Origin of the sequence: Chryseobacterium salivictor, assembly GCF_004359195.1 — a bacterium.
Classification (GTDB): Bacteria; Bacteroidota; Bacteroidia; order Flavobacteriales; family Weeksellaceae; genus Kaistella; species Kaistella salivictor.
Window position 1 is genome coordinate 1038087 of record NZ_CP037954.1, and the last position, 230686, is coordinate 1268772.

Sequence of the window (230686 nt, forward strand, 5' to 3'; positions counted from 1 at the left end):
AAGGTTTGGAATTATTTCAAAAATCGCTGGACCAGTTCAAAGTGTACCAGTCAAAATCAGCATTACATCCGACTTGGGGGAAAGGCGAAGCGGAATATTTCCTGGCGAGTAAACCTTAATTCAATTTAATTCGCCATAAAACCTCTGGAATTTCCAGAGGTTATTTTTGTTTGAAGCAAAAAATAAATCGCTATTTTTACCCGTTGAAAAAATGAGCGGAAATTTCTTTTAACATCGGACTTTCTCCGCAATTCATTTAATGAAAAATGACGCAGTTGCAATAATGAATAACTGCCAAAAACAGATTAGACCCTTTTATTAAAATGTCGGATATTATAAAACTTTTACCAGATCATGTTGCCAACCAAATCGCCGCCGGAGAAGTGGTGCAGCGGCCTGCTTCTATCGTAAAAGAATTAGTCGAAAATTCTATCGACGCTGGTGCCACAAAAATCGAACTGATTATTCGGGATGCCGGGCGTAACTTGATTCAGGTCGTAGATAACGGAAACGGCATGAGTGAAACTGATGCGAGGCTGGCGTTCGAAAGACACGCAACTTCAAAGATCAGTACCACCGAAGATATCTTTCGGATTTCAACCAAAGGCTTTCGTGGTGAAGCTTTGGCTTCGATTGCCGCGGTAGCAGAAGTGGAGTTGAAAACCAAAACGAAAGATGCCAAAATCGGTACCAATATTTATATTGAAGGCGGAGGATTCCAATTTCAGGAACCGATTCAAACAGCGGAAGGTTCCAATTTTTCAGTGAAGAATCTGTTCTATAATGTTCCGGCCAGAAGAAAATTTCTGAAAAACAACAATATTGAATTCCGTCATATTATTGACGAATTTCAAAGGGTTGCTTTGGCTCACGAAAATCTGGATTTCGAGCTTTTCCACAATGACGATATTGTTTTCAGATTGCGGAAAGGCAGTTTGTTGCAGAGAATTGTAGATGTTTTTGGCCGAAAATTACAGCCGCTTCTTATTCCTATTAAAGAAGATTTGGGCTGGATTCAACTCAACGGATTTGTCGCAAAACCGGAAGGCGCTAAAAAAAACAGGGGCGAACAGTTTTTCTTTGTTAATGGGAGATATTTCAGAAGTCCTTACTTTAATAAAGCCGTTCAGGAAGCATTCGAAGGCTTGCTTTTGCCGGGATATATTCCGACATTTTTCCTGTTTCTGGAATTGGATCCGCAGAAAGTGGATGTCAACATTCATCCTCAAAAAACGGAAGTTAAATTTGAAGATGATAATTTGATTTTCGCTTTGATCCGATCCACGATCAAGCGGTCTTTGGGCATCTATAATGTTTCGCCAAGTCTGGATTTTGAACGCGATTCAGGAATGGATGCTTTTTTAAACCAACCAAAAACCGGTGGAAGTTTTAAAGCACCTGAAATCGTGGTCGACCGTGATTACAATCCTTTCCGTGAAGAAACCGTTTCGCCGGGTGAAAAAGTGGCGATGGCTGAAATGTATCAGCAAAATATACAGGCAGAACCTTCGAAAATTAATTTATTTGAAGAAGAAGATTTCGATGAGGATTTAATGCGTCTTCCAAACGGATATTGGCTTTTTAATAAAAACGGAAAAACATTAATGCTCGACTTGGGCAGAATGCACCGCCTGATCGTGAGTGAAAGAAATGCAAAAAAGAAACGCAGTAATGAAAAACATACGCTTCTTTTTTCGCTCGAATACCACATGAATGAAACGGAGAAAAATAAGTTCCGCTCCATTAAAAAGTATCTACCGGAACTGGGTTTTGAAATGATTATTGCAAACGACAATGTGCTGCGGATCGATGCGGTGCCGCAAGGATTAAAAGAAACCCAGGTGATGAAATTCCTCGAAAATATTTTTGAAATATTAGAATACCGTACGGAAGAGGAATTTCTGGATTTTTATAACAGCCAATGGAATAAAATCCAGAGCAAATCGCGTTTTGATTTCTTATATAAAATGGATGCTGAACAGGTGATTAAAGATTTCACTGCATTGGGTTTTCCAGAATATTTACCATCGGGGAAAAGATGTTTTATCGAAGTCCCATTAGATGAATTAAAAAATAAATTTTAAATTATGTTTCCAAGACTCACGCCGATCACCAAAAACATCATCATCCTGAATGTCATATTTTATTTGGCTTCGAATTTCATTATGTTTCCAAAACTGTATGAAATGTTTTCGGTGTATTATATTGCTTCTCCTTATTTCAAGGTTTGGCAGGTCATCACGCACATGTTTATGCATGCACCGTTGGAAAGCGGGATGGGGATTACGCATATTCTTTTTAATATGTTGACATTAATGAGTTTCGGTCCGGTTCTGGAGCAGGTTGTTGGTGATAGAAAATATATCATTCTTTATTTTGCCAGCGGTATCGGAGCGTATGCTTTGAACTGTGGCTGGAATTATTTTGAACTCAGCCAGGGCGCAAATCCAGCGGATATTTATGCCATTCCTATGATGGGCGCCTCGGGTGCGATTTTCGGTGTTGTTGCTGCATTTTCGACCATGTTCCCGGATTCCAAATTATTCTTTATGTTTGTTCCTTTTGGGATTAAAGCCAAATATCTTTTACCCGCAATCATCGTGATTTCACTCTATTTAGGATTTAGTGGATCGATGGCAGGAGTTGCCCATTTTGCTCATATTGGTGGCGCCGTCGTCGGGTATCTTCTGGCAAAGAGATGGAAAGACAATCAGTACAGAATTAATTAAAACTGAACTGGTGAAAATATTCAGATCTGGTTTAGTTCTTATTCATCTCTTCACTATTGTCTCGCACAGCGGAACGGTATTGAACGATTACGTTTCTCCCAATGTATTTCCCTACTTAAATCTGCTTTCGCTAGCATTTCCGGTATTGATGATTTTGAATATCATCCTTTGTATTTTCTGGATAATTCTGTGGAAGAAACGGGCGTTGTTTTTTATCGCCATCACCTTAATGATGATTATGCCGATCCGAAGATGGGTGAACTGGACCGAAAAAGTTGCAGAAAAACCAAATCTTAAGATTGTGACCATGAACATTAAAGCCGGATCAATAGGCGGAAATAACAAAATAAATGAATATTTAGAAAAAACCGATGCAGATCTTATCTTTGGGCAGGAATATGGAGGTGAGTTTAACATTCCCACTTATCCTTACCGAACCGATAAATACGAGATTGTTGCTCTTAATTCAAAGACTGAAATCGTCAATCAGGGAAAATTAACCACCACCGGAAACGGCAACGCTTTTTTCGCAGATATCAAGTTTAAAGGTAAAATAATCAGGGTGGTCAATGTGTATCTGAATCCTTTTTCTTTTGATAAACAGATGGTAAAACCGGTAGAAGATCTGGAGAAAAATACAACTAAACTAAAAGGCATTATCAGAAAATTGGTGCCGACTTTTAAAATACATCAGCAGGAAATTGCGGATATCCGTAAAGCCATCGATGATTCTCCGTATCCGGTCATTCTTGCGGGCGATTTTAATTCGGTTCCTAATTCGTATGAATATTATACATTGGGCCGTGGTTTGAAAGATGCTTTTGTAGAAGTGGGAAGAGGAAGCTCAACCAGTTTTCATGATTATAAATTCCCGATCAGAATTGATTATATCTTTACTTCGAAAGAAATAAAACCCATCAGCTACCGCGTCGATCGGTCGGTTAAACTTTCGGACCATTTTCCGGTTATTGCTGAATTTAAAATTGATTAAAAATGAGAAGTACGTCCATTATAATTATTCTTTTACTCTTTATTTCCTGTGGAAAGGAAACTGCTAAACAAAAGGTGATTCCGCAGGAAACCAACTCTGTTCCGCCGTATGATACCATCGCCATCGATTCTTTCTCGCAGGGGGCGACATCTGTTGATATTGCAAGGAAGATTAAAATATCTTCGCTAAAATATCAGGATTCTTTAAAACAGATTAAAATGAAGAACGAAGAGGAGCAACTGCTGAAAACAGCGAAGGAAGAAAAGTTGAATGCTGAGAAAAAAGTGGCAGAAGCGATAAAGAAAACAGACCTTGGTAAATCTAAAGAAAAACCTCAGGTTACGCAGGAGACGGTTAATCCGTAATTTTGTTTTACATTTGAATTTCACTTAAATACATACATTATGAAAAATTATTTTTTAATTGCAGCAGTTCTTTCTTTAGGATTAATGAGCTGTAAAAAGTCAGAAACAAAAGTTGAAACCACAGAAAATCCTGACGGCACGGTAACTACTACAACGACAGAAAGTGAACATTCTACCACCGTTGATTCTGCAAAAATTAATGCGACCGTTGATCAGGCAAAGGAAAAACTGGATGAAGCCGGACATAAAATTGATGCTGCGGCAGACAAAGGCCTTCATCAACTGAAAAAAGCGGGTGAAGAGGTAAAAGACGCCGCAGCGAAAGGTGCTGAGAAAGTAGAAAAAGGCGCCGAAAAGGTAAAAGAAGATCTGAAGAAAAAATAGGAAAATCTGCTGTTGATTCAGCAGATTTTTTTTATTCATTCATCTTTAATAACGGCTCGATATATTCGCGGTCATTGCTCAGACGCGGGACTTTGTTCTGGCCGCCGAGTTTTCCTCTTTCAGACATCCAGTTGTAGAAAAGATGAGGTTTGGCAACGTGAATGATCGGTTTTTTCAACGTTATATTGTTATACCTTTTCGCTTCATAATCGGAGTTTACCGATTTTAAATGATTGTCGAAAACTTCGCTGAATCTTTCTAAATCAGCAGGCTGTTGGGTGAATTCGAAAATCCATTCGTGGGCGCCACTTTCGCCCTGCTGCATAAAAACCGGGGCACCGGTAAAATCAAGAATGGAGGAATCTGTTGCTTCACATGCTTTTGAAAGTGCCGTTTCTACATTGTCGATCATCAGTTCTTCCCCAAAAGCATTGATGTAATGTTTCGTTCTTCCGGAAACTTTGATCCTGTAAGGCTGCAATGAGGTGAACCGAACGGTATCGCCAATTAAATAGCGCCAAAGTCCGCTGTTCGTGGTAATAACCATCGCGTAATTTTTGCCGATTTCTACCTCCTCTAAAGGAATTGCCTGTAAGTTGTCCGGGTCGAACTGATCCATCGGAATAAATTCGTAGAAAATCCCGTAATCCAGCATGAGCAGCATTTCGTCACTTCCGTACTGATCCTGAATGGCAAAGAATCCTTCTGAAGCATTATAAATTTCGTAGTAATTAATGTCTTTTCCGATGATCTTTTTGTACTGTTCGCGGTAAGGTTTGAAACTGATTCCACCATGGAAAAAAACTTCCAGATTCGGCCATAATGCTGAAATGTTTTCTTTACCGGTTTCTTTTAAAATCCTTTGCAACAAAACCATCATCCAACTGGGCACGCCGGTTAAACTTCCGACTTCTTCATTGGTCACTTCAGAAACGATGGCGTTTAATTTGGTTTCCCATTCCGACATCAGCGACACCTTTTTGCTCGGTGTGGTCGTAATCTCTACCCAAAAAGGAAGATTGTCTATTAAAATGGCAGAAAGATCTCCGAATTTGGTGTTGAAGTTTTCGTAGAAATCCGCGCTTCCGCCTAAACGGAGATTTTTATTGGTAAAGAGTTGATTGTCGGGGTGATTGTTGGCGTAAATAGAGATGAGGTCTTTGCCTGCTTTCATGTGGCATAATTCTAAACTCTCATCGGTAATGGGAATGAATTTGCTTTTCGCATTGGTTGTTCCCGAAGATTTGGCGAAGTTTTTCACCAAACCCGGCCAGAAAACATCCTTTTTGCCTTGTCTTGCCTGCTCAATATACGGTTCGAAATCTTCGTAAGTAACGATGGGAACGTTGGCCGTAAAGTCCCGATACGTTGAAATGGAACTGAAGCCATGAATTTTTCCGTAATCGGTATTTTCGGCATAATACAACTGGGAGAAGAGCACTCCGTTTTGGGTTTCGATGGGATTATCCATGAATTTCTGAATCTGGTCAATCCGCTGCCGGATAAACCAATTAACCACGGTATTGAAAAGTGCTTTCGTCGCCATAACGACAAATATAATATATTTCTGCTAAATGATATTATGCAGAGAATGACAAAAAAAATCCGCTTTATTACAAGCGGATTTTTTTTTAACTAAAGGTTTAGTTTAGCAGTATTCCTGGTAGGCTCCCTGCAGGTTTGCAGCGATAGCTCCGGCAGGATTTCCTTCGATGTGGTGTCTTTCCAACATGTGAACCAGTTCGCCGTCTTTGAAAAGAGCAATACATGGAGAACTTGGCGGGAATGGTGCCAAAAACTTGCGCGCTTCGTCAACTGCTTCTTTGTCGTAACCTGCGAACACGGTGACAAGGTGGTCAGGTTTTTTATCTCCTGTAAGAGAGAAAACCGCGCCTGGTCTTGCTGCACCTGCTGCACAACCACAAACGGAGTTGATCATTAATAACGTTGTACCTTCTTTTTTAATCGCTTGATTTACTGCTTCAGCAGAGGTTAAGTCTTGGAACCCTTTATCGGTTAGCTCATGCTTCATTGGCATTACTAAATCTTCTGGATACATATTGTATTTTTTTTAAATTGTACTTTTATTTAGAACTGTTCTGATTTGCAAATTTAAGTATTATTAATCAGACTGCTTCAATTGTATTTTCATCAAAACCATTCCATCTTCTAAAGTACGACTTTTTGTCCGCAAAAAACCCGGAACAAAAATGCTCCGGGTTTAATCAAATCGATATGCAAAGGTTGAATATCCTAACTGATCCTTAAGAAAGTAATTTTTTAGCCATCTCGGAAATACTTTTTCCGTCGCTCTTTCCTGCAAGAGATTTACTTGCCGTTCCCATTACTTTTCCTAAATCTTTGGCGCTGGTGGCGCCGGTTTCTGCGATGATTTCTTTCATCGCTGCTTCCAGTTCATCGCTGGTCATTTGCTGCGGTAAGTACTTCTCAATGACTTTGCTTTGTGCTTCTTCAACTTCGGCAAGATCGCCTCTGTTTTGTGCCATAAACTGGTCATAAGAATCTTTGCGCTGCTTTATCATTCTTTGTAAAATTGCGATTTCCTGTTCGGCAGAAACTTCCGCTCCTTTTGCTTCTGTTTTCAACAACAGGATTTGGGATTTTACTGCACGCAAAGCATCCAGAGCAACTTTATCTTTTGCGCGCATCGCGTCTTTGATCGCGTCGCTGATGATGATTTCTAAACTCATATTTTTTATAGTGTAACAATGAAACAATATATCAATTTACCAATTGGTGACGCCTTTTGCAATTTGTCATATTGGTGAACCAGTACATTATTGCATTAAATTATTAATCTACGTCTTTATTTAAAAAACGGTTTTCTCTAACCTGCATTTTTCCGTCACTTTCGGTCAGGAAATTACTGATTTTTTGTGCCGAAGCATTTTCCTGTCCGATCGAAATGTTTTTTCTACGGAAAGCAGGGATGCTCTCAAAATCATTTTCCGGTTCGAAGTTCTGATATCTTGAATTAAATTCTTTCAGCTTATTTCTTCTTTCTAAAACTTTATCACTGTTTGTCGTTTTATTAATGAAAGTAAAATCTTCCTGAACTTCGAAAATCGTTTTCTCTGCTACTTTCTCTATTGGTTTTTCTTCCACCTTAGGTTCTGATCTTTGAACCGGTTCTTCCTTGATGATTGCTTTGGGTTGCGGTGTTTCAACTTTGGGCTCTTCAATCGGTTCGTTTACGAAAAAACTGAATTCCATTGGCTTTTCTTCGTCAAACGGATTTCGTCTTTCAACTGGTTTTTCCGGTTTTTTATCTTCAGTTTCAAAACTGAAAGAGTGGGAAACTGGCTCGTCGCTGAGATCATCATCGTATGTGAAAAGATCAAATTCCGGTATTTCCTGTTCCTGATGAAAGCCTGGTGATGCCACATGATTTTCCTCCACAAAACGATTGATTTCAGTTGGAGTTTCTTTTTCAATCACTCTGCTTTGCTCCACTGTTTTTACCTGAAATTCATTGGTAGGAAAATCATCTTCGTCATCTAAAATAAATAGATTTTTTGAAGACGGATAACCTGTGGGTGCCTGCTGATTTTCCTGGGTAGCTTTAAAAGCGGTTTCTCTTTTCTTCGCCGGTTCCATCGAATCTGCCAAAGTAAACTTTACCTTTTCCGTTACGCCTGATTTTTTTTGATGATCTTTGGAAAATCCTGTTGCAATAACCAGTACGCTGACAGCATCACCTAATTCTTCATCGGTTCCAACTCCGAAAATAATGTCTGCGGTATGGCCGGCTTCCTGCTGGATGTGGTCCATAATTACTCCGATTTCGTCCATGGTTACTTCTTCCGAGCCACTTCTGATGAGCAACAGTACATTTTTCGCTCCGGTAATTTTATTGTCATTTAATAATGGGGAGTCCAATGCTTTTTTCACGGCTTCTTCCGCTTTGTTTTCACCGGAGGCAACACCGTTTGACATTAGGGCCGTTCCGGAATTTGCCAACACCGATTTCGCATCACGGAAGTCGATATTTACATCGAAATATCCGGTAATAACTTCTGCCATTCCTTTTGCAGCGTTGGTTAACACTTCATCCGCTTTGGAGAATCCTGATTTAAAACCCAGATTACCAAACTGCTGACGTAATTTATCATTATTAATGACAATCAGTGAATCCACATTGTTTCTTAGTTTGTCCAAACCTAATTCTGCCTGATCCAGTCTTCTTTTTCCTTCAAAACTAAAAGGTACGGTAACGATTCCCACGGTAAGAATTCCCATGTCTTTGGCCACTTTTGCAATAACAGGAGCAGCGCCGGTACCGGTACCACCACCCATTCCGGCAGTGATGAAAACCATTTTGGTGTTTTGGCCCATAGCCGCTTTGATATCTTCGATACTTTCAATCGCAGCTTTTTCCCCAACTTCGGGGTCAGCTCCTGCGCCCAGTCCTTCGGTGATGGTTAATCCCAACTGCACTTTGTTTGCAACTGGATTATTATCTAAGGTTTGTGAATCGGTATTACAGATCACGAAATCTACACCATAGATTCCACGTTCGTACATGTGTTTCAGTGCATTGTTTCCGCCGCCGCCTACGCCGATTACTTTAATTATTGATGAATTTCCTTTTGGTAGATCAAATGAAAATCCCGGGGTGTTTATATTTTCCATAGTCTTGGTTTTTTAATTATTCAACTTCTTCAAAGAATTTTTTTACGCTTTCCATTATTTTTTGTCCGATAGTCAGTTTGTTCCGTCGTTTTTCTGCTGCCTGTTCCACAAAAGCCTCTTTAATAATAAATTCGTCCTGATTTAAGATTTCATCTGCGGTGAGCTTGGCGCTTGGTGTTGCTGTAACTTCAACTTTCTCTTCAACATTTTCGGGAGTAGTTTTCTTGTCGCGGATTTTGAGACTTTCCATTAACAGACCAATGGCAGTTGCATATTCCGGCCCTTTTAAATGTTGGCTTTTATCGTTGGTCACATATTCATTGGCAAAACCGATTCTGCTGTCGAAACCAGTGGTGTAATTGGCCAACTGTCTCAGGTGACGAAGATTAGAGCCGCCTCCGGTTAAAACGATACCCGCGATTAATTTTTTCTTTTGTTCAAACGCGCCATATGCTTTTAATTCTGTATTCACCATTTCCAAAATTTCTTCTACTCTGGCACTCACGATTTGTGCTAAAGTTTTTAATGAAATTTCTTTATCGGGTCTGCCGTGTAAGCCCGGGATGGTAACGAAAGTGGTATCTTTTTCTAACTCCGGAACTGCAGAACCGAAATTCACTTTCAGTTTTTCCGCATGTTTTTCAATAATAGAGCAGCCTTCTTTAATATCATCGGTAATAATCCCGCCGCCATAAGGAATGACGCAGGTGTGGCGAATAATATTGTCTTTGAAAATAGCGATATCCGTTGTCCCGCCACCGATATCTACGATCGCAACTCCGGCTTCTTTTTCTTCTTTGGTTAAAACAGCTTCTGACGATGCTAATGGTTCAAGAGTCAGTGCTTCCATTTCTAAACCTGCCTCACGAACGCATCTGGCGATATTCCTGATGCTTCCCATCTGACCGACTACTACATGGAAGTTCGCCTCAAGACGGGTTCCGTGCATTCCGACCGGTTCCTGGATTTCTCCCTGAGAATCGACTTTATATTCCTGAGGAAGTACATGAATGATTTCTTCACCAGGCAACATCACCAACTGTTTTACCTGGTCTTTTAATTTATCGATATCGTCATCCGTGATATATTGATCCGGGTTTTCCCGCATAATATAATCTGAATGCTGCAGCGAACGGATATGTTTGCCTGCAATCCCGACGGTTACTTTTTGAATCGGTACGCCAGAACTTGATTGGGCCTGCGCTACCGCTGCTTTGATGGACTGAATAGTTTGGGAGATATTGTTGACAATACCTTTGTGAACGCCTAAACTTTTTGCCGTTCCTACGCCGAGAACTTCAATTTTTCCGTGGGCGTTTCGTCGTCCGACAATGGCCACAATCTTGGTGGTACCGATGTCGAGGCCTACTGAATACTCGTGATTTTCCATTATATGTCGATTTGATTTTTTATCGTTCAAGGATTTGCATCCTCTGTTTTCTTATTTTTTAATCTTCAGATTGTCATTCCGTGACTTTCTGTTGTACTGTTCATTCTTGCCATTAATTAGAATTTGTTTTAGCTGCTGTTTTTTGAGCCTCGATTTTTTTCTGATTAATGACCGGCAAATTTGCCAGTTCCTTTTTGCCAACGGCAATTATGCTGTCATTTTCTTTAAACTTGGGATTCAGTGTTGTTACAATTTGGTTATCGTATTTCAAAGAAACTTTCGTGTATTTTTCTGGCTGCTGATGAATCAGATATTTTTCTACAAAAGCTTTAAATCCTTTTACCTTCAGATCTATTTTTTCTAAATCGCCAATTTCAACTTTGAAATTCCCTTCGCTGGTCAATAATTCATAATTTCCTTTCTTTTTAGAAATTCCGATGAAATATTTTCTGCTGAAATCATCACGGTTAATTTTTGCAATGAGTTCGGCGAGCTTTACATATTCCGACTGTTTTACATTTCCTGTAACCAACATACATGGGAACGAATAATTTTTTGAAATCGGGAATTCGACCCCTTTTTCATCGACATAAAAATCGCGGTCAGCTTTGGTCAGACGGAAAGCGGGCACCCGTTGCTTGATATCCAGATTCAAATTTCCATTCAGATTCAGGTAAACATTTGCGCTGTCAACCTCCGGGAGTTGGTTTAATTTTTTTTCTAAATCAGGAATATTAATGTCGCCGATTTTTTTTGTTGGATTCGATTTTTTCACCAATTCCTTGATGTCTTTTTCATCGATGAAATAAACCGGATCTTTGGTTGTTGTCAATTTTACGGTGACTTTTTCCATCGGTTTTCCGTTGAATCTTTTCAACGAAAAACTCAGCAGAAACCCAAACAGGATTACGGTAACAAAAATCTTTAATATTCTGAATTTGTTTTTCATTATTTATCTGAGAGCCATTCTACAATTCCGTCATACAAAGTGTCGATATTCCCGGCACCTACGGTTAACAATACGTCGAAGTCTTTTTCTTTTATTTTATTAAAGGCGTCGTCCAACGTGGAAACTTCCTTTTTGTCTGTTTTTACTTTTTCTAATAACCATTTTGAAGTGATGCCTTCAAAGTTTTCCTGTAATTCTCTTGCCGGATAGATATCGAGCAGGATTAATTCGTCAGCTTTATCTAAACTTTCTGCGAATCCATCAGCGAAATCTCTTGTTCTGCTGAAAAGATGCGGCTGAAAAACCACCAATAATTTCTTCTTCGGATAAAAAGTTTTAATAGAACCGATTACCGCATTTAATTCCGTTGGATGATGCGCATAATCGTCGATATAAATTTTTCCGCTTTCAAAATTATGTTTGGTGTAACGCCTTTTAATTCCTTTAAAACTGGCGATTCCTCTTTTCAAAGTTTCGAAATCAACACCGAAATTATTTAACAAAGCAATGGCGGCCGTTGCATTTTCAACATTGTGAATTCCCGGAATTTCCCAAACAAAATCATCAAATTCCTCAGTCGGAGTGTGGAAATCAAAATGTATTTTATCGCCGATTTCTCTGATGTTATCGGAGTAATAATCAGCTTCTTCATTCACGGCGTACGTTTTTGCGTCACGCCCAATCTGAATTCCTTTCCGGACAAAAAGTTGCTGCCCTTCCGGAATCAAATCTGCAAAATCCTGAAATCCTTTTTGAATGGTGGCATTGTCACCGTAAATATCCAAATGATCGGCATCTGTGGAAGTAATCACGGCCCAATCCGGAGAGAGCGTTAGGAAACTTCTGTCGTATTCATCGGCCTCAACAACGGAAATGTCTTTTCCATTAAAATGAAAATTAGATTTAAAATTTTCAGCAATTCCTCCTAAAAAGCACGAGAAAGGAAGATTTGCTTCTTCGCATAAATGAGCGACCAAAGAAGAGGTTGTCGTTTTTCCGTGGGTTCCTGCAATTGCGATGCAGTCGGTGTTTTCGGTAATCATTCCGAGGACTTTCGCTCTTTTTAAAACATCGAATTTTTGATCATTAAAATAAGTGAGAATATCCAGTTTTTTAATGGCCGGTGTAAAAATCACCAAAGTGTTTTCCGGGGTTAAATTTTTTACTTTATCATTAACAAGATCTTCGAACTCAATACCAATTCCTTCTTCCACCAAAGCTTTTGTCAGCTTGGTGTGCATTTTATCATAGCCCAAAACGTTTTTCCCTGAGGCGTTGAAATACCGCGCCAAGGCACTCATTCCGATGCCGCCGATTCCTACAAAGTAGAAGTTCTGATATGTTGTTAAAGCTTTCATTTTATGCTTTGATATTTAATGATGATAAAATTTCATCTACAATTCGTTCTGTGGCCAAAGGTTTTGCGAAGAATTTTAAATTTTCGCTCATCTCATTTCTTAGATTTTCGTTTTCACAGATTTCCATTAAAGTCGTCCAGAATTTTTCTTTCATTTCGGTATCTTTCACCATTCTTGCTGCATTTTTTTCAACTAAGGTCATCGCGTTTTTGGTTTGATGATCTTCTGCCGCAAAAGGAAACGGAACCAAAAGCACCGGTTTCTGTGCCATTGCCAATTCCGAAATTGCGATTGCACCGGCGCGCGAAACAATAACATCGGCTGCGGAATAGGCTAAAGCCATATCGGAAATAAATTCTTTCAACTGAATTTGAGGTGGATATGAAATTTTCGAATCTTCGTTCAAACTTTTGTAATCCAGTTTTCCGGTTTGCCAGATCAGCTGGAAATCTTTTTCTATTAATTTTTCTATATTCTGTTTCCAACCATTGTTCAAGGTTCTTGATCCTAAAGATCCACCCACTGAAAGAATGGTGAGTTTGTTTTTGTCTAACCCTAATTTCTCTTTCGCTACATCTTTCGTAATTAAATCGGTGATGATATTTTTCCGGACAGGATTTCCTAAAAAGAACGTTTTTGTTTTCGGGAAGAAATGATCCATATTCGGGTAAGCGGTGAAAACTGCTTTTGCTTTTTTCGCCAGAAACGTATTGGTTTTTCCGGGCAATGAATTTTGCTCCTGAACAAAAATCGGAACGTTTAAATTGCTTGCCATAAAAAGCGCAGGTCCGCTTGCGAATCCTCCGGTCCCGATGGCGAAATCCGGCTGGAATTCTTTAATTGCTTTTCTGGCTGTTGTAATACTCGAAAGCAGTTTAAATGGTAATCTTAAATTTTTCAATATGTTTCCACGGTCGAATCCTGCGATATTTAAACCGATAATTTTGAATCCGGCTTGTGGAACTTTTTCCATTTCCATTTTACCGTTGGCTCCGATGAACAAAAATTCTGCCTGCGGAAATCTCTTTTGGATTTCCTGTGCAATCGCAATCGCCGGGAAGATATGTCCTCCGGTTCCGCCGCCGCTCATTAGAATTTTTATTTTTCTGTTCATTTTTTTTTGATTTCCATAGGTTTTAACCTATGATTAATTAAACCGTTTCTTCGGGATTTTATGCAATGTCATTTATTTCTTCGATGCTTTGTTTTTTGCCCATTCCTTCTTCATCATAAACCTGAATTCTCGAACTTACATTTAAGATAATTCCTAATTGAATATAAGTTACCAGCATGGAAGTTCCACCATAACTTATTAGTGGCAGCGGTTGACCGGTAACCGGAATCAGATTGATGGCGACCGCAATATTCACGGTCAGCTGTATAAAAATCATGGTCCCGAGACTTAAGACCAGTAAACTCCCAAAGAAGGCCGGCATTTTACTGGCAATCATTACGATCCGGATAATCATGATGAGGTAAAGTGCAATTAAAACTGTTGCTCCTATAAAACCATATTCCTCCACAATAATGGCGAAAATAAAATCCGAGGCAGACTGAGGAAGCATTTGTTTCAAGGCGCTTTTACCAGGACCCATTCCGGTGATTCCACCATGAACGATTGCGGCTTTTGCCTGCATGACCTGATAATTTTTTGCTTTATCTGCTTCGTCTTCAATTTGATTTTCTTTTTTGGTAAAAGTTTCTACGCGGCTCATCCAGGTATGAACCCGGTTGCTTCCGATGAGGTCGGTCTTTAAAGCAAGAAACATGAAAATCCCAATCATTACTGATGAAAGACCTACGAATCCAAAGATGTATTTTTTATCTAACTGACCGATGAGCATTACAATTAATGAAACCATTAATATCATTAAAGCCGTCGACCCATTATCTTTTGCGACCAGACCAAAGACCAGTAAAACCGGGCCGAAGATGTAAAAGATGTTTTCAATCGGAAGACGTTCTCTTTTGATTTTCTTTGTTAAATACCTGCAGAGATAAATAATCAACATCAAATAAGCAAAAGAAGAAGGTTGGAAGGAAATGGGTGTTCCCGGGATTTTTAACCAGCGCGAGGCAGAAGCACCATCGATGGTTTGTCCGGAAAACATGGTTAAGCCTAAGAGAACAATGGTAAATACCAAAAGGTAACTGCTCAGTTTGCCGATATGTTCATATTTAAAATAGCCGACACCACGCATGATTGCAAGACCAAGCACTACGAAGAAAGAATGCTTGATGAGGTGCGAAGTGGTGGTTCCGCTGTTTACGATATATTCCAAATTAGAACTTGCAGAATAGACGGGGAATACCGAGAAGAACGAAATCAGTAAGATTACGCTCCACAGCACTTTGTCGCCTTTTAACAACTCGAATTTGTTTTCTCTTTCCTGCATTTTAATCTACGGTTAGTCGATGGCTTTTTTTAATACCTGATTTTTAAACTGATGTCCGCGGTCTTCATAATTATCGAATAAATCGAAACTTGCGCAGCATGGCGAAAGCAAAACAGTATCGCCTTTTTCAGCCAGTGATTTGGAGACTCTTACTGCTTCCTCCATACTTGAGGTGCTGTAAATAGATTCTTTTTTATCTTTGAAAAAATCGATGATTTTCTGATTATCAAGTCCCAGGCAGACAATTGCTTTTACTTTTCTTTTGACCAAATTTTCGATTTCGCTATAATCATTTCCTTTGTCAACACCGCCTACAATCCAGATGGTTGGCTGGTTCATGCTTTCCAAAGCGAAGTAAGTTGCATTCACGTTGGTGGCTTTGCTGTCATTAATAAAAGTAACTCCGTTAATTTGAGCAACCGGTTCCAGCCTGTGTTCAACTGCCTGAAAAGTCATCAATGAATTCCGAATGCTTTCATTGCTTATTTTCAATATTTTACTGGCGATTGAGGCGGCCAGACTGTTGGCGATATTATGATTTCCAACTAAAGAAAGTTCTGCAATTTTCATTGAAAACTCATCTTCGATCTTCACCACTATTTTATCATTATTAATAAAACCGCCCTCATTTAAATTGCCTTTTGTGGAAAACGGAATCTTCTTCGCTCGGATGGCCAGCTGTTCCAGAAGGTTCATGCTCATTTCATCATCTTTGTTATAGATAAAGAAATTGTCGTTCTCCTGATTTTCTGCAATTCTGAACTTTGCCAGCGCATAATCTTCATAATTGTAATTGTACTGATCAAGATGATCCTGACTTAAATTCAATAATAAAGAAATATAAGGCCGGAAACTTTGAATATCATCCAGCTGGAAAGAGCTCACTTCTAAGACATAGTAGTCGAAATTTTCGTCTGCGACCTGTCTTGCGAAGCTTTTTCCGATATTTCCGGCTAAACCCACTTTCAGATGATCATTCTTTAAAATATGATAGATCAACGAAGTCGTTGTTGTTTTTCCGTTACTTCCGGTAATGGCTATAATTTTGGCCTGGGTAAATTCAGCGGCAAATTCAATTTCAGAAGAGAGGCGAATTCCCTTTTGGTTGATTTTAAAAATAATATCAGCTTTCTTCGGGATTCCTGGAGATTTGATCACCCAGTCTGCTTCAAGAATTCTGGCTTCGTCGTGCTGTCCTTCTTCAAACTCTATTCCGGCTTCGATCAGCTGTTTTTTATAATCGTCTTTTATCGCACCTTTATCCGAAAGAAAAACATTCAAGCCTTTCTTCTTCGCTAAATAAGCTGCACCTACTCCGCTTTCTCCGCCACCTAAAACAACTATTTTCATATTCTGTTTTTTAATTTAACAGGAACAATTTCCTGTCTAAAATATCGGTCGTCCCTATGGAACAATCTTGTGTTATCTGACTTTTAAAGTGATTAAACAAATAATGGCAAACAAAACCCCGATGATGATCATTCGGTTGACGATTTTGCTTTCGTGATATCCTTCTTTTTGATAATGATGATGGAGAGGAGACATTTTGAACAGTCTGTTGTTTTGCGCGTACTCCAATCCGTATTTTCTTTTTCTGTATTTAAAGACTCCTACCTGCAGTACGACTGAAAGGTTTTCAATTAAGAAAATTCCGCACAGTACAGGAATCAATAATTCTTTTCTGAGAATAATTGCTAAAACGGCAATAACTCCGCCGAGCATTAAACTTCCGGTATCGCCCATGAATACTTGAGCCGGATAGGTGTTGTACCAGAAAAAACCGATAACAGCACCCACCAGAGCGAGGGCGAAAATGGTCGTCTCACCCATATTCGGCAGGAACATAATATTGAGATAATCCGCGAAAATAATATTCCCGGACAGGTAGGCAAAAAGTGAAAGGGTGAGCAAAATGACGACACTCGTGCCGGCCGCTAGACCATCGATTCCGTCGGCAATATTGGCGCCGTTGGAAACTGCGGTAACGATAAAAATTACAATTGGGATGAAAACAATCCAGGCCCATTCGTGTGCTTTTTCTGGAGTCATCCAAAATAAAAGACCGCTGTAATCGAACTCGTTATTTTTCACAAACGGAACAGTGGAAACGGTCGATTTTTCCGTTTTCATAAAGTTGGCTTCTACATTATTCCGGTTGACTTCTTTGGCGTCTGCATATTTTCTTTTCACCGTAATATCCGGATGAAAATACATGGTAACTCCTACAATTAAACCTAAACCAACCTGGCCGATCACCTTGAATTTACCGCTGAGCCCGTCTTTGTTTTTTTTGATTTTCTTTAAATAGTCGTCAATAAATCCGATCGCGCCCATCCAAACCACAGATACAATCAGTAAAACAATATAAATGTTCATAATTCTGGTAAAAAGTAAGACCGGAATTAAAGTCGCCAAAATGATAATCAAACCACCCATGGTGGGTGTGCCTTCTTTTTGCTTCTGACCTTCTAAACCTAGATCGCGTACCAATTCTCCCATCTGTTTATTTCGCAGATAGTTGATGATTTTTTTACCGAAAACCAATGCAATAAGCAGGGAAAACAAAACGGCCATTCCTGCACGGAAAGAGATGAATTTAAACATTCCCATTCCAGGAACGTGAATTCCGTGGCTGCTTAGATATTCGAAGAGGTAATATAACATAGCGGTTTATTTAATCTTTCAGTTGATAATTATTTAGACATGAGCCTTGCCAGCTCAATAATGGTTTCCTTATCATCAAAATGGTTTTTCACGCCATTGATTTCCTGATAAGTTTCGTGTCCTTTGCCGGCTACTACGACAATATCTTTCGGTTCTGCAAATTTAATTGCCATTTTAATCGCTTCTCTACGGTCAGGAATTGATGTGTATTTGCTGAAATTTTGAGGTTCTACGCCTGCTTCAATTTGTTTAATGATTTCTGCAGGATCTTCTGTTCTTGGATTATCGGAAGTGATGATGGCCAGCGTAGATTTTCTCGTTGCGATTTTTCCCATTTCAGGACGTTTCGCGTGATCTCTGTCTCCGCCACAACCAAATACGGTGATCAGCCTTTCGTTTTTTGTCCGGATATCGTTGATGGAATCCAATACATTTTCTAAAGCATCGGGAGTATGTGCATAATCGACAACGAAGAAAATTCCGCCGTCAGATTTTAAAGTTTCAAATCTGCCGTTCACTCTCTTTAATTGTGAAATAGCCGGTAAAATGTCATCTTCATGAAAACCGCATTCAATCGCAACTGCATACGCAAGAAGCAAATTGTAAGCGTTGAATTTCCCGGTCAAAGTGGTCCAGAATTCTTTTCCATTAAAGTTGAGAAGCATTCCATTAAAATCAATTTCTGTGATTTTTCCGTGGAAATCTGCCATGGTTTTCAAAGCGTAAGTTTTCTTTTTCGCTTTGGTGTTTTGCAACATTACGTTCCCGTTTTTATCATCAGCGTTGGTAATGGCAATGGCATCTGAACTCAATTCATCAAAAAATCTTTTTTTCGTTTTTAGATATTCTTCAAACGTTTTGTGATAATCAAGATGATCATGCGTTATATTCGTAAATCCTGCGATTTTAAAATGTAGACCTTCGGTTCTGTACTGATGGATTCCGTGCGAAGAAACTTCCATGATAGCATATTCACAGCCTTCTTCAACCGCTTTTGCCAGAATTTGGTTCAAACGGACCACATCCGGAGTGGTGTGCGTGGAAGGAATCATTTCGTCACCGATTCTGTATTCTACAGTAGAAATCAGCGCTGATTTAAAACCTAAAATTTTAAAAATATCAAATAAAAGGGTAGTGGTGGAAGTTTTTCCGTTCGTTCCTGTAATCCCGATGAGGTTCAGTTTCGAAGAAGGATTTCCGTAAAAATTAGAAGCAAGAAGACCCAAAGTTTTTGCGGCATCTTTTACTTTTATATAAGTAATTTCTGCTTTGATTTCAGTTGGAACATTTTCGCAGACAATTACAGCCGCTCCTTTTTCAACAGAAGAACTGATGAAATCATGGCCGTCAGATTCCGTTCCTTTGATCGCCACATAAAGGGAATCCTCAACTGCTTTCCGGCTGTCGAAAATTAATGCTGAAACTTCACGGTCTTGATTTCCGATGATTTCCAGAACCGGGATTCTGCTTAAGATTTCTTCTAATTTCATTTTATTTATATATGACAGGAATTTTTTCTATCCTCTGTTAATCGTCCTTTTCGGGAACGGTGTTATTTTAATTCTGCAACTGCAGATAAATTCTTTGGTTTTTGTTGATGACAGTTCCTTCCAGAGGAAACTGTTCTTTTATTTTTCCGACTCCTTTATAATCGACGCGGTAACCCTGGTTTTCTAATTGCGGAATAATATTTTTTCCGATTAAACCGGTTACGTTGGGCATTATTTTATTGGTTACCGCCACTTTTACCGGTTGCTCAATCATTTTGCTGAGATCCACTTTTTTATCTACCAACATTTCTTTCTCGATGTTTTGTGGTGTTTTCAGGAATGTTTTTCCGGCAATTTCTTTAAATACAGGTGCTGCAACTGTTGAACCATAAAAGCTTTTTGAATTGTCCGGCTCACTGATCATTACGTAACAGGTATATTTAGGATTGTCCGCCGGATAGAATCCTGCAAATGAGGCTCTGTATTTCATGGGACCCGGTTTCCAGTATTCAAATCTTGCGGTTCCGGTTTTTCCGGCCATTTTCAGGTTCGGTGTAAAAATACTTTTCGCTGTTCCTTTTTCCACCGCTTGCGTTAAAGCGCCTGTCATCATCCTGATTGCGTTTTCAGAAGCCATTTTATTTACCATTACCTTGGGTTTTGCTTCATAAAGGATTCTGCCGTCTTTTGCTATTTTTTCAATAAAAAGAGGTTCAAGCATTTTTCCTTTATTAGCAATACCATTGTAAAAAGTAGTTAACTGCAAAAGGTTAATGTTGGTAGCGTAGCCATAAGAAATCGACGCCAGTGTCGCAGCATTCCAGGTGGTGCTTTTCGGCGTTAAAATTCTTGGTTTTGTAATTCCCGGAAGTTCGATGTCCATTTTATCGAATAGTTTCCAGCGGCGCAGGTGATCTAAGAAAACCTGAGGTTTATCTGCATAATATTGCGTAATCAACTTTGCTGTTCCTACGTTGCTTGATTTTGCCAATACATCGGAAATCTCATAAATTCCTCCACCGTGACCATCAGAAATTCTTTGTTTAGCATAGGTCCAGACGCCGTTTCCAACATTCACGGTTGTTTTTTCATTGATGAATCCGTCATCCATAGCCGCCAATAGTGAAATTGTTTTGAAGGTAGATCCCGGTTCAATATTGTCTTTTATTGCATAGTTGTAAGCATCGACGTAAATTCCCGGTTCTGTCCGGCGAAGATTCACCATGGCTTTAATTTTTCCGGTGGCGACTTCCATGACCAAAACGGTACCGTGTTCCCCATCAAATTTCACCAGTTGTTTTTCCAAAGCGGAATGAACAATATCCTGAATCCGGATATCAATAGTGGTATAAACATCCTGACCATCGATGGGTTCATTCACTTTCCAGTAATCAATAGGTTTCCATTGGCTGGAGTTAACGCGCTGTTCGAGTCGCGTTCCGTCGGTTCCGGTCAGAAATTTAGAAAAAGCACCTTCCAGCCCGGATTTGGAAATGGCATTATCCATACCGATGGTTCCCGCTCCAATTTGTGTGGTTGCCAATTCCCGTTTGTAATTTCTGTCAACGATAAATCCGCCTCTGTTTTTACCTTTTTTGAAAATAGGAAACTGGCGAATGCGGTCGTAGTCATCAAAATCAAGTCCTTTAACCAAAGAATAATATTGATTTCTGGTTTTCTTCTGCTGGTCAAACCGGTCTCTGAAATAGCTTCTTGGTTTTCCGAACATTTTAGATAATGAGTCGGTCAAAGCTCCGATGTTGTTAGAATAAACCGTGTCTTTAATTATTTTAAAATCGATATAAACGTCATACCGCATAACGGTAGTGGCGAGGATTGAACCATCGGAAGCATATAGATTTCCACGGGCTGCTTTTAAAGTGGCTTCGCGATAATTTTTATTGATGTAGTCATCTTTAATTTCCTGAACATTAGTGTTTTGTAAAAACAGAATTCTTCCAAGAAACACCACAAACAAAATAAAGGCAAACCCCGCAAAAAGGTAGCCCCATCTCAATGTGTTTGAGCGTTTTTTTTCAAATTCATTTTGTACTGCCATCTAAACTGTCTATTTTTATCAGGATTTTATGGGGATGATTCTCTAAGGATAGCAAAGAATCCTGTACCATTTCTTTTCCTAATTCTGATTCTAATTTTACTTTAATGAGTCTGCTTTGGGCAAACGCGTTTCTCGATTTAAACTCTTCTGTCTGTTCTTTTAAAATATTAACATGTTCGATTTTCTTGCTCACTAAGTGATTGCTGTAAATCATAGACATCAATAAGAAGAACACCAACAAAAAATATCTGTAATGAATAGTGACTTCATCACGGTTCAAAAAATTCCCTTTTATAATATCAATAAAAGTGAGTTTTTTCTGTGGGCGGTTTGCTGGTCTTTTTGCCATGACTTGAGGTTGATTGAGTCGAGCTTCCTTTTTATTTTAATTTAATACCTGTTCTTAATTTTGCACTTCTCGACCGCGAGTTTTCCTTGATTTCTTCGCTATCCGGCACGACTGCTTTGGTCTGCAAAAGATCAAAAGTCTTGTCGTAATTTCCGTAGATGTCTCTGGCTGGTTCACCTTCGAACATTCCGTTTTTCAAAAATCTCTTGACCAGCCGGTCTTCCAGAGAATGGTAAGAAATGGCGACTAATCTGCCACCGGGTTTCAGCATTCTGTGCGCCTGAACCAGTAATTCTTTAATGACTTCCAGTTCCTGGTTGACTTCAATTCTGATGGCCTGGAAAATCTGGGCAAAAACTTTGTTCTGCTTAAACTGCGGAATATAACTGAAGAGTTTCTTCAAATCTTCGGTGGTTTCAATAGGTTTCAGTTTTCGGTGATTCACAATTTCCCGTGCTAACTTTCTGGATTCCCGAATTTCACCGTATTGGTATAAAATATCTGCGAGATGCTCTTCCTCATATTCATTAATGACTTTTTTAGCATCCAGAAGTTGCATCACATTCATTCTCATATCCAGCGGCGCATTGCTTCTGGTTGAAAAACCTCTTTCGGCTTCGTCGAACTGATGAGAAGAAACGCCGAAATCCGCGAGAACTCCATCCACTTTAGAAACACCGTACATCATCAAAGCATTTTCCAAAAACCTGAAATTTTGGTTAATAAGCGTAAACCGTGGATCGTCTATCGTATTTTTGAGGGCATCTAAGTCCTGGTCGAAAGCGTAAAGTTTGCCTTTTGCAGAAAGTCTGCTCAGGATTTCACTCGAGTGTCCTCCGCCTCCGAAAGTGCAGTCCACGTAGATGCCGTCTGGATTCGTTACCAAATCATCGACACTTTTTTTCAGCAAAACAGGATTGTGATACATTTTTTTCTTCTAGGTGTTTTAATTTAAATTTATTTGAACTTTTTACGGTTCTTCGCCGTCGAAACTGATCGTTCCCATCACGTCTTCAGCCAATTTTGCGAAATCTTCTTCTGAAGTGGTGATTACTTTTTCATAGGCTTCTTTATCCCAGATTTCAAAAAGTTCGCCAGCACTGGTAATTACGATTTCTTTCCGAAGGTTCGCAAAGAGCGTAAGGTCTTTTGAAATTTGTAAGCGTCCCGCATTATCGGGCTCCACGATTTTCACTCCCGCTGTAAACATTCGGATAAAATCTGCGTTTTTCTTAATGAAACGGTTGAGTTGGTTGAGTTTGTTCATCAGTTGTTCCCAGCCTTGCATCGGGTAAACTTCCAGACAGGGTTGAAATACAGCGCGTTTGACCACAAAGGAATCGCCGCCAAAGTCCCCCATCTGTTTTACCAGAGAAGAAGGAAGTTTCAGCCGACCTTTGTCGTCTATTCTGCATTCATATGTTCCGATGAAATTCTTCATTTGGGACAAATTTATATAAAAATTTCCAAAGGCTCCCACTTTTTCCCACTTTTTGACTTAATGTTAATAAGTTTTGACTTTATGATTAACGTATTGATTAAAAAGAAGTTAATAACTTGTTTTGATTTTTTTTCGCAGAACTTGGTGGTTCGGTGAAAAAATCTTAAATTTAATTTATAAATAATGCTAAATAAGTTGGTTTTGGCGTTTAATTTGTATTTTTGCAAACGCTTATAGCGTAATATTTATGATATTTAAAACTAAAAAGGACAAGAAGTTCGCTTTTATAGAAGCTGGAGATGGTGACCCTGTAATTTTATTACATGGTTTAATGGGTGGATTAAGTAATTTCGATGATACTGTTAATTACTTTTCAGAGAGAGGGTATACCGTTTTTGTTCCTGTACTTCCAATATATGATTTACCGGTTCTTAATACCAATCTTACAACCATCGCGAAATATGTGGCGAAATTCATTGAAGAAAAAGTGGGAAGAGCAGCAACAATAGTAGGAAACTCAATGGGTGGCCACGTCGGATTAATCCTTGCTTTGGCAAGACCTGATCTGGTTGAGAATCTTGTTCTTACCGGCAGTTCCGGTTTATACGAAAAATCTTTCGGAGACAGTTTCCCCAGAAAAAGCGACAAAGATTATATCAGAAAGAAAACTGAAGAAGTTTTTTTTGATCCAAAAGTTGCCACAAATGATTTGGTAGAAGAAGTTTTCTCTGTTGTGAACGACAGAATGAAAGGAATTAAAACGGTGATGTTGGCAAGAAGCGCCATTAAACATAATATGTTAAACGATTTGCCGAAAATTAAAATACCGGTGTGTTTGATTTGGGGAAAACAAGATAATGTAACCCCGCCGGATGTGGCAATAGATATGCATAATGCATTGCCCAATTCAGATTTATATTGGATTGATCAGTGTGGTCACGCCGCAATGATGGAAAGACCAAAAGAATTTAATGATCTGTTATATTCATGGTTACAGAAACAAAAAAAGTAGTTGAATGGAAGTTTATTCTTCCATTTTTTATTTAGTTACATTTTAAAAGAACTAATTATGGTTATCAAAACAGCAGAATTTGTAAAAAGTAGTGATAAATGGCAGGATTGTCCAGAGCCGACCATGCCGGAATATGCATTTATTGGAAGATCAAATGTGGGCAAATCATCGCTGATCAATGCGCTGATGAATCATAAATATCTGGCAAAAACTTCGGGCACGCCGGGGAAAACGCAGCTTATTAATCATTTTGTTATCAATGAAAGCTGGTTTCTTACCGATCTCCCGGGTTATGGTTACGCACGGGTTTCCAAAAGCATGCGGCGCGATTTTGAAAAACTGATTACCAATTATATCCTGAATCGGAAAAATTTAGTTAATCTTTTTATTTTAATTGATTCCCGACACACGCCACAGGCTATCGACATTGAATTTATTGAATGGTGTGGAGAAAACTCAATCCCTTTTTCAATTGTTTTCACCAAAGCAGATAAGTTGAAACCTACCGTAATCGATAAAAACGTAGAGCATTATAAAGCAGAACTTTTGAAAACATGGGAAGATCTGCCGGAAGTTTATGTGACCTCTGCCGAGAAAAAAACGGGTGGTGAAGGAATACTGGACTTTATTACAAAAACAAATGAGTTCCTTATGCATAATCACGTTAAATTCTAGCGTTTAATTTATTGATTATCTAAAAATGGAAGATTTCATTTGGAACATTAAGACTTTTGATCAACTTTCAACGGAGGAATTACATCGGATTTTAAAGGCCAGAATCGATGTATTTGTGGTAGAACAAAATTGTCCTTATCCTGAAGTTGACGGTTATGATCCGCAGGCCATTCATCTTTGGGTAGAAAATAAAGGGGAAGTTGCGGCCTACTGCAGGATTTTTCCGCCAGGAATAAAATATCCCGAAAGTTCCATAGGCAGGGTTTTAACAAGTTATAAATACCGCAAAATGAATCTGGGGAAAACGCTGATGAGGTATGCAACGAATACTGTTGAAGCGAGATTTAGAAAAAGTTCGGTGCGGATATCCGCCCAGGATTATCTTCTCGATTTTTATCGGGAATTTGGCTTTGTTCACACAGGTAAAAGCTATTTAGAAGATGATATTCCCCATTCTGAAATGCTGAGAGCTTAAAGAAAGGTAGTATTTATTATCCGTTTTCCGATAAAATTTCAATATGCAAACAAGCGCAATCTTTTATTTAATATTGAAAGATTGAAGATTTTATCACGCATTTTTTTGTTATCTGTCAAGTAAAATGAATTTCTTAAATTAGCACCTTAAATAAATTATTAAATGAAAAGAATTTTTTTATTACTCACGTTTATGTTGAGTTTCCTGCAGTTAAAAGCAGATGAGGGGATGTGGCTTTTGAGCATGATCAAAAGACTGAATGGAGTCGATCTTAAAAAAGACGGTTTAAAATTAACACCCGACGAAATCTACTCGGTAAACAATTCCAGTCTGAAAGATGCTATCGTTCAGTTCGGTGGCGGCTGTACTGCCGAAATGGTTTCTAAAGAAGGTTTGCTGTTTACCAATCACCACTGTGGTTACGGAAATATTGCGGCGCTTTCTACTCCGGAAAAAGACCATTTAACCAATGGTTTCTGGGCGATGAAAAAAAGTGAAGAACTTCCTTCAAAAGGGCTTTCGGTAAGATTTATGGTAAGAATGGATGATGTTTCTAAAAGAATCAATGCCAAACTTAATAACAGTATGTCTGCTGAAGAAAGAAAAAATATCATCGATTCAGAATATAAATTGATCCAGGCAGAAAACTCAGAAAACGGGAAATACACTGTTGTGGTAAGAGATTTCTATAACGGAAATGAATTCTATTATTTTGTTTATCAGGACTTCAAAGATGTTCGTTTGGTAGGAACTCCTCCAAATGCGTTGGGAAAATTCGGTGGCGATACCGATAACTGGGAGTGGCCAAGACATACTGTAGATTTTTCAGTATTCAGAGTATATGCTGACGCCAACGGTAATCCGGCAGAATATTCCCCGAGCAACGTTCCAATGAAACCAAAACATGCGCTTCCTATTTCAATGAAAGGCTATAAGCCTGGAGATTTTGCGATGATTTTAGGATATCCTGGGAGAACCAACAGGTTTTTAACTTCCTACGGTATCGAGCAAATGGTTACCAAAGATTATCCGGCTTGGGTAGAAGCGTCTAAAGTTGCCATGGATGTCATGAAAAAATATATGGACAAAGATCAGGCAACCAAAATTGATTATGCTTCTCAATATGCGTCCGTAGCCAATTACTGGAAAAACAGACAGGGAACAATCGATGCGGTAATCAAAAACGGAACGGTTGCAGAGAAACAGGCTTTAGAACAAAAATTCCAGACTTGGGCATTGATGCCGGAAAACATCGAATTGTACGGTGGGATTTTACAGGATATTAAATCAAACTATGCACAGCTTTCTGACCGTAATGTCGAAGGAAACTATTCTTCACAATTGCAGAGAAATGCAAAATATATCAGAATTGCTTACCAGTTAGGCTCACTTATGAATACGTATGCCGATCAGGACGCAGCCGGAAAAGCAGCCATGAAAACCAAAGTAACGGATGCGATTGACAGAGCTTATGATAAATTTAATGTGCAGCTGGAAGGCGATATGTTGGGCGCTATGGTAAGTCTTTACCAACAGAGAGTGAACAAAGGAGTAGGCTCTGCTACCTTATTTGCAGCTGATGCTAAAAATCTTTCCAACATGGCATTCTCTTCAATTTTTGCAACAAAAGAATCAGCCCTGAATTTTGTAAATAATCCAGACCGTTTAAAAATCGACGCGGATCCTTTATTGAAATTAGCCAACGGATTCATCACAGACCAAAAATTAAACGGAGAGAAATTTGCTAAAGTTGATGATGCTTTTGCAAAAAACAGCAGACTGTTTTTAGATGGTCTTAGAAAATCCCAGCCAGAAACCGCTTTCTATCCGGATGCGAACTCTACCATGAGATTAACTACCGGTAAGGTTACCACTCTGCCAGAAAGAGCAGACAGAAATTACGCAGGTATCAAACAGAAAAATAATTACTATACCGAAATTAACGGGATGGTTGCAAAGCATAAAAAAGGAGATGAGGAATTTGAATTACCTCAAAGATTCCTTGACTTAGTGAAGAAAAAAGACTTCGGTCGGTATAAAGATAAAAAAGGATTCATGCCTGTTAATTTCTTAACAGATAATGATATTACTGGAGGAAACTCTGGATCACCTGTACTTGATGGTGAAGGAAATCTTCTTGGTTTAGCATTCGACGGAAACAGCGAAGCATTAAGTGGAGATATTATTTTCGACCCAAAATTGCAGAAAACAATTAACGTAGATGTGAGAATGGTTCTTTGGACTATTGAAAAATACGGTAATGCAGGTCACTTAATCAGTGAAATGACTTTGGTAAAATAATTCTACTTAGAATTTTTAAAGACCGCTGGACTTTTCAGCGGTCTTTTTTATGTTTTGAAATAGGATGAATATTGAGAACAGCGTTTCTTACGATAAAAAATTTAAAAAATAACGATGGATTTTGATCATTTTGTAAAAGAGAAAAAAACAATAGATTTAGCAAAAGCAAACTTAGAAGCAATAAAATATCTTCTTTTTTTTATGGCGGTATTTGCCATTCCTTTTTATTTCATCTGGGGTTTCCAACTGCCAAAAATAAACACAGACTATTTAATAATTAAGGCTTTAACTCCTTTAATCGTTCTGCTTCTTGGTATTGTAGTGCACGAATTAATCCACGGGCTATTTTTCGCACTATATGCTTCCAAAGGAATTAAATCGATTAAGTTCGGGATTCTGTGGAAGTCGCTGACTCCGTATTGTCACTGCAAAGAACCTTTGAAAATAAAACACTACATCATTGCATTGCTTGCTCCATTGTTGATTTTAGGAATCATTCCCTCCATCATTGGTTTAGCAATCGGAAATGGTTTTCTCTTAATTTTAGGAATATTTTTTTCGTCGGCAGCAGCAGGAGATCTTATGATTTACTTTCTTATCAGAAAAGAAAGTCCCGATGATTATGTTCAGGATCATCCTTCGGAAGCGGGTTACTATATTTTCAGAAAAAACAAAGCGAAGAATTAATCTTCGCTTTTTGTATTAGTCAACTTCGGGTCTCAGCATTCCCAGATCGCCATAATGTTTTTTGAATTTGGCAATCTTCGGTCCTACGACCGCGCTGCAATAAGGTTGCGTAGGATTCGCTTCATAATAGCCCTGATGGTATTGTTCCGCAGGCCAGAATTTTTCAAGTTTCGTGATCTCTGTTACGTATTTTCCGCTGTATTTTCCGGAAGCTTCAGATTTTTTCAGGGCTTGTTCGGCTTTAGCTTTCTCGGCGTCGTCTTTATAGAAAATCACGGAGCGGTACTGGGTTCCTATATCATTTCCCTGTCTGTTCAAAGTAGTGGGATCGTGCAGGAAAAAGAAAACGTCCATTAACTGTTCATAAGAGATTATTTTTGGATCATAAGCAATCTGCACTACTTCTGCATGGCCGGTTTCTCCGGTACAAACTTCTTCATAGGTCGGGTTTTCTTTGTGACCGCCGGAGTAACCGGAAATTACTTTATCTACGCCTTTTAGTAAATTGAAACAACTTTCAACGCACCAAAAGCATCCACCACCAAAAGTGAGGTATTCTAAATTTTGTTTGTCCATTTTTTTGTTATTTGTAACCAACTTTTTATTTTCCTGACCATTGCAGGAAATTAAAAAAATACTGATAATAAGAATTAATAATTTTTTCATTGTAATTAAACTAAATTATATTTTTAATCATATACGATAAAAAACAATTATTAGTTTTGTTTTTCACGAAAACCATGCAAGTCACTTCTCCCAAACCAATGCACTTGCGCCCAAAATGGCAGCATCGGCTTCATCCAACTCACTGAAAACCAATTTTACTTTATTTCTGAAAATGGGGAACAGATTCCTTTCCATGTGCAGTTTTGTAGGTTTCATAATAAAATCACCAGCTTTGATGACGCCGCCAAAAAGTAAAATCGCTTCAGGTGAAGAAAACATCACGAAATTAGCCAGCGCTTCGCCTAGTTTCTGCCCGGTATAACGGAAAACTTCAATGGCTACCGGATCTCCTTTTGTGGCGCATTCAAAAACAACTTTAGAATTCACTTCTTCTTCCGGATAATCGTTGAGCATCGAATTAGGGAATTCTGCGCGCATTTTTTTAGCGGTAATGGTGATTCCGGTTGCAGAAGCATACGCTTCCAGTGAACCTTCGGAACCAGTGCTCCAGTGTTTTCTGCCACCTGGTTTTACAATGGTATGGCCCAGTTCTCCGGCGAAACCGTCGTGTCCGTAAATTAATTTCCCGTTCGAAATAATTCCGCTTCCCACACCCGTTCCCAAGGTCATCATGATAAAATCTTTCATTCCCCGAGCCGCACCAAACATCATTTCACCTAAGGCGGCAGCATTGGCATCATTGGTCATTTTACAGGGAACGTCAAATTTATCGGTCATCATCTTTGCAAAAGGGACAATTCCTTTCCAGTGCAGATTTGGAGCCTGTTCGATGGTTCCGGTGTAATAATTGGCATTGGGCGCGCCCACTCCGATTCCATCGAATTGTCTTTGTCCGCAATGCTTCATTATTAAAGGGGAAACTTTATCATATAAGGCATTTATAAAATCCTCTACATCGGGATATTCCTCCGTTTTAAGGCTTCCTTTTTCTAAAATTTCGCCCCGGTGATTGACGAGTCCGTATTTTGTATTGGTTCCGCCAATATCAACGCCGAGTGCGACTTGCTTGGATAGATCTATTAATGCCATTAATGAAATTATTTAATCATTAAAATTACAAAAAATATTAGAACTGTTGCTAAAAAAGAACGCTAATGATGCACCGCCTGGAAATGAATTTAAATGAATGGCAGACCTGACTACATGCTTATATTGTTGATGGATATGGAGTTATTGATTGAGTGTTTGTTTCACTTGATATTTGTCATGAATTTTTGATGTAAACTTTTCAAAAAAAATATTCTATAAACTCATCTTTTTGATTGATGGGTTTATGGGATTTTTTTCAGGTTGAACTTTGCTTTAAAAAAGAAAATCCCAAAGCAAAACTTACTTTGGGATTTTTTATTGAATAGTATTATTTTCCTAAGCTGGGATTTCTCCTTTGTATAAGAATGATACGATTTCTTTGTTGACTCTTTCAACCATTTCGGTGAAAAGATAAAAAGATTCCTGTTTGTAAATCACCAAAGGATCTTTCTGTTCGTAAACCGCACCTTGTGAGGAACGTCTTAAATCATCCATTTCACGCAAGTGTAATTTCCAGTTTTCATCGATAATTGCTAGAGAAATATTCTTCTCGAAATCATTGATCAAAGAATCACAATGGGTATCATGTGCTTCTTTCAAATCGGTAACAATGGTCATTGTTTTAATTCCATCGGTGAAAGGAACCTGAATCATTTTGAACATTGAACCCTGGTTTTGGAACACATTCTCGATAATTGGGAATGATTTTTCTTTCAACAGATTCAACTTCATTTGGTAATCTTCGGTTGCCGCTTTGAAAAGAATATTGGTCAATTCCGGAACCTGTTTCGTTTTGAATTCACTTTCGGTAACCGGAGTTTCCATTGTGAAATATTTAATGATTTCGTATTCGAATTCTTTATAATCTCCTTCCAGTTTTCCTTGGGTAACGATCGATTGCGATACGTCATAGATCATGTTTGAAATGTCATATTTCAGGTGATCACCGAATAAGGCGTTCTTTCTTCTTTTGTAGATGACGTCACGCTGTTTGTTCATTACGTCGTCATATTCCAGAAGTTTTTTTCGGATACCGAAGTTATTTTCTTCTACTTTTTTCTGTGCTCTTTCGATGGATTTAGAAATCATTCCGTGCTGAATTACTTCCCCTTCTTTATGACCCATTCTGTCCATCATTTTCGCGATTCTTTCTGAACCGAAAAGACGCATCAAATTGTCTTCCAGTGAAACATAGAACTGGGAACTTCCCGGATCTCCCTGTCTTCCGGCACGACCTCTTAGCTGTCTGTCAACACGTCTGGAGTCATGTCTTTCGGTACCGATAATTGCCAGACCGCCATTTTTCTTGACTTCGCCCTGCAATTTAATATCCGTTCCTCTACCTGCCATGTTGGTTGCGATAGTTACGACACCAGGACCACCTGCCATTGCAACGATTTCTGCTTCTCTGGCGTGAAGTTTTGCATTCAAAACATTATGCTGAATTTTTCTCAACTGTAAAGCTTTCGATAATAACTGAGAAATTTCTACGGACGTTGTTCCCACCAAAACCGGTCTTCCGGCGGCAGTTAATTTTTCAACTTCTTCAATTACGGCGTTGTATTTTTCGCGGTTTGTTTTATAAACCAAATCCTGTCTGTCATCTCTTTGAATGGGTCTGTTGGTAGGGATTACCACTACATCCAGTTTGTAAATTTCCCAAAGTTCGCCTGCTTCAGTTTCTGCTGTACCCGTCATCCCTGCGAGTTTATTGTACATACGGAAATAATTCTGTAGCGTAATGGTTGCGAAGGTTTGTGTTGCGGCTTCAATTTTCACATTTTCTTTCGCTTCAATCGCCTGGTGAAGTCCGTCAGAATATCGTCTTCCTTCCATAATACGGCCGGTTTGCTCATCTACGATTTTCACCTCACCGTCGATAACCACATATTCATCATCTTTTTCAAATAAGGTATACGCTTTCAGCAACTGGCTTAAGGTGTGAACTCTTTCTGATTTTACCGCAAATTCACTGAATACTTTTTCTTTGGCCTCAAATTCTTCTTCTTTGCTTAAATTTTTTGCTTCGATTTCAGCAATCTCGGTTCCGATATCATTCAAAACGAAGAAATCTTTATCTTCATTTCCGGCAGACATATATTCTACGCCTTTATCAGTAAGATCAATCTGATTGTTTTTTTCGTCGATGACGAAGTATAAATCTTTATCGACAATCGGCATATCCTTGTTATTGTCCTGCATATATTGTCCTTCAACTTTTTGAAGAAGCGCTTTATGCCCGCTTTCCGAAAGATATTTAATCAACTGTCGGTTTTTAGGTAAACCTCTGTATGCCTGAAGAAGTTTGAATCCTCCTTCTTTGGTATTTCCGTTAGCGATCAGCTTTTTCGCTTCATGGAAAATGGCGCTTACCGTTTTTTTCTGAATTTCAACAATCCGGTCAACGGACGGTTTCAAAGTATCAAATTCCTGTCGGTCTCCCTGTGGAACCGGACCGGAAATAATTAATGGTGTTCTCGCATCATCTACTAATACTGAATCTACCTCATCGACAATGGCAAAGTTTAATTCTCCCTGAACCAGTTCAGAAGGGGAAGTTACCATGTTGTCTCTCAGATAATCAAAACCGAATTCGTTATTGGTTCCGTAAGTAATGCTTGATTGGTAGGCTTTTCTTCTGGCGTCTGAGTTCGGCTGGTGATTGTCAATACAGTCGATGGTCATTCCATGGAACTGATAAAGTGGACCCATCCAAAGGGAGTCACGTTTGGCCAAATAATCATTTACGGTAACGACGTGAACACCTCTTCCGGGAAGTGCATTCAGGTAAATCGGTAATGTTCCCACCAGGGTTTTACCTTCACCGGTGGCCATCTCCGCAATTTTACCGCTGTGCAGTACCACTCCACCGATGAACTGTACATCGTAGTGAACCATATCCCAAACGATAGGAGTTCCTGCGGCATCCCAATGGTTTTTCCAGACTGCGGTGTCGCCGTCTAAATCAACGAAATCTTTCGTTGCTGCAAATTCCCGGTCCAGATCGGTTGCCGTAACGCGGATTTCTCCGTTCTGGGCCAATCTGCGGGCAGTTTCTTTGATAAGAGCAAAAGCTTCAGGAAGAATTTCGTTAAGAATTTTTTCTTCGACTTGATAAGAATCTTTCTTTAAAGTTTCGATTTTGGAAAAAAGCGATTCTTTCTCATCAACGTTAGTAGAATTCTTGATCTGTTCTTTGGTTTCCTCAATCTGCGTGGTAAAACCAGCAGTTGCAGTTTTTAATTTTTCTTTAAATTCGGCAGTTTTCGCTCGTAAACCATCATCGGTTAATTCCTGAATTTTTGGTTCTGCTGCTTTTATTTTATTTAAAACTTTTTTTACTTCCTTGAGGTCGGTCACATTTTTGTCACCAAGAAAACCTTTAAGAACATTGTCTATAAATCCCATAGTATTTGCTTTCGGCTCAATGCGTGGGAACACGCGGCCATTTTAAAAATTTTAGTTTTTAGAATTTTTCTAAAATATAAAAGTCGATTGCCGAAAACGACGATCGACTGTGTTTTTTAATATTCATCTTCATTCCAAAGATAATCATCATCGGTAGGATAATCGCTCCATACCTCTTCAATCGAGTCATAGATTTCCCCTTCATCTTCGATGGCCTGAAGATTTTCTACCACTTCCATTGGTGCACCTGTTCTAATTGCATAATCAATAAGTTCCGCCTTTGTCATAGGCCAAGGTGCGTCGCTTAAATAAGAAGCTAATTCTAATGTCCAATACATATAATATAATTTTTTGCAAAAGTATAAAAATCATTGACATAAAAATATTTTTGTCTCTGATTTTCAACAAACTTTGATTAATATTTATTTTTTTTCAAGAACCATTTCTCAAAAACCATTCCACAAACTTTTTTATGCCATTTTGGAAGTGAGTTCTTGGCTGATAACCGATTAAAGTTTTGGCTTTTTCAATATCCGCACTGGTTTTTATCACATCGCCGGCTTGCATTGGCAGATTTTTTTTCAGCGATTTCTTTTCTAATTCATTTTCAATTGCAGTCACCATTTCGTCTAGGGAAATCACTTCACTTTCACCCAAATTAATGATTTCGTGCACATGATCGTGGGTTTCAATATACACGATTGATTTCTGAATTCCTTCAATGATGTCTTCAATGAAAGTATAATCTCTTGCGGTAGAACCATCTCCATAAAAAGGGATTTCTTTGTCTCCGGATATGAGTTTGGTGAATTTATGAATCGCAAGATCAGGCCTTTGCCGGGGGCCGTAAACGGTAAAAAACCGCAAATGGATGATGTCAATTCCATAAAGATGATGATAAACGTGTCCTAAAATCTCCACACATTTCTTCGTGGCAGCATAAGGCGAAATAGGTTTCTCTACGGCATCTTCTTCTGAAAAAGGCGTTTTTTCATTATTCCCGTAAACACTCGAACTTGAAGCGTTGATGAATTTTTTAATTTTAAAATCTTTGCACAATTCCCAAAGATTCATGGTTCCTTTGATATTCACTTCCTCATACTCAAGCGGCCGCTCAATCGAAGGCCGAACTCCTGCTAGAGCTGCAAGATGAATCACCATATCAATTTTATGCTTTTGGAAAATTTTCTCTAAACCTTCTTTATCTCTAATGTCCTGATAATAAAGTTGATAGTTTTTTGATGAAGTTTCAAAAATTAATTTCTGAATGTCGAGTTCTTTTTCATGGAAGGTAAACTCCAGCATTTCGCCAACGGATTCCAGCGTATTTTTGATTTTAATCTTGTAATCATAAAAATCATCAAAGTTGTCAATATTAATGACAGAATGTCCATTTTTTAATAAGTGCTCGACCAAATGAGAACCTATAAATCCCGATCCGCCTGTTACGATGTAATTCATGGTGTGTTTTTAAAACGCTAAGATAGGGATTTAATAAAAAATTTCAATCCTGAAACGTAGGGATTTCCGTATTTTTTTTAACAGTCAAACTGCACTTCATTGCTGCTGATAAAAACGGATTAAGTGGTTCATTTTGTATGATTTAACGCATAGTATTTTAGTGGTGTTTTACGTAATATTGTGTAATAAAAATTAAAGTTTATGAAACCAATGATTGTTAAGTATCCATTAGCGATGATGGCGGCATTTCTGCTTGTTGTCTCATGCAAAAAGAAAGAAACCGAAAGTACAGCGACTGAAAATCCTGAAGTGGTAATGCCTACTTCAGATTCATTGTTGCATAATGATTCTACTGATTTGAGTTATGATTCTGCCACCGTGAAAACGGCAGTTGGCGTTAAGGATGAGGAGCAAAATGCGGTAAAAGATGAAAAAGAAGATGCCGAAAAACTGAAAAAAGACGAACAACACGAAAAGTAGTTTTTCTCTTTTATAAACTTAAAAGACATCCTAATCCAGGATGTTTTTTCTATATTTGGCTCTAAATATTTACTCATGAAATTCTCCGGACAGATTCTTAAAATGGCCACTCAAAATGGCCGTCCAATTCAGTACTTTCTTAACCTGTCGAATGATTTAATCAATATGAATCAGTTGATCGGCAGGAATATTAAATTGAACCATATTGGTTACGAATGTGTAAGTTGCGACAGTGATGAGAAAATCTACCGCATGGGTTTCTGTAAAAAATGTTTTTTCGAAAGTCCTTTTGCCAGCGAATCGATTATACGCCCGGAACTCTCTACGGCGCATTTGGGAATTGGCGAACGGGATTTAGAAGTGGAGCAGTCGATTCAATTAAAACCGCATATCGTTTATCTTGCTTATACCGGCGATGTGAAAGTTGGCGTTACGCGGGAATCTCAAATTCCCACAAGATGGATCGATCAGGGCGCAACTTTCGCGCTTCCCATCGCAAAAACAGAAAACCGCTATGAAGCCGGGATGATTGAAGTGGCGATGAAAGAACATCTTGCCGATAAAACCAACTGGCGCAAAATGCTCGAAGATGATTATGAAGATGATTTGGATTTAGCCGACTTCCGCGAGAAAATAAAAAACCATTTCCCGGAGGATTTCAAAAATTTCTATTCCGGTGATGAAGAAATTGTAAAACTCGATTTTCCGTATGAAGCACCAGAAAAAATTACGTCTTTTACTTTAGATAAAAATCCGGAATTTGAAGGGGTTCTAAAAGGAATTAAAGGGCAATATCTTGCTTTCGAAGGTGGGAAGTTCATGAATGTTCGAGGTCATGAAGGGTATGTGATTGAGATGGAAATCTAAATTCTGGCAGGTAATTAGTGATTTTAAAGAAGTGAAAATGGTTCTATAATTGTATCTTCGGTTCCATGAAGAATAAAAAATTTAGAATTTTTTCAATCGTCCTGGGGATTCTGCTTTTGCTTTTTCTTTCCATCAATTTTGGGTTGAACTTGTGGCTCAGAAACAACCTGCCAGGTTACATCAAAAAAAATTCTGAATATATTATTACTTATAAGACACTGGATGTTGAGTTAGAAACCGGAAATATTTTTGCCACCGGAATTACCATCAATAATCAAAATCCGGATCGTACCGACAAAGTTGGATTGCAGGGGAGGATAGATACATTATCGGTTTCCAGATTAGGGATTTTTGATCTGATTTTTAACAAAAGTGTTTCTACCGATAATTTAACACTTAAAAATCCAAGACTCAATATCAACCTCCCAAAACCGATTGATGAAAAAACGGGTAAAAAAGCAAATCCTGTTCAGTTTAAAAATATCAATATCAGTCGCGGAAATATTCAGATTTTCCGGCATAGCAAACAGAAATTGCTGTCCGTAAAAGATTTGACTTTGATGGTTCAAAATCTTCAAATGACCGAAAAATCCCTCGGCGATCAATTACCCATTGCTTTTGAAAAGTACCATCTTACAGGGAACAACTTCTTTTTCCGTCCTGATGATTTGTACGCGTTTACCGCAGAATCGATTTCGACTGAAAATGGGCAAATGAACGTGAAAAAGTTCGCCGTGGTTCCGCTTTTATCCTATCAGAATTTTCTGAAATATTTTCCTGAAAAGCGAAATCTCTTTGATGTAAAAGCAGCGGAGATGAGTTTTAAAGATTTCATTATTAAAGATAATAAATGGTCTCTCAGCAATGCGAAATTTGATAATTTGGAAATAACGGTGTTTACGACCCCTGTAAAACCGAAGGAGAAGAAGAGAAGTTTTACCAGTGAGCTTAATCTGGGAAATGTACTTTTAAATAACGCAAAAATCAAGATTCTCAAACCCGGAGATAATCCTTTATTTGTTGCTGAAAATTTAACAATGCAGATCAGTCATTTGCAGATGAATGACGAAACGGCAAAGGGAAACATTCCTTTTAAATATGAGAATTTTGATATCAAAGGAAAAAACATCAGTTTTGTTTCGGGCCATGAAAACGTGAAAGTTGCCCATTTATCGGTACAGCCAAAGTCTGCGGATTTCCAGAATATTTCGGTAAAGCCAACCACGGTGAATGCTGATAAAACAAGTCTGAATCTTACCGCAAATCAACTCAGTTTTCAAATTAATGACTGGCAATTCATCAATAATAAACTGAAATTAAATGTTCAGAATATTTTAGTCGATCAATTAAACGGAACTGTTCGAACTGCCAATAATTCAAAGAAAAAGAAACCTACTTTCGAGGGAATTCAGTTTCCATTGAAAGTGAAAAATGTGGTTTTAAAGAATTCAAATGTGGTTGTGGACCGTAAAAATCAGCCTTTGGTTTTTAAAGATTTGAACGCCAATTTTCAAAATATCGAAATGAATGCGCAAACCATCAAAGAGACCATTCCTTTTAAAACCGGGAATTACAATTTGACGACCCGGGACTTTAATTATAAAACTAAATTCTATAATCTCACGGCTTCGCTTTTAAAACTGAATAAAAGTTCGGTTCAGATTTCTAATTTTGCGGTGAAGCCTACCGTTTCACGGGAACAATTTATCCGAATGATTCCGGCTGAAAAGGATTTGTATGATATTACAGTCAGTAAAATCAGCGCAAATGGAAAGTGGGATTTGATTTCGGAAAACCAATATCTCAATCTGGGAAATGTTGCTCTTAATAATGTAAATGCCAATGTTTTCCGGAGTAAAATTCCCAAAGATGATTTAACGGAAAAGCCGATGTATTCTGAATTATTGAGATCAATTAAGTTTCCTCTTTTCATTGATAATTTAGATATTACAAACTCACTTTTGGTGTATGAAGAAGATACCAAAAAAAGTGACGGGCCCGGAAAACTGATTTTCAGTGATTTCAATATGAATGTGAAAAACCTGAATTCAGCGAAGATGGCAGGGAAATCTACGCAGATTCCGATTTCGGTCAACTGCAGGTTTATGAATGCTTCTCCGATGAATATAAAGTGGAGTTTTGATACGGCAAACACCACTGATGCTTTTGTAATTTCGGGGAATATTGCGGATCTGCCGGCATCCAGAATTAATCCGTTTATCGAACCTTATCTGAAAATCCAGGCAACCGGTTTGATTTCTGATCTGATTTTTGATTTTAAAGGAACGAAGCAAGGCATCCGGGGAACTTTGAAAATGGTTCATCAGAATTTAAAAGTATCTATCCTGAAACCGACCGGAGAGAAAAATAAACTTCTTTCGGCGATGGCCAATGTTTTTGTAAAATCAGATTCCGGAAATTACCCTGCGTCAGTAGAAGTCGAAGGGGTAGAAAGGGATAAAACGAAATCTTTTTTCAATATGTTATGGCGCGGGATCGAACAGGGCTTAAAGAAAACCTTAATCGGAAAAAATGCGCCTAAAACAGAACAGTCGATAAAAAATACAGTTGGCAATACTAAATCTGCTTTGGAACAAAATAATATCGAACTGAAAGAAACGAAAGCAGAGGTGAAGGAAAAACTTAACACCGTTAATGGGAAGGTTCAGGAAAAAAAAGAAGCGTTAAAGCAGAAGGGTTTCAAAAATTTATTCAAAAAAAATTCCTCTTCTCATTAAACTGCGACGGATCTCCTGTCAGTCAATATTATGTATCTCTTTTTCCTGAACGGGAACTTTTCGTAAAAAATCGGCGAATTCCTCACCGCTATAATTGCTTTCGCCACCGTAGGAGTCCAGTATCGTAGATGATTCACCTTCTTTGTCTTCGAGTAGATATAACACTGCGTTGTCATCTGCGCTGCTGTCTCCTTCAAACCGATAAGACTTCACGATGCACAGATCTTCAGGTTGATAAAGTTTTTCGTCTTTTCCCAAAACCATTTGTTTTTGTGAATTCATTGTGATTTCTTTGGTGATTCCCCGTTGTCTGAGAATATTGAGCACTTCGGAAAGTGTTTTTAAATTGTGATCTGACATGGTATGGTATTTAAATTTAACGTAACAAAAAAAGTACCATCAATTTTAAAAGCAGGACTTGGGAAGGTTTTCAGGTTCAGAAAGAAAGAAAAAAAAAGAAGATGTTTTGGATCAAGTCTAAAACTTGGAGAGAATGATAAAAATATTTAATTTTGAAGAATGTAACTTCTTAAATTACTGCTGATCTAAACAGGCAGTAAAGAGGAGCCAGCCTTCAATTATTCTCCGAATATCCTGAAGCAATGATAGGAGTCAGCATACAGTCAGCATAAGGTCAGCATAAGCCAGGGGTTGGTATGGGGATGAGTGTACTTTGGTTATGTGGAGAAATGGACATGGTTTGCGAAGTTCCAATATCTTTTTAGCGCCGCACAGAAATCCGATTGCTGATTAAGGACTATATCATTTTTCAGATTATCCAAAATTTTTAATTAACCCCCAAGTTTTGATACTGATCCATCCTTACTGATCCAATGTTTCTCAAGACTTAAAAAAGAAACAAAAAAACGCTGCTAATCAATGATTAACAGCGTTTAAAGTACCTCGGACGGGACTTGAACCCGTACATCCTTACGGACACAGGATTTTAAGTCCTGCGTGTCTACCAATTCCACCACCAAGGCAAGTGGAGCGAAAAACGGGATTCGAACCCGCGACCCCGACCTTGGCAAGGTCGTGCTCTACCAGCTGAGCTATTTTCGCAATTTCTTGAAAAAATCCTCAGAAATTTTCGTGCGGATGAAGGGACTCGAACCCCCACGCCTCACAGCACCAGATCCTAAGTCTGGCATGGCTACCAATTACATCACATCCGCTAAATGAACACTGTTCCTTTTTTTGTGAGTGCAAATATAAAAGATTTTTTCTTTCTAAACCAAACTATTTTATAAAAAATTTAATTTTTTCGAAAAGACACCGAGAACTTTCTTTTTAGATTCCTTTTTATTACTTTTACCGCTTTAACGAATTTATATCATGGAATTACAAGGAACAGTAAAGAAAATAACTGAAGTTCAGACGTTTGCGAGCGGATTTCAGAAAAGAGAGATGGTGTTAACAACCGAAGAACAGTATCCGCAACCCATTAATATCGAATTTCTTCAGGAGAAAGGAGATTTGCTTAATCCCTTGAAAGAAGGTGATAAAGTGAAAGTTTCTATCAATATTAGAGGGAGAGAGTGGACTTCACCACAAGGCGAAGTGAAATATTTCAACTCTATCACAGGCTGGAAAGTTGAAAACTTAGAATCAGCCGGAGGTTTTGAACCAACTCAGGCAACACCATCTGCAACTAAACCTGCGGAAGGAAAAGGCGTTTTTGAAGAAGACGAAGACGATTTGCCGTTTTAATATTGAAATTTTATAAATCCTGCTTTTTTGGCAGGATTTAATTTTCAGATGATTCTCCTAGATCCCAATGAAATTTCTTTTCCTGATCCCGCTTTGCTGGAGTCAGAATCCGGAATCATGGCCATGGGTGGCGATCTGTCGCCTCAGAGGTTGTATTTTGCTTATCAACTCGGGCTGTTTCCGTGGTATAATCCGGGCGAAGAAATCCTTTGGTGGTGTCCTGATCCAAGATTCGTGCTTTTTCCCCAAGATTTAAAAATTTCTAAATCGATGAAAAAGATTTTGCGCGATGAGGTTTTTACTTTTACCGAAAATACATGTTTCCGCGAAGTCATGGAAGAATGCAAAAATACTTTTAGAAAAGATCAGGACGGAACCTGGATTTCAGATGAATTAATCGATTCTTTTGTGGAACTTCAGAAAAATGGGATTGCAAAAAGTATTGAAGTTTGGCAAAACGATGAGTTAGTCGGTGGATTCTACGGCCTGCAGATCGGGAAAATATTCTGTGGCGAAAGCATGTTTGCGAAAGTGAGCAACGCCTCCAAAGCAGGATTTATTCATTTTATTCAAAGTCAGAAAGAAAACTTGGAACTGATTGATTGTCAGATTTATTCCGAACATCTGGAAAGTTTGGGCGCAACCATGATTTCTAAAAAAGACTATTTAAATCTCTTAAAAAATCAACAAATATGAATCCTGAAAAAGAAAGATGGGTTTTGCTGATAGTGCTCTCTGTAATTTGGGGTTCTTCATTTATTCTTATTAAAAAGTCGCTCGAGCATTTTAATCCTTATGAAGTGGGTGCTTTACGGGTTTTAATCGCCGGAATTCTTTTGCTGCCAATGGCAATAAGTAATATTAGAAAATTTCCCAGAAAACATTTAAAATGGTTAGTCCTGGCGGCTTTAACAGGGAATTTTATTCCGATGTTTCTTTTTCCAATTGCTGAGACCAAAGTCAGCAGCAGTATTGCAGGAATTGTCAATTCGATGATGCCCATTTTTGTAATCATCGTTGGATTTCTTTTCTGGAAATTTTCAACAACGAAAAGACAATTAATCGGTGTGGCAATAAGTTTTTCTGGTGCGTGTATTTTAGCGCTTTCCGGCGGAGAAGGCGGTGAACTTAAATTAATACCCATTGTTTTGCTCTTGGTTGCTACTTTGGGTTACGCCATTTCGATGACTACTGTAAAATCCAAACTCCATGAAATACCGGCGAAAATCCTGTCTGCATTTGTGTTTTCTTTTGTATTAATTGTCCCGTCGCTCATTGCGCTTGTATTTGCAGGATTCTTTAATGATCTTCGTCCGGACAAAGATTTATTCATCGGATTGGGTTTTGTGAGTTTGCTTTCAGTTTTCGGAACCGGGCTGGCCATGATGCTGAATTATCGCCTGCTCAATATCTCTACGCCTTTATTTGCTTCTACGGTCACTTTGTTAATGCCGGTAGTTGCTGTGATCTGGGGATTATTGGATGGTGAAAAATTAACGGCGATGCAGTTTGCAGGGGCATTTATTATCCTTGCTGGACTCATTTTCCTGCGGGCGAAAAGCCCTAAAAAAGAAAAACCGCAAGACTCAAAAGTGGTGCGGTTTTAAATAAATCTAATAAAAAGTAAAAATGAAAGGCGACAAAGATATATAATTAGATTTATACTATCCAAATCTTTTTTTGTAAATTTTAAATTATTTCAAAAAGGATCATTCTCTTTTATTATTTTGCTAAATTTGGCTAATGTTTATCAAAGATTACATTTCTAAAGATTATCCTGCGTTCAATACCAGTGATTCCATAGAGCAGGCCAATGAGGTAGCTAAAGAATTTGGCTATACCCACATTTTTATCAAGAAGAAAGGGGTTTACCAGGGAGCCCTGAGCCAGCAGTTTTTGGAGGAAAGTCCTAAAGGAACATTGCAGACCCTGGAGCATCATTTTGAAAAATTTGCATTGCTAGAGGATGGAAACGTTTTAGATTCGATTAAACTTTTTTATACCTTCAACAGCAACGTCATTCCTGTGATCAACAAATTGGAAAAATACCAGGGTTATCTTACCTGTGACGACGTTTTCTGTGAGTTTGCAAAATACCCGTTATTCTCAGAGAATGGGGCATTGTTGGTTATCCAAAACAATAAAAGAAACTACTCGATGACTGATATCTGTAAAATCGTAGAATCGAACAATGGTAGGATTTATGGCTGCTATATCAGTGCTTTTGAAGGAGATGACGTACAGATTACTTTAAAAATAAACAGCGAAAACCTAAGCTCGATTGATGAAACTTTTGAACGCTACGGATACAGCGTGGTTCATAAATACTATGATGACCAAAAAGAAGAACTGTTGAAAGACCGGTTCGGTTTTTTTCAAAAATATATGGAAATCTGAAACAGATGAAATGCGGTAACCGCTTATTGAAAGGAAATGAAAATCTGTCGGTGTTATATCTGACAAATGAAATAAGAAGATGAAAGCAGCTATTTATTCCCAGAAAAATGATTTAGATACCTTTTTGTATCTGAGTAAATTTGTATCTGAACTCGAAAAAAGAGGAGTTCAAGCGATTCTGTATGAGGAAATGGCCGATGCAATGCAGTTTTCTAAAATCTTTGAAACCTTTGCCGGGAAACAGGATTTGAAGGAAAAGAAAGTAGATTTGTTTTTTACTTTCGGTGGCGACGGTACCATTGTGAATTCCCTTCTTTTTGTGCAGGATTTACTGATCCCGGTGGTCGGTGTTAATACAGGACGCCTCGGTTTCCTGGCGAGTTTCACCAAAGAAGAAGTTTTTTTGGAGCTCGACGGGATTATCAAAGGAGATATGAAAATCAGTGAACGGTCGGTCATTGAAATTATTTCGCCCAATAATTCGCTGTTTTTCCCTTATGCATTAAACGACTTAACCATCTCACGAAAAGAAACTACTGCAATGATTACGGTGGAATCTTTTATTGATAATGAGTTTCTCAATACTTTTTGGGGTGATGGGATTATCATTTCGACTCCAACGGGATCAACTGCTTATTCACTAAGCTGTGGCGGTCCCATTATTACGCCCAATAACAACACTTTCGTCATTACACCTATTGCGCCACATAATTTGAATGTTCGCCCACTCATCGTCAATGATGATGTTGAGATCAGATTAAAGGTCAAAAGCCGTGTTCCACAATATTCACTGTCACTGGATTCCCGCCTGTTTCACATGGAAACCGATGTAGAAGTCATCTTGCGGAAAGCCCATTTTAAAATACTGTTGATTCACCCCACGAATCTCAGTTTTTACGAAACAATCCGTCAGAAACTGCTGTGGGGAAATGACAAAAGAAATTAGATATTCAACTTTAAAATACTTAACTTTACTGTTCAAAATCAGCAAATAATAAATCTATAAAAATATCAGTTATGAGCAAGAAATTTCCGGCAGGAGTTGCCACAGGGCAAATGGTTTCAGACATTTTCCAATTCGCAAAGGAAAATAAATTTGCACTTCCCGCAGTGAATGTTATTGGTTCCAGCAACGTCAATGCAACCATGGAAACCGCCGCAAAACTGAACTCTCCAGTAATTATTCAGTTTTCTAATGGTGGCGCCGCTTTTAATGCAGGAAAAGGATTGAACAACGATGGCCAGAAAGCCGCAATTCTAGGAGGAATCGCCGGAGCAAAACATATTCATACTTTAGCAGAAGCTTACGGAGCAACGGTAATTTTACATACCGACCACTGTGCGAAAAAATTATTGCCGTGGATTGATGGACTGATGGATGCCAACGAAGAATTTTTTGCCCAAACCGGCAAATCGCTTTACTCCTCTCACATGCTTGATTTGTCTGAAGAATCAATCGAAGAAAACCTGGATATTTCCTGCAAATATTTCGAGAGAATGGCAAAAATGGGCATGACTCTGGAAATTGAACTGGGAATTACCGGTGGTGAAGAAGATGGCGTAGATAATTCAGGGGTAGATTCTTCAAAATTATATACCCAGCCTGATGAAGTTGCTTATGCTTACGAAAGATTAAATGCGATTTCACCGAACTTTACGATCGCTGCTGCTTTTGGAAATGTTCACGGAGTTTACAAACCGGGGAATGTAAAATTGACGCCGAAAATTCTTGATAATTCTCAGAAATATGTAGAAGAGAAATACGGACTGGGCGCAAAACCAATTAATTTCGTTTTCCACGGAGGATCCGGTTCATCTTTAGAAGAAATCAGAGAAGCAATCGATTATGGGGTAATTAAAATGAATATCGATACCGACTTGCAGTTTGCTTACACTGAAGGAATCAGAGATTTCATGGTCAATAACATCGAATATCTAAGAACCCAGATCGGAAATCCTGACGGTGGTGATAAACCGAACAAAAAATATTATGACCCAAGAGGTTGGGTGAGAAAAGGCGAAGAAACCTTTAGCAAAAGATTGGAGCAGGCATTTGAAGACCTTAACAATATTAATACTTTGTAATTAAATTATTTTAGACATTGTTTTTAAAAGCAATTTGTTTTTATTTGCAGTCTGAAATTTATAATCTAAAATTAAACTCAATGGCATTCGACTGGTTTAAAAGGAAAACACAAAACATTACCACTTCCACAGAAGATAAAAAAGACGTTCCCAAAGGACTTTGGCATCAGACGCCAAGCGGAAAGATTGTGGAACATGAAGAACTGAAAGCCAATAATTATGTGTCTCCAGAAGATGGTTTCCACGTGAGAATAGGCAGTAAAGAATTCTTTTCAATTCTTTTTGATGACAACAAATTTACGGAACTCGACGCTGGTGTTGAAAGTGTAGATATGTTGAGTTTCAAAGATACCAAGTCTTACACAGACCGGTTGAAAGAAGTAAAAGCCAAAACGAAATTAACAGACTCGATCAGAAATGCCGTAGGAACTGTTAATGGTGAAAAAATGGTAATTTCCTGTATGGATTTTAGTTTTATCGGTGGATCCCTAGGTTCCGTGATGGGCGAGAAAATCCGTCGTGCAATTGATTACTGTATCGAACACAAACTTCCGTATATGATTATCTGCCAATCAGGTGGAGCCAGAATGCAGGAAGCCACCTATTCACTCATGCAGTTGGCAAAAGTGCAGGCGAAGCTGGCTCAGCTTTCCGAAGCAGGCTTGCTGTACATTGCCTATTTATGTGATCCTACTTTCGGCGGAATTACCGCTTCTTTTGCGATGACTGCTGATGTTATTATTGCTGAACCGGGAGCTTTGATCGGTTTCGCAGGACCTCGCGTGATCCGTGAAACAATCGGTAAAGATTTACCGGAAGGATTCCAGACTTCAGAGTTTCTGCAGGAAAAAGGATTCGTAGATTTCATCGTTAAAAGAACCGAAATCAAAGATAAAGTTTCGAAAACAGTTAGATTGTTAGCGCACGCTTAACACATTTGAATTATCAATAAAATCTCACCTCAATTGAAGGTGGGATTTCTTTTTATGAGAAACATCAAAATAATATTTAATGCTTTAAGATCCTTAAGTTTTACCAAAATTATGAAACTTTTGCGGTTGATTCTTGCGCATCCGTTATTTTCAATTCTGGGATTTTACGCAACCGTGAGGAGTTTCTCGTTAGCACAAAAACATTTCCCCAAATCCCATGCGACCAATGGAGAAGGAAACGCTTTCCGACATGCGCTTTGGAACTGCCTGATTCTGATGTACTGCTGTAAAATTTCTTCGCCACAAAAAGCTTTGCAGTATTGTAAGGAAATGACTGACTTGCACGAAGAACTCTTCCCCAATAAGCCGCTCGAAACCAAAATGGATCTGCATAACAATCAAGTCGGGATGGATTATTTCATGGAACTGCTTCCGGGTGTCCACCGCCAATTCTTCGAAACCAGTTTTTTTGTGAAAGGACTTATTGAAAAAACCAAAACAGCAAAAGTCCTGAATAGTTTAGAAGATGATTTTAAAGGCGACCTGGTTTATTTAAAATAGAAAAAAACCCCGACATTGCCGAGGTTTTAAAAGTCAAGTTCAAGTTTCAAAAAGCGGAATATTTTGTATTTTCCGCTTTTTTAATTTTTGATTTTTAAGTTAAAGGAGCACCAACTGCTAAATCACATCGGTGATGAGGTTCGCCGTGTGCTGGATTATTAGCAGGTTTCGGTCCTGAGGCCTGCATTGGTGCAGGCGAAGACAAAACTGAAGGCGAAATGGGTCTCGTGTCAAAATTATTGCCTGAAGCATTTTGTTGAGGCATTACCTGAGGTGCCGCACTTTGAGAAGGCGCGCTGTCAATCGGTGCGCCAACGGGGATTTCGCAACGGTGATAAGGCTGACCATGTTCCGGATTCAATGCCGGTTTTTCTGCCTGATTATTTGCGGCGACGGCGGTCGCAACTTCGCCTTCTTCAGCGGTATAAGTAACAGATCCATCCTTCATAACCGAATCTTTCTGTACTTCCGTTACATTTTCAGTATCTGAAACGGTTTTCTCTTTTTTATCGCAGGAATAAAGAAGCGTTGCACCTGCTATTAATAAAGGTAATAATCTCATGTTTTCTATTTTTTTCAAAAGTATGAAATTTAATTAGAACTTAAAATCCAAGCCGAAATATACATTTGCTCCCATAACCGGTGCATAAATCATTCCTGCGTCAAAGTAATTCCCAAAAGGGTTTTCAGTATCGATAATCGGACGGTTCTGGGTGTAACCTAACAGGTTTTCACCACCTATATATGCACGAATGTTTTTATTAAAGTTTCTGGAAATTTGGGCATTAAGGGTCGTGTAACTTTTAGAATATTCCGGTAATCTGTATTCTGATGGATTCGCATTTAAATTGGGAAGCTTCTGTTTTCCAATCAGCTGAAGCGTTGCATCGATATTCCAGAAAGCTCCTTTGTCTGTTTTATCGGTAGCGTAGGAAGCATTAAAGAAACCTCTGTTTTTTGCCATAAATGGAATTTCTCTTTTCCCTCCCAAGAAATCGGCCTTTACATCGTAGTACTTATAAGCCAGTCTCATTTCTAAATTTTTCGCTGGTACAAAATCTAACTGGGTTTGAAAACTGTTCGCAAATGATTCTCCTTCGAGATTATAGAAAACGATTTTCTGTGGTGAAATATCTAAATCGGTCAATACCTGATTTTGGAAATCTGTTCTGAAAAAATCGGCAACCAAAGTTGCTTTTCTGTTAAACAACTTGAATTCCTGCTGCACACTTGCCCCGTAATTCCAGGCAATTTCTGGTTGTAAATCATAAATTTTTCCGCCATTTCCTAAGATTTCAATTTGTCTGTTCGATCCGAAATATTGCTGACTTTCTGCAAAAATATTAGCGGTTCTAAAACCTTTTCCGGCCGAAAGGCGAAGAATGGTTTTAGGCAAAACATCATATTTAAAGTTTAATCTCGGCGTAAACTGCGTTCCTGCCAAATTGTGAAAATCTGTTCTGGCGCCGGCAACCAAAGTGTATTTCAGTCCTGTCAAAGTATATTCGAAAAATAATCCAGGCACTGTTTCCGTTCTTTTATAATTTTGAGTCAGATAGTCCTCATCATATTGGTCATACAGAAAACTTGCGCCCGTTTTGAATTTATTATTGGTATTTCCGATGATGCTTTCAAAAACCAAATTCGAGTAAAAAGTATTCTGGTTGCCCCAATAATTTCTGTTCCCAAAAAAACTGTCCTGTTGATGCGTCGTGAACTGATTCATCCAGCCGATACTTTGGTAAGGTTTACCTTTAAAAATATATCCGGTTTTATTCCAGATTTCAAAACGGGAAAGGTCGATTCCGACACCATACGCATTTTGTTGAGAACGGTCAATCTTTTTATCAAAAGCAGTTTGCCCGCCAAAACGTTCATCTTTCACAAAACTAATTCCGAAATGAGTTCCTAAGCCGGAATGCTCCAAATCATTATAGTTTAGAAGATAGGCAGCGTTAATTTGATTTCCCGTCGGTTGATCCAGAAAACCATCATTGTTAGAATCAATTTTTCCTAAAGTTGCATTCCCATGAAGTAAAAGCGACTGACTCCAATGTTCGTTCAGCTGGGAAGTGGTGGTAATATTGCTTTCCAGTCTACCGTTTGCATCTGCGAAAAAGTTGATCGCCGTTTCTGGTTTTTCATTAACTTTTAAAAGTTCAGTATTAATTTGACCCGTGATACTTTCGTAGCCATTAACCACTGTACTTCCGCCTTTTGTTAACTGGATTCCGCCAATCCATCTTCCGGGAATTAAATTCAGGCCATAAGGTGCTGCTAAACCACGGATTGAGGGCAAAAGTTCTTTTGTTAATGAGGTGTATTTCTGATCCAAACCTAACATTTTAAGTTGCTTGGTTCCGGTAACAGCGTTCGTGAAAGAAACGTCAACGGTCGCATTCGTTTCAAAACTTTCCGATAAATTGCAGCAGGCTGCTTTCAATAACTCTTTGGTTCCGATATTAAAGGTTAATCCCGTTTCTTTCTTGCTTAAAGCGGTCGCATCTGCCAGTTTGATTAACCGGACTTCTTCGATGGATTTATCGAAATGGTCAGCATGTTGTGAAAAATCTTTTTTAGGTGCTGGCGCTTCGTCATGGTGAACCAAATCGCTTTTTACACCCAAAGGTAATTCCCGGTCGTACAGGCAGCAGCCGGGAAGATTTTTGTAAGTATCATCTTTCGAAGTGTACATCTCATTATCATGACCAACATCTGCGATCTTTTTTAAAATTAAATCCGCTGAAGTTTTTTCAGGATTAAAGTTTAAAGTTACAATCTGCGTTTCTGCATCCCAGGTTGCCGAATCTGCACCAGCACTGGCCGCTGCTTTTTCGATTCTTGCTTTGCATGAACTGCAGTTTCCGCGAACAAAAAACTGATGATCATTTTTCACAGGTTTCGAAGAAATTTCTTTTTTTAGAAAAGAAGGCGCTCGATCATAATGACAGCAGGAAGGAAGGTTTCCGTAAACCACATCAGCTGCAGCGAATTTTTCGTTGTCATGTCCAACGTCTGCGATTTTCTTTAAAATTTGATCAGCCGAAGTTTTTGTAGCATCAAATTCTACTTCAAGCTGCTGAGTATTGGCGTTCCAGTTGGCGGTTTTTGCACCTGTTTTTTTTGCGGTATTTTCGATTCTTTCTTTACACATCGCACATTCTCCTTTAACCAGAAAAGTTGATTTTGTGACCGTTTGTGCGTATAAGAATGAAGTGAATATCAGGGAAAATAAGCAAAGACTTTTTAACAAAGTTTTCATTTTTAAAATAAGTTAATTAACATAAAAAGGTTGCCAAAAGAACGTTCTTTTGGCTGTAGTCTAATGTGTTAACCTATTTTAGGCGGTTGCCAGATGTTTTGAATGTTGGAAGAGAAATAAGAATTCCCATACCCGAAATTAAGGTCCTGAATAAACAAATGCTTTTTTAAATTTGAATTAAATTCTGATGAAAGATAATTCATTACGAAATGAACCGTGCAGGAATGACATTTGTTACAATCGTCGCCGCATTTGTTTTTTTGGGAATGGTCTGTGGAGTTTTCAGAATGACAGGAGATTGGTTTTTTTGTTTTGCAACACTCTTCTTTGGTCGGTTTCTGATCACAGCACTGAACAGTAGTTTGAGCATAAATCATCTGCTTGGGAAGAATAAAAATACTCAATCCCAAAACGATAAAAAATATTTTCAAAGTTCGTGACATGCTTTTGCAAAATTAATAAATATAATCGACGTAACCTGATAATCGTTAAATCTTCTTAAATAAAGTTAAAAATTTACTATTCAATTGCTTGACAATTAATTAATTGTAATTTTGCCAACGAAAAATCGTTTAACATAATATAGAATGAAGAAGGTCCTTTTACCATTAATAACTGTTTTATTTTTCGCTACCTCTTTTTATAAATTAGAAGATTTGGAGAAAAACCCGACAGAAACTCCTTTAAATAAACAAACACAAAATTTAGTCCTGAAAGCAGAGCCGAGCTCCACCGCAAAATATGCGGAAGAAATTTACAGTTCGATCAGTTTCGACAACATCAACCGGCTGCAGTCCGAAGTTTTTTCCAAAGCCTTTTTAGGATTTACCAATCTTAAAAAAGAAGGAAAATTAGATGAAGATTCTCATTTATTAACCATTTGCGATTTTTCGTTATCGTCCACAGAGAAGAGACTTTGGGTCATTGATTTGAATGAAAAAAAAGTCCTTTATAACTCGCTGGTTGCACACGGAAAAAACACAGGTGAAGAATTCGCTCAGAAATTTTCAAATACCGAGAGTTCTTTGCAAAGCAGTCTTGGTTTTTTCATTACAGAAAGTACTTATAATGGTTCCAACGGTTATTCGTTGAAACTTGAAGGAATGGATTCCGGTTACAATGATGCCGCCTTCCGTCGCGCGATCGTGATGCACGGTGCAGATTATGTGAGCGAAGGTTTTATTAAAAATCAAAAACGCATTGGCAGAAGCTGGGGTTGCCCCGCTGTTCCCCGCGCTTTGGCCGAACCGATTATCAATACCATCAAAGGGAAAAATTGTCTTTTTATTTATTATCCCGACAATCAATACCTTTCCAGTTCGAAATGGCTGAAGGCTGAGGAGAATATTTAAAACCTAAAACAAAACAATCCCGGTTCACAATTGCGAACCGGGATTTTTTATAATTTATTTTAACTCAATCGGATTGTTATTTTTCTTCTGTTCTTCTTTTTGGCGTTCCTCCATTTGTTTTCGCTGATTTGGATCCATCTGAATTCTAAATGATCCACCACCACGTGTCATCGCTGCCATCGCTGCAGCTGGGTCTTTTCTGAACTGATCCTGCTGCTTTTCAAATGCAGCTCTTTTCACCGAAATCGTAGAGCCAAATTGTTCGAAAGCAGCAATTTCATTAATTTTCTTTGCTTCTTTTAAATCGAAACTGTAATCGCCTTTAGCATCTTCAACTTTTACAATTAAACCCGGCAATCCTGAAAATTTATAAGGGCCATCCTGAAAAGGAACTTCGGTCGTAAACCAAGCGTGCCAAGTTCTCCCAGCAAATTGTGTTTCTGCTTTCTGGGTTTTGTATTCGCCAATAGTTGTTGTTTCGGGAAGGATTTTCCAGTTCATTGGCCGGTCTTCTTCATAAGCGTACTGATCGCGCAGAATTCTTGCTTTATATAATTTTTTCGCGGTTTTGTAATCTTTTTCAATAATGAAATCCATATTGGTTCGCAAATTCTGCATTTGGCTTCTGTCAAAATTAAAACTTCCGGTCTGTCTCATCCGTCCCATAATGGAATCTCTTTTCAATCTGTTTTCAGCGTAGAAAATAGAGTTTCCTCCGGAAATGTCAAGATGGGCTAATTCTGTTTTTGTGGCACTTCTATCCGTAGAATCTGGTTTCATAGTGACTTGATACACAAAACGGTTCGCTTGAGCGAAAATAATTTGGGCAGCTAAGCCCAAGGTAAGCACGGCGATTTTTTTCATTCTTAAATAATTTGATTTTTGATAATAATTAAAGGTAAAAGTTAAATTTCACCGTCTATAAGATTGATAGACAAATATACCGAAGCAAATTTGATATTCATTATATTATTAGTAATTTTGCAATCTAAAATGATTCTAAATAAAAACAATGATAAAAGTTAGCGATCTAGCGAAAGAAAAAGCCTTTCAGTTAATGACTGAAGACGGTTTCGATCCTTTGGAAGATTATATAAGAGTCGGTGTAAAAAGCGGCGGTTGTTCCGGTTTAGAATATGTTCTGAAATTTGATAATGTAAAAACAGATTCAGATCAGGTTTTCGAAGATAATGGGATTAAGATCATTGTCGATAAAAAATCAGTGCTTTATTTAGCAGGAACAATACTAGAATTTTCAGCAGGGTTGAATGGGAAAGGATTTGTATTCAACAATCCCAATGCAAACAGAACTTGCGGTTGCGGTGAGAGTTTCTCGCTGTAAAACACATTTAATTTTCATATAAAAAATGGCAACAAAATATACGGAAGACGATCTTAGGGTCGATCTTGAAAATCAAAAATATGAATACGGGTTTACCACGGATATAGAATATGACGATTTTCCGACCGGTTTATCTGAAGAAATCGTAAGAATGATTTCTGCGAAAAAAGAAGAACCAGAATGGATGACCGAGTGGCGTCTGGAATCTTACAGAATGTGGCTGAAAATGGAGGAGCCGGAATGGGCAAATGTGACTTATGAAAAGCCAGATTTCCAAGCCATTCGTTATTATGCGGCGCCAACAGTAAAACCGGAATTAGCCAGTTTAGATGAAGTAGATCCGGAATTACTGAAAACCTTTGAAAAATTAGGAATCAATATTGAGGAACAGAAAAGACTTTCAGGGGTTGCAATGGATATTGTGATTGACTCAGTTTCTGTAAAAACTACATTTCAAAAAACTTTAAAAGATAAAGGAATTATTTTCTGCGCTATTTCTGAAGCCATCAGAGATTATCCGGAATTGGTGCGTAAATATATCGGAAAGGTAGTTCCAAGAGGGGATAACTACTATGCAGCTTTAAACTCAGCCGTATTTTCAGACGGAAGCTTCTGCTATATTCCAAAAGGCGTGAAATGTCCGATGGAACTTTCCACTTATTTCAGAATTAATAAATCCGGAAGCGGTCAGTTTGAAAGAACTTTGTTAATCGCTGATGAAGGGAGCTATGTTTCTTACCTTGAAGGCTGTACTGCACCTGCAAGAGATGAAAATCAGCTGCATGCGGCGGTCGTAGAGTTAATCGCAATGGATGATGCAGAAATTAAATATTCTACCGTTCAAAACTGGTATCCCGGAGATTCAGAAGGTAAAGGTGGCGTTTTCAATTTCGTAACCAAACGGGGAATTTGTGAGAAAAACGCAAAAATTTCCTGGACGCAGGTTGAAACCGGTTCTGCTGTAACCTGGAAATATCCGAGCTGTATTTTAAAAGGAGATAATTCTGTTGGAGAATTTTATTCAATTGCGGTAACCAATCATCACCAGTATGCAGATACCGGAACCAAGATGATCCACATCGGGAAAAATACCAAATCAACGATTATTTCTAAAGGAATTTCCGCAGGAAAATCAAACAACTCTTATAGAGGATTAGTGAAAATGATGCCTTCTGCAAAAGGAGCACGTAACTTTTCGCAATGTGATTCTCTTTTAATGGGCAATGAATGTGGCGCACATACTTTCCCTTATATCGAAGTAAAAAATCCGACCGCTCAACTCGAGCACGAAGCGACGACTTCAAAAATAGGTGAAGACCAAATTTTCTATTGCAATCAGAGAGGAATCAGCACCGAAAAAGCAATTGCATTGATCGTCAACGGTTTCGGAAAAGAAGTTTTGAATAAGCTACCGATGGAATTTGCGATTGAAGCCCAAAAATTATTAGAAATTTCTTTAGAAGGAAGTGTTGGGTAAAAATGATCTTTCCATTTGAACTTTCATTTCAAAACTTTTTTTAAAGAAATTATATATCATAACAGTAAAAAAACAGGAAGTAATTAACTTTTAAATTATCTAATTACCTCATTTCATATTATGTTAAAAATTAACAACTTACACGCGAGAATCCAGGACGGAGCAGAAATCTTAAAAGGAATCAATCTACAAATCAATCCCGGCGAAGTACACGCTATTATGGGACCCAATGGAGCAGGAAAATCTACTTTAGCCTCAGTTATTGCAGGGAAAGAGGAATATGAAGTTACCGATGGTGAAATTCTTTTCGAAGGTAAAGATATCATCGAAGATGCGCCTGAAGAAAGAGCGCACGAAGGAATTTTCCTTTCGTTCCAATATCCGGTAGAAATTCCGGGAGTTACCGTGACCAACTTTATCAAAGCGGCCATCAACGAAAACCGAAAAGCAAAAGGTTTAGAAGCGATGCCGGCGAAAGAAATGTTGGCTTTGGTTAAAGAAAATTCTGAGAAATTAAATATCAAAAGAGATTTTCTGGCCCGTTCACTCAACGAAGGTTTTTCCGGTGGCGAGAAAAAAAGAAACGAAATCTTCCAAATGATGATGTTGAATCCGAAATTAGCGATTCTGGATGAAACCGATTCCGGATTGGATATTGATGCCTTAAGAATCGTTGCAGACGGCGTAAACTCTTTCAGAAGTGAAGGAAATGCGGTTCTCTTAATCACTCATTACCAAAGACTTTTAGATTATATTCAACCCGATTTTGTACACGTTTTAGCTGACGGAAAAATCATCAAAACCGGTGATAAATCTCTTGCTTTAGAATTGGAAGAAAAAGGGTACGATTGGCTGCTTAATTAATTTGAAATTTGATGTTTGAAATTTGATATTATGCGAACGATAAAAACTTCGAAGATCTGGAAATTTGGAAAAATCAAGGATTTTTTGTCAAAATATAGACAGGCATGGTCTTAAAAATATCAAATTTCAAAAACATGATCAAAATCAAATCGATCGGTCTTCTGCTTCTGTGATGGATAATATTGCTGAAGGTTTCGAAAGGGAGGGAAACAGAGAATTTGTAAATTTCCTTACCATGTCGAAAGGGTCTGTAGGAGAAGTCCGTTCTCAGTTAATAAGGGCATTTGATCGGAATTATCTGGATGAAAGTACTTTTTTAGCTCTTAAAGATGAAGCAGCTAACATGTCGAAAATGCTGTCAGGATTTATTACTTATCTTAAAAATTCGGAACATAAAGGCAATAAATTTAATAGGAATAAAGAAAATGAATGATGTTTGAGCATAAGAATTTCAAATATCAAACTTCAAATATCAAATATAAATAATGGCTCTATTAGAAAATATACAGAATAACCACACTGCTTTTTTAGAAACGCTTCAACACCGTTTTCTGGATGAGACCCGGAATGAAGCACTCAAAAAGTTCTTTCATTACGGTTTTCCCACTAAAAAAGACGAGGAATATAAATACACGAACTTACGGGAAATCACCGAGAAAAATTATAATTTCTTCCCTACAGAAGCACATACGATTTCCAAAGAACAGATTGAGGAACTGCATTTGGGCGAAGAAAACTTCGACTGGATTGTCTTCATTAATGGAAAGTTGCATAAAGAACTGTCCAAAATTACCATTGAAAATGTAGAGTTGCTTTCGTTCAATTATGCACTCAACGATCCAAAACATAAAGACGTTTTCGATCAGTATTTCAATACAATCGCTGATCAAAATTTAGCGTTTACGAATTTGAATACTGCTTATTGCAAGCAAGGATTTTTCTTAAAAGTCCCAAAAAATGTGGTCATCGAAAAACCGATTCACGTTTTCTATATTTCTCAGAACCAGGAAGAAAACACAGTTTACAACACCCGGAATCTATTGATTGCTGAAGAAGGCTCTAAAATCGAAGTCATCGAAAGCCACCATAATTTCGATGAAACTTACGTTTTTACCAATTCTGTGACTGAAATTTTTACGTACCAAAATGCAAAAGCAGATTGGCATAAAGTGCAGAATGACAGCGACACTTCGTACATGATGGATCACACTTTCGCCAAACAGGAACGTGACAGTTTAACGACGGTGAACACTTTCTCTTTCGGAGGAAAATTAGTGCGTAACAACTTGGATTTCATTCATAACGGTGAAAATATCAACTCGTTTATGAACGGAATTACGATCATCGATGGCGAGCAATTGGTGGATCATCATACCGCAGTTCATCACAAAACGCCACATTGCGAGAGCTACCAAAACTACAAAGGAATTTACAAAGGCAAATCTCACGGGGTTTTCAACGGTAAAGTTTTTGTAGATAAAATCGCGCAGAAAACCAATGCTTATCAGCAAAACAATAATATTCTGTTGGATGAAGGAGCATCGGTTGACACCAAACCACAACTCGAAATTTTCGCAGATGATGTGAAATGTTCTCACGGTTGTACAGTCGGTCAATTGAATGAAGACGCTTTGTTTTACCTTCGTGCCCGTGGAATTTCCAAAAAAGAAGCGCAGGCAATGTTATTGTTCGCCTTTGCGAATGACGCAATGGAAAATATCGATATTGAACCACTTAGAGTTAAAATTTCCAAACTTTTGGCAGAGAAATTAGAAGTGGATATGGAGTTTGAAGATATTTATTAGGGCGACAAATTTGACTACGTCGAAAGTTAATTTTTTATTTTTTTTTGGCGACTTTTCCGCCTTCCGTTCCCGCTTTTTTAATTATCGGCTTCTGCTTCGCTCAGCCAACAATTAAAAAGAGCTCCACTCAAGTCGGGTCGCAACTGGGATTTAGAATTAAAATTTGATTATATGATAAATAAAAAGCGACTGGATTTCAGTCGCTTTTTGTAGTTTTGAATTTAAATATAAATTATGGAAAAAAATAAATTTTTATGGATAGCTTTTGGTATTGTGATGCTAATAGTAATTTCCAATAATATCTTCCGCTCGGAACAAAAACAGAAAGGTGAAAAATCATTAGTAGAGAAAATGAAACCAACTTTAATTTTTGATGGACAAGAGTATTTTTCTCATTGGAAAGATACTGCAGATGAAAAGTTTTTATCAATATCAAAATTACTTGTTGCAGATCGCATTACAGGTTGTGGAGAATTTTATTATAATGAGATTGATAGAAACACATATATTGTAGCTTGTTCCAGAGATGGTAAATCCTTTAAATATTACGTAGCATGGACAAAATTGGACAAAGTTTATTCAGCCGAAAGCGATATGCTAACAATCAATGAATCACCAAAATAATCAATAATGTTTTACAACAATTGATTTGAAAAAATGAATTTAGAACATGTCAAAGACCATCTCAACGCTTACAAACAGCATGATCAGATTTTCGATGCTGCACAATTTCTCATTAATTTCTTCGGATTAGAAAGCGAAAACTTTGCAGGTTTCGGTTTCCGGCCAGAGTTGGAACCTGATAAAATGTTGTTGACCACAGAAGGAGTTCTCGGCGAAAAACAAATGGTGATGATTCCCCGAAACCTTTTTGATTTCGATCTGAATTTAGTTGCAAACATGGTTGCCCATGAAATGTTGCACGTTCGTCAGAAAGCGCAGGAAACTTTAGTAGAAGATAAAAACGAAAGAGAATTTCAGTCGTATTACGAAATGCTCTTTCATAAAGAATTTCCACTAGTTCCCGATGTTTCTGATTTTCATAAAAAATTCTTCGGCGAAAAAGCTTTGGAATATTACAAAAGAATGGGAGAGAATTCGGATTTACAAAAGAAATATTTCGACAAGAAAATTGAAGTTGAAAATTTAATTAATTCTCTTTAATATTGATGAAAAGATCTGCTGTTGACAATAGTTACAATATAAATTACTTTATTTTCAGCAAAATAAATTAAAGAATTATTCCGGTCTATTTTGCATTTCCTCAAATTATTAATTTTAGATTTAGGGCAAAAAGAACTGTTTTTAGAAATGTTTTCTGTTAGTATTTCAACTTTATTTTTAAAGTTTATAACCTCTTTAAATGTCTATTTTTCAAATAGATAATCAATCGTATTTCTAAAATTTATTTTGGCAGAATCGGACCAGACAATCTTATTCATTTTTACACGACTTGATGTAGTGTTCCATTTCCTCCATTACGGATTCGTGCGAATGAGTTCTTCCCATTTTAAGATCTTCTATTCCTTTATTAATACTGTTCGTTTCTTCTTCAGAAAGATTTTCGGCCCAATCTTTTTCTTTTTTAAATAAAAGAAAATCAATATAATCTGATAATTCCTCTAATAAATAATCAGGAATATCTTTTATTTTGTCAGATAAATTTTGATGTAATGCAGTTTTCATATTTCTAACTTTTTAAAAATCCTTCCAAAATCTCACACGCCGATTTCGGTAAATTCGTTCCCGGACCAAAGATATAATCAGCGCCATTTTCATAAAGAAATTCATAATCCTGTTTAGGAATTACGCCTCCAACAACGATGGTAATGTCATCTGCACCGAGCTTTTTCAATTCTGCCACAACCTGCGGAACAAGAAATTTATGGCCGGCCGCCAAAGAGGAAACGCCCAAAATATGAATGTCATTTTCTACCGCCTGTTTTGCCACTTCTTCCGGTGTTTGGAATAATGGTGCCACATCAACGTCGAATCCCATATCGGCGAATGCTGTTGCCACTACTTTTGCACCACGGTCATGACCGTCCTGTCCCATTTTCACGACCATAATTCGCGGTCTTCGTCCTTCGTTTTCTTCAAACTTTTCCGCTAAAGAAAGTGCTTTACCGAAGTATTCATTTTTGCTTGCATTCATGGCGTAAACTCCTTGTATGGTTCTGATATTGGCTTTGTAACGTCCGAAACTTTCTTCCATAGCGTCGCTCATTTCTCCCAAAGTTACTCTTCTTCTTGCCGCTTCAATGCAGATTTCAAGTAAATTTCCGTCGCCGGATTTTGCAGCTTCTTTTAATTGATTTAAAACTTCTGCAACCGCTTCGGGATTTCGATCGTTCTTGATTTGATGCAATCTTTCAATCTGTTTTCTTCGAACTTCGGAATTATCGATATCCAATATTTCTAAATCCATTTGTTTTTGAGTGGATTTAAAGGAATTTACCCCAATGATAAATTCTTCGCCACTGTCGATTTTCGCTTGTTTTTTTGCAGCAGCTTCTTCGATTCTCATTTTCGGAATTCCGGCTTCTATGGCTTTGGTCATTCCGCCTTCCAATTCAACTTCATCGATGAATTTCATAGCTTCATCAATCATTTGTTGAGTCAAACTTTCTACCAGGTGACTTCCGCCCATTGGATCGACGACATCGCAGATTCCACTTTCCTGTTGTAGAATGATTTGGGTATTTCTGGCAATTTTTGCGGAATAATCGGTTGGCAAAGCGATCGCTTCATCCAAGGCATTCGTATGCAAAGATTGCGTTCCGCCTAGTGCTGCAGACAAAGCTTCAATAGCCGTTCTGGTAATATTATTGAAAGGTTCCTGTTCTGTTAAACTCCAACCCGAAGTTTGCGAATGGGTTCTTAAGGCTAAAGATTTGGGATTCTGCGGATTGAATTGCGTTAATAAATTTGCCCAGATAAAGCGCGCTGCCCGCATTTTGGCAATTTCCATAAAATGATTCATTCCAACTGCCCAGAAAAAAGATAAACGGGGAGCGAAATCATCGACTTTCATTCCGGCTTTCATTCCGGTTCTTACATATTCTAAACCGTCGGCTAAAGTGTACGCCATTTCCAATACCGGCGTCGCACCAGCTTCCTGCATGTGATAACCCGAAATGGAAATGGAATTAAATTTCGGAATGTTTTTAGCCGTATATTCAAAAATATCAGCAATGATTTTCATGGAAGGAGTCGGTGGATAAATATAGGTATTCCGAACCATGAATTCTTTTAGAATGTCATTCTGAATGGTTCCTGATAACTTTTCTTGTGAAACTCCCTGTTCTTCTGCCGCCACAATGTAAAATGCCAATACCGGTAAAACGGCGCCGTTCATCGTCATAGAAACCGAGATTTCATCCAAAGGAATCTCATTAAATAAAATCTTCATGTCTTCGATGGAATCAATCGCAACGCCAGCTTTTCCGACATCACCTTCCACTCTCGGATGATCGGAATCGTAGCCACGATGCGTTGCCAAATCGAATGCAACAGATAAACCTTTTTGTCCAGCTTTTAAATTTCTTCTATAAAAAGCATTGGATTCTTCCGCCGTCGAAAATCCTGCATATTGCCGAATCGTCCAAGGTTTTTGAACATACATGGTTGAATATGGTCCTCTCAAATAAGGTGCAACTCCTGCAGAATATTGTTTTTCTGTTAAAGTTTTTGAATCTTTTTCGGTGTAAGAGGATTTCATTTCCAAACCGTCTTTTTCGAAAAAATAGGGAACTGTTTGTTCCGGTTTTATGGAAAAGTCTGGATTTGTGTTTTGTATTTTTTGGCGCATTGTTCTTGGCTTTAGAGGAAGTAAAGTTACGGTTTTTTAAGAAATTTTTATGGCAGAAAAAATATCGCAATTTAACTGTTGATTTTTGTGCATTCACGAATTCAATAACGCAGCGACCAAAGATTTATTAAAAAAAACTTCCAGAAAAATCTGAAAGTTTTATAAATATGTTGAACCTGTTTAAGGATTATATTAATAATTATCCTCCTCGCCTTTCATTTTCTCTGCATTTTCCGCCATAATCACGGCATCGATCATTTCCTGGATATCACCGTTCATATATGCATCAAGGTTGTACATTGACTTGTTGATTCTGTGATCGGTAACTCTTCCTTGGGAATAATTATAGGTTTTAATTTTTGCCGAACGGTCACCAGTAGAAACCATAGATTTTCTTTGGGCGGCAACGTCGCCAACTGCTTTTTGTAATTCGATATCGTATAGTTTTGTTCGAAGCATTTCCATTGCCAGTTCACGGTTAGCCAACTGGGAACGTGCCTGCTGACAAACCACGACCATTCCGGAAGGTTTGTGCGTCAACTGAACTTTTGTTTCTACTTTATTTACGTTTTGCCCACCTGCACCACCAGATCTCGAAGTCTGCATTTCGATGTCTGCCGGATTTAGTTCAAAGTCAATTTCTTCTGCTTCCGGTAAAACGGCTACGGTAATTGCCGAGGTGTGAACTCTTCCTTGCGATTCTGTTTCAGGAACGCGCTGAACCCGGTGAACGCCGGATTCGAATTTCATGATGCCATAAACGCCGTCATTTCCTTCAACTCTTAAAATCAATTCCTTGTAGCCTTTTGAAGCTTCGCTGAAATCGGTTATTTCATGTTTCCAGCCTTTTGATTTGAAATACATGGCGTAGGCGCGATAGACATCTTCTACAAAAATTGCCGCTTCATCGCCACCAGTACCGGCTCTTAATTCGACGATAACGTTTTTGTCATCGGTCGGATCTTTTGGGATCAAAAGAACTTTTAACTGTTCTTCCAATCCTGGGATTTTATCGAGCATTTCGTATTTTTCTACTTTTGCCATTTCGACAAACTCTTTATCTGAACCGTCGGCGATGATTTCGTCGGATTCTTCAATCGTGTTCAAAGCCTGCATGTATTGGTCGAAAACAGCAACAATTTTCCCCAGGTCGCTGTATTCTTTATTCAGCGTGGAGTATTTTTTCTGGTCAGAAATGATTTCCGGCTGGATGATAAGGTCTGCAACTTCGTTATAGCGTTGTTTTATGGCTTCGAGTTTCGGTATAAGTGACTTTGACATTTTGGGATTTTTGTAGTGTGCAAAGATAAAGAAAAATGAGCCAAGTAGAAAGAGCAGGTTTCCTAAATAGGACTGCTGAAGAAATGGATGTTTTTAATCAATCGTCTTGCAGCTGGGATTCTCATTTTAAATCCCTTTCTGGAGGAGGGCAACGTTGATTCTGCCTGTGGAAATAAGAACTGCAAGTTGTTGTAGCCTCGGTTGCAGCGGCATCCTTTTGCGTAACGAAGTGGAGTAAAAGATACAGCGGAAAACGGGTGGGGTCTTGTAAAACAACGGAGTTTTGTAGCTCCTTAAAAAAACACCGCGTCCTTCGATAATTCAAATGACAGCTCTCTGCGAGAGTGGAGCCGCACAAAAAAATCAGTTCCTAAAAATAGAAACTGATTGTTATATATGATTTTGCTTTGTGATTGCTTTTCCAGAATTAATGAGGGAAAGCAATGACATCAACTAGTGATGACCGTCGGTGTGAAGAAATGGACCGCGCCCTTTTGGGTTGCTGTAAAGAAGTTCTACTCCTTCCTGCTCGGTCATGATTTTTCTTCTTACTTCTTCTGGATCAAAAGGTTTTGTTTTTCCAAAATATTCTGCCAATCCGACAGTAAGCCAAAGTGGAATGATATATCCAAAAAACATAAAAATACACCAGAACCCAATCAAGAACATACATACGAAATATATGGTCCAAAGGAACTGGTAGAAAGGCCAAAATGATGATAACAGGATCATTGTAATAGATTTTAGGCAAAAATAGGATAAATTTTGATGTGGACAAAAAATTTATCCTGATTTTTGTTATTTTAATTGATTATAAATTTACTTAATGGGCGATTGATTCGAAGAAGTCATTTCCTTTGTCATCCGAAATAATGAAAGCCGGGAAATTCTTAATTTCAATTTTCCGCACAGCTTCCATTCCAAGCTCTTCAAAATCAACAACTTCTACGGAGGTAATGTTTTCTTTTGCTAAGATTGCTGCCGGTCCGCCAATCGATCCCAGGTAAAATCCGCCATATTTGTGACAGGCGTCGGTAACTTCTTTACTTCGGTTTCCTTTGGCGAGCATAATCATACTTCCTCCATGAGATTGGAATTCGTCTACATAAACATCCATTCTGCCGGCGGTGGTGGGACCGAAACTTCCTGAAGCCATTCCCGTTGGGGTTTTTGCCGGACCTGCGTAATAAATCGGGTGGTTTTTGAAATAGTCCGGCATCGGTTTTCCGCTGTCTAACAATTCTTTGATTTTTGCATGAGCGATATCCCGGGCAACGATTAAAGTCCCGTTGAGACTTAGCCGCGTTTTAATTGGATATTTTGATAGTTCCGCTAAGATGTCCGGCATTGGCTGGTTTAGATCGATGTTTACGGCTGCTTCCAGGTGTGGTGCTGTTTCCGGTAAAAAACGTTTTGGGTTGGTTTCCAGCTGTTCCAGAAAGATTCCGTCTTTGGTGATTTTTCCTTTGATGTTTCTGTCGGCAGAACAGGAAACGCCCATTCCAACGGGACAGGATGCTGCGTGACGGGGAAGTCGTATCACCCGAACATCGTGGGTTAAGTATTTTCCGCCAAACTGTGCTCCGATGGAACTTTCCTGGCAGATTTTCTGAACTCTTTTTTCCCATTCCAAATCACGAAATGCCTGTCCGCCCATATTTCCTTCAGTTGGAAGATGATCGTAATATCCGGCGCTCGCTTTTTTCACTGCTGCTAAATTGGCTTCTGCAGAAGTTCCGCCAATCACCAAAGCCAAATGGTATGGCGGGCAAGCCGCAGTTCCCAGATCCATAATTCTTTCACGGACAAAAGCATCCAAAGAATTTTCATTGAGCAAAGATTTCGTTTTCTGATAGAGAAAAGTTTTATTTGCTGAGCCGCCGCCTTTTGCTAAAAATAAAAACTTGTACTCGTTTCCAGTTTCGGCATAAATGTCGATTTGAGCGGGAAGATTAGAGCCGGAATTCTTTTCCTCAAACATTGTTAAAGGAACGATTTGGGAATATCTCAAGTTTCTTTCCTGATAGGTATTGTAAATTCCTTTTGAAATCCATTCCGCGTCATCAGTTCCGGTGTAAACGTTTTCGCCTTTTTTCGCCACACAGATTGCGGTCCCTGTGTCCTGGCAAGAAGGCAGTGCTCCTTCAATCGCGACTGCAGCATTCTGTAAAAGATTGTAGGCCACAAAACGGTCGTTATCAGTTGCTTCAGGATCTTCAATAATGTTTCTCAGTTTTTGTAAATGTGCAGAACGCAACATAAAAGAAACGTCTGCCAAAGCATTTTCTGCAAGAAGTTCTAATCCTTTTGGATCGATATTTAAAATGTCTCTGTCGCCGAGCTGTTCCACGGTTACATATTCGGAGGTGAGTTTTTTATATTGGGTATCGTCTTTTAAGATCGGATAAGGTTCTTGGTAGTGGAATTCCATTTTTTAATTTTTTTTGAAGTGTAAAATTAAGGAATTTTAGACTTGCCACGAAACCGCATTTTCAGGATTATTATCAGGTTGATATTTTTTGATTTATTATTCAAACTAAAACTTATGTAAATTCAAAGTAAAAAGATGATAAAAATTATAACCTATTATTAATCAGTTGTTAAAGTTATGTATATTCAAAATAGAAGCTATGTAAATTCAAAATTAAGATTATCTTTGTAGGTAAGTAATGAGGCTATGATTGTAAAAAGAACATTGGAAGACACGATAAGAAAATACATTCAACTGTTTCCTATAATTGCCGTAAATGGGCCCAGACAGTCGGGAAAAACCACTCTTTTGAAATCTGCTTTTCCTGAATATCAATATATTTCTCTTGAGAATCCTGACATTCGAACGATTGCGGAAGCAGACCCTAATTCTTTTCTGGAAAAATATTCAGATAAAATAATTTTTGATGAAGTGCAGCGCACGCCGAAACTTTTTTCTTTTTTACAAACCAAAGTTGATAACGACAAAATTCAAGGACAATATATTCTGTCGGGCTCTCAGAATTTTCATCTTTTGCAGAATATTACCCAAAGTCTGGCGGGAAGAGTTGCGATGTTTAAACTTTTTCCCTTTGATAATCAGGAGCTTTCTGCGGCGGATCTGTTGCCAACCCATTTTGAAACTTTAATTACCAAAGGGTTTTATCCTGCCCTTTTCGACCGCGAAATTCCTTCTGATATTTTTTATCAAAATTATATTGAAACCTATATTCAAAGAGATTTGAGCGAGCTTTTGAATATTCGGGATTTAATGACTTTTCGGAGATTTCTACGGCTTTGTGCTGGAAGAGCAGGACAAATTTTGAACTTGAGTGCATTGGCAAAAGACTGTGGGATTTCTCAGCCAACGGCAAAATCCTGGCTTTCGATTTTGGAAGGCAGTTTTGTTATTTTTTTGTTGGAACCGTATTATGAAAACTTCAATAAAAGAATTATCAAAAGTCCGAAATTGTATTTTTACGACACGGGATTATTATGTTATCTTCTGAACATTCCAGATGCCACGAAATTCTCCGAAAACAGAATGATGGGAAATATTTTTGAAAATTTCATCATTGCAGATCTGCAAAAAGAAAATGCACACCATTATTCGCTGCAGAATTTTTGGTTTTGGAGAGACAGTAATGGAAACGAAGTTGATTTGATAAGTGAAGGAAAAGGCAATTTGAAAATTGCAGAAATAAAATCCACCAAAACAATTAGCGATAAGTTGTTTTCGGGACTGCATTATTTTTCGAAAACTTTTCCTTTGAAGATCGATGAGAAATGGTTGATTTATGGAGGCGAAACTTCGATAAAAAAAAACAATATCGAGATTATTTCCTGGAGAAATAATTTTATGTAAATTCAAAATAAAAGTTATGTAAATTCAAAATAAATTTGTGATTATAAATTATAACTAATTGTTTAATAAGATTATAGTTTATGTAAATTCAAAATAAAAGCGATGTAAATTCAAAATTGATGTAGGGGGGTTATTCAAATGTAGGAATATTACCTTTTAATAAATTTAATCTGTCCTTTTGATTGATATTTAAAATGGTTATAAATCGTTGGATGATTTATAATTGTTTAATTTTAAAGAGCCGGATTTTCAATCCTTTGGAAAAAAAGCGAAATTGAATAAATAGCCCCGATTGCAACGGCATCCTTTTATGAAACGCAGTGGAATAAAAGATATAGTGGAAAGCGGGACTGAACTTGAAAAACAGAGAAAATACTGTTGCTCCTAAAAAAATAAAGCAATGAATTACAGAACAGAAAAAGACACCATGGGCGATGTGCAGGTGCCTGCAGATAAGTTTTGGGGCGCGCAAACCGAGCGTTCCAGAAACAATTTTAAAATCGGTCCGGAAGCTTCGATGCCGCATGAAATTATTGAAGCATTTGCATATCTGAAAAAAGCTGCCGCTTACACGAATGCCGAATTGGGCGTACTTTCTATTGAAAAAAGAGATATGATTGCGAAGGTTTGTGATGAAATTCTAGAAGGTCAACTAAACGATCAGTTTCCGCTGGTGATTTGGCAAACCGGCTCCGGAACGCAGTCGAATATGAATGTGAACGAAGTGATATCTAATAGAGCTCATGTAAATAATGGCGGAACTTTAGGAGAAAAATCTGAAATTCATCCCAACGATGATGTAAATAAATCCCAGAGTTCAAACGATACTTTCCCCACAGCGATGCATATTGCAGCGTATAAGAAAGTGGTGGAACATACTTTGCCGGCAGTTGAAAAACTAAGAAATACTCTGCACGAAAAAGAAGAGAATTTCAAAAGCATTGTAAAAATCGGCAGAACGCATTTGATGGACGCAACTCCTTTGACGCTCGGTCAGGAGTTTTCAGGTTATGTGGCGCAGTTAGATTATGCGATGAAAGCGATTACCAATACGTTCGAACATTTGCAGGAAATTGCTTTGGGCGGAACTGCAGTTGGAACTGGCTTGAACACGCCAAAAGGTTACGATATTTTGGTCGCGAAATATATTTCCGAATTTACAGGACTTCCGTTTGAGACGGCTCCGAATAAATTTGAAGCGTTGGCTGCTCACGATGCGGTTGTAGAAAGTCACGGCGCGCTGAAACAGCTTGCAGTAGCACTTTACAAAATAGCGCAGGATATTCGGTTTTTGGCTTCCGGGCCGAGAAGTGGGATTGGCGAAATTCACATTCCGGAAAACGAACCGGGTTCGTCGATTATGCCGGGGAAAGTAAATCCGACGCAGAATGAAGCAATGACGATGGTTTGCGCGCAGGTTTTAGGAAATGATACCACGATTTCTTTTGCGGGAACGCAGGGGAATTTCGAACTCAATGTTTTCAAACCGGTGATGGCGTATAATTTTCTGCAATCCGCACAATTGTTGGGCGATGCCTGTATTTCTTTCAACGACCACTGTGCCATTGGAATTGAACCGAATGAACCGAGAATCAAAGAACTGGTAGAGAAATCATTAATGCTAGTCACTGCTTTAAATACGCATATCGGATATGAAAATGCCGCAAAAATTGCAAAAACCGCTCACAAAAACGGAACAACTTTGAAGGAAGAAGCGATCAATTTAGGACTTCTGACTGCTGAACAGTTTGATGAATGGGTGAAACCGGAAGATATGGTTTAAAATAGACGGATAGATAATAGACTGATGGATTATAGACTATAGATAAAAGGTTGAAAAGATCAATTAAAGTTTTCTTAACATGATTAAAATGTGATAAGAGTTCCAGAGGAACGACCGATATTACAACACTGGAATTTATGGATCAAGTCTAAAACTTGGAGAGAAAGATAGAAATATTTATTTTTGAAGAATGTTAATTTTTAAATTCCTGCTGATTCAACCAGGCAATAAAGAGGAGCCAGACCTTCAATTATTCTCCGAATACCGATATTCACCTCCTGAAACCATGATAAGAGTCAGCATACAGTCAGCATAAGCCAGGGGTTGGTATGGGGATGGGTGCACTTTGGTTTTGTGGAGAAATGGGTATAGTTTGCGAAGTTCCAATGTCTTTTTAGCTCCCGCACAGAAATCCGATTGCTGACTAAGGACTGTATCATTTTCAGATTATTCAAAATTTTTGCCTAGTCCCCAAGTTTTGAAACTGATCCGAATTTATTCCAGTGCAAAAGCAATTTTCCACATCCATTTTAAAATAAAAATTCCGGGCAAATCGCTCGGAATTCTTTGTTGATATGAATGTGAATGAAATTTTATAAGCCAATGCCCAAGCCAATGATTAAAGCTTTGTCGTTTTTGAAATATTGGTCTTTGAAATAATTGCTGAAATCCCGCTTGACGAAAACGCTGATGCTGTTATAGGAGAAAGTAAGCTGGCCACCATAAACAAAAGGATTCACCTGATAATTTGATCTGTTTCTATAATCATCCCGATTTCCACGTACAATATTATTGGTTGACATCTGTACACCGCCGTAAACATTTGCCGCAATTCTGAAACCGTCAGAATAACTTCTGTATTGAATATCCATTCCTGCATTTTTCAGTTTCGAAAAATTGTATTGTAAGCCAAACGGAACCATTAGATAAGCTGTTCTCAATTTACTTTTATCTGTGTTTCCGGGATAATTTTCTACATAAACACCCTGGTTGCCGTCTTTTGCAAAAATCATATTATTTTCCAGACGAACTGTTCTCCAGGACAAACCTATTCCCGAAATTAAACCCCACGGACTCGTTCTGCTAAACTGATGATTGAGTTTTAATCCTACTTCCAGATTACTGTTGTAGCCAATGTTTTTATCCAGATCATTGTCGGGTAAATTATTGGTAAGCGTCATCACTCCGTAAATAAAATATCCTGAGACATTTCTTGTTGCACTGTATTTTTTCAGCAAATTGGCTTTTAGTTCAGCATCGGAAGTGGTGTCGGAATTAAGCAGTGAAAATCGCACCTGCTTTTGGATTACCGAATCCAGATCAAATCCTAAAGCTTCGATTCTGCGGTCTATTTTTTCTGAAAAACGGTCAGCAATTGCTGTTTTTTGGAGGCTAAATTCAGTTTTGTCGAGGTTTTTATCCTGAAGAACTTTAAGTTCTGCTTCCATTAATACTTTTTCTTCCTGAATAATGGCGTTTATTTTTAAAGCATATTCTTCAACTTTTTCCTTTACGATAGGGCTTATCTCGGATTCTTTTTTGGAAGGCAAGTTGATTTTTAATGATTTTTGTGCATACATCTGGGAGGTTGAAAAAAGGCACAGCAATCCCATCATGATAATTTTCTTGATCATCTTATTAATTTTTTTTAAAGTTTATATTGAATTATTTAGAGTTGAGGTCAATCGTCGCCACATTGCTTCCATCTTTGGAATTTTCGATAACGTCTTTGTGTTCCACAGAGAAAAGTAAGGTCGACGGATCTACAAATTTCTTTCTCTTAACCGGAATTTTTGCAGAATCTATTTTCGCAATACTGCTGGAAATTTGAATTTGGGTGATTCCAGAAATAATCTGTTCCTGTTTTTCCTTTATTAATGGAGCTTCGCTTTTTTTTGCAGTAATTTCTGATCTAGCAAATTTTGCTTCCGGAGTAGAAACTGCAACCTTATTTTCTGTAGAGAGCGTTTCGGTTTTTTCGGCAAGGAAAGAAGATTCCGTTTTAAGATTTTTTTCCGCCCGTATATTCTCAGGTTGAGTTTTTGTTTCTGCCATTTGCGGTTGGGGAACTTCATCATTATTAGAGATCAGGATAATTCCCAAACTTAAAATTAAAGCCAGACATGCCGCCGCTAAAAACCAGTTCATTCTTGCATTGGCAGGCTTTTTACTGGCTTTTTGAACTTCAATTTCTGCCCACAAATCTCTCGATGGAGTAATTTCCCGTTCGTCGATTTGTTTTTTAATCTGCTGTTCGATATTATATTTCGAGGTATTCATTTTTCAAGTTTTTCTGTTGCTGAAAGTAGATTTTTCGGAGTTTCTCTTTTGCCCGAAAGAGTTGCGTTTTGCTCACTGAAACAGAAATGTTAAGTATTTCGGAAATCCCCTGATGCGAGCAATCTTCTAAAACATAGAGATTGAAAACCATTCGGTACGCATCGGGAAGTTGGTCCAAAAGTTCCTGCGCATTAAAATCAGAGTCTGCGATCTCGTCCTGAAAATCCTCCAGAAAAGCGGGATTGATGTCATCAATATAAAAAACCGTTTTGTGGCTTTTAATGAAATTTAAACATTCGTTGACTACAATTCTTCTGGCCCAACCTTCAAGATTGCCTTCGCCGCGGAAACTGTCGATGCTTTTAAAGATTTTACAAAATCCTTTGATGACGCAATCTTCCGCTTGGTACAGATCGGTTACGTAACTTTTGCCGATGCTTAAGAATCTCTTTACATTCTGTTCATAGAAGATTTTCTGCGCAACCGGATCCTGCTTTTTCAGGCGGCTCAACAAATCATCTTTTTTATGATTGAACAAAATCTTCATACTTATTTTATTTCTACTTTAAAGACAAAAAAATATTGAAAAGGTTACAGAAAATAATTATTTCTCTTAGTTTAAATTATAAGTGCTTGATAATGAATTGAAAAAAAATCCATTTTCCGGTAAGGGAAAATGGAGGTCTCTGCGAATTTAGATAAAAACTTCCACCGGACTGGTGAAAAAATCTTCCAGTTCCTGCAAAGTTTCCGGTGCCGTGATAATATCTTTGATCATCTGACCTTTGTCTAACAAAACAATTCTGTTGCTGACTTCCGTTGTATGCGCCAAATCGTGGCTGGAAATTAGAAAAGTTACCTGTTCTTTCTGAGACCAGTCTTTGATTAATTTTTTAAGCTTGATTTGCGTGGAAGGATCCAGATTGGCAAAAGGTTCATCGAGAACAATGATTTCCGGCGTGCCAATCAGCGCACCGATAATTCCGACTTTTTTCTGGTTTCCTTTGGAGAGATCCCGCACGTATTTTTTAGCATTTAAAATTTCACCATTGAAAAAATCCGAAAACTGTTTTAGAAATTCATCAACGCTGGCTTTGTTTTGTCCGCGAAGCTCGCCCAGAAAATAAAAATATTCTTCGGGAGTTAAGTAGCCGATCAAAAAAGTGTCGTCAATAAAAGCAGAAACTTTCTTTTTCCAGTTTTCATTTTCATTGACTTTATGGCCGTCGATCTCTATAAACCCTGTCGTAGGCTGAATTAAATCGAGTAAAAGACTGAAAAGCGTTGTTTTTCCGGCACCGTTATTACCGACCAAACCAAAACTTTCGCCTTTCGGAATTTCGAGGTTTTCGATGTGAAGAACTTTTTTGTTGCCGTAAACTTTAGATATATTTTGAATTGAAATCATGGTATGAATATTAATAATTAGTAGAATTTAAACTTTTTTAAAAGCCTCGAGCGTTGAATATTTCTCGGTTTTGTACACTTTAACAATAATGTCAAAGACTTTATCTCTCAAAATAAAACCGATAATTCCCAAAATGGCCAAACTTCCAACCGCCGGATAAATTCCGAAGAAATATTTGGCAACCGCAAAAACGCCCATTGGTAAAATCATCTGTGGAAGGAGGAGCAGCATAATTTTCATATTGAAATTATTTCCGCCGGCGCCGAAAGATTTCGCTTTAGAATTCAGGTCGATTGGTTTTTTATTAAAAGCTCCCGCCAATAAAGTGATGTAAGAATTCACTCCCAGATTGTACAATCCTGCTGCAAGAACGGTAAGGTAAAATTCCCAGCTGATCAAAAGATAAGCCGAAGACAATATAATGGAAATGAAAATTGCCATGACGATCAAAGCCCATTTTGCTTTTAAATACTGTTTGTAAGGAACGTTTTGCGTCATCATCAGCGGATAATAAGAACTGTCCCAACTTGGCACGCGCTGACCGAACATGAGCATAAATCCGCCTGTTACAAAGATTCCGGTAAATAACTGCATGAAACTGTTTTCGTAGCCTTTTGAGAAAGTCAATAACCCGTAAAATAAAAAGAAGATGCTCATTATTACAGCAGATTTTGCGGCTTTGCTTCTCTTTAATAAACGAATATCATTATTAATGAAAGTTCCCATCACGCCGTAACGGTTAAGAAAAGCGATGTTTTCGGTTTTTCCTTCGGCGACTTTTAACTCAAGCCCTTTGTCTAAATAAAAGTTTTTATAAATTTCCTGATAAGCGAGATATGCAACTAAAATTGCCAAAATCACGGGAAGTAAAAAAGCGCCCGGATATTGATAAAAACTATAAAATATTTTCTGAGAATATTGAGAAAGTTCAATGATTTTATAGTATTCTAAAACTCCGAAAATGGCCATTAATCCGAAAACTGAAATCACCACGGCATTTTTTCCATTTAATAGAATATTTAAAAAATTATTAAAATAGAAAATCGCAAAAATTCCGATGGTAAACAGAATGACATGAATGGCAGCGAAACCGCCATCGAAAATCAGCAAGCCGGCGAAGGGAAGAAGAAATAAAAGATTTCCCCAGTTGAAGAAATTAAATAGGATTTTCAACAGGGTATAATTTACCAGTTTTTTCTTGGTAATTCCTAAAGTTAGAAAAGGTTTGATGTTCTGCGTCGGCATCTGCTGCATGAAATACCTTATTAATAAATCAAACGCCCAATAATAAATAAAGTATTTGCTGAAGAGAAGAATCGGATCTGCATGTAATTTTTTCTTGGCAAAGAAATAAAGTATAAAAGGCAATGCTGCGAATATGGCGCTGAAATAGGCCATTCCGAAAAACATCAGAATTTTCATTGCGAGATTGGCGCCGAATTGTGGATTCCGTATAAAATTTTTGAATTCAAGTTGTAGAAGTCTCCAGTACATAGTCTTACTTTTTAGGATAAGTCTAAAAATAAGGAAAATGTTACAGATAAATTAGCGAAAAATAAAATAAATTATGAAACCAGCAAGAATCGTAAGGGTTAAGTACAATTGGAAAAGTTCACCTAGATCATCAGGACTTTGTACTTTAAACTTAGAAGTTTCTTTAACTGTCTTTCTTTTAATTTTTAAAAATAAAAGAAGATAGATAGCGAAAAACAGTAAAGCTCCGGCATAAAGAAAGTCCATTGCTTTAAAGGTTTATTTCATCAACTCCTTTGCCTGCGAAATTGCGGCATCGGTAATTTTACTGCCGGAAAGTAATTGCGCGATTTCCTGTAATTTCTCGTCGTGATTCAATGAAATAATCGTCGTTTGGGTTTTACCGGAAATTTCCCGTTTGATGACTTTGTAATTGTTATTTCCTTTGGCAGCGACCTGTGCAAGATGACTGATGACAATCAACTGCATGTTTTCCGACATTTCTTTCATCACATTTCCGATTTCTTCCGCGACTTTTCCGGAAACTCCGGTGTCGATTTCATCCAGAATTAAAGTCGGAAGTTCAGAATTTTCCGCCATGAGTTTTTTAATGGAAAGCATAACGCGGGAACGTTCGCCACCGGAAATTGCAGTTTGAATCGGCTTTAAAGGAAAGCCCGAATTCGCCTGAAATAACAGCTGAATACCTTCTTTTCCAAAAGAAGTGAAGTGTTCAAGATCGGTTAACTGCACTTCTATTTTGGCTTTTTCCAAACCTAACTGATGCAGTAATTTCTCGGTTTTATTAATGAAATTCGGAATTGCTTTTTTTCGGTTCTGCGATAATTCCGCAGAAGATTTTTCTAAATGTTCCGCCGCAAGTTCTATTTCCTTCTCAGTTTGGCTGATGAGAAATTCTAAATCTGCGAAACCGCTCTGTTCATTTTGAATCTGATCGCGAATCTGCTTCAATTGCTCTACAGAATTTACTTTATGTTTCAGGAATAAAGAATTGATCTTGCTGAGCTGCGAACTCAAATGCTCGAGCGTTTCCGGATTGGTTTCCATTTTCTCGGCCTCGTTCTGAAGATCGAAAAGCAGGTCTTTGAACTCTACAAAAGCTTCTTCAAACCGCTGATTGAGTTGGGTATATTCGTGCGATAAAGAAGCAACTTTTGATAATTTTGTTTTAACATCAAGCAGAGAATCGAGAACGCCGATTTCTTCCGCATCGATTTTATTAAAAATCATCGAAAGATTTTCGATAATGGTTTCCGCATTTTCCTGTTTGCTTAACTGGTTCTGAACATCTTCCAGATCGAATTCATCCAGATTAACTTCTAATAGTTCTTCTAATAAAAAACCTTTATAATCGCTTTCTTTGTTGCCTTCTGAAAGTTGTTTTTTTAAGTTTTCTAAATCCCGCAGCAGTTTTTTATAAGCGGTAAATTCTTTTTGATATTTTAAAAGTAATGTTTTGTTTTTCGAAAGTCCGTCAATCATTCGGAACTGATATTCTTCATCAAAAAGATTAGATGTTTCAAATTGAGAATGAATGTCAATGAGTTTTTCAGAAAGTTTTTTCAGTATTTCCAAAGTAACGGGAACGTCATTTATGAATGCCCGTGATTTTCCGGTCGGCAAAATTTCTCTTCGGATAACGGTATTGATCTCAAAATCCAGATCATTTTCTTCAAAGAAATTTTTGAAATTTTCATTAATGATGAATTCGGCTTCAACGACACTTTTGGTTTCAGTACTTTGGATCGATTTCACGTCCGCTCTTTCGCCCAAAATCAAACGCAACGCTCCCAGAATAATCGATTTTCCTGCACCTGTTTCGCCTGTAATTACCTGTAAACCTTTGTTTAAAGTAATCTCAAGTGAATCAATAAGGGCGAAATTTTGAATGAATATTCTTGAAAGCATATTTTGAAAAATCAATTACGAAGTTTTAAATCAAACTTCGGACTGTAAATTTAAGACTTTAAAAGAGATTATGAAATACAAAAGCAAATTGCAAAAGCCTAAAATCGCGGTCCTGGCAGATTTTAACAATGAATTGCTGACGTTTGCTTTTAAATTACGGTGAAATGAAACCGGGAATTATTTCCACTTATTCCATTTGCTGTCAATGTCTTTGGGCGATAATGTGCTGAAAAGTGCTTTTAAATCTGCCATATTGACGTTGGTATTATTTCCGTTATTAAAGATATCGAAAATTTCCTGTTTTTTGGTATCAATAAAAACATTCACCGGATAATTCATCTGAAAATTATTTTCGTAGGCTTTCAACTGCATCAGCGCGTCTGCAATAATTTTTTTACCGGACGACTGGTCCTGTTTGCCGAGATTGTCTAAACCGGCACGGTGATGGGTGTAGTAAACGGTTCGCAGGGTATTCTGATCCGGTTTCAGCATATTGTCGATCAGGGCCGCCCGGGTTTTCGTACCTTCCATCAAAGACCAACCGGCGAATTTTTGGTTCTGCGCATTGTTCGAAATTTTTTGTGCTTTTTCAAACCACTGTTGGCCGCCTCTTACTTTAAAACTGTCGGCATCGTAACCTAAAATGGTGTAAACATAAAAACTGATCACATCGATCAAATTCTTCCCGGAGAACTGTCTTTCGTTGAAGACAAGGTTTTCGTTTTCGGTATAATCAAAGCTGAAGTTGGTGTCGTTAACATTCAGAAGTGGCGTTTCATAAGTCGTGTTGAAAACCGGACGGACCGCCTGCACCACAATACTTGCTTTGAAATTATTGCTACCGGTTTTTTCATTGATAACGATGGCGAAATTACATTTGATCTTTTCAAAGTTCTGTAATTTCTTTCCCGTCCAGCTTGTATTGTTGATAAAATCCCGTAAGTTTTTCTCTAAAGTTTTATAAACCTGCATATTGCTGCCGCTGACCTGCTGGGTGTTGACTTGCACATTTGCCAAAAGTTCCTGAGAAAAACTTAAGTTAAAGGAAAGCAGAATGATGAATATCGTAGAAAGTTTCTTCATTATTAAATTAAAGTTTGAAAACGGAAATTTAAGGATATTATTTCAAAATCTGGTCTTCCACAAAATTTAAAATATCCCTGGCCACCGCCTCTTTTGATTTTAAAGGAAATTCTGTAAGCGATGATTCTGTAATAATTTTAATTTTATTGGTTGTCCCTTTGAAACCGGCGCCTTCATCCCGAAGTGAATTCAAAATAATCATGTCCAGGTTTTTTTTGTGGAGTTTTCCTTTGGCGTTTTCTTCTTCATTTTGAGTTTCCAGTGCGAAACCTACCAGAAATTGTTTGGTTTTCATTTCGCCCATTGTTTTCAGAATATCCGGATTTTTCACCAGTTCAATTGTTAAGGAATCATCATTTTTTTTGATTTTTTCCTGAGCGATTTCTTTCGGTGCGTAATCTGCGACAGCCGCACTTGCAATGGCGATATCGGCATTTCCGTAATATTCAAATACTTTAGCAAACATCTCCTTTGCAGAAGTTACGCGGTGAACTTCAATATCCGGGTGATTTGTTTTCTCAGCACTCGGTCCGGAAATCAGAATTACTTTTGCTCCTCGGTTGGCAGCTTCCTCAGCCAATGAAAAACCCATTTTCCCGGAAGAATGATTTCCTATAAACCGAACGGGATCAATAGCTTCATAAGTGGGTCCTGCCGTGATCAGTACGGTTTTACCTGCCAGATTTTTATTTGAAGAAAAGAACTCTTCAATGATTTGAGCGATGTTTTCCGGTTCTGCCATTCTCCCTAGCCCGGAAAGTCCGCTGGCTAATTCGCCGTCTTCCGCAGGAATAATATGATGACCGAAATCTTCAGCCAAGGCTAAATTTTGTTGTGTAGAAGGATGCTGATACATGTCTAGGTCCATCGCAGGAGCGATAAAAACCGGACATTTCGCCGACATATAAGTTGCTAGAACTAAATTATCGCACAGGCCGTGAACCATCTTCGATAAAGTATTTGCGGTGCAGGGCGCGATTAAAATAACCTCTGCCCAGAGCGCTAATTCCACATGATTGTTCCAGGTGCCGTTTTCAGAATAAAAATCGCTGTAAACGGGATTTTTAGAAAGGGTAGAAAGCGTAAGTTTCGGCACAAACTGTTCGGCAGAAGGCGTCATCAAAACCTGAACTTCCGCTCCTTTTTTTATGAAATCCCGGATAAGGTAATTGATTTTGTACGCGGCAATTCCGCCGGAAATACAGATGAGGATTTTCTTACCTTGAAGTTTCATTAATTAGAATTTAAAAGTTGAACGAATTTACTTAAATTTTTACAAACTGACTGGGATTTCAGGGACTATATTAAATATAAAAGCCACAAAAACAAGACGTTCTGTGACTTTTAAAATAATTAAAGAAATAAATAATTAGTTTCTTTCTTCGGTTTTTCTGTAGTAGATTTCGTTATCCAACCATTCTCTGATTGCTATAGAAGTTGGTTTCGGAAGTTTTTCGTAATGTTTAGAAATCTCGATTTGTTCTTTATTTTCAAAAACTTCTTCAAGAGTTGAATTATGCACTGCAAATTCATCTAATTTATTATGGAGTTCAGAGCGGATTTCTGCATTGATCTGCTCTGCTCTTTTACCCATCACTACGATTGCTTCGTAGATAGAACCTACGTTTTCTTCGATTTTATCTCTATCGTAAGTTATTGTACTTAATTCGGCTTTAGAATCTTTTACGCTCATTTTCAGTTAGTTGTTATAATTGGAGTTTGCAAATATACGGATTACTTTTTGATTTTGAAAGTGGCCGCAGGAGCAGGAGTTGCCAAGGCGGCGCTATCTCTCCGCGTTTGTTCAGCTTTCTTTGCTGCCTCACGCAGGTCTTTCTCCGCGTTGATTTTTGCTTCCTCTGCTTGTTGTTTGTCTTTGAGTTCCTTATTTCGTGCTTCTACTTTTTTCTCAAGTTCAGTAAACGTTTCTTTTTCTTTTAATAATTTGTTTCGAAGATCTGTAGCAGTCTTTGCATTTTCGGTTCCCGGTACCTCTCTCTCGATTTGTTTGGTAAAGGCCAAAGCACTTTCAATACGGTCTTTCTTTAAGCTGTAAATTGAATTAACGGCTAATTCATATTTCGATTTCAACATGTAATCGTAGATTTTATCACGCAGTTTCGTACTTGGGTAATCATCCAGTACGTTTTCAAAAGCGGTACTTGCGGCTTTATAATCAGCCATTTTATAATACTGCTTCGCATTTTCGTAAGCCTTAAACTCTAATTTGTAGGTTAACTCATCAATCAGTTGATTGATGTTTTTGGATCGGTCAGAATTCGGATAATTATTGAGGAAATTCTGCATTTCATTGATCGCTAAATCTGTGCTCGTTTGATCTAAGTTATAATCCATGCTTCCTTCATAATAACATAGTGCCGACATGTAAGCAGCATCTTCTGCACGCTTGTCCTGCGGGAATGTTACCGAGAAGTTTTTGAACTGGTGCCCGGCCAGCTTGTAGTTCTTATCATAATAATTGGCATACGCAGAATTATAGACGACGTTTGGTGCGTCATCGGTTCCTGCTACCAGATTCGAAAGCCTTTCGTACAAAGCCAAAGCGTCTTTCCACTTTTTCTTTTCGAATTTTTCGTTCGCTACTTTCAGGATATAATCTTTATCTGCACTTTTCAATGCTAAATCCTGTTGTTTGTTGCAGGCAGATAATGCAAAGAATGCAAGTGTAATAATCAAATACTTTTTCATAAATAAAATATAGCAGAAATTATATAATTCTAATTTCTGCGGTTTAGGGTGCAAAAATATAACTTTTTTATCAATAGATTTTTTTTTATGATAATTTAACTAATAATTTAATCAGCATGGTAGCCCAAAAGTGAAAAAACGGTCACCAAAACGTTCGCCATCACTTTTTTCTCTGCTTCTTCGAAATAATTTTCTTCCGGGCCAGACACATATAATTCATAAAAGTTTTTATTTCTGATAACAAATAAAGAAGAACCTACGATAAGTGTTAAAATATCTTCTGGTTTTGGAGCATTGGTGAAAATTCCGGATGCAACCCCTTTTTTAATAACGTCATCAATTTTGGATGTGAAAGTGGTATAGAATCCCAGTAAATCTTCTTTCAAATGTTCTGTGTGACGGAGTTCCTGGGTGACAAAGCCATGAAAATAATTGAACTTAAATAGTTGATTCACCACATATTTAATCAGTTCTTTCATCTGCATTTCAGGTTTTCCCTCTCTGATGATTTCTGCAAATTCCGCAAAACTTTCTCTTGTTTTCTGCACGCGGTAACGGTAGAGGTAAGACATCATTTTTTCTTTTGACCCAAAATAGTAGGAAATCATTGCTACATTAATATTGGCATTGGTAGAAATGTCCCGTACAGAAGTACCTTCAAAGCCTTTCTTTGCAATCAGTTTTTCTGCCACATTTAAAATATGGATTTGTTTTTCGGTAAATTTTTTTTTCATCGGTGTTGTAGTTTTTAGTAAAGTTAAATAAAATATAACAAAATTTAAAACAAATGTTTAATCGCAAACGATCACTTTTAGTTATTTTTGAGGATGGCTTATTTTGATTTCCATCATCATCATTTCAAAAAACATGCTGGGATTTATAATTTGGGTGTTGGAGAATCTCCGCCCGATGGCTTTTTCTCTGCCGGATTTCATCCTGATTTAAGTTTGCAATTTACGGAAGAACAGTTTGTCTGGCTCAGAGAAATCTCAAAAAATGAAAATTGCGTAGCAATTGGTGAGTGCGGTTTGGATGGATCGATCAGCATTGATGATGCGATACAGGAATCACTTTTTAAAAGACAGATTGAATTGGCCAATGAACGCCAGAAACCTTTAATTATTCATTGTGTCAGAAGGTTTTCACAAATGATTCATTTTCAGAAATCTGCTAAGGTTCCGATGATAATTCATGGTTTTAATAAAAGAAAAACCATTGGTGAAGAGTTACAAAAGCACGATTTTTATTTAAGTTTTGGAAAATCTGTTTTGCAAAATGTAAATTTGCAGGAATTTGTAAAGGATTTTCCGGCCGATAAACTTTTTCTGGAAACAGATAACGCTGAATTTGATCTTCAGTTACTGTATCACAAAGTAGCGGAATTGAAGAATTTGAATGTGGAAGATCTTATTTTACAAATCGAAGAAAATCTGAAAATTTTTAATATTTCCCTGATAAGATGAAAAAAGACTGGCTCGAAAGAACAGAATTGCTGATTAAAAAAAACGGTGTAGAAAAACTGCAGAAAGCCAATCTATTGGTGATTGGTTTGGGTGGAGTTGGCTCATTTGCTGCGGAGTTTTTGGCCAGAGCTGGAGTGGGAAAAATGACGATTGTTGATGGTGACACTGTAGATTTAACAAATATTAACCGCCAACTTCCAGCCTTGAATTCTACCCTTGGAAAACCAAAAGTTGAAGTGGTTGGAGACCGGCTTTTAGACATTAATCCCGATTTAAAACTGACACAGTTGAATCAGTTTCTAAATCCCGAGGACATGGATACCATTTTCGATAACCAACAGTATGATTATGTTTTAGATTGCATTGACAGCGTTTCGCCAAAAGTTACGCTGATTCTGAATGCCCGCCGCCGGAAAGTGAAAATTGTAAGCTGTATGGGAGCTGGCGGGAAAATGGATCCTTCAAAAGTGTTGGTGCGGGATATTCACAAAACGCAAAGTTGCCATCTTGCCAAACAGGTTCGCAAACGGCTGAAAACGGAAAATATAGACAAAGGAATCAGGTGTGTTTTTTCTACTGAAATTCAGGATGAAAAAAGTTTGAAAATGACCGACGGAACAAATTTTAAAAGATCTTTTTACGGAACCATCAGTTATATTCCCGCTATTTTCGGGCTTTATGCTGCGGCAGAAGTCATTAATTATTTAATAAAAAGAGATGAGTGATTGCAAATTTCCGACAGAGGAAAAGCTGAAACATAAGAAAGAAATCGGTTTGCTTTTTGAGAAAGGCAAATGGAAAACGTGTGACCATGTAAGAATCATAACACTCAATTTAGATAAAAAACCGCAGGAAGGTTTCTCTTTTAACAATCAAAAAGTCGGAGTTTCTGTTTCCAAAAGACATTTTAAAAAAGCCCATGACCGAAACAGAATCAAAAGATTATTGCGGGAATGTTATCGGTTAAACAAAGAACTGTTCATTGAAAAATTTGGAACGAACTCACTGTCAATGCTGTTTTGGGTTTCTACCGAAATGCCTGCCCGCTTTGAGATTGTAGAAAAGAATTTTTTAAAGCTTTGTGAATCAGTGAAGTGAAATTTAAAAGCGTAGCACGTTTTTTGTAAATTTGGAAAACAAATACACTTAAAATCCACACAAATGTTTGATAATATTCCTTATTTGCCTTATGTTCTGAGTGCTTTTATGGGCGTTGGTTTAGCTGCAGCAACTGGATTCAGGATTTTTCTGCCGATGTTTGCCGTAAGTCTCGCTTCTTACATGGGCTGGATTCCGATGAATGAGAGTTTCGCATGGCTTGCCGGTTTACCTGTTTTAATTACCACGGGTATTGCAACAGTTGTTGAAATTCTTGCCTATTATATTCCTTTCGTAGATCATCTTTTGGATACCATGTCGGTGCCCTTGGCGACCATTGCGGGTTCTGTGATGTTTGCGAGTCAGTTTGCAGATTTAGGAACTTTTCCCCAATGGACTTTAGCATTAATTGCCGGTGGCGGAACGGCTGCTGCAATCAGTTCGGGTTTTGCCGGAACTCGTGCTGCATCAACCGCAACTACTGGGGGATTAGGGAATTCGGTTGTCGCAACCACCGAAACTGCTGGCGCCGGAGTAATGTCAATTTTAGCTATGGCTGCACCAATTATCGCATTTATTGTGACGATTATTTTAATTATAATTGTTTTGGTTTTGGGCCGAAAACTTTGGCGGAAATTTCAAAACTTTAAGACAGACCGAACTTCGAAAACAATCAATGTAGAAGCGGTTGACCGCAGGAATATAGAATAAAATAACCCACTAAATTCAGTGGGTTATCGTTTTATTTGTTTTGCCTTAATTCTTTGATTTGCTTTATTTTATCATCAAAATGAGGTTTCTTTTCCGGATGTTTTTCGGATAAGATTCCGAAGGCTTTAATCGCTTTCGTGTATAGTTTTTGTTCGGTATAAAGGTTGGCTAAAGTCTCGGTCATCAAATGCGAAATATCGTCATTTCTTTCTTTGATTACGAAATCCGATTCCTCTTTGAGTTTCGATATTCTCGGTTCTTTTTCGATGAAGTTTTCGATGACTTTGTTTTTAATTTCCGTTATCGATATTTCTATTTTCTCTTTGGCTTCCTCTTTAGTCCGGTCGATTTTCAGCCAGCTTTGCCAGGTGTTGATGAAATCAGGAACATTGCTGTCTTCTAAGATTTCGTTGGTTTTTCCCTCTTCTTGAAAGGTTTGAGTTTCCTCTTCCCTGTTTGCTTTTTCGAGCGCCGAAACATTTTGGGTAAAAAACGAAACATTGAAAACCGGTCGCTCAACCACGGCGTTTTGCTCTGTGTTCGTTCCGGACATTTCAGTTTTGACCGGAGCTTCTGCTAATTTAATGTCTTCTTTTCCTACCGATTTTTCTTCTGTTTTTTTAGAAATTAAAGCATCGGGAATGTTGGTGGAAAATGACATTGGCTTCCAAACAGGTTTCTCTTCTTGAATAAATTCTGTTTCAAGTTCAATTGTTTTTTGAGAAATTTCAACGGGTTGAATTTGTGTTTTTTCTTTAATTAAATGTTCTGTTTTTTGAATATTTTCAGGTTTTTCACTATTTTTTTGCTCTGCTTTTTCGATTTCAAAACTTTGGGTTTCAGAAAAATTAACTTCAGCGCTTTGGGGAGATTCGTCTTTTGTTTGTGACGGAGTTTTCTGCTTTTTCGAGGCTTTCATTTTTTCCTCCACTTCGGCAATCAGGCGTTTCATTTCTTCTTCATGTTTGTTCAAAGCAGGTTTTGCCGTTTCCTGAATTTCTGCTTTTTCCGGATTTGAAGCTATTTTAACGTTCGGTAAAAAATCATCTGTAGCGTGAAAACTTAGCTCACTTGGATCTTCTACAGTGGGTTTTTCCTGCAAAATAAGATCTTCCTCAATAATTGTTTCTTTGCTGAAGGATTCAGAATCCGAACTTTCTTCGAATTCCTGAACTTCTTTGGTAATGGCTTTCGGTTCCACTTTAGTATCAGGTAGAAATTCTGCCGTTTCGTGAAAACTAAGTTCAGAAGGGTTTTCAATAACCGCTTTTTCTTCGGAAACAATTTTCTCTTTAATAATAGTTTCAGTGCTGAAAGTTTCGGCATCCTCTATTTCGGAGAACGCTTCTTTTTCCTCCGCATTGATTAATTTTTCGGTTTTTTGTGTTACAATTTGCCCGGCTTCCAGAGAGGATTCTAAATCGATGGTTTCGGTTTCTCTCTCGAGAAAATCTTCTTCACCTTCAAATAAAATCCTGTTCAATTCACCATTAACATAAACTGCTTTTGGGGTTTCGGTTACTTTGGATTCAATTTCGGTGAATTTGTTTTTTGGGGCGGTTTCGGTTTCTTTTGGGGTAATGGTTTCAGGAATGCTTTCAATAGAAGGTTTAGTTTCTTTCACCGCATTAATCAACTGATAAAGAATTTTTTTATCTGTGGTGTAGGCGGCAGTTATTGAAAGTTCATTCGAATAATTTTCTGGCTTTAATCGGTGTGTTCCTAAAAGGTGTAACGCCCGCAAACTTTGAATATAAGGATGTTTGTTGATCTCACTGCTCAGCAGTTCCAAATCTTTGATTTGAAATTGGTCAGGGTTTTTTGCTAATTCTAAAATTCGTCTGTTCATTTTACCAGTTGGCTACAATATCATTAAAAATTTTATTGATGATTCGCTCATTCACCACTTTAACCTGGGAGGTTTCGATGGTGTTGATGTCTAAGTCGCTGCTGAAAACCGCCTCGTCAGAATAAACCCGGTCGAAACTTTTGTTTTCCTCATTAGGAACGTGGTTTTCATAATGTACTTTCACTGTAATGGTCAGTTTGTTTTGGGCAGCCTGAATATTTCCACCCGGTGCATTTACTGAACTGGAAATGGTCGTTGGCGTAATGGAGTAATCTGTAATTTCTCCCTCAATTAAAATGTCCGGCTTTTCTTTTGTCCCTTTTAAAGTTGTTCGCTGCAAAAACCTGTTTTGGATCGCTGTGGAAAATTCCTGCGATAAACTGGCATTCATCAGAGGTGCATTGTTAGGGAAATCACGTATTTCAATCGTTTTAGTTTCGGGGCTTAATGATGATCCGGTGAAACTGTAACAACTGGTTAGAAGAGCCAAGGAAAAAGAGCCAAGGAAAAAGAGCCGGATGAAGCGGGTTTTCTCGGCTTGCAATGTAGGTTTTGCTGTTTGAAATCTCTTCATTAGTCTTCTAAATTATATTGTTTAATTTTTCGGTACAGGGTTCTTTGGGAAATTCCCAGTTCATCTGCCGCTTTATTTCGTCTGCCTTTGTGTTTTTCTAATGCTTTGACAATCAGTTCTCTTTCGTTGTTTTGAAGCGATAAGGAATCTGCTTTTGTTTCTTCGATTTCGATATCTTCTACATCGCTGTATTCCTCCTCTGTTTTTGAAATTATCGGGTTTTGATATTGATTTTGATTTTCAAAATAGAGCATTGAATTCGGATTCTGAACCTGAGTTTCAGGGGTGAAAACACGGTTAATCAGATTTTTTTCGTGATGACTGAAATCACTGTTTTCACGATTTTTTATCAGTTCTGAAGTTAAGGATTTTAAATCATTAAGGTCATTTCGCATGTCGAAAAGAATCTTGTACATGATCTCGCGCTCCGAATTAAAATCGTTCGACGATCTGCCGCTTCCATTTTGAATCACCGCTGGAAGTTGGGTCTGTATCGGAATGTATTCTGCTAACTTCACAGAGTTGACCGTTCTTTCCTGTTCCACAACTGTCATTTGTTCTACCAGATTTCGCAGCTGACGGATATTTCCAGGGAAAGGATAGTTTTCTAAATAATTAATGGCGTCGTCAGTAAGAACCAATTCCGGCATTCTATATTTTTCCGCAAAATCAATGGCGAATTTCCTGAAAAGCAAGTGTATATCACCTTTTCTTTCACGCAAAGCCGGCATGTCGATTTGTACGGTATTTAATCTGTAATATAAATCTTCGCGGAATCTTCCGTCATTAATGGCGTTCAGCATATTCACATTGGTTGCGGCTACAATTCTCACATTGGTTTTTTGGACTTGGGAAGAACCCACTTTCATAAATTCGCCACTTTCCAAAACACGAAGAAGACGGACTTGTGTCTGAACAGGCAGTTCGCCGACTTCATCCAGGAAAATAGTTCCGCCATCTGCGACTTCGAAATATCCTTTTCGGGTAGAAGTTGCACCGGTGAAAGCTCCTTTTTCGTGGCCAAATAATTCGGAATCAATGGTCCCTTCCGGTATTGCGCCGCAGTTTACCACGATATATGGTTGGTGTTTCCTTCTGGATTCCCCGTGAATGATTTTAGGAATAAATTCTTTTCCCACACCACTTTCTCCCATTACCAAAACAGAAATATCTGTGGGTGCTACCTGAATTGCTTTTTGCAATGCCCGATTAAGGACCGGATAATTTCCGATAATTCCAAAGCGTGTCTTTATGGATTGTAAGTCTGTCATTTTTAATAAATTTAGATGCCTGGCATCAGATTTCAAATGTGTTTTCCTCTAATAATTTTTTCAATGATTCTTTGCTTGGCAAAATGGTTAAGCATTTACTCGCAAATATCTGCTCATTGTTTTCTGGCAATGTATAGCGTACCAAGGCTTCGCTTTTATCTTGACAAAGAATGATTCCTATGGTCTTATTCCCGTCCTCTAATTTTACTTCTCTGTCGTAATAGTTTATGTACATCTGGATCTGCTGTTTGCGGAATTTACATTTTTTCAAGTTTATTGGAACTTATTTCCTTTAAAATGATTTTTTATTCCAATAATGAATTTACTAATACTATAAAGGTTACTATAAAAGGAAAATTAAAAAGTAACACAAGACTTGATGTGACAAATTCTTTTCGATTTTCTATAAAAACTAAGGTCAAAATCAATAAAAAAATTAAAGCTGTCAGATTGATTACTGCATTAAATGCAACAGCAAAAAACCAGAATATAATAAAACTATCTTCTTTATAAAAGCCAAAAAAATAAACAAAGATTCCTAGAATCCAACTTATTGAAAAGTAAATTAATACCGCTTTATTGATTTTAATTTTTTTCATCATTAAAAAACTTGAAGCAGGTAACTCTAAACCGTTTCCCCCAAAAGCGTTCCCTGTGTATTTCCATGAACGAAAACCGTCACAATATCGCCCAATTTCTGGCCTTCGAGTTTATCGAAAACACAAACTGCATTCTGAGAATTTCTGCCTTTCCACTGGTTGGGATTTTTTTTGGAAGTTCCTTCAATCAGGATTTCGTGATTTCGGCCCACATAACCCTGCATTCTTTTTCGGGAAAGTTCGCCTTGCAATGCAATTACTTCTGCCAATCTTCTTTGTTTAACATCCGCCGGAATATCGTCTTCCATTTTTTTCTCTGCCGGAGTTCCCGGGCGTTCCGAATACGCAAACATATAACCGTAATCGTATTCTACTTCGCGCATTAAACTTAAAGTCAGTTGGTGATCTTCTTCTGTTTCGCCACAGAATCCGATAATCATATCCTGTGAAAATGAAACTTCAGGAATCAGCTCTTTTGCTTTATTAATTAAAGCCAGATATTCTGCACGGGTATGTTGACGGTTCATTTTTTCCAACATTCTGTCGCTTCCACTTTGTACGGGAAGGTGAACATATTTGCAGATATTGTCATATTTCGCCATGACCTTGAAAACCTCCGTACTCATATCGTGCGGATTAGAAGTTGAGAATCTGATTCTCATTTCCGGAACTGCTACGGCCACCATTTCCATTAACTGTGCGAAATTAATTGCTGTCAACTGCTGAATTTCAGTCGCTTTTTTAAAGTCTTTTTTAGCGCCGCCTCCAAACCAGAGATAAGAATCTACATTTTGTCCGAGCAGCGTAATTTCTTTGTAACCATTGGTCCACAATTCTTTGCATTCTTCAATGATTGAATGAGGATCACGGCTGCGCTCACGACCACGTGTAAAAGGAACGACGCAGAACGTACACATATTATCGCAACCACGGGTAATCGTCACAAAAGCGGTAACACCGTTTCCACCTAAACGAACCGGGCTGATATCGGCATACGTTTCTTCTTTGGATAAAATAACATTGATGGCATCGCGGCCCCCTTCTGTTTCTTTTAATAAATTGGGTAAATCTCTGTAAGCATCTGGTCCAACAACCAAATCAACCAAATGTTCTTCTTCCAGAAATTTGGTTTTCAAACGTTCCGCCATGCATCCTAAAACGCCTACGGTTAAATTTGGTTTTTCTTTTTTTAAATTTTTAAACTGAGAAAGTCGCATCCGGACGGTTTGTTCTGCTTTTTCACGGATCGAGCATGTGTTCAGTAAAATAAGATCTGCTTCTTCCGGCAGTAGAGTCGTGTTGTAGCCTTGCTCGTTCAAAATCGAAGCAACAATTTCCGAGTCAGAAAAATTCATCTGGCAGCCGTAGCTTTCCAGAAACAATTTTTTAGAGTTTTGTGGTTTTTCTGCTATGGCAAAGGCTTCCCCTTGTTTGGTTTCGTCTATATATTTTTCTTGCACGGTATAAAATTTTAGATTTCGAATTTTATATTCAAAATAAGAGTGCAAAGATACAAATTTCTATGACAGAATGGCAGGGTTTGTTCCGGATAGTAATTAACAGAAAACCAATCCGAATCGATATTCTGGATTTATAGCAATTCCACGGAAGAAAGGAGATTCCATTTTTTGTTAAAGCTGATTTGGCCATCAATCTACAAAAAAATCAAGGTAAATTTCCTGCTGACTCAATATAAACACTAAAAACTTTGCGCTTACCGACAAAGTTTTTAAAAATATACTTTTGTTTTTCTTAGGCGTCAACACTTTCTGTGACGAAATTTAATTTAATCCGGATTCTAGAATCGACCGGCACATTATTGCATTTTGAGGGCGTCCAGGTTTTTTTGATTTTTTTGACAGCGAATTTCAGATCACGTAAAAATCCTTCGCTGTTTGCAACTTTCGGCGTGACTTCCAGATTGGTGACTTTTCCATCTTTATCGATATTGAGGTGAAGAAAGAAAGTTCCGTTTACCACATAAATTTCTTTATCTACATAAGCCGAAATATATTTGAACAGTTCTCTGTTAAAAGCGGCATCACCGCCGTCGAATTGTGCTCTTGTAAACTGGGAATCATCCGAACAAGAGGTTACTTTATAGTAATCGTAAGGTTTTTTAATATCAACTCTGAAGAAATTTTTACTGTTTTCAGAGAAAAAATAACCTTCCTGCAAATCTTCTACTTCTTGGGCGTAAGAAAAAACGGAAGCAAAAATTAATAGCAAAAATATTTTTTTCATGGTTTGAAATTTTAATATTGAAAGTTACTTCATTTTTAAAATTAAAACAAAACAAAAAAGACCTTGTTGTTTAAACTGATTAAAATTAGCTTCGATCCAAGATTGAATCCACAGCAAAAAAATCCGACAGAGTGCCGGATTTTTGTATAAAGTAGAATAACGGAAATTAGGGAAATTTCCGTCATTTCGTTTTGAATGTTTTTTACAAAACTTCGATTTGATTTTTCAGCAAATCATCGAATTCCTCGCGCCTTCTTATTAAATGTGCTTTTCCATCAAGGAACAGAACTTCTGCAGGCTTTAAGCGTGAGTTAAAATTAGAACTCATTTCAAAACCGTAAGCGCCGGCGTTTCTGAAAACTAAAATATCATTTTCACGGACTTCATTTAATTTTCTGTCCCAGGCAAAAGTGTCAGTTTCACAGATGTTTCCCACGACGGTGTAAATTCTTTCCGCTCCTTTTGGATTTGACAAGTTGTCGATAATGTGGTGAGAATCGTAAAACATCGGGCGGATTAAATGATTGAAACCGGAATTAATTCCCACGAAAACGGTGGCGGTTGTTTGTTTGATCACGTTTGATTTTACCAAAAAATGTCCACTTGTGCTCACCAGATATTTTCCCGGTTCAAACCATAATTCGAATTTTATTCCGCTTTCTTTATGGTATTCCGCCAGAACTTTTTCTACTTTTTTGCCCAAAGTTTTCACGTCGGTTTCGATGTCGCCTTCCTGATAAGGGACTTTGAAGCCGCTTCCCATATCGATATATTTTAAATCGGGGAAATGCTCGGCCAGTTCAAACATAATTTCGAGTCCCTGAATAAATACTTCCGGATCTTTAATTTCACTTCCGGTATGCATGTGAAGACCTTCTATTAAAAGGTTTGTCGATTTCATTACCCGGGTAATGTGACGAAGCTGATGGATAGAAATTCCGAATTTAGAATCGATATGACCGGTCGATATTTTGTGATTTCCACCTGCATAAATATGCGGATTGATTCTGACAAAAATCGGATAGGTATTGCCGTATTTGGTGCCAAACTGCTCCAGTATTGAAATATTATCGATATTGATATGAACTTTTAATTTCATCGCTTCTTCGATTTCCAATAAATCGACACAGTTGGGCGTGAAGAGAATATTGTTGTGCGTGAATCCTGCTTTCAGACCCAGTTTTACCTCATTGATTGAAACGCAGTCTAAACCGGCACCTAAGTTTTTAATGTATTTTAAAATATTAATATTCGTCAGTGCTTTTGCAGCATAAAAAAAGCGGGTGCTTTTATGAAACGATGAGGTGAGTTTTTCATAATGATTTTTGATGCTTTCTGCGTCATAAACGTAGGTGGGCGTTCCGAATTCCTCGGCGATTTTAATTAAATTTTTATCTGTCATATTATTTTATTTTTTACATTAAAAAAAGCAGACCCCAAAGAGCCTGCTTTACAATATTATTAAAATATCTGCTCTTAATCCACGGAGTTTGCTTTAGAGAAAAACTTTTTCCCTTTAGAAGCACCCTTTTTTATAGATTTTTGAACTTTCATTATTTTGTTTTGTTAAATTCCCGTCAAAATTAAAATTTTTAATTTAATTCTGCGCTATTTATTTTAAAGGAGTTGGAATTATTTCAAAATCACCCCGTAAAAGCCCCATTTTCAAATCATTTTTCAAATCTTCGGTTGGGAAATCGATGTTAATTTTTAAACCCGATAATTTTTTCAAAGATTCGATTTGGGTATATAATTCGTAAAAGCCGTACGCAATGAGTTTTCCTTTTTCAAATTGTAAGAATGATTTTTCTCCTAAAATCCTTCCGGGTGACAACCATAGTTCATCGGTTTTATTAATGGTAATTAATTGTTCAAGATTTTTTATTTCCTTTAATTCGGGTCTTCCGTTGATGAAACTCACCGCTTTTATTCCCTGCGTAAAGGATTTAAATTTCAACAGTGGTTTGTCTACTTTTTGATTGGTGATTTTATCGACGAAATATTTTTCACTTTTGTGGTAAAGCCCAAACGGTAACGATTCTTTCTTTTTCAGGCCTTTGGTTCTCATCATCAGTTTTGCCAGAATATCGCTTCCGGTTAATTCATACTGAATCTGTTCTACGTCCTCCTGAACGGTAACCCAACGCTTTGATTTCGAGTGGAAAATGTTTTTGGAAGATTTATTAAGATCGTCCACAAATTCTGAATAAATGATTTCCCCCTCTCTGTTCTGAAAATAGAGAATTCCTTTTTCTGCAGGCAGATCCTGTGTTAGATCCCGGATTTTATTCAAATAAGATTTCGAATTAACTTCGTCATGATGTTGTTGAATGATTTCGGAATCCTTGTCTTTAATCATCAATAATTTGAACAGTTCCAACGTCGCCTTGGCGTCCCCCGACGCACGGTGTTGGTCAACCAGCGGAATTCCCAGCGACTTTACCAGTTTCCCCAAATTATAACTTTCGGCCTCAGGAATTAATTTTTTGGCTAAAGGAATGGTGTCTATCGTATTGATTTTGAACTCGTAACCTAACCGCTTGAATTCCTGTCGGAGCATCCGGTAATCAAATTCGATATTGTGTCCAACCAAAGTGGTGTGTTCGGTGATTTCTACAATTCTTTTTGCGATCTCATGGAACTTCGGCGCAGTTCTCACCATTTTCGGTGAAATTTGGGTTAATTTCTGAACAAACGGGGTGATGTCTCGCTCCGGATTGACCAAAGAAATAAACTGATCTATAATCCGGTGGCCGTCATATTTATATACGGCGATTTCGATGATACTCTCCTTCCGGAAAGGGGCACCGTTACTTTCTATATCTATTACTGAGTACAAAATTTATTTTTTTATTATTTCTTTCTTCCGCCTAAACCAAACATTCCCAAAACAAATTTTGCGCCTTCTCTAGCCAAAGTCGTGGCAAATGTTCTCCCTGCAGGAGATTTCATTACACTTTCAAACATGCCGGGCTCCTGTTTTACAGGGCGCGTTTTCAATGTTGGTTCTGCTTGCTGAACTGCCTGTTCCATTCTGCTGGTCAGCATTTCGTAGGCAGAATCTTTATTGACGGTCTGTTCGTATTTCGCAACCATTGCCGATTTGCCTGTTAAATCCGCAACTTCTGCGTCACTTAGGATATCCATTCTTGATTCTGGTGAAATTAAGAAAGTTTGAACTAACGGTGTCGGGATTCCCTTTTCATCCAATGCCGTAATGAATGCTTCGCCAATTCCCAGGTTTTGAATCAGGTCTTTCGCATTGTAATATTCTGTGGTCGGATAATTTTCAACCGCTTTCGAAATTTCTTTTTTGTCTTTGGCGGTAAATCCGCGAAGGGCGTGCTGTATTTTTAAGCCTAACTGAGATAAAACATTTTCGGGGACATCTCCAGGAATCTGCGTGATGAAATAAATTCCGACTCCTTTGGAACGAATCAGTTTTACCATGGTTTCAATTTGACTTAATAAAACTTTCGAGGCTTCATTGAAAATCAAATGGGCTTCATCGATGAAAAGCACCAGTTTCGGTTTGCCGGAATCTCCTTCTTCCGGAAACATCATATAAATTTCAGCAAACAAAGAAAGCATGAAGGTAGAAAAAAGTTGTGGTTTGCTTTGGATATTGGCGACTCTCAAAATGTTCACAACGCCTTTTCCATCTCTTTTTTGAAGCAGGTCTTCTACATCAAAACTTGGTTCTCCGAAAAATGAGGTGGCGCCTTGCTGTTCCAATGCCACGATTGAACGAAGAATCGCGCCCAGAGAAGCGGTAGAAATCGAACCGTAGTTATTGCTCAAATCAGCCTTTCCCTGCGCATTATCGGTCACATATTGTAAGACTTTTTTCAAATCATCTAAATCGACAAGCGGTAAGCCTTTGTCGTCACAATATTTGAAAACGATCGAAATAATGCTTTGTTGCGTATCATTAAGATTAAGGATTTTCGATAATAAAAGCGGGCCGAATTCGGTAACGGTTGCTCTTAGTTTAATTCCTTTTTCTCCCGAAATCGACATGAGTTCTACAGGAAAAGCCTGTGGTTGATAAGGAAGTTTTGTCTTGGCGTATCTTTCATTAATAATGGCGTTTTCGGTTCCCGGTTCTGCGATACCAGAGAAATCACCTTTAATATCCAGAACCAAAGAGGGGATTCCGGCGTGGGAAAGTTGTTCTGCAAAAACCTGAACTGTTTTTGTTTTTCCGGTTCCTGTGGCACCCGCGATTAATCCGTGGCGGTTGATCGTTTTTAATGGAATGGTTATATCCACTTCGCTCACTACTTCGCCGTCGAGCATGGCTTTTCCTAAAGTGATGAATTCGCCTTTTGGGGCGTATCTTGAAGAAAGTTCCTGAACGAATTTTGCTTTATCTGCCATCTTTAATATTCTTTGAGAGGTTAAAGATAAAAAATAATAGAGATTAGGAAATGCGTTAGGCGAAAAATTCCCTGATTTAGATGATGAAAATCATTTTTTAATTAAGATTAAAAAGTCTTAATTTTGACCTGTTATGAAATCCTTAATAACGGTCATATTTTCATTTATCATTTTTGGAGCAAGTTTTCAGAACTCGCTTTTTATGATTGATTATAAGATCAATCAGGATTTCTACGAAATTCACTGTATCAATAAAGCGAAACCGGAGCTTAGTTGTCACGGAAAATGCCAGATGAAAAAAGAAAGTGATAAAAGCACGAACCCTTTTAATCTGGTAAAATACGCTTTTGAATTTAATATTTTGCCGACAGCACCGGTTGATTTTTTTATTAAAAAACAAAACTCCGCTCCTTCCAGATCTGCGGATTTCAGCTACCAAGAGCTTTTCATTCCCGAAATTTTGCTCAGTATTCCTCCCCATCCGCCGCAAGTGTGATTTGATTTCCAGTGTTAAACTCTTCTTTTTCAACAGAAACTGAAGCGGTTTGACCGTCTCTTAAAAAGAGAAAAAAATATTCAGTCAAATTATCACTAAATTAAAAAAAATGAAATTTTCATTCAAAACGATACTTGCCCTTTTGGCAGTGGCATTTCTTGTAATCTCCTGTAGAACTTCTGACGATGATCCGGTGGATCCCGCAAATCCAAATACTGAAATCGAAGGTTTATTAAAAATAAAAGAAATAACCAATGATACTCATATTATCGAATTGTATTCTAAGTCGGGAGCGACCAGTTTAGGGTATAATGATATTAAACTTCGGCTTAAAAATAAAGCAACCAATCAGTACGAAAAAAACGCAGTCATTACCTGGAAACCGCTGATGCATATGACCATGATGACGCATTCCTGCCCTAATTCTGCAGTTCAAAAAGTAACTCCCGAAGGATCTCTTTATTCCGGTTATATTGTTTTTCAAATGCCGGGAAATGAAAGTGAATATTGGGATCTGAAAATTGATTATACCATTGGCGCAACTGCTTATACTGCAACTACTGTGGTAAACGTTCCTGTTGAAACCAAAAAAACAGTCAACTCTTTTACGGGAAGCGATAATGTAAAATATGTGGTGGCATATATTGAACCGAAATCTCCAAAAGTTGCCATTAATGATATGGTTGTGGGAGTCTGGAAAATGCAGGATATGATGAATTTTCCTGTGGTAGATGGTTTTACCGTAAAAGTAGATCCAAGAATGCCGGGAATGGGAAATCACGGTTCTCCAAATAATGTTCACGCAACTCAAACTGCTGCCGGACAATTGTATAAAGGTAAACTTTCATTGACTATGACGGGTTACTGGAAAATCAATTTACAGCTGGCGAAAGCAGACGGAACCGTTTTGGCGGGACAGGAAGTTACAGAAACCAATTTGGCGAGCAACCTCTTTTTCGAAATCGATTTCTAATTTTTTATTACAAAAAACATCAGGACTGATTGATTGAAATAATATGGGTTAGTCTTGATTTTCTCTTTTTCTCAGATGCTGAATCTTTTATTAAAAAGGTTAGAGCTATTCTGTTAACCAAAATGCTTTATTATGAAACGAATCCTACTTCCAACTATTTCTGTCCTTCTGTTTACCAATAGTTTTGCGCAACAATATTCATCAGATTCTACCAAATCACAACATATTCAGGAAGTTATCGTGATTGGAACAACCAAAATTTCGAGCAAAGAAAACAAGCCATTGGGTTCGATTGACGAATACCTGCAAAAATCTGCAAAAGTAGATATGATTAAACGGGGAGCTTATGCGTGGGAACCGCTTATTAATGGCATGCCGACGGAAAGAACTTTGATCACCATTGATGGAATGAGAATTTTCGGCGCATGTACCGATAAAATGGATCCGATTACTTCTTATATTGAAGTTTCCAATTTAATGGAAGCCAGCATCAGTTCAGGGCAGGAAGGTTCCTGTCACGGGAATACCATCGGTGGCGCTATTGATTTGAAAAGAAATAAAATGATGTTTGGTCAGAAGAAATGGAACTTTAATGTCAACAGCGGGTACGAAACGGTTAATCAGCAAAAAATCTTTGGTGCCGGAACCCGTTTTAAAACAGAGAAATTCTACACCGACGTTAATTTTATGACGCGTGATGCGGAGAATTATAAAGCCGGCCAAAATATCGAAGTTCCTTATTCTCAATTTCAAAAAATAAATATTTCAGGAATTTCCGGAGTGAAACTGGGGGAAAACAAATTACTAGAAGCAGCTGTTATTTACGACAAAGCCAATGATGTAGGTTATCCTGCCTTGCCAATGGATGTTTCAATTGCAGAAGCTTTAATTGCTTCCTTGAAATTTCAGATGTTGCCCAAAAGTGATTTCCTGAAAAGCTGGGAAACCAAAGTTTATTTTAATACGATCATGCACAGAATGGATGATACCAAAAGACCCAATGTTCCGATTCACATGGATATGCCCGGCTGGAGTAAAACTTTCGGATATTATTCTCACTTGAAATCGGTGGTTGATCAGCATCATTTTTTATTAAATATCAATGGGTTTTACAATAAGTCATCAGCAGAAATGACGATGTATCCTGAAGATAAAAATGAGAAGCTGATGTTTATGCTGACTTGGCCGGATTTGAGAACTTTGGCACAGTCACTTTATCTGGAAGATCAGCTCAATTTTAATCAAAGTTCAAGTGTGAGATTGTCTGCTTCTGTCACGATGCATCAAAATAAAGTGGAAAGTGAATTCGGCTTAAACAGTTTACAGATTTTTTACCCTGAAATGAAAGCTGAAAAAAACAGAATTCTGAAAAGTTTCGCGGCCAATTATCAGTTTGATAAAAATGGATCTCAGGCCGGTTTCGGTTTGGGATATGGTGACCGTGCGCCCTCGGTGTCAGAAGGCTACGGATTTTATTTGTTCAACAGTTTTGAGAAATACGATTATATTGGAAATCCCTATTTGAAAAATGAGTCATCACTTGAAGCCAATGCCTTTATCGGTTTGAAAAAAGAAAAATACAGTGCTAAAATTTCATCGTCTTATTTTCATATTTCCAATTACATCGTAGGGAAAATCATTCCTCATCTTGTTCCCATGACTATTGGTGCAAATGGGGTGAAAAGTTATACGGCTTTAGATTACGCGACTTTATTTAATGTCAGTTTATCGACAGAGTTACGGATTACAGAACCGTTGAAATGGACAACTCAATTCGTTTACACGCGTGGAAAAGATAATGAACAAGGCAATTTGCCATTTATGAGTCCGTTCAGTTACCAAACCGTATTGCGGTATGAAAGAAATAAATTTTCTTCGGAAATTTCGGTTTTTGGAAATACGGAATATCGGGATTTTGCACCCCAATATGGCGAATCTGAAACGCCGGGTTATGCGGTTGTAAATGCAAATTTAGGCTATTCATTCCCGCTTGGACACGCTAAAACGTATGCGAAAATTGGCGTGGAGAATGTTTTTGACTGGTACTACACCACTTATTCCGATTGGAACAAAATCCCACAACCCGGGAGGAATTTCTTTATCAATCTCACTTTTAGTTGGTAGGAAAAGAAGGATTTAAACCTGCTAAATGTTGGCTGTTTTACAAAAGAAGTTCCGGGAAAATTTCTGTAAATTTGTTAGATCACAAAATCGGAAATCATGAAAAGAGCAGATATCATCACCATTATTATTGAAAAACAAAAAGGAGTTATCGACAGTTTAAAACAAACGGTTGAGCGTTATAAAACAGCCTCTGATATGGATGAAGAGAGCACGCATGATCCGGAAGATTTTTCGCAGCAGACGCAAGCAAAGGATATGCAGCTCCGTTACGAGAAAACGTTGAAAGAAGCGGAACAAAATCTTGCCTTTCTGGAAGGGGAGCTTAAGACTTCACACGATAAAATTGAAAGGGGAGCCCTGATAGAAACTGATCAGAGTTTTTTATTCGTTGGGATTTCTGTGCCTGTTTTTATATTTGAAAGTAAGGAAGTGGTTACCTTTTCAGACCATGCTCCTGTTTTCCAAAATATAAAAAGAAAGAATAAGGGCGAGAGCATTGAGGTTGGCTCAAAATCACTTCAGATTATTGATTTCTGTTAAATGAATGATTTGCCTTCTGTAACCTGGGTTACATTTTATGAAAAAATTAAAGAGTATTTTTGCTGAAATTATTTCAATGGAGTTATTAGGATATTTTTCAGCAGTCGTTATTGGTCTCGTGATGGGATTGATCGGCGGTGGCGGAAGTATTCTCAGTGTCCCGGTTTTTGTTTATGTTTTTGGCTTTGATCCGGTAACCGCAACAACGCTTTCGCTTTTCGTGGTCGGTGTTACCAGTTTGGTAGGCTCTGCCGGTTTTGTAAAAGAAAAAATGATTGATTTTCAAACCGCCTTAATTTTCGGTATTCCTTCCGTTTTGGGCGTGTTGTTTTCGAGAAGACTGGTTTTGCCCCATTTGCCTGAATACATTATCAGCCGTTGGGGGATTACCATGACCAGAGATATGTTTCTGCTTTTTTTATTCGCAATACTGATGTTGATCGCTTCTGCCAAAATGATCAGGAAAACCGAAAGACCTTCGGGAAGAAAACAAACCGAAAATAATTACACCATTCTAATATCGCAGGGGCTTTTAGTCGGCATCATCACGGGTTTAATCGGTGCGGGCGGCGGATTTCTGATCGTGCCGGCCTTGGTCATGTTAATCGGTCTGCCGATGAAAAGAGCAGTAGCAACTTCGCTTTTTATTATCGCACTGAATTCGATTCTTGGTTTTCTCAGCACCATGAAGATGGTTGCACACGACTGGACTTTCCTCATTGTTTTTTCCTCGTTATCCGTAGCCGGAATTTTCATAGGAATCGTATTGGCGAAAAAAATGGACGGGCGGAAATTGAAACCCCTTTTTGGTTGGGTCGTCCTGTTTATGGGATTATTTATCATTATTAAAGAAATATTTATTAAACAACAAATAGCAATATGAAGAAGTTATTGATTTTTACCTTAGGATTGTTTTTAGTGACCGCGTGTGACAAAGAACAGGCAAAAACCCTGAACACTACTGAGGTTTCTGCAAAAGATCCGAAAGAAGTGAGTTTGGTGCAGGAAACCACAAAGTTGAAAAATGACAAAGGGGAAGAGATGAACGTCACTTATTTTGCGCAGGGAGATGATATTGCCGTGAAGTTGGAGCAGGACGGTAAAAAAGAAGAAATACTGATTGCGAAAAAAATCAACACCAAAGGTGAGCCTGTTTTCGCCAATGAAAAAATGATGTGGGAAGGTGCTCTCGGAGCCGGAGGAAAACTGACGGACGACCAGGGTAACGCAACTCAATACACTGAAATCGGAGAAAGTAAGTAAGTATTTTTCCTAAATTTATTAAGATGAAATTCCTTTATTTTTTAAATTGAAATTTAAAGGTGAAAAAATTGAATATGATGAAAATAGAGCAGATTTATACAGGATGTCTCGCCCAGGGAGCCTACTATATTGTCTCAGAGAATGAGGCCGTAATTATCGATCCGTTACGGGAAACAAAACCTTATACCGACCGTTTAGAAAAAGATAAGGTACAGTTGAAATATATTTTTGAAACCCATTTCCATGCAGATTTTGTTTCAGGACATGTTGATTTATCCAGGAAAACGGGTGCGCCAATTGTTTACGGACCGACAGCAAATCCAGATTTTGATGCCATCATTGCCGAAGACGGACAGATTTTTGAGATCGGAAAAATTAAGATTAAAGTTTTGCATACTCCGGGTCATACCATGGAAAGTTCTACCTATCTTTTGATTGATGAAAACGGAAAAGAAACTGCGATTTTCAGTGGAGATACGCTTTTTTTAGGTGATGTCGGGAGACCTGATCTGGCGCAAAAAGCAGCAAGCATGACTCAGGAAGAATTGGCCGGGATTCTATATGACAGTTTGCAAAATAAGATCATGCCTTTGTCTGATGATATCACAGTTTATCCTGCGCATGGCGCCGGTTCTGCCTGTGGCAAAAATATGCAGAAAGAAACAGTAGATACTTTGGGGAATCAAAAGAAAACAAATTATGCACTGAACCAGCCAAACAAGGAATCCTTCGTCAGAGAAGTTCTGGATGGTTTATCTGCGCCGCCAAAATATTTCGGAATGAATGTCGCTCTAAACAAAGGCGGTTACGAAGATTTCGATGTGATTCTTAAAAAAGGATCGCATCCAGTTTCTGCCCAGGATTTTGAAGCGGTTGCAGAAGATAGCGGAGCTTTGATTCTAGACACCAGAAATGCTGCCGATTTTCATAAAGGATTTGTGCCTAATTCAATCAATATAGGTTTACAGGGAGATTTTGCACCCTGGGTTGGAGCCATGATTTATGATGTGAAACAACCGCTTTTATTGGTGACTGATTCGGGACTCGAAAAAGAAGCAATTACCCGTTTGTCAAGAGTTGGTTTTGATAATGTGATTGGTTATTTGGAAGGTGGTTTTCAATCATGGAGAAATTCCGGAAAGGAAACTGACAATGTTAACAGGATTTCTGCCCATACTTTTTCAGAGCAGTTCAAAGAAGATTCAAAAGTTATCGATGTGAGGAACGAAACCGAATATGCCGCAGAACATGTGAATGAAGCGTATAGCAGACCTTTGGTTGATATCAATGAATGGGCATCAACTTTGGATAAAGAGGCACATTTCTTTTTGCATTGTGCCGGTGGTTACAGAAGTATGATCGCTGCAAGTATTTTAAATTCCAGAGGGATTAGAAATTTTACAGAAATCGAAGGTGGTTTCAATAAAATTAAAGAAACGGATGTTCCCAAAAGTAATTTCGTTTGTCAATCAAAAACTTTAAAGTGATGAGTTTAAAAAAGATTTTTATTGTAGCGGTGATTTCAATGATTTCATGGTCCTGTAAAACAGCAACGCCAGTTTCAGAAGTCTCCCGTGCAGAAGTCAAAGAAATGATTACCAGTCCGGAAACCACTTTGGTGGATGTTAGAATTCCGGAACAGTTTTCTGAGAAGACTTCTCCAGGAGCTATTAATATTCCTTTAGCCAAAATTGAAGATCATCTCGATTTTTTCAGAAAACAAAAACAAACCGTCGTTTTCTGCAATAGTGGAAAGCAAGCCGCTCAGGCAGTTGAAATTTTGAAAAAGAACGGAATTCAAAATGTTTATGATGCCAAAACGCTTCAAAATGTAACCGCAGTTAAAAAAGAAAAGAAGTGAAAAACAGCGTAGTTCTTGCAGAAGAAAATCTATTTTCATTCACTCAATAATATGATGAACGAATTCCATTGCGATAAATCTCCTGACCCAAATGTTCCCGATAAAAATTTTTGGGAAAGTAAATGGGCGAAAAGGGAAACCGGTTGGGATATTGGTTTTTCCTCACCGGCAATTGTAGAATATTTGTTGCAATATCCAGATAGAAAGGCGGCTATTTTGATTCCCGGTTGTGGGAATGCTTACGAAGTTGAATCGCTTTATAATCTTGGCTTTAAAAACATTACCGTTGTTGATATTTCGCCAACAGCAGTTGATATTTTAAAAGAGAAATACAAAGATAGGGAAGGTGTGAAGGTAATTTGTGAAGATTTCTTTGACCATACAGGAATTTACGATCTCATTATTGAACAGACTTTTTTCTGTGCAGTTTCTCCTTTGTTAAGAACTCGGTATGCAGAAAAAATGCATTCATTATTAAACGAAAACGGTCGGATAATCGGAGTGTTGTTTAATAAAGTTTTTGATAAAAACGGACCGCCTTTTGGTGGAAGCGTTGAGGAATATCAGACTCTTTTCAGCCAATATTTTAATATTCAAAAAATGGAAGAATGCTATAACAGCATCGAACCCAGAAAAGGAAGCGAAGTTTTCATCAACCTAAAAAAGAAGAAAATAATATGATATCTATTTTAAAACAATATAAAATTGCATTGACCGGAATTCTGGTCGGCGGAATTCTGGGTTATGCATATTATCACTTTATTGGCTGCACAACAGGAACCTGTGCGATAACATCCAAACCGTTTAATTCGACCGTTTACGGAATGGTGATGGGCTATTTAATGTTTTCGGTATTTCAGAAATCTAAAACAAAAAAAGAACATGTTTAATTTTATTAAAAATATTTTTGGTGTAAAAAATGTTGATTTTAAACAGCTTTTTATCGCCGGTGCACAAATAATTGATGTGCGGACTCCTGCTGAATTCAGCAACGGTCATATTAAACAGTCGGCGAATATTCCCTTGCAGCAGCTGCAAAGTGAAATGAAAAAACTCGACTTGAAAAAACCAATCATCACCTGTTGTGCAAGCGGAATGAGAAGCGCTTCTGCCAAAGCAATTCTTCAGCAAAATGGTTTTGAAGCATATAACGGAGGCGGTTGGAGCTCCCTTCAGAATAAATTAAATCGGTGAAAAATATATTTCAGAATTGGACCTTAAGTAGATTCTTATATTTAGCTGGTGGAATATTTTTTGTACTCATCGCAGCAAATGACCGGGTTTGGTTGATGATTCCTTTCGGGCTGTATTTCATGGCGATGGCAATTTTCAAATTGGGTTGTGTAGCCGGAGCTTGTGAAGTGCCAAGAAAAGAGGAAAATAATATTTAAACTAAAGTTTTAGTTGAGCAATTTCAGTAACTATTTTATTTAAAAGTGATGTCACAAAAATTTAAAGAACTTATAGATTCAGAACGTCCAGTATTGATTGATTTTTTTGCCACCTGGTGCGGTCCCTGCAAAGTACAGTCTTCGGTCCTGACGACTGTTAAAGAAAACATAGGTGATCTGGCCAGAATTGTAAAGATAGATATTGATCAGTTCCCGGCAATTGCCGCCGAATATGGCGTTCGTGGTGTTCCCACTTTGGCGGTTTTCAAAAAAGGCGAAATGCTTTATAAGCAAAGCGGCGTACACGATGTTAATACACTGACAGATCTGTTGAAAGGATTTGCTTCGTAATTTTTAACAGAAATCGCACGAATCTTTTTCACAAATTTCATTAAACATTTGTGTTATTGGTGAAAATAATTTGTGCAGTTTGTGTTGTAATGCAGTCAATTCTGGAGGAATCTTTATTTTCGTAAATTCTTAAACAGGGCCTTAATGTTGAAAATGTGATAAGAATTACTTTAATTCAAATTCATCACGATCCGATAGAAAAGGAAATTTCGTTCTGAATTTGTCCAGCTTTTCTGCTTCAAAAATAGTGGATATGATATTGTTTTTTGTTGATGAGGTTTCACTTCCGTCAGCAAAATAGCAATAAGAGCTTTCCGGATATTCTAAATCATTGCCATCAGTTCCGATTCTGTTCAAGCCAAAAACATACGCTTGGTTTTCAATTGCTCTTGCTTTTAATAAAGTCTGCCAGGCGTCAATTCTGCTTTTCGGCCAATTGGCAACATATAAGATGGCGTCATAATCATTATTGTTTCTGGAAAAAACAGGAAACCGCAAATCGTAGCAAACCTGCAGCAAAATTCTCCATCCTTTATATTGAACGATCACCCGTTCCTGTCCGGAACTGTATTTTTTATCTTCACCGGAGTAAGAAAAGAGATGCCTTTTATCATAGAAAAAATATTCGCCATCGGGTTTCACAAAATAAAACCGGTTGAGATATTGGTCGCCTTCAAAAACAGAAGCGCTCCCGCAGACTGCTGTGTTTTTTTGTTTTGCGAAATTTTTCATCCATTGCAGTGTTTCTTCATTTCGGTCTGCTATTTCCTCCGGCTTCATATAAAAACCAGTGGAAAACATTTCGGGTAGAATAAGCAGATCCGCCGAGGTTTGTTTGAAGGCCAATTCAATTTGCTTAAAATTTTCACTTTTGTTTTTCCAGGCGATATTTAAATTTAACCCACTAATTATTAAATCATTCATGATTATTATTTTATAAAATGAACTTCAATATACATATTTTTTCTTAAAAAAGTTAATAAAATCATAAAGTGGTCTCATTTTTGAATGGTGAAATACATTATTATAAATTAACATTAAAATTTTAACATTATGAAAAAGTTATTAGTAGTTTGCTCATTTTTCTTTTTAGGACAAATGGCATTTGCACAAGCATGGCAAGGTAAAGGAGACCAAAAAATTCAGGTAGGTCTTAACGGTTGGGGTTACGGAACAGGTATTACAGCAACATATGATTACGGTTTATCCAAATTGATATCAATCGGCGCAGGTGCTAATTTCTTTTTTGATCATAGTAACGACAAATACAAAGATGATGACTTCGGAGTATTCGGTAGATTGAATTTTCACCTACAGGAGCCTTTGGGATTGCCTTCACAGTGGGACATTTATCCAGGTGTTGATTTAGGACTTTTGGGTAAAAGCGGTACCTACTTCGGAGCGCATTTAGGAGTAAGATATTTCTTCAACAATAATGTCGGTATTTTCCTTGAAGCAGGGAATAACGGAAGCATCGGGGTTTCTTTCAACTTGTAAGAAATTCAGGCACATAAGACAAAAGGTTCTCATTTTGAGAGCCTTTTTTGTTTGGCATACTTTGATAATTTGTATCTTCGCAAATCTTTAAAATAATTTAAAAATATTCAATGACATTAATACAGTTATTTCAATTTATATTGAGCATCTCAATTCTTGTAATCCTCCATGAACTGGGACATTTTATTCCTGCTAAACTGTTCAAAACAAGAGTTGAAAAATTCTATCTTTTCTTTGATCCATGGTTTTCTTTATTTAAATTAAAATTCCGGGGTACAGAGTACGGAATTGGCTGGCTGCCGTTTGGGGGTTATGTAAAGATCGCAGGAATGGTTGACGAAAGTATGGATACCGAGCAATTGAAGCAACCTGCTCAGCCATGGGAATTTCGCAGTAAGCCTGCGTGGCAGCGGTTAATCATCATGATGGGCGGAGTTACGGTTAATTTCTTTTTAGCATGGTTCATCTATTCTTCATTAAGTTATTTTAAAGGGGAAACCTATCACGATAATGCCAAGTTTGAAAACGGAATTTCAGTGTCAGCAGCAGGTCAAAAAATGGGCTTGAAAAACGGAGACCGAATTCTGAAAATCGATGAAAAACCGGCTGAAAGAATGGAAACTTCAACTATTAACATGCTTTTCGCTAATCATGTCACCGTTTTAAGAGAAGGTAAAGAAGTTACTTTTCCTGTAAACGAAGATGGTGTCGCAGATGTACTGGCAGAGAATGAAGCTAAGATGTATTTCGGGCCACGTTATCCTGTGGTTATCGACAGTCTTTTCCCGAAAGGCAATGCTGAGGCGGCCGGATTGCTGAAAGGTGACAGAATCGTTGGGATTAATGGCAAGCCTGTTAATTTTTTCGATGAACTGGCACCTGAGCTGTCTAAGTTAAAAAATCAAGAGGTTGTTTTAGATGTTGAAAGAAATAATCAGCTTGAAAAAGTAAATGTAAAAGTAAGCAGCGAAGGCAAACTTGGATTCGCAAATGACCTGTCGATCGCTCAGAAAGAATTCGAGAAAACACAGGTGAACAAAAAGTATTCTCTTGGCGAAGCAATTCCGAGAGGATTAACCAGAACAGTTGATGTTTTGACGATGCAGATCAAGCAGTTTAAAATTGTTTTCAACACCAAAACGCAAGGGTATAAAAAAGTTTCCGGACCTATTGGAATCATCAAACAGATGCCTGAGACGATTAATTGGGAGTTTTTCTGGAGCTTTACAGCGATGTTTTCAGTTTGGTTGGCTTTTCTCAATTTGATTCCGATTCCGGGATTAGACGGTGGACACGTGGTTTTCACACTTTGGGAAATGATCACCGGAAAACCGGTTCCGCAGAAAGTTTTAGAAAATGCACAAATGATAGGCGTGATTTTCCTAATGGGACTCATGGTTCTGATCTTCGGAAACGATATTTTAAAATGGATTACCGGAAAATTTTAAAATATTTTTAAAATTATTTTGGTAGTATAAAAAAAGTTTCTATATTTGCACACGCTTAAAGCAAAGAGCTACACTCCTCTTTAGCTCAGTTGGTTAGAGCATCTGACTGTTAATCAGAGGGTCCTTGGTTCGAGCCCAAGAAGAGGAGCAAAACCATCACAGAAATGTGGTGGTTTTTTTGTGTTTAATTTTAAAGATGAAGGGTTTTTAATGATTCTAAGTTGTTTAAAGTCAAGTGCTTGTTTAAAAACAAACGCAAAATTTCTTTTCTGATTCTGCTTTAAGACGCAATTCCGGTTTCGCTGATTGGAAAGATCAGGGTTATAAGAAATCCATTTTACGGGATGTAGTGTTATCTGTATATCCGTTTTTATGATAGTGAATATTTTAATCCTGTCTTGAACCCATCAAATATTTCAGTTGCCAAAAGGCTTTTTTTTCATTTTTTAAGGCGTCAAGACATTGCACTTAGGCAAAGTACATTTCTTCAAGCTGCGATACTACACGAAGTTGGTAATGCTGTGGAAGTAAGATATCGTTTTAAATACAGAAGTTATTATATTTTTGTATTGTTTGTGACTTTGTCATGTGTTTGGCTTTATAAGTGTTTGATTTGCTGTGTAATTGAAAATAATTTACTAATTTAGTCTGGATATATAAGCGGATTTATTCTTCATGTGAATGATTTGGATTAAATGTTCAGGGAACCTCAACAGGGTTCGGATGATAGAGAATTGTCTGCTTATTGTAAGGTTTATATGAGGAGTCAGGTCAGCATACAGTCAGCATACAGTCAGCATACACTGCGGGTTGCTATGGAGATGACCAGAGGAAGCGATCACTATAACAATGTTAAAAATAAATTACAATGGCAAAGCAGATCGGGGGCATTTTACTTAAAGGCACGATAGGAGAGGTGAACTTTTATGTGCAGGACGGAGAACCACTGGCGCGTATGTCGGGTGGCGGTTTTAACGGTGATGCGATCAGGAACGGTAAAAATATGGCGAGGGTACGTGAAACCTGCAGCGAGTTTACGGCCTGTTCTAAGGTGAATAAGGAATTCAAAAAATCCATAGCACCTTTTCTTGCCGGTCATAAAGACGGCAAATTACACCAGAGGCTTATGAAGTTGTTTTTAACAATCAGAGATTGTGATCACAGTTCAGAAAGAGGAAAGCGGTCGGTTTTTCATGGGATTTCTTCAACATCGGGGAAACAGCTTTTAGAGGATTTTATTTTCACCCCTCAGCGGCCTGCTATTTTACCGTGTCCCTATATATTTGACTGGGAAAGCCGGAGTTTAAAAGTGCATGACTTTAGAGCGGATGAAACCGGATTTCCTGAGGAAGCAGACGCTATGGAAGTACGTGTCGGTTTGATCCGTTTTGATTTTGAGGCGCTTGCTTACCAACAGGTATTTGCGGCCCCAATGATTATCGCCCCTGATTTCAAAGAAGATTCTTTTGAGATTCTTTTCGATACAATACCGGAAGGCAACGGGATTTTGTTTTCGGTAGCTAGGGTTTCATTTTATCCGACGGTTCATGGGAAAGGATGTTTATTGACCGGGGGAGATGCTTTTGGGATGGAGGTGTTGTCGGTGTGGGATACAGTTGAAGCCAGAAATCCGGCGTGATTGGATGGTTGAAAGTTTTCGAAAAGCAACCGAAAGTCAGTGCACGAATAAAAATTGTCAATTTTTGAAATATTGAAAACACGCGGAAGAAATTTATACCTTATCTTTTGTATGGGATCAACTGAATTATACCTCTCTTAATCCCATGAGCGGAGGCTGGTTTAAAAAAGTAGCGCAGTATATTTATTGTGTAGCAAGCAACTGCTTTTCTGGAAAAGTATTGCTGAATATAACAATGGCAGATCCTTCGATGATAAACATTACTAAAACTAATGAGTTTTGGAAATATAATAATGGTGAGGAGTGAGATTGAAGAGGCTCAAAGTCGGAGACTTTGCGCAGCGGGGGTAGACGGGGAGATTAAAGTCGGAATGACCGGACTGATCCGCAATCAAATTTCAACAAGAATTTAGAGAAAAGACAAACAACCCTATTGAACTCGATTATCAAATTAATTATTAGGTGATGATGTTATTTCCGATTGACATCAGAAAAATAATAGAGGAGGTGAAAGTAATTTAAAAACTGTATACAAAAACTAAAAATATTTAACTAGGTTTTTGTATCTATGCTGTTATACTTAATAACAGCATGAATAAAAATGTTTTACTTTTTTTTGTTTTTCTCCTAATTTATCTTTTTTCTATAGGACCTGATCCGATATTGGGCGATAGTTTAGCCTTTACCGTAGTGGCTTCTAAGGGTTTCGATTTAGCAACAAATGCAACAAATCATTTTCTCTACATTAATTCGCTGGCGGTTCTACATAAGATATTTCCTTTGATCAATCCCCATTATTTATTTGTAGGTTTCAGTATAGGATGTTCAATATTAACATTGTGTTTCTTAAGAAAATTTCTGTTTTTATTTGATGTTAAGAAAGGTATTATAGACCTTGTAGTTTTATTTTTCGGTTTTTCTTTCACCTTTTGGAGAATTTCTATTATTACGGAAGTTTACAGTTTTTACCTCTTGTTTGTTATATTGTTTTTATACCAAATTTTTTTATTTATAAAAGAGAATAGACGTATTAATTTTTACTGGAGTGCCGTATTATTCGGTTTAATGTTTTTAATTCACATTCAAACCATATTGCTTGTGCCTTTTTATTTGTATTTTTTATACGAAAATTTCAAGAGTGATAAAATGAATATTATAAAAGGTCTTCTTATAACCACTGTACTTTTTTCAGTTCTTCTGATTCCGGTCATTCAGGGAAAAAATAGTTTTACTGCAATTTTTACAGATGATGCGTGGGGCTCTTCTTTTTTTCATTTAGATTTTAAAATATTTATAAAAAGTTTAGGAAGAAATTTAGTTTTTTTACTGTATAATTTCTTGTTTTTCACGTACTTTATCATTCGAGGCTTACATAAAGTACCATTTAAAAAGTATTTTATTATTGCAATTCTCCCCTATGTTTTTTTTATTCTAAAACATGATGTGTCAGATTCTTATGTTTTTCATTTAGTGCCTTATTTATTGGTTTTAGTAATGATGGCAAAAGGTTTGGAAAACTTTAATTTTAGTAAAAAATATCTTCTGGTATTTTCTATTCCATTAATTTATTTTATGACCTTTAAAATAATAGATTCTACCAAAATTGGTGAATCAATCAATAACGAAACCGGTTTTAAAGGTGGTGCCAGATATCTTTTTTTTCCGCCTCTGAAAGGTAATCCAGATATTTTAAAATTTATTGAAGCATATGACAAAAATAAATTAAAAGCTAAGCCCGCTTTTGACAGACAATACCAATATGCTAAAGACTGGATATTAATTAAGAGTAATTATTAAGTAATTGATGATAAAAAAAGGTATACACTGCGACCCAATCTTCAACAATTTTTTCTTAAACATTTAGATATATTTTAAGTTTTGAGTCCTAGAATTGTGAAATACTTTTTGGCCTGCCTTAAAGGCAATGCTGAAATAGTCCCCCAATATTTAAGATTGATTGAACGTTTCTTTTACCAAATCAGAAAATTACGGGTGTATCAGACTTAGTTTTAAATGGAATCCCGTCTTTGTCGGGATTTTTTTATAAATTTGTTCGAAACCAAAACATAAGTATGAGTAAGAATAGAACTAAAGATACAACCGGGAAAACTGCTTTTTTTAAAATAAGCAGATTTTTTGTTTTCGCAGTATTGCTGCTTTTTGTAAGCTGTAAAAAAGATACCGTTGATGCTACAACAACACAGACTCTCCAGTCCAGCATCAATGATATGGCTTCCGGGCTGAATACGTTGCAGCAGGTTAAATTCAATGAAGCGCTTTATATCTTAAAGACTTTTGGTGTTGAGGCCGAAGGAGAAACCAATGAACTGAAGGCGCTGGGTATTTTAATCAACGGAAAGAAAGTTCCTGAAATATTTTCACTCGCAGATCAGGTGGCTCAAAAGAATGGAGTCGAGTGGTCGAGCACAGGACCTCCTTCTTTAGGAAATATGAATATTTTTGGAAATGATAAGGCCAAAGAATTCGATGCGAATGATATTCAGGCAAGTTCCCTGAGTGTGGAGGTGAACAGCACCGGAAATGATGCGGTTTTAGGGCCACAATCTTTGCAGGTGGTTCCAAGGCTACTGGATGCTAAAGGACAGCCCATTGTATTTGAAGGTGCAGCTTTAGAAGTCGTTCTGCAGGTTTCCAGCGGCGGCAACCGTATTTCTACTGCAAAGAATCTGATGTTGGACAATAACTTCAAAGGATTTAATGTGAGATTTGCATCACTGCCTGCTCAAAAGATCGTCGACCAAAGCGTTGATATTACCGTCACGGTAAAGACGACAAAGAAAACCTTTAAAATGTCAAAAATAGGAGTGCCGGTGAATCCGAAAGCATTATTAATGCCTGCCGGGAATCCAGCGGATAATCCAGCAAATGAAGTTTTTGAAGACCAGATTGCTACCCCGGATGCTTCCGGTGTAATTCCAGATACCAAAGTGCCTGCAGCTGATCCAAAAGCGAGCGTTTCAAAATTTTTAAACAATCTGTCTGCTCAGAATCTTCGGGGCGCTTATGAGGTGGCTGATAATCCGAACTGGGGTTCTTATGAAACTTTCTCTAATCCAACTTCCGGTTTTGGTGGGGTGAAAAATATTACGGTAAAGAATATGACGACCAACAATGCCAGTGCAAATGCGGCCAGCGTAAATGCTACTTATGATATTACTGATAAAGAAGGGAGAACAACAGCTGTACAGGTTACATTTGGATTAAAAAATGTCAACGGCGACTGGAAAATTTCAAGTTATAAAATCAATTAAAATGAATCAGCAACTTGTTCAGGATTTAAAAAATACCATTCAGAATATTCCTGATTTTCCGCAACCGGGAATTCAGTTTAAAGATATAACCCCGATATTTCTCAATCCAAAACTTTATGAAGAGGTCATTGCGGACCTGGCCAGTTTCAGCCGGGGTAAAATCGACGCCGTCTGCGGGATCGAAAGCCGCGGTTATCTTTTCGGCATTGCCATTGCCGTGGCCTTGGATGTGCCTTTTATTCTGATCCGGAAGCAGGGGAAATTGCCGCCCCCTTTTGTAAGTCAGAAGTACGACCTCGAGTACGGTTCGGCAGAAATAGAAATGCGGACGGGACAATTACAACCCGGACAAAGAATTCTGATTCACGATGATTTATTGGCCACTGGAGGAACAACTGAAGCAGCCGCACATCTTGTTCAAAAGCAAGGCGGAATTGTTTCGCAGTTCAGTTTCTTAATCGGGCTAAAAGATCTGGAAGGTGAAAAGAGGCTCGAAAAATTCGGAGCCGAAGTTCATCAGATATTAACCTATTGACCTAAAATATAACAATTTAGAGCTTTCCTGAAATTAAAATTTAACTGAAAATGTTTTTTTGAGCATAATTTTGTATATCGTTTAAAAACAGTTAAATTTGCACTTCAATTTTTATCAAAATTATGGCAAAATTCAATTCCCGCACCAGCAAAAAAGAAATGGAAGGTAAGGAAACTGTAGAAGTTTTCAAAGACCTCGACAGAGGTGCACTCGATACTGAGAGATTTCTCGAAAAAAATGCTAAATCTTTAATGATCGTTTTCGGTGTATTGTTGGCAGGCGTTTTAGGATATTTTGCTTTTCAGCAGTTTTACGAAGCACCAAGAAATGAAGAAGCTACTTTAAGCTACCTTGCTGCCCAGAAAAATTTGGCAGACGGAAAAGACGATTTGGCTTTAGGTGGAAAAAGCGCAGCAAACCCAGGTTATTTAGGGACTTATAAGGAGTACTCGGGAACCAAGGTGGGTAAACTTTCTTCTTACAACGCCGGATTAATTAAATTTAAAGAAGGCAAATACCAGGAAGCTTACGACCTTCTGGATAACTTTTCTTCTGACAACAAAGTTTTAATGGCTTTGAAATATGGCGCCATGGCAGACAGCCAGGCCAACCTTAATAAAAGCGACGATGCGTTGTCTCTTTTGAACAAAGCAATTTCAGCTTCAGATGATCCTTATACTTCTTATTACTTTACAAGAAAAGCAGGAATCGTAGCATTGGCTTTGAAAAAGAACGCCGACGCGAAAAAATATTTCTCTACCATCGACGAAAAATATCAGGATTACGATAATGGAATGTCTGACTCGTATATCGAAATGGTAAAATATTACTAATTAAAAAATACTATAATGGCGACTGTAAATCTTTCTGATTATCAACCATTACAACTACACGATGCCGGTTCTTTCAGAATTGGCATTGTCGTTTCAGAATGGAATGATTTTATAACCTTTAACCTACGGGACGGTGCTCTGGAAGTGCTGAAAAAAGAAGGCGTAAAAGAAGAACATATCAAAGTTTTTAAAGTTCCCGGGGCTTTTGAACTCAATTATGCTTCGATGCAGCTCTGCAAAACAGGATATTTCGATGCCATCATCGCCATCGGATGTGTCATACGGGGCGAGACTTCACATTTTGATTATGTCTGTTCTGCAGTAGCACAGGGAATTAAGGACTGTAATGTATTAACAAATGTTCCAACCATTTTCTGTCTTTTGACGGATGACACCAAAGAGCAGTCGATCGCCAGAAGTGGCGGTGCCTTGGGAAATAAAGGAATCGAAGCCGCTGTGACTGCACTGCAGATGATTGACTTTAAAAGAAAACTGTAATAAGTTCCGCTTTTTGCAATTTAAAATAACTGACCCGTAAAAGTCAAAAATCATACGTTTATGTACGCATCAAAACTGAAACCTTATTTGTATTTGGGCCTTTTCTACGGCGTGGTTTCCCTGATTGTAAGGATCATATTTATCTTTCATCCTATCACCACTGTGAAGTTTGGACTTTTTGAAAGTTTGAAAATTCTCTTTATCGGTGGTTTAACGGATGTGTTTGTTTTTATTTTAGCGAGCAGCATCTTTGCGCTTTATTCTTTGTTTTTATCAGATTCAAAATATAAAAAACCTTACGGATCTGTCATTTTCGGGCTTTTGGTTTTGGCATTTATATATACCGCCTTCGTTCCAGGGAATATTTTCAAACAATATGGCGGCTCTTTTCCGGAAGTGGCGATGGGTTTTATCGGCTTGAAAACTTTGCTTTTTGGATTAATGCTTTTCCTTCCTGCACAAAGAATTAAGATTAGAAATATTCTGTATTTCATTACGCTTTTTCTATATGTTTTATTAATTATTTTTAATGGAGTCAGCGAATATTTTTTCTGGAATGAATTCGGGGTCCGCTATAATTTCATCGCCGTTGATTATCTGATTTACACCAACGAAGTCATTGGGAATATTATGGAGAGTTATCCCGTAATCCCATTGTTTGCTGCGATTTTATCTCTTACTGTAATCGTAACGTGGTATATTTATAAAAAAACAAAACAAGAATTGCTGACGCTGCCAAACTTCGTGCAGAAATTGATTCTGCTGTTTTCATTCATCGTTTTATGCGGAATCAGTTTAGTCATCATTCCTAAATTAGGAAAAATAAAAACAGACAATACGTTCGCAGCGGAAATTCAGGCCAACGGTTTTCCGAAATTTTTCAATGCGTTCACTCAAAAGGAACTGGATTATTTTCAGTTCTATCCGACCATTAATCAGCAAACTGCGGAAACTGACTTTTTAAAGCAATTTGATCCTCCGACGTTAATCAGAAATATTAATCCTGAAAATCCGGAAGTCCGTAAAAATGTGGTCTTAATTTCAATCGAAAGTCTGTCCGCGGAATTTATGGAGCATTATGGAAATGATCAAAAGATCATGCCGTTCTTAGACAGTCTGGCAGATAGATCCTTGATGTTTACTGATCTTTATGCCACCGGAAACAGAACTGTTCGCGGTTTGGAAGCGCTTACCTTATGTATTCCACCAACGGCGGGAGAAAGCGTGGTAAAGAGAGCGAATAACAAAAATAAGTTCAGTACCGGAAGTGTTTTTAAATCGAAAGGATATGATGTAAAATTCCTTTATGGCGGTTACAGTTACTTTGATAATATGGAGGATTTCTACAAAGGAAACGGGTATGAAATCGTTGACCGGAATAATTTTAAACCGGAAGAAATTACCTTTGCCAATGTTTGGGGAGTGTCCGATGAAGATATGGCCAAGAAAGCCATCGAGGTAATGAACAAGGATGCCAAAGCCGGAAAAACATTCTTTCATCACTGGATGACGGTTTCTAACCACCGGCCGTTTACTTATCCTGACGGAAGAATCGATATCCCCGGAACTGCGAAATCCCGCGAAGGTGGCGTGAAATACACCGATTATTCCATCCGTAAGTTTTTTGAAATGGCTAAGAAACAGGATTGGTATAAAAATACCGTTTTCGTGATTGTTGCCGATCATTGTGCGTCAAGCGCCGGAAAAACGGAACTTCCGATGGATAAATACCGGATTCCGGGAATGATTTTTTCTGAAGGTTTCATAGCGCCACAGAAATTTACGCAGACCATGTCACAGATCGATGTGATGCCGACTTTATTTGGACTGCTTAATTTTAAATACCAGTCGAAGTTTTTAGGTCAGGATGTTTTCACTAAAAATTTTCAGCCGAAAGCCTATGTCGCGACTTATCAGGATTTAGGTCTTATAAAAGATAATTATTTAACCATTATCTCACCGACTAAAAAAGTAAAGCAGTATTCTTTGAGTTTACAGCCATCAAATAATCCCGATGATTTTAAAATCTTTTATGACGAAACGCCGGTTAAGGATTTCCAGCAAAATTTAGTTGAGGATTGTATCTCTGTTTATCAAAGTGTTTCATTTTGGTTGAAAGAAAATAAACTCAATAAATAATTATTTTTGTAATTTTAGCAAAAGATTTAATTATGAAATGGACAAACGACAGAAGCGGAAATGTGGAAGACAGGCGTGGATCTGGCGGTGGAGGCGCCGGTCTTGTCGGTGGCGGACTGGGAACTTTAATCATAGCAGCGATTATATTTTTCCTGGGAGGTGATCCATCGGCGATCTTATCTTCCGGAATGGGGAACGCCGGCCCACAGACAGAACAGCGGGATCTGAATCCCGGCGAACTTAAAGTCCGTGAGTTTGTTGAAATGATTACGGCCGAAAATGAAAAAACATGGACCAAGATATTCAACGAAAGCGGCATGCAGTACAGACCTGCAAAAGTTGTTATGTTTGAAGAGGTTACCCAATCCGGTTGCGGAACTGCGGAAGCAGCAATGGGCCCTTTTTATTGTCCTGCCGATGAAACAGTATATATGGATATGGGTTTCTTCAAAGAACTGGAACAACGTTTCGGTGCAAAAGTGACCGAGTTCTCCATTGCTTACGTATTGGCGCACGAAATGGGGCATCACGTGCAAACGCTTTTGGGGACGACGCAGAAAGTAGATCAACTGAGAAGCAGCAGAAAATATTCTGAGGTAGAGATGAACCGCGTTTCTGTAGCAACAGAATTACAGGCGGATTTCTACGCCGGTGTTTGGGCCAAACAAACTGACAGCAGGGAGCATATCTTAGAACCGGGCGATATCGAATCTGCGATTTCGGCGGCAGAAGCAGTTGGTGACGATAATATTCAGAAACGGTCGCAAGGTTATGTGAATCAGGAAAGTTTTACGCACGGCAGTTCTGCTCAAAGAAAAGACTGGTTTATGAAAGGATATACCACCGGAGATATCCGCCAGGGAGATACTTTTAACGCTTTGCTGAAGTAAAAATTCCTGGAGGGTTTAGTAACCGCCCAAAATTTGAATTCATTTTTGAAATAATAAAATCCCGCTGAGCCGGGATTTTATCGTATAAGAAAAACCGCAGTGTAAATGAATACGCCGCGGTTTACTTAAATATATGAATGTAATAAAATGTGTCTTTTATTGTTGTTGGTTTACAGAGTCTTCCATTGAAGTTTTTGCCTGATGTACCTTATCCTGCACTTGTGATGCAACATCACCCGCTTTGGATTTCAGATCATTTCCCCACTTGTTGAAATTATCTTTCGCTGTATTTACTTTGTCTTTTACTGCCTGCTGCTCTTCCGGTGTAGAATTTTTATATTTCCACCAAGCTAATGCTCCAAGTCCTAACAGTGCTAATAATCCATTCTTTTTAGTACCCATAATTGTCTGTTTTAATTTTTAATGAAAAGTAATTTGATACCTTGACTATGTAAATTTTGTGCCAAAGAGAATTTTCGAGTTATTAATGTTTTGTTAAATTATTAATAAAAAAAGAAATCCGTCCTATTAAGTGCATAGGACGGATGATTATTTTAATTTTAATTAAAAGTATGGATGTTTATCCTAAGTAAGGATACTTATAATCTTTGGGCGAAACAAAAGTTTCTTTAATGCTTCTTACCGAAACCCATCTCAGTAAATTCATTTTAGAACCGGCTTTATCGTTGGTTCCTGAAGCTCTTGCTCCACCAAAAGGCTGCTGTCCTACGACGGCTCCTGTTGGTTTGTCATTGATGTAGAAGTTTCCTGCAGCGTTTTCTAAAGCTTTGTAAGCTTCGTCAATAGCATATCGGTCTTGGGAGAAAATCGCTCCGGTTAAAGAATAAGGGGAAGTTTCATCAACCAATTTCAAGGTTGCTGTCCAGTCTTTATCTTCATAAACATAAACAGAAATGATTGGCCCGAAGATTTCTTCGCAAACCGATTCATATCTTGGGTTAGAAGCTTCAATCACAGTAGGTTCTACGAACCATCCTTTTGAGTCGTTGCATTTCCCACCGATTACGATTTTCGCGTCGCTTGATTTTTCTGCTCTCTCAATATATCCCTTACATTTTTCGAAAGAATTTTTATCGATTACCGCGTTGACGAAATTCGACGGATCTTCAGGGCTTCCCATTTTAATGGTTTTCATCTGCGCGATCATCACTTCCTTCACCTCGTTCCAAAGCGATTGAGGAACGTACGCTCTTGAAGCTGCAGAGCATTTCTGCCCCTGATATTCGAAAGCGCCACGGACCATCGCAGTGGCCACTGCTTCTACATTTGCAGAAGGATGTACCATGATGAAATCTTTTCCACCGGTTTCCCCTACAATTCTTGGGTAGGTTTTGTAGGTGTGAATATTGTCACCCATCATTTTCCATAAATTCTGGAATACTTTGGTAGAACCGGTGAAGTGAAGTCCTGCAAAATCAGGATGTGCCAATACTTTTTCAGCGGTTTCTTTTCCGTCGGTGAAAATCATGTTGATAACCCCTGCAGGTAAACCCGCTTCGATAAGAGCTTCCATAATCACTTTTGCGGAATAAATCTGTTTGTCGGAAGGCTTCCAAACCACCACATTCCCCATCATTGCCATACAGGTTGGTAGGTTTCCGGCAATTGCAGTAAAGTTAAACGGCGTAACTGCAAAACAGAAACCTTCTAACGGACGGTATTCTGATCTGTTCCAGATTCCACTGTCTGAAACCGGTTGCTCGCTGTACATTTCTGTCATGAATTCTATGTTGAAGCGTAAAAAATCGATGAACTCACAGGCTGCATCAATCTCTGCCTGATGAACGTTTTTACTTTGTGCAATCATGGTTGCTGCGTTCAAACGGTCTCTGTACGGACCGGCGATTAAATCAGCCGCTTTCAGGAAAATCGCTGCACGGTGTTCCCAACCCAGATTATTCCATTTTTCTCTGGCTGCTAAAGCGGAGTTTATCGCATCATCAACATGGCTCATGTCTCCTTTATGGTAAAATCCTAAATTATGTTGATGATCCTGCGGAGAATTCATGACTACTTTATCGGCAGTTTTAATTTCTTTTCCGTTGATGACCATCGGTATTTCAACTTTCTCTTTCCACATTTTTTTATAAGTCGCGATCAGGGATTTTACCTCCTCTGAGCCCGGTTCATAAGTTCTAACCGGCTCGTTTACAGCGAAAGGAACCTGTGAAATTGCTTTTGACATATTTTTTAATTTTTATTGATTTAATGAATGTTACAAAGTTAAGGGAATTAGATTAATGTTCCAACATGAGAACCGTTACAAAATTCAGCGCTTGACCAGAATTTTGTCGCAAACCATTTTACTCAGTGTGATTTTATTTCCATCCTCTTTCAAAATACTCATGGACTGATCGTACTTTTCGATTTCCATGATCTGTAGTTTTTTGCCTAATTCCAATTCTTTACTATTAAGATAACTCAGAAATTCATCGTCAGAAACCGTTACCGAACTGAAAATAACGGGATCACCGATTTTGCAGCTGCTTAATTTTTGTAAATCCAGGGCGATGATATTTCCTTCTTTATCCGGAATCGGTTCGCCGTGCGGATCGAATTTTGGATATTGCAGAATCTCATCCATCTTATCGAAGAAAATATCAGAATGCACGTGCTCTAACTGTTCGGCAATTTCATGTACGTTTTCCCAACCGAAATTCATTTTTTCGACCAGAAACATTTCGGTAAGCCTGTGTTTTCTTACAATTAAGGCGGCCTGTTTATTCCCTTCTTCTGTTATTCTTAAAGGTTTGTAGGTTTCATAGATGATCCAGTTTTTTTGCGCAAACTTTTTCATCATATTATTAACACTGGGCATTTTTACATTTAAAAACTTGCTCAACTCATTTACAGTCACTGTGTTGTCGTCGTTTCTTAAATGAAAGATTGCTTTAAGGTAATTTTCTTCAGTAAGTGAAATCATAAAGTTAGATTGATGGTTGTGCAAATCTAACAAAATTAAAGCGTGTAAAAAATTACACGCTTTAATTTAAATAAAAATAAATGAAGGAAAATTCACATCTTTTTTTACAAATTTGAACCGAAAGTCCAATTCTAAAAATTGATGTTAAAAAAATGGTTATTAGTTTTATATTTTGTTAGTTTGATGATGCAAAGATGAATTAATTTATTTTTAAAATAAAGGTTTTTTCACCTATTTTGTATGGTTTTATTCACCCTTTTTTCTAAATTTAGTCCATGAAATATTCCTTTAAAAATGATTATGCCGAAGGCGCTCATCCTTTGGTTTTGGAAGCTTTGGTTCGCTCTAATCTTACCCAACAAAACGGCTACGGTCTGGACGAATTTTCGGTAAATTCGGAGCGCATTATCCAGCAGAAAATGAAAAACCCTAAGGCTAAAGTTTTTTTGGTTTCGGGAGGGACGCAGGCGAACTTAATTGTTATTTCGGCTTTTTTAAGACCACACGAAAGTGTTGTGTCCGCGGCGACCGGCCATATCTTCACCAATGAAAGCGGAGCAATCGAAGCGACGGGGCATAAAGTACACGGCATTGAAAATACAGACGGAAAAATTCGTCCTGCTGATATTCAAAAACTTATTGATGCTCATCAAAATAAACCCCATCAGGTGAAACAGAAAATGGTTTATATCTCGAACTCCACAGAGTTGGGAACGATTTATTCAAAGAAGGAACTGATCGATTTATACCAATTTTGTCAGGAAAAAAATCTTTATCTATTTGTTGACGGGGCCAGGTTAGGCCATGCTTTAACTGCCGAAACCAACGATTTGACCTTAGAGGATTTTGGCAGATATACCGATGCGTTTTATTTGGGTGGAACTAAAAACGGAGCTTTAATCGGGGAAGCAATTGTCATTAATAATGAAAATTTACAGGAGGAATTCGGGTTTCATTTAAAACAAAAAGGAGCCATGCTTGCAAAAGGCCGGTTGCTTGGCATCCAATTTCAGGAACTGTTGAAAGATGATCTTTATTTCGATCTGGCAAAGCATGCCAATGAGCAAGCCATGAAAATTAAGGAAGCTTTTAAACAGATCGGTTGCGATTTTCTGTGTGAAACTTTTACGAATCAGATATTCCCAATTTTAAATAACAATCAAATCGACCAGCTTTCCACTGACTTTGATTTTTACGTTTGGAAGAAACTGGACGAGGAAAAAGCTGCGGTCCGCTTAATTACTTCCTGGGCAACAAGCGATAAGATTATCAAAAAATTCATCAACGAAATAAAAAATTTAAAATGAAAAAATCAGTCTTCTTTTTGAGCGTATTGCTCTCCGTGTTTATCAATGCGCAAAAACAGGAAAAGGATCCTGAAATTTCAGCATATGTAAAATCGGTCAGCAAAGATTCGCTCCGGGCGAACATTGAAAAGCTGGTTAGTTTCGGAACGCGCCATACGATGAGTTCTACCATCGATAAAGATAAAGGAATCGGTGCTGCAAGAAACTGGGTCTTATCAAAGTTTAAAAATTACGCAAAAAATACGGGCGGAAGAATGGAAGTTTATCTCCAAAATGAAGATTTGCAACCCGACGGAAAGAGAATCAATAAAGTCACAAATCTGGGGAATGCAATTGCGTTTTTAAAAGGAACCGATCCCAAGGATCAAAGAGTCATTATTATTTCAGGCCACCTGGATTCCCGGGTTTCTGATGTGCTGAATTCGACTGATTATGCGCCAGGCGCTAATGATGACGGAAGCGGAGTTGCTGCGGTGATTGAAGCAGCGCGGGTTTTAAGCAAATCAAAGTTCCCGGCTTCTATTTTGTTTGTCGCGGTAAGTGGTGAAGAACAGGGATTATTGGGAGCGAAAATGCTTGCAGATAAAGCGAAAGCAGAGCATTGGCAAGTGGAAGCCGTACTGAATAATGACATGATTGGCAACAACAGTTTCGATGCACCAAAGAATGACGGAACCCCGAAACTGAGAGTTTTCAGCGAAGGTCTTCCCGCTTTTGAAACCGAAAAAACGGCCGCAAAGATCCGGAACTTTGGTTTGGAAAATGACGGAAATGCGCGCCAGCTTGCACGTTACGTAAAAGAAATTGGTGAGCAATATGTGAAGAATATCGACATCAAACTGATTTACAGAAACGACCGTTTTCTACGCGGTGGCGATCATACTCCGTTTGTTAACAACGGATTGACGGCGGTGCGCTTAACGGATTATTACGAAAATTACGACCATCAACATCAGGACATCAGAACGGAAGATAATAAAAAATATGGCGACCTGATTGAGTTCATGGACTTTGATTATTTGAAAACAAATACTGCGGTAAATGTTGCGGTGTTAGCCAATTTAGCAAAATCAACCCCTCAGCCTGAAAATGTGGTGATGGATGTGAAAGAGCTTTCTAATTCGACCAAACTGAGTTGGGAAAAACCCATTTCAGGAAAAGTAAAAGGATATTATATTTTATACAGAGAAACGGACAGTTCTGTCTGGACTCATAAAATTTTCACCGCCGACACTTCGTACACGGTTCCGCTTTCCAAGGATAATTACCTTTTTGCGGTACAGAGTATTTCGGTTTCCGGAAACCAAAGTTTGCCGGTGATTCCGAAAGTATCCAGATAAAAAAATTCGTCCCGTTATTGAACGGGACGATTTTTATATTTTAACTAAAAGTTTAGTTATTATAAATCTTCAAATTTATCTACAATTTTCTGTGAAACTCCCGTTTTGCTGAAACCACCATCATGGAAAAGATTTTGCATGGTTACTTTTCTCGTTAAATCTGAGAAAAGACTTACACAATAGTTTGCACAATCCAATGCATCGGCATTTCCAAGCGGAGACATATCATCTGCGAAATTGAAAAAGCCGCTGATACCTTTCACACCAGCTCCAGCTTTCGTCATTACCGGAGATTGAGAAATGGTATTTACGCGCACTTTTCTGTCGCCCCAATAATATCCGAAACTTCTTGCAATACTTTCCAGGTATGATTTGTTGTCTGCCATATCACCGTAGTTCGGGAATACGCGTTGTGCAGCGATATAAGTTAAGGCCAAAATAGAGCCCCATTCGTTCATGATATCTCGGTCCCAAGCTGCTTTCATTACTTTGTGAAAAGATACCGAAGAAACATCCCAACCTTTTTCTAAGAAATCGTAATTAAGATCAGTATATGATTTTCCTTTTCTAATGTTTACCGACATTCCAATGGAGTGCAGGATAAAATCAATCTTTCCAAATTTTTCTTCAGCATGAGCAAAAAGTTTATCCAAATCTTCAACAGAAGTTGCATCTGCAGCAATAACATCTGAACCGGTTTTTTTGGCCAGTTCATCAATTTCTCCCATTCTCATTGCGATTGGTGCGTTGGAAAGAATAAATTCAGCTCCTTCTTCATGGCATCTTTCTGCAACTTTCCATGCGATCGACTGATCGTTTAAAGCTCCGAAGATAATTCCTTTCTTCCCTTTTAGTAATCCGTATGACATAATCTTAATTTTAGACAAATTTAAAAAATTTTTATTGTTTAACGCATAAAAAAAGAGCCGTAAGTAATACGACTCTTTTTCTTATCTGTTATTTAATTTAGTTAGTGGATTTTCTAACTTCTGATTTTGCATCTTCTGCAGTATCTTTGGTTTTATCCCAAGCATCATCTGCTACGTCTTTGGTTTTTTCCCATGCGCTGGAGACGGCATCTTTCGTATCATGCCAAGCATCTGCTACATTTTCTTTCGCTCTTTCCAGCCAACCTTCGTGAGTTGGTTCTGCATTTTTTTCTTTTTGTTCGCGGATGTAATCTTTGGCTCTGTCAGCATAGTCGCTTACGGTCCATTTTGCTTTTTCTACTGCGTTTTCTGCTTTGTTATAATCCTGTCTGTCCATAATAGTAATTTTTAATGTTAATATTTAGTTATTGAAAGTATAATTAGCGGATAACTTGCAAGTTCTATTCCTAAAAAGTCAAATCTTTGTTAAACCTATTATAAAGTTTTCTTAAAATTGTGATTTATTGTTTTTCATATCGTCGTTTTAAGACATTTGTTTTCTATTTTTGAAATAAAGTTTAACACATGGAAGTAGTGCGCTGCGGTTGGTCGGAAAAAGATGATTTGTATCGGAAATATCATGATGAAGAATGGGGCAAACCTGTTTACGATGATGAAACTATCTTTGAATTTCTGGTTTTAGAAAGTTTTCAGGCCGGACTTTCCTGGTATACCATTTTGAAGAAAAGAGAAAATTTTAAGGAGTCATTTGATCATTTTAATTACCAGATAATTGCAGAATATGCTGAGGATAAAGTGGAAGAGTTGATGAATAATACCGGAATTATAAGAAACAGATTAAAGATTTTAGCCACTATAAATAATGCTCAGAAATTTCAGGAAGTGCAAAAAGAGTTCGGGACTTTTTCAAAATACATCTGGAATTTTGTGGGTGGAAAACCCATTATCAATCACCCTAAAACTTTACAGGACGTTCCGGCTACGACTGAAATTTCAGATGCTTTGGCAAAAGATTTAAAGAAGCGGGGATTTAAGTTTTTAGGCTCAACCGTGGTTTACGCGCATATGCAGGCAACGGGCATGGTTGATGATCATGTGGTTGATTGTCACTGCAGCAATTTATAAAATATCGCTTCGAACAATTAGATTCAACTCCATGTTATTAATATCGATCGTTTAATATTCTCTCAGAGTATTCTTTGCCAATTGTTTTTTCATCAACCAACTTTATAATGTAAAATAGGAATGATGGAGCCTGTTTTATTGGCTGTGGGACTTTATGTAACGAGTGGCTGTATAATTTGATTTTACCGCTCAAAAGTAATTTAGCATATAATTCATTAACACTCTTTAAATCTTGTTTTGACATTATCTGAAATTCAGGATTGAAAATCCTTTGATCAAAACATCTCAACTTTAAATAATTATATTTTCCGATATAATTGCCGGGGCCGAAAAAGCTGGAAGAACCAGGATATCTTCTTTCACCTTTATAATAATTCGTATAAAGTTCCATCTTTTGGATTTCCCGGTAGGGGATTTTCTCCTTATTTATTTGAATATAATCTTTTTCAAAAATTAAATCTCCGATGATATCTGAATTCAGTTTTTCATAATCGAACATTGTATAAAAGATCAGCGATAATATTGCAACTGATAGAAAAATCAGAATTAAATTTAAATAGGAATTTGTCGCTATTTTCAGAATTAAAAAAACTAAGATAAAAAAGCACACGGCAGCCCATTGCGCATTTGTAATTCCACCTATGAAATTTTTTCTTTTTTGTATAATTTTAAATGTCATCATAAAAAAATGCCGAAGCACTAACTTCGGCAAAAATATAGAATGTATATCTTATTTAATAATTCTGTCCAAAACCCACTCGATCATATTTTTTTCTGAAGCGTGGTGATCGGCGGAAAATTCGCCTCTTCTTCTGTTTGCAATAACAGAATTCACAGTGATTGCTTTGTGTCCCAGTAATTTAGAAAGTGCGTAGATCGCAGAAGTTTCCATCTCGAAATTGGTAATTCCTAAATCATTTAAAGTTTCCAGGAATTGGTCATCAATTGCTTTCAAACGCAGCTGTCTTCCCTGTGGTGCGTAGAAACCCGGGAAAGTCGCGGTGTTTCCGTGGTATTTTGCATCCTTATAATATTCGCCCATTTCTTTAGACCAATCAGAAAAATACAGCATCGGTTTGATTTTTTCGTAAGGGAATTTTGACATGAAGGTCTTAGAAAATTCATTTTCAAATGCATAATCAGAGTAGAAATGCATCAGCCCATCAAGCCCAACCACATTTTCTGTTACCAACATATTGTCAACTTCCACATCAGGATTCACACTTCCACAAGTTCCCATTCTGAATAATTCCAGAGCCGTATGATCAGTTTTAAACTCTTTGTTTTTCAGATCGATATTCACCAGCGCATCCAGTTCGTTCATTACGATATCGATGTTTTCGGTTCCGATTCCGGTGGACATTACCGTAATTCTTTCACCGCGCAAGGTTCCGGTATGCGTATAAAATTCTCTTTTGTTTTTTTTGATTTCGATTTTGTCAAAATATTTAGAAACTTTCGGAACACGGTCCGGATCACCCACCAACATGATTTTTCCGGCAATATCTTCCGGTAATAAGTTTAAGTGATAGACACTTCCGTCGTCATTGAGCACCAATTCTGATGCAGCTAATTTATTAAGCATATTCTATTTTTTATTTTTTTAATTATTGTTTCGCAGGCTTTCCGTCTTGCGTTCCCAGCGGTCTTTTATTTCCTATCCGTCTTTTATTAACCGCCGACCCGTTTCGTTTTATAGCCCATCTCTTTCAGGATGACCATTATTTTATCGCGGTTGTCTCCCTGGATGATAATTATGCCGTCTTTTTCAGAACCGCCAATTCCTAAGGTAGTTTTTATTTTCTTGGAAATTTTTTTCAGGGCGTCTTCACTGCCTTCGAAGCCTTCAACTAAAGTTACCGGTTTACCATGTCTTCCCTTTTTTTCAAATTTACAGATGAGCGGTTCTTTCTGCACGAATTTCTCTACCGGCATTTCGAAATCCTGTTCTTCGTGATCAGGGAATATATTTTTGAGTTGATCTCTTAAATCCATCTAACAAAATTAATAAATTAATATGGGTTTTCATCTCAAACTAATTCTTTTCCAAGCAGAAAATACAATTAATGATGTTTTCATCTACGTATCTCCTTTTTTAATCATCATGAAGATTTTTTAACGCAATGGCGTAAAGATTTCATTTTACCAACAGGCTGTTTTTCATTCTTCTTTTACACTTAGCAGGGGTAGAAAAATATATCTTTATTATTATTAATTGCAGATATACCTATTTTCATTCATTTCAATTGATATAATCATAAAATATTCATAAAATTTAAGTTTGGTTCGTTTTGTTCAGAACTAATTTATATTTTTGCAGATTAAATTAAAATAATGATACAAATCGACAAGGCCTTATTTTGTGATATGGTCAAGTTTTATGGGGAAGCCTTCCATTTGCCGCCACTTGCTGCAAAAATCTATTCATATCTGATTTTCGATTTTGAGAGGGAAGGCGTTTCTTTTGATGAATTTGTAGTGGTTTTTTCGGCCAGCAAAAGTTCCATTTCATCAAATCTTAATTTACTCCTGAATCTTAATATCATTACCGACTTTAATAAAATCGATGAAAGGAAACGGTTTTTTGTGATGAATGAAAAATACATGAAAATTCGTTTCGAAGAAATTATCGAAAAAATGGAAAGTGAATTATCGCTTTTAAATAAGCTGAAAGCCTTCCGCAACACCAGTGACGAAAATGCATTGCGAAAGTTTGAGGTTTACAGTAACCTTTTTAATAAAAGTATTACTAATATAAAAGATACGCTTGATCAACTTTAAATAATACGAAATCCAACTTCATTTAGAGAAAAATCCGGTGAAGTTTCATTATAAAATTAAATTTATGAAAAATAAAATTATTTTATTGTCTTTCGCTGCTTTGTCGGTTTTATCCTGCAAAAAAGAAGACGGTAAACCTGCTCAAGGCCCAAAAGTTGTGACAACCGTTGCGGTTGAAAATAGAAATGTGACCGGGTATTCTAAGTTTCCGGCAAGCATCGAAGGCCGTGTAAACAACGATGTCCGTGCAAAAATGCAGGGATATATCACGCAGGTTTTGGTAGATGAAGGGCAGTATGTTACGAAAGGTCAGCCATTGTTCCGTTTAGAAACTAATTCATTAAGTCAGTCTGCAAATGCTGCAAAAGCAGGAGTAGGTGCGGCGCAATCCAGCGTTTCTGCCGCAGGTGCCAACGTAAAAGCTGCGCAGTCTGCAGTAAGCGCAGCGCAGGTAGAGGTGAATAAACTGAAACCTTTGGTAGAAAAAAATATTATCAGTAATGTACAGCTGCAAACTGCAGAAGCGAATCTGGCGAGGGCCCAGGCTCAGGTTGCCCAGGCTGTTGCCGCTAAGCAACAGGCTTCTGCTGGCGTTGCCCAGGCCCAGGCTAATTACCAAGGTGCTCAGGCAAATGTTGATTACTCTGTGATCCGTGCTCCCATTTCTGGAGTGATTGGTAAAATTAATTTCCGTACCGGAAGTTTGGTTGGTCCCGGAGATCCGATGCCTATTTCCACCGTTTCGGATACCAGCGAGTTGTATGCCTATTTTTCAATGAACGAAAAGCAATATCTTGATTTTCTGAAAAATTCTGTCGGAGCGACTGTTCCCGAAAAAATAAAAAACATGCCGTCCATCGAACTATTATTGGCAAATGGCGATTTATATGAAGAGAAAGGTTACGTGAAAGCAGTGACCGGGCAAATCGATGCCAACACAGGAAGTATTCAGTTCCGGGTTTCTTTCCCCAATCCGAAAAAATTATTGAGCAACGGAAATAGCGGAACGGTTAGAATTCCGATTACATATGATAATGCATTGGTCATCCCTGAAAGTGCTACTATTGAGCAACAAGGTTTGGTTTACATTTATAAAGTAAAACAAGATACTGCGAAGAGTGCTGTGATTTCCGTAATCGATCGTGTGAATAATATGGTCGTTATAAAAGATGGAGCCCAGAAAGGAGATGTCGTTGTTGCGGAAGGTGTGGGAACTTTAAAATCTGGAAGTCTGGTAAAACCACAACCGAAGAAATTTGATGATATTATTAATGCCATAAAACCGATTTTCTAACAAGATGATAAAAAAATTTATAAACAGACCGGTTTTATCAACGGTAATTTCCATCATGATTGTTATTTTGGGAATTCTGGGATTAATTTCTTTACCGGTCACACAGTATCCAGATATTGCACCGCCAACGGTGCGTATCTCTGCAAACTATACCGGAGCCAATGCGCAAACGGTAATGAACAGTGTAGTTATTCCGATTGAAGAACAAGTAAATGGAGTAGAAGGAATGGATTACATTTCTTCATCTGCCGGCAACAACGGTTCTGCTTCGATTCAAATTTTCTTTAAACAGGGAATTGATCCAGATATCGCAGCGGTAAACGTTCAGAATCAGGTTCAGCGTGCCATTCCGCTTCTTCCTTCTGAGGTGACGAGATCTGGAGTACAGGTGAGCAAGCAGCAGACGAGTGCTTTGATGTTTCTTTCTTTCTACACGGCAAATCCTAACTTAGATGAGGTTTGGTTGCAGAATTATTTGAACATTAATGTTATCCCAGAATTAAAAAGGGTTAATGGTGTCGGTGATGCCCAGGTTTTTGGTGGAAAAAATTATTCCATGAGAATTTGGCTGGATCCTGCGAAAATGGCAGCCTATGGTTTGGAGCCATCAGAAGTTTCTGCCGCAATTAATGATCAATCGAGAGAAGCAGCTGCAGGTGCCTTAGGTGAAAATAGTGGAGGATCATTCCAGTATATTATTACCTACAAAGGAAAATATAATGAAGTTGATGAATTTGACAATATTATTCTCCGTGCACTTGGTAATGGGGAATATCTCCGGTTAAAGGATGTGGCAGAAATTAAACTGGATTCACAATCTTATGCTGGAATTGGTGAAAGTAATGGTAACCGCTCCATCAGTATGGGGATTTTCCAAACACCAGGCTCTAATGCGCAGGATATTATTAACAATATAAAAGTCTTATTAAAAGAAACGGAAAAAACTTTGCCCGAAGGAGTTGGTTATAATATCAACTTTGATACGAATGAATTCTTAGATGCCTCAATTCAAAAAGTAGTTACTACCTTATTAGAAGCATTTGTCTTGGTATTCCTGGTCGTCTTCTTATTTCTACAGGATTTCAGATCGACTCTAATTCCGGCGATTGCCGTCCCGGTTTCGATTATTGGTACCTTCTTTTTTCTGAATTTATTCGGATACTCCATTAACTTATTAACGCTTTTTGCCCTGGTTCTTGCCATTGGAATTGTAGTTGATGATGCAATTGTTGTGGTAGAGGCCGTTCACGCAAAAATGGAAGGTGGTATTACCGATGCAAAAAAAGCTACCGTGGAAGCGATGGACGAAATTACTGGTGCGATTATCTCAATTACTTTGGTAATGGCGGCGGTATTTATCCCTGTAACTTTCCTTACTGGTCCGACAGGAGTTTTCTACCAGCAATTCGGAATCACCTTAATTATTGCGATTTTAATTTCAGCCGTCAACGCTTTGACTTTAAGCCCAGTGCTTTGTGCTATGTTTTTGAAACCGCCTGCTCATCATACGAAAGAATATGCGAATATGAATTTCATGCAAAAATTCTTTTCTAAATTTAATGCAGGATTTAATGCTGGAACAAAAAAATATGGTCAATCCTTTAATTTCATTTTAAGAAATAAATGGATGAGTTTATTGGTCATCTTTGCTGCCGGAGCAGTCACTTTTTGGTGGGCGAGTTCTACCATGCCGACAGGGTTTATCCCGAAGGAAGACCGTGGAATTTTATTTACAGACGTGCAACTGCCACCGGGTGCATCATTGGAAAGAACCTATAATGTTTTATCAGATCTTCAAAAAGAAGCAAGAAAAATTCCGGGCGTTCTAAACGTAACCTTTACGGCGAGTCGCGGATTTATGTCTGGATCCGGTTCAAATGTCGGTCAGGCTTTCATTAAGTTGAAACCATTTGATGAGCGTGGAAAAGCGGACGGTCAAAGTATTGATGAAATTACCGGGCGTTTATTTGGAATCACCAGTAAATATCCCGACGCAAAAATTATTTTCTTCTCCCCACCAAGTGTTCCTGGATTTGGAACGAGTGACGGATTTTCGACTGTTTTACTTGATAAATCTGGTGGCGATATTAATGAACTAAGTAAAGTCACTCAGAGTTTTGTGGGTGCTTTAATGCAAAGGCCGGAAATTCAGTTCGCCTCAACCTCATTTAATACCAACTATCCACAATATCAAATGGTGGTAAATGTGCCTAGAGCAAAAGAAAGTGGGGTTACATTGAACAGTATTTTAACTACGATGCAAGGTTATATTGGTGGGATTTACTCTTCTGATTTCACCAAATACGGAAAGCAGTTTCGGGTAATGATTCAAGCTTTGCCGAATGACAGAAAATCTCCCGAAAACTTAAATTCTATATTTGTTAGAACTGCCTCTGGAAGCATGGCACCTATTTCACAGTTTGTTACTTTGGAAAAAAGCTTTGGGCCACAGTCGCTCGAGCGGTACAACCTATTTACCTCGGTAGCCATTAATGGTTCCAGTAATCCTGGTTTTTCTACCGGAGACGCCATTAAAGCGGTTCAAGAAGTTGCAGCAGAGAATTTGCCGGCCAATTATGATGTTGAATTTACCGGTTTGACAAAAGAAGAAATGAAAGCAGGGTCGCAAACTTATGTGGTGTTTTTATTGAGTTTCCTATTTATTTATTTTATTTTGGCTGCTCAGTATGAAAGTTACCTGTTGCCTTTCTCTGTGATCTTTTCACTTCCTTTAGGGGTAATAGGTGCTTTTTTCGGACAAAGGATTTTCGGGTTGGAGAATAATATTTATTTCCAGATTGCCATTATTATGTTGATTGGATTGCTGGCTAAGAACGCGATTCTGATCGTTGAGTTTGCAGTTCAGCGGCGTCATCATGGGGAATCAATTGCCATGTCGGCGATTAATGCGGCAAAAGCCAGGTTAAGACCGATTCTGATGACCTCTTTCGCCTTTATCTTTGGGATGGTTCCCTTGGTTTTTGCAACCGGAATTGGGTCTGTGGGTAACCGTTCCATTGCGACGGGTGCTGCATCAGGATTATTAATCGGGACTTTCTTTGGGTTGATTGCCATTCCTGTATTGTACGTTATTTTCCAGTATCTGCAGGAGAAAGTAGTGCCATTGAAAGACAAAGAAATCAACCTCGGAGAATAATTGAAAGTCAAAAACTTTTAAGAAAATTAAAAAAATGAATAAATACTTCAATATAAAAATACTTTCGGTTGTTTTTTCGGCGTTCGTACTGACTTCATGTATGACGCGGGAGAAATATGAAACACCCAAAGAGGCCATCAACGAGAATCTTTTCCGCACCGATTTATTGCCAAAAGATTCTATAAGTATGGCAACCGTTTCGTGGAGAGAAATTTTCACCGACCCTGTTTTGCAAAAGCATATTGCCAAAGCTTTGGACAATAATTTAGATGTAAGAGTCGCACTGCAAAATATCAGTGCAGCAGATTCTTATTTAAAGCAGAGTAAAGCAGCTTATCTGCCGACTCTTTCCGCAGGTCCAAACTATACTTTCCAGACGCAGTCGCTGAATACGCAGTCGGGACAGCTTTTGAATCAAAGAAATTACGGCAGTCAGTTTGATGTTACTGCAAATGTTGGCTGGGAAGCCGATATTTGGGGAAAACTGAAATCTCAGCAAAAAGCCCAGTTAGCGGCTTATTTGGGAACTGTAGCTGCGCATCAGGCAGTAAAAAGTGATTTGGTTGCGGCAGTTGCATCGGCTTATTACCAATTGTTGACTTTCGATGATCAGAAAAGAATCATCAACGAAACCATCATTTTAAGAAATAAAAACTTAGAAACCACCAAAGCATTGAAGGATGCCGGAACGGTAACTGAAGTCGCAGTTCAGCAAAGTGAAGCTCTGGTTTTCAATGCAGAATCTATGCTGATCAGTATTGATATTCAGATTGCCTTGCTCGAAAACACCCTTAGCGTTTTGATGGGTGAACCTTCGCACGCCATCGAAAGAACCAGTATTGCTGCACAGAAAATGCCAGTGAGTCTGGCGCTGGGTTATCCTGCGAATCTGTTGCAAAACCGTCCTGACGTAAAAGCTGCCGAATATAATTTAATGAACGCTTTTGAACTGACCAATGCCGCGAAAGCTAATTTCTACCCAAGTTTACGGTTGACCGGAAGTGCCGGAATTGTGGCCAAAGATTTGGATCAACTGTTCAGTGCGAGTTCTCTTTTTGCTAATGTCGTAACAGGTTTGGCACAGCCGATTTTAAATAAAAGACAGATCAAGACCCAATACGAAGTCAGTTTAGCACAGAAAGAAATTGCTTATCTGAACTTTAGAAAATCACTGTTAAATGCCGGAAGAGAAGTTTCTGACGCGTTGAAGATTTATCAGTCGCAAGACGGTTTCATCAATTTGAAAAGAAAAGAAATGAATGCGTACAAAAACTCTGTGAACTATTCCCAGGAATTGGTGAATTACGGAATGGCAAACTATCTGGAAGTCATCAATGCAAGTGTGAATCAGCTGAATGCTGAGCTGAATATTTCAACCGCGGAATATTCTAAACTGGATGCAGGAATTGAGTTGTACCGCGCACTTGGCGGCGGTTGGAGATAATTTTTGGAAAAGGGATGCGGAAACCAAAATTTTCAAATGAGTTTATATTTTATTGCAGTTGTTCCTCATAAGGGACTTCGTCAGAAAGCCAGAGTTTTCAGTAAAGATTTTGCTGAAAGATTTAACTCTGTAAAATCATTTGAAAACTTCCCTCATATCACCATTATTAAACCTTTTCATTTCGATGAAAATCAGGAAAAAATATTGGTTGAAAGTTTCTCTTTAATGAATTTGAAATGCACTCCTTTTGAGGTGTTTCTGAAAAATTTCGGATGTTTTCCGAATAAAGAAAAACCGGTTATTTTTATCAAACCCGTAAACTCAACCGAACTTCAACATCTGTACGATGAGGTTCAGCCGCTGATGAAATTTCATTCTTATGCGAAAATTCATCCTCATCTTACGGTCGCATACAAAGATTTAAGCCCGGAAAATTTTCAGAAAGCCTGGCAGGAATATCAGACAAAAACTTTTGAAGATTCTTTTATGGTAGATAAAATATGCCTTTTTAAACATGAAAATAAAAAGTGGAATCTTCTTAAAATCAAATATTTAGGATAATTATTTATTTGCCACGAATGCACGGATGTTTTTCAAATTTTACTGAAAACTCATTCGTGCATTCGTGGCAATTCTTTATTTTAAATATTTAAAGAATTCCCACATCACAATTCCGCCACACACAGAAACATTTAAAGAATGCTTCGTTCCCAACTGAGGAATCTCCAGGAAAGTATCGTAATATGACAGCGCTTCATCGCTCAATCCATCCACTTCGTTTCCTAAAACCAAAGCGTATTTTTCGTCTTTATTAATGGAATAATCGGTGATCACTTTTGAGTTGGATGTCTGCTCGATTCCTATAATTTTGAAGTTTTCCTTTTTTAAATTCTGAAGTGCTTCGGAAATGTCTTTTTCATAAACCCAATCGACGCTTTCGGTAGCTCCCAAAGCGGCTTTGTGAATTTCCCGGTGCGGCGGTTGCGGCGTAATCCCGCACAACACCACTTTTTCGATTAAGAAAGCATCTGCCGTTCGGAAAATTGCACCCACATTGTGCATGCTCCGAACATTATCCAAAACCACAACGAGGGGTGTTTTTTTTGCTTCTTTGAAGGTTTCGATATCTATTCTTCCTAATTCTTCGAGTTTCAGTTTCTTTGTGGATGACATTTTCGTATTTTTGGCAAAATTAAGGTTTTTCAATCTTAATGTTTTGAATTAAATAATTTTTAAAATCATTTCCGTGGCTAAAGAAAAGAAAGAAACTCCTTTAATGACGCAGTACAATACCATCAAGGCGAAATATCCCGATGCGCTTTTGCTGTTCCGAGTAGGAGATTTCTATGAAACTTTCGGAACGGATGCGATTAGAACGTCGCAGATTTTAGGAATCGTTTTGACCAAAAGAGCCAATGGTGAAGGTCATATCGAACTCGCCGGTTTTCCGCATCATTCTGTGGATTCTTATTTGCCGAAACTCGTCAGAGCCGGACTTCGCGTTGCTATTTGTGATCAACTCGAAGATCCAAAAGGAGTGAAAGGAATTGTAAAACGGGGCGTCACAGAATTGATTACGCCTGGCGTTACCTTTAATGAGCAGGTTTTATCTTCCAAGAAAAATAATTTCTTGCTTTCTGTACATAAAGTTAAGGAAAAATACGGATTGGCTTTGGTGGATGTCTCTACGGGCGAATTCTTGACTTCAGAAGGAAATTTGGAACAGCTGCTTCATATTGTCGGAACTTTTGATCCGAGTGAAATTATTTATCAGCGAACCACCGAACTGCCTTCCCAGCTGAAAAACCGCAATTCTTTTAAACTCGAAGACTGGGCTTTTCAGTACAATTATGCTTACGAAAAACTGACCAATCATTTTAAAACCAATTCGTTAAAAGGGTTCGGTATTGAGGATTTAAAATTAGGAATTGTCGCAGCCGGCGCGATCTTTGCTTATTTAGTTGAAGACACGCATCATGCTCTTTTACAGCATATTACCAAAATAAAGCTGATTCCAAAGGATGATTATCTGATGATGGATCATTTTACTTTGCGGAATTTAGAAATCGTTTATTCCAGCAGTCAGCAGGGCAAATCTTTGCTCGATATTATCGATAAAACTTCGACTCCGATGGGAGGAAGATTATTGAGAAGGAGATTAATTCTGCCTTTAAAATCCGTCGCTGAAATCAACAGGAGATTAGATTTAATCGAGTTTTTTAATAGAGAAGAAAATCTCAAATATGAGCTTTTGCAGTTATTGAAAACGATTTCAGATCTGGACCGTTTGATGGGGAAACTGGCCTCGGAAAAAATTTCACCGAAAGAAGTAGGTTACCTCCGCCAGAGTTTGATAAACATTCAGAAAATTAAAGAACTGCTGCATGCTCACCATGAAGTTTTGGCGTGGCTGTCACCTTTAATTAACGTTGATGAACTCATTATTTATTTGACGAATTATTTGAATGACGATCTTCCGGTGAATATTTCAAAAGGAAATGTAATAAAAACCGGCATTTCCGAAGAACTTGATCATTTGCGCGGCCTTCAAAGCAAAGGAAAAAATTTCCTCGACGAAATGTGCGACCGCGAAGTAAAGCGCACCGGAATCACCAGTTTGAAAATTAATTTTAATAATGTTTTCGGCTATTTTATTGAAGTCAGAAATTCACATAAAGATAAAGTTCCCGAAGACTGGATCCGCAAGCAAACTCTGGTGAATGCGGAAAGATACATTACCGAAGAACTGAAAGAATACGAAGAACAAATTCTTGGCGCTGAAGAAAAGATTTCAAAAATCGAACATTTGCTGTACCGAAAGGTTTGTGAAAATGTGATGGTTTACATCGATCAGATTCAGGAAAATTCCAAAATTATTGCCGAATTAGATTGCGGCGTTGGCTTATCTGAACTCGCCTTTTCTGAATCTTATACCAAACCGGTTTTAAATGAAGGTTTTGAAATTGATTTAAAAGAAGCGCGACATCCAATCATTGAAAATGCTTTGCCGTTGGGCGAAAAATATATTCCGAATGATTTGTTTCTGTCGAAAGATTCGCAGCAGATTATCATGGTTACCGGTCCGAATATGGCGGGTAAATCGGCCATTCTCAGACAAACTGCCATCATTTGTCTGATGGCTCAAATCGGAAGTTTTGTTCCGGCAAAACATGCTGAAATTGGTATTTTAGATAAAATTTTCACCAGAGTTGGCGCGACCGATAATATTTCTTCCGGCGAATCTACTTTCATGGTAGAAATGAATGAAGCGGCGAATATTCTCAATAATATTTCGGAAAGAAGTCTGATTCTTTTAGACGAAATCGGACGCGGAACTTCAACCTATGACGGAGTTTCCATCGCTTGGGCGATCGCAGAATATCTGCACCAACATCCGACGCAGGCGAAAACTTTGTTCGCAACGCATTATCACGAACTGAATGAAATGACGGTAAATTTTGACAGAATTAAAAACTTTCACGTTTCGATTCAGGAAAATAAAGGAAATATTATTTTCATGCGGAAACTCCTTCCGGGCGGCAGCGAACACAGTTTCGGGATCCACGTCGCCAAGTTAGCGGGAATGCCTTCAAAAGTCGTCAACCGCGCGAATGAAGTTTTGAAAACTTTAGAAAAAAGCCGTTCGCAAAGCGGCTCCAAAGATTCTGCAAAAGTGATTACGGACGAAAGTCTGCAGCTTTCTTTCTTCCAGTTGGATGATCCGGTTTTAGAAAATATCCGCGAAGAATTACTGAAGATCGATATCAATACATTGACGCCAATCGAAGCTTTGATGAAGTTGAACTCAATTAAGAAAATGATTGGGCGGTAAATCCTAAACATTTTTTAATTTGAAATATTAAAATTTGATTAATGAATAAAAAGATTTAAGATTTCGTTCGGAAATAGAAACTTAACGACTTTTGTACAAACGTAAAAATCCCGAAAAATTCGGGATTTTTTTCTTGTGGTAAAATTTGAAAGAGTTTTTTTTTCTCAATTATTTACTCGAAATTCTGTAAATCAACCAGTTTTCTGTAGATTCCGTTTTTTTCGTACAACTCCTGATGGGTTCCCTGTTCTGCGATAATTCCGCGTTCCATTACCACGATCCAGTCTGCTTTTTGAATGGTTGAAAGCCGGTGAGCGATGACCAAAGAAGTTCGGTTTTCCATCATTTTTTCTAAAGCATCCTGTACGAATCTTTCGCTTTCGGTATCCAAAGCGGAAGTGGCTTCATCCAGAATCATGATTGGAGGGTTTTTCAGAACGGCTCTGGCAATAGAAACCCTTTGTTTTTGTCCGCCGGAAAGTTTGTTTCCGTCGTCACCGATATTGGTGTAATATTTTTCCGGTAAGTTGTTGATAAACTCGTGCGCATTGGCAATTTTCGCGGCTGCCATTACTTCTTCTTCGGTAGCATCGGGTTTTCCCATTAAAATATTATTGAAGACCGAATCATTAAATAAGACCGATTCCTGAGTTACCATTCCTAAAAGGTGTCGGTAATCTTTTACTTTCAAATTTTTAATATTCTCCCCATCCACCAGGATTTCGCCTTCTGAAACATCATAAAAACGCGCTAATAAATTCGCAATCGTTGTTTTTCCGGAACCGGACTGACCGACCAAAGCAACGGTTTTTCCTTTGTAAACAGTCAGGTTGAAATTTTTTAAAATCACATTGTCTTTGTCGTAGTAAAAACCGATATTTTTAAATTCAATTTGATTTTTTAAGGTCGAAATAGGTGTTGGATTTGGGATTTCATCAATCTTCAAATCGTAATCTAAAACTTCAGAAACACGGTCCAAACTCGCCATACCGCCTTGAATAGACGAAAAAGCATTTGATAATTTCTTTGCCGGATCTAATATCTGGAAAAACACACCGATAAATGCAAGGAAAGTTACAGGATCTTTATTCGTTCCGTTGATAATTTCTGTTCCGGCAAACCAGGTGATGATCAGAAGCGTAACGGAACCCAGGAATTCGCTCATTGGGGAGGCCAATTCTCTTCTGCGGCTCATGCCAATCGCATATTTCCGCCAATTGTCAGTAGTCTTATTGAATCTGTTTTTCAGGATTTTATCGGCATTAAAAATTTTAATGACTTTAGAAGATTTCAAGGTTTCATCCACCAAAGAAAACAAATTTCCTAATTCTTCCTGTGATGCTGTTGCATGTCTTTTTAAACTTTTCCCGACCCACGCAATGATTAAACCCATGATCGGAAATACCAGCAGCGAAAACAAAGTCAATTGGGGAGAGAGTATAAATAAAGTAATCAATGACGCAATGATCATAAAAGGAGCATTCAGAACATCCACCAAACTTCCCATAATTCCGCTTTCAACGGCACCTATATCATTTGATATTCTCGACATCATATCGCCTTTTCGCTGTTCGGTAAAAAAGGAAACCGGCAGTTTCAGGAATTTATTATACATCGCGGTCCGCAAATCTTTGGTAATCCCGACCCGATAATTCACTAATAGATAGGAACCCAAATACCTGAAAAGATTCCGGAGCAGAAACGCCACTGCGGTAATGCCACAAAGTATTGCTAAAACCTGAATCGCACCATGCTCATTGATGTTGAGCTGGATTTTATAATAAGCCATATCTTTCAGATACCCAAAATAATCCCCGAATTTGCCGCTATAAGCAGGAGCAGTCGTCGTATCAACTTCTTTATCCAGTTTGAATAAAATCCGCAGAATCGGAAGCATGGTTACGATGGAAAAAATCTGTAGTAATGAATAGAGAAGATTAAAAAGAATACTTCCGTAAAGGTATCTTTGATGAGGTTTCGCGATGGAAAGAATACGTTTTAATGGTTTCATTTAGGGGAATTTCGGGAGCAAAATTAAGGAATTTAGAATTGTGATGACCATTAATTAAAATTTACCGTATTATTATAGATTGGTTTAAAGTTTTTCGGAGTTAATTTTTCAACGGTTTTGCCAAAATTATTAATGAGTTGAGTTAGATTATCGAAATCAACAATTTCCAAATCGTCATTCAGTTGGTGATAATGTTTTGCTTTGGACATATCCACGGTTGATAATGAGTGTGCAATTATTTTCTTCTTTACAAAACTTACATTGTCGGAGCGGTAAAAAAGCTTTTGTTTCAGGTACGGATCAGGGTAGATTTTTAAATTATTCACGGCATTCCCGTTAAAAAGTTCATCGAGGTCAGAAAACCCGTCACCGGTCATATACAATGTATTCGGGCCAAATTGGGAAACCGTTGCAATCATTTCAAAATTAAATAGGGCTGATATATTTTGATGCTGTTCCTGCAGGTTCGGAATATCAACAATCGCTTTGGATCCTTTCATTCCTTTTTCCTCTCCGTTGAATGCAATATACATCAGCGAAAAATCGGTTTTTCCTGTTTTAAAATAATCAGCCAAACCGATGACAGCAGTTACACCGCTTGCATTATCATCAGCACCGTTAAATACTTTATCTTCCGTTTTGTCACTGGTGCCAATGTGATCGAAATGCGCAGAGAACGCGATGGTTTTTTCACTTTCCCCTTTTTTAATTCCACATACATTATATACGACCTTTCCTTTGTATTCAAACGGAACTAAATAAGAATCGCCAAAACAGAAGCTGAGGTTATTTTCTGCGAATTTTTTAGCAATATATAGGGCAGCAGCATCATTTTCCGGTGTTCCGGTTTCGCGGCCTTTCATTTCATCTGAGGCCAGGTGTGACAGGACTTCGATTACTCTTTCCCTTGAAACTTTTTGGGAAAACAATGAGGAGGAAGCGCCGAGTAAAATAAGAAGGAGAAATTTATTCATATTAAATATATTATTGGTTAAAGATAAAAATTTAAATGAAATGATAAAAAAAACAGTCCCCGAAGGAACTGTTTCACTCAAAAAAAATCGTTGTGAGTTTAGCGGAGTCTGTCTACAGATTTTACGAGCCTTTCGTCTTTCCGTATATATACATTTGCTATGAGCAAACATATCATGGATAATAACGGGAAAACAGGCTCAATACCCTTCTCAGGAAAATCGATTCCTCCGGATAAAGTGAGTAGCCAATACGCCAATAAACCGAGCAACAAGGCGTTTATAATTACACTGATGGTATTCAGCTGAATTTGTCTTTTGCGGTTTTTATAACTTAAGATACTGATGCATTGCAAAAGCATGAGCGCAACACACGCTATGGATATAAAAGGGACAGATCCGAAAAGGGAAAAGTCCTGTCCTGTGATCAACAAAAACACGGCGCCTAAAATCGCCAGAAATATCCATACAGTCTGTATTCTCTGCAACATACTAATTTATTCTGGTTACAAAAATAACAATAATTTTTTGCATAATTAAAAAATAAACGTAGATTTGCACTACAAATGTCCTATAAAAGAAAAGTCACCCGACCTAGCTTTCTCACTTACAATTACTTATAAATTACTTTTTGCGTAACATTTATGTTCAACATTGAAACATTAAGGTCAAAATCCAATGCAGATTTGACTAAAATCACAAGCGATCTGGGCGTTAAAATTGCTAAAAATAGCTCTGAAAACGATAAGATTTTTGCTATTTTGGATTTTCAAGCATCCAATACAAAAGTAGTGAAAGATTACTACAGCGCGACAGAAACTCCTATGAATAAAGAAGAACCAAAAACTCCGGCACCCAAAAAGCCAGCAGTTAAAAAACCAACTCCGAAAAAGAAAGTAGAAAAACCTGTAGAGGATTCTGCCGAAACTCAGAAAGAAGAACCTAAAGAAGTTCCTGCGAAAAATTCTGAGGATATAAAAGAAGTTCCTGTGAAGGCCGAAGCGGAAAAGAGCGCTGAACATTCAGAAACTGACCAGCCTAAAGCAGCAGCTCAGATTCAACAGAAGAAAAAAAGACAACGTGTCGCTCCGCCAAAAACGGAGACTGAAAATACAGAAAAAGAAGTGGTTGCAGAAGCCGAAACTCCGATAGAAGCCAAGCCAGAACCACCTAAAAATCAAAACTCCAATCCCAACTCATCCGGAAACGGAAATCCAAATCAAAACGGAAATCCAAACCAAAATCAGTCAGGCAACGGAAATCCAAATCAGGGCGGAAACCCAAATAAACAACCGCAGCACCAGCACAAGAATCCCAATCAGCATAAAAATCCTAACCAAAATAAAAATCAACAAAGCGGTGAATCCAACGAAGAGCCTGCCAGAAAAGAATTTAATTTTGACGGAATGGTCACCATTGAAGGCGTACTGGAAATCCTTCCGGACAACTACGGTTTCCTACGTTCCTCCGATTTTTCCTATATTTCTTCTCCAGACGATGTGTATGTATCTACGAACCAGATTAGAAATTATGCTTTAAAAACAGGAGACACCGTAAAAGGAATTGTAAGATTACCGAAAGAAGGTGAAAAATATTTCTCCTTATTAAAACCTACAGAAGTTAACGGCAGAGATCTCGAGTTTATTAAAGACCGCGTTGCTTTCGAATTTTTAACGCCTCTTTTCCCGGAAGAAAAATTTAATTTAACGGGGAAAAACGCGACACCTTCTACCAGAATTGTTGATTTATTTACACCGATTGGAAAAGGTCAGCGAGCAATGATCGTAGCGCAACCGAAAACGGGTAAAACAATGTTGCTGAAAGAAATTGCAAATTCAATTTCAGCCAATCATCCGGAAGCTTATATGATGATTTTACTCATCGATGAAAGACCGGAAGAGGTAACCGATATGGAAAGAAGTGTCAATGCGGAAGTAATCGCTTCTACATTTGATGAGCCAGCTGAAAAACACGTAAAAGTGGCGAATTTGGTTTTATCGAAAGCACAGAGAATGGTGGAATGCGGGCATGATGTCGTTATTTTACTGGATTCTATCACGCGTTTGGCGAGAGCTTACAATACGGTAACTCCGGCTTCAGGGAAAATTTTATCGGGTGGAGTTGATGCCAATGCTTTGCATAAACCGAAAAGATTCTTCGGTGCCGCCAGAAATATTGAAGGCGGTGGTTCATTAACCATTATTGCAACAGCACTGATTGACACTGGTTCTAAAATGGATGAAGTGATTTTCGAAGAGTTTAAAGGAACCGGAAATATGGAACTGCAACTCGACCGAAAAATTGCCAACAAAAGAATTTACCCGGCTATTGATTTAACTTCTTCCAGTACAAGAAGAGATGATTTACTTTTAGAAGACACCGTTCAGCAAAGAATGTGGATTTTAAGAAAATATTTGGCCGATATGAACCCGGTAGAAGCGATGGAATTTGTCAACAGAAGTATTAAGCAGACTTTGAATAATGAAGAGTTCTTAATGTCTATGAACAGATAAAAAAACAGAATTATCTTTTAAAGGTGATTTAAATAAATAAAAACCGTTTTTCGAAACGGTTTTTTTGTTGCTGTCAATGTTAAAGATTTATTAAAGTAATCCGGCCTTTTTGGAATTGGTCTAATTAATGGTTAAATTTGGGATATTAACATTTAATACAATAAAATTATGTCATTCGAATTACCAAAATTAGGATACGCGTACGACGCACTGGAGCCCACTATTGATGCAAAAACAATGGAAATCCACTACACAAAACACCATCAGGCTTATATTGACAACCTCAATAAAGCAATTGCAGGAACAGATTTAGAGGGAAAATCTATCGAAGAAATCTGTAAAACCGGAACAGATAAAATGGCGGTGAGAAATAATGGCGGTGGTCATTTCAACCATTCCCTTTTCTGGGAAATTCTAACTCCAGGAGGCAGCAAAGAACCGGTAGGAAATGTAAAAGCTGCAATCGACGCTTATGGTGGTTTTGAGAAATTCAAAACTGATTTCTCTGAAGCAGCAAAAACAAGATTCGGTTCAGGCTGGGCTTGGTTGTGTAAAAAAGCAGATGGATCGGTAGCTGTTTGTTCTTCGCCGAATCAGGATAACCCGCTAATGCCTGTCGCAGATTGCCAGGGAGTACCGGTTTTGGGAATTGATGTTTGGGAACACGCTTATTATTTGCATTATCAAAACAGAAGACCAGATTATATCTCAGCATTTTTTGACATTGTAAACTGGGATAAAGTAGAAGAAAAATTCAATAAGTAGATTGAAATAATCCGATAAAAAAAGTTCAGAATTTTCTGAACTTTTTGTTTTTTTGGATATGAACCTTTCGTAATTAATTTTATTTCAGAAGAACTTTCGGATTTCCGCTGGCTTTTTTGGGCAACAGTTTTATCGGGTTAAAGGATTTCAAATCAGGTCGGATTTCCTAATTGCCTTTTTCAATAATTTATTCTTAGACGCATGGAAATTAATCAGTTGCGCCTAATCCATTTAATTTCAAACCGTATTTCCATTTTACAAAGGCGAAAACCTGATAGAGTTTGTATTCGAATTTCAGCCCGTAATCAATGTTGGGATCATAATCAATAGAAGATTCAATGATGTTTCTGTAGCGGCCGGCGAAATAATAGGAATTCCATTCGCTGACCAGAAATTGGTTTTTAGTCTTCAGATAAGTTTCAGAATACATATTCATTGGTTTGGCAACCGCATTGATAAAATAGTTCCATTGGCCGTCAAGAACTTCAAGATCATATTCACCATCTTCGTTTTTCTGCGCTTGGATTGGAGCATTGTCTTTATTCTGATTGGCAGCATTATTTTGGGTCGAGCAACTTAAACTGAGCATCAGAATACTAAGGAGAAATATTAGTTTTTTCATTGGAATGTTTTTTTATTAGATCATCAAATTTACAGCCAAAAAAACCGTTTCGAAAAACGGTTTTAAATTTTATTAATTAGCTTCTCGCTGCACGACCACAAATGCGGGGAAGTGGTCACTATAGCCGCCGGTAAACTTGTCGCCATTCCAGGAACGCAAAGGATAGCCTTTCCAGTTCCCTTCTCTGTTGATGAGGTAAGGAGGGGCAAATACTTCGGTTTTATAGACGGAATATTCCTTTCCTACCTGGTCAGAAATCAGATTTCCTGAAACGATTATTTGGTCAAATAAATTCGGGGCGTCCTGGTATGCCAGTGAAGCAACTCCCTTTTTATACAAAGGATACATCAGGTTTAAGTAAGGCATTTCGGGGCTCACGTCTTTTGGAGCCCATGCTGCTTTCAAATGGTTTTTTAAACTGGAGCTTACTGGATCATCATTAAAATCTCCCATTGCAAATAGTTTGGTGGAAGGATCTTTTAATCTAATGCTGTCCATCTGCTGTTTCAGTACTACTGCCGCTGCATTTCTTGCAGGTAATGAACGGGCTTCGCCGCCACTTCTTGATGGCCAGTGATTCATAAAAATTGCGATTTTCTCATTATCCAGAAAGCCGGTAACGACCAATACATCTCTGGTGTAAGATCTTTTTCCGTCATAATAGATTTTCACTTCTTTCTTTAAAGAATTGGTCGGTGTAAATCTTCTTTTTTGATAGATCAGTGCTACGTCAATTCCTCTTGCGTCATAAGTATTGTAATGGATAATTCCGTAATCGTATTTGGCAAGGGCAGGCTGTTTAATCAGATCTTCGATAACCTGTCTGTTTTCAACTTCAATTAAACCTACAATTACAGGTGCAGATTTGGTGTATTGAGCGCCCATTTCCGAGATAACTTTTGCCTCATTCGCTAATTTAATCTTGTAGTTTTTTGTGTTCCAGTTTTTTGGACTGTTTGCAGTAAAGTCATCAGCAAGAATTTGCTTGCGGACTACTTTTTTTCCTTTTAGCAAAGCGTCGCTCCACTCACCACGATATTCTTCTGTGGTTTCTAAGTATTTTAAAGAATCCAGAGGCACGCTTCGGTGGAAAGCTGGGTTGCTGATGTCTTTGGTCCCATCAATATAGTCTGCAGACGCTATGGTATCCCAAAGATTTTCAACATTTAAAAAGCCGATAGTAGCCACTTTTCTTAATTGACCTTTCTGTTGACCGAAAGAAATACAGAATGTGACTAAGCATAAAAAACATACAATTTTTTTCATTATAACTAATAATTATATTATTTGGGCAAAGTTAGTAATAAATTATATTTGGGCGGCGAAATTTTTTATACTACTAATTTTTATCACAAATGTAATCGAAAATGTGTTAAAAAAATGTAAAGTAATATATTTATGTCTAAATTTGCGTTAATTAATTTAGTGAATTGATTTTTAGATTCAAAAAGCAAAAACAAATTATAAACATGATTAAAAAACTATCTTTAATCTCTATGTTTACATTGCTTCCAGCGTCTTTTTATTTTGCACAAACTACGGTTTATGCTTACTTGAAAGACGGAGATGGGAAGCCAGTGGAAAATGCAGAGATTGATTTAAAGGGCTCTGGCAATGATGTGAAGGCTGATAAAATTGGGTATTTCCAATTTGTCGATCTAGGAACGGGTCATTACCAAATTGTCATTTCCAAACCCAATTTCGAAACGAAAGTGATGGAGTTTGATGTCAGTAATGAAAAAAGAAAGGATTTGGGCGTTATTACGCTTTATTCTAATTTAACTGCTGCGGATCAAGGTCTTGCCATTATTGAAAGTAGTGGTGACGAAGAAAACACCAGCCAATCGACGACAGTAGGTTTATTGCAATCTTCTCAGGATGTTTTCAGTAGAATTGCTGCTTTTGATCTGGGGGCTTACTGGTTCCGGCCAAGAGGCATCGATGGAAGATCTGGAGAAACCATGATGAACGGTGTTTCTATGGTGAAATCTGATAACGGAAATGTAGATTTCGGAAACTGGGGTGGACTGAATGAGATCACCCGATATCCTGAAATTTCTGCCAATCACGCGCCTTCTGAGTATGCATTTGGTGGTGCAAGTTCTGTTATTTATAAAAACACCAATGCAAGTGAATACCGCAAAGGATTCCAGGCAACCTATTCTTTAACCAACCGAAATTACAGAAACAGAGCGTCATTGCGTTACAGTTCGGGAATGAATAAAAACGGATGGGCTTTTACTGCAATGGCGGCAAGAAGATGGGCACAGGAAGGAATTCAGGAAGGAACTTCTTATGACGCTTTGGGAGGATTCTTAGGAATTGAGAAAAAATTCAGTGATTCCCATACCATCACTTTCAATGCATTTGCTGCACCTTACAGAAGATCTACTTCAAGTCCGAGTACTCAGGAGGTGTATGATTACAGAGGGGTTCACTATAATTCCTACTGGGGATGGCAAGACGGCAAAAAAAGAAATGAGCGAGTGAAATCAGGATTTCAGCCGATTTTCCAAATGCAGGATTTCTGGAAAATTAATGATAAATCAAGCCTTCGAACTGCAGTCTCTTATCAGTTTGGCAAAGATAAAGGGGCGAGATTAGATTGGCAAGGGGTTCAAAATCCATCACCAACTTATTACCGATACTTACCGAGCTATTATGATTCTCTAGATCCTAATGCTTCGGTAATTGATCCAAATGGTACACTTACAACTGCCCAAGATGCGTATCAAGTAGCCGTAAATGGTTGGAATTCGGGTGCAGATTTTACTCAGCTTAATTGGGATAAAATGTACGAGAATAATAGAATCCAACCAGTAGCAGATCATTTTGGGGTAACTGGTAGACGTGCTTTGTATTTCCAAGTTGCTGATGTAAGCGATGACAAAATCTTCAATGCAGGAACGCATTATGTATATGATTTTAACCCTACCACTAAGTTCTTGTTAAACGTATCTTATGAAAATTACAAATCAGAATTATACCGCGAAGTAAAAGATCTTTTAGGTGCTGATTTTGCATTAAACAAAGATCCGTTTGCAGCGACTAATCAACCAGGTACCAGCGGACTTTATAATGAAGGTGAAACCGACGTTGCAAAAAAAGTAGGAGATAAAATTAATTACGACTATAACTTCTCAAGACAGGAGGTGAAAGTGAATCCAGGATTGAAATTCCAGGCTGGTAAATTTGACGTATTTGTTTCTGGTTTAGCCGGATATTCTACTTCCTCTAGAGAAGGTCTTTACCACAATTATCTGTACAAAGATTCATTTGGAAAAAGCCAGGATTATAATTTCTGGAATTTCGGTCTGAAAGGACAGGTGATTTATAAAGTCGATGGTAGAAATTTCATCGTGTACAACGGAGCTTATTTTTCCCAGGCGCCTTTCTTAGAGGATATCTTCATGAATCCAAGAGTTAATGCTTCTGTAACACCGAATATTAAAAATACCATCATTAATGCTAATGATTTGAGTTATGTAATGAGTACACCGTTCTTCAAAATGAGATTGACCGGTTATTTGGTAGATACTCAAAATGAAACCAGTGTTCAAAGATTCTTTGCCGATGGAATTCAGCTGCAGTCAGCGGGACAGGACGGAACAGTTGCGAATGTACAAAGTGCTTTCGTAACCCAGATCATGTCTAATCTAGAGAAAAGAAATTTGGGTGCAGAATTAGGTGTTGACATTAAAATCTTACCGACTTTGTCTATCCAAGGTTTGGCAAGTATCGGTCAGTTTACCTATGAAAATGATCCCAATGTTTATTTTACATCAGACGCGGCAGGAACTTTCGAGAACGGGAAATCTTATCTTGATTTAGGCAAGGCTTATTTAAAAGATTATAAACAAGGTGGAACGCCACAACAGGGTTATTCATTAGGTTTCAGATATAATTCACCGAAATATTGGTGGTTTGGTGCCAACTGGAATTATTTAGATCAAAACTTCTTAGATCCGTCTGCATTATTAAGAACAGAAAGATTTGTTCAGAATCCTGTGACCGGAACTCCTTATGCAGGTCTTGATGAAGCTGAACTGAGAAATGTATTGGCTCCGCACAGACTTCCTTCTGCTTATTTCCTCAATGCCAATGTTGGTAAATCATGGAGATTGGGAGCTTATTATGTATTGCTTACCGCGTCTGTCAATAATATTTTAGATAACACTAAATATATTACGGGAGGTTTCGAGCAAACACGAAGAGTAACTTATCCGGGATATGTGGAAGAGAATAACAGAGAGTTCCCATTATTCGGACCGAAATACTGGTACACTCAAGGAAGATCATATTTCGTAAATGTTCAAGTTAGATTTTAATAATAATCAGAATTTTAAAAACAATAAAATGAATTTTAAACAATATTTTAAAACCGCTTTTGTAGTTGCTGTATCGGCACTTGCAGTAAGCTCTTGTGTAAATAATGATGATTGGGATACGCCGCCGATTAATTGTCAAAATAAATTTGATGCTGCAAATATCTCGATGGCCGATTTCAAAGCCAAGGCACCATCAACAGGTTATTTATTAATTAAAGACGATCTTATTTTTGACGCATATGTCGTTTCATCTGACGAAAATGGAAATTTCTACAAAACCATTTCTTTCCAGGATAAACCGGAAAATCCGACTGCAGGTTTGCAAATGGAAGTAGACAGAGCAAGTAATTATGCAGATTTCCCTGTGGGAACGCATATCAGAATTAATGCTAAAGGTTTACGGTTAGGTTTAGATCGTGGTTCCGTGAAAATCGGTTCTGTAGATCCTAACTTCGCAATCGGGAGAATTCCGGGAGCATTATTTTCAAGATATATTTCGGCAGTTTGCAATGGAAATACGATGGATATCGTCACCATCAAACCTACTGCATTACCAGGTTTAAGCGCTGCAATGCAGGACAAATACATCAATACTTTGGTGACTGTTCCTAATGTACAGTTTAATATCGCCGACCTCTATCCGGTAAACAAAACATATATTGAGTATGTTGCCGGAGCTGGCGTAGATACCGACAGAAAAATTGAAGACGCCATTGGCGGATCTACTGTGCTGAGAAGTTCAGGTTTTGCAAGTTACGGAGCAAGTCTTCTACCTAAAGGCAGCGGCAGTTTGACTTTTGTTGTAAGCAAATATAATTCAGGTTATCAAATGTTAATCAGAAGCCTGAATGACGTCAATATTCCACCAACAGGAACAAGGTTCAACCCGAATCCACCAAAAGGAGGTACAGATATCACCTATCCTTCTACTTTCACGGAAAATTTTGAAAGTTACCCTGCAAATACAGCCGCACCGTACTTTAACACTTTCCCAAAATACATCAATGATGCCGTTTTAGGGGTAAGAAATTGGGAAATAAGAACTTTCTCGAGCAATAAGTATATTCAGCTGACGTCTTTTGGAGCAACAACTTCAAACAATTCGGGAACTACCGCGGTTGAGACCTTTTTTATCGTACCGGTAAACTTCACTCCAGGTAAAAAACTTTCATTTGATGTGAATGTAGGTTCTTTTAACGGAGCTGCTTTGAAAGTATATACCTCAACCAATTATAAACCATTGGGAGATGTAACTTCTGCTACCTTAACAGATATTACCACCAACTTTACACTTCCTGTATTGCCTACTTCAGGTTACGGAACCTTGGCGCCAGCTGGAAGCTATGTGTTCCCTGCAGGTTTGTCAGGTAACGGTTTTATTATGTTTAAATATACTGGAAACGGAGCTGGTGTAACTACAACCATCCAGTTAGATAATATCAAAGTAGAGTAAGAATAAGTCTTTCTATCATGTAATGATGTCAATCCGCCTTTTCACAAAGGCGGATTTTTTTTTGAGATTTCTGATGTTAGTATTAAATTCTTTGTTTTAAAACATATCCGGCAACGTAATAAAAATTGGGAAGAACGAATTTTATACTCTTTTTATTCAATGAACTTTCTGCTTTAAAAGATGAATCAAAAAATGGACTTTAACCATCATTAAAAATTTACGGCTGGCATTCATTTACCTTAATTGAGGTCTTTCCCGAACAGAACGGAAGGATTAAAACAGTCTTGGTACAGTTCCGTAATTTGGCGCAGGTTGGGATAAAAAATCTATTGCTGACAAGATCATATATTGTTGTCTTATGCACTGGAAACAACAGAAATATTTGCTGTAATTCAAATAAAAAAATCCGTCTCAATTGAATTGAAACGGATTATATTTTGAAATGATTTTTTTTTAAAAACTCACTTCATTCACTTCCTTACCTCTTTGAAAATTCATGGTCCGCTGATTTCCTTTGTACGCGATATTGACCAGATTAAACTGTTTTGGGAAAGAACTCAGCAGAATTGTATTTTTGATTCTGATGGTGCTGATTTCCGATATCCCGTTTGCTTCAAAATATACCCAGACTGATTCCCCGTTAACCTGACTCCCTGTAAAAGTCAGCGTTTTTGGGCTTCCATTCACGTATAAATCAAAATTGTTATTCACGTATCTTTTAACCTCTGCTTCAAAGCCTGCAGTGTTGGGATTTATTTTGATGGCGTCGGATATATGAGCGGTATTTAATTTCGTGGTAAATTTCAATGTTTTACTTGCTTCGAGGTAATCTACTTTTGTCATTGACGAATAAAAGTCTGCAACCGCAAAACTCATCAGGAGCATCAATGCAAAAACCCAGGAAATATATAAATGCTTTTTCATTTCATTATTTGTAATTAAATATTCTCAAATATAGTGCCAATTAAAAGTTGACGTTCACCTGATATTTGTCGTAAAACGCCTTTATATGGGCAACCGCGTCTTCTGCTGTGTCTACAACCCGATACAGGCTCAGATCTTCTTCAGAAATCATTCCGTTTTCTAATAAGGTATTTTTAAACCATTCCAGTAAGCCTGCCCAAAATTTTGAACCAACCAGCACAATCGGAAATCTGCCGATTTTATTGGTTTGAATTAAAGTGATGGCTTCCATTAATTCATCAAGAGTCCCAAAACCGCCCGGCATCACGATAAAGCCTTGAGAATATTTCACAAAAATTACTTTTCTGACAAAAAAGTAATCAAAATCAATGCTCAAACCTTTGTCAATATAAGGATTAAAATGCTGTTCAAAAGGCAATTCGATATTAAGACCGATGGATTTTCCACCTCCTTTTCTGGCGCCTTTATTTCCTGCTTCCATGATTCCCGGTCCGCCGCCGGTGATGACTCCAAATCCTATTTCTGTAATTTTCTCTGCAATATCTACAGCGAGATCATAGTGAGCATCAGTGGTTTTCATTCGGGCTGAACCAAAAATCGAAACGCAGGGTCCTATTTTGGCCATGCGTTCGTACCCGTCTACAAATTCGGCCATGATTTTAAAAACCATCCAGCTGTCTTTGGTGATGGTTTCGTCCCAGGTTTTTTCTTTAAAGGAATTTTGTACTTTTTGGTCTATTTCGAATTCGTTTCCTGCAACTATTCTTGTTGTACCTTTTCCTCTTTTTATTTTGCTCATCAGATTTACTTAAAAATTTTTTCTGCTTCAATGACTGATTCTGGCCTTCCCACATCGATGATTGTAGCTGAGTGTTCGTAACCGTGGATACTTTCATTGCTCATTAAATCCAGGTACTCTTCCATAATCGAAAATTTTCCGGTTCTTTTTATTTTGTTAAAGATTTCTGGATTTACACAATGAATTCCACTGAAAGCCAAAGGCTTAAAACCTTTATTGAATTCCGCCAGCCGTTGTTCGCCAGATTCTACATTTAACCAACCTTTCAAAATCATTTCTGCATTGAAAAGCAGTTTTCGCGAACTTTTACGGTCGGAAACCGCTAAAGTAGCAAAATCTTTTTGGTCCTGATGGTATTCTACGAAAAGATTTAAATTTAAATCCGTTAAGATGTCAGCATTCATTATGAGGAAGTCTTCACCATGATCCAGAAACTTTCTTGCAAAAACCAATCCACCGCCTGTTTCCAAAAGCTGATCTTTCTCATCTGAAACTTCAATATTTGAATTGAAATCATCGTTTTTCTTTAAAAATTCAGAAATCTGCTCCCCGAAATGATGAATATTAATAACGAAATCATTAATTCCAAAACTTTGTAAATATTTGATATTTCTCTCTAACAAAGGAACACCGTTAACCAAAGCCAAAGCTTTTGGATGATGATCGGTAAAAGGTTTTAGCCGGGTTCCTTTTCCCGCTGCGAAAATAAGTGCTTTCATTTTTATAAGTAATCAGTAATCAGTGATGAGTAATAAGCAGATTGCTCATTACCCATTACTTATATTCATGGTTTAGCTGAGGTTGTTCGTCGTGATTAAGTGTGATCGTTGTTTGCGGATATTTCTTCCGAATGAATTCCGCGGTTTTTTCTGCCGCATACACCGAGCGGTGCTGCCCGCCGGTACATCCAAAATTGATTTGAAGATGATCAAAATCCCGACCGATATAATTATCGATATTAATGGAAACGATACTTTTCACCAGTTCCAAAAAATCAGGCATTTCGGTTTTTGTTTCCAAATAATCCTGAACACCGGTGTCGCAACCGGTTTGTGTTTTATATTCTTCCACTCTGCCGGGATTCAAAATGCCGCGGCAGTCAAAGGCAAAACCGCCGCCATTACCTGAATTGTCTTTTGGGATTCCTCCCTTTTTATATGAAAAACTGTGTATTTCTATTGTTAGAGCCATTTTTTATTAAATTAATAATTTGCAATTTAACCATTAAGATTTAATTAAGAGATTAAGATTCATTAAGTTATTTTTGACTTGTCAAAAATATTAATCTGGGAGTTCATTAAAATATTCGTTAACAAATGGCTTCATCGATTTTGTAATGTTAGTGGTAAAGAAATTGATCAGTAGGCCCTGAGGCTTTTTTAAAACTTTCATATAAGTGAGAAGTTGCGCCTGATGCACAGGTAGGATTTCTTCCTGAGCTTTAATTTCTATAACGATGCAGTTATTTACTAATAAATCAACGATGAGTTTGGTATTCATTTCCACTCCATCATAAGTGATTGGAACAATCAATTGTTGTTTTACTTCATAACCGTTTTTTAATAATTCATATTTCAAACATTCTTCATAAATAGATTCTAATAATCCTGGACCCAGATTATTATGAACTTTAATCGCTAATCCTACAATTTCATAAGATAATTGCGTAACCTCCTTTTTTGTCATCATGTTAACGTTTTTAAATACATTTTCATATTAAAAATTCCCTGGTGGAAAATACCTTAATTTTCTTAATTCCTTCATTAACCTTAATGGTAAATTGCCTACATTTTATTCTTTTAAAATTATCTGCTGGATTTTCTGTTTAGTTTCTGCAGAATTCAGTTGATCAATAAGTTTCTTCAATTCCGGATATTCTTCCATTTCCTGCCAGTTTTCCGAAAATTGGTAAAGGTTTTCAATGCCCTTATCGATGCTCAGTATGAAATGTTCTTTTCTCTGAATCAATCCACGGAAACCGTAAGCACCCAGAACCTGCAGGAACCGGATAAGCTGAATCGGTTTTACCGAGTCTTTTAGTTGAAGCGCTTTTTCTTCATTCCAAAAGGAGAAATAATAGGTAAGCATTTCATTTTTAAAATCGGTTGGGAAATTGGCTTTTGCCTGAAAGAGGAACGAGATTACATCATACATCAGCGGTCCTTTCATTGCCGCCTGATAATCGATAAAAAAGATTTCATCCTGATGATTCACCATAATGTTTCTGGCCTGAAAATCGCGCATCATCAATCCTTTTGGCTCCATGTTTTCTATTTTCGAAACCAGTTGTTTAAATTCCAGTAACAGAGAAGATTTGTGATAAGGAATTTCTAAAACATCGGCGATGAAACTTTTGAAATAAAATAAATCGCTTGTAATCGGCAATTCACCATAGTTTTCATATTCAAAAGTTTTTGAATAATCGATTTGATTTTCAGTTTTGCGCTGAACTTCTGCGAGTTGGTGCAGTGTTTTTTTAATTAAAGTTTTCACTCTTTCGGTCAAACCTTCTTTCCCGATGATTTCTGATAAAGTGTGCTCCCCAACAAATTCCTGAATATACAGATTAAGGTCTTCGGAAATTTTCAATACTTTCGGAGCCTTCACATTTAAGTTAGAAAATAGATCGGAAAAATAATAAAAACTTTCGTTCTCACGACTGTTTTCGTTGAAGGTAATAATATATTTTCCGCCGGAACTTTTACCTACAAAATTAATTCTTGCAGATCCACTTTGGGCCAATATAGAAAACTCCAGAGCAGATTCTCCGGTATATTTTTCGAAAAAATCTTTTGCTTTTTGATCAGTCATACTTTTACAAAGATAAGGTAAAAACGTATTTTAGAAAACAGTATATTTGTTGTTATGTTCAATGACTTCAAGCCGGTTCTGAAAATTCTTCTGCGTTTCATCATTTTGTATGTGGTGATGGTTTTGGGCTATCAGTTTTATCTCAATGGATTCAAAAATGCGGGCTTAGATGCTTTCTCGACGTGGGTGATGACGCAGGTTGATTTTCTGCAGAATCTACTCGGATATCCATCGGAAATGATTGCAGGAAAGCCGCAACAGGAAACCACGTGGTTCTTTGTGAGTGGCCAATATGTTTCGCGCATGGTTGAAGGCTGCAACGCAATTTCGGTGATGATTTTGTTTTTGGCTTTTATCTTTGCTTTTTACGAAGGATTCAAAACTTTTATATTTGCTGCATTAGGAGTCGTTTTCCTTCACATTATGAATGTTTTGCGTATCGTCGGTCTGAATATCGTACTGGTGGAGCATCCCCGATATTCTAAAATCGCCCATGATTATTTCTTCCCGGCGATTATTTACGGAAGTGTTGTGCTGCTCTGGTTAATCTGGATTAAATTTTACGCCCTAAAAGACGCTGAAAATGAAAGTACTTAACTGGATTTGGGTCGCAATGGCGGTGTTGGGTTTAATTGCGGTAAGGGTTGTAGAAAGCGAAATCTTTTATGATCCTTTTCAGGCCTTTTTTCATCTGGCCAATAAGCATGCTTCCTTTCCGGATTTTAAATGGTTCCCTTTAATTCTGAATTATTTTTTTCGGTTTTCTTTAAATTTAATTTTTTCCGCCGCCGTAGTTTATTTGATTTTTAAAAATAAAAAGTGGACTTTACAGGCGGTCGTTTTGATGGTGATTGTTTTTGCAATTACCTTTCCCATCTATCTTTACTGCATTCATACAAAATTTGAAATCGGGTATCTTTTTTCTTTTTATATGAGAAGATTCGTCATTCAGCCTTTAATTTTGCTGTTGATCATTCCCTTGTTTTATTACCGTGCGCACATTCAAAAATTGAATTTGTAATGATGATAATCTTTTTGTGAATTATTAGTTAAACCTGTGTTTAATCAGATTCATTTTTAAATCAGAGATCACAAAATTCTGTGAGCGGTTTTCAATCTTCAACCGAATGCTTTCCAACCTGCGCAATGGTTTTTGCATTCCATTCTATTTTTTTAACGAACGGTCTTTGCCGTACCGGACATTCCCACAATTCACAAATTTCGCAGGAAATAGGTTTGCAGTCATCCAAATGAAAATTAAATTCAATGGTCCTGTCTGTATTTTCACCAATCAGTTTATAGAGATCTTCCATTTCATTATGGGCTTTGCGAAGTTCATAATACCACGGTAATGTAAGATGCGCATCGATGTGAAGTCCACTGCCATGCTGTTGGATCCTCATATTGTGAACGTCGATCCACTGTCTTTTTCGGTTTTCATTCAGGAATTTTGATAACTTTTCAAGCATTCCCAAATCGGCTTCGTCCATTATTCCGCTTAACGATTTTCGAATAATTTTGTAACCGATAAATATAATATAGGTACCGAAGAGGAGTGCTACCGCAGCATCAATCCAATACAGGCTTGTGATCTGCACTAAAATTAAACTGACTACCACTCCCAAAGTGGTGATGGTATCACTTTTCAGATGTTTCCCTGAACTTTGTAAAACGAGAGAATTTTCCTGAATGCCTTTCTTTTGAGAAATATGCCCCATTAAATAATTAATGACGGCCGTAACTGCGACAATTGCTATTCCCCAGTCTAACTGCTTTGGAATATTGCCGTGTAAAAGGGAATCTATAGACTGAACGATGATGATGATTCCGGCAAAAATAATTAATGCTCCTTCTACACCGGAAGTTACAAACTCTACCTTTCCGTGTCCGTAAGGATGCTCGATATCTTTCGGTTTTGCTGCGAGATAAAGCGAATACAATCCCATGAAAGCGGCGATGATATTCACGATACTTTCCATGGCGTCTGAGAAAACTGCATCGGAATTGGTGAAATGCCAGGCCAATAATTTCGCCACGAAAAGAAGGATGCCAACGAGGGCTACATTTCTCTGAAAAATGAAGTTGGTATTTGGAATTTGTTTATTTTCTGACATTTGAGTTTTATTATACTTATTAGGAATGTTTGATGACTCTAATCCATAAAAAATGCCCACTTGATGTGAGCATTTTATTTAGACTAATTTGTTGTGGTAGAGATATTCTGCAATCTGTACCGCATTGGTTGCGGCACCTTTCCGAAGGTTATCTGCGACAATCCAAAGGTTTAATGTTTTGGGCTGCGACAGGTCTTTTCTGATTCTTCCTACGAAAACCTCATCTTTACCTTCTGAATATAAAGGCATTGGATAAATGTTGTTTTTCACATCATCTAAGACGGTCACCCCAGGAGTTTCTGCAAGAATCGCTTTCACTTCGTCCAAATCAAAATCATTTTCGAATTCGATATTGACGCTTTCAGAATGTCCACCCTGTACGGGAACTCGAACTGCTGTTGCGGTAATATTGAAAGTGTCGTCGCCCAGAATTTTCTTGGGTTCGGTCATCAGTTTGATTTCTTCTTTGGTATAATCGTCTTCTGCAAATACATCACATTGTGGCAATGCATTTTTGAAGATTTCATACGGATAGACTTTTGCAACATCTTTGTTTCCGATAACTTCCGCATTCAGCTGATCTACGGCATTCTTTCCTGTTCCTGTTACCGACTGATACGTAGAAACGATGACCCGTTTAACATCGTATTTTTGATTCAAAGGGTGTAACACCATCACCAACTGGATGGTAGAACAGTTTGGATTTGCAATGATTTTGTCTTCTTTGGTTAAAACATGAGCATTGATTTCCGGGACGATTAATTTCTTGTCCGCAACCATTCTCCAGGCAGAAGAATTATCGATGACAATCGTTCCAACGGCTGCGAATTTCGGGGCAAATTCTAATGAAGTTGTTCCGCCTGCAGAAAACATAGCGATTTCGGGCTTTCGGTCTAAAGCGTCCTGCATGGAAACAATTTCGAATTCATTTCCTTTAAAGGTGATCTTTTTACCGATTGATTTTTCGGAGGCTACGGGAATTAATTCGGTTACCGGAAAATTTCTTTCTTCCAGAACCTTTAACATAATTTGTCCCACCATTCCGGTAGCGCCTACTACTGCTATTTTCATTAAGAATATTTGTTTTTAAATTAATTTAAGCAAAAAGGGAAGGAAACACTCTTGACCATGGGAATGCGTAGGCAAAAAATGCTACAGCAATAAGTCCCATAATAACGATTTTCATCGCAAGGGTTTCGTGTGATTTCATGTATTTATTAATGATGGTCATTAAGACAACACCGATCAGCATTGATACCGGATGTTCCACGTAAGAGAATCTTGAGGCAGCATTGCTCATTAATGTTCCTGTTTCCAACGCCCCTTTTAAGCCTGGAGAAAAGACCAGCATGAAAATTCCAACGATTAACTGAACGTGAAATAAAATCATGGTAATTAAAGTGGAGGTCCGTAATAATTTTTTGATTTTTCCGGAGTAACCAAACATGGTCATCAATAATGCAACGATGAAGATAATGCCCGAAAGCAAAATTAAATAAGCAAAACCTTTGTGTGCTTCAGTAATAATCTTAAATGTGTCCATAGTAATTTTTTGTTAATGGCAAAGATAAAAAAAATCCCGACGATTGTGGCATGGTAAAGGAAAGATAAGATAGAGGTGGATACAAAAAAACTGCCTTACAAAATAAATTGTAAGGCAGTTGCTATAATTAGAAGCTTGTTTTAGAAAGAATATTTAAATCCTAACATTGCGCTCCAAGTAGTAAATCTGTTACTTGCAGGTCTGTACGGTGCATTGACAAGGTCAGCACCCGAACGTAGCATCTGGAAGGTTGGATCTGGAGAAAGGTTTCCTGATCTGCCTAACACTGCTGCGCCGTAAGAGCTAACTGTGTTATCCTGAATTCCCCAATGAGAGTTAAGTAGGTTACCAAAGTTTAAGATATCTAAACTGATTGCTACTTTGTCTCCTTTTTGAACCATATCGGTAAATAAGTTCTGTGAAATTCGAACATCAACACGGTTTAACCATGGTAGCAAGAATTCATTACGAGGAAGAATTTGACCTCTGTATGCTTCTAATCCGTTGTCAGCGATGAATTTGTCAAATGCTGCGCGTTGCTGGTCAGCCGTAAACACAGTAGTTGTACCTGATTTGATATCAGCAAACTTTACTACTTCACCAGCTTTAGGGATGTACATTAAGTCATTCGCGATACCATCACCATTCACGTCATTAGAATAGTAGTAAGAGAATCTTCCTTGGTTAGCTCCACTGTAGTAAACTCCAATTGTAGTGTTTTTAATGTTATAACTAACATTAGCAACAATTCTGTGAGGAACAGAGAAAGCTGAAATACTCAAGTCTTGCTGGTTTGGAGAATCAACAGTTGGTGATGCCTGCCAAGCTGAACTTGCACTTGATCCTGCATTTGCAGAAATCTCTTTTGCTTCAGAGAACGTGTAGAATACTGATCCTGACAATCCTTTCCAAGTTCTCATATTCGCTCCAAAAGTTGCAGAGAAAGCAGTTCCTTTAGTATCAGAGTTGGTTAAAACAGTAGCACTGTTTGCCCCAATTTTAGTATTGTACTGGTATGATGCAGTGTTGGGATAGTAAACACGATCTTGGTTGGTCATTCTTGCAGTAGATTCTTTTCTGTTTGCTCCATATTGGAATACAGAATTTACATCTTTAGTATATAGAATGTCTGTGGTCAATGTGAATACAGAGTTTGGAATTTTGTAGTCAGCGCCAAAACTTGATCTCCATACAGAAGGCATTTTGAAGTCCTGATCAACTAAAGCAAATGAAGATGGTGCACCTTCTTTAGGGCTATTGATGAATACGTTTCCTGCTCCTGCTGGTGGATTGTTTACATAATAGTAAATATCCTGAGGTTGGAAAGTTACATTTCCGATCCATCCTGCGATCTCAGCATAAGAACCCGGTTCAACAGTGTTTTGTAAAACACCTGCATTGGTTGGCATATTGGTTAACCATACAAAAGGAACACGTCCTGTAAAGATACCTGTACCTCCACGCAATGTTAAACTTTTGTCTCCGATTACATCGTAGTTGAATCCTAAACGTGGAGAAAGAGAAACTTTAGATTTTGGCCATTCACCAGAAGCGTAGTTTCTTGGGTTTCCGTTTTTATCTAATAAATTTAATGCATCAATCGATGGATTGGCTGTAAGATCATTTAAATAATTAGGAAGCTCTGCTCTTAAACCAACTGTAAAGTTGAATTTGTCGCTTAATGTAATTCTATCCTGTAAATAGGCAGAAGCCAATCCGAAATTAACTCTTGAATAAGTATCTTGGTTAGCATATGGATAAGTTAAACCAAACATAATTGGTGCAACCTCAGCCGAAGTACCTGTTTTTAAGAAGTCTTCTACAGAAGCATAACGGTAATAACCTGTTCCCATTCTTGTGTATGAGTTACCGAATTTTTGAACTTCATAAGCAATACCAGCAGTAAAGTTATTTTTACCTACGGTATAAGTTAAGTTATTGGTAAAAGAGAAGTTGTCATTCACAACATCGTTTAAGTAAGAAAATAATTCTGTACCGAAACTGATGTAATTCCCTCCATTAGCAGAACCATCCCAGATATCAACAAAAGGGAAAAGCTTTTCTGAAGGAGAAGTTCTTTTATCCTGAATTTTTGAGTAGGTAAATAATAATTTATTGGAAAGACTAGAGTTGAAAGTTGAATTTAATTCAGCAGTAATAGAGCTTACCGTGTTTTCAAAACCATAATTTCCACTTTCAAAAGTCATTGCTTTATCACTTACACGTCCCCAAGAAGATCTTGGTGCTGGACCTGAAGAAGCGTTCGCTAGTTGCTGTGATGTTCCTTTCAACATATTATAACGAACTGCAAACTTGTGCTTATCGCTGATGTTCCAGTCTAAACGAAGTAAAAATTTATCACCTTGTTGTTCTGCTTCATCAGCATACCCTTGGTAACGGCCAGGATTATATCCCCATCTGTTGATCAAGTGGTTTTGAACTGCAATTAGATCAGATTCTTTAACTCTTGAAATATTATTTGCAGGATCTGCAACTCCATCTTGTGAAGCGGTCCAAAGATTCGCACCTGAGGCATTTGCACCGGTAGCGGTTTCTCTTTCACCACTCAAAAAGAAGAACAATTTATTTTGTACAATTGGTCCACCTACCGTAAATCCATTCGTCATTTTCGCACCGGAAACTTTTTGAATTTCATCACCGTTAATTTTCCAACCACTCAAATCTTTTCCGGTATAATAACCATATAGTGAACCGTGGAATTTATTGGTTCCAGATTTAGTAATGGCGTTAATACCAGCACCTGTAAAACCAGATTGGGTAACATCAAAAGGTGCAATATTTACAGAAATTTCCTGAATTGCATCTAATGAAATTGGTTGAGAATTGCCACCAGGTAATGGGCTGCTACTTAAACCGAAACCGTTATTGAAATTCGCACCGTCAATTTGAAGGTTGTTATAACGAGCATCACGACCTGCAAATGAATTTCCGTTTGCCTGCGGAGTTAATCTCGTAAAATCAGTAATACTTCTCGAAGATTGCGGAAGATCCTGAATTAGTTTTTGACCAATATTGGTTGCAGCACCAGTCTTGTTCATGTTTCTGCCCCCTGTTCCAGAAATAATTACTTCTGCGATATTTGCTGTCTTCTCACCGAATATTGGATTCAGTGCGAAAGGTTGACCTAGCTCCAAGTATACGTCTTCGTATATGATTGGCTTTTCATTACCATAAGTAACTTCTACTTTGTATGGGCCACCAACACGCATGTTGGATAAGTTAAAAACTCCTGCTGAATTTGCAGTTGCGGAATAGACCGTCCCAGAAGGCATGTGGGTCGCTTTAATTGTTGCACCAGTGATTTTCTTACCGTCGCTCATTGTGACAACACCAGACATGTTACTTGTTGTAACCTGGGCATTTACGGATCCATACCCTGCAAATGCTAAAGCAGCAACGAGAACAGTTTTCTTTAGTGGATTAAAATTCATATCAGTTAATTTTATTAGACTTACTATAAAAGATTTTTGCAAAAATATCTAAATTAAATGGTACTTTCGTTAACAAATTGTTAAATTTTAAAATTTTGTTAAATTTCCTTCTATTCATAAGGGAATCAAAGTATTGGGGATTTTGTTCTCTAATAAAAGGGTTGTTGATTTATCTTTTTTTGTTTAAATGCACTTTCTCATTTCACAGCCTTCAAACTCAGGTCGATGTTCTCTGCAGAATGGGTCAGTGCACCTGCGGAAATAAAATCTACACCCGTTTGTGCAATGTCTTTCAGCATTTCCCGGGTAATGCCACCGGAAGCCTCAGTTTCACATTTCCTGCCGATTAATTTTACGGCTTCTGCCATCATTGCAACCTCCATATTGTCGAGCATAATTCTGTCGACGCCGGCTTTCAAAGCTTCTTCTACCTCTTCTAAATTTCGGGTTTCAACCTCTATCTTTAATGGTTTTTTAATCTTTTCAGTATATGCCTTTGCCATTTTTACAGCGTTGGTGATGCTTCCGTTATAATCGATATGGTTGTCTTTGAGCATGATCATGTCATACAAACCAAACCTGTGATTAGTGCCGCCACCGATGGCCACCGCCCATTTTTCGCAAAGTCTGAAATTGGGCGTTGTTTTTCTCGTGTCCAAAAGTTTCGTTTTTGTTCCCAATAACCGCGAATCCCACTCATGGGTAATGGTTGCGATACCACTCATTCGCTGCATGCAGTTCAAAACAAACCGTTCGGTAGTCAGGATAGATCTGGCGCTTCCCGTTATGTAAAAAGCAATATCGCCCGCTTTTGCAGGGTCACCATCTTTCATCAACCGTTCTACTTTTAAGTTTTTATCAAACTGTTTGAAAATCATTTCTGCCAGTTCAACTCCGGCTAAAATACAGTCCTGTTTCACCAGGAGTTGGGCTTTCTGCTGTAGATCTTTAGGAATGGTAGCCAAAGTAGAATGGTCGCCATCTTGAATATCTTCTTCCAATGCGTTTTTAATAAAGGTCTTTAAAGCGTCTTTCGTGATGTAGATCGGTTTTTTCATATTTTTATATTTGAAGGAATCTTCATTTTTTTTAGGTTCGGTGAAAGTTTAAATTTAGTTATTTGTTTTTAGCCACAGGTTTACCATTGCCTAACCACTCACTCCACGATCCTACGTACGGTTTGGGGATTTCAAATCCTGCATAATCCAGGGCCAGTAAAGTGTGACAAGCGGTAACTCCTGATCCGCAGTACACCGCTATTTTTTCAGATGGAATATCTTTTAAAGCTTCTGCATATTTTTCATGAAGAATTTCCGGACTTTTAAAAGTTCCGTATTCAGTAAGGTTTCCTTTAAATGGGATATTCATCGCGCCCGGAATATGCCCTGCGACATCATCGATGGGCTCCGTTTTGCCGTCATAACGGTCTTTTTCACGAACATCAATAATAATATATTCAGGGTTTTCAGAATAACGTTCAATAAAATCAATATCCGCCACCGGAAGTTTCCATTCTTTTAATGAAAGTTTATCAACGGGTTCGGGTTCGACGATTCTTGAATTTAGGGGCAGTCCCATTGCTTTTGCTCTTTGTATCCCGCCGTTTAAAACCTGAACTTTTTCTATTCCTACAGATCTCAGCATCCACCAAAATCTTGCTGCGGCAATAGAAGCGTTTTTATTGTCATACACAATAACGTGGGAATCCTGGGTGATCCCCAAACGCATCAAGACTTCCGCAAATTTTTCTAAACTGGGCAACGGATGTCGTCCGCCATTTTTTATGTTTTTCGGAATTTGGGCTAAATCATTATTCAAATCCACATAGAGCGCTCCGTCGAGATGTTCATGCAAATGGCTGTCATAAGCAGAACCACCACTTCCGGCGTCTACTATGACGACATTTTCCCGGTTCAAATCCGCTAACTCTTCAGCGTTGATAATTGGTGACAGTTTCATGGGTTTTCCCTTTTTTTTGAGTTCTTTCTCCATTCTTCCATGCTCGGAAGTCTTATTTTATAAATCGTTATTTACACCAAATCTTTATTATAAAAAGCGCCTTTGTTCTCTTTCATCATCAATGAATGCTTGATAATCAAATAAGAGATATTGGTCAGATTTCTCAGTTCCGAAAGTTTTGGCGACAGAATCGAGTAGTTGTACAGTTCATTCACAGCTTCGAAGATTTCCTGTTGTTTTCTCTTTGCCAGAGCCAAGCGGTCATTTGATCGGACGATACTTACCAAATCGCTCATCATTTCCTGCAATTGTCTGCGAAGGTAGGAAATCATCACCATCTCGTCCATCATTTTCATACCCTCTTCGTCCCATTGCGGAATTGCTTTCAAATCTTCAAAGTTGAAATCATTGATTTTTAGGAGTTCGACTGTTTTCAAAGCCGCGTTGTGACCGAAGACCAGCCCTTCCAGTAAAGAGTTTGAAGCCAGTCGGTTAGCGCCATGTAAGCCAGAATTGGTACATTCTCCTACGGCAAATAGATTTTTAATGGAACTTTGGCCGTCCATGTCGATATCGATTCCGCCCATTAAATAGTGACATGCCGGAACGATCGGAATGAGTTGGGTGAAAGGATCGATTCCTTCATCCAAACATTTCTGATAAATATTGGGAAAATGTTCGATGAATCTTTCCTGATTCATTTCGCGGCAATCAAGCCCTACATAATCATCGCCCGAAATTTTTAATTCATTATCAATGGCTCTGGCAACTATGTCCCGCGATGCTAATTCTTCGCGTTCGTCATACTTGTGCATGAATTTTGCACCATCTTTCGTTCTCAATTTTGCACCATCGCCCCGCACTGCTTCTGAAATCAAAAACAGCATTCCGTCTCTTTTGGAAAATAAAGCGGTGGGGTGAAACTGGTAATACTGCATATTCGAAATTTTCCCGCGCGCTCTGTGGACAAAGGCTATTCCGTCGCCGGTTGCGATAATCGGATTGGTGGTGTTTTTGTAAACATGACCTGCTCCGCCGGTTGCGACCAAAGTGATTTTCGCCGTAATTTTCTTTATTTCTTTATTTTTTTCATCAAGAACGTAAGCGCCGTAGCAGTCGATTTTTTCAAGGTCGAAAATTTTATTGGGAACGTGATGTTGCGTAATCAAATCGATGACATAATGATGCGCCATAATTTCGATATTCGGTGATTTGTTCACCGTTGCCAATAAAGCGCGTTCTATTTCAGCGCCGGTAATATCTTTGTGATGAACAATGCGGTTTTCGGTATGTCCGCCTTCTCTGCCGAGCATGAGGTGACCGTCTTTTTGGTCAAAATTAGTTCCCCAGTCCACAAGTTCTTTAAATCTTTCGGGACCTTCGCGAACGACCATTTTTACCACTTCAAGATTATTTTCACCATCGCCGGCTCTCATGGTGTCATCGATATGTTTCTGAAAATTATCTTTGTCGAAATCGGTTACTACGGCCAATCCGCCCTGCGCATATTTGGTGTTGCTTTCGTCTTCATCGGCTTTGGTGACGATGATTATTTTTGCCTCGGGCATTCTTTCGGATATTTTTATCGCATAAGAAAGTCCGGAGATTCCTGATCCGATGACGAGTACGTCTGCTTTTATCATGGAGTTATTTTGGTGTAATGAATGAAAATTTAGACCTTATTTTAAATAAACTTAAACAGTTTATCATTCGGTTTTCTTACTTTTTTTAAATTCTGAAATTGGTCTTCTTCCGATCGGTACCCAAGCGCTAAAGTCACTGCGACTTTTTCTTTTTCGGTATCAATCCCTAAAACAATATCGATTTTTTCCTGACTGAAGCCTTCCATCGGGCAGGTGTCTACATTTTCTAAAGCCGCCGCAAACATCAGATTTCCCAAAACAATATAGCTCTGTTTATCTGCCCAAATCATCACTTCTTCTGAATCTAAATGCTGAATATGTTTGCTGATACTTTCTTTAAATGGATTTAAACTTTCCAGAGGAACTTCTCTGGTTTCTGAAATATGATTAAAATAATTGCCGATATATTCATTGCCAATATTGTTTTTCGAAACAATAACAATCAAATGCGAACACGTTGAGATTTGCGATGGATTGTAAAAGGCAGGAATGAGTTTCTGCTTCATTTCCGGACTTTGCACAATAAGGAGCCGATAAGGCTGCAGTCCCAATGAACTAGCCGAAAGTCTTGCCGCTTCAAGGATATGGAAGAGCACATCGGACGAAACTGTTTTTTCAGGATCAAATTTTTTAACCGAATATCTTTTGTTGAGTGCTTCAAGGTAATTCATCTAACAAAGATAAATAAATGAGCCGGAAGTTGGGTGGGTGAATTTCTTTAAGTGAATTTCTAAAGGTGAATTTTAAAAGTGAATGGTGAATTTCTTCGGGTCAATTTTAAAAGTGAATTTAATAAATATTAAGTTTAGAAAATTCACCATTTCACAGCAACGATACTTGACCATTAAATTGACCATTCACTGCGAAGCTAACTAACCATTCACTGCGGAGTAAATTCACGCAAAGTAATTTACCGTCAGAAAAGCCCGCCGTTCTGTTGTTTCTCGAAAAATTCATCAATTTGAAGAGGTTCCGTTTGGGCGGCTTTTACGGCAAGTTGATCGCAGATTTCATTTTCGAGATGGCCTGCATGACCTTTAACCCAATGAAAAGTGGTTTGATGTGCTTTAATTAAAGGAACCATTCTTTTCCACAAATCAGGATTTTTTACATTTTTAAAACCTTTTTTAATCCAACCGAAAATCCATTTCTGATTAATCGCGTCAGAAACATATTTGCTGTCGGTGTAAATGTGAATGTCATTTTCGGTAGATTTCAGTTTTTCCAAAGCGGTTATCACCGCCAACAATTCCATGCGGTTGTTGGTTGTGAGGCGAAACCCCTGCGAATATCTTTTTTCGTAATTTTTTTCGGGAACCTTCATCACGATTCCGTAACCCCCTTTTCCGGGGTTACCACTACAGGCGCCGTCGGTATAAATTTCAATTCTAAGACCCATTCCTAAAATTGAAAATCGTCATCATCATCCGCATCATTCATCGACGAACCGGAAAGGTTTTGGTTGCTTGGTAAATCGAAAGCAGCACCGGGATCGATGGTAGTTTTAATTTTTTCAAAACCTCCCGGAGTATCCTGTTGTCCAAAATTCGAAGACTGGTAACCGTAGCCACCGCCTCCACCAAATAAATCAAGGTCGGCAAATTTGGCAATATTTTTATGGAAAGACATTCTCACATCTGCGGTAGCACCATTACGGTGTTTTGCGATAATCAGTTCTGCCTGGTTTTCTGTGGAGGACTCACCGCCGTCTTCATCATTGTCCCAAGTGGTGATTTTATAATATTCCGGACGGAAAATAAACGAAACAATATCGGCATCCTGCTCAATCGCTCCAGATTCCCGAAGGTCAGAAAGCATCGGTCTTTTTCCAGGTCGTGTTTCCACACTTCTTGAAAGCTGAGAAAGTGCAATAACAGGAACATTCAGCTCTTTTGCAATTGCTTTCAGGGAACGGGAGATCATTGCAATTTCCTGTTCACGATTTCCTGCTCCCCCTTTTCCGGAATTTGCGGTCATCAACTGAAGATAATCGACCATGATGATTTTTACTCCATGCTGCATGACCAATCTCCGGCATTTTGCCCGAAAATCGAATACAGAAAGGGAAGGTGTTTCGTCAATATATAAAGGAGCGTTTTCTAAAGCGGAAACATTGGAGAATAAACGTTGCCATTCTTCATCGTTCATTTGTCCTTTTCGTAATTTCTCAGAAGAAATTCCCGTTTCTGAAGCGATCATTCTGGTAATCAACTGAACGGAAGCCATCTCCAGCGAGAATAAAGCCATCGGAATATTATGTTCTACCGCAATATTTCTTGCCATAGAAAGCAGGAAAGCGGTTTTGCCCATTGCCGGACGGGCCGCAATAATAATTAAATCGGAATTTTGCCAACCACCGGTTTCTTTATCAATATCTTTAAATCCGGACGGGATTCCGGAGATTCCCTCTTTGTCTTTTAAGGCTTTAATGGTTTCAATGGCCTGGCTAACCAAAGTATTCGCAGTGTCGAAACCTTTTTTAATAGTTCCGTTTGTAATTTCAAAAAAGGATTGTTCGGCTTTATCCAAAAGCTCGAAAACATCGGTAGATTCTTTATAAGAACTGTCGATCACATTGGCGGAAACATTAATCAGACTCCGCAGAATGAATTTCTCTAATATCACCCGGACATGGTACTCAATATGCGCACTGGAAGAGACTCCCATCGTTAAATCAATGATGTAATGATCTCCTCCTGCAAGTGCTAATTTATCGGTTTTCTTTAATTCCTGAATTACCGTCATTAAATCGACGGGATGATTACCTTCGAAGAGACGGACGATTACGCGGAAGATTTCCTGGTGTCTTGGGTCGTAAAAAACATCCGCGGTCAATAAATCAATGGAATAATCCAGTCCTTTTTTATCAATTAAAAAAGTGCCGATAACGAGTTTCTCGAATTCTATTGCATTGGGAGGCATTTTGCCGTCGGAAATAGAAAGTTCCTTAGCGAAATTACCATGAATTAGTGAAGATAAAGTTTCCTTTTGTGCCATATGACAAAGATAGTTTTTTTAAGTTTTTATTCCGAATATTTAATCAACAATGTCCTGGGTTTTAAGGTCAATAAGTTGTTTGTTAGTGAATTGCAGTGTTGATAAGTCGGAAATTAAACAGTTTTTATTTTGGCGAGGATTGAAACGGAAATTCTTTTTTTTGGCGCTGCCAAAGGTGCAGCAAAAAAGATTGGAGGGAAGAGCCGGACCGAATTGGTTAGAAGTTCTACACTGTTTAGTCTTAAAAAATTAATAGTTCATTTTGCGGAGTTTTGGAACGGTGGTTCCGACTAAAAGTGCGATTAAAACGGTCATGGTTCCCCCAAAAACGACGGATCGAACAACGCCTAAAAGTTTGGCTGCAACGCCACTTTCGAATTGACCCATTTCGTTGCTCGACATGATGAAAATGGAATTCACGCTTAAAACCCGGCCGCGAATATGATCGGGCGTTTTCAGTTGTACAATCGTACCGCGGATGACCACCGAAATTCCATCGAGCATTCCACTGGCCACCAATAAGAAAAAGGAGAGCCAGTATAATTTAGAGAAACCGAAACCGATGATGCACAGGCCAAAACCTGCCACGGCAACGAGTAAGATTTTACCTTGATTTTTGGTTAACGGTACAAACGCCAGAGTCATGATAATACACATGGAGCCGATATCTGAAGCAGCATTCAGCAAGCCGAAACCTTCGGATCCTACATCTAAAATATCGGTAGCGAAAACCGGAATCATGCCGACGGCACCGCCAAAAAGGACGGCGAACATATCAAGGCAAAGTGCGCCCAAGATTTCTTTTGTTTTGTAAATGTAGGCGATTCCTTCGCGCATACTTTCTACCACGCCCATTGTTCGGTCGCTGTTTTCTGAAGGGTGTTTTTTCAGAGACCAAAAGAAAATGGAGGAGAAAATCATTAATCCGACAATCACGAGGATTGTTCCGGAAATATCAATCCAGTGAATAAGAAAGCCACCCAAAGCATGGCCAGAAACAGAAGCGGTAAGAAAGGTCGCCTGGTTGAGTGTGATAGCGTTCGGAAGTTGATCTTTTGAAACTATCTTTGGAATCATTGAAGGAATTATAGGGCCGATAAATGCGCGGCAAAATCCGGTACAAAAAATGACGGCATAAATAAAATAAGAAATCTGGATATTGCTGAAGTGCAGTAAACTGTGACCAAAAAAGGCGGGAACCGCCAATAAGCCGATGAGCAAAACATAAGCGTAATTGCAGATCAGCAAGAGTCTTTTCTTCTCAGAATTATCGATAACGTGGCCGGCGTATAAGGCAGTTGATACCGCAGGAATAACTTCTGACAAGCCAATCAACCCAATGGCGAAAGGATCTTTGGTTAATTTGTAAATCCACCAGCCCATCAGTGTTGCCAACATTCTGAAAGATAAGATCAGAAAAAAACGGCCGGTCATCAAGTTCCGAAATTCTGCTATTTTTAAGGTCTGAATAGGTTGCAATGAAATCATTTTGCAAAAGTAAATTTTAGGAACGAAAAATCATTTATTAATTTGCCACGAATGCACGAATTTTTTTCTATAAGTTAGTTGTTGCTTTCCAATAATTGAAATGAAGTAATGTTAAAAAAATGGAGATTCGTGAATTCGTGGCTTCCCATTTTGCATTAAGTTTTTGCCACGAATACACGAATTTTTCTTCAACAGCTTGTTCCTTTTAAATGGACCTTTTCCTATGATTGAAATGAAGTAATGTTAAAAAAAATGGAGATTCGTGAATTCGTGGCTTTTAGAAACACTTAAGTTTTCCAAAAAAAATTATCTTTGAAAAATGAATTGGATTTTACTCATTATCGGCGGCTTATTTGAAACCGGCTTTGCCACTTGTCTCGGAAAAGCGCAAGAAACAACCGGAAGAGAAAGTTATTTTTGGTGGGCAGGTTTTGCAATTTCTCTTTTTCTGAGTATGTTTCTTTTATACAAGGCAATTTCTGTTGGCGCCAGTCCCATTCCTGTTGGGACAGCGTACGCAGTCTGGACGGGAATTGGTGCGGTAGGTGCTGTTTTTATGGGAATATTTATATTCGATGAGCCTGCGACTTTCTGGCGAATATTTTTTGTTTTCACTTTGATTGCTTCGGTGATTGGGCTGAAAGTGGTTTCTAATTAGGACAACATAGAAGAAGCCGTCTCAACACTTATTGAAACGGCTTCTTTTTTTATTTGTATTTTTTCTAATATGCTATTTCTTAACGATTTTTGAAGTTTCGATTAATTCGCTTCCAGAATATACTTTAACAACATAAGCAGCTTTTGGAAGTCTTTCTATATTGATCGATGTTTCAGAAGAACTGATTACCAGTTTTCCGGTCATATCAAAGATTTCAGTTTTGGAAATAGAATTCTTTTTGTTGGCCTTTAAGTTAATTACATTAACTGCTGGGTTTGGGTAGATGGAGACGTTTCTAAGATTAGAATATACATTTGTAGTACCCAACTGGTTTTCTCCTGTAATCGTGAATGCAAGCCCTTCAAAAGTTTCACCTAGCAAACTTGAAATAGTTGTCCAGGAGGTTGCTCCTTCTTCAAATAAATCAGCCTCATCGATTAGCACAGGTTCTGAGTAATTATCATTTCCTAAAGCCCAGTAGAATGTTTCATCCTCATCGTAACCGTAATCGTAACCAAGATCAACTTTAGGCGCAAAAGCCACCCAATATTTTTTATTGGCTTTCAATGTTAGGTTTTGTCCCAATGCCTTAGTAACATCAACTTCAAAGGTGAAATCCACATCATCCGCGGAAAGGGTCGCAGCGCTATTGGTTTCGTCGATATTTATGACAGCAACCGCCGTGCTTAGATCACTTGGTTTTCCAGCGGGAAAACCGTTGTTGTCATTGAAGATATACATTTTTAATCCCAGATAAACTTCTGGTAAATCACCATAGAACTGACTTCCATAAAAAACAAATTTCTCAATTTTGGTGTCTTCAGAAAGTTGAAAGTCATCTGCCGCAAAAACTTGATAATCGTCTTGATCTACCATTGATATGATTCCATTTGAGAAATCAGGTGCTTGATCAAATTTTATTTCATTTGCTTTTAAATGGGATACAAATGGTTTATGGGTCTCATTTTTGCTTGGTTTTTTAAAGCTTTTAATCTGCGCATTTGAGAATGTCATCGCTAACATCGTTCCTAAAAAATAGATTTTTTTCATTAAATATAATTTGAATTAATATTTTCAAATGTAATAAAAATTTATTAAAATATTAAATATTTTGTTAATTCGGTACTTATAAATAGGTGTTGGTGTGAGTATTTATCCGAATTTGATTGTTTGCAGAATGTTTTTTGAATTTCAGATGCTGTTGTTTTTGTCAGGATGAAAATTATTTAGAGTTAATTATTGTCCTCCGATGGCGAGCCCGAACCCCTCACCTAAAGCTCGCATTGTGTCTGCAATGATATAAGTTATGACCAAAAGACCAACGGTTCCACCGATTAAAATAACGGTTGCGCCAGTCTTATTTTGATTAATTTCTTTGATGTCCTTTTTGGAGATGGCAATCCGCTGATCGTTTCTGGTTCCGATAATGCTGTCTTTTTCCACTGAGGTGACGTCAACAAAAAATTTACGGTCACTTTTGTCATAAACAGTATATCTCGTTCCAGCCTTGATGTTGTCGAAATTCCCCTGATCTGTGTAAACACTGTATTTCGTCGAAACACACGAAGTGCTGATCAGAAGAATTAAAAAGCAAAAGAAATATTTCATCATTTAAGGTTTTTTCAAATACTAGCTCCTGTGTGTTTCAAGGAAATCGCCAATTTTGCGGTCATTAGCTAATCGTGGTATTTTATTCTGACCACCAAGCTTTCCTTCAGACCTGGCATAATCCTGAAAAGCATTTTTCTTTAATGTTGTAATTACAAGAGGTTGCAGGATTTTACCGGAAATTAAATCATTATAATATGTGTTTCTTTTCCGCATTTCATCATCCAGATTTTTTCTGAAGTTTTCCAGGTTTTCGGGCTCTTTTTCAAATTCGATAAACCATTCGTGATAGGGTAAACCTTCCGTGGGATTTACTTGTGGAGCTAAATGAAACTCTGTAATCTGTGCCGGAAATTTTTCTACCGTTGCTTTTAAAGCTTCTTCTACTTCAAAAGCAATCACGTGTTCGCCAAAAGCAGATGTGAAATGTTTTGTTCTCCCCGATACCAAAATCCGGTAAGGATCCTTAGAAATAAACCGTACAACATCACCGATGGAATACGCCCAAAGTCCGGAATTTGTCGTTAAAATCAAAGCGTAATCTTTATGAAGTTCGATCTCTTTTAAAGTCAGTCTTTTCGCCTCTGGTTTCCCGTATTCTTCCAGCGGGACAAATTCATAGAAAATTCCGTGGTTGGTGAGCAGCAGTAGGCCTTCTTTTTCAAAATTATCCTGAAACGCAAAAAATCCTTCACTTGCGGGGAAAGTCTGCAAAGTATCCACAGGTTTTCCCAGAAGTTCATTCATTTTTTCGCGGTACGGTTCATAATTGACGCCGCCGGTAATAATGAGCTGAAGATTGGGGAAAAGTTCTGTAATTTTTTTTCCGTTCCGTTCGATCAGTTTTTCAAAATACATAATCAGCCAAGGCGGAATTCCCGAAATCAAAGTCATGTTTTCCTTTTCAGTTTCTTTTACGATTTCGTCAACTTTGGTTTCCCAGTCTTCGATGAGGTTTGTTTTTAAACTCGGCAGGCGGTTTTTCTGTAAATAAGACGGAATGTGATGTGCAACAATTCCGGAAAGTCTGCCGGTTTTAATTCCGTTGATTTCTTCCAATTCAGGACTTCCCTGCAAAAAAATCATTTTTCCGGTAACGAAATCAGCATTGTTTTTTTGTGCGATATAATGAAAAATCGCGCTTTGTGCTGCCGCGATTTGGTAAGGCATTCCTTCTTTTGAAATGGGAATATATTTGGATCCCGATGTCGTGCCAGAAGTTTTAGCGAAATATTCCGGCGTATCGGTCCAGAGAATCTGTCGCTGGCCTTTTTTTACTTTTTCGATATAAGGTTTTAAGTCTTCATAATCAGCAATTTGTACGTGCGACTGGAAGTCTTGAATGCTTTTTATATTTTCAAACTGATGGGTTCTTCCAAACAGGGTTTTCTCAGCAGTTTTTACCAGAGAAAGTAAAAGTTCTTCCTGGTTTTTAACTGAATTTGCTTTAAAGGATTGGGTTCCTTTAACGTGATTTTTTGCCCAGATTAAAGCAATGTTTTTCTTAATGAAATTGATCATAACGCAAATTTAAAGCATTTTAGAAATAAACCTTTAGTATAAAGAAAAATTACGCACCGAACTTCTGTTTTAAAAATTATAGCGGTATCCCAATCCTAAACTCAGGAAGGTAGAGCGGTTATAAAACTTCTTGGTTTCTGGATTTTCATTGTAAACATTCCCGAAATAAACATTGACTTTCGCTGCGACAAAGACCTGTTGATAACCCTCGCGATCCAATGCATATAAAGCTTTTCCGCCAAGATTAAAGCCAGTTGCATTCTCTTTTAATTTTTGATTTTCGGCGTCAACTAATAAATTAGTTTGGCGGTAATAGCTGAATCCCGCCATTTCTTCAATTGAAAAATCCTCGGAAATAATTTCGCGGTGCGTCAGGTACAAATCGATATTGGTGATGGTTGGTGAGCCGATATTTCCGTAACGGTTTTGTTCGCCGTATTTCACATTAGAAAACAGCAAATTGTAATCTAATCCAATTCCGAAATTAATGGGAGTCATCAAGTTCCCCCCAAAACCGAAACCGTAAAAAGGCATGAGTAATTTTGCCAAATGATTATTGCCAATGGGTTTCATTACAATCATTTTGGTTTCGATATTAGAAACAACATCCAGTTTGTTTGTTTTTTGCTGGCCGAAAATTAAAGTTGAAATTCCGAAAAAAAGCAGAAATGTAATTCTCATCATTTCAGGTTTATGTCATTAAAAATAATATACGTAGTCCCAGATGGGATAAGGATTTCCAAAGAATCGGAAGAAATCGTACAGCCTGGTTTTGAGGAAGAAAATGATTTTATTTTTTCATTTAAAACCAAGGAAAACGAATCCGAAAGCAGCGGACCTGAAACATTAAATTGGCCTGAGCCGGTCGGCATGGTTTCGCCGATGTTTTTTTCATCGCTTTTAATAATTATTTTTATTTTATTGAAGTCGGATTGAGATCCGGTGATTTTTCCTTCCACATAAGCTCGGGAATTGTTTCTGTTTTCCGAGGTACAACCCACAAAAAGGCAGAGTGAAAAAAGAAGGATCATTGCAAAAAAACGCTGCATAAATTTTTTATTAAAGATATAAAAAAGCCCCGAAATAAATTCCGGGGCTCAACGTATTCAAACTGTATTATTTTGTTTTGTATCTTTTATCAGGCGTTCCGTCTTTTTTCAGATGGGCATTGGCTTTGTATCTTCTGTCAGGCGTTCCGTCTTTTTTCATTTTTACTGCAGAGGTCTTTGCGGCCGGTTTTTCTGCTGTTGCAGATTTTGCGACTGCTTCTTTTTTTGCAGTTTCCATTTTCTCTGATTTAGCAGGAGCCATTTTTGCAGTTGATTTTGGCGTCACCTGTTGAGCATTTGCAAGTCCAAGGGCTACCACCAAAGACAATGCGGCTAATAGTTTTTTCATTTGTATATGTTTTAAATGCTTGATATAATGTTTTTTAACGATATAAAATTAAATAATTTACCGTACCGAAAATTTCTTCCGAATAACTTTAACCAAACTTTAACACATCTTTATCAGCGCTGAAATTTTTTAGTCTCATCGTGAACCACACAAAGATTTTATTTGCAAATTTGTTGTTTTACTTACTTTTTTAGGACAAAAAGAAGTTACAGCGAAACGTAGAAGAAATATATTTTTAGTACTAATTACGGATATGCATTATCTAAACCTTTCAAAAAAAAACTGTTTCAATCAAATGAAACAGTCGGTGTGAAAATAAGTGATATAATTTATCTCGTGCAGTTTGCAGTCCAGGTTTTCCCGTTAGCGGTATATAAAATTTTCAACTCATTATTATCAATTCTAATGTAAGAGGTGGTTGTTCCTCCTACCATCACCAAAACATGGTCACCTTCTTTTTTGAATTCAACACCATTCAGATCAGGAATCCCATCAGAAAACCGGAAATTGTATTTTGTACCACTTGCAATTTTGGTTACGAAAACACTTCCGCCGTCTTTGGATATGGTTGAATTTGCATCGTTGTAAGAAATGCTGCCTTTGTAAGTTCCGGCGAAAAAGTCGTTGTCTGCCGGGTCGTCATCACTTCTGCAGGAAGTAAACGCAAATAAAGAGAATGCAACAACGAATAATCCGAGAAATCTAAATGCTCTTTCAACAGTTGTCTTTCTTTCGTTTTTTAAATTTTTCGATTTCATAATTTTTTATTTAAAGTTAAGTTCAACACCAGCCAAACTTTATGCCGGGCTTTTTTCAGCACCCAAGTTTTAGGAAAACATTAAGAGTTTTTAGAAGTATTTAAAACCTTTATGCGGAATACGACCGATCATAAAGGGTAATTTTACCTCTGGAATTAATAAACAAATAATCCTTAAATTTGTACTTTCAAACGATTTCGGAACAATCCCGAAATCGCTTTTCCCGTTTTAGACCTTCTCATTTTAAAGACGGGTTTTACCGTCAGAACATTTATGCAGTTAAAAAATATCACCGATACATTTCTCCCACAGCTTCTTCATTTAGGATTTGGAAAAGAGCTGTTTATGCAGCTCGAGCAGAATAAACATCTTACGGTAAAGTCATTTGCCGGTTCTTCGCCAGCGGTTTTTGCCGCAGAATTATTTCTGATTAAAAAGAAATCGCTTTTGTTTCTGACCGATGACAAAGAAGATGCGTTGTACATCACTTCAGAATTAGAGGATTTGCTGGGCAAAGAAAATGTGCTTTATTTCCCGCCGACTCATTTGGAGCCTTATCAGATTGAGAAAACTCAAAATGCGAATTTGGTTTTAAGAACCGAAGTTTTGAGTAGAATTCATAACGATAAAAAGCCAAAAGTCATGATCGCGCCATTTGGGTCTTTAGCTGAAAAAGTGATGAAGAAGGTTGATTTCAAAGCGATTTCTCACACGATCAAAACGGGCGATCAGCTGGATTTTAATTTTACTGAGGAATTACTGCATCAGTTTAATTTCAATCATACCGATTTTGTTTCCGAACCTGGCGAGTTTTCTGTGAGAGGAGGAATTGTCGACGTTTTTTCCTATTCCAATGAAGAGCCCTACCGGATTACTTTTTTCGGAAATGAAGTGGAAAGCATTAAGACTTTTGATATCGAAACACAGCTGTCCAAAGAGAAAGTAAGAGAATTTCAGTTGGTTTCGAATATGAATTTTTCAGCGCAGGGAACGAAGGTTTCTTTGTTTGATTTGGCACCGAAAGATTTAGTTGTAATCACCAAAAATGCTTTTGCAGGTTTTAATATAATTAAAAATTTCTATACAAAAGCAGAAGAAAAGTTTGGAACATTAGGAACTGAAATCAGACATCTGACGCCAGAACAGCTTTTTGTTTCCGGAGAAGATTTCGCTAAAGATATCAATCAATTTGAATGGATCGATTTTACTTTACAGGAAGTGAAGGGAAGTGACGCGGCAATTGTACAGCTGAATCAAACGCCACAACCGGGTTTTCATAAAAAGTTTGAATTGTTACTTGAGGATTTAGAGGAAAAGCAAAATGATGGTTTTGAAACCTGGATTTCATTTTCCACGGAAAAACAGAAAGAACGGCTGGAATCTATTTTTGAAGATTTATCAGCACAGAAAACAGGTTCAGAAAATAATGAAACTTCCCTGGACGGAAAATCAAAAACATTATTTAAATCTTTTAAATCAGAACTTCACGAGGGTTTTGTTGATTTGGACCATAAAATTTCAGTTTACACTGATCACCAGATTTTTGACCGTTACCAGAGATTTAAAGCCAAAAATGCATTTGCAAAATCTGAACAGATTACGCTGAAAGATTTAATGCAGATGAAAGTGGGCGATTATGTCACCCATATCGATCATGGAATCGGGAAATTCATGGGTTTGGTGAAAGTGAATAATAATGGAAAAGTTCAGGAATGTTTTAAACTGACTTATAAAAATGGAGATTTGCTTTATGTGAGCATTCACTCCTTAAATAAGATTTCAAAATATAATGGTCCGGACGGACGGGAAATCGTGTTGTCAAAACTCGGTTCGCCAGCCTGGAAAGCTTTAAAACAAAAAACAAAAGCGAAAGTAAAACAGATCGCTTTCGACCTGATCCGTTTATATGCACAGCGGAAGACGGCCAAAGGTTTTGCCTTCACGCCGGATTCTTATCTGCAGAACGAACTCGAAGCCAGTTTTATTTATGAAGATACGCCCGATCAGGAAAAAGCAACGGTCGATGTGAAAACGGACATGGAAAATGATACCGTGATGGACCGTTTGATTTGTGGTGACGTAGGTTTCGGGAAAACAGAAATTGCGATCAGAGCTGCATTTAAAGCGGCGACTGATGGAAAACAAGTGGCGATTTTGGTGCCGACCACGATTTTGGCTTTTCAGCATTACCGGAGTTTTACCGAAAGACTGAAAGATTTCCCCGTGACCATTTCTTATATGAACCGTTTCCGCACGGCAAAACAAAAAGCGGAAACGCTGGAAGGATTGAAATCCGGGAAGATCGATATTGTGATCGGAACCCATCAATTGGTTGGAAGTTCAGTAAAATTTAAAGATCTCGGTCTTTTAATTATTGATGAAGAACACAAGTTCGGAGTTGCGGTTAAGGACAAATTGAAAACGATAAAAAGTAATGTGGATACTTTAACACTGACGGCGACGCCAATCCCGAGGACTTTACAGTTTTCATTAATGGCGGCCAGAGATTTATCAGTCATTAAAACACCACCGCCAAACCGTCAGCCTGTTGAAACGCAGATTGTTGGTTTTGATGAAGAAATAATCCGGGATGCCATTTCTTATGAACTTCAAAGAGATGGACAAGTTTATTTCATTAATAACAGAATTGAAAACCTGAAAGATATTGCGGGCTTGATTCAGCGTTTGGTTCCCGATGCGAAAGTAATTACAGGCCACGGACAAATGGACGGCAAACAACTGGAACGGAATGTTCTGGATTTTATGGAAGGCAAATATGATGTTTTGGTTTCAACGACGATTATCGAAAGTGGAGTGGATGTGCCGAATGCGAACACGATTTTCATTAATGATGCCCAACGTTTTGGGATGGCAGATATTCACCAGATGCGTGGTCGGGTCGGACGAAGTAACAGAAAAGCTTTTTGTTTTCTGATTACGCCGCCGTTTGATATGGTGACCAATGACGCGCGGAAAAGACTGGAAGCAATCGAGCAGTTTTCGGATTTGGGAAGTGGTTTCCAGATCGCAATGAAGGACTTGGAAATTCGTGGTGCCGGCGATTTGTTAGGAGGTGAACAAAGTGGTTTCATTAATGAAATGGGTTTTGATACTTATCAGAAAATCATGCAGGAAGCTTTGGAGGAATTGCAGAATGATGAGGAATTCGAAGATTTATTTGATAATGAAGAAGACCGCAAAAAACTGTTCAAATCGAGCAAAGAAGTGAATATCGATACGGATTTGGAACTGATGTTGCCGGATTCTTACGTTCAGAGTATTGAAGAACGGTTATCGCTGTATCAAAAATTAGCAGAAATAGAAAGCAAAGAAGAATTGCAGAAATTAGAAAGTGAATTAATCGACCGTTTTGGAGCTTTGCCCGCTGAAGCGATCAATCTTCTGAAATCGGTAGAACTAAAATGGATTGCCGCGGAAATTGGTTTTGATAAAATCGTGGTGAAAAACGGGGTTTTCCTCGGGTATTTTCCATCCAATCCTCAGGATAAGTTTTATCAGAGTGAAAAGTTCAGGAACATTATTTCTTATTTGTCAAAGAATCCGAAAGAAGCGACTTTGAAGGAAAAAGTCAGCAAGGAAGGAAATCAGCTCATGATGAGAAAAGAAAATGTACAGAATGTAGATGAAGTTAATGGCGTTTTGGAAAGGATATTAGGAATTAATTAATAATTTTAGAAAAATTAGAAATGAAGAAACTTATTTTACTCTTCTTATTTCTGTTCTCGGTAAAAATTTTTGCGTGTAAATGTGGGAATTCTGGTGAGATTGGAATTCAATACCAAAATGCAGATTTCGTTGGTGAAATAGAAATCACCAAAATTTATGGTAATAATTTGAAAAGCAGGATATATAAAGCGGATGTTTCTGTTTTGAAAATTTATAAAGGTAAATCGTTCGGAACTGTAGAAATTTCTGGACTGATTAATGATATCCAAAGCGCAGCATGTGAAGTTGATTTAAAAGTAGGCGAAAAATATTTAATTTATCTTTCTAAGAATGATGGAGATAATGTAATTTCGATGACAACAAACAGAAAATCTCTTGGTTCTGAAAAATATACGATTTCTGCATGTACTCCAAAAACATTTATTTCTGATGTAACTGACCAAAAGCTGAAAACTGAAAGACAAGTTGATGAATTTTTAAGCAAAAGCAAAGAAAAATTGAATCAGGTTTTCTTTTTAGATGAGTCAGTAAGCGAAAATTCAAAAGGTGATTTTAAAGATTATGAAATATCAGATGCTAAAAATAAGTTTGCAGTTTATAAGTTAAAGGTTAATGAAAAGTCGAAAATTGATCATATTGAAGCAGTACAGAATTTTGAAAGTTCGAAAGACTTAGAAATTATGAATTTAATGAAGAAAAATTTTGTCATAGGAAAAGATTTTTTTTCGGAAGTTAGAAATGAAGAAGTATTGCTAATACTTTTCTACAGACCGGAAAATAAAGGGTCAGATTATGCGGATACTCTTTCGGGTGAATTGAAGTAAAAACTTATTGTTTTAAAGTGTTTAGGGAAATAAATCGATTCATATAATTTCTAAAAAAAGAGTACTTTTGCTAAAATCAATTTTAATAATGAAAAAGCTTTTCGGATTTTTAAGTTTTGTTTTCAGTTTAGCTATTTTGTTTTCCTGCGAACCGGGTCGTGATGAAAATGGCGATTTGCTTTTTGGGGTCAATAATCCGGGTGAAACAGGTGGCGGCGGTGGACCAACCGGCGTTGTGAAGCAGTTGAAATCTGTTACTTCAAAAGAAGATACTGGCGAAACCATAACTTATAATTACAGCTATTTATTGGGAAAACTGGTCAATGTGAAAACGAGTGATAACTCTATTTCTTACAGTTTGTCTTATGATAATAACACTGTTAATAAAATAACAATTGTACAGAAAGAAGGATCGGTAATCACCACCACCGATTATGCAGTTACCTATAATAACGGAAAATTTGTTGAAGCAAAGGGAACCGGTAAAGAAGATACAGGGAATTCTTTTACCAATACCATCACTGCAAATTATACCAATAATAAGGTATCGAAAATTTCATCAAAAATGGTAGGGATTGATACCGCGGATCCCAATATTACTTACGATATGTTTACGCTACAGAGTGATATCACTTATGCCGGAAATAATATTTCTACATGGAAGTTTTCCACCATATTTCCTGCAACTCCGCCGGTTAGCATTCCGCCGATTGTCATTTCGAGTGTGTTGAGTGACTATGATACCAAAATCAATCCTTTTAATACTTTGCCAGAAGCTTATAATATTGTAAGTTCTCTCTACGGATTTGACAGTTTTGCGGTGATTGGTTTTTCAGCAAACAACTACAGAAAAGTTACGGTGGAAGGACAGTCGTTAACCTATGTTTACACTTATGATGCAGACGGTTATCCGACAAAGGCTGTTGCTTCCGGTAATCTGGGAACTTTAACATTTCAATACCAATAAAATTTCAACATGAAATACCTGATCGTAGGTCTCGGCAACAAAGGAGATGAATATACTGAAACCCGGCATAACGTCGGGTTTAAAGTTGCGGAGAAAATTGCCGAAACCATTGATGCTCCTTTTAAATCCTCCAACTTCGGCTTGCTTGCAGAAGGTAAATATAAGGGAAGAAAAGTCTTTATCCTGAAACCGGATACCTATATGAATCTTTCAGGAAATGCGGTGAAATTCTGGTTGCAAAAAGAGAATATTCCGGTGGAAAATTTAATGATTGTTACCGATGATCTGTCTTTGCCATTCGGAACATTAAGAATGAAAATGAAAGGTTCTGATGCCGGTCATAATGGGCTGAAAAGCATTCAGGAGCAGTTACAGACACAGAATTATCCACGATTAAGATTTGGGATTTCTGCCGAGTTTAGCGAAGGAAAACAAGTGGATTACGTTCTTGGAAAATGGGAAGGCGAAGAAAAAGAAAAACTTCCCGAGAGAATCGAGAAGTTTTCTAAAGCGTGTTTGTCCTTTGTATTTGCCGGAATTCAGAATGCGATGACGGCCTTCAACGGGAAATAATTTCAGAATGCGCACAGATTCTATAGATTTTCACAGATTTTTTTAATGATGATCTGTGATAATCTGTGAAATCCGTGCGTAATATAAGAATGAGTTAGATGCAAATAAACGCTATTTTTTCTTCCGGCTCATCACCCAATCCGAATTGGTGAGATTATAAATCTTCTGAATATCTTTCAGAATCTTCTCAAAATCAATTTCCAGGTCGATGATTTTTCCTGTTGCCATATCGAAAACCCAACCGTGAACGATAGGATATTCGTCTAAAATATATTCCTCCTGAACCGATGCCATTTTGATAACGTTGATACACTGTTCCTGCACATTCAGTTCGACCAAACGGTCGTAGCGTTTTTGCTCATCTTCAATGGCATCCAGTTCTGCCTGATGTAACCGGTAAACATCGCGAATTGTTCTCAGCCATGGATTCAAAAGACCCAGATCCTGCGGTGTCATTGCCGCTTTAATTCCACCACAACCGTAATGGCCGCAAACGATAATATGTTTCACTTGCAAATGTTCAACTGCATACTGGATGACTGCGGTAGAGCTCATGTCTAAAGTGTTCACGACATTGGCGATATTTCGGTGAACAAAAAGTTCGCCCGGTTTCATGCCCATCATTTCTTCTGCAGAAACACGACTGTCAGAACATCCGATATATAAATACTCTGGAGTTTGCGTTGCAGAAAGTGTTTTAAAAAAATCTGGATTTTCTGCCAGTTGTGCTTCCATCCATTTTTTATTATTTTCGAATAGTTTTTCGTAGGATTTTTTCATGCCATAATATTTCGGAGTAAAAGGATTTTTCGCTTTTTGAAAGTAGGTTAATTACCGTTGTAAAAATATGTACTAAAAATTAAATATAAAAGAATTAATATAAATTATTCGGACTGGTGTCACATGATCTTAATGCCATCTTCGGTTTCAGAGTTGAAAAATGCTGTTTAATCCCTGAACTACCAGATTTTCCATCCTATGAAAAAAGAGTGCATCAAAAAGCATTTTTTTTATCTGAAGCAAATTCGTTTTAAAACTTTTTGGGCAGTATAAAATTTAGGAAACTGATAGGAAAACTAATAAGGAAGATGATTTCGATTTAAAATTTAAAAACCAATCTCTGTAACAATGTTGGTTTTATTTTATACTTATTACAAAATAAACTCATGAAATTTAAATTTTTAGGGGCACTGGTCATATTTGCAATCACAGTTTCTGTGAATTCATTTGCTCAAGAGGTGCCAAAATACAGTTATACCGAAGCTTTTAAACCATTTTTCTACCAGAATAATGGTACAGAAACCCGCTCGGCAAGTGGGCAACCAGGTCACCATTATTGGCAGAACAGCGCTGATTATGTTTTGAATGCATCTTTAAATGAAGCGAAAAATGAAATTTCAGGATCTGCTGAAATTACTTATACGAACAATAGTTTTGATAATTTGAGTTTTCTTTGGCTGCAGCTGGATCAGAATTTATTTAAAAAAGATTCCCGTGGAAATGCCGTTATTCCCATGGCAGGAAGCAGAAACGGCGCACACGGTGAAGATCTCGACGGCGGTTACACTATAAAATCAGTGGAGATTCTTTCGGCAAATGGAAAGAAATTAAAAATAAATCCCACTTACACGATTTCAGATACCAGAATGCAGATTGATCTTCCGCAGGATCTGAAAGCAAAAGGAGGGATGGTGAAGTTGATCATTCATTATTCTTTTGTTTCTCCGCGTTATGGTTCAGACAGAATGGGAGTTGAGGCTACGAAAAACGGTAATATATTCACGGTTGCACAATGGTTTCCAAGAATGTGTGTTTATGATGACCAGATGGGCTGGAATACTTTGCCGTATTTAGGAGCGGGCGAATTTTATCTGGAATACGGAAATATCACCGCAAATTTAACAGTTCCTTCCAATCATTATGTCGTGGCTTCCGGAGAATTATTAAATCCGAAAGAAGTTTATACCAACGATCAAAATAAAAAATGGGCGGATGCAGGAAACAGCGATAAAACGGTAATCATCCGTTCAGCAGCAGAAGTAAATTCCGCACCAAAAACGGCAACTTCCACCAAAACCTGGAAATTTAAAATAGAAAACACCCGTGATTTTGCCTGGGCTTCGTCGCCTGCGTTTATTTTAGATGCTGCAAAAATTAATTTACCAAGTGGGAAAAAATCTTTGGCAATTTCTGCGTATCCTGTGGAAAGTGACGGAAATGCAGCTTGGGGAAGATCGACCGAATATACCAAAACTTCCATCGAAAATTATTCAAAACGATGGTATGAATACACCTATCCGAATGCGGTAAATGTTGCAGGAAATGAAGGCGGAATGGAGTATCCGGGAATCGTATTCTGTCACATGGATTCCAAAGGTGCCGATTTATGGGGCGTTACCGATCATGAATTCGGTCATAACTGGTTTCCGATGATTGTCGGTTCCAACGAAAGACTCTACGCCTGGATGGATGAGGGTTTGAATACATTCATCAATTCGGTTTCCGAAAAAGATTTTAATAATGGAGAATACTACCAGGCGAAACCTCTTCAGTCGATGTCATCTGCTTTTTACAGTGAAAACATGGAGCCTGTAATGACGGCACCGGACAATTTGAAAGAAAGAAATCTTGGTTATTTAGGTTACTACAAACCAAGTGCAGGAATGCAAATGTTGCGTGAAAATATTTTGGGTGAAGAACGTTTTGATAAAGCCCTTCGCGAATATATCAGGAGATGGGCTTTTAAACATCCGACTCCGGATGATTTTTTCAGAACAGTCGAAAATGTTTCCGGCGAAGAGTTGAACTGGTTTTGGCGAGGTTGGTTTTTAAACAAATGGAAAATTGATCAGGCTGTAAAAAGTGCGAAATACATTAATGGTGATTTTACTAAAGGGGTAATTATTAAAATTGAAAACATCGGACAGTTGCCGATGCCGGTAAATATGGATATCACGTTTAAAGATGGAACTGTTCAGAATGTAAAACTGCCCGTAGAAATTTGGAAACGAAACTCAGAATGGTCTTTCGAAGTTCCGACGAAAAAGGAAATAGTTTCTGTTCAGCTGAATCCAAAAGGAAGTGTGCCAGATGCTAATCCCGCCGATAATATTTTAAAAATGGATAATAAACCGGCAGAAAAAATTTCTTTAACTGATTATGAAGGAAGTTTTTCGAGCAAACAGATCCCTTTGAAAATAGTATTAAAGTCAGATGGAAATAATTTAACAGCCCAGGCAACCGGCCAAACTCCATTTCCATTAGCGTATGAAGGCGACAATAAATTCAGTTTTGAACTGGCAGGAATTGAGCTGGACTTCGCGAAAGACAAGAGAAGTTTCACCCTTATCCAAGGCGGGCAAAAATTTGAATTTACGAAAGAATAAAAAGTTATAATTTTTCAATAACTGAAAACCGTCCTGCGAATTTTTTTGTGGGACGGTTTTTTTGTTTCTCTGGATCAGTATCAAAACTTGGGGACTAAGCAAAAATTTTGGATAATCTGAAAATGATACAGTCCTTAGTCAGCAATCGGATTTCTGTGCGGGAGCTAAAAAGATATTGGAGCTTCGCAAACTATACCCATTTCTCCACATAACCAAAGTGTACTCATCCCCATACCAACCCCTGGCTTATGCTGACTGTATGCTGACTCTTATCATTGATTCAGGATGTGAATATCGGTATTCGGAGAATAATTGAAGGTCTGGCTCCTCTTTATTGGTTGTTTAGATCAGCAGGAATTTAAGAAGTTAACATTCTTCAAAATTAAATATTTATATCTTTCTCCCCAAGTTTTTGTTGTTTCTCTTTCAGGCTATTACTCCAAAAAATAACGCTCTGATTTCTCAGAGCGTTATATCAAAATTTGTAGACCCACAGGGATTCGAACCCCAACTGGCGGTACCAAAAACCGAAGTGCTACCGTTACACCATGGGTCTGTCTTTATTTTGGTGGTGCAAATCTAGAAAAATTTTTCTTATCGAACAATTATTTTTCAAAAACTTTTTAAAAAAGTGAACTTTATTTTTTTTTAGGCATTTTTTTCAAATTTTAAATTCGTATTTTTGAAAAAATAATTTTACAAATGAGCAGTATCGAAGATAAGAAAAAAGCACTGGCTTTGGTGCTTGAGAAACTAGATAAAACCTACGGAAAAGGAACCGTGATGACTTTGGGAGACGCTTCCGCGGATACTTCTATTGAAGTGATCCCCTCTGGTTCATTAGGATTGGATTTAGCTTTAGGAGTGGGCGGTTACCCGAGAGGAAGAGTCATTGAAATTTATGGCCCTGAATCTTCCGGTAAAACCACCTTAACTTTACACGCCATTGCAGAAGCACAAAAATTGGGAGGCATCGCCGCATTTATTGATGCAGAGCACGCCTTCGACCGTCATTACGCATCGAAGTTGGGAATTAACTTAGATGATCTTATTATTTCACAACCGGATAATGGGGAACAGGCGTTGGAAATTGCGGATAATTTAATCCGTTCCGGCGCTGTAGATATCGTAGTGATCGATTCTGTAGCAGCCTTGACGCCAAAAGCGGAAATTGAGGGTGAAATGGGAGATTCTAAAATGGGTCTTCACGCAAGATTGATGTCACAGGCTTTAAGAAAGTTAACAGGAACGATTTCCAAAACAAAATGTACCGTAATCTTCATTAACCAGTTGAGAGAGAAAATTGGAGTGATGTTCGGAAACCCTGAAACCACCACAGGTGGAAATGCATTGAAGTTTTATGCATCCGTAAGGATTGATATTAGAAAAGCAAGTGCGCCGATTAAAACAGGTGATGAAGCGGTTGGAAGCCGTGTGAAAGTGAAGATTGTGAAAAATAAAGTAGCACCTCCATTCAAAATTGCTGAATTCGATATTATGTATGGTGAAGGAGTTTCTAAAACCGGTGAGATTTTGGATGCGTCAGTGGAGATGGGAATTGTGAAGAAAAGCGGATCCTGGTTCAGCTATGGTGATACCAAATTAGGTCAGGGACGTGATGCCGTAAGAGATATGCTGAAAGACAATCCTGAACTTGCAGAGGAACTGGAAGGAAAAATCCGGGAGGAGATTAAAAATAAGAAAGGTTAGTTAGACTTCAGACGGTAGACTAATAGAGGAAAGACAATAGATAATAGACCCCGAATCTTTCGATGATTAAAGACAGCAATTTTTGCTGTCTTTTTTGTGAATGTGAACAACGGAATAATTGTGTGAAAATTATTTTCTTCAATAGAGGCGGGCTTTAGCTAAAATTTATTCCAAGATTTTTTTAAATTTTTGGTAATTTTTTTTAAATCCTTTCTTCTTAATGAAATCCCGCGCTGCAATAGGGATAGAAACGTAAACCCCGCAGAAAGCGTGGGGAAAGAAATGGCTCGAGGAGTTGCAGTGGATAGCCCGACCCGAGCGGTGGGAAAGCTTTGGCGAGGGGATTGCCCAAAAAAAATTGACAATGTGTCACTTTGAGGAGATTGGTGTTTTTTTTGAGACCTGAACTGCATAATTTAAAAATCAATTAACATGACAAAAGGAAATATTAATGTATCGGTGGAAAATATTTTTCCCTTAATTAAAAAGTTTTTGTACAGCGATCACGAAATATTTTTACGTGAACTGATTTCTAATGCGACGGATGCGACCTTAAAACTGAAACATCTGACAAGTATTGGTGAAATTAAAACCGATTACGGACAACCGAAAATCGAAGTTAAAATTGATAAAGAAGCAAAAACACTCCGCATTATCGATCAGGGAATTGGGATGACCGCGGAGGAAGTTGAGAAATACATCAACCAGGTCGCTTTTTCGGGTGCTGAAGAATTTTTGGAAAAGTATAAAGATTCAGCGAAAGATTCGGGAATTATCGGTCATTTTGGTCTTGGATTTTACTCTGCATTTATGGTCGCAGAAAAAGTAGAAATCGTTACCAAATCCTACAAAGAAGAACCGGCGGTTCGTTGGATTTGCGACGGAAGTCCGCAATTTACTTTAGAAGAAGCGACTGATAAAACCGACAGAGGAACGGAAATCATTCTTCACATTGCTGATGATTCTACCGAGTTTTTAGAAGAGTCCAGAATCCGTGAACTGTTATTGAAGTATAACAAATTTATGCCTGTTCCGATTAAATTTGGAACGAGAAAAGAAACTTTGCCTTTGCCGGAAGGTGCTGCGGAAGACGCAAAACCAGAAACGGTAGAAGTCGATAATATCATCAATAATCCAACTCCCGCCTGGACCAAAGCGCCAAGCGAACTGAGTGACGCGGATTACAAAGAATTCTACCACGAGCTGTATCCAATGCAGTTTGAGGAGCCTTTGTTTAATATTCATTTGAATGTTGATTATCCGTTTAATTTAACAGGAATTCTTTATTTTCCGAAATTAACCAACGGTTTAAATATTGAGAAAGATAAAATTCAGTTATACCAAAATCAGGTTTATGTAACTGATGAGGTGAAAGGAATTGTACCTGATTTTTTAATGCTGTTGCGCGGGGTCATCGATTCTCCGGATATTCCGTTGAACGTTTCCCGTTCTTATTTGCAGGCCGACGGTGCGGTGAAGAAAATTTCTTCGTATATCACCAAAAAAGTAGCCGACAAAATGGTTTCTTTATTTAATGAAAACCGCGAAGATTACGAGAAAAAATGGAACGACATCAAAATCGTGATCGAATATGGAATGATTTCCGAAGATAAATTCTTTGATAAGTCCGACAAGTTTGCGCTGTATCCAACAACCGACGGAAAATATTATCTGTGGTCTGAACTGGAAGAAAAAGTAAAACCAATGCAAACGGATAAAGATGGAAACTTCGTTATTTTGTATGCGACAAATGCTGATGAACAGCATGGTTACATTCAGTCTGCAAACGATAAGGGTTATGAAGTGTTGCTTTTGGATTCGCCGATTGTTCCGCATTTGATTCAGAAATTAGAGCAGTCGAAAGACAAAATTTCTTTTGCGAGGGTTGATGCGGATCACATCAATAATTTAATTAAAAAAGAAGATGCCGCAATTTCCAAATTGAATGAAACTGAAAAAGAATCTTTGAAGAAAAACATCGAAGAAGCCGTAAACGACAAGAAATTCTCTGTTCAGGTGGAAGATTTGGACAGCTCGGAAGCTCCGTTTTTAATTACACAACCGGAATTCATGCGCAGAATGAAAGACATGCAGGCGACCGGCGGTGGCGGAATGTTCGGAATGAGCGGTTTCCCCGAAATGTATAATTTAGTCGTGAATTCCAACAGTGAATTGGCTTCTGAAATTTTAAAAATTGATGATGCAGAGGACAAGAATTCTAAGATCAAATACGCTTTAGACCTGGCGAAACTGTCTCAGAATTTATTGAAAGGAAAAGATCTGACTGATTTTATCCAGAGAAGTTATCAGCAGTTGAGTAAATAGAATTAAAGAATAAAGAACAAAGAGAAAAGACTTCAAAGTTGTATTCTTTGTGAGAAAATAAAACCTTGTTGAGCGTAATCTTGACAAGGTTTTTTTGTTTATTTAAAATTAAAGTTCGTCCAAAGGATTCCAAAACAGTTTTTTAAAATTCTGAATTTTTCCGTCTTTCACTCCGACGCCTTCACTTTTTAATTTCCCTGCAAAATCCCGAATACAGCTTCCCGTAATTCTTCCCGATGCATTACAAACCCGATGTGCAGGGAAGTCTTCATTATAATTGCGCAAAGCATTTCCGACATGTCTGGCGTGATTCGGATAGCCGACCGCTTTGGCAATCGCGCCATAACTGGTCACTCTTCCTTTGGGAATCATGTTGATGATTTCGAAAACCTGTTTGTTGAATAAGTTATTCATGAGATAAAGTTAGGATTTTATTCCAATATCATTTATAGAAAATCTGTGTAATCTGTGCAGTAATCTTACAGTCAATTACTTTTTAAAAACGCTCGCAAAACAGATTTGTAAAAAGTGCAATAACAATCTCCGCACTTAGCAAAAACAAAAAAATCGCCCCAAAAATTTGAGGCGATTATATCTTTAAGCGCTGGTAGAGCTCCGAGCTCTAACAGCGCTATAAACTTATCTTAAGAATTCTCCAAAATATAAGAGAACATCAGTGGTGCACAAATGGTTGCATCACTTTCAACGATAAACTTCGGTGTAGTAATATCCAGTTTTCCCCAAGTGATTTTCTCATTGGGAACTGCTCCGGAATACGAACCGTAAGAAGTCGTTGAATCAGAAATCTGGCAGAAATACGACCAGAACGGCGTATCCGTCATTTCCATATCCTGATACAACATTGGAACCACACAAATAGGGAAATCACCGGCGATTCCACCACCAACCTGGAAGAAACCAACGCCTTTTCCACCTGAATTTTTAGGGTACCAATCTGCCAGATACATCATGTATTCAATACCGGATTTCACGGTAGAAGGTTTTAATTCACCTTTGATACAATAACTTGAGAAGATATTTCCCATGGTAGAATCTTCCCAACCTGGAACCACAATCGGTAAGTTTTTCTCAGCCGCAGCAATCATCCAGGAGTTCTCTCTTGGGATTTCGTAATACTGCTCCAAAACTCCTGACAGAATCATTTTGTACATGTATTCGTGCGGGAAAAATCGCTCTCCTTTCGCTTCCGCATCTTTCCAGATTTTCACAATATGTTCCTGCAATCTACGGAATGCTTCTTCCTCAGGAATACAGGTGTCTGTAACACGATTCAAACCTTTCTCCATCAAATCCCATTCTTCCTGCGGCGTCAGATCACGGTAATTCGGTACGCGCTTGTAATGAGAATGTGCTACCAGATTCATTAAATCTTCCTCTAAATTTGCACCCGTACATGAAATAATATGTACTTTATCCTGACGGATCATTTCTGCTAAAATTTTTCCAATTTCTGCTGTGGACATTGCTCCAGCCAGGGTAATCATCATTTTTCCGCCATCTTTCAAATGGGCAACATATCCTTTTGAAGCATCTACCAAAGCTGCAGAATTAAAATGCAGGTAATATTTTTCGATAAATTCCGTAATCGGTTTACTCATAATTTTTTGATTTCAGCAAAGATAATCAATTTTAAGAATTCTTTCAGGAACAGCGATATTTTGCTGTTTTCAAAACCCGGCCCGTTTTAAGTTGCACTTGTTAAGTCGGTGCTGGCTCACAATTCATTTCGAAATTTTCACTGCAAAATGAGGAACGGGTTTCGGCGATTCAAATTAAAAATATAATTAAATGAGTCAATCGGGGCTAAGATAAAGCGAGGTTCATCATCACAGAGGTTATTTGAAGATGGAGAAAATTAAAATAGTAAAAGCTGAAAACCCTCTGAAGGCAGGAAATATTGTAAGGTTGTTATCATTAATCATACAACGGTTTTAACTATTCGCCTTTCAACCTGCGGTTTTCCTTCTTCTCGGAAAGCTGTTTCTTGGCTTTGATTCTTTTCTCAATTTTGGCTCGGGAAGGTTTCGTTGCCTTTCGGGATTTGGGAATGAACAACGATTTTTTGACTATTTCTAAAATCCTCTCCGTTGCGATTTTTTTATTTTGGAGCTGAGTCCGGCTTTCAGAAACCGTAAGCTGCAGTATTCCTTCACTGTTGATACGGTTTTTGAGTTTATTGAAGATCATTTCTTTTGCTTCAATCGAAAAACAGTCACTTTCCGCTACATTCCACATCACGGTGACCGAAGTTTCTACTTTGTTCACGTTTTGACCGCCAGCGCCACTGCTGCGGGAAGTTTTATAAGTGAGTTCTTTGGTAAAATCTTTCATGATGTGAGAATAAAGAACAAAGATAAAAGAATAAAGATAATGCGGTCAATAGCCCAAAAGTAAAGTGCATCAGGAATAATAGAATAGAACTTTAAACTATTTTTTTAAGACATTAGAAACCATTTCGGTCAGTTCACGACGATCTATTTTTCCATTTGGAATTCGTGGAAATATTTCGATGAAAATAGTTTCTTTTGGACGGTGATTTTTTGATGGAAATTCAATTTTTTTTAATCGCTGAATAACCTCTGGATTCTCTTGACCTTCAATAATCAGAACTGATTTTTGACCGAGTAATTCATCTGCAATTCCCATGAAAACAAGTTCATTATCCATTTCTTTTTTGACCAATGATTCAAGTTGTTCAGGATAGATTTTTAAACCGGCGGAATTGATCACATTGTCAATTCTCCCTAAAAATTTAAATTCTTTGCCGTTTTTTATATCAACTAAATCGTTCGTGATAAGAATTTCGGGGTTAAGTTGCGGAGCGAAAATCTGTAAGCAACCTCTTTGATCTAAAGAAATTTCAATGTCATCTAATACGATAAAATAATCTTCGGTGTTTGGATTGATTTCTTTTAAAGCAATATGGGAAAGCGTTTCCGACATTCCGTAGGTTTCATAGACTTTAGATTTTGAGATGTTAGATTTGAGACTTTGGCGAATTTTATCCTTCAAAGTTTCGGAAACTGCAGCTCCACCAATAATTAAGTTTTTTATAAAATGGAGTTTCTCCAGTGAGTTTTCAACTTGCAGCGGAGACATTGCACAGAAATCAATTTCTTCATTTAGATCACTTATTGGATTTATTGATGGCGCTTTTATAATTAAATTTAATTTTCTTTCCACCGCCCGGACAACCATCATTTTTCCGGAAATATATTCTACCGGAAGACAGAGTAGGGCAGAATCGCCAGTTTTTAAATCTAAAATGTCGCAGGTCATTTTTGCCGAATGCCACATTCTTTCTTTTTCAATCTCAAAAATTTTCGGTGTTCCTGTTGAGCCGGAAGTCTGAACTTTTACGGTCGCAGATTCATCGAGCCAATCTTTGATGAAAGATATAACCCGCTGATCAAAGTCTGTAGCAGGAGATGGTGTTGTATCGGTTGAAAAATCAATGTTCATTTTGAATATAATTTTTTAAAGGACGGAATTCCCTTTTAGAAGCGCTGTTAGGGCTTTAAGCCCTAACAGCGCTCAACGTTGGAAGCAAAGTGGCACGCCCAACTATTACATTCTATTTACAGTTCCGATCCCTAAAAGCTCCAAGCCTTTTTTGATTGTTTTACCGGTAAGTTCTGATAATTCCAAGCGGAAGTTTTTCGCGTTTTCGTCTTCTTGATTTAGAATCGGATTGTTCTGATAGAAGGAGTTATATGATTTTACCACATCATATACATAGTTCGCGACGAGGGCCGGAGACAACGTTTCCGCAGCTCTGGAAACCACTTCTTTGAAATTGGAAAGGTTCATCACCAATTCCTTTTCTGAAGCATTGAGTTCGTAATCGGAAACGGTTGCTTTTTTATAATCCGCTTTAGCCAGTAAAGATTGAATTCTGGCATAAGTATACTGAATAAAAGGTCCTGTATTCCCAGCAAAGTCGATACTTTCAGCGGGATTAAACAACATTTTTTTCTTGGGATCCACTTTCAGCATGAAATATTTCAGTGCACCTAAGCCGACTGTTTCGTAGGATTTTTCTTTTTCGTCGTCCGATAAAGTTTCCAGTTTACCCAGTTCCTGTGCTTTTTCTTTTGCGGTATCATACATTTCCTGCATCAAATCATCAGCATCGACCACGGTTCCTTCGCGGGATTTCATTTTGCCTGCGGGAAGTTCAACCATTCCATAGGAAAGATGGAAAAGATTTTCTGCCCAGTCGTAGCCTAGTTTTTTGAGAATTTTGAACAATACATCGAAGTGGTAATCCTGTTCGTTTCCGACGGTATAAATTAATTTCTGGATTGAGTTTTCTTTGAAACGCTGAACAGCTGTTCCCAAATCCTGCGTCATGTAAACCGAAGTCCCGTCGCCACGCAGCAATAATTTATGATCTAAACCTTCCTCAGATAGATCACACCAAACCGAGCCGTCTTCTTTTTTGTATAAAACGCCTTTATTCAATCCTTCCTGAATTAAGTCTTTTCCTAAAAGATAAGTGTTGCTTTCATACTGAACCTGATCGAAATCAACGCCCAGTCGTTTATAGGTTTGTGCAAAACCGTCATACACCCAGGAATTCATTTCTGACCAAAGCTTTTTGACCGTTTCGTCACCTTTCTCCCAATCGAGAAGCATTTTTTGAGCTTCTAAAATGATCGGTGCCTGTTTTTTGGCTACTTCTTCTTCGTAACCTTTTTCGACTAATTCCGCAATTTCTTTTTTATACTCTTTGTCAAAAGCGACATAATAGTTGCCCACGAGTTTATCTCCTTTAAGGTGGGTAGATTCCGGTGTTTCGTTGGTTCCGGATTTCTGCCAGGCAAGCATCGATTTGCAGATATGGATTCCGCGGTCGTTGATGATCTGGGTTTTAATAACATTATAACCGTCTTCTTTTAGTATCTGCGCCACAGAATATCCTAAAAGGTTATTCCGGATATGACCAAGGTGCAGGGGTTTATTAGTGTTTGGTGAAGAGTATTCCACCATTACAGTTTGGTTTTTTGCTTCTTTTTTATCAAAATTTTCTTCGATGGAATGGAAGTTTTCTAAGAAGAAATTATTTTTAATTTTCAAATTAAGAAACCCTTTCACCACATTATAGCTTTCGACAAAGTCGGACTGGGTGGTAAAAGCATCGCCTAATTCCATAGCGATAGTATCCGGACTTCTTTTTAAAATTTTGACCAGCGGAAAAGTAACAATCGTAAAGTCACCTTCGAATTCAGATTTATTTTGCTGAACATCGAGGGTGATGTTATTTCTCTGATTCACATCATCAATTTGAAAAACGGTTTCGATGATTTCAGCAACTTTATTTTGGATGATTTCTTTAATGTTCATGGTTTTATTTTGAATGACAAATATACGGAAATAAAAAAACCACTCCGAGGAGTGGTTTAGATTAATTCTTTAAATAAATATTAGAATTTATCCCAGAATAGTTTAGTAGTTGCTTTGTCTCCACCGATTGCAGTTGCAGCAGCATTAACATTAGCTTTATTAAGAACGTATTCCTGGTCAGAATAAGGCATTCTTACTGGAACACCATCTGTTTTAGAGTTTTTAGGATTAACAAAAACTGGTTGGTCTAATCTTCTTGAAAATAACCATGCAGCGAAAGGTTTGTTAAACATAGCGATGTATGCTTCTTCGCCAATCGATTTTTTCCAGTTTGCAGCATCATATGGATGTGCAACTAGATAAGCAGCAGCATCTGCAGAACTAACATTATTCAATGTCATTGATACTGTAACTGCCTGATCGTAGAATGAAGCAGCTGTACCTCCAACAGAGTAACCTCTTGCAGCAGCTTCAGCTTTCATAAACAGGATCTCTTCGTAGCTTAACAAATTTGCAGGCGCAGTTGGTGCTAAGAAGAAACTGCTCATGTGAGAATAGGAAGCAAAAGGATTTTTGTCTCCGAAAACCCCACCAACATAATTTCCACCCACTTTGGTAAACCATGTTGCCATTCTCGGATCATTTTTACCTTTCATCATATTGATCACTAATTCACTTGGAATAAAGTCATCTCTGTTGGAAGCAACTAAATCATCATAAACTGGATTACTATAAGTTCCACCTGGAAATTTTAGTGAGTATGCTTCATCATTAGAAGCGATTACACCACTTGCGATTGCTGTTTCGATTGCCGTTTTGGCCGTAGCATCTACAGTAGTACTAGCAGAAGCTAAATTTACTCCCAGTCTTAATTTAATAGAGTTTGCCAAATGTTTCCATTTTGTCATATTTCCATTATAGACCAAATCGCCTGAATCGTACCCTTTTTTGCTTTCGTCAATAGTAGCAACAACTGCTGTAATTCTCGCTAAAAGGCTGGTATAGATGGCTTTTGCATCGTCATACTTTGGGGCAAAACTACCATCACCTGCATTTAAGGCTTCAGAATAAGGGATGTTTCCATAAGTATCTACCAGGTTTTCCCAAACAGCAATCTGAGAAATTTCTAAAGTAGCCATTCTATTTATTCTTTCTACTTCAGTAGCTACTGCTTCAGAAGGAAGGTTTTTCTTAGCAGTTTCATAGTTGTTTAAGGAATTAACATACATTCTGTTCCAATGATTACGAGGTTGGTTTCTTGTGACCAAGTCATAATTTGTTTCGTCTGTATAAGTTACTTCTGCCCATTGTTGAACAAAGAATCTGTAATTGTTAAAATTCACACTTCCAGTAAAAGCTGAATAGAAGAACTGCTGTTGGCCCATCGCTAAGAGCGTTGCCGACGGCAAAACGGATGGGTGCTTTGGGTCATTGTTCAAAGAAAGCAAGTCTCTTTGACAAGAGGTGAGGCTTATTGCAGCCAAGGCACCTATGATAAGTTTATTAAGTAATTTTTTCATTGTTGTAATCTTAGAATTTTAAAGTAACATTTAATCCGATGTCTCTCGTTGTTGGTAGAGATCCAATAGACCAGCCGTATGATCTGTTGCCACCGCCTACCATGTTTTCAGGATCTGCGTAAGGTAAGTTTTTACTGATAATCCACAAGTTTCTTCCCACTAAAGAGATTTTTGCATCTCTAACGAAAGTTCCAGCTAAAAGGGACTGAGGTAGGGTATATCCAATAGCAGCTTCTCTTAGTTTAACATAAGAACCGTCATAAACGAATCTCTTATTTGGCATTCTTGCGTATCCATCTAATGAACCAAAATCCATTGGGTCAGCAGTGTTAGTGGTGTTTACGTTTCCATTAGGATTAACACCAGGCCATATAACTCCTGCTTCTCTAACGTTGCCGGTTGCTGTTTCCTCAGGTAACCCTGTAGCAAGTCCATAGTACATATCGGTAGAGAATACGTCACCACCATGTCTTACATCGATTAAGAAACTTAAAGAAACACCTTTATAGTTCATGCTGTTTCTTACGCCTGCTAACCAATCAGGGGTTACATTTCCAATAATTTGGTTTCCTTGACGTAAATAATAACCTGTACTTGCGTTAATCACTTTTTCTCCATTAAGGTAAACGTAGTCAGAACCTACTAAAGTTCCCCAAGCTTCTCCTTCTCTTGCATTAAGAGAAACACCTCCTTGGTATGAAGCTAATAATACGTTTGATACATCGGTAACATCATTATGAAGTAATTCTACAACTTCGTTTCTGTTTTGTGACCAGTTAGCGTCAATATTCCAGGTGAAATTAGCATTTTTAACTGGTACAAAACCTAATTGAACTTCGTATCCCCAGTTGTCAATTCGACCTGCGTTGATTGAAGCTGAGCTTAAACCCGACCCGGAAGAAATTGGCAATGTAAGAATTTGATTAATCGTTTTAGTTTTATAATAAGCAACATCAAAAGTAACTCTGTTGTTAAATAAACTTCCTTCTGTACCAAATTCAAATTCTTTTGCTCTTTGTGGTTTTAACTTATTGTTTGGTTGACGAGTTTGACTTCCAGACAGACCAACATTACCAAAGAAACCTGCTGCACCGTAGTAATAATCTAAGTCGTATGCATTAGCTGTTCCTCCTACTTCCGCGTAGTTGGCTCTGATTTTCCAGAATTTTAACCAATCAGTTTTAACTAATTCTGATAAAATTAATGCACCTGTGACAGATCCGTATCTGTATACATTGTCTCCAGCAGGAAGTGTTGAACTTTGATCAATTCTGTAAGTTCCATCTACATATAAAATTTTGTAGAGGTCAAGTGAAGCTGAAGCGTATCCTGAATTAGTTTGAGTGATATATTCAGTTTCCGATGGAGCTAAGCCCGGAGCCGCACCATTGGCTAAACTGTAAATGTTTCTTAGTACTAATCCTCCTTCGGTCGTAGCATAGATTGAATTGTAACTGTTTCTTCGTACAGTACCTCCTACAACACCACTTAGGTTAACATTATCAGTAACGTCGAATTTGTAACTAGCCATTACGTCGTAGTTAGTCTCTGTCTTAGTGATGTCCTGTCTTCCGTATCCAGATCCAATGTCATTTCCTGCAGCACCGAATGTTTGTGCTAGTGAACCTATCGCTAAGCGATCATCAATACTTAAGTTAGTTCTGTCATGACTTACTTTACCCATCAAGTTGATGTTTTTCGTAAGGTCATACGTTAAACTTGCGATACTGAAAGATCTTGTTCTTTTATCAGTAGGGTAGCTCTCATATACCTGGAAGTAGGGATTATTCCAGAAAATGGGGTTAGGGTTGCTAGAACTTTTAGGGTTCCAGCTTACGTTACCGTAGTTATTTGCTGCGGTACCATTCGCCCCACTATTTCTTAAGTAAGCGTCTCTCAAAGAAAGAACATCTACGTTAGTTTGCCACCACTGTCTGAAATTGGTTACGATATTATCACTATATCCAGTTGTGTTTCTACCTTTAGTATCTTGTAGATTTAAAGTGCTAAAGAATGAACCGTGTAACTTGGGAGTGAAGTCATAATTCGTTTTTAAAGTAAACGTATTTTTAGACATTTTAGAATTTGGCATCAATCCGCTTGAAGTCATGTTGTCATAAGAGAACATGATGTTTTGGCCTTTTGATCCTTTTTCTAAAGTAACAGTATTACTAAAAGTAAATGGGGTTTCAAAGAATTTAATCGGACCATTTTTCGCTGCTACCCACGGAGTTGCTTTTCCATAGTTAGGAGAAGTTGGGTCTAATGAATCCCATTGGTAAACGAGCAAACTTGGATCGAACTTAGGACCCCAAGATGCATCTTCTGCAAAGTTGGCATAAGGGTGCCCATCCGCCGCTGGGGCTTCAGTGTAGAAATCTTGCTCATATCCTGCACCATACTTATCCTGGTATTTCAAGAAAGTGCTTTTGTCGATAAATCCTGCCTGAACACCTGATGTCCAGCTTACTCCCCAAGATCCGTCCTCACCACCTCTACCATTTTTAGTAGTAATTAGAATTACACCGTTCAGACCTCTTTCACCGTAAAGTGCAGATGCTGCTGCACCTTTCAATACGTTGATTGAAGCGATGTCTTCCTGGTTGATGTCAGACAATGCATTACCAAAATCTTTCCCAAATCCAAAAGTAGAGTCGTTGTTAACAGGAGTACCATCGATTACTACCAATGGGCTACTACCAGCAACACCTTTGATACCTCTGATCACCATATTGGCAGATCCGGCAAAGTTACTGTTGGCAATAACGCTAAGACCTGCTACTTTACCGGAAAGTTGCGATGCAATGTTTCCAGTGTTAGTGGTTCCGTCTGATAGAGCATCAGATTTAACTTCTTGAGAAGCATAACCTAGCGATTTTTTCTCTCTTTTGATACCCAAAGCCGTTACTACGACTCCTTCGATATCTTGCGTTTTGATCGTGTCTTTTTTCTGTGCATTTACCAAAGCAAATGACGCAGTCAAAACTACAGCTAAAACGCTTGTTGTTAGTTTCTTCATATCAAATTAAATTTTTTCATTACAACAAAAGTGCAAACTTTTTGCAATATGACCAAACTTTTTGTTAATTAATTCTTAAAAATTTTATAGTTTTACAGTTATAATCAATTTAATGGAATTATTAAAAACCTTCTCCGGCAGTTATTTAGAAGCAGGTTGCGATGAAGTCGGCAGAGGGTGTCTCTGCGGACCTGTCGTTGCTGCGGCGGTTATACTCGATGAAAATTTTAACCAAAATTTGGTTAATGATTCTAAAAAATTAACATTTAAGACCCGGATGTATTTGGATGATTATATTAAAAATAATGTGAAAGATTTTGCCATCGCACAGCTTTCCCCAGCTTTTATTGATGAGCATAATATCTTAAATGCAAGTATTCATGCAATGCATCTGGCTTTAGATCGACTGAAAATACGTCCGGAACTTCTTTTAATCGATGGAAACCGGTTTCATCCTTATCAGTTGATTCCACATCAATGTATTGTAAAAGGTGATTCTAAAATTCTTTCGATTGCGTGTGCTTCTATTTTAGCAAAAAATTACCGCGATCAGCTGATGATCAAATTGCATGAAGAATTCCCAGAATATGGTTGGAACAAAAATATGGGTTACGCTACCAAACAACACCGGGAGGCTTTGGTTAAATATGGACCAACCGTTCATCACCGCAAATCCTTCAGACTGGATTACAGAGAAGAAGATCATGTTATTTACCCCATTAAAACCGATATTAATGAGATGCTCACTTATTAAATAGCAGGTCATCACGCCTATTTTGTCTGTTATAAAACCGCAAAGTTCTCCCTAGGCTTTTGCGGTAAAGCACATCCGGCCTCCTTAAATATTCGAAATTACCGCTCAGTTTGCTGCTTTTTTTTTAAATTTGGTATAGCGTTTCAGCAGTTGTTAGACTGTCCTTTAGAAGAGATTTCTGAAGTTCCTATCTTTTGACCCTAAACGTATTTCTTTTGCCACCGATCCAAATAAAAAGCATTATATCACCACTATTTCTCCAATAATTTATTGGATTTATATTGGACTTTTATTGGAGGTATATTGGAGATGGATGCAAATGTCACATAGGTATTGCAAGAGAATCTATAGAGTGGCCTGGCCTGAACTCACTTTACAGATAAACTAATCAATCCTGATATAACGATACATAAATGGTTATCCTGAAAGAGCTATACCACTGGATTGCCAGGGCTAAAATTCTTCTGACTTTTCCCGTCTTAAATTTGACTGTTCATCTTCATAAATCCGGTTGGCTTTTTTTGCGGTAATCTATTTTTGACTTCTTTATCAATTTTAACTAAGTAATAAACAATTGCGCTGGAGGATATTTCAATAAAAAAACGGAAGATTGATTTCTTCCGTTTTTTTTATTGAAATATTTTATTTTATTTTTTCTTTCCTGACTGCTGCTGCACTTTCTGTTGTTCCTGTGCTTTTTCCATCATTTCACGCATTCTTTTCTGGAATTTCCCCTCAGGTTTTGGTTCTTTGGTTTTATTCTGCTGAATTTGAGCATGTATTTTCTTCTCATCCAGAATCCAATATTTAATGACCAAAATAATTAAAATATTAATGGCATTCGATACAAAATAATACCATGATAAACCTGATGCGGAGGTGTTTAAGAAAAACAGGAAGGTAATCGGGAAGATGTACATGATTACTTTCATATTCGGCATTCCTTCCTGAGTCGGTTGCTGAATGTTTCCTGCTGTCATTACCGTATAGATTAAAATCACCACCGTACACGCTATTGCGAAAATACTTAAATGGTCTCCTAATAATGGAACACTGAATGGCAGTTTAATCACATCATCATAAGCTGTTAAATCTTTAGCGAACCAAAAACTTTTACCGCGTAAGTCAATCATATTCGGGAAGAAGCGGAACAGTGCGTAGAAGATAGGAACCTGAATCAGTCCCGGCAAACAGCCCGCCATTTGATTTACACCGGCCTTTCGATAAACAGCCATTGTTTCCTGCTGTTTTTTCATGGGATCCGCATTCTTATATTTGGCATTTACTTCGTCAATTTCCGGACGAATTACCCGCATCATTGCACTCAGTTTATGTTGTTTAAACATCACCGGTGACAAAATGATTTTCACGATAATCGTCATCAGGAAAATAACCCAGCCTGCTGCCAGTCCCCAACTTGAAATTAAATTATACATCGGGATAAAGAACCATCTGTTCAGTGTTCCGATAAATGACCAACCTAAAGGAAGTAATTCATCAAAGTTTTTATCGTAAGATTTTAATAAAGGTAAATCCAGTGGCATAAAATACCATTTAAAATCCTGATTCAATTCGCCTGCGGCTAAATCAACCTGGCCATTGAAATTGAATTTTTTAACAAACTCACCTTCGTCGACTGTATCTTGTGAGCCGTGGGTGTTTTTGAAACCGTGCTGCGGTTCAATAACCATTGCGAAAAACTGTTGTTTAATTGCCAGCCAGTTCAGTGTTTCTTTTGGCTCTTCCATTGTGGTTCTGCCGTCGTAATCAAAACTTTTATAATCATTAAAAGCATAATTGAATTCGGTGTGGGTCTGCTCCTGAGAACGGCCTTTTTCCATTTGCCTTGCACTAAGATCCCAGATGAAATCTGCTTTGGAATCAGAAACCAGTTGCGCCAGATTTTGCGTTTTTACATTAAAGTCAACGGTATATTTATCCAATAACGTATAAATGAACTGTATCACCGCTCCGTTCACATTAGCCTGCATCGTTACCGAATTTCCGTTTTGAGTCGGAGCAAAAACTAAATCTTTAGTGTTAAAGGTCTTTCCTGATTTATCTTTAAACTGAAAACCGTACGATGAGTTGTTTTTATCAAAAAGCAGAAGCTTCTTATCATTGACATCGTTTTTTTTATCGTAAGCTTTATACTGGTTTAATTCAACGGTAGTAAGTTGACCACCCAAAGTCGAAATTCCTAAAGTCAGTTCTTTGTTTTTCAGTTCTACCTGCTGTATTGACGTGGTTTTTACGCTGTCGTTCAGGTTGGTTACCATGGCCGGTTTTGTGGCGGTAGCTGGCGCTGTTTGCTTTACCTCGGTTTTGTTTTTGGCTTCTTTTAATTGTTGCTCAGTGGCCTGCTTGTTTTGAAAGTAAAACATTGCGCCCATAATAATCATTGAAAACAGTGCGAAGATGATCAATTGATTTTTATCTAAACCGTTATTTTGCTGCATTTTTATTTATTTGAATTTAAAATTTTGGGTTTGAAATTTATCAGTTTCCTCCCTTTTAATTTTGGGTGACAAAAATACTGAAATTTTTGGCAATGAAGAATTTTTTTGACTAATGATTTAAAAACAAAAGAGATAAAAAACATTTTGTCTTTTATCTCCTTGTCTTATTTTTTTGTAGATGCCTTAATCAGTGCCTTGAATAAAGGATGTGGCGAAGCAACCGTACTTTTGTATTCCGGGTGATATTGTACTCCGATATAAAAAGGGTGGTCTTTCAGTTCAAGCGTTTCGACCAGCTCGGTTTCGGGATTGAAACCTGTTGGAATCAAACCGTTTTTTTCAAATTCATCCCGGTATTCCGAATTGAATTCATACCGGTGACGGTGTCTTTCCGAAATATTTTTCGTGCCGTAAATTTCATTCAGTTTTGAGCCGGTTTTCAAAGTGCATTTCCAGGCTCCTAATCTCATGGTTCCGCCTTTTTCAACCACATTTTTTTGATCTTCCATTAAAGAAATTACAGGTTCAGGGGTGGATGTATCAAATTCCATAGAGTTGGCTTTCTTGTGACCAAGAATATTCCGTGCAAATTCGATCGTCATGATCTGCATTCCCAAACAAATTCCCAAAAGTGGAATATTATGTTCTCTGGCATATTTCGCCGCGGCGATTTTTCCTTCAATTCCGCGGTCTCCAAATCCTGGAGCAATCAGCATTCCATCGATTCCTGCAAATGTTTCTGCAACATTTCCATTGTCGAGTTCACCACTGTACACCCATCTTACTTTTACTTCAGTTTCCAGATCGGCCCCTGCATGAATAAAAGCTTCGGCGATAGATTTGTAGGAATCCTGCAGCGAAACATATTTCCCGACCAAAGCAATCTCAACTGATTTTTTCGGGTTTTTGTATTTTTTAAGGAAAGTTTTCCAGTCTTTTAAATCAGCCTGTTTGTCAGATTTTAGATTCAGTTCTTTTAAAACGACATCATCGAAATCCTGTTTTTGCAAATAAAGAGGAACTTCATAAATGGTTTCCAGATCTTTACATTCAATCACGTTTTCCAAAGCTACGTTACAGAACTGAGCCAATTTCATCCGCTGTTCTTTCGGGATAATATGCTCCGTTCTACAAACCAGAACATCAGCCTGAATCCCTGATTCCATCAGCTGACGGACAGAATGTTGGGAAGGTTTTGTTTTCAATTCTCCACTGGACGCCAGATATGGCAACAAAGTCAGGTGAATTACCATTGAATTATTTTCGCCCAGTTCCCATTTTAGCTGACGAACACTTTCTATATAAGGAAGGGATTCGATATCGCCTACGGTTCCGCCAATTTCGGTGATGATGATGTCGTAGTTCTGCTTGGCCAGCATTTTTATGCGGCGCTTAATTTCGTTGGTAATATGGGGAATAACCTGCACGGTTTTTCCCAGGAAGTCCCCTTTTCTTTCTTTTTCAATAACGGTTTGGTAAATTTTACCTGTTGTTACATTATTGTTTTGAGAAGTATTGGAATTCAGGAATCTTTCGTAATGTCCGAGATCCAAATCGGTTTCTGCGCCGTCTTCGGTCACGTAACATTCTCCGTGTTCATAGGGATTTAGTGTTCCCGGATCGATATTAATGTAAGGATCAAGCTTTTGGATGGTGACATTGAATCCTCTCGATTTCAGCAGTAAGCCAAGTGAAGCAGAGACGATTCCTTTGCCTAAAGAAGAGGTTACACCGCCGGTGACGAAGATGTATTTCGTGTTCTTTTTGCTCATTAGTTTAGGTTTGGGCAAAGTTAGCGTAAAAAGTTTAACGGGGCAATTAGGTTAGTTCAAAATTTAATTAAATACATTCATTTCAGATGAAATGTTCTCAGGTATGACACATGAGATTTGTCACTCCGTAAAAGGCTGAAACATGTTTAACTTGGTCTGGTAATTGAGCTCTAAACTATAGTTACACTTCAGTAACTGCTAAATATTAAAAAAATGAAAAATTCATTACAATCAATTCTTGTATTAGTTGCCTTAACGCTTGTTGGTTTTGTAAATGCACAAAACATTACGGGAAAATCTACAACAGTTAATATTGCCGGGACTTCACCAATGCATGATTGGGTGATGAACGGATCTGAAGCGAGCTTCACAGGAAATGCCAGCGGAAACACCATTACCAATGTGAAATTCACAATGCCGGTAAAAAGCCTGAAAAGCACCAAAGGAAAAATGATGGATAACAAGGCGTATGGCGCATTGAAATCCGACAAATTCCCCAATATTATCTTTGCTGCACCAACATTAACCGTTGGAAAAGGAAATTTAGCAGGTAAAATGACGATCGCAGGGGTTACCAAAGAGGTGAACTTTCCTGTTACCGTTACGAAAAACGGCGCATCTTATCATATAACAGGTACCGAAAATATGAAATTGTCAACGTACGGAATTGAAAGACCTGGTTTCATGGGCGTGAAAACCGGTGATGCTATTAAAGTTACCGTAAACATCGTAGCCAACTAATATTTTCTATTACAAATCTCAATAGCCGCTTTTTAGCGGTTATTTTTTTGCTGAAATCTTAATAATTCAAAAAAAAGCGGGAAATTCGCAACATGGCAAAAGTGAAAACGGCATACGTCTGTCAAAATTGTGGAACGCAGTATCCGCAGTGGCTCGGACAGTGCAAGAATTGTGAGGAGTGGAATACTTTGGTGGAAGAAATTGTGGAAAAATCAGTCACAAAAAGTTTTATCGACCGCTCGAAACAGCATATCATCAATATTATCGAGGTCGAAACTTTCGAAGAACCCCGGATTACAACGCCTTCTGAAGAACTGAACCGCGTTCTCGGTGGCGGAATTGTTTTAGGCTCCGTCACTTTAATCGGTGGCGAACCGGGAATCGGGAAATCTACGCTGTTGCTTCAACTCGCTTTGAAAATGAAGAAGAAGATTCTTTATGTTTCCGGTGAGGAAAGCGCGTCGCAGATAAAAATGCGTGCTGACCGACTGACAGAACTGCAAAATCCGAACTGTTTTCTTTTTACCGAAACTTCGGTAGAAAAGATTCTGCACGAAGCAAAAAAACTGAAGCCGGATTTTTTGATCGTCGATTCTATTCAAACCTTGCAAAGTCAACTCATCGAAAGTTCGCCCGGAACGGTTTCGCAGATTCGCGAGTGTTCGAACGAGATCATTAAATTTTCTAAAGAAACCAATACACCGACTTTTTTAGTCGGACATATTACAAAAGACGGTCAGATCGCCGGTCCGAAAGTTTTGGAGCACATGGTAGATGTGGTGCTGAATTTTGACGGCGACCGAAATCATTTATTCCGATTGTTGAGAGCGAGTAAAAACCGTTTTGGTTCCACCGCCGAAATCGGGATTTATGAAATGGTTTCGCAAGGTTTAAAGGAGATCAAAAATCCTTCTGAGATTTTGATTACCAAGAAATTCGAAGAACTTTCCGGGAATTCTGTCGCGGTAACTTTAGAAGGAAACCGGCCGATGCTGATAGAAATTCAGGCTTTGGTAAGTACCGCAGTTTATGGAACGCCGCAAAGAAGCTGCACCGGTTTTGACTCGAAAAGGCTCAATATGCTTTTGGCGGTTTTAGAAAAAAGAGCTGGTTTTCAGTTGGGCGCAAAAGATGTTTTCCTGAATATTACGGGCGGAATAAAAACGGGAGATCCGGCTTTGGATTTGGCGGTGGTCGCTTCGATTCTTTCTTCGAATGAAGATATTGCAATATCGGAACATTTCTGTTTTGCCGGAGAAATCGGGTTGAGCGGAGAAATCCGTCCGATTCCGCAGATTGAACAAAGGATTTCGGAAGCGGAGAAATTGGGTTATGAGAAAATATTTGTTTCTAATTTAAATAAAATTCCGAAAAAGAAATATGGGATTATTGTGGAAGAAGTGAGTAAGATTGAGGATTTTCATGAACGGCTGTTTTAGATAGATCATGAATGTGTAAAAAGGATATACTTTATGGATATTAAATTCATATATTTGTGTAAAATTTGAATCAATGAAAGTGATTTCTTTAAAAATAGATGAATCCATTTTTTCGGAGACAGAAGATATTTTAAAAAAATATAAAAAGCCCAGAAACAGATATATTAATGAGGCTTTAGATTATTATAATCAGATGCAGAAAAGGGAAATTTTGAAGGCGAAGCTTTTGAAAAGTTCTTTGTTGGTGCGGGAAGATAATTTGGAGATTTTAAAAGAATTTGAAAGTTTAGAAAATGATTTTTAATCAGTTTGAAATTTGGATTGCAGATTTGAATCCACAAATCGGTACTGAAACAGGGAAGACAAGACCTGTTTTAGTGGTACAAACTAATTTGCTTAATGAAATAGAGCATACTTCTACCATTATTTGTCCGATCACGACCAAAATTAAAAATGCTGAATTGATCCGTGTTTTTTTGGATTCGAAAACAGGCGGTGTTTTTGAGGACTGCGAAATTATGATTGATCAAATCAGAGCATTAGACAATACGCGGTTTATAAAAAAAATTGGAATGGTTTCTCCTCAAATTATTCAGGAAGTAAAAACCGGACTGAAAATAGTACTGGATTTAGATTGATGAATTACCTCGCCCATTCCTATCTCGCCTTTACCGATGAACAGATCGTTGGTCAGTTTTTGGAAGATGTTATTCCGAACAGAGACCGCTTTTCTTTCCCCGAAAAAATCCAGCAGGGAATTACGTTGCACCGGGAAATCGATACTTTTACCGATGCTCATCCGGAAATCAGTGAGGCGAAGAAAATATTCAGTCCGCTTGTAAGATTGTATGCCGGTGCTTTTGTGGATGTGTCGATGGATTATTTTCTGGCAAATTCGTTAGCCGATGAGGTTTTGAAAAATCACGCCGAACGGGTTTATCGGGTTTTACGGAAATATCAGGAAATGCTTCCGGAAAAATTAATAAGGATGGTCGATGGTATGGAAAAAGACAATTGGCTTTATAATTACAAGGAAGATTGGGGAATCAAATATTCGATGCAGAATGTATTGAATAAAGCCAAATATCTGGAGAAAGATTTACCTGTTTTTGAATTGTTTCTGGCGAACAAACCGCAACTGCAAAAACATTTTGATCGGTTTTTCCCCGACCTTTTCGAGTATGCTCAAAAAGTAAATTCTGAGTTTTAAAAGATTTTATACAAATACCGGTTCGGATAATTCAGTTTGTCGCTTTCCCTTTTTCCGTTCACGATGATATGAATGATATTCATCTGGTCATCAAAAAAATTATAGAGCAAACTCACTGCAACTTCTACCTTTTTGGGTGGATTAAGCGTTTCAGATTCTAAGTAAATATTGACTGATTCACTGTTTTCCTCAAAACCGATATAGTTGATTTTCAAGAATTTATTGTCTGTTTTTACTTTCAGGTATTCTTCGCAATATTTCTTTAGTAATTCATTAATCTGCTGTTTGTATTTGGCATCATCAAAATGAACTGATTTTCCGTATTTTTCTTTCAGTCCATTTTCCAGATCATCCAGAAAAAATTTCCCCGTAATTTCAAAAGTTTTGGATGTTGGATTGTAATTAAATTCAACGGAACCAACGTGATAAGGATGAATTCTTGTTGACCAGGAGCTTAAACTCAGCACTAGAAAGGCAGTTGCACAAAATAAAAGGAATCTTTTAAATATCATGGAGGGACAATTTTAAACAAAGATAAAAAAAGTGGCAATCTTTCGACTGCCACTTCAATATAAATTAAAGAATTGAATTTATTCTTTAATAATTTTCTTCGTCACTTTAGCTTTTCCGTCGGTTGTAATTTCTACAATATACATTCCTTTTGAAAGTTTAGAAACATCAACTGAACCAGAATTATTTACGGTAGCTGTTTTAACAACTTTTCCTGATAAGTCGAAAATTTTCACGTTTCCGTGGTTTGATTTAAGGTCAATATTCAGTACGTCTTTAACCGGATTTGGATAAATCACCACTTGATCCTGTTTTGCATTTGTCGCTGCTAATAAAGAAGAACTTGTTCTCACAAAGAATCCACTGAATCCTGTTGTGTCAATTGTTACTTCCCAATATTTGTAAGTAGGATTCCATTTCACGTTTTCAATGCCTGGAGTTAAAGTTACAAACCCGTTGGTGTAAGATGTAGCTGTTCCTGAATTATCAGAACTTGTTCCAGAGAATTTATCGATTAAGACATTTGCTTTTCCTGCTTCATCGGTCGGTGAAGTAGGAAGTTTTACAGTATTTATTGCATTGTAAGCATCAAATTCGGATTGTGTAAAGTACAAGGTAACCCTTCCGGTAGCAGTGGTTGGGTTGGTTTCTGGCGTAATTTCGTATCTTCTTGCAACATAGGTTGATTCCGGGTTGGTCAACCAAACTTTTGCCGTAACATTTCCGGTGATCGTATTGATAGCCGTTTTTTCTACCATCCCGAGCAAATTACAATTTGTAGTTGCGTAGTTTTTACCTTCTGCCGCCAAGAAAGAAACTGTTTCATTTTGCGTGGCTAATGCTTTAATTTGAGGTTTATCTTCATAAGCCATCGCTCTAATTCTGTAATCAGATGTTGACAAAGTCCAAGTTGTTCCGGCATCAGTAGAGAACATACTTCTATTGTCTAAGTTGATGTTTTCTCTTCTTAATGACATTGCTCCACCTGAAGCATCAATGGTAACATAAAAATCCTTTCCTGTTGTAACTGAAAGTCCAAACTGACTAAAGTCTACAGAGTTCCAGGCGCTTCTTTGGAAATCGTTTAGAAGAGAATTGAAAGTCCTGGAAGCCAAAACCTGTCCTGGCTTGCCATCTACTACCGTTCTTATTGCAACCGTAACCGGAATATCACCTGATGCTCCGGAACCCGTGTAAAATAGTACAGATCCTAATTTTCCTGTAATTGTAGGAGTGTATTTTACCGCAAATACATAATTGGTAGAAGTGGTATTGCTATCTTGAGTACTGATGTAGAACTGCTCATCGTAAGCAATTGTTTCTGTCTCAGAAGTTTGACACCCGATTTCGTCTGCCACAGTTTTATAAATATCTAATTTACCGAATCCCCATCTCGGATTAGGAATAGTTCCTGTCATAGCATCTTGTCGTGCATTTGCCGTAAGTTTTGCTTTTACTTCTGCAGCAGTTATATTAGGATTGGCTTGTAGCAGCAATGCTACCGCCCCCGCAACACCTGGTGCAGACATGCTTGTTCCTTGGTTTTTTTTGTAATAAGTTCCATCAATATTATCAGAAGAAGTTGCTGCTAACATAGCGTCTGAAGACATTGCAGAAATTACATACTGTCCGGAAGCTGTAATGTCAGGCTTTTGGAAACCGTCTGCTCTCGGTCCTTGTGCACTAAATGAGGAAATGTTTTCTGCCAAATTATTTGTAAGAGTATATCCTCCAGGAGTACCGTTTGATTTATAAGAGGTTAGCCTTGCAATATAAGAAGCAACCGTAATTGCTTTTGTTGAATTACCGGGTGAACCCACAATATATTCGTTGTCCGCATCTGTTAAGGTTGAAGCGGCACCTTCCGTAACCTTATACCCGTGAACCATCATCGGGGTAGAACCGTTGTTGGTAAGTTCCATGGTATAAAGACCTTGACTGTTATCTGTAGTTCCTGTGTTTCTTGTAATTACAACCTGCACATATCTTTTATAATTTGCAGATGAAACCCAGTTGTAGACAAGAGCCGTGAATTTTCCACCTTGAATAGAATGCGAAGTCGTGGCTCCAGATGGAGAAAGATAAACACCACCATCTGGTGTAGTTAATTTTGCTGTCACATCATTGTCATTGCTTCCATACATATAAAAAGAAAATACAGATGAAAGTGAAGTGCTACTTCCTGCAGTAATGATGAAAGCTCCCGTAGAACTAGGGTCAATATTAACTTTTCTATGAATATTTGTTCCATAATCATTTCCGGCAGAAATTACAGCAACACGGCCAGGACCTGACGTAGTAAATTCATCAATTGCAATTTCATGTGGAGAAGTTCCATCATGAGCGCTTCCCTGACCACCAATACTCATGTTGAAAACGATGGGCTTGTTGAGAGCGGTCGCAACATTTTGAAAGTAAGTAATTGCATCAATTGTATTTGCTTGAGGGAATGACCCGTCCCCACCTTTTACAAAAACGATTCCTGCGTTAGGAGCAAATCCTCTGTGTCTTTTATCCGCAAAAGCAGCCCCGTTTCCAGCAGCCGTTGCTGAAACATGTGTTCCATGACCATTGATGTCTTTTTGTCTTACAAAATTTGCAGGGGTGCCATCTAATTCATCTTCGATTTGTGCTTTGGTATATTCGACTCCTTTTGCAAAACCTGCAGGACTGACCTCTGCGCCAGTTTTAGTTAGGGTCTGATCCCAAATGCTTATAATTCTACTTTTAGTAGGGTCGTTCGGATCTCTAAAATCAGGGTGTTTCCAGTCTATTCCCGTATCATAAATCCCAACTAAAACTCCTTCACCGTTGTAATTCGTGTTATTTAATACTCCTTGTTGAAGTAGATTTGCTCCCGATTGAATACGGCTGGTATCATTATGCAATTCATCAAATTGTGGTGCAATGATGGAAATAACATCCTTCATTTGAGCCATTTTTTCTAAATCATCAATCGTTACCAAAGCGGTTACAAACTTTGGCAGCGTACTTTGTACCAAGATTCCGTTTGCTTTTAATTTTTCAGCATGCTCTGTGTAAACAATACAAGAATACATGGTCTGTGCTCCTTTTCCAGTTACTACGAGATGTTGATCCAGTTGTAAGCCTTTTGCCACACTGCTTAACTTCTGTGCAGTTTGAGCAGTGTTTCTACTTTCTTCGATCAGTTTTTCAAATTTATAGTCCATTTTTTGGAACTGCCCGAAAACAGAACCGAAAAATAACAAAAAGATCAAGATTAAAGCTTTTTGCCCTTTGTCCATATGCCAATGGCGCTTAATCAGACGGTTATTCCATAGGGAAGAGAATAGTTTTTTCTTCATATTAACAATTTTTATTGTGATCAAAACTATTAAAATTTATTAAGTATTGCAACATTGTCACCAGATTTTTGAAATGATTGTATTGTTTGTGGTTAAATATGGTTTTCATGATGTATAATCTTGTATTTCTTTACAATAATGTTATTTTTACAAAAAAAATTTAATGACAGACTTCTTGTTTTATTTAAACCTTGGTTGGGAACATATTATTTCGTTGGATGCCCTTGATCATCAGCTTTTTGTTCTGGTTTTAGTGGCGGTTTATGCTTTAAAGGACTGGAAAAAGATCTTGTGGATTGTGACCGCTTTTACGGTTGGTCATTCCATTACTTTGGCGTTAAGTATTTTAGATGTTGTCCGGGTGTCGGGGAAATGGGTTGAGTTTTTAATTCCGCTCACCATTGTGATTACTGCGCTGGACAATATTTTAATGAGGAACAGACAAAATAATTTAATGAAAATGAATTATTATCTCGCTCTGTTTTTTGGATTGATTCACGGGATGGGATTTGCGAATACTGCAAGAATGATGATGGCAAATGAACAGCATATTTTTCTGCCGCTTTTGGGTTTCAATATTGGTCTGGAATTGGGGCAAATAGTTGTCGTTGTGGTAATTTTAATCGTTCAGTTTCTGTTGCTTAACCTTTTTAAAGTCAACAAAAAAGACTGGATTCTGTTTGTTTCCTCGGCTGTTTTTGCACTTTCTTTAAAAATGGCTTTGGAAAGAATTCCGTTTTAAAATGTTAAAGTTTTTATTTATAATCCCTTTTTTGTAACGAATTCTTAGTTTTGAATACTATTACTTAAACTTCTTTTTACAATGAATTTAAAATATCTCATTTTCTCCCTTTTTATTCCTTTGGGAATTTCCGCACAGGATATTCAAAACAATCCTAAAAGCAATCACGGGAATAAGTTTGAACAGCTGGGTACTGTTTTACCAACTCCGAATGTGTACAGAACCGCTTCGGGAGCTCCGGGGCAAGGCTATTGGCAAAACCGAGCCGATTATGACATTACCGCATTTCTGGATGAAGACAAAAGAAATTTGAAAGCTTCAGAAACCATTACTTATTTTAATAATTCCCCCGATGATTTAGAGTATCTCTGGCTTCAGCTGGACGAAAATGAGCAGTCATCCGTGAAAAATGCGGGCTACCAATCAGAATCTACATTGCCGAAAGTGGTAACGTCTGACGGACTAAAAGCTACTGATTTACCGGAAAAAGATAATGGTTACGGCGTAAATTTAGAAAAAGTTACCGATGCTTCAGGAAGACCTTTGAAATATATCGTCAATAAAACCATGATGCGCATCGATCTTCCGACAGTTTTGAAGAAAGGTGAGAAGATCACTTTTAAAATTGACTGGAATTATAATATACCAGACCGGATTAAAATGGGCGGTCGCGGCGGCTATGAATTTTTCCCGGAAGATGGGAATGATCTATATACCATCACCCAGTGGTTTCCGAGAATGTGTGTTTACAGCGATTTCAAAGGTTGGCAGAATAATCAGTTTACCGGGCGGGGCGAATTTGCTTTGGTTTTCGGTAATTATAAAGTTGCCATGAATGTTCCTGCAGATCATATTGTGGCTGCAACAGGAACGGGTAAAAATTATGAGCAGGTTTTAACTTCGGCACAACTTGCAAGATGGAAACAGGCTCAAAACGCAAATGAACCTTTGGAAATTGTAACTTTAGACGAAGCGAAAAAAGCGGAAAAAAGCAAATCCAAAGAAAGAAAAATCTGGAAATTTGAGGCCGAAAATGTCCGTGATTTTGCCTGGACTTCTTCGCGAAAATTTATTTGGGACGGAATGAAAGTTACGATTCCTGAAAATAACAATGAGGTCATGGCGATGAGTTTATATCCGAAAGAAGCGTATGGTCTTTACCGGAAATTTTCAACCCGCGCGGTTGCTCATACCATCAAAACTTATTCTGAATTCAGTATTCCTTACCCTTATCCCGTTGCGCAGTCCATCGAGGCGGCAAACGGAATGGAATATCCGATGATCTGTTTTAATTACGGAAGAACTGAAAAAGACGGAACTTACTCTGAAGGCATTAAGAACGGAATGATCGGCGTGATTATTCATGAAGTCGGCCATAACTTTTTCCCGATGATCATTAATTCCGACGAAAGACAGTGGTCCTGGATGGATGAAGGTTTAAATACTTTTTTAGAATATCTGACGGAGCAGAAATGGGATAACAAATTCCCTTCCCGACGTGGTCCTGCGTATGAGATTGTCGATTATATGAAGTTGCCCAAAGATCAGTTGGAGCCTATCATGACCAATTCCGAAAATATTGTGCAGTTTGGACCAAATGCGTATTCAAAACCTGCGACCGGACTGAATATTCTCCGTGAAACCATTATGGGCAGAGAACTTTTTGATAAAGCTTTTAAAACCTATTCCAAAAGATGGGCTTTCAAACATCCTGAACCGGCAGATTTTTTCCGTACGATGAATGATGCAAGTGCTGAAAATCTCGATTGGTTTTGGCGCGGTTGGTTTTATGGCATCGATCCTGTCGATATTTCTATTGATAAGGTTACGGTTGCTTCGCCGGATTTAGATTCTGCCCCGAAAACCAGAGAAGTTACTTATACGGTTGAAAAACCGTTGCAAAGTGATTTTGAAGATATTTCGAAAATCAGAAACAGAGAAGATAAAACCATCACTTTCTATACCGATACTGATAAAGGATCCCAGGATTTCTACTGGCGTTACAATCGTGGTCAGGAAAAAGTAGATATGAAAAAAGAATATAAAATGAAGATGGATCATTTTGAGAATGTACCTCAAAAAGAGAAATCGAAATTAGAAAAAGTCTATGCTTATCAAATTGATTTCAGCAACAAAGGAGGTTTGGTAATGCCGATTATTCTGGAATTTACTTTTGAAGACGGAAGTAAATTAAACGATAAATCTTCTGCACAGATCTGGAGAAAGAACGAACAGAAAGTTTCTAAAACGTATTATTTCGACAAGAAATTAAAATCGATCCAACTCGACCCGATGCGTGAAACCGCAGACATCGATACCTCAAACAATTTCTGGGGAGAAGTGCCGGAACCGACATCGAAGTTTCAGGTTTTCAAACAAAAACAGGAAGGTGCCGTACGCGGAGCTGCTAATGGAAAGATCAATCCTATGCAGGCGGCAGGAAAGAAAAATTAATTTTTAAAGAAAGTATATAAAGCCATTCGAATTTTGAATGGCTTTTTTTCTGCCAAAATTTCTCATTCAATTAAACACATAATGACAGATTTTCAGATAAGCCGCTGTGGCATTGTTTTAGTGAATAAGAAAGCATAACATAATAATTTAAACAAAAGTAATATGTCAGTAAAATTCAGACCATTAGCAGATCGCGTTTTAGTTGAACCGATTAAAGCTGAAACGAAAACCGCTTCAGGAATTATTATCCCAGACACCGCAAAAGAAAAACCTCAGGAAGGAACTGTAGTTGCAGTAGGACCAGGAAAAAAAGATGAACCGACTACGGTTCAGGTAGGCGACAAAGTGCTTTACGGAAAATATTCAGGCTCCGAGTTAAAGTTAGATGGCAAAGATTATCTTATCGTAAAAGAAAGTGATTTATTGGGGATTTTAGGATAAAATAGGGGTGAAAAATACGATGTACGAAGTGCAAAGTATTTTTTGTTATTAATAATTAAGAATCATTGTACATAATACATTAATACAATAAAAAAAAATGGCAAAAGAAATAAAATTCGATATCGAATCCAGAGATGCTTTGAAAAGAGGCGTTGATGCATTAGCAAATGCAGTAAAAGTTACATTAGGACCAAAAGGAAGAAATGTAGTAATAGAAAAGTCTTTCGGTGCACCACACGTAACCAAAGACGGTGTTTCCGTCGCAAAAGAAATTGAACTCGAAGACCGTGTTGAAAATATGGGTGCTCAGATGGTGAAGGAAGTAGCTTCCAGAACCAGTGATATCGCAGGAGACGGTACAACTACTGCAACCGTTCTTGCTCAGGCAATCGTTCGCGAAGGGTTGAAAAACGTTGCAGCCGGTGCCAATCCAATGGATTTGAAAAGAGGTATTGATAAAGCAGTTTCTGAAGTCGTTAAAAACTTACAGGCTCAATCTCAGAAAGTGGGTGATTCTTCAGAAAAAATTAAGCAGGTTGCTTCTATTTCTGCCAATAACGATGATACCATTGGAACTTTAATCGCTGAAGCGTTTGGAAAAGTTGGTAAAGAAGGTGTAATTACTGTTGAAGAAGCCAAAGGCACAGATACCACTGTTGACGTGGTTGAAGGAATGCAGTTCGACAGAGGTTACCAATCTCCGTATTTCGTTACCAATCCTGAAAAAATGGTGGCGGAATTAGAAAATCCTTATATTCTTTTGGTTGAGAAAAAAATCTCTTCAATGAAAGATTTGCTTCCTGTTTTAGAGCCGGTTGCACAGGCAGGAAGATCTTTGTTAATTATCTGTGAGGAAGTTGAAGGTGAAGCTTTAGCAACTTTAGTAGTAAATAAATTAAGAGGTTCTTTGAAGATTGCTGCTGTAAAAGCTCCGGGATTCGGGGACAGAAGAAAAGCAATGTTAGAAGATATCGCCATCTTAACAGGCGGCACCGTTATTTCTGAAGAGAGAGGTTTCACCATGGAAAATGCTACTTTGGAAATGTTGGGAACTGCTGAAAAAGTAGTGATCGACAAAGACAATACTACTTTGGTAAACGGTGGAGGAGACGAAGCTCAGATCAAAGGAAGAGTTAGCCAGATCAAAGCTCAGATGGAAACAACTACTTCTGATTACGACAAAGAAAAATTGCAGGAAAGATTGGCGAAATTAGCCGGTGGAGTTGCAGTTCTATATGTTGGAGCAGCCTCTGAAGTTGAAATGAAAGAGAAAAAAGACAGAGTTGATGATGCACTTCACGCAACAAGAGCCGCAGTGGAAGAAGGAATTGTTCCCGGAGGTGGTGTTGCTTTGGTAAGAAGTATTCCTGCTTTGGATACTTTGAAAGGAGATAATCAGGATCAGGATACAGGTATCAAAATCGTAAAAAGAGCGATCGAAGAACCATTGAGACAAATCGTTGCCAACGCAGGTGGTGAAGGTTCTGTAATCGTTGCGAAAGTATCAGAAGGAACCGGAGATTTCGGTTTCAATGCGAAAAACGATGAATTTGTAAATATGTACGAAGCAGGAATCATTGATCCTACGAAAGTAGTTCGTGTTGCCTTGGAAAATGCCGCTTCAGTGGCAGGAATGTTGTTAACTACAGAATGCGTTATTACGGAAATTAAAAGCGCAGAACCAGCAATGCCAATGGGTGGCGGAATGCCGGGAATGATGTAATTTTATACCCTCAAAGGTAATTATAAAAATAATCCGTTCAATTCGTTGAGCGGATTATTTTTTATTATAAAGAGATGATTGTTAAAGCTTTCAGCCTCTTCCTTCAAATCTGAAGAAATTTCAGAGTAAATTTTATTTTGTCTCAAAAAAACAAAAAAAAATTGCGTTCAAAAAGAACGCAATTTTTTTAATATTTGAATGGGATTAAATGTTAGTCAATCTCAACGTATTTGTTTTTCCATCTTCATAAGCTGGAGTTGCATTAAGGTTCAACACAAAGTCACCTTTTTCTACATAACCATAAGTGTGAGCCAACATATTAACCTGAATAATGGTTTCATCGGTTGATTTCTGCATATCATAATAAAATGCACGAACGCCCCACAATAAATTCAACATCGTGATAACGCGTTTGTTAGAGCTGAATACAATAATGTTAGAATTTGGTCGGTGTGCTGAAATCTGAAAGGCAGTGTAACCGGAATATGTTAAAGTAACAATCGCTTCCACATTGGTGGTTTTTGCAATTCGTACGGCCGCAAGACAAATTCTTTTCGTAATAAAACGTTCATCGATGCAATCGAAATCATGTTCAATTGGCGAGTTTTTAGTTCTGTAAAAATGAGTTTGCTCAATATTTTTAACAATCTTAGCCATGTTTTTAACAACATCGACGGGATAACGGCCTACGGAAGTCTCTCCGGAAAGCATTACCGCATCAGCACCATCTAATACAGAGTTCGCAACATCGTTTACCTCTGCTCTGGTCGGCGTTAAGCTTGTAATCATGGTTTCCATCATCTGGGTGGCGATGATTACGGGTTTCGAGTGTTTACGGGCTTTCTCTACCAGGTTTTTTTGAATGGCCGGGACTTCTTCCATCGGAACTTCTACACCCAAATCACCACGTGCAACCATGATACCATCGCATTCAAGAAGGATTTCTTCAATATTTTTGACTCCTTCCGGTTTTTCGATTTTTGCGATAATTGGTGTTTTCTGTCTGTTGGTAGGATGGTTTTTTATAATCTCCTTTAAATCAATAATATCCTGCGCATGGCGGACAAAAGATAAAGCAATCCAATCTAATTCCAGATCCAGTATGTAGTTAGCATCTTCAATATCTTTTTCTGTTAAAGCTGGAAGAGAAACATTGGTGTTAGGAAGATTGACGCCTTTTTTAGAACTTAGTGGTCCTCCTTGAATTGTCTTCGCCTTTACAGTATCTATATTATTGGTTTCGGTGACTTCTAAAACGAGCTTTCCGTCATCAATCAAAATTCTTTCGCCAACTTTTACATCTTGCGGAAATTTCTGATAAGTCATATAAACTTTTTCAGAATCACCTTCTATTTTTTCATTGGTAAAGGTTAGGATGTCGCCTGGATTCAGGTATGATCCTTCTTTCACCACGCCAACGCGCAGTTTCGGACCTTGTAAATCTCCCAGGATTCCTACAGACTGTCCCAGTTCCTGATTGATTTCGCGGATGGTTTCTACATTCTTTTTTACGATATCGTAATCAGCATGCGAAAAATTTATTCTAAAGATATCTACACCGGCTTGAACCAGTTGCATCATCGTTTCTTTGTCAGAAGAAGCTGGACCGAGCGTCGCGATGATTTTTGTTTTTTTTATATATTTATTCATAATATTGAATTAATTGATAAAGCTCCTCGATAGGGCTTAATTGAAAATCTTGTATTTGAAACATCAGGTTTTCAGGCAGCAAAATTAGTGAAAAATCGTCAAATGGTTCCGAAGTCTTGATGAGGTAATTTACATCGGGATAATGGTCGAGTAAATATTTTGTATCCTGCTCTGTATTAAAGAGTTCTACGGGACTGCTTTTTTGAATGCTGTGACTTGACTGATTTGCAATAAAATGAATGCAGATTTTCGTATCGTGATGAAATGACCGAAACCGCGGAAAATAATAGTCATAATACTTACCATGATCAATTAAATCTGTAATTCGGGTAAACTTGAATGGGTTCAATACATTGAGATGATAAAAAAGTTCATAATCGGGAACTTCTTTTGCAAGACGAACTAGACCTAAGGTAATTTCATCGTCTTCATCAATCTCAAGAGTGAACTTTTGGGTTTTCAAGAATACTTTGTTTTTTATTTAAAATATAGAAAGCTCTTTGTGCAGCTTTTTCTTCTGCTTTTTTCTTAGAAGTTTCCGTAGCATTCGATATCTTATCGTTATCCAGCCAGACATGAGTTCTAAAAACAAAATTTTTATTGGCCTGGATCTCTTCTAAAGTCTCGTACCTGATCGTGACTTTTTTCTTTTGACTCCATTCCAGCAACAGCCCTTTATAGCTGATTATTTTGTTTTCAAGTTGATTGATCGCTTTTGGCGTCAGCAGGCGGTCGAGAAGTATTTTTCTGCAGGTATCATAATCCTGGTCGAGATAAATTGCTCCTACTAAGGCTTCAAAAAGATTCCCAGCGATATTTTCACTGAGAGAAGTATTGGATTCATTTTGCAAAAACTTAGTCAGTGAGAGTTCGTTCCCTAATTTATTAAGGTTTTTCCTGTTTACAATTTTTGATTTCATCTGAGTGAGATATCCTTCATTAGCATCGGGATAAGTCGAAAAAAGATGGCAGGAAATAATCGTTCCCAACACAGAGTCTCCTAAGAACTCGAGACGTTCATAGTTTCTGGTTTGCTTGTTTTTAGAAGATGTTTTTAAAGAAAATGCTTCCCGATAGAGATTAATATTTTGAACAGGACAACCAGTGATTTTGGTCATTTCATTGCTTAAATAATAGTCTTTCTCTGATAGGTTTTTTTTTCTTTTAGCTAGGAATTTAGAAATGTATTTCTTTAACTCCATTGAATTGGTCTTAAATTTTGGTAAAGAGTACACAGGCATTATGTCCGCCGAAACCGAAAGTGTTACTCATGGCAACTTTCACTTCTTTTTTCACGGCATGATTAAATGTGAAATTCAATCTTCTGTCAATGTTTTCATCATCCGTAAAGTGATTGATGGTAGGAGGTACAATGTTGTGAATAATGGTATGTATTGCTGCAATCGCTTCAACAACTCCTGCTGCACCAAGTAAATGGCCAGTCATCGATTTGGTAGAATTAATCTGAATGTCGAAAGCGTGTTCTCCCAATAATTTTGAAATTGCATTAGATTCAGCAATATCTCCCAATGGAGTAGAAGTCCCATGCATATTGATGTGATCTACTTCATCGGCCGTAATGCCGGCATCTTCCAAACAGTTTTTCATTACGAGATAAGCGCCCAGTCCTTCAGGATGTGGTGCCGTCATATGATAGGCATCTGCACTCATTCCACCGCCTTTTAGTTCAGCATAAATCGTTGCGCCACGTTTTACGGCGTGCTCATATTCTTCCAAAATAATACAACCTGCTCCTTCACCAAGAACAAATCCGTCACGATCTTTATCGAACGGTCTTGAGGCAGTTTTAGGATCATCATTTCTGGTAGAAAGTGCCATCATTGCATTAAATCCGCCAACGCCACTTGCAGTGACTGCGGCTTCAGAACCCCCACAAACGATTACATCAGCTTTTCCTAACTGAATCAGCATTTTGGAATCGATAAGAGCATTTGCAGAAGATGCACATGCGGAAACCGTTGCATAGTTAGGGCCATGGAAACCATATTCTATGGAAATGTGTCCCGGTGTAATGTCCACGATCATCTTTGGAATAAAGAAAGGATTGAATCGAGGAATATCAGTATTCGCCCAACCCAAAACCTCTTTTTCAAAAGTTTCTAAACCACCAATTCCAGAACCCCAAATTACGCCAACACGATTTTTGTCAACATTGGACTCAATGATGCCAGAGTGCGCTACGGCTTCTCTTGCGGCAACGAGACCCAGTTGCGTATTACGGTCCATTTTTTTAGCTTCTTTCTTATCGAAATGTTCCAATGGATCGAAGTCTTTAACTTCGCACGCGAATTTGGTTTTGAACTTTGAGGCATCAAAAAGAGTAATAGGAGCGGCTCCGCTCTCACCTTTGACAAGGCTTTCCCAGTATTCTTTAGCGTTTTTTCCAACAGGCGTAATCGCGCCAAAGCCGGTTACAACTACTCTTTTCAATTCCATAAATTTTGTTCTTTGTTGATAGAATATTATTTGTTCACTACTTCTTCAATGTAAGCAATAGCGTGTCCTACCGTAGTTATTTTTTCTGCTTGATCATCAGGAATCTGAATGTTAAATTCTTTTTCGAATTCCATAATTAGTTCTACAGTATCCAAAGAATCAGCTCCTAAATCGTTAGTGAAGCTAGCTTCTGGAGTTACTTCTGTTTCTTCAACGTCGAGTTTATCAGCGATGATAGCTTTTACTCTTGATGCAATGTCTGACATAGTAAGTTATTTTTAATTAATTGTTAGTTGCTGCAAAGATATAAAATTCTTTATGATTTGAACTTTTTTTACCAAATTTTAAATCAGGCGTGAAATGAATTTTAATAAAGACTGAACTCCAACTTGCTCTGACCGTACAATGCCGCTGTAATATTTCTACCGCAAAACTGACATTGTTGTTTTATTGGTGTTTTTGACGGATTGAAAGTCAATAAGTTAAAACTTTAATCTATAAGTTTCTGAAATAACATTCTTTTTTTTCTCTTTTAAGTAGGGAAGGAATCTGTCCTTTTTTGTAAACTGCGATTAGGTGAATTTACTTCTAATTATCGGTGAAAAATTTAATTTTCGGTCAGTATAAACCATTCATTGACCAAAGAGGCGGCAAGTCTCGCTGTGATTTCATTAGGATCATAGGTCGGATTTACTTCGGCAACATCCATCGCAACCTGTTTTTTAGACTTCAGAATATGCTTGAACAAATGCATGAAAGCTGCATCTGCAAAAATTCCGTTGTAAGCCAAGGCCGAAACGCCCGGAGCGATTGAAACATTGAAAACATCCATGCAAATGGTTACATAAATAACATCTGATGTTTCTATAAATTCATTAAGTTTAGAATATAGGTTGGGGAGATTATCAAAAAACAGTTCTTCTGCCAAAATATAGTTCATGCCATATTCATGAGCGGTATCAAACAGTTTCAACGTATTTGAATTTCTCTGAATTCCGATATGCATGGAATGAATCCCGCCTTCCTGAGCAATTTGCCAAAATCCAGTTCCTGAACTTGAGCCAATTTCAGGATCGATTTCCCGATTGTCAAAATGAGCATCAATATTAATAATTCCAATTTTTTGAATGGGAAATGCTTTTCTTATTCCGGAATAATGAGCGTAAGTGACTTCGTGCCCTCCGCCGAAAACGATTGATTTGCCTTTTCTTTTTAAAACTTCAGCAACTTTATTCGCGAGTTCGTCTTGGGTTTTTTCTAAATTTTCGTCCGGACAATATATATTACCAAAATCTTTCAGCGTAAATTCCGGATTGACGACGGGGAAATTCGAACTGTTTTTGCGGATCATATCAGGAGCGTCTTTTGCACCGATTCTTCCTTTGTTTCTTTTTACACCTTCATCCACGGCAAAACCATGCAAAACGAAATCGTTTTCCAAAATATTATCGTAATTATTCTCCAAAGTTACTCTTTGAAAAACTCTATGATAAAGCGGTTCGTCGCCATCGAAACGTCCTGTCCAAATCATTTTTTAGAATTTTATTTTAAATTCGGTTTCTATGTAATTTAAGATTTCGAAAAAGCTTTTCAGTTCGTTAATTTCTGGAAAATCTTTTAGATAGGATTTTGGATTAGAATAATTAAAACTATTTTGCAACTTTCCATTTTTGTAAATAACTCTATATGAAACTCCATCCATAACCATCATTTTTGAAGTTGATATGACGTTTTCTTTTAAATCCTCGTCATACACAATTTCTCTTTTTTCTTTTTTGTATTGAAAGGTGTTTTCATTAGGTAGAAATTCGATATTTCTTATTTCAAAATTCATAAAATTAATTTCGTCTGCTTTTAATTTTGTGATTCTTGGTTCAATAGTTTGAAATTCATGAGTACCAAACTCCGAAGGAAAGTTCCAGTCTATAAGTTCAGCGTTCCATTTATTATCTTGTAAATAAATTAGAAAGACTTTCCCGCCATTTGTTATTGAATAGTCTTTATAGATTCTTATTTCTTTTTCATTTTGAATTTTTTCTGGAATTTTCGCCCAATAATCTGCACCTTTTTGCCCACGGCAAATAGAAAATATAAAAATAAAAAATATTTGAATTAAGGTTTTCAATTGCTAATTAGTCTGTTTCCCCGCATACGCCATCGCCGCATCCTTCACCCAGGAATGTTCCCGCTGGGCTTTTCTCTTGGTTTCCAAACGTTTTTTATTGCAAGGGCCGTTTCCTTTTAAAACTTCCATGAATTCATCCCAAGGCAATTCTCCGAAATCGTAATGTTGGGTTTCTTCATTCCATTTTAAATTTTCATCAGGAATTTTTAATCCTAAAAACTCTGCCTGAGAAACGGTTACATCTACAAATCTTTGACGCAAATCGTCATTGCTTTCTCTTTTTACCCGGTAATTCATGGATTTTTGAGAGTTCGGAGAATCGGCATCATTCGGGCCAAACATCATAAGAGCCGGCCACCAAAAACGGTTCAAGGCTTCCTGTGCCAGATTTTTCTGTTCTTTCGTTCCGCGGCAAAGCGTCATCAAAATTTCATAACCTTGTCTCTGGTGAAAAGATTCTTCTTTGCAAATTCTCACCATCGCTCTGGAATATGGGCCGTAAGAATTTCCCATCAACATAACCTGATTCATAATTGCAGCGCCATCAACCAACCAGCCGATCGCTCCAATATCTGCCCAGGAAAGTGCAGGATAATTGAAGATGCTCGAATATTTGGCTTTTCCGGAAAGCATATCGTTATAAGTAGAATCGCGGTCTGCGGCAATTTCTCCGTTATTCAAAGTTTCTGTCGCAGCATACAAATAAAGGCCGTGTCCTGCTTCATCCTGAATTTTTGCAAGCAATGCCATTTTTCTCCTCAAAGTAGGAGCGCGGGAAATCCAGTTGGCTTCGGGAAGCATTCCCACAATTTCGGAATGGGCATGCTGGGAAATCTGTCTCACCAATAATTTTCTGTAATCATCGGGCATTACGTCTTTCGGTTCCACTTTATTTTCTGCCTGTACGTATTCTAAAAATTTATCTTGATTCATGAGGTTTTTTTTATTAAAAATTGCCGGTTTACTGCGCATTGATTGCGTCTTCTTCCGGCAGATAAAGACCGATTCTTCCTTCAGAGAATTCGCCGACGACAAAATTTATTGTTTTTTCGGGACTTCTGATTTCGTATTCGTTGAAGAGGTATGGATTTCCACTTAGGGGGCCAATTACTTCAATCTTTCGGTCAGCGCAATGCCAATAGTGATTCCAAATATTAATTCCTTCTACTTTAAATTCTTTTTCTTCTTCAATTAAGGACGCAAATTTCCAGTTTTTCATGATTGGTGATTTTTTAAATAAAACAGATTAAACATCATAATTCAGCATCACCACATTGGTGGTCGGGTGACACTGACAGGTTAATACAAAACCCCGCTCCACCTCGTCGTCGGTGAGTGCGAAGTTTTTTTCCATAAATACTTCACCTTCCATGACCTGTGCTTTGCACGTGCAGCAAACGCCACCTTTGCAGGCAAATGGAACAGGAAGTTTCTCTGCTAAAGCCTGGTCTAAAATACTCTTTTTCTTTGAATTCAGATGGAATGAATATTCGTCATCATCAATAATTAAAGTCACCATGCTTTCTAAATTAGGGATGGCTTTGAATTCATCGCTCATTTCTGCATTTCCTTCTTCGTCGGGTGCTGCGTAATATTCGTACATGATCTGAAGCGACGGAACTTTCTTTTCTTTTTTCAGATAATCCGAGATTCCTTTGATCATTTCAGACGGTCCGCAGATAAAATAGGTGGAATCCTGAACGGGAATATCGGTAAATCTCTGGAATAAAAGATCGAGTTTCTCTGCTGAAATTCTTCCTTCGAAAAGTTCGTCTTCAAAATGCTTTTCTCTGGACAACAGGAAAATGACTTTTAATCTTCCTTCAAATTTCTCCACCAAATCATCAATTTCTTTTTTAAAAATGATATCGGTGAAACTTTTATTGCTGAAGAACAGATAAGCTGAACTCTGTGGTTCCTGGTAAAGCGCTTCTTTGATATTGGACAGAACCGGAGATATTCCGCTTCCTGCGGCCAAACCAATGTAGGTTTTTTGATTCGAAATATGATAATGCGTGTAAAAATGTCCGCTCGGAGCCATTACTTCAACGCTATCGCCCACTTTTAGTTCACGGTTAAGATAAGTTGAGACTTTTCCCTGGTCCAGATGTTTTACTAGGATTTCCAGTTCCGGATTTTCTTCGCTTGGCGCGTTGATGATAGAATAGCTTCTGCGCAAATCGTCTTCCCCAAAAACAAATCTTACATTCAGATATTGTCCTTGTTTAAAAGAAAATTCGTGTTTTAAGTTTTCCGGGATTTCGAAAGCGATATGTACGCAATCATTGGTTTCCCGTGATACTTTTGTTGCTTTTAGTTGATGAAAATGATGCATAGTATTTTAAAAACTCAATAAAAATGAGTTCAACAAATATACTTATTTTTTGAAAAGTATAAAAACGGCGTATTTATTTCATTCATTATTTTAAATAGGTGCATTTTCTTGAAAATCTTGGGATGCAAGAAATTGATAGATTCTCAAAAGTGGAAATATTGGCTTACTGTTTTAATTTAAACTTATTGATTTCGGAAATTTTGACTGATTTCTTTTGATTATAATCAAAAGAATAGTTTTTGAGGAGTAGAAATAAGAATTTAATAATGATAAAAAAATAGTGAGAATTCGAAAATGGTTAAGAGTTCTTTCTGTTTCAGAACACTAAAAACATATAATTATGAACTTAGATCAATATACCGTAAAATCGCAGGAAGCCATTCAGAAATCGCAACAGATTGCGATGGAGTTCGGCAACCAAAGCATTGAGCCCCAACACTTACTGGAAGGTATTTTTCAAATAGATGAAAATATTTCTCAATTTTTATTAAAGAAATCGGAAGCCGAATTAACTTTAGTCAGAGAAAGAAACCGCGAGAATATCGAAAAACTTCCAAAGGTAGAAGGTGGTAATATTTACCTCTCACAACCTACGAATAAAGTGTTGCTGGATGCTCCAAATGTTGCCAAGAAAATGGGTGACGAATTTGTAACCATCGAGCATCTTTGGCTTTCCCTTCTCGATGTGAATTCCGATGTTTCGAAAATGCTCAAAGATATGGGACTTACAAAAAGTGGGTTGGAAACCGCCATCAAAGAATTGCGCAAAGGTTCGAAAGCGACTTCAGCAAGTTCCGAGGAAACTTATCAAAGCTTAAATAAATACGCGAAGAATTTTAATGAACTCGCTGCTGAAGGAAAACTTGATCCGGTTATCGGCAGAGATGAAGAAATTCGTAGAGTTTTGCAGATTCTTTCCAGAAGAACCAAGAATAATCCCATATTAATCGGTGAACCCGGAGTCGGTAAAACTGCGATTGCAGAAGGAATCGCACACCGGATTATTTCCGGCGATATCCCTGAAAATTTACAGGACAAAACTTTGTTTTCTCTCGACATGGGCGCTTTAATTGCCGGTGCAAAATACAAAGGAGAATTTGAAGAGAGACTGAAATCTGTCATTAATGAAGTCATTAAATCTGATGGGCAAATTATTCTATTCATCGATGAGATTCATACTTTAGTGGGTGCAGGCGGTGGAGAAGGAGCGATGGATGCTGCAAATATTTTGAAACCGGCTCTGGCAAGAGGAGAGCTCAGAGCCATCGGCGCGACAACTTTAAATGAATATCAAAAATATTTTGAAAAAGATAAAGCATTAGAAAGACGTTTTCAGAAAGTGATGGTTGAAGAGCCGGATACCGAATCTGCAATTTCCATTTTGCGAGGAATTAAAGATAAATATGAAGCTCACCACAAAGTCCGGATTAAAGATGAAGCCATTATTGCTGCAGTGGAGCAGTCTCAGCGGTATATTTCTGACCGTTTTTTACCGGACAAAGCCATCGATTTAATTGATGAGGCTTCCGCGAAATTAAGAATGGAAATCAATTCAAAGCCAGAAGCGCTGGATGTTCTGGATCGTAAACTGATGCAGATGGAAATTGAATTGGCTGCGATTTCAAGGGAAGGCAATGATGTCAGAGTCGGTCATTTGAAAGAAGATATTTCAAAAGTTTCTGAGGAGCGAAATGAGATCAACGCAAAATGGCTCAAAGAAAAACAAAAATCAGAGGATTTAACTTCCATTAAAAAAGAGATTGAAGCATTGAGATTAGAAGCTGAGCGAGCTTCCAGAGCAGGTGATTACGCTAAAGTTGCCGAAATTCAGTATGGGAAAATTAAAGAAAAAGAAAGCGATTTGCAGAAACTTGAACTCGAGATGCAAAACAACCAGAATGAATTAATTAAGGAAGAAGTTACGGCAGAAAATATCTCGGAAGTAATTTCAAAATGGACGGGAATTCCGGTGACTAAATTAATTCAGTCCGAACGCGAAAAATTATTGCATCTGGAAGACGAACTCCATAAAAGAGTCGTTGGTCAGAATGAGGCGATAGAATCCGTCGCAAACGCGATCAGAAGAAACCGTGCGGGATTGAATGATGAGAAAAAACCGATCGGAAGTTTCTTATTCCTTGGAACGACAGGGGTTGGAAAAACCGAGTTGGCAAAAGCGCTTGCAGAATATCTTTTCGACGACGAAAATAATATGACCAGAATCGATATGAGTGAATATCAGGAAAGACATTCCGTTTCACGGCTCGTGGGTGCTCCTCCGGGATATATCGGTTATGAGGAAGGCGGGCAGTTAACGGAAGCTGTCCGCAGAAGACCTTATTCAGTCGTTCTTTTAGACGAGATTGAAAAAGCGCATCCGGATGTTTTCAACACTTTGCTGCAGGTTTTAGATGACGGAAGATTAACGGATAATAAAGGAAGAGTCGTCAATTTTAAAAATTCGATTATTATTATGACCTCCAATTTAGGGTCGCCGTTAATTATGGAGAATTTCGAAAATATTACAGATAATAATGTAGAGGAAATCGTATACAAAACAAAAGAACAGGTTTTTGAACTGCTTAAACAAACATTAAGACCAGAGTTCATTAACCGGATTGATGAAATAGTTCTTTTCCAGCCTTTGAACAGAAAAGAAATCGGAAAAATCGTGCATTATCAATTGCAGGACTTCAACAGAATGTTGGAGAAAAGAGGAATTATCATCACTGCAACCGACGATGCCGTGGAATATGTGATGAACAAAGGTTACGATCCGGCGTTCGGTGCGCGGCCTTTAAAAAGAGTTCTTCAGCAGGAAGTTCTGAATAAACTGTCCAGGGAAATACTGGCCGGACATGTGAACGATGGCGACCGGATCACTCTGGATTACTTTGAGGAAAGTGGCCTGGTCTTTAGAGCGACAGAGTGAACGTAATATTATATATCATTAAAAAACCGTCCATTTTACCTTTCAAATGGACGGTTTTATTTGTAGGCGGATATGGAGTTGCATTTTTGGAGCGGAGAGATTTGTTTTTGTTTATAACAAAACGGTCAATTTCTATTTAACATAATGTGGCAAAGTATTTGCTTTCTCTAAAATGAAAAATTTTTTTTCATCATTTGTGTTTTTGGATCCGCTGAGCAATCAGCGGATCCATTTTTTTTAAAAATTTATGGTTGTGGAAAAAAGATGAAAAATACTTTGAATAAAATTTTGTTATTCAAAAAATAAGCGCAATATTTGCAGTGTTCAATGCTTGTACAAGCAAAGAATAAATTTTTTTTCATCATTTGTGTTTTTAGAATCCATCAGTCATGATGGATTCTTTTGTTTGGTATTGATGGTGGAAATGTTTTTAATTTAAAAATAAACCGCCAATATGTTTTGTTATGCAAACAATAATACCGACCTTTGTGCCATTCAATGCTTGTAAAAGCAAAGAATAATTTTTTTTCATCATTTGTGTTTTTAGAATCCACTTTCATCGGTGGATTCTTTTTTATTAAAAAAAGAAACTATAAATGACGGCCAAATCGCTTCTGCTAAAAAGCTTTTCACAAAAATACTATCAAGACGTTCTTTAGGAACGGTGACGACAACAAAGGTGCTTTTCAGTGCGTAAGGTTTCTTTTCAGAATGATAATAAGTGTATGGGGTCTGGGGAAATAGATGGATTTTATGTATTGCAAGATTTTATTTTTACTAAAATTAATTTTGAAGAATTCTAACTTTCGGCATCTCAGATATAGCCGGGATCAACATTGAAAGCCCAAAACCTTTTACCGCTTTTTTTATTTTAAATAAAAAGTAAGCACATACCCCGAGGTTTCGGCAAGTCAGTAACTTTTGGTGGAAAGGCCGATTAGATTCTTTATTTTGAATATTAAAATACCGGTAAATTTAAATATTTAAGTTGAAAAATTCAGTAACTGGCCGCGCAACTTAGTCTGTAATTCAATTAGTTTCACTACTTTTGCACCTCGAAAATTCACTTATCAATTAGTATTCAAAAAATATGATTTCTGTTCAAAATTTAGGTCTTCATCACTCTGGGAATTACCTTTTTCAAAATGTAAATTTCACCATCAAAAAGGATGATAAAATCGGTTTGGTCGGCAAAAACGGAGCGGGCAAATCGACCTTGCTAAAGATGATTACCGGCGAAATTAATTTCTACGAAGGGAGTATTGTTCCCGAAGGAAATGTGACCATGGGTTTCCTGAAGCAGGATCTGGATTTTGTAAAAGGAAGAACCGTTTGGGATGAAACCATGCAGGCGTTTGAGCAAATCAATGCCATGAAAAATGAACTCGATGAAGTGAATCATCAGCTGGTGACCAGAACCGATTATGAAAGTCAAGCGTATGAAAATATAATTCACCGTATGACCGAACTGAATGATCTTCTGATGCATTACGACGCCTATAATCTGGAAGGTGATGTGGAGAAAATCCTGTTGGGTTTAGGTTTTAAAGCGGATGATTTTCATAAAATCACCGATGAGTTTTCCGGAGGTTGGCGAATGAGAATCGAACTCGCAAAATTACTTCTGCAGAAAAACGATTTGATGTTACTCGATGAGCCTACGAATCACCTGGATATGGAATCCATCATTTGGCTGGAAAGTTTCTTGAAAGATTATCCGGGATCCATCGTTCTTGTGAGTCACGATAAGCAATTTATGACTTCTGTTTGTAACCGAACTTTCGACATTAATAATAAAAAAGTTGACGATTACAAAGCCAACTACACCAAATATTTAGAGTTAAGTTTAGAAAGAAAAGAAAAACAAATTCAAGCCAAGAAAAATCAGGATGTAGAAATCAAGCAAATGGAAGACAATATCAACCGTTTCCGCGCTTCTGCAACTAAGTCTTCTTTCGCGCAATCTTTGATAAAGAAACTGGATAAATTAGAAAGAATTGAAGTTGATACTGATGATGTTTCCAAATTTAATATTCGATTTCAACCCGCTGTAACTCCGGGAAAAGTAGTTTTTGAAGCTAAAAATTTAGGAAAAGCATACGGTAAAAAACAAATTTTTGATGGCGTTGATTTCTTCATAGAACGTGGACAGCGAATTGCTTTGCTGGGTCAAAATGGGCAAGGAAAAACAACTTTGGCGAAAATTTTATCTGGAGAAATTACCGATTATTCCGGTGAATGGAATCTCGGTCACAATGTAAACATTGGTTATTTTGCCCAAAATCAGGAAGAAGTTTTAACCCCGAATAAAACCGTTTTAGAGGAAGCTGAAGATTCTGCTACTGAAGAAACCCGTCCTCGTGTTCGTGATCTATTGGGAAGTTTCCTTTTTCAAGGTGATGATGTTACGAAGAAAACAAAAGTGCTTTCCGGAGGGGAACGTAACCGTTTGGCCTTGTGTAAATTGTTGCTCCGTCCGTTTAATACTTTGATTATGGATGAGCCTACGAATCACCTGGATATTCAGTCCAAAGAAATTATCAAATTGGCACTGCAGAAATTCGAAGGAACGCTGATCGTAATTTCTCACGACCGTGAATTTCTCCAAGGTTTAAGTGATAAGATTTTCGAATTCCGTGACGGAACGATGAAAGAATTTTTGGGAGATATTAATGATTATCTGGCCTTCCGTCAGAAAGAAAGTATCCGCGAAGTTTCTGCCGAAAAATCGAAATTGCAGGAAATGAGAAACGAACCTGTTGCAGAAAAAGTAATTGAAAAACCGATCGAAAAAAAGATGGTTATTGTTTCGAAAGATCAAAAGAATATTCAAAATAAAATAAAGAAAGTAGAAGAAAAAATCTCTGAACTCGAACTGAAAATCGAGGACATGGAAGCGACTTTTATCACCGAAAATCCTTCAGCGGAAACGTTGGAAACTTACAATTCCAGAAAAGCAGATTTGGATTTGGCGTTGCAGGAATGGGAGTTTTTGGGAACGCAGTTGGAAGGTTAAAAAAATCTTCGAAGTTCTAAAATTTTATTTTTAAAAAATCGCCACGAATGCACGAATGAATTTTATTCGTGCATTCGGGGCGTTATAACCAAAAACTTCCATACAAAAATTCCTATCTTTGAACTTTAATTAAACTTCAATGAATCACAGTCCGGTAGAAGGTTTTTCTAAACTTTCAAAACAAAGAAAAATAGATTGGCTCATCAAAGAATATCTGAGCGAAGACCGCAGTTACGAACAGGTTCTTCAGCAATATTGGAATGGCGATCACACGCTGCAGAAATTACACGAAGAGTTTTCAGAAAACACCATTTCCAATTTTTATATGCCGTACGGAATTGCTCCTAATTTCCTTATCGACGGGAAATTATTGGCTTTGCCGATGGCCGTGGAAGAAAGTTCGGTAGTCGCAGCCGCTTCAAAAGCCGCAAAATTCTGGATTGATAAAGGTGGTTTCAAAACTACCATCATTAATACTAAAAAATTAGGTCACACACATTTTATTCTGAATGTGGAACCTCATAAATTACAGCATTTCTTTAACTTTAAATTAAAGAAAAGATTGTTTGAAGCGACCGAAGAAATCACCAAAAACATGCGAAATCGTGGTGGTGGAATTTTAAACATTCGTCTCATCGATAAAACTGCGGATTTGGAAAATTATTTTCAACTGAAAGCGAGTTTCGATACCGTAGATTCTATGGGTGCCAATTTCATCAATTCCTGCTTGGAACAGTTCGGAAAAACTTTGACAGAAGAAGTTCAGAAAGAAGAAAGTTTCACGCAGGAAGAAAAAGATTCGCTGCAGATTGTCATGAATATTCTTTCCAATTTCACGCCGGATTGTATTGTACGTGCCGAAGTTTCCTGCAAAATTGAAGACCTGAAAGACGACAGCGGAATTTCTAACGAAGAATTTGCAACCAAATTTAAACGCGCGGTGACCATCGCCGAAATCGAACCTTTCCGTGCGACTACTCATAATAAAGGAATTATGAACGGAGTTGACGCAGTTGTAATTGCGACAGGAAATGATTTCCGTGCAACCGAAGCCTGCGCGCATGCTTACGCCGCAAAAGACGGAAAATACTCAAGTTTGACGCACTGCACAACCGATAACGGAATTTTCAGATTTTGGATTGATCTTCCAATTTCTGTAGGTGTTGTTGGTGGTTTGACGAATCTTCATCCGCTGGTAAAATTTTCTCTGGCTTTGCTCGGGAAACCTTCTGCGCAGGAACTGATGAGTATTTTAGCGGTTTCCGGTTTGGCTCAAAATTTTGGCGCATTGCGTTCTTTGGTGACGACGGGAATTCAGAAAGGGCACATGAAAATGCATCTGTTCAACATCCTGAACCAATTGGGAGCAACCGAAGAAGAGAAAAATCATTTTGTCACTTATTTTAAAGACAAAACGGTGACACATCATGAAGTGATTACGGAGTTTAATAAATTGAGGAATAGATAATATGTTGCAACTTTTTTTAGGGCTTTTAATTTTAATTTTCGGGGTTTTTCTGAAAACAACCAAAGACCCGGGATTTGCCAAATCAAAGAAATTTTCGTGGATGTTTATTCTCATCGGAATATTATCCATCATGGGAAAATTAGTTATCATGTATCAACAGGGAGAATTATAATATGAAAAATTTAACATTAATCATCGGAGCCGTTTACGGTTTGGTTTCCGTAATTTTAGGAGCATTCGGGGCGCATGCGCTAAAGAAATTTTTATCAATTGATAAGCTCGCCAGTTTTGAAACCGGCGTGAAATATCAAATGTATTCCGCACTTTTTTTATTGATCGTGGGATATATTTTAAAATTTGAAACCCCTTCGGAAAAGTGGATTTCTATCTTAATGATTGCGGGAACGTTTCTGTTTTCGGTGAGTATTTATTTGTTGGCATTTAGTGAAGTGGCAGCGATTCCATCGAAAGCGATCGGGCCAATAACGCCGCTTGGTGGTTTGCTGATGATTATTTCCTGGGCGATGCTGATCTTTTATTTTGTGAAAGCAAAATTTTAAATACTGGACTTCAAACTTATTGTATGTTTTTCTTCATCGGTGGAAATTCACAGAAATTAGTCGGAAAAGAATCCCGTAAAATCAATAAAAACGGATTTTTGGTGAATGCAGAAATCAAAGTTTTTAATAATTATAGTACACTTTTCTTTATTCCACTCATTCCGCTTGGTAAAAAATACAGCTTCTACATTCCGCATTCAGATGAGTATTACGAGAATGATTATTTCTCGAAAATGCCTGCGGAATATTTAGAAATCTGCAAAGAAGTCGGTAGAAAATATTGAACATGACGAGACCGAGAATCGCTTTATTTCTAGGGATTTTGTGTATTTCCATTTTCCCTGTAATCGTCCGGATGAATCTCACATCAGGATTAATTTCTGCGTTC

The 230686-nt window shown here is 37.9% G+C and carries 212 protein-coding genes and 5 tRNA genes (2 of these 217 only partly in view); 100 read left to right on the forward strand and 117 right to left on the reverse strand.

Going from position 1 to position 230686, the window contains the following annotated elements; translation table 11 throughout:
• The 6 genes from NBC122_RS04775 to NBC122_RS04800 form a co-directional block, all read left to right on the forward strand.
• A protein-coding gene (locus NBC122_RS04775; protein ID WP_133439280.1) for a hypothetical protein crosses the window boundary here: on the forward strand, positions 1 to 119 show its 3' end. It extends 523 nt beyond the left edge of the window; only the last 119 of its 642 coding nucleotides appear in the window; its start codon lies off the left edge, out of view; it ends in the stop codon at positions 117 to 119.
• Between the two features lie 204 nt (positions 120 to 323).
• Entirely contained in the window at positions 324 to 2084 is a 1761-nt protein-coding gene (gene mutL / locus NBC122_RS04780) for a DNA mismatch repair endonuclease MutL (RefSeq protein WP_133439281.1), read from the forward strand.
• A gap of 3 nt (positions 2085 to 2087) precedes the next feature.
• The gene (locus NBC122_RS04785) at positions 2088 to 2729 is read left to right on the forward strand and encodes a rhomboid family intramembrane serine protease (protein ID WP_133439282.1); all 642 of its coding nucleotides are present in this window, start codon (positions 2088 to 2090) and stop codon (positions 2727 to 2729) included.
• A 10-nt stretch (positions 2730 to 2739) separates the two neighbouring features.
• Positions 2740 to 3720, forward strand: a complete 981-nt coding sequence (locus NBC122_RS04790; protein WP_246012454.1) for an endonuclease/exonuclease/phosphatase family protein — start codon at positions 2740 to 2742, stop codon at positions 3718 to 3720.
• 2 nt (positions 3721 to 3722) lie between these two features.
• Complete coding sequence (locus tag NBC122_RS04795) at positions 3723 to 4085, forward strand: hypothetical protein (RefSeq protein WP_133439283.1); 363 nt, start codon at positions 3723 to 3725, stop codon at positions 4083 to 4085.
• Positions 4086 to 4124: 39 nt separating this feature from the next.
• On the forward strand, positions 4125 to 4469 hold the full coding sequence (locus tag NBC122_RS04800; protein ID WP_133439284.1) for a hypothetical protein: 345 nt from the start codon (positions 4125 to 4127) through the stop codon (positions 4467 to 4469).
• A 31-nt stretch (positions 4470 to 4500) separates the two neighbouring features.
• On the opposite strand, the gene NBC122_RS04805 is transcribed toward NBC122_RS04800, so the two are convergent.
• From NBC122_RS04805 to mraZ, 16 genes are all read right to left on the reverse strand, one after another.
• The gene (locus tag NBC122_RS04805; RefSeq protein WP_133439285.1) at positions 4501 to 6015 is read right to left on the reverse strand and encodes a GH3 auxin-responsive promoter family protein; all 1515 of its coding nucleotides are present in this window, start codon (positions 6013 to 6015) and stop codon (positions 4501 to 4503) included.
• Between the two features lie 102 nt (positions 6016 to 6117).
• Complete coding sequence (locus NBC122_RS04810) at positions 6118 to 6528, reverse strand: BrxA/BrxB family bacilliredoxin (protein WP_133439286.1); 411 nt, start codon at positions 6526 to 6528, stop codon at positions 6118 to 6120.
• A 205-nt stretch (positions 6529 to 6733) separates the two neighbouring features.
• Complete coding sequence (locus NBC122_RS04815; RefSeq protein ID WP_133439287.1) at positions 6734 to 7180, reverse strand: GatB/YqeY domain-containing protein; 447 nt, start codon at positions 7178 to 7180, stop codon at positions 6734 to 6736.
• 103 nt (positions 7181 to 7283) lie between these two features.
• The gene (ftsZ, locus tag NBC122_RS04820; RefSeq protein WP_133439288.1) at positions 7284 to 9122 is read right to left on the reverse strand and encodes a cell division protein FtsZ; all 1839 of its coding nucleotides are present in this window, start codon (positions 9120 to 9122) and stop codon (positions 7284 to 7286) included.
• A 16-nt stretch (positions 9123 to 9138) separates the two neighbouring features.
• Positions 9139 to 10512 (reverse strand): cell division protein FtsA, encoded by a 1374-nt coding sequence (gene ftsA, locus NBC122_RS04825; protein WP_133439289.1) that lies wholly within the window; start codon positions 10510 to 10512, stop codon positions 9139 to 9141.
• 112 nt (positions 10513 to 10624) lie between these two features.
• Complete coding sequence (locus tag NBC122_RS04830) at positions 10625 to 11461, reverse strand: cell division protein FtsQ/DivIB (RefSeq protein ID WP_246012456.1); 837 nt, start codon at positions 11459 to 11461, stop codon at positions 10625 to 10627.
• Positions 11461 to 12819, reverse strand: coding sequence for a UDP-N-acetylmuramate--L-alanine ligase (gene murC, locus NBC122_RS04835; protein ID WP_133439290.1), 1359 nt, complete (start codon positions 12817 to 12819; stop codon positions 11461 to 11463). Before murC ends, NBC122_RS04830 begins: the two co-directional genes overlap by 1 nt.
• 1 nt (position 12820) lies before the next feature.
• Positions 12821 to 13933: an undecaprenyldiphospho-muramoylpentapeptide beta-N-acetylglucosaminyltransferase gene (murG, locus tag NBC122_RS04840; RefSeq protein ID WP_133439291.1), complete on the reverse strand. Its 1113-nt coding sequence runs from the start codon at positions 13931 to 13933 to the stop codon at positions 12821 to 12823.
• Between the two features lie 58 nt (positions 13934 to 13991).
• Complete coding sequence (locus NBC122_RS04845; protein WP_133439292.1) at positions 13992 to 15215, reverse strand: FtsW/RodA/SpoVE family cell cycle protein; 1224 nt, start codon at positions 15213 to 15215, stop codon at positions 13992 to 13994.
• 12 nt (positions 15216 to 15227) lie between these two features.
• Positions 15228 to 16565 carry a UDP-N-acetylmuramoyl-L-alanine--D-glutamate ligase gene (gene murD / locus NBC122_RS04850; RefSeq protein ID WP_133439293.1) on the reverse strand — a complete coding sequence of 446 codons (1338 nt, stop codon included), beginning with the start codon at positions 16563 to 16565 and terminating at the stop codon, positions 15228 to 15230.
• A 72-nt stretch (positions 16566 to 16637) separates the two neighbouring features.
• Positions 16638 to 17879: a phospho-N-acetylmuramoyl-pentapeptide-transferase gene (mraY, locus tag NBC122_RS04855; protein WP_133439294.1), complete on the reverse strand. Its 1242-nt coding sequence runs from the start codon at positions 17877 to 17879 to the stop codon at positions 16638 to 16640.
• Between the two features lie 29 nt (positions 17880 to 17908).
• Complete coding sequence (locus NBC122_RS04860; protein WP_133439295.1) at positions 17909 to 19369, reverse strand: UDP-N-acetylmuramoyl-L-alanyl-D-glutamate--2,6-diaminopimelate ligase; 1461 nt, start codon at positions 19367 to 19369, stop codon at positions 17909 to 17911.
• Between the two features lie 67 nt (positions 19370 to 19436).
• Entirely contained in the window at positions 19437 to 21428 is a 1992-nt protein-coding gene (locus NBC122_RS04865) for a penicillin-binding transpeptidase domain-containing protein (protein WP_133439296.1), read from the reverse strand.
• Positions 21412 to 21777 (reverse strand): FtsL-like putative cell division protein, encoded by a 366-nt coding sequence (locus tag NBC122_RS04870; protein ID WP_133439297.1) that lies wholly within the window; start codon positions 21775 to 21777, stop codon positions 21412 to 21414. Before NBC122_RS04870 ends, NBC122_RS04865 begins: the two co-directional genes overlap by 17 nt.
• 31 nt (positions 21778 to 21808) lie before the next feature.
• A complete protein-coding gene (rsmH, locus tag NBC122_RS04875) occupies positions 21809 to 22705 on the reverse strand; it encodes a 16S rRNA (cytosine(1402)-N(4))-methyltransferase RsmH (RefSeq protein ID WP_133439298.1) in 897 nt (298 codons plus the stop codon).
• 42 nt (positions 22706 to 22747) lie between these two features.
• Entirely contained in the window at positions 22748 to 23218 is a 471-nt protein-coding gene (gene mraZ / locus NBC122_RS04880) for a division/cell wall cluster transcriptional repressor MraZ (RefSeq protein ID WP_133439299.1), read from the reverse strand.
• Between the two features lie 247 nt (positions 23219 to 23465).
• Between mraZ and NBC122_RS04885 the strand changes: the two genes are divergently transcribed.
• The 5 genes from NBC122_RS04885 to NBC122_RS04905 all read left to right on the forward strand — a co-directional run bounded on the left by NBC122_RS04885 (position 23466) and on the right by NBC122_RS04905 (position 28368).
• Entirely contained in the window at positions 23466 to 24230 is a 765-nt protein-coding gene (locus NBC122_RS04885; RefSeq protein WP_133439300.1) for an alpha/beta fold hydrolase, read from the forward strand.
• 57 nt (positions 24231 to 24287) lie between these two features.
• The gene (gene yihA, locus NBC122_RS04890; protein ID WP_133439301.1) at positions 24288 to 24905 is read left to right on the forward strand and encodes a ribosome biogenesis GTP-binding protein YihA/YsxC; all 618 of its coding nucleotides are present in this window, start codon (positions 24288 to 24290) and stop codon (positions 24903 to 24905) included.
• A gap of 25 nt (positions 24906 to 24930) precedes the next feature.
• On the forward strand, positions 24931 to 25380 hold the full coding sequence (locus tag NBC122_RS04895) for a GNAT family N-acetyltransferase (protein ID WP_133439302.1): 450 nt from the start codon (positions 24931 to 24933) through the stop codon (positions 25378 to 25380).
• A 162-nt stretch (positions 25381 to 25542) separates the two neighbouring features.
• Complete coding sequence (locus NBC122_RS04900) at positions 25543 to 27681, forward strand: S46 family peptidase (RefSeq protein ID WP_133439303.1); 2139 nt, start codon at positions 25543 to 25545, stop codon at positions 27679 to 27681.
• A 114-nt stretch (positions 27682 to 27795) separates the two neighbouring features.
• Positions 27796 to 28368: a DUF3267 domain-containing protein gene (locus tag NBC122_RS04905; RefSeq protein ID WP_133439304.1), complete on the forward strand. Its 573-nt coding sequence runs from the start codon at positions 27796 to 27798 to the stop codon at positions 28366 to 28368.
• Positions 28369 to 28383: 15 nt separating this feature from the next.
• Here NBC122_RS04905 and msrA read toward each other — a convergent pair whose 3' ends face one another.
• From msrA to NBC122_RS04930, 5 genes are all read right to left on the reverse strand, one after another.
• Positions 28384 to 29034, reverse strand: coding sequence for a peptide-methionine (S)-S-oxide reductase MsrA (gene msrA, locus NBC122_RS04910; protein ID WP_133439305.1), 651 nt, complete (start codon positions 29032 to 29034; stop codon positions 28384 to 28386).
• A gap of 81 nt (positions 29035 to 29115) precedes the next feature.
• Positions 29116 to 30084: an ROK family protein gene (locus tag NBC122_RS04915; RefSeq protein ID WP_133439306.1), complete on the reverse strand. Its 969-nt coding sequence runs from the start codon at positions 30082 to 30084 to the stop codon at positions 29116 to 29118.
• 336 nt (positions 30085 to 30420) lie between these two features.
• Positions 30421 to 33492 carry a preprotein translocase subunit SecA gene (gene secA, locus NBC122_RS04920; RefSeq protein WP_133441065.1) on the reverse strand — a complete coding sequence of 1024 codons (3072 nt, stop codon included), beginning with the start codon at positions 33490 to 33492 and terminating at the stop codon, positions 30421 to 30423.
• Between the two features lie 116 nt (positions 33493 to 33608).
• The gene (locus NBC122_RS04925) at positions 33609 to 33830 is read right to left on the reverse strand and encodes a DUF2795 domain-containing protein (protein ID WP_133439307.1); all 222 of its coding nucleotides are present in this window, start codon (positions 33828 to 33830) and stop codon (positions 33609 to 33611) included.
• Positions 33831 to 33924: 94 nt separating this feature from the next.
• Positions 33925 to 34953 carry a GDP-mannose 4,6-dehydratase gene (locus tag NBC122_RS04930; protein ID WP_133439308.1) on the reverse strand — a complete coding sequence of 343 codons (1029 nt, stop codon included), beginning with the start codon at positions 34951 to 34953 and terminating at the stop codon, positions 33925 to 33927.
• 201 nt (positions 34954 to 35154) lie between these two features.
• Between NBC122_RS04930 and NBC122_RS04935 the strand changes: the two genes are divergently transcribed.
• The 3 genes from NBC122_RS04935 (at position 35155) to NBC122_RS04945 (ending at position 39038) form a co-directional block, all read left to right on the forward strand.
• Positions 35155 to 35433 (forward strand): hypothetical protein, encoded by a 279-nt coding sequence (locus tag NBC122_RS04935; protein WP_133439309.1) that lies wholly within the window; start codon positions 35155 to 35157, stop codon positions 35431 to 35433.
• A gap of 75 nt (positions 35434 to 35508) precedes the next feature.
• A complete protein-coding gene (locus tag NBC122_RS04940; protein WP_133439310.1) occupies positions 35509 to 36300 on the forward strand; it encodes a DUF2797 domain-containing protein in 792 nt (263 codons plus the stop codon).
• 65 nt (positions 36301 to 36365) lie between these two features.
• On the forward strand, positions 36366 to 39038 hold the full coding sequence (locus tag NBC122_RS04945) for a hypothetical protein (RefSeq protein ID WP_133439311.1): 2673 nt from the start codon (positions 36366 to 36368) through the stop codon (positions 39036 to 39038).
• Positions 39039 to 39056: 18 nt separating this feature from the next.
• On the opposite strand, the gene NBC122_RS04950 is transcribed toward NBC122_RS04945, so the two are convergent.
• The 4 genes from NBC122_RS04950 to NBC122_RS04965 form a co-directional block, all read right to left on the reverse strand.
• On the reverse strand, positions 39057 to 39398 hold the full coding sequence (locus NBC122_RS04950; protein ID WP_133439312.1) for a hypothetical protein: 342 nt from the start codon (positions 39396 to 39398) through the stop codon (positions 39057 to 39059).
• A gap of 539 nt (positions 39399 to 39937) precedes the next feature.
• Positions 39938 to 40021: transfer RNA gene (locus NBC122_RS04955), tRNA-Leu, on the reverse strand.
• Positions 40022 to 40024: 3 nt separating this feature from the next.
• Positions 40025 to 40100: transfer RNA gene (locus NBC122_RS04960), tRNA-Gly, on the reverse strand.
• Between the two features lie 31 nt (positions 40101 to 40131).
• Positions 40132 to 40213: transfer RNA gene (locus NBC122_RS04965), tRNA-Leu, on the reverse strand.
• Between the two features lie 160 nt (positions 40214 to 40373).
• Here NBC122_RS04965 and NBC122_RS04970 point away from each other — a divergent pair.
• The 8 genes from NBC122_RS04970 to NBC122_RS05005 all read left to right on the forward strand — a co-directional run bounded on the left by NBC122_RS04970 (position 40374) and on the right by NBC122_RS05005 (position 46723).
• Positions 40374 to 40748 (forward strand): DUF3127 domain-containing protein, encoded by a 375-nt coding sequence (locus tag NBC122_RS04970; RefSeq protein ID WP_133439313.1) that lies wholly within the window; start codon positions 40374 to 40376, stop codon positions 40746 to 40748.
• 48 nt (positions 40749 to 40796) lie between these two features.
• On the forward strand, positions 40797 to 41444 hold the full coding sequence (gene aat / locus NBC122_RS04975; RefSeq protein WP_133439314.1) for a leucyl/phenylalanyl-tRNA--protein transferase: 648 nt from the start codon (positions 40797 to 40799) through the stop codon (positions 41442 to 41444).
• Complete coding sequence (locus tag NBC122_RS04980) at positions 41441 to 42355, forward strand: DMT family transporter (RefSeq protein ID WP_133439315.1); 915 nt, start codon at positions 41441 to 41443, stop codon at positions 42353 to 42355. The genes aat and NBC122_RS04980 overlap by 4 nt, the downstream gene beginning before the upstream one ends.
• Positions 42356 to 42491: 136 nt before the next feature.
• A complete protein-coding gene (locus tag NBC122_RS04985) occupies positions 42492 to 43145 on the forward strand; it encodes a CBS domain-containing protein (protein WP_133439316.1) in 654 nt (217 codons plus the stop codon).
• 79 nt (positions 43146 to 43224) lie between these two features.
• Positions 43225 to 44091, forward strand: a complete 867-nt coding sequence (locus NBC122_RS04990) for an NAD kinase (RefSeq protein ID WP_133439317.1) — start codon at positions 43225 to 43227, stop codon at positions 44089 to 44091.
• A 71-nt stretch (positions 44092 to 44162) separates the two neighbouring features.
• Complete coding sequence (fbaA, locus tag NBC122_RS04995) at positions 44163 to 45230, forward strand: class II fructose-bisphosphate aldolase (protein ID WP_133439318.1); 1068 nt, start codon at positions 44163 to 44165, stop codon at positions 45228 to 45230.
• A gap of 80 nt (positions 45231 to 45310) precedes the next feature.
• Positions 45311 to 46162, forward strand: coding sequence for an acetyl-CoA carboxylase, carboxyltransferase subunit beta (gene accD, locus NBC122_RS05000; RefSeq protein WP_133439319.1), 852 nt, complete (start codon positions 45311 to 45313; stop codon positions 46160 to 46162).
• 54 nt (positions 46163 to 46216) lie between these two features.
• A complete protein-coding gene (locus tag NBC122_RS05005) occupies positions 46217 to 46723 on the forward strand; it encodes a DUF6973 domain-containing protein (protein ID WP_133439320.1) in 507 nt (168 codons plus the stop codon).
• A 94-nt stretch (positions 46724 to 46817) separates the two neighbouring features.
• On the opposite strand, the gene NBC122_RS05010 is transcribed toward NBC122_RS05005, so the two are convergent.
• The 3 genes from NBC122_RS05010 to NBC122_RS14335 form a co-directional block, all read right to left on the reverse strand.
• On the reverse strand, positions 46818 to 47303 hold the full coding sequence (locus tag NBC122_RS05010; RefSeq protein WP_133439321.1) for a hypothetical protein: 486 nt from the start codon (positions 47301 to 47303) through the stop codon (positions 46818 to 46820).
• Between the two features lie 15 nt (positions 47304 to 47318).
• On the reverse strand, positions 47319 to 49985 hold the full coding sequence (locus NBC122_RS05015) for a TonB-dependent receptor (RefSeq protein WP_133439322.1): 2667 nt from the start codon (positions 49983 to 49985) through the stop codon (positions 47319 to 47321).
• Between the two features lie 202 nt (positions 49986 to 50187).
• Complete coding sequence (locus NBC122_RS14335) at positions 50188 to 50355, reverse strand: hypothetical protein (RefSeq protein WP_165983195.1); 168 nt, start codon at positions 50353 to 50355, stop codon at positions 50188 to 50190.
• 217 nt (positions 50356 to 50572) lie between these two features.
• Between NBC122_RS14335 and NBC122_RS05025 the strand changes: the two genes are divergently transcribed.
• Positions 50573 to 51337: a murein L,D-transpeptidase catalytic domain family protein gene (locus tag NBC122_RS05025; RefSeq protein WP_133439324.1), complete on the forward strand. Its 765-nt coding sequence runs from the start codon at positions 50573 to 50575 to the stop codon at positions 51335 to 51337.
• 54 nt (positions 51338 to 51391) lie between these two features.
• Here the strand turns inward: NBC122_RS05025 and NBC122_RS05030 are convergent, their stop codons facing one another.
• Entirely contained in the window at positions 51392 to 52201 is an 810-nt protein-coding gene (locus NBC122_RS05030; RefSeq protein WP_133439325.1) for a GLPGLI family protein, read from the reverse strand.
• Positions 52202 to 52349: 148 nt separating this feature from the next.
• Here NBC122_RS05030 and NBC122_RS05035 point away from each other — a divergent pair, with 148 nt between their 5' ends.
• From NBC122_RS05035 to NBC122_RS05065, 7 genes are all read left to right on the forward strand, one after another.
• Positions 52350 to 52679 carry a HesB/IscA family protein gene (locus tag NBC122_RS05035; protein WP_133439326.1) on the forward strand — a complete coding sequence of 110 codons (330 nt, stop codon included), beginning with the start codon at positions 52350 to 52352 and terminating at the stop codon, positions 52677 to 52679.
• A gap of 25 nt (positions 52680 to 52704) precedes the next feature.
• Positions 52705 to 54156, forward strand: coding sequence for a Fe-S cluster assembly protein SufB (gene sufB, locus NBC122_RS05040; RefSeq protein ID WP_133439327.1), 1452 nt, complete (start codon positions 52705 to 52707; stop codon positions 54154 to 54156).
• Between the two features lie 120 nt (positions 54157 to 54276).
• Complete coding sequence (gene sufC / locus NBC122_RS05045; RefSeq protein WP_133439328.1) at positions 54277 to 55020, forward strand: Fe-S cluster assembly ATPase SufC; 744 nt, start codon at positions 54277 to 54279, stop codon at positions 55018 to 55020.
• 172 nt (positions 55021 to 55192) lie between these two features.
• Positions 55193 to 55453: a four helix bundle protein gene (locus NBC122_RS05050; RefSeq protein WP_317127522.1), complete on the forward strand. Its 261-nt coding sequence runs from the start codon at positions 55193 to 55195 to the stop codon at positions 55451 to 55453.
• A 52-nt stretch (positions 55454 to 55505) separates the two neighbouring features.
• Complete coding sequence (gene sufD / locus NBC122_RS05055; RefSeq protein ID WP_133439329.1) at positions 55506 to 56825, forward strand: Fe-S cluster assembly protein SufD; 1320 nt, start codon at positions 55506 to 55508, stop codon at positions 56823 to 56825.
• A gap of 234 nt (positions 56826 to 57059) precedes the next feature.
• Complete coding sequence (locus NBC122_RS05060; protein ID WP_133439330.1) at positions 57060 to 57449, forward strand: hypothetical protein; 390 nt, start codon at positions 57060 to 57062, stop codon at positions 57447 to 57449.
• A gap of 33 nt (positions 57450 to 57482) precedes the next feature.
• Positions 57483 to 57989, forward strand: coding sequence for a hypothetical protein (locus tag NBC122_RS05065; RefSeq protein WP_133439331.1), 507 nt, complete (start codon positions 57483 to 57485; stop codon positions 57987 to 57989).
• Positions 57990 to 58259: 270 nt separating this feature from the next.
• Here NBC122_RS05065 and NBC122_RS05070 read toward each other — a convergent pair whose 3' ends face one another.
• The 5 genes from NBC122_RS05070 to NBC122_RS05090 form a co-directional block, all read right to left on the reverse strand.
• The gene (locus tag NBC122_RS05070; protein ID WP_133439332.1) at positions 58260 to 58511 is read right to left on the reverse strand and encodes a hypothetical protein; all 252 of its coding nucleotides are present in this window, start codon (positions 58509 to 58511) and stop codon (positions 58260 to 58262) included.
• A gap of 4 nt (positions 58512 to 58515) precedes the next feature.
• Positions 58516 to 60636: a methylmalonyl-CoA mutase gene (gene scpA, locus NBC122_RS05075; RefSeq protein ID WP_133439333.1), complete on the reverse strand. Its 2121-nt coding sequence runs from the start codon at positions 60634 to 60636 to the stop codon at positions 58516 to 58518.
• Between the two features lie 192 nt (positions 60637 to 60828).
• On the reverse strand, positions 60829 to 61917 hold the full coding sequence (prfA, locus tag NBC122_RS05080) for a peptide chain release factor 1 (protein WP_133439334.1): 1089 nt from the start codon (positions 61915 to 61917) through the stop codon (positions 60829 to 60831).
• 453 nt (positions 61918 to 62370) lie between these two features.
• Positions 62371 to 62649 (reverse strand): hypothetical protein, encoded by a 279-nt coding sequence (locus NBC122_RS05085; protein ID WP_133439335.1) that lies wholly within the window; start codon positions 62647 to 62649, stop codon positions 62371 to 62373.
• 91 nt (positions 62650 to 62740) lie between these two features.
• Positions 62741 to 64348 (reverse strand): fumarate hydratase, encoded by a 1608-nt coding sequence (locus NBC122_RS05090; protein WP_133439336.1) that lies wholly within the window; start codon positions 64346 to 64348, stop codon positions 62741 to 62743.
• 246 nt (positions 64349 to 64594) lie between these two features.
• Between NBC122_RS05090 and NBC122_RS05095 the strand changes: the two genes are divergently transcribed.
• Both NBC122_RS05095 and fumC read left to right on the forward strand, forming a co-directional pair.
• Positions 64595 to 65752 carry an ATP-binding protein gene (locus tag NBC122_RS05095; RefSeq protein ID WP_133439337.1) on the forward strand — a complete coding sequence of 386 codons (1158 nt, stop codon included), beginning with the start codon at positions 64595 to 64597 and terminating at the stop codon, positions 65750 to 65752.
• A 400-nt stretch (positions 65753 to 66152) separates the two neighbouring features.
• Positions 66153 to 67535 (forward strand): class II fumarate hydratase, encoded by a 1383-nt coding sequence (gene fumC / locus NBC122_RS05100; protein ID WP_133439338.1) that lies wholly within the window; start codon positions 66153 to 66155, stop codon positions 67533 to 67535.
• A 593-nt stretch (positions 67536 to 68128) separates the two neighbouring features.
• On the opposite strand, the gene NBC122_RS05105 is transcribed toward fumC, so the two are convergent.
• The 11 genes from NBC122_RS05105 to NBC122_RS05155 form a co-directional block, all read right to left on the reverse strand.
• Complete coding sequence (locus tag NBC122_RS05105; RefSeq protein ID WP_133439339.1) at positions 68129 to 69169, reverse strand: outer membrane beta-barrel protein; 1041 nt, start codon at positions 69167 to 69169, stop codon at positions 68129 to 68131.
• A 31-nt stretch (positions 69170 to 69200) separates the two neighbouring features.
• The gene (locus NBC122_RS05110; RefSeq protein ID WP_133439340.1) at positions 69201 to 69815 is read right to left on the reverse strand and encodes a hypothetical protein; all 615 of its coding nucleotides are present in this window, start codon (positions 69813 to 69815) and stop codon (positions 69201 to 69203) included.
• Positions 69796 to 70362, reverse strand: coding sequence for an RNA polymerase sigma factor (locus tag NBC122_RS05115; protein WP_133439341.1), 567 nt, complete (start codon positions 70360 to 70362; stop codon positions 69796 to 69798). Before NBC122_RS05115 ends, NBC122_RS05110 begins: the two co-directional genes overlap by 20 nt.
• Before the next feature lie 147 nt (positions 70363 to 70509).
• Complete coding sequence (locus tag NBC122_RS05120; RefSeq protein WP_133439342.1) at positions 70510 to 71223, reverse strand: ABC transporter ATP-binding protein; 714 nt, start codon at positions 71221 to 71223, stop codon at positions 70510 to 70512.
• Between the two features lie 27 nt (positions 71224 to 71250).
• On the reverse strand, positions 71251 to 72717 hold the full coding sequence (locus NBC122_RS05125) for a DUF5687 family protein (protein WP_133439343.1): 1467 nt from the start codon (positions 72715 to 72717) through the stop codon (positions 71251 to 71253).
• 258 nt (positions 72718 to 72975) lie between these two features.
• Entirely contained in the window at positions 72976 to 74625 is a 1650-nt protein-coding gene (locus tag NBC122_RS05130) for a DNA repair protein RecN (protein ID WP_133439344.1), read from the reverse strand.
• A 177-nt stretch (positions 74626 to 74802) separates the two neighbouring features.
• On the reverse strand, positions 74803 to 75708 hold the full coding sequence (gene porD, locus NBC122_RS05135; protein ID WP_133439345.1) for a type IX secretion system protein PorD: 906 nt from the start codon (positions 75706 to 75708) through the stop codon (positions 74803 to 74805).
• A gap of 37 nt (positions 75709 to 75745) precedes the next feature.
• Positions 75746 to 76942 (reverse strand): bifunctional phosphopantothenoylcysteine decarboxylase/phosphopantothenate--cysteine ligase CoaBC, encoded by a 1197-nt coding sequence (coaBC, locus tag NBC122_RS05140; protein WP_133439346.1) that lies wholly within the window; start codon positions 76940 to 76942, stop codon positions 75746 to 75748.
• A 135-nt stretch (positions 76943 to 77077) separates the two neighbouring features.
• Entirely contained in the window at positions 77078 to 77401 is a 324-nt protein-coding gene (locus NBC122_RS05145; RefSeq protein WP_133439347.1) for a DNA-directed RNA polymerase subunit omega, read from the reverse strand.
• Positions 77402 to 77442: 41 nt separating this feature from the next.
• Positions 77443 to 78417, reverse strand: coding sequence for an outer membrane protein assembly factor BamD (bamD, locus tag NBC122_RS05150; protein WP_133439348.1), 975 nt, complete (start codon positions 78415 to 78417; stop codon positions 77443 to 77445).
• Positions 78418 to 78524: 107 nt separating this feature from the next.
• Positions 78525 to 79151, reverse strand: coding sequence for a TetR/AcrR family transcriptional regulator (locus NBC122_RS05155; RefSeq protein ID WP_133439349.1), 627 nt, complete (start codon positions 79149 to 79151; stop codon positions 78525 to 78527).
• A gap of 93 nt (positions 79152 to 79244) precedes the next feature.
• On the opposite strand from NBC122_RS05155, the gene NBC122_RS05160 reads away from it, so the two are divergent.
• The 4 genes from NBC122_RS05160 to NBC122_RS05175 all read left to right on the forward strand — a co-directional run bounded on the left by NBC122_RS05160 (position 79245) and on the right by NBC122_RS05175 (position 81689).
• Positions 79245 to 79880, forward strand: a complete 636-nt coding sequence (locus NBC122_RS05160) for a TatD family hydrolase (RefSeq protein ID WP_133439350.1) — start codon at positions 79245 to 79247, stop codon at positions 79878 to 79880.
• Positions 79877 to 80605 carry a tRNA threonylcarbamoyladenosine dehydratase gene (locus NBC122_RS05165; RefSeq protein ID WP_133439351.1) on the forward strand — a complete coding sequence of 243 codons (729 nt, stop codon included), beginning with the start codon at positions 79877 to 79879 and terminating at the stop codon, positions 80603 to 80605. The genes NBC122_RS05160 and NBC122_RS05165 overlap by 4 nt, the downstream gene beginning before the upstream one ends.
• Positions 80598 to 80978: a ribonuclease P protein component gene (rnpA, locus tag NBC122_RS05170; RefSeq protein ID WP_133439352.1), complete on the forward strand. Its 381-nt coding sequence runs from the start codon at positions 80598 to 80600 to the stop codon at positions 80976 to 80978. The genes NBC122_RS05165 and rnpA overlap by 8 nt, the downstream gene beginning before the upstream one ends.
• A gap of 63 nt (positions 80979 to 81041) precedes the next feature.
• Positions 81042 to 81689, forward strand: coding sequence for a DUF4126 domain-containing protein (locus NBC122_RS05175; RefSeq protein WP_133439353.1), 648 nt, complete (start codon positions 81042 to 81044; stop codon positions 81687 to 81689).
• Positions 81690 to 81720: 31 nt separating this feature from the next.
• On the opposite strand, the gene NBC122_RS05180 is transcribed toward NBC122_RS05175, so the two are convergent.
• The 10 genes from NBC122_RS05180 to NBC122_RS05225 all read right to left on the reverse strand — a co-directional run bounded on the left by NBC122_RS05180 (position 81721) and on the right by NBC122_RS05225 (position 92606).
• On the reverse strand, positions 81721 to 83538 hold the full coding sequence (locus NBC122_RS05180; protein WP_133439354.1) for a superantigen-like protein SSL4: 1818 nt from the start codon (positions 83536 to 83538) through the stop codon (positions 81721 to 81723).
• A gap of 1 nt (position 83539) precedes the next feature.
• Positions 83540 to 84112, reverse strand: a complete 573-nt coding sequence (locus tag NBC122_RS05185) for an LptE family protein (protein WP_133439355.1) — start codon at positions 84110 to 84112, stop codon at positions 83540 to 83542.
• Complete coding sequence (locus NBC122_RS05190; RefSeq protein WP_133439356.1) at positions 84112 to 85383, reverse strand: sigma-54 interaction domain-containing protein; 1272 nt, start codon at positions 85381 to 85383, stop codon at positions 84112 to 84114. The genes NBC122_RS05185 and NBC122_RS05190 overlap by 1 nt, the downstream gene beginning before the upstream one ends.
• Positions 85384 to 85408: 25 nt before the next feature.
• Entirely contained in the window at positions 85409 to 85618 is a 210-nt protein-coding gene (locus tag NBC122_RS05195) for a PDDEXK nuclease domain-containing protein (protein WP_133439357.1), read from the reverse strand.
• Between the two features lie 70 nt (positions 85619 to 85688).
• On the reverse strand, positions 85689 to 85985 hold the full coding sequence (locus NBC122_RS05200; protein WP_133439358.1) for a hypothetical protein: 297 nt from the start codon (positions 85983 to 85985) through the stop codon (positions 85689 to 85691).
• Positions 85986 to 86008: 23 nt separating this feature from the next.
• Positions 86009 to 87442 carry a tRNA (N6-isopentenyl adenosine(37)-C2)-methylthiotransferase MiaB gene (gene miaB / locus NBC122_RS05205; RefSeq protein ID WP_133439359.1) on the reverse strand — a complete coding sequence of 478 codons (1434 nt, stop codon included), beginning with the start codon at positions 87440 to 87442 and terminating at the stop codon, positions 86009 to 86011.
• Positions 87443 to 87734: 292 nt separating this feature from the next.
• Positions 87735 to 88226: an energy transducer TonB gene (locus tag NBC122_RS05210; RefSeq protein WP_133439360.1), complete on the reverse strand. Its 492-nt coding sequence runs from the start codon at positions 88224 to 88226 to the stop codon at positions 87735 to 87737.
• Positions 88227 to 88428: 202 nt separating this feature from the next.
• Complete coding sequence (gene lysA / locus NBC122_RS05215; protein WP_133439361.1) at positions 88429 to 89628, reverse strand: diaminopimelate decarboxylase; 1200 nt, start codon at positions 89626 to 89628, stop codon at positions 88429 to 88431.
• A 210-nt stretch (positions 89629 to 89838) separates the two neighbouring features.
• Positions 89839 to 91065, reverse strand: a complete 1227-nt coding sequence (locus tag NBC122_RS05220; RefSeq protein ID WP_133439362.1) for a 3'-5' exonuclease — start codon at positions 91063 to 91065, stop codon at positions 89839 to 89841.
• A 14-nt stretch (positions 91066 to 91079) separates the two neighbouring features.
• Positions 91080 to 92606, reverse strand: coding sequence for a helicase HerA-like domain-containing protein (locus NBC122_RS05225; protein ID WP_133439363.1), 1527 nt, complete (start codon positions 92604 to 92606; stop codon positions 91080 to 91082).
• Between the two features lie 133 nt (positions 92607 to 92739).
• On the opposite strand from NBC122_RS05225, the gene NBC122_RS05230 reads away from it, so the two are divergent.
• The 13 genes from NBC122_RS05230 (at position 92740) to NBC122_RS05290 (ending at position 101605) form a co-directional block, all read left to right on the forward strand.
• The gene (locus NBC122_RS05230; RefSeq protein WP_133439364.1) at positions 92740 to 93102 is read left to right on the forward strand and encodes a hypothetical protein; all 363 of its coding nucleotides are present in this window, start codon (positions 92740 to 92742) and stop codon (positions 93100 to 93102) included.
• A 109-nt stretch (positions 93103 to 93211) separates the two neighbouring features.
• Entirely contained in the window at positions 93212 to 94075 is an 864-nt protein-coding gene (locus tag NBC122_RS05235) for a hypothetical protein (RefSeq protein ID WP_133439365.1), read from the forward strand.
• Between the two features lie 132 nt (positions 94076 to 94207).
• On the forward strand, positions 94208 to 96199 hold the full coding sequence (locus NBC122_RS05240; protein ID WP_133439366.1) for a TonB-dependent receptor plug domain-containing protein: 1992 nt from the start codon (positions 94208 to 94210) through the stop codon (positions 96197 to 96199).
• Between the two features lie 96 nt (positions 96200 to 96295).
• Positions 96296 to 96739 (forward strand): hypothetical protein, encoded by a 444-nt coding sequence (locus tag NBC122_RS05245; protein WP_133439367.1) that lies wholly within the window; start codon positions 96296 to 96298, stop codon positions 96737 to 96739.
• 76 nt (positions 96740 to 96815) lie between these two features.
• Positions 96816 to 97622 (forward strand): sulfite exporter TauE/SafE family protein, encoded by an 807-nt coding sequence (locus NBC122_RS05250; protein WP_133441066.1) that lies wholly within the window; start codon positions 96816 to 96818, stop codon positions 97620 to 97622.
• A complete protein-coding gene (locus tag NBC122_RS05255; RefSeq protein ID WP_133439368.1) occupies positions 97619 to 98002 on the forward strand; it encodes a hypothetical protein in 384 nt (127 codons plus the stop codon). Before NBC122_RS05250 ends, NBC122_RS05255 begins: the two co-directional genes overlap by 4 nt.
• Positions 98003 to 98079: 77 nt before the next feature.
• Positions 98080 to 99489, forward strand: a complete 1410-nt coding sequence (locus NBC122_RS05260) for an MBL fold metallo-hydrolase (protein ID WP_133441067.1) — start codon at positions 98080 to 98082, stop codon at positions 99487 to 99489.
• Positions 99489 to 99863 carry a rhodanese-like domain-containing protein gene (locus tag NBC122_RS05265; protein WP_133439369.1) on the forward strand — a complete coding sequence of 125 codons (375 nt, stop codon included), beginning with the start codon at positions 99489 to 99491 and terminating at the stop codon, positions 99861 to 99863. The genes NBC122_RS05260 and NBC122_RS05265 overlap by 1 nt, the downstream gene beginning before the upstream one ends.
• A gap of 51 nt (positions 99864 to 99914) precedes the next feature.
• Complete coding sequence (locus NBC122_RS05270; protein ID WP_133439370.1) at positions 99915 to 100544, forward strand: methyltransferase domain-containing protein; 630 nt, start codon at positions 99915 to 99917, stop codon at positions 100542 to 100544.
• Positions 100541 to 100753 (forward strand): DUF6132 family protein, encoded by a 213-nt coding sequence (locus NBC122_RS05275; RefSeq protein ID WP_133439371.1) that lies wholly within the window; start codon positions 100541 to 100543, stop codon positions 100751 to 100753. Before NBC122_RS05270 ends, NBC122_RS05275 begins: the two co-directional genes overlap by 4 nt.
• Positions 100746 to 101057 carry a rhodanese-like domain-containing protein gene (locus tag NBC122_RS05280; protein ID WP_133439372.1) on the forward strand — a complete coding sequence of 104 codons (312 nt, stop codon included), beginning with the start codon at positions 100746 to 100748 and terminating at the stop codon, positions 101055 to 101057. Before NBC122_RS05275 ends, NBC122_RS05280 begins: the two co-directional genes overlap by 8 nt.
• Positions 101054 to 101254: a hypothetical protein gene (locus NBC122_RS05285; protein WP_133439373.1), complete on the forward strand. Its 201-nt coding sequence runs from the start codon at positions 101054 to 101056 to the stop codon at positions 101252 to 101254. Before NBC122_RS05280 ends, NBC122_RS05285 begins: the two co-directional genes overlap by 4 nt.
• 48 nt (positions 101255 to 101302) lie before the next feature.
• On the forward strand, positions 101303 to 101605 hold the full coding sequence (locus tag NBC122_RS05290) for a thioredoxin family protein (RefSeq protein WP_133439374.1): 303 nt from the start codon (positions 101303 to 101305) through the stop codon (positions 101603 to 101605).
• Between the two features lie 165 nt (positions 101606 to 101770).
• On the opposite strand, the gene NBC122_RS05295 is transcribed toward NBC122_RS05290, so the two are convergent.
• A complete protein-coding gene (locus NBC122_RS05295; protein ID WP_133439375.1) occupies positions 101771 to 102529 on the reverse strand; it encodes an amidohydrolase in 759 nt (252 codons plus the stop codon).
• Between the two features lie 129 nt (positions 102530 to 102658).
• On the opposite strand from NBC122_RS05295, the gene NBC122_RS05300 reads away from it, so the two are divergent.
• The 11 genes from NBC122_RS05300 (at position 102659) to ypfJ (ending at position 114356) form a co-directional block, all read left to right on the forward strand.
• Positions 102659 to 103102, forward strand: a complete 444-nt coding sequence (locus NBC122_RS05300) for a DUF6646 family protein (RefSeq protein ID WP_133439376.1) — start codon at positions 102659 to 102661, stop codon at positions 103100 to 103102.
• A gap of 110 nt (positions 103103 to 103212) precedes the next feature.
• Complete coding sequence (rseP, locus tag NBC122_RS05305; protein ID WP_133439377.1) at positions 103213 to 104550, forward strand: RIP metalloprotease RseP; 1338 nt, start codon at positions 103213 to 103215, stop codon at positions 104548 to 104550.
• A 74-nt stretch (positions 104551 to 104624) separates the two neighbouring features.
• Positions 104625 to 104698, forward strand: a tRNA-Asn gene (locus NBC122_RS05310).
• Between the two features lie 720 nt (positions 104699 to 105418).
• Positions 105419 to 106189: a hypothetical protein gene (locus NBC122_RS05315; protein WP_133439378.1), complete on the forward strand. Its 771-nt coding sequence runs from the start codon at positions 105419 to 105421 to the stop codon at positions 106187 to 106189.
• Between the two features lie 591 nt (positions 106190 to 106780).
• A complete protein-coding gene (locus NBC122_RS05320; protein WP_133439379.1) occupies positions 106781 to 107986 on the forward strand; it encodes a protein O-mannosyl-transferase family in 1206 nt (401 codons plus the stop codon).
• Positions 107987 to 108261: 275 nt separating this feature from the next.
• Complete coding sequence (locus NBC122_RS14340; protein WP_246012458.1) at positions 108262 to 109461, forward strand: hypothetical protein; 1200 nt, start codon at positions 108262 to 108264, stop codon at positions 109459 to 109461.
• 1 nt (position 109462) lies between these two features.
• A complete protein-coding gene (locus tag NBC122_RS05330; protein ID WP_133439380.1) occupies positions 109463 to 109996 on the forward strand; it encodes an adenine phosphoribosyltransferase in 534 nt (177 codons plus the stop codon).
• A 122-nt stretch (positions 109997 to 110118) separates the two neighbouring features.
• A complete protein-coding gene (locus tag NBC122_RS05335) occupies positions 110119 to 110829 on the forward strand; it encodes a YfgM family protein (RefSeq protein WP_133439381.1) in 711 nt (236 codons plus the stop codon).
• A gap of 15 nt (positions 110830 to 110844) precedes the next feature.
• On the forward strand, positions 110845 to 111327 hold the full coding sequence (gene ribH / locus NBC122_RS05340; RefSeq protein WP_133439382.1) for a 6,7-dimethyl-8-ribityllumazine synthase: 483 nt from the start codon (positions 110845 to 110847) through the stop codon (positions 111325 to 111327).
• Between the two features lie 60 nt (positions 111328 to 111387).
• Positions 111388 to 113466 (forward strand): LTA synthase family protein, encoded by a 2079-nt coding sequence (locus NBC122_RS05345; RefSeq protein ID WP_133439383.1) that lies wholly within the window; start codon positions 111388 to 111390, stop codon positions 113464 to 113466.
• A gap of 32 nt (positions 113467 to 113498) precedes the next feature.
• Entirely contained in the window at positions 113499 to 114356 is an 858-nt protein-coding gene (ypfJ, locus tag NBC122_RS05350; protein WP_133439384.1) for a KPN_02809 family neutral zinc metallopeptidase, read from the forward strand.
• 156 nt (positions 114357 to 114512) lie between these two features.
• Here ypfJ and NBC122_RS05355 read toward each other — a convergent pair whose 3' ends face one another.
• The 3 genes from NBC122_RS05355 to NBC122_RS05365 all read right to left on the reverse strand — a co-directional run bounded on the left by NBC122_RS05355 (position 114513) and on the right by NBC122_RS05365 (position 117300).
• Positions 114513 to 114758 carry a YtxH domain-containing protein gene (locus NBC122_RS05355; protein WP_133439385.1) on the reverse strand — a complete coding sequence of 82 codons (246 nt, stop codon included), beginning with the start codon at positions 114756 to 114758 and terminating at the stop codon, positions 114513 to 114515.
• A gap of 178 nt (positions 114759 to 114936) precedes the next feature.
• Positions 114937 to 116562, reverse strand: coding sequence for an L-glutamate gamma-semialdehyde dehydrogenase (gene pruA, locus NBC122_RS05360; protein WP_133439386.1), 1626 nt, complete (start codon positions 116560 to 116562; stop codon positions 114937 to 114939).
• Positions 116563 to 116646: 84 nt separating this feature from the next.
• Positions 116647 to 117300 (reverse strand): metal-dependent transcriptional regulator, encoded by a 654-nt coding sequence (locus NBC122_RS05365; protein WP_133439387.1) that lies wholly within the window; start codon positions 117298 to 117300, stop codon positions 116647 to 116649.
• Between the two features lie 275 nt (positions 117301 to 117575).
• Here NBC122_RS05365 and NBC122_RS05370 point away from each other — a divergent pair, with 275 nt between their 5' ends.
• Together NBC122_RS05370 and NBC122_RS05375 are read left to right on the forward strand one after the other, a co-directional pair.
• Positions 117576 to 118607 (forward strand): threonine aldolase family protein, encoded by a 1032-nt coding sequence (locus NBC122_RS05370; protein ID WP_133439388.1) that lies wholly within the window; start codon positions 117576 to 117578, stop codon positions 118605 to 118607.
• Positions 118604 to 119947, forward strand: a complete 1344-nt coding sequence (locus NBC122_RS05375; protein WP_133439389.1) for a M28 family metallopeptidase — start codon at positions 118604 to 118606, stop codon at positions 119945 to 119947. Before NBC122_RS05370 ends, NBC122_RS05375 begins: the two co-directional genes overlap by 4 nt.
• Positions 119948 to 120006: 59 nt before the next feature.
• Here the strand turns inward: NBC122_RS05375 and NBC122_RS05380 are convergent, their stop codons facing one another.
• Positions 120007 to 120816: an enoyl-ACP reductase FabI gene (locus tag NBC122_RS05380; protein ID WP_133439390.1), complete on the reverse strand. Its 810-nt coding sequence runs from the start codon at positions 120814 to 120816 to the stop codon at positions 120007 to 120009.
• 97 nt (positions 120817 to 120913) lie between these two features.
• A complete protein-coding gene (locus tag NBC122_RS05385) occupies positions 120914 to 121213 on the reverse strand; it encodes a hypothetical protein (RefSeq protein WP_133439391.1) in 300 nt (99 codons plus the stop codon).
• A 188-nt stretch (positions 121214 to 121401) separates the two neighbouring features.
• Between NBC122_RS05385 and NBC122_RS05390 the strand changes: the two genes are divergently transcribed.
• Positions 121402 to 121962 carry a DNA-3-methyladenine glycosylase I gene (locus NBC122_RS05390; RefSeq protein ID WP_133439392.1) on the forward strand — a complete coding sequence of 187 codons (561 nt, stop codon included), beginning with the start codon at positions 121402 to 121404 and terminating at the stop codon, positions 121960 to 121962.
• Positions 121963 to 121999: 37 nt separating this feature from the next.
• On the opposite strand, the gene NBC122_RS05395 is transcribed toward NBC122_RS05390, so the two are convergent.
• The 3 genes from NBC122_RS05395 to NBC122_RS05405 all read right to left on the reverse strand — a co-directional run bounded on the left by NBC122_RS05395 (position 122000) and on the right by NBC122_RS05405 (position 123957).
• The gene (locus NBC122_RS05395) at positions 122000 to 122461 is read right to left on the reverse strand and encodes a hypothetical protein (protein ID WP_133439393.1); all 462 of its coding nucleotides are present in this window, start codon (positions 122459 to 122461) and stop codon (positions 122000 to 122002) included.
• A 231-nt stretch (positions 122462 to 122692) separates the two neighbouring features.
• Positions 122693 to 123547, reverse strand: a complete 855-nt coding sequence (locus NBC122_RS05400; RefSeq protein WP_133439394.1) for a nucleoside phosphorylase — start codon at positions 123545 to 123547, stop codon at positions 122693 to 122695.
• Between the two features lie 86 nt (positions 123548 to 123633).
• Complete coding sequence (locus NBC122_RS05405) at positions 123634 to 123957, reverse strand: translation initiation factor (protein WP_133439395.1); 324 nt, start codon at positions 123955 to 123957, stop codon at positions 123634 to 123636.
• Between the two features lie 339 nt (positions 123958 to 124296).
• On the opposite strand from NBC122_RS05405, the gene NBC122_RS05410 reads away from it, so the two are divergent.
• The 5 genes from NBC122_RS05410 (at position 124297) to NBC122_RS05430 (ending at position 131199) form a co-directional block, all read left to right on the forward strand.
• Complete coding sequence (locus NBC122_RS05410; protein ID WP_246012460.1) at positions 124297 to 124743, forward strand: transcriptional regulator; 447 nt, start codon at positions 124297 to 124299, stop codon at positions 124741 to 124743.
• Positions 124744 to 124807: 64 nt separating this feature from the next.
• A complete protein-coding gene (locus NBC122_RS05415) occupies positions 124808 to 126037 on the forward strand; it encodes an efflux RND transporter periplasmic adaptor subunit (protein ID WP_133439397.1) in 1230 nt (409 codons plus the stop codon).
• 4 nt (positions 126038 to 126041) lie between these two features.
• The gene (locus NBC122_RS05420; protein ID WP_133439398.1) at positions 126042 to 129194 is read left to right on the forward strand and encodes an efflux RND transporter permease subunit; all 3153 of its coding nucleotides are present in this window, start codon (positions 126042 to 126044) and stop codon (positions 129192 to 129194) included.
• 34 nt (positions 129195 to 129228) lie between these two features.
• Positions 129229 to 130638, forward strand: a complete 1410-nt coding sequence (locus NBC122_RS05425; protein ID WP_133439399.1) for an efflux transporter outer membrane subunit — start codon at positions 129229 to 129231, stop codon at positions 130636 to 130638.
• A gap of 36 nt (positions 130639 to 130674) precedes the next feature.
• Positions 130675 to 131199, forward strand: coding sequence for a 2'-5' RNA ligase family protein (locus tag NBC122_RS05430; RefSeq protein ID WP_133439400.1), 525 nt, complete (start codon positions 130675 to 130677; stop codon positions 131197 to 131199).
• A 75-nt stretch (positions 131200 to 131274) separates the two neighbouring features.
• Here NBC122_RS05430 and NBC122_RS05435 read toward each other — a convergent pair whose 3' ends face one another.
• Positions 131275 to 131811, reverse strand: coding sequence for an RNA methyltransferase (locus NBC122_RS05435; protein WP_133439401.1), 537 nt, complete (start codon positions 131809 to 131811; stop codon positions 131275 to 131277).
• A 73-nt stretch (positions 131812 to 131884) separates the two neighbouring features.
• Here NBC122_RS05435 and mutS point away from each other — a divergent pair, with 73 nt between their 5' ends.
• Complete coding sequence (gene mutS / locus NBC122_RS05440) at positions 131885 to 134470, forward strand: DNA mismatch repair protein MutS (RefSeq protein WP_133439402.1); 2586 nt, start codon at positions 131885 to 131887, stop codon at positions 134468 to 134470.
• A gap of 172 nt (positions 134471 to 134642) precedes the next feature.
• On the opposite strand, the gene NBC122_RS05445 is transcribed toward mutS, so the two are convergent.
• The 3 genes from NBC122_RS05445 to NBC122_RS05455 all read right to left on the reverse strand — a co-directional run bounded on the left by NBC122_RS05445 (position 134643) and on the right by NBC122_RS05455 (position 137943).
• Positions 134643 to 136481: an ABC transporter ATP-binding protein gene (locus NBC122_RS05445; protein WP_133439403.1), complete on the reverse strand. Its 1839-nt coding sequence runs from the start codon at positions 136479 to 136481 to the stop codon at positions 134643 to 134645.
• Between the two features lie 50 nt (positions 136482 to 136531).
• Complete coding sequence (locus tag NBC122_RS05450) at positions 136532 to 137455, reverse strand: M28 family metallopeptidase (protein ID WP_133439404.1); 924 nt, start codon at positions 137453 to 137455, stop codon at positions 136532 to 136534.
• A 98-nt stretch (positions 137456 to 137553) separates the two neighbouring features.
• The gene (locus NBC122_RS05455) at positions 137554 to 137943 is read right to left on the reverse strand and encodes a DUF4293 family protein (protein WP_133439405.1); all 390 of its coding nucleotides are present in this window, start codon (positions 137941 to 137943) and stop codon (positions 137554 to 137556) included.
• Between the two features lie 153 nt (positions 137944 to 138096).
• Between NBC122_RS05455 and rho the strand changes: the two genes are divergently transcribed.
• Entirely contained in the window at positions 138097 to 139965 is a 1869-nt protein-coding gene (gene rho, locus NBC122_RS05460) for a transcription termination factor Rho (protein ID WP_133439406.1), read from the forward strand.
• Positions 139966 to 140133: 168 nt separating this feature from the next.
• Entirely contained in the window at positions 140134 to 140730 is a 597-nt protein-coding gene (locus NBC122_RS05465; protein WP_133439407.1) for a superoxide dismutase, read from the forward strand.
• A gap of 208 nt (positions 140731 to 140938) precedes the next feature.
• Here the strand turns inward: NBC122_RS05465 and NBC122_RS05470 are convergent, their stop codons facing one another.
• Together NBC122_RS05470 and NBC122_RS05475 are read right to left on the reverse strand one after the other, a co-directional pair.
• Positions 140939 to 141352, reverse strand: coding sequence for a DUF6146 family protein (locus tag NBC122_RS05470; RefSeq protein WP_133439408.1), 414 nt, complete (start codon positions 141350 to 141352; stop codon positions 140939 to 140941).
• 72 nt (positions 141353 to 141424) lie between these two features.
• Positions 141425 to 142618, reverse strand: coding sequence for an endonuclease/exonuclease/phosphatase family protein (locus tag NBC122_RS05475; RefSeq protein WP_133439409.1), 1194 nt, complete (start codon positions 142616 to 142618; stop codon positions 141425 to 141427).
• A gap of 203 nt (positions 142619 to 142821) precedes the next feature.
• Here NBC122_RS05475 and NBC122_RS05480 point away from each other — a divergent pair, with 203 nt between their 5' ends.
• Both NBC122_RS05480 and NBC122_RS05485 read left to right on the forward strand, forming a co-directional pair.
• Positions 142822 to 145680, forward strand: coding sequence for a TonB-dependent receptor (locus tag NBC122_RS05480; RefSeq protein ID WP_133439410.1), 2859 nt, complete (start codon positions 142822 to 142824; stop codon positions 145678 to 145680).
• Positions 145681 to 145708: 28 nt separating this feature from the next.
• Positions 145709 to 147133 carry a DUF5689 domain-containing protein gene (locus tag NBC122_RS05485; protein WP_133439411.1) on the forward strand — a complete coding sequence of 475 codons (1425 nt, stop codon included), beginning with the start codon at positions 145709 to 145711 and terminating at the stop codon, positions 147131 to 147133.
• Positions 147134 to 147586: 453 nt separating this feature from the next.
• Here NBC122_RS05485 and NBC122_RS05490 read toward each other — a convergent pair whose 3' ends face one another.
• The 6 genes from NBC122_RS05490 to NBC122_RS05515 all read right to left on the reverse strand — a co-directional run bounded on the left by NBC122_RS05490 (position 147587) and on the right by NBC122_RS05515 (position 151667).
• Positions 147587 to 148057: a DUF6702 family protein gene (locus NBC122_RS05490; protein ID WP_133439412.1), complete on the reverse strand. Its 471-nt coding sequence runs from the start codon at positions 148055 to 148057 to the stop codon at positions 147587 to 147589.
• Between the two features lie 40 nt (positions 148058 to 148097).
• Complete coding sequence (locus tag NBC122_RS05495; RefSeq protein ID WP_133439413.1) at positions 148098 to 148856, reverse strand: LOG family protein; 759 nt, start codon at positions 148854 to 148856, stop codon at positions 148098 to 148100.
• 5 nt (positions 148857 to 148861) lie between these two features.
• Positions 148862 to 149575 (reverse strand): nucleotidyltransferase family protein, encoded by a 714-nt coding sequence (locus tag NBC122_RS05500; RefSeq protein ID WP_133439414.1) that lies wholly within the window; start codon positions 149573 to 149575, stop codon positions 148862 to 148864.
• A gap of 55 nt (positions 149576 to 149630) precedes the next feature.
• A complete protein-coding gene (locus tag NBC122_RS05505; protein ID WP_133439415.1) occupies positions 149631 to 150047 on the reverse strand; it encodes a RapZ C-terminal domain-containing protein in 417 nt (138 codons plus the stop codon).
• Positions 150048 to 150137: 90 nt separating this feature from the next.
• On the reverse strand, positions 150138 to 150542 hold the full coding sequence (locus tag NBC122_RS05510) for a GxxExxY protein (protein WP_133441068.1): 405 nt from the start codon (positions 150540 to 150542) through the stop codon (positions 150138 to 150140).
• A gap of 105 nt (positions 150543 to 150647) precedes the next feature.
• On the reverse strand, positions 150648 to 151667 hold the full coding sequence (locus NBC122_RS05515) for an aminoglycoside phosphotransferase family protein (protein WP_133439416.1): 1020 nt from the start codon (positions 151665 to 151667) through the stop codon (positions 150648 to 150650).
• Positions 151668 to 151721: 54 nt separating this feature from the next.
• Between NBC122_RS05515 and xrtF the strand changes: the two genes are divergently transcribed.
• Positions 151722 to 152264 (forward strand): exosortase family protein XrtF, encoded by a 543-nt coding sequence (xrtF, locus tag NBC122_RS05520; protein WP_133439417.1) that lies wholly within the window; start codon positions 151722 to 151724, stop codon positions 152262 to 152264.
• Positions 152251 to 152688: an exosortase F system-associated membrane protein gene (locus NBC122_RS05525; protein WP_185145779.1), complete on the forward strand. Its 438-nt coding sequence runs from the start codon at positions 152251 to 152253 to the stop codon at positions 152686 to 152688. The genes xrtF and NBC122_RS05525 overlap by 14 nt, the downstream gene beginning before the upstream one ends.
• Positions 152689 to 152779: 91 nt before the next feature.
• Here NBC122_RS05525 and NBC122_RS05530 read toward each other — a convergent pair whose 3' ends face one another.
• The 11 genes from NBC122_RS05530 to NBC122_RS05580 form a co-directional block, all read right to left on the reverse strand.
• On the reverse strand, positions 152780 to 153781 hold the full coding sequence (locus tag NBC122_RS05530) for a cation diffusion facilitator family transporter (RefSeq protein ID WP_133439419.1): 1002 nt from the start codon (positions 153779 to 153781) through the stop codon (positions 152780 to 152782).
• Positions 153782 to 153859: 78 nt separating this feature from the next.
• Complete coding sequence (locus NBC122_RS05535) at positions 153860 to 154852, reverse strand: aspartate-semialdehyde dehydrogenase (RefSeq protein WP_133439420.1); 993 nt, start codon at positions 154850 to 154852, stop codon at positions 153860 to 153862.
• Between the two features lie 25 nt (positions 154853 to 154877).
• Complete coding sequence (locus NBC122_RS05540; protein WP_133439421.1) at positions 154878 to 155324, reverse strand: hypothetical protein; 447 nt, start codon at positions 155322 to 155324, stop codon at positions 154878 to 154880.
• Between the two features lie 140 nt (positions 155325 to 155464).
• On the reverse strand, positions 155465 to 158776 hold the full coding sequence (locus tag NBC122_RS05545; protein WP_133439422.1) for a TonB-dependent receptor: 3312 nt from the start codon (positions 158774 to 158776) through the stop codon (positions 155465 to 155467).
• A gap of 197 nt (positions 158777 to 158973) precedes the next feature.
• A complete protein-coding gene (gene nadC, locus NBC122_RS05550) occupies positions 158974 to 159834 on the reverse strand; it encodes a carboxylating nicotinate-nucleotide diphosphorylase (RefSeq protein WP_133439423.1) in 861 nt (286 codons plus the stop codon).
• A gap of 58 nt (positions 159835 to 159892) precedes the next feature.
• Positions 159893 to 160735 carry a sulfurtransferase gene (locus tag NBC122_RS05555; RefSeq protein WP_133439424.1) on the reverse strand — a complete coding sequence of 281 codons (843 nt, stop codon included), beginning with the start codon at positions 160733 to 160735 and terminating at the stop codon, positions 159893 to 159895.
• Positions 160736 to 160806: 71 nt separating this feature from the next.
• Positions 160807 to 162378, reverse strand: coding sequence for an L-aspartate oxidase (gene nadB / locus NBC122_RS05560; protein WP_133439425.1), 1572 nt, complete (start codon positions 162376 to 162378; stop codon positions 160807 to 160809).
• A 41-nt stretch (positions 162379 to 162419) separates the two neighbouring features.
• Entirely contained in the window at positions 162420 to 163049 is a 630-nt protein-coding gene (locus NBC122_RS05565; RefSeq protein WP_133439426.1) for an NAD(P)H-dependent oxidoreductase, read from the reverse strand.
• A gap of 245 nt (positions 163050 to 163294) precedes the next feature.
• A complete protein-coding gene (gene rnhA, locus NBC122_RS05570) occupies positions 163295 to 163777 on the reverse strand; it encodes a ribonuclease HI (RefSeq protein WP_133439427.1) in 483 nt (160 codons plus the stop codon).
• A 2-nt stretch (positions 163778 to 163779) separates the two neighbouring features.
• Positions 163780 to 165375 carry a replicative DNA helicase gene (dnaB, locus tag NBC122_RS05575; protein ID WP_133439428.1) on the reverse strand — a complete coding sequence of 532 codons (1596 nt, stop codon included), beginning with the start codon at positions 165373 to 165375 and terminating at the stop codon, positions 163780 to 163782.
• Positions 165376 to 165624: 249 nt separating this feature from the next.
• The gene (locus NBC122_RS05580) at positions 165625 to 166863 is read right to left on the reverse strand and encodes an MFS transporter (protein ID WP_133439429.1); all 1239 of its coding nucleotides are present in this window, start codon (positions 166861 to 166863) and stop codon (positions 165625 to 165627) included.
• Between the two features lie 319 nt (positions 166864 to 167182).
• Here NBC122_RS05580 and NBC122_RS05585 point away from each other — a divergent pair, with 319 nt between their 5' ends.
• Entirely contained in the window at positions 167183 to 167521 is a 339-nt protein-coding gene (locus tag NBC122_RS05585; RefSeq protein WP_133439430.1) for a DMT family transporter, read from the forward strand.
• 72 nt (positions 167522 to 167593) lie between these two features.
• On the opposite strand, the gene NBC122_RS05590 is transcribed toward NBC122_RS05585, so the two are convergent.
• The 7 genes from NBC122_RS05590 to NBC122_RS05620 all read right to left on the reverse strand — a co-directional run bounded on the left by NBC122_RS05590 (position 167594) and on the right by NBC122_RS05620 (position 172806).
• Positions 167594 to 168571: a T9SS type A sorting domain-containing protein gene (locus NBC122_RS05590; protein ID WP_133439431.1), complete on the reverse strand. Its 978-nt coding sequence runs from the start codon at positions 168569 to 168571 to the stop codon at positions 167594 to 167596.
• Between the two features lie 186 nt (positions 168572 to 168757).
• On the reverse strand, positions 168758 to 169132 hold the full coding sequence (locus tag NBC122_RS05595; RefSeq protein WP_133439432.1) for a hypothetical protein: 375 nt from the start codon (positions 169130 to 169132) through the stop codon (positions 168758 to 168760).
• 18 nt (positions 169133 to 169150) lie between these two features.
• On the reverse strand, positions 169151 to 170650 hold the full coding sequence (locus tag NBC122_RS05600) for a GH3 auxin-responsive promoter family protein (protein WP_133439433.1): 1500 nt from the start codon (positions 170648 to 170650) through the stop codon (positions 169151 to 169153).
• 69 nt (positions 170651 to 170719) lie between these two features.
• Positions 170720 to 171334 (reverse strand): hypothetical protein, encoded by a 615-nt coding sequence (locus NBC122_RS05605; protein ID WP_133439434.1) that lies wholly within the window; start codon positions 171332 to 171334, stop codon positions 170720 to 170722.
• Complete coding sequence (locus NBC122_RS05610; protein ID WP_133439435.1) at positions 171331 to 171699, reverse strand: hypothetical protein; 369 nt, start codon at positions 171697 to 171699, stop codon at positions 171331 to 171333. The genes NBC122_RS05605 and NBC122_RS05610 overlap by 4 nt, the downstream gene beginning before the upstream one ends.
• 67 nt (positions 171700 to 171766) lie before the next feature.
• Positions 171767 to 172048: a hypothetical protein gene (locus NBC122_RS05615; RefSeq protein ID WP_133439436.1), complete on the reverse strand. Its 282-nt coding sequence runs from the start codon at positions 172046 to 172048 to the stop codon at positions 171767 to 171769.
• 329 nt (positions 172049 to 172377) lie between these two features.
• Positions 172378 to 172806: a hypothetical protein gene (locus NBC122_RS05620; RefSeq protein ID WP_133439437.1), complete on the reverse strand. Its 429-nt coding sequence runs from the start codon at positions 172804 to 172806 to the stop codon at positions 172378 to 172380.
• 273 nt (positions 172807 to 173079) lie between these two features.
• Here NBC122_RS05620 and mfd point away from each other — a divergent pair, with 273 nt between their 5' ends.
• The 4 genes from mfd to pth all read left to right on the forward strand — a co-directional run bounded on the left by mfd (position 173080) and on the right by pth (position 178857).
• A complete protein-coding gene (gene mfd / locus NBC122_RS05625; protein WP_133439438.1) occupies positions 173080 to 176493 on the forward strand; it encodes a transcription-repair coupling factor in 3414 nt (1137 codons plus the stop codon).
• A 20-nt stretch (positions 176494 to 176513) separates the two neighbouring features.
• Entirely contained in the window at positions 176514 to 177317 is an 804-nt protein-coding gene (locus tag NBC122_RS05630; protein ID WP_133439439.1) for a hypothetical protein, read from the forward strand.
• An 88-nt stretch (positions 177318 to 177405) separates the two neighbouring features.
• Positions 177406 to 178284, forward strand: a complete 879-nt coding sequence (locus tag NBC122_RS05635; protein WP_133439440.1) for a hypothetical protein — start codon at positions 177406 to 177408, stop codon at positions 178282 to 178284.
• A gap of 9 nt (positions 178285 to 178293) precedes the next feature.
• Positions 178294 to 178857 (forward strand): aminoacyl-tRNA hydrolase, encoded by a 564-nt coding sequence (gene pth / locus NBC122_RS05640; protein WP_133439441.1) that lies wholly within the window; start codon positions 178294 to 178296, stop codon positions 178855 to 178857.
• Positions 178858 to 178968: 111 nt separating this feature from the next.
• On the opposite strand, the gene NBC122_RS05645 is transcribed toward pth, so the two are convergent.
• Entirely contained in the window at positions 178969 to 179637 is a 669-nt protein-coding gene (locus NBC122_RS05645; RefSeq protein ID WP_133439442.1) for a carbonic anhydrase, read from the reverse strand.
• A 386-nt stretch (positions 179638 to 180023) separates the two neighbouring features.
• Between NBC122_RS05645 and NBC122_RS05650 the strand changes: the two genes are divergently transcribed.
• Positions 180024 to 182243, forward strand: a complete 2220-nt coding sequence (locus tag NBC122_RS05650; protein WP_133439443.1) for a M1 family metallopeptidase — start codon at positions 180024 to 180026, stop codon at positions 182241 to 182243.
• Positions 182244 to 182728: 485 nt separating this feature from the next.
• Here NBC122_RS05650 and NBC122_RS05655 read toward each other — a convergent pair.
• Positions 182729 to 182799 (reverse strand) — tRNA-Gln (locus NBC122_RS05655).
• A 146-nt stretch (positions 182800 to 182945) separates the two neighbouring features.
• On the opposite strand from NBC122_RS05655, the gene recA reads away from it, so the two are divergent.
• Both recA and htpG read left to right on the forward strand, forming a co-directional pair.
• On the forward strand, positions 182946 to 183953 hold the full coding sequence (recA, locus tag NBC122_RS05660; protein ID WP_133439444.1) for a recombinase RecA: 1008 nt from the start codon (positions 182946 to 182948) through the stop codon (positions 183951 to 183953).
• A 432-nt stretch (positions 183954 to 184385) separates the two neighbouring features.
• The gene (gene htpG, locus NBC122_RS05665; RefSeq protein ID WP_133439445.1) at positions 184386 to 186278 is read left to right on the forward strand and encodes a molecular chaperone HtpG; all 1893 of its coding nucleotides are present in this window, start codon (positions 184386 to 184388) and stop codon (positions 186276 to 186278) included.
• Positions 186279 to 186386: 108 nt separating this feature from the next.
• On the opposite strand, the gene NBC122_RS05670 is transcribed toward htpG, so the two are convergent.
• The 7 genes from NBC122_RS05670 to NBC122_RS05700 all read right to left on the reverse strand — a co-directional run bounded on the left by NBC122_RS05670 (position 186387) and on the right by NBC122_RS05700 (position 196184).
• Positions 186387 to 186692 carry an MGMT family protein gene (locus NBC122_RS05670; RefSeq protein WP_133439446.1) on the reverse strand — a complete coding sequence of 102 codons (306 nt, stop codon included), beginning with the start codon at positions 186690 to 186692 and terminating at the stop codon, positions 186387 to 186389.
• A gap of 230 nt (positions 186693 to 186922) precedes the next feature.
• A complete protein-coding gene (locus NBC122_RS05675) occupies positions 186923 to 187897 on the reverse strand; it encodes a deoxyhypusine synthase family protein (protein ID WP_133439447.1) in 975 nt (324 codons plus the stop codon).
• A 337-nt stretch (positions 187898 to 188234) separates the two neighbouring features.
• Positions 188235 to 188630 (reverse strand): alternative ribosome rescue aminoacyl-tRNA hydrolase ArfB, encoded by a 396-nt coding sequence (gene arfB / locus NBC122_RS05680; protein ID WP_133439448.1) that lies wholly within the window; start codon positions 188628 to 188630, stop codon positions 188235 to 188237.
• Positions 188631 to 188726: 96 nt separating this feature from the next.
• Entirely contained in the window at positions 188727 to 189761 is a 1035-nt protein-coding gene (locus tag NBC122_RS05685) for an AMP-binding protein (protein WP_133439449.1), read from the reverse strand.
• Between the two features lie 105 nt (positions 189762 to 189866).
• Complete coding sequence (gene argS / locus NBC122_RS05690) at positions 189867 to 191645, reverse strand: arginine--tRNA ligase (protein ID WP_133439450.1); 1779 nt, start codon at positions 191643 to 191645, stop codon at positions 189867 to 189869.
• Positions 191646 to 191725: 80 nt separating this feature from the next.
• Positions 191726 to 193129 (reverse strand): SusD/RagB family nutrient-binding outer membrane lipoprotein, encoded by a 1404-nt coding sequence (locus NBC122_RS05695; RefSeq protein ID WP_246012463.1) that lies wholly within the window; start codon positions 193127 to 193129, stop codon positions 191726 to 191728.
• 46 nt (positions 193130 to 193175) lie between these two features.
• On the reverse strand, positions 193176 to 196184 hold the full coding sequence (locus tag NBC122_RS05700) for a SusC/RagA family TonB-linked outer membrane protein (protein WP_133439452.1): 3009 nt from the start codon (positions 196182 to 196184) through the stop codon (positions 193176 to 193178).
• A gap of 112 nt (positions 196185 to 196296) precedes the next feature.
• On the opposite strand from NBC122_RS05700, the gene NBC122_RS05705 reads away from it, so the two are divergent.
• Positions 196297 to 196938 (forward strand): ribonuclease HII, encoded by a 642-nt coding sequence (locus tag NBC122_RS05705; protein ID WP_133439453.1) that lies wholly within the window; start codon positions 196297 to 196299, stop codon positions 196936 to 196938.
• A gap of 647 nt (positions 196939 to 197585) precedes the next feature.
• On the opposite strand, the gene yidC is transcribed toward NBC122_RS05705, so the two are convergent.
• On the reverse strand, positions 197586 to 199397 hold the full coding sequence (gene yidC / locus NBC122_RS05710; protein WP_133439454.1) for a membrane protein insertase YidC: 1812 nt from the start codon (positions 199395 to 199397) through the stop codon (positions 197586 to 197588).
• A 164-nt stretch (positions 199398 to 199561) separates the two neighbouring features.
• Positions 199562 to 201169, reverse strand: coding sequence for a CTP synthase (locus NBC122_RS05715; protein ID WP_133439455.1), 1608 nt, complete (start codon positions 201167 to 201169; stop codon positions 199562 to 199564).
• Between the two features lie 213 nt (positions 201170 to 201382).
• Between NBC122_RS05715 and NBC122_RS05720 the strand changes: the two genes are divergently transcribed.
• The 5 genes from NBC122_RS05720 (at position 201383) to NBC122_RS05740 (ending at position 204559) form a co-directional block, all read left to right on the forward strand.
• Positions 201383 to 201910: a YceI family protein gene (locus NBC122_RS05720; RefSeq protein WP_133439456.1), complete on the forward strand. Its 528-nt coding sequence runs from the start codon at positions 201383 to 201385 to the stop codon at positions 201908 to 201910.
• 92 nt (positions 201911 to 202002) lie between these two features.
• Positions 202003 to 203349: a DNA repair protein RadA gene (gene radA / locus NBC122_RS05725; protein ID WP_133439457.1), complete on the forward strand. Its 1347-nt coding sequence runs from the start codon at positions 202003 to 202005 to the stop codon at positions 203347 to 203349.
• A gap of 73 nt (positions 203350 to 203422) precedes the next feature.
• On the forward strand, positions 203423 to 203653 hold the full coding sequence (locus tag NBC122_RS05730; protein ID WP_133439458.1) for a hypothetical protein: 231 nt from the start codon (positions 203423 to 203425) through the stop codon (positions 203651 to 203653).
• A complete protein-coding gene (locus NBC122_RS05735) occupies positions 203643 to 203987 on the forward strand; it encodes a type II toxin-antitoxin system PemK/MazF family toxin (RefSeq protein ID WP_133439459.1) in 345 nt (114 codons plus the stop codon). Before NBC122_RS05730 ends, NBC122_RS05735 begins: the two co-directional genes overlap by 11 nt.
• Positions 203987 to 204559 (forward strand): acyl carrier protein phosphodiesterase, encoded by a 573-nt coding sequence (locus tag NBC122_RS05740; RefSeq protein WP_133439460.1) that lies wholly within the window; start codon positions 203987 to 203989, stop codon positions 204557 to 204559. Before NBC122_RS05735 ends, NBC122_RS05740 begins: the two co-directional genes overlap by 1 nt.
• Here NBC122_RS05740 and NBC122_RS05745 read toward each other — a convergent pair.
• Positions 204556 to 205071: a DUF6702 family protein gene (locus NBC122_RS05745; protein ID WP_133439461.1), complete on the reverse strand. Its 516-nt coding sequence runs from the start codon at positions 205069 to 205071 to the stop codon at positions 204556 to 204558. The genes NBC122_RS05740 and NBC122_RS05745 overlap by 4 nt on opposite strands.
• A gap of 78 nt (positions 205072 to 205149) precedes the next feature.
• On the reverse strand, positions 205150 to 208395 hold the full coding sequence (locus NBC122_RS05750) for a S8/S53 family peptidase (RefSeq protein ID WP_133439462.1): 3246 nt from the start codon (positions 208393 to 208395) through the stop codon (positions 205150 to 205152).
• Positions 208396 to 208558: 163 nt separating this feature from the next.
• On the opposite strand from NBC122_RS05750, the gene NBC122_RS05755 reads away from it, so the two are divergent.
• The 4 genes from NBC122_RS05755 to groL all read left to right on the forward strand — a co-directional run bounded on the left by NBC122_RS05755 (position 208559) and on the right by groL (position 213755).
• On the forward strand, positions 208559 to 209137 hold the full coding sequence (locus tag NBC122_RS05755; protein ID WP_133439463.1) for a HupE/UreJ family protein: 579 nt from the start codon (positions 208559 to 208561) through the stop codon (positions 209135 to 209137).
• A gap of 81 nt (positions 209138 to 209218) precedes the next feature.
• Entirely contained in the window at positions 209219 to 211591 is a 2373-nt protein-coding gene (locus NBC122_RS05760; RefSeq protein WP_133439464.1) for a M1 family metallopeptidase, read from the forward strand.
• Positions 211592 to 211753: 162 nt separating this feature from the next.
• The gene (locus NBC122_RS05765; RefSeq protein ID WP_133439465.1) at positions 211754 to 212032 is read left to right on the forward strand and encodes a co-chaperone GroES; all 279 of its coding nucleotides are present in this window, start codon (positions 211754 to 211756) and stop codon (positions 212030 to 212032) included.
• 97 nt (positions 212033 to 212129) lie between these two features.
• On the forward strand, positions 212130 to 213755 hold the full coding sequence (gene groL / locus NBC122_RS05770; protein ID WP_133439466.1) for a chaperonin GroEL: 1626 nt from the start codon (positions 212130 to 212132) through the stop codon (positions 213753 to 213755).
• A 204-nt stretch (positions 213756 to 213959) separates the two neighbouring features.
• Here groL and pyk read toward each other — a convergent pair whose 3' ends face one another.
• The 10 genes from pyk to NBC122_RS05820 all read right to left on the reverse strand — a co-directional run bounded on the left by pyk (position 213960) and on the right by NBC122_RS05820 (position 222322).
• Positions 213960 to 215405, reverse strand: coding sequence for a pyruvate kinase (gene pyk, locus NBC122_RS05775; RefSeq protein ID WP_133439467.1), 1446 nt, complete (start codon positions 215403 to 215405; stop codon positions 213960 to 213962).
• The gene (locus NBC122_RS05780; RefSeq protein WP_133439468.1) at positions 215398 to 215868 is read right to left on the reverse strand and encodes an IPExxxVDY family protein; all 471 of its coding nucleotides are present in this window, start codon (positions 215866 to 215868) and stop codon (positions 215398 to 215400) included. The genes pyk and NBC122_RS05780 overlap by 8 nt, the downstream gene beginning before the upstream one ends.
• A complete protein-coding gene (rnc, locus tag NBC122_RS05785) occupies positions 215843 to 216607 on the reverse strand; it encodes a ribonuclease III (RefSeq protein WP_133439469.1) in 765 nt (254 codons plus the stop codon). Before rnc ends, NBC122_RS05780 begins: the two co-directional genes overlap by 26 nt.
• A gap of 10 nt (positions 216608 to 216617) precedes the next feature.
• The gene (gene fabF, locus NBC122_RS05790; RefSeq protein ID WP_133439470.1) at positions 216618 to 217862 is read right to left on the reverse strand and encodes a beta-ketoacyl-ACP synthase II; all 1245 of its coding nucleotides are present in this window, start codon (positions 217860 to 217862) and stop codon (positions 216618 to 216620) included.
• 26 nt (positions 217863 to 217888) lie between these two features.
• A complete protein-coding gene (locus NBC122_RS05795) occupies positions 217889 to 218128 on the reverse strand; it encodes an acyl carrier protein (protein ID WP_002976354.1) in 240 nt (79 codons plus the stop codon).
• Positions 218129 to 218469: 341 nt separating this feature from the next.
• Entirely contained in the window at positions 218470 to 219393 is a 924-nt protein-coding gene (gene hutG / locus NBC122_RS05800; RefSeq protein WP_133439471.1) for a formimidoylglutamase, read from the reverse strand.
• Between the two features lie 3 nt (positions 219394 to 219396).
• Positions 219397 to 219987, reverse strand: coding sequence for a hypothetical protein (locus NBC122_RS05805; RefSeq protein ID WP_133439472.1), 591 nt, complete (start codon positions 219985 to 219987; stop codon positions 219397 to 219399).
• Between the two features lie 3 nt (positions 219988 to 219990).
• Positions 219991 to 220920, reverse strand: coding sequence for a 1,2-phenylacetyl-CoA epoxidase subunit PaaA (gene paaA, locus NBC122_RS05810; RefSeq protein ID WP_246012465.1), 930 nt, complete (start codon positions 220918 to 220920; stop codon positions 219991 to 219993).
• A 28-nt stretch (positions 220921 to 220948) separates the two neighbouring features.
• A complete protein-coding gene (locus NBC122_RS05815) occupies positions 220949 to 221206 on the reverse strand; it encodes a hypothetical protein (RefSeq protein WP_133439474.1) in 258 nt (85 codons plus the stop codon).
• Between the two features lie 27 nt (positions 221207 to 221233).
• A complete protein-coding gene (locus NBC122_RS05820; RefSeq protein ID WP_133439475.1) occupies positions 221234 to 222322 on the reverse strand; it encodes an FAD-binding oxidoreductase in 1089 nt (362 codons plus the stop codon).
• 340 nt (positions 222323 to 222662) lie between these two features.
• On the opposite strand from NBC122_RS05820, the gene clpB reads away from it, so the two are divergent.
• The 7 genes from clpB to NBC122_RS05850 all read left to right on the forward strand — a co-directional run.
• Positions 222663 to 225254, forward strand: coding sequence for an ATP-dependent chaperone ClpB (gene clpB, locus NBC122_RS05825; protein ID WP_133439476.1), 2592 nt, complete (start codon positions 222663 to 222665; stop codon positions 225252 to 225254).
• Positions 225255 to 226344: 1090 nt separating this feature from the next.
• Positions 226345 to 228270: an ABC-F family ATP-binding cassette domain-containing protein gene (locus tag NBC122_RS05830; RefSeq protein ID WP_133439477.1), complete on the forward strand. Its 1926-nt coding sequence runs from the start codon at positions 226345 to 226347 to the stop codon at positions 228268 to 228270.
• 139 nt (positions 228271 to 228409) lie between these two features.
• Complete coding sequence (locus tag NBC122_RS05835) at positions 228410 to 229738, forward strand: hydroxymethylglutaryl-CoA reductase, degradative (RefSeq protein ID WP_133439478.1); 1329 nt, start codon at positions 228410 to 228412, stop codon at positions 229736 to 229738.
• Position 229739: 1 nt separating this feature from the next.
• Positions 229740 to 229910 (forward strand): hypothetical protein, encoded by a 171-nt coding sequence (locus NBC122_RS14345; protein ID WP_165983196.1) that lies wholly within the window; start codon positions 229740 to 229742, stop codon positions 229908 to 229910.
• Between the two features lies 1 nt (position 229911).
• Positions 229912 to 230298, forward strand: coding sequence for a DUF423 domain-containing protein (locus NBC122_RS05840; RefSeq protein ID WP_133439479.1), 387 nt, complete (start codon positions 229912 to 229914; stop codon positions 230296 to 230298).
• A 23-nt stretch (positions 230299 to 230321) separates the two neighbouring features.
• Entirely contained in the window at positions 230322 to 230582 is a 261-nt protein-coding gene (locus tag NBC122_RS05845) for a hypothetical protein (protein ID WP_133439480.1), read from the forward strand.
• A 2-nt stretch (positions 230583 to 230584) separates the two neighbouring features.
• Positions 230585 to 230686, forward strand: partial view of a DMT family transporter gene (locus NBC122_RS05850; protein WP_133439481.1) — the 5' end (the start) only. The gene runs 765 nt beyond the window's last position; 102 of the gene's 867 nt are visible here — the first part of the coding sequence; its start codon is at positions 230585 to 230587; the stop codon falls past the right edge of the window.

What these genes read in the sequence shown, in the direction of transcription:
- ftsA (WP_133439289.1), bottom strand. Translation starts at nt 10,512, where the DNA reads ATGGAAAATCACGAGTATTCAGTAGGCCTCGACATCGGTACCACCAAG.
- NBC122_RS05210 (WP_133439360.1), bottom strand. Translation starts at nt 88,226, where the DNA reads ATGAAAAAAATATTTTTGCTATTAATTTTTGCTTCCGTTTTTTCTTAC.
- NBC122_RS05565 (WP_133439426.1), bottom strand. Translation starts at nt 163,049, where the DNA reads ATGAATTACCTTGAAGCACTCAACAAAAGATATTCGGTTAAAAAATTT.
- NBC122_RS05750 (WP_133439462.1), bottom strand. Translation starts at nt 208,395, where the DNA reads ATGAAGAAAAAACTATTCTCTTCCCTATGGAATAACCGTCTGATTAAG.
- NBC122_RS05280 (WP_133439372.1), top strand. Translation starts at nt 100,746, where the DNA reads ATGTTTAATTTTATTAAAAATATTTTTGGTGTAAAAAATGTTGATTTT.
- NBC122_RS14345 (WP_165983196.1), top strand. Translation starts at nt 229,740, where the DNA reads ATGTTGCAACTTTTTTTAGGGCTTTTAATTTTAATTTTCGGGGTTTTT.
- NBC122_RS04860 (WP_133439295.1), bottom strand. Translation starts at nt 19,369, where the DNA reads ATGAAATTAGAAGAAATCTTAAGCAGAATCCCGGTTCTGGAAATCATC.
- NBC122_RS04950 (WP_133439312.1), bottom strand. Translation starts at nt 39,398, where the DNA reads ATGTCAGATCACAATTTAAAAACACTTTCCGAAGTGCTCAATATTCTC.
- NBC122_RS05500 (WP_133439414.1), bottom strand. Translation starts at nt 149,575, where the DNA reads ATGAAAGCACTTATTTTCGCAGCGGGAAAAGGAACCCGGCTAAAACCT.
- NBC122_RS05490 (WP_133439412.1), bottom strand. Translation starts at nt 148,057, where the DNA reads ATGAAAAAGCATTTATATATTTCCTGGGTTTTTGCATTGATGCTCCTG.
- yidC (WP_133439454.1), bottom strand. Translation starts at nt 199,397, where the DNA reads ATGCAGCAAAATAACGGTTTAGATAAAAATCAATTGATCATCTTCGCA.
- bamD (WP_133439348.1), bottom strand. Translation starts at nt 78,417, where the DNA reads ATGAAAAAGTATTTGATTATTACACTTGCATTCTTTGCATTATCTGCC.
- NBC122_RS05250 (WP_133441066.1), top strand. Translation starts at nt 96,816, where the DNA reads ATGGAGTTATTAGGATATTTTTCAGCAGTCGTTATTGGTCTCGTGATG.
- NBC122_RS04865 (WP_133439296.1), bottom strand. Translation starts at nt 21,428, where the DNA reads ATGGCAGTACAAAATGAATTTGAAAAAAAACGCTCAAACACATTGAGA.
- NBC122_RS05620 (WP_133439437.1), bottom strand. Translation starts at nt 172,806, where the DNA reads ATGAAATCGAAAAATTTAAAAAACGAAAGAAAGACAACTGTTGAAAGA.
- NBC122_RS05050 (WP_317127522.1), top strand. Translation starts at nt 55,193, where the DNA reads ATGGATAATATTGCTGAAGGTTTCGAAAGGGAGGGAAACAGAGAATTT.
- NBC122_RS05275 (WP_133439371.1), top strand. Translation starts at nt 100,541, where the DNA reads ATGATATCTATTTTAAAACAATATAAAATTGCATTGACCGGAATTCTG.
- NBC122_RS05090 (WP_133439336.1), bottom strand. Translation starts at nt 64,348, where the DNA reads ATGGAATTCCACTACCAAGAACCTTATCCGATCTTAAAAGACGATACC.
- NBC122_RS05225 (WP_133439363.1), bottom strand. Translation starts at nt 92,606, where the DNA reads ATGGCAGATAAAGCAAAATTCGTTCAGGAACTTTCTTCAAGATACGCC.
- NBC122_RS05540 (WP_133439421.1), bottom strand. Translation starts at nt 155,324, where the DNA reads ATGGACACATTTAAGATTATTACTGAAGCACACAAAGGTTTTGCTTAT.
- NBC122_RS05085 (WP_133439335.1), bottom strand. Translation starts at nt 62,649, where the DNA reads ATGATCCTGTTATCATCATTTTGGCCTTTCTACCAGTTCCTTTGGACC.
- NBC122_RS05445 (WP_133439403.1), bottom strand. Translation starts at nt 136,481, where the DNA reads ATGAAACCATTAAAACGTATTCTTTCCATCGCGAAACCTCATCAAAGA.
- NBC122_RS05435 (WP_133439401.1), bottom strand. Translation starts at nt 131,811, where the DNA reads ATGTCATCCACAAAGAAACTGAAACTCGAAGAATTAGGAAGAATAGAT.
- nadC (WP_133439423.1), bottom strand. Translation starts at nt 159,834, where the DNA reads ATGAAAAAACCGATCTACATCACGAAAGACGCTTTAAAGACCTTTATT.
- NBC122_RS05165 (WP_133439351.1), top strand. Translation starts at nt 79,877, where the DNA reads ATGAAAAAAGACTGGCTCGAAAGAACAGAATTGCTGATTAAAAAAAAC.
- NBC122_RS05155 (WP_133439349.1), bottom strand. Translation starts at nt 79,151, where the DNA reads ATGAAAAAAAAATTTACCGAAAAACAAATCCATATTTTAAATGTGGCA.
- NBC122_RS05185 (WP_133439355.1), bottom strand. Translation starts at nt 84,112, where the DNA reads ATGAAGAGATTTCAAACAGCAAAACCTACATTGCAAGCCGAGAAAACC.
- NBC122_RS05465 (WP_133439407.1), top strand. Translation starts at nt 140,134, where the DNA reads ATGTCATTCGAATTACCAAAATTAGGATACGCGTACGACGCACTGGAG.
- accD (WP_133439319.1), top strand. Translation starts at nt 45,311, where the DNA reads ATGGCATTCGACTGGTTTAAAAGGAAAACACAAAACATTACCACTTCC.
- rnpA (WP_133439352.1), top strand. Translation starts at nt 80,598, where the DNA reads ATGAGTGATTGCAAATTTCCGACAGAGGAAAAGCTGAAACATAAGAAA.
- NBC122_RS14335 (WP_165983195.1), bottom strand. Translation starts at nt 50,355, where the DNA reads ATGCTCAAACTACTGTTCAGTGCTGTGATCAGAAACCGACCAAAGAAG.
- NBC122_RS05175 (WP_133439353.1), top strand. Translation starts at nt 81,042, where the DNA reads ATGTTTGATAATATTCCTTATTTGCCTTATGTTCTGAGTGCTTTTATG.
- NBC122_RS05555 (WP_133439424.1), bottom strand. Translation starts at nt 160,735, where the DNA reads ATGAAACTGTCACCAATTATCAACGCTGAAGAGTTAGCGGATTTGAAC.
- dnaB (WP_133439428.1), bottom strand. Translation starts at nt 165,375, where the DNA reads ATGGCACAAAAGGAAACTTTATCTTCACTAATTCATGGTAATTTCGCT.
- NBC122_RS04800 (WP_133439284.1), top strand. Translation starts at nt 4,125, where the DNA reads ATGAAAAATTATTTTTTAATTGCAGCAGTTCTTTCTTTAGGATTAATG.
- mraZ (WP_133439299.1), bottom strand. Translation starts at nt 23,218, where the DNA reads ATGAAGAATTTCATCGGAACATATGAATGCAGAATAGACGACAAAGGT.
- NBC122_RS04845 (WP_133439292.1), bottom strand. Translation starts at nt 15,215, where the DNA reads ATGCAGGAAAGAGAAAACAAATTCGAGTTGTTAAAAGGCGACAAAGTG.
- NBC122_RS05380 (WP_133439390.1), bottom strand. Translation starts at nt 120,816, where the DNA reads ATGTCATACGGATTACTAAAAGGGAAGAAAGGAATTATCTTCGGAGCT.
- NBC122_RS04905 (WP_133439304.1), top strand. Translation starts at nt 27,796, where the DNA reads ATGGATTTTGATCATTTTGTAAAAGAGAAAAAAACAATAGATTTAGCA.
- NBC122_RS04870 (WP_133439297.1), bottom strand. Translation starts at nt 21,777, where the DNA reads ATGGCAAAAAGACCAGCAAACCGCCCACAGAAAAAACTCACTTTTATT.
- NBC122_RS05005 (WP_133439320.1), top strand. Translation starts at nt 46,217, where the DNA reads ATGAGAAACATCAAAATAATATTTAATGCTTTAAGATCCTTAAGTTTT.
- radA (WP_133439457.1), top strand. Translation starts at nt 202,003, where the DNA reads ATGGCAAAAGTGAAAACGGCATACGTCTGTCAAAATTGTGGAACGCAG.
- NBC122_RS05395 (WP_133439393.1), bottom strand. Translation starts at nt 122,461, where the DNA reads ATGTTCGATTATGAAAAACTGAATTCAGATATCATCGGAGATTTAATT.
- NBC122_RS05385 (WP_133439391.1), bottom strand. Translation starts at nt 121,213, where the DNA reads ATGGACAGACAGGATTATAACAAAGCAGAAAACGCAGTAGAAAAAGCA.
- NBC122_RS05495 (WP_133439413.1), bottom strand. Translation starts at nt 148,856, where the DNA reads ATGAGCAAAATAAAAAGAGGAAAAGGTACAACAAGAATAGTTGCAGGA.
- NBC122_RS05345 (WP_133439383.1), top strand. Translation starts at nt 111,388, where the DNA reads ATGTACGCATCAAAACTGAAACCTTATTTGTATTTGGGCCTTTTCTAC.
- NBC122_RS05545 (WP_133439422.1), bottom strand. Translation starts at nt 158,776, where the DNA reads ATGAATTTTAATCCACTAAAGAAAACTGTTCTCGTTGCTGCTTTAGCA.
- NBC122_RS04990 (WP_133439317.1), top strand. Translation starts at nt 43,225, where the DNA reads ATGAAAGCAGCTATTTATTCCCAGAAAAATGATTTAGATACCTTTTTG.
- NBC122_RS05425 (WP_133439399.1), top strand. Translation starts at nt 129,229, where the DNA reads ATGAATAAATACTTCAATATAAAAATACTTTCGGTTGTTTTTTCGGCG.
- NBC122_RS05845 (WP_133439480.1), top strand. Translation starts at nt 230,322, where the DNA reads ATGTTTTTCTTCATCGGTGGAAATTCACAGAAATTAGTCGGAAAAGAA.
- clpB (WP_133439476.1), top strand. Translation starts at nt 222,663, where the DNA reads ATGAACTTAGATCAATATACCGTAAAATCGCAGGAAGCCATTCAGAAA.
- NBC122_RS04970 (WP_133439313.1), top strand. Translation starts at nt 40,374, where the DNA reads ATGGAATTACAAGGAACAGTAAAGAAAATAACTGAAGTTCAGACGTTT.
- arfB (WP_133439448.1), bottom strand. Translation starts at nt 188,630, where the DNA reads ATGAAAGATTTTACCAAAGAACTCACTTATAAAACTTCCCGCAGCAGT.
- NBC122_RS04915 (WP_133439306.1), bottom strand. Translation starts at nt 30,084, where the DNA reads ATGGCATTAATAGATCTATCCAAGCAAGTCGCACTCGGCGTTGATATT.
- NBC122_RS05795 (WP_002976354.1), bottom strand. Translation starts at nt 218,128, where the DNA reads ATGTCAGACATTGCATCAAGAGTAAAAGCTATCATCGCTGATAAACTC.
- rho (WP_133439406.1), top strand. Translation starts at nt 138,097, where the DNA reads ATGTTCAACATTGAAACATTAAGGTCAAAATCCAATGCAGATTTGACT.
- coaBC (WP_133439346.1), bottom strand. Translation starts at nt 76,942, where the DNA reads ATGAAACTTCAAGGTAAGAAAATCCTCATCTGTATTTCCGGCGGAATT.
- NBC122_RS05410 (WP_246012460.1), top strand. Translation starts at nt 124,297, where the DNA reads ATGATACAAATCGACAAGGCCTTATTTTGTGATATGGTCAAGTTTTAT.
- rseP (WP_133439377.1), top strand. Translation starts at nt 103,213, where the DNA reads ATGACATTAATACAGTTATTTCAATTTATATTGAGCATCTCAATTCTT.
- NBC122_RS05670 (WP_133439446.1), bottom strand. Translation starts at nt 186,692, where the DNA reads ATGAATAACTTATTCAACAAACAGGTTTTCGAAATCATCAACATGATT.
- fabF (WP_133439470.1), bottom strand. Translation starts at nt 217,862, where the DNA reads ATGGAATTGAAAAGAGTAGTTGTAACCGGCTTTGGCGCGATTACGCCT.
- sufD (WP_133439329.1), top strand. Translation starts at nt 55,506, where the DNA reads ATGGCTCTATTAGAAAATATACAGAATAACCACACTGCTTTTTTAGAA.
- NBC122_RS05125 (WP_133439343.1), bottom strand. Translation starts at nt 72,717, where the DNA reads ATGTACTGGAGACTTCTACAACTTGAATTCAAAAATTTTATACGGAAT.
- rsmH (WP_133439298.1), bottom strand. Translation starts at nt 22,705, where the DNA reads ATGTATCACAATCCTGTTTTGCTGAAAAAAAGTGTCGATGATTTGGTA.
- NBC122_RS05755 (WP_133439463.1), top strand. Translation starts at nt 208,559, where the DNA reads ATGACAGACTTCTTGTTTTATTTAAACCTTGGTTGGGAACATATTATT.
- NBC122_RS05400 (WP_133439394.1), bottom strand. Translation starts at nt 123,547, where the DNA reads ATGCTTAATAAATTAGCTGCATCAGAATTGGTGCTCAATGACGACGGA.
- NBC122_RS05685 (WP_133439449.1), bottom strand. Translation starts at nt 189,761, where the DNA reads ATGAACATTGATTTTTCAACCGATACAACACCATCTCCTGCTACAGAC.
- NBC122_RS05415 (WP_133439397.1), top strand. Translation starts at nt 124,808, where the DNA reads ATGAAAAATAAAATTATTTTATTGTCTTTCGCTGCTTTGTCGGTTTTA.
- mutL (WP_133439281.1), top strand. Translation starts at nt 324, where the DNA reads ATGTCGGATATTATAAAACTTTTACCAGATCATGTTGCCAACCAAATC.
- NBC122_RS05645 (WP_133439442.1), bottom strand. Translation starts at nt 179,637, where the DNA reads ATGAAAAAATCCTACGAAAAACTATTCGAAAATAATAAAAAATGGATG.
- secA (WP_133441065.1), bottom strand. Translation starts at nt 33,492, where the DNA reads ATGGGATTTATAGACAATGTTCTTAAAGGTTTTCTTGGTGACAAAAAT.
- NBC122_RS04935 (WP_133439309.1), top strand. Translation starts at nt 35,155, where the DNA reads ATGAAACCAATGATTGTTAAGTATCCATTAGCGATGATGGCGGCATTT.
- NBC122_RS05130 (WP_133439344.1), bottom strand. Translation starts at nt 74,625, where the DNA reads ATGCTTTCAAGAATATTCATTCAAAATTTCGCCCTTATTGATTCACTT.
- paaA (WP_246012465.1), bottom strand. Translation starts at nt 220,920, where the DNA reads ATGAATCAAGATAAATTTTTAGAATACGTACAGGCAGAAAATAAAGTG.
- NBC122_RS04895 (WP_133439302.1), top strand. Translation starts at nt 24,931, where the DNA reads ATGGAAGATTTCATTTGGAACATTAAGACTTTTGATCAACTTTCAACG.
- NBC122_RS05245 (WP_133439367.1), top strand. Translation starts at nt 96,296, where the DNA reads ATGAAAAGAGCAGATATCATCACCATTATTATTGAAAAACAAAAAGGA.
- NBC122_RS05270 (WP_133439370.1), top strand. Translation starts at nt 99,915, where the DNA reads ATGATGAACGAATTCCATTGCGATAAATCTCCTGACCCAAATGTTCCC.
- NBC122_RS05530 (WP_133439419.1), bottom strand. Translation starts at nt 153,781, where the DNA reads ATGTCAGAAAATAAACAAATTCCAAATACCAACTTCATTTTTCAGAGA.
- NBC122_RS05260 (WP_133441067.1), top strand. Translation starts at nt 98,080, where the DNA reads ATGAAAATAGAGCAGATTTATACAGGATGTCTCGCCCAGGGAGCCTAC.
- NBC122_RS05190 (WP_133439356.1), bottom strand. Translation starts at nt 85,383, where the DNA reads ATGACAGACTTACAATCCATAAAGACACGCTTTGGAATTATCGGAAAT.
- NBC122_RS05595 (WP_133439432.1), bottom strand. Translation starts at nt 169,132, where the DNA reads ATGATGAAATATTTCTTTTGCTTTTTAATTCTTCTGATCAGCACTTCG.
- rnhA (WP_133439427.1), bottom strand. Translation starts at nt 163,777, where the DNA reads ATGGGTCTTAGAATTGAAATTTATACCGACGGCGCCTGTAGTGGTAAC.
- NBC122_RS05390 (WP_133439392.1), top strand. Translation starts at nt 121,402, where the DNA reads ATGGAAGTAGTGCGCTGCGGTTGGTCGGAAAAAGATGATTTGTATCGG.
- NBC122_RS05420 (WP_133439398.1), top strand. Translation starts at nt 126,042, where the DNA reads ATGATAAAAAAATTTATAAACAGACCGGTTTTATCAACGGTAATTTCC.
- NBC122_RS05635 (WP_133439440.1), top strand. Translation starts at nt 177,406, where the DNA reads ATGAAAAAGCTTTTCGGATTTTTAAGTTTTGTTTTCAGTTTAGCTATT.
- NBC122_RS05290 (WP_133439374.1), top strand. Translation starts at nt 101,303, where the DNA reads ATGTCACAAAAATTTAAAGAACTTATAGATTCAGAACGTCCAGTATTG.
- NBC122_RS05615 (WP_133439436.1), bottom strand. Translation starts at nt 172,048, where the DNA reads ATGAAAAAACTATTAGCCGCATTGTCTTTGGTGGTAGCCCTTGGACTT.
- NBC122_RS05535 (WP_133439420.1), bottom strand. Translation starts at nt 154,852, where the DNA reads ATGAAAATAGCAGTAGTAGGCGCTACCGGAATGGTGGGACAAATTATG.
- NBC122_RS05700 (WP_133439452.1), bottom strand. Translation starts at nt 196,184, where the DNA reads ATGAAGAAACTAACAACAAGCGTTTTAGCTGTAGTTTTGACTGCGTCA.
- NBC122_RS05480 (WP_133439410.1), top strand. Translation starts at nt 142,822, where the DNA reads ATGATTAAAAAACTATCTTTAATCTCTATGTTTACATTGCTTCCAGCG.
- NBC122_RS04985 (WP_133439316.1), top strand. Translation starts at nt 42,492, where the DNA reads ATGTTTATCAAAGATTACATTTCTAAAGATTATCCTGCGTTCAATACC.
- mraY (WP_133439294.1), bottom strand. Translation starts at nt 17,879, where the DNA reads ATGTTATATTACCTCTTCGAATATCTAAGCAGCCACGGAATTCACGTT.
- NBC122_RS05195 (WP_133439357.1), bottom strand. Translation starts at nt 85,618, where the DNA reads ATGTACATAAACTATTACGACAGAGAAGTAAAATTAGAGGACGGGAAT.
- NBC122_RS05030 (WP_133439325.1), bottom strand. Translation starts at nt 52,201, where the DNA reads ATGAAAAAAATCGCCGTGCTTACCTTGGGCTTAGCTGCCCAAATTATT.
- NBC122_RS05730 (WP_133439458.1), top strand. Translation starts at nt 203,423, where the DNA reads ATGAAAGTGATTTCTTTAAAAATAGATGAATCCATTTTTTCGGAGACA.
- NBC122_RS05510 (WP_133441068.1), bottom strand. Translation starts at nt 150,542, where the DNA reads ATGACAAAAAAGGAGGTTACGCAATTATCTTATGAAATTGTAGGATTA.
- sufB (WP_133439327.1), top strand. Translation starts at nt 52,705, where the DNA reads ATGGCAACAAAATATACGGAAGACGATCTTAGGGTCGATCTTGAAAAT.
- NBC122_RS05715 (WP_133439455.1), bottom strand. Translation starts at nt 201,169, where the DNA reads ATGAGCAAAAAGAACACGAAATACATCTTCGTCACCGGCGGTGTAACC.
- msrA (WP_133439305.1), bottom strand. Translation starts at nt 29,034, where the DNA reads ATGAAAAAATTATTAATTCTTATTATCAGTATTTTTTTAATTTCCTGC.
- NBC122_RS05095 (WP_133439337.1), top strand. Translation starts at nt 64,595, where the DNA reads ATGATTGTAAAAAGAACATTGGAAGACACGATAAGAAAATACATTCAA.
- NBC122_RS05430 (WP_133439400.1), top strand. Translation starts at nt 130,675, where the DNA reads ATGAGTTTATATTTTATTGCAGTTGTTCCTCATAAGGGACTTCGTCAG.
- NBC122_RS05060 (WP_133439330.1), top strand. Translation starts at nt 57,060, where the DNA reads ATGGAAAAAAATAAATTTTTATGGATAGCTTTTGGTATTGTGATGCTA.
- NBC122_RS05355 (WP_133439385.1), bottom strand. Translation starts at nt 114,758, where the DNA reads ATGGGTACTAAAAAGAATGGATTATTAGCACTGTTAGGACTTGGAGCA.
- NBC122_RS05650 (WP_133439443.1), top strand. Translation starts at nt 180,024, where the DNA reads ATGAAATTTAAATTTTTAGGGGCACTGGTCATATTTGCAATCACAGTT.
- aat (WP_133439314.1), top strand. Translation starts at nt 40,797, where the DNA reads ATGATTCTCCTAGATCCCAATGAAATTTCTTTTCCTGATCCCGCTTTG.
- NBC122_RS04940 (WP_133439310.1), top strand. Translation starts at nt 35,509, where the DNA reads ATGAAATTCTCCGGACAGATTCTTAAAATGGCCACTCAAAATGGCCGT.
- NBC122_RS05745 (WP_133439461.1), bottom strand. Translation starts at nt 205,071, where the DNA reads ATGATATTTAAAAGATTCCTTTTATTTTGTGCAACTGCCTTTCTAGTG.
- NBC122_RS05375 (WP_133439389.1), top strand. Translation starts at nt 118,604, where the DNA reads ATGAAAAAATCAGTCTTCTTTTTGAGCGTATTGCTCTCCGTGTTTATC.
- fbaA (WP_133439318.1), top strand. Translation starts at nt 44,163, where the DNA reads ATGAGCAAGAAATTTCCGGCAGGAGTTGCCACAGGGCAAATGGTTTCA.
- NBC122_RS04805 (WP_133439285.1), bottom strand. Translation starts at nt 6,015, where the DNA reads ATGGCGACGAAAGCACTTTTCAATACCGTGGTTAATTGGTTTATCCGG.
- NBC122_RS05320 (WP_133439379.1), top strand. Translation starts at nt 106,781, where the DNA reads ATGAATAAAAATGTTTTACTTTTTTTTGTTTTTCTCCTAATTTATCTT.
- NBC122_RS05600 (WP_133439433.1), bottom strand. Translation starts at nt 170,650, where the DNA reads ATGATCAATTTCATTAAGAAAAACATTGCTTTAATCTGGGCAAAAAAT.
- NBC122_RS05240 (WP_133439366.1), top strand. Translation starts at nt 94,208, where the DNA reads ATGAAACGAATCCTACTTCCAACTATTTCTGTCCTTCTGTTTACCAAT.
- NBC122_RS04785 (WP_133439282.1), top strand. Translation starts at nt 2,088, where the DNA reads ATGTTTCCAAGACTCACGCCGATCACCAAAAACATCATCATCCTGAAT.
- NBC122_RS04930 (WP_133439308.1), bottom strand. Translation starts at nt 34,953, where the DNA reads ATGAATTACATCGTAACAGGCGGATCGGGATTTATAGGTTCTCATTTG.
- NBC122_RS05335 (WP_133439381.1), top strand. Translation starts at nt 110,119, where the DNA reads ATGGCAAAATTCAATTCCCGCACCAGCAAAAAAGAAATGGAAGGTAAG.
- NBC122_RS04885 (WP_133439300.1), top strand. Translation starts at nt 23,466, where the DNA reads ATGATATTTAAAACTAAAAAGGACAAGAAGTTCGCTTTTATAGAAGCT.
- NBC122_RS05160 (WP_133439350.1), top strand. Translation starts at nt 79,245, where the DNA reads ATGGCTTATTTTGATTTCCATCATCATCATTTCAAAAAACATGCTGGG.
- groL (WP_133439466.1), top strand. Translation starts at nt 212,130, where the DNA reads ATGGCAAAAGAAATAAAATTCGATATCGAATCCAGAGATGCTTTGAAA.
- hutG (WP_133439471.1), bottom strand. Translation starts at nt 219,393, where the DNA reads ATGATTTGGACAGGACGTTTCGATGGCGACGAACCGCTTTATCATAGA.
- yihA (WP_133439301.1), top strand. Translation starts at nt 24,288, where the DNA reads ATGGTTATCAAAACAGCAGAATTTGTAAAAAGTAGTGATAAATGGCAG.
- NBC122_RS05120 (WP_133439342.1), bottom strand. Translation starts at nt 71,223, where the DNA reads ATGATTTCAATTCAAAATATATCTAAAGTTTACGGCAACAAAAAAGTT.
- NBC122_RS05765 (WP_133439465.1), top strand. Translation starts at nt 211,754, where the DNA reads ATGTCAGTAAAATTCAGACCATTAGCAGATCGCGTTTTAGTTGAACCG.
- NBC122_RS05515 (WP_133439416.1), bottom strand. Translation starts at nt 151,667, where the DNA reads ATGACTGATCAAAAAGCAAAAGATTTTTTCGAAAAATATACCGGAGAA.
- NBC122_RS05070 (WP_133439332.1), bottom strand. Translation starts at nt 58,511, where the DNA reads ATGAAAACTGCATTACATCAAAATTTATCTGACAAAATAAAAGATATT.
- NBC122_RS05580 (WP_133439429.1), bottom strand. Translation starts at nt 166,863, where the DNA reads ATGATTTCATTGCAACCTATTCAGACCTTAAAAATAGCAGAATTTCGG.
- lysA (WP_133439361.1), bottom strand. Translation starts at nt 89,628, where the DNA reads ATGACAGATAAAAATTTAATTAAAATCGCCGAGGAATTCGGAACGCCC.
- prfA (WP_133439334.1), bottom strand. Translation starts at nt 61,917, where the DNA reads ATGTCAAAGTCACTTATACCGAAACTCGAAGCCATAAAACAACGCTAT.
- ftsZ (WP_133439288.1), bottom strand. Translation starts at nt 9,122, where the DNA reads ATGGAAAATATAAACACCCCGGGATTTTCATTTGATCTACCAAAAGGA.
- NBC122_RS04945 (WP_133439311.1), top strand. Translation starts at nt 36,366, where the DNA reads ATGAAGAATAAAAAATTTAGAATTTTTTCAATCGTCCTGGGGATTCTG.
- murC (WP_133439290.1), bottom strand. Translation starts at nt 12,819, where the DNA reads ATGAAAGCTTTAACAACATATCAGAACTTCTACTTTGTAGGAATCGGC.
- NBC122_RS05015 (WP_133439322.1), bottom strand. Translation starts at nt 49,985, where the DNA reads ATGAAAACTTTGTTAAAAAGTCTTTGCTTATTTTCCCTGATATTCACT.
- NBC122_RS04980 (WP_133439315.1), top strand. Translation starts at nt 41,441, where the DNA reads ATGAATCCTGAAAAAGAAAGATGGGTTTTGCTGATAGTGCTCTCTGTA.
- sufC (WP_133439328.1), top strand. Translation starts at nt 54,277, where the DNA reads ATGTTAAAAATTAACAACTTACACGCGAGAATCCAGGACGGAGCAGAA.
- NBC122_RS05025 (WP_133439324.1), top strand. Translation starts at nt 50,573, where the DNA reads ATGAAGAAGGTCCTTTTACCATTAATAACTGTTTTATTTTTCGCTACC.
- pyk (WP_133439467.1), bottom strand. Translation starts at nt 215,405, where the DNA reads ATGAATAAATATATAAAAAAAACAAAAATCATCGCGACGCTCGGTCCA.
- NBC122_RS05835 (WP_133439478.1), top strand. Translation starts at nt 228,410, where the DNA reads ATGAATCACAGTCCGGTAGAAGGTTTTTCTAAACTTTCAAAACAAAGA.
- NBC122_RS05450 (WP_133439404.1), bottom strand. Translation starts at nt 137,455, where the DNA reads ATGAATAAATTTCTCCTTCTTATTTTACTCGGCGCTTCCTCCTCATTG.
- fumC (WP_133439338.1), top strand. Translation starts at nt 66,153, where the DNA reads ATGAATTACAGAACAGAAAAAGACACCATGGGCGATGTGCAGGTGCCT.
- NBC122_RS05815 (WP_133439474.1), bottom strand. Translation starts at nt 221,206, where the DNA reads ATGAAAAACTGGAAATTTGCGTCCTTAATTGAAGAAGAAAAAGAATTT.
- NBC122_RS05505 (WP_133439415.1), bottom strand. Translation starts at nt 150,047, where the DNA reads ATGGCTCTAACAATAGAAATACACAGTTTTTCATATAAAAAGGGAGGA.
- NBC122_RS05265 (WP_133439369.1), top strand. Translation starts at nt 99,489, where the DNA reads ATGAGTTTAAAAAAGATTTTTATTGTAGCGGTGATTTCAATGATTTCA.
- NBC122_RS05370 (WP_133439388.1), top strand. Translation starts at nt 117,576, where the DNA reads ATGAAATATTCCTTTAAAAATGATTATGCCGAAGGCGCTCATCCTTTG.
- NBC122_RS05110 (WP_133439340.1), bottom strand. Translation starts at nt 69,815, where the DNA reads ATGAATACCTCGAAATATAATATCGAACAGCAGATTAAAAAACAAATC.
- NBC122_RS05180 (WP_133439354.1), bottom strand. Translation starts at nt 83,538, where the DNA reads ATGAACAGACGAATTTTAGAATTAGCAAAAAACCCTGACCAATTTCAA.
- NBC122_RS05115 (WP_133439341.1), bottom strand. Translation starts at nt 70,362, where the DNA reads ATGAAGATTTTGTTCAATCATAAAAAAGATGATTTGTTGAGCCGCCTG.
- NBC122_RS05720 (WP_133439456.1), top strand. Translation starts at nt 201,383, where the DNA reads ATGAAAAATTCATTACAATCAATTCTTGTATTAGTTGCCTTAACGCTT.
- NBC122_RS04925 (WP_133439307.1), bottom strand. Translation starts at nt 33,830, where the DNA reads ATGTATTGGACATTAGAATTAGCTTCTTATTTAAGCGACGCACCTTGG.
- NBC122_RS04815 (WP_133439287.1), bottom strand. Translation starts at nt 7,180, where the DNA reads ATGAGTTTAGAAATCATCATCAGCGACGCGATCAAAGACGCGATGCGC.
- ypfJ (WP_133439384.1), top strand. Translation starts at nt 113,499, where the DNA reads ATGAAATGGACAAACGACAGAAGCGGAAATGTGGAAGACAGGCGTGGA.
- NBC122_RS05760 (WP_133439464.1), top strand. Translation starts at nt 209,219, where the DNA reads ATGAATTTAAAATATCTCATTTTCTCCCTTTTTATTCCTTTGGGAATT.
- NBC122_RS05035 (WP_133439326.1), top strand. Translation starts at nt 52,350, where the DNA reads ATGATAAAAGTTAGCGATCTAGCGAAAGAAAAAGCCTTTCAGTTAATG.
- NBC122_RS05485 (WP_133439411.1), top strand. Translation starts at nt 145,709, where the DNA reads ATGAATTTTAAACAATATTTTAAAACCGCTTTTGTAGTTGCTGTATCG.
- NBC122_RS05230 (WP_133439364.1), top strand. Translation starts at nt 92,740, where the DNA reads ATGAAATCCTTAATAACGGTCATATTTTCATTTATCATTTTTGGAGCA.
- NBC122_RS05475 (WP_133439409.1), bottom strand. Translation starts at nt 142,618, where the DNA reads ATGAAAAAAATTGTATGTTTTTTATGCTTAGTCACATTCTGTATTTCT.
- scpA (WP_133439333.1), bottom strand. Translation starts at nt 60,636, where the DNA reads ATGCGCCAAAAAATACAAAACACAAATCCAGACTTTTCCATAAAACCG.
- xrtF (WP_133439417.1), top strand. Translation starts at nt 151,722, where the DNA reads ATGTTCAATGACTTCAAGCCGGTTCTGAAAATTCTTCTGCGTTTCATC.
- NBC122_RS05705 (WP_133439453.1), top strand. Translation starts at nt 196,297, where the DNA reads ATGGAATTATTAAAAACCTTCTCCGGCAGTTATTTAGAAGCAGGTTGC.
- NBC122_RS05470 (WP_133439408.1), bottom strand. Translation starts at nt 141,352, where the DNA reads ATGAAAAAACTAATATTTCTCCTTAGTATTCTGATGCTCAGTTTAAGT.
- NBC122_RS05235 (WP_133439365.1), top strand. Translation starts at nt 93,212, where the DNA reads ATGAAATTTTCATTCAAAACGATACTTGCCCTTTTGGCAGTGGCATTT.
- NBC122_RS14340 (WP_246012458.1), top strand. Translation starts at nt 108,262, where the DNA reads ATGAGTAAGAATAGAACTAAAGATACAACCGGGAAAACTGCTTTTTTT.
- NBC122_RS05605 (WP_133439434.1), bottom strand. Translation starts at nt 171,334, where the DNA reads ATGATGAGAATTACATTTCTGCTTTTTTTCGGAATTTCAACTTTAATT.
- NBC122_RS05065 (WP_133439331.1), top strand. Translation starts at nt 57,483, where the DNA reads ATGAATTTAGAACATGTCAAAGACCATCTCAACGCTTACAAACAGCAT.
- rnc (WP_133439469.1), bottom strand. Translation starts at nt 216,607, where the DNA reads ATGGAGTTAAAGAAATACATTTCTAAATTCCTAGCTAAAAGAAAAAAA.
- argS (WP_133439450.1), bottom strand. Translation starts at nt 191,645, where the DNA reads ATGAACATTAAAGAAATCATCCAAAATAAAGTTGCTGAAATCATCGAA.
- NBC122_RS05145 (WP_133439347.1), bottom strand. Translation starts at nt 77,401, where the DNA reads ATGAGCGTAAAAGATTCTAAAGCCGAATTAAGTACAATAACTTACGAT.
- NBC122_RS05675 (WP_133439447.1), bottom strand. Translation starts at nt 187,897, where the DNA reads ATGAGTAAACCGATTACGGAATTTATCGAAAAATATTACCTGCATTTT.
- NBC122_RS04795 (WP_133439283.1), top strand. Translation starts at nt 3,723, where the DNA reads ATGAGAAGTACGTCCATTATAATTATTCTTTTACTCTTTATTTCCTGT.
- NBC122_RS05830 (WP_133439477.1), top strand. Translation starts at nt 226,345, where the DNA reads ATGATTTCTGTTCAAAATTTAGGTCTTCATCACTCTGGGAATTACCTT.
- recA (WP_133439444.1), top strand. Translation starts at nt 182,946, where the DNA reads ATGAGCAGTATCGAAGATAAGAAAAAAGCACTGGCTTTGGTGCTTGAG.
- NBC122_RS05610 (WP_133439435.1), bottom strand. Translation starts at nt 171,699, where the DNA reads ATGCAGCGTTTTTTTGCAATGATCCTTCTTTTTTCACTCTGCCTTTTT.
- NBC122_RS04830 (WP_246012456.1), bottom strand. Translation starts at nt 11,461, where the DNA reads ATGAAAAACAAATTCAGAATATTAAAGATTTTTGTTACCGTAATCCTG.
- NBC122_RS05315 (WP_133439378.1), top strand. Translation starts at nt 105,419, where the DNA reads ATGGCAAAGCAGATCGGGGGCATTTTACTTAAAGGCACGATAGGAGAG.
- NBC122_RS05630 (WP_133439439.1), top strand. Translation starts at nt 176,514, where the DNA reads ATGAAGAAACTTATTTTACTCTTCTTATTTCTGTTCTCGGTAAAAATT.
- murD (WP_133439293.1), bottom strand. Translation starts at nt 16,565, where the DNA reads ATGAAAATAGTTGTTTTAGGTGGCGGAGAAAGCGGAGTAGGTGCAGCT.
- NBC122_RS05255 (WP_133439368.1), top strand. Translation starts at nt 97,619, where the DNA reads ATGAAGAAGTTATTGATTTTTACCTTAGGATTGTTTTTAGTGACCGCG.
- NBC122_RS05405 (WP_133439395.1), bottom strand. Translation starts at nt 123,957, where the DNA reads ATGGATTTAAGAGATCAACTCAAAAATATATTCCCTGATCACGAAGAA.
- NBC122_RS05585 (WP_133439430.1), top strand. Translation starts at nt 167,183, where the DNA reads ATGAATTGGATTTTACTCATTATCGGCGGCTTATTTGAAACCGGCTTT.
- NBC122_RS05105 (WP_133439339.1), bottom strand. Translation starts at nt 69,169, where the DNA reads ATGATCAAGAAAATTATCATGATGGGATTGCTGTGCCTTTTTTCAACC.
- NBC122_RS05840 (WP_133439479.1), top strand. Translation starts at nt 229,912, where the DNA reads ATGAAAAATTTAACATTAATCATCGGAGCCGTTTACGGTTTGGTTTCC.
- pth (WP_133439441.1), top strand. Translation starts at nt 178,294, where the DNA reads ATGAAATACCTGATCGTAGGTCTCGGCAACAAAGGAGATGAATATACT.
- pruA (WP_133439386.1), bottom strand. Translation starts at nt 116,562, where the DNA reads ATGTCAAAAGCAATTTCACAGGTTCCTTTCGCTGTAAACGAGCCGGTT.
- NBC122_RS05735 (WP_133439459.1), top strand. Translation starts at nt 203,643, where the DNA reads ATGATTTTTAATCAGTTTGAAATTTGGATTGCAGATTTGAATCCACAA.
- NBC122_RS05590 (WP_133439431.1), bottom strand. Translation starts at nt 168,571, where the DNA reads ATGAAAAAAATCTATTTTTTAGGAACGATGTTAGCGATGACATTCTCA.
- porD (WP_133439345.1), bottom strand. Translation starts at nt 75,708, where the DNA reads ATGAAGAAACTTTCTACGATATTCATCATTCTGCTTTCCTTTAACTTA.
- ribH (WP_133439382.1), top strand. Translation starts at nt 110,845, where the DNA reads ATGGCGACTGTAAATCTTTCTGATTATCAACCATTACAACTACACGAT.
- NBC122_RS05295 (WP_133439375.1), bottom strand. Translation starts at nt 102,529, where the DNA reads ATGAATGATTTAATAATTAGTGGGTTAAATTTAAATATCGCCTGGAAA.
- nadB (WP_133439425.1), bottom strand. Translation starts at nt 162,378, where the DNA reads ATGATAAAAGCAGACGTACTCGTCATCGGATCAGGAATCTCCGGACTT.
- htpG (WP_133439445.1), top strand. Translation starts at nt 184,386, where the DNA reads ATGACAAAAGGAAATATTAATGTATCGGTGGAAAATATTTTTCCCTTA.
- NBC122_RS05820 (WP_133439475.1), bottom strand. Translation starts at nt 222,322, where the DNA reads ATGCATCATTTTCATCAACTAAAAGCAACAAAAGTATCACGGGAAACC.
- NBC122_RS05200 (WP_133439358.1), bottom strand. Translation starts at nt 85,985, where the DNA reads ATGATGAAAAAAATTAAAATCAATAAAGCGGTATTAATTTACTTTTCA.
- NBC122_RS04900 (WP_133439303.1), top strand. Translation starts at nt 25,543, where the DNA reads ATGAAAAGAATTTTTTTATTACTCACGTTTATGTTGAGTTTCCTGCAG.
- murG (WP_133439291.1), bottom strand. Translation starts at nt 13,933, where the DNA reads ATGAACAGAAAAATAAAAATTCTAATGAGCGGCGGCGGAACCGGAGGA.
- NBC122_RS05455 (WP_133439405.1), bottom strand. Translation starts at nt 137,943, where the DNA reads ATGTTGCAGAGAATACAGACTGTATGGATATTTCTGGCGATTTTAGGC.
- NBC122_RS04810 (WP_133439286.1), bottom strand. Translation starts at nt 6,528, where the DNA reads ATGTATCCAGAAGATTTAGTAATGCCAATGAAGCATGAGCTAACCGAT.
- mfd (WP_133439438.1), top strand. Translation starts at nt 173,080, where the DNA reads ATGCAGTTAAAAAATATCACCGATACATTTCTCCCACAGCTTCTTCAT.
- NBC122_RS05300 (WP_133439376.1), top strand. Translation starts at nt 102,659, where the DNA reads ATGAAAAAGTTATTAGTAGTTTGCTCATTTTTCTTTTTAGGACAAATG.
- NBC122_RS05525 (WP_185145779.1), top strand. Translation starts at nt 152,251, where the DNA reads ATGAAAGTACTTAACTGGATTTGGGTCGCAATGGCGGTGTTGGGTTTA.
- NBC122_RS05330 (WP_133439380.1), top strand. Translation starts at nt 109,463, where the DNA reads ATGAATCAGCAACTTGTTCAGGATTTAAAAAATACCATTCAGAATATT.
- NBC122_RS05740 (WP_133439460.1), top strand. Translation starts at nt 203,987, where the DNA reads ATGAATTACCTCGCCCATTCCTATCTCGCCTTTACCGATGAACAGATC.
- NBC122_RS05365 (WP_133439387.1), bottom strand. Translation starts at nt 117,300, where the DNA reads ATGATTTCACTTACTGAAGAAAATTACCTTAAAGCAATCTTTCATTTA.